This is a genomic window from Bradyrhizobium sp. AUGA SZCCT0176 (assembly GCF_018130145.1).
Classification (GTDB): Bacteria; Pseudomonadota; Alphaproteobacteria; order Rhizobiales; family Xanthobacteraceae; genus Bradyrhizobium.
The window spans coordinates 112,207-339,939 of record NZ_JAFCMB010000006.1; the positions used below are offsets into that span (position 1 = coordinate 112,207).

Genomic DNA, 227,733 nt, shown 5'->3' on the forward strand with positions numbered 1-227,733 from the left:
AATCGTTTCTAATATCGACCGAACGAGCCCCGCCGGGAAGGAACTAGCCGTGACAGACTCCAAAGCCGTCCTCATCGATCGTCATCCCGGCCGCACGGCCCAGACCATCGGGATCGCGCGCGTACTTGGCGCCGATCAGGACCTGATCCACGAGCCGTCGGTCGGCGTGGTCGGCACCAAGGGCGACAGCCAGTGCTACATGGGGGTGATGGCGAAGGTCGATGCGATCCACGCCAGCCTCAAGAGCCATGTCGGCAAGGGCGCCGGCCAGATGAAGCTGCGCCTGGTCCAGCCGGAATACACCATCGCCACCTCGGACGGCATCCGCAACGGGACGCGCGAAATGCGCTACTCGCTGATCGGGCGTGAAATTACCCACGATGCGCTGTGCGAACATCTGGAGGCCACTGGGCTCCTCGGCACCATCGCCGTCGTCGCCTGCGACAAGCCGCCGGTCGGCACGCTGGCCGCGCTGCTCGAGCACAATCAGCCCGCGATCATCATGTCCGACGGCGCGATCCATCCCGGCACCGATCCGAACACCGGCGAGAAGCTCGACATCGTCAGCGCCTACCAGGTCGCCGGCAACCCTGATGCGGAATACCGCCACCACATCGCCTGCCATGCCTGTCCCGGCTACGGCAGTTGCGGCGGCATGTTCACCTACAACACCATGCAGACCTTCATCGGCGTCGTCGGCATGCAGCCGCTGCACATGGTGGCGCCGCCGTCCGACGATCCCCGCCGCCTCAAGGAGTTTCCGGACCAGCTCGTCGGCTACCTCGCGCAGATGATCGCGAAGGGCCTCAAGCCGCGCGACATCGTGGTCCGCGACTCGATCCGCAACGCCGTGATCGTCGCGATGGCGATCGGCGGCTCGACCAACGTCACGCTGCATGCGCCGGAGATCGCGCGCGCCGCAGGCTTCGCGGACTTCTGGAAAGAGGTGATGACGCCGGCCGAGTTCAATCATCTGTCGCAATACGTCGTGCCTGTCCTCACCGACGCCCGGCCGTACGGCAAATATTCGATGGTCGACATCGATGCCGTCGGCGGCGTGCAGGTGATCGTTCGCGAATTGCTGGAGGCCGGACTGCTCAACGGTGACGTGATGACCTGCACCGGCGAAACCCTGGCCGAGCAGGTCAAGCGCCTCGAAACCAAACCCGCCGACGGCACGGTCATCTACACCGTGGCAAAACCCTACAAGCCGACCGGTGGCCTGCGCGTTCTCGGCGGCAATCTGTCGCCGGAATTTTCCGCCATTCTGAAACTGGCTGGCGTCGAAGGCGGGCTGGAAAACAACCTGTTCCGCGGCAGAGCGCGCGTGTTCGAAGGCGAGCGGGGGCTACTTGAGGCGCTCGACAAGACGCCCGACCTTTTCCAGAACAACGACATGATCATCGTGCGCTACGAGGGTCCGAGCGGCGCGCCCGGCATGCCGGAAATGCTCGATCCCACCTCGCGCATCACCACGCTGTGCCGTGAGCGCGGCATCGTGGTCGCGCTGATGACCGATGCGCGGTTCTCCGGCGGATCGGTCGGCCTCGTCATCGGCCATGTCGGCCCTGAGGCCGGCCTCGGCGGCCCCATCGCCTTCGTCGAGGACGGTGACGAGATCATCGCCGATCTCAACAAGAACGAACTCAATTGCACGGCGCTGGCGGATCCGGCCGTTCTGAAGGCGCGCAAGGCGGCCTGGGACAAGGTGGTGGCGGCCAATGGCGGCCTGCACCCGAACTGCGGCGTCGCCGACACCCGCCTGTTGCACCGCGCGCGGCTCTCTGCCGTGCCGGCCACCCGCGGCGGCGGCCTGCACCCGAACCGCGAAGTCTGGGTACGTTACCCCCGCGAAGCAACCAGGTCAGGCTTCGTGCCGAAGAACAAGCACCGGCCGGAGGCGGAGAAGGCGTTCTAAAAAGCGTTTCCGGCCCATCGTCCTGCTTGCGGGCGACACCGAATTCGTCAATTCGGACAAGGTTGCCCGGCGGCTCCCCACAGGGCCATGTCCTTGACATGACTCTCGAAGGTGCCCGGCGGCGTGGTGCGGCCCGCTCCGGGTGCCCACCCCCGGGGGATGAAGCCGTTTAACGATGCATCGTGCCGCAGATGTTCAAGGAGACCAACGGCGTCTCGACCGCCATTGCGTTTGGGATCCTTCAGTTGCGCGCAAATCTCGGCGCCACTCTTGCCGAACCAGATGAACGCCACCGGCGCAAGCTGCCAGTCGATGCCGGCGCGCAGCGGCGCCGGTGCAGGATCGTTCGGCAGGGTGGAGGTCATGTGACACGTCGAGCAAGGGATTGTCTCAGCCCCGATGCGGCTCGCTCCGCCATGAATATTCATGCCGTGCACCCGGGGCCTGTTTTCGCCTGCCGGCGTCCACATCGGAATCGCCTTGGCGTCGACATGGCAGTTGGCACAACGTGGATGTGTCACAACTGCTTCAATCCTCTTCCAGGCTTCCAGCCCCTCGGCACGGCTGACGCTGCCCGGCGGCAGCACATCCTTGGCGGCCTCGTCCTTGGCCACGACAATTCCCGTGAGGGCCACGATTGATGAAGCGGCGAACGCGAGCGCGATCAGTGATCTCTTCATGACCCGCCCTCACACGAAATCGATGAACTTGTTGAACGGCATTTCGCGGATCCGCTTTCCGGTCGCAGCGAAGATCGCGTTGGCGAGCGCGGGTGCGGCAGGAGGAACCGGCGGCTCGCCGACGCCTCTCACCTTGGGATCGTTCTCAAGCCCGCGAACCTCGATTACCGGACATTGATAGATCCGCATCGCTTCGTGGTGGTTGTAGTTGGTCTGTTGCGCCGCGCCCTTTGCGTAAGTCAGTTCGCAGTTGATGGCGTGGCCGAGGCCCCAGATGACCCCGCCCTGCACCTGGTTTTCGAAGTTGACGGGATCGACGACCTTGCCGACATCGACGGCGACCCAAACCTTGTCGATCCTGATGCCTCTGTCCGTTGCGGTCACTTCGACGACTTCAGCCGTCGGCGTCCCGAAGGACTCGACGAACGCCACGCCACGCCCCCGGCCGTTGCCAAGCGGTCCCTTCCAGTCCGACATCTGCGCGAGCGTCTCCAGCAGCTTCCGGTAGGTCGGGACCCCGCACATCTCGATGCGGCCCTTCATGGGATCAACGCCTGCCGCATGCAGCAGTTCGTCGATGAAGCTTTCGGTGAAGAAACCGGCGGTCGATGCGCCGACTGAGCGCCACGTGGTGCATGGCGACAGTCCCTGCGCTTCATAGCTCGTGGCCCGGAAATTCGGGATGTCGTAGTAGACATTCCACAGGCCGGCGGCCAATTGGGCATCGGGATCCTTCGAGGGAGCGCCCATGCGTTCGAGCAGCCCCTTCAGGGGTGCGGTCGATGCCAATTTCAGGTCGGCCGCGACGATCTTCCGGTTCTTGATGCTGCCCTTGTACCTGGCGAGCGAAATCTGTCGCGGAATATCCTGGAGAAAATCCTCCTCGCGCGAAAACACGAGCTTGATCGGCGTGCCGCGCATCTGGTTTGCGATCTCAGCCAGCACACGGACGTTCTCGAACTCGAGACGGTGCCCGAAACTTCCACCGGCCCATTGATTGTGAAAGGTCACCTGCTCCGGCTTGAGGCCAATCGCTGTCGCCGCGGTGGACTGCACGGCCTGCGGGCTCTGGTGGCTAACCCAAATCTCCATCCCCTTGTCCGAAACAATGGCGATCCCGTTGAGCGGCTCCAGAGGCTGATGCGCCAGATAGGGTGCGCGGTACTCCGCCTCGACCAGCGTGCCATCCTTCAATCCGGCGTCGATATCACCGATTTTCCGCCACTCCTTGCCGAGGAATTCCGGCTTGAACGACGCTTCCAGAACCTTCCAATGGTCGGCCTGCTCGGCGGGATACGTCGAGGGCGCCCATTCGCAATCGATCGCTTCGACGGCCTTCATCGCGTACCAGCTGTTGGTCGCGATGACAGCGACGCCGTTCTTGATTTCGAGGATCTTCTTGACCCCCGGCATCGACTGCGCCTTGCTTGCATTGTACGACTTCAGAGGCTGACCCTTGTTGGGGTTCAGCTTGACGGACGCGAACAGCATGCCGTCCATTTTCAGATCGATACCGAACTTCAACTCGCCCATGACCTTCGGTCGAACATCAAGCCGCATCATCGGCTTGCCCACCATTCGCCATGTCGACGGATCGCGCGGCTTTGCATCCAGCACCGGCGGAATCTTCGCGGCTTCTGCCGCGAGTTCGACGTAGGCAATCTTGCTTCCGTTAGGCAGGATCACATGGCCGGATTGGGTGCGGATGTCAGCTATGGGAACGCCCGAACGCTTGGCCGCCGCAGCCTTCAGCGTCTCGCGCGCGACCGCGCCGGCGACGCGCAACTTTTCGTAAGTGTCCGGGATCGTGCTCGACCCGCCCGTCATCTGCAGGCCGGACTTCCTGAGATATTCGAGCGTGGCGGCGCGTGCTTCCTCAGCAGCCGGGCTTTGGTCCGCCGCCAGGAACGGCGCAAGCTCATCTGCGAAGCCGGAGTTGAAGTAGGCGGGACTGGGCCCCGCGAACCTTATTTCGAACTGACCGGGATCGAGGTCCATCTCTTCGGCGATCATGATCGGCTGCACGGAACCGACGCCCTGACCGATGTCGGCATGCTGTGCGATGAGCGTTATCTTCTCCGGGCTTATCTCGACCCACGGGTTGAAGGTCACGGAGTTGGGCCCGAGGCCGGCGGCCAACGGATTGCTGTGGGCGGTCGCAACGGCCTTTTCGGCATGACTGTAGGAGCCGAAAGCGATGCCGCCGGCTACAGCGGCGGAGCCCACGATGAAAGCGCGACGAGAGAGGTTCTGCATGACGCCCATGTTACTTCGCCCCCATCTTTGCGGCAGCCGCATGGATCGCGGCGCGAATGCGCGGATAGGTGCCGCACCGGCATAGATTGCCGGACATCACCACATCGATGTCCTCGTCCGTTGGCTTGGGGATCAGTTCAAGTAGCGAAATGGCCTGCATGATCTGGCCGGTCTGGCAATAGCCGCACTGCGGGACCTGATGTTCGATCCAGGCCTGCAGAACCGGGTGTGCGTCTCTATTGGCCAACCCTTCGATCGTGGTGACCGACTTGCCGGCGACGTCGCCGATGCGCGACTGACAGGAACGGACGGCCGCTCCGTTTATCTGGACGGTACAGGCGCCACATTGCGCTACGCCGCATCCGTATTTGGGACTTGTGACACCGAGTTCGTCGCGCAACACCCAAAGCAACGGCATCTCCGGAACGACGTCAACCTGGTGCTTGGTCCCATTGACCGTGAGCTCGATCATGTCGATATGTCCCTTTGTGGATCTTGTTGTCCTCACTTCCGGGCAGCTTCACGCTGGATAACGTAACTTAGGTTTCCTTGGCTGCCAAGTGTTGCGCGGACGTGACGATAGCGCGCACGTGCTGGCTTGTGTGGCGTCGTGTCGGCTTCTTGCACACGAAGCGGACATGCAACGGCGAGCGATTTTGCCTTTTTGCTAGGCAGTTCGAACATCGTCGTAGCAATCCAGCAGGTCAGCCTATTCGGTTGAGGGTGCCTCGGATGCTCGTGAACATCTCGCCGATATTCTTCCGCATCGAATCGAGCTTCTGAAAATCTTCGAAGATCTTGGAAATTCTCACGTCGAGCTCGGTCTTGTTGGTGGCGATCGCGTCCACGCGCGAGGCCAGCCCTTCATCGCCCTTCAGTTCGATCTCGCCAAGCGTCTTGCTCAGGATCGCGTGACCGATATTCACTTCAGCGATCAACGCCTCGATCCCGTAGACCGGTCCCTGCAGCGGCGCCAGTCCGGCCTGCGACGTCGCCAGTTCCTCCTTGAACTGACCCAGCGTCGCCGAAAAATCCTGCAAGCTCCGGAGACGCAATCGGCAGTCGACGATGAATTCGTTCAGCGCGTTCTGGCGGTCGAGCAGGCTGGCGCCGCTGGAATCCGTCTCAATCGCCGCAAGTGAGCGCTCCAGATGCGTCCGACGTTCCCTGAGCTCTTCCAGGTCAAGGCGAATAGCGTCCAGAATATGGAGGCAATCATCAACGTGCGCGACCCGCTGCTCGATCTCGACCTTGTTCTTCGAGAGGCTCTCGACCCGCAGGCTGAGCTTTTCATCCCCGCTGGATTCGAGTTCATCCAGCATCCTGGTCAACTGGTCGCCGGATGAGCGCAGCTCGGTAATGAGGGCGTTGATCCCCGTTTCCGGCGTGCGCACGGGTACAAGCTCTGCGTGGGTCTTGGCCAGTTCTTCCTTGAAGCGGTTGAGCGTCGCCAGTGACTGCTGCAGCACACCGTGACGGTCGTGAATCGCTGATACGCTTTGGTCCAGTTCGTTGACGCGATCGCCGAGGTTTTTCTTGTTGTCGTCGGTCTCCAGCTCAGTGAGCCACCGCTCGAGCTGACGCAGCCGGTCCTTCAATTCGCTGAATACCGGCTCGGCGACACGTCGCTTCTCCGACACGACGCCGACCGTCTCTCGAAGCGCCTGCTGGCGACGCCGGATCTCTTCAAGCCGCTCATGGAGATCGACGGAGTCGTACCGGCTCTGCTGTACGGCGATCCGTTTTTCGGTGTCCGCGAGCGTCGCCTGAAGCGACACGATGGCTTCTTCGGGGTCGCTCTTGGCGAGATGCTGGACCGACGATTCGAAACCAGCTTGCGCATCATGCGCGGCCACAACCCCTTGTCGCAGGCCCCTGAGGCGGTCCCGCAGTAATTTATTCTGGCGCGCCAGGCCGTAAGTCTGCCAGACGGATGAGCCGATCAGCGATAGGGTGGTCAACATGATGGCGCCGAGCGCGAACCGCTGGGGACCTGGCAACGCCGAAAGCTGAACCGATATTTGGGCTGGATCGAGTCCCAATGTCGCGCCTGCAAAAAACGCGCAAGCGCTGAACAGCACTATCCAGGCGATGATCGGAAACCACATACGGTGATCTAATCAGACTGTGTCGTAATCGATTGAAGGGGTGTTTTTTGAGGGCAAACCGGGTTGGATGCCCGTTTCCGCAAATCCACGTCCCCCTTTTGGTCGGGAACCATAACGGCTTTTGAGGGCCTGCGGTAGTCTTACAGCGCCGGTACACGCGACTTGGCGCCGCAACCCTGGCGCGTCCATGGAGAGAAGGCCGGTGGGGGCGCGTGTCAGAACGGAGCCAGGCGCCCGACGTCTTCCGCTAACGCTTCGCCATGCTCACGGCGCGGCCGGTCTCGCCGATCACCTTCACTTCGTCCTTGCCGCAGGTGAAGCTGCGCGCGATCTCGTCTGCGGCCTTGCGGGCGAGCTCGTTGGGATTTGGGTTGGCCTGGGCGTCGATATAGGCGACGTGGCAGACGGCGCCGGGCGGCAGCCTGGTCACCGCCAGCATCGGCTTGGCGGTGGGGCGGCCTTCCTTGTCCGGATCGCGGTTGTCGGCGATGTGCCAGCGTTGGATGATCGCGAACGGCTTGCCGTCCATCGCCCGCCATTCGACGGTGGTGGTGGTCGAGTTGAACGGGCCGAACCAGCTTTGCGCAGCCGGCTCCTTGGCCGCCGCGGCGCGGTTGCGGCCGACCGAGACGGTTTCGCGTAAGTCGCCTTCGCTGACCAGCACCATGAGGCCGGCCATGCCGGGGCAGACCCGCGTCGTGCTGCCGTCGAGCTCGCTGGGCTTGCCGATCATACGGCAATCCTTCGGCGCCGTGGACGTATAAAGGCTGCTGAATGTCTGGGCATTGGCCGGTGAAAACAGGCCAAGCACGGCGCATGCGGCACCGGCCAACGCCATCAAATGCAAATTGCGGAGGCGTTTCATCCCTTGGCGTTCCCTGACGTCCCCTGAGGTCCCCTGGCCGTCCCCGGCTTTTAGGGAACCATGACATTGTGACGTGTGCAATCTGGGGAAGGTTCAAGGAAGCCAACCGAAATACCTGACATCGGCGCGGAATCGTCCTAGAAGGGCTGCTTCGCCATTCCTTTCACTCACGAGCGTGTCAGTAATTCAATCGTCATGGCTACCTTATCTCCGAACAAACCCTATCGCGTCGGCCGCTCCCGCACCGGGCTTGGCCTCTTCGCCACCAAACCGATCAAGAAGGGCGCCAAGATCGTCCGCTATTTTGGGCCGCTATTGGATTCGAAGAAGAAAAAAGACGACGCGATCGAGAACAAATATCTGTTCGAGCTGACCAACCGCTGGACCATCGACGGTTCGGTGCGCGCCAACGTCGCCCGCTATATCAACCATGCCTGCAAGCCGAACGCGGAATCCGACGTCAAGCCGCGCAAGCGCAAGGTCATCATCCGCGCCATCAAGAACATCGAGCCCGGCGACGAGATCAACTACGATTACGGCACCGACTATTTCAAAGCCTATCTGAAGCCGATCGGCTGCAAATGCGTGGCCTGCGAAAAGAAGCGCAAGAAGAAGCGCGCCGAGGCGAGGGCGGAGAAGCTTCGCCTCAAGGCCAAGGCTGAGCGGAAGGCGCTGAAGGAAGCCGAGAAGCAAAAGGCGAAGGCCGCCAGGGCGCGCAAGGCCAAAGCAAAGGCCAGCGAGAAAGACAAGCAGAAGCTGGTTGCCAAGAATGGCACCAAGGCGAATGGAGCCAAGACGAACGGCGCCAGGCTCAACGGCAAATCCTTGAACGGCAAGGCCTTGAACGGCAAGTCGCTGAACGGACACGCCCGCAAGACCCCGACTGCACGGTCCGGTATTCTGGCAAAGCCGCAGCAAGCCAGGGAAAGCCGGGCGACGGCGTAAATCCGTCCGTCATTCCGGGATGGTCCGAAGGACCAGACTTCAGATGTGCAATTGCACATCGGGGAATCTCGAGATTCCGGGTTCGCTTCGCGCCCCGGAATGACGATTACTAGCCCGGCTTCCGCGCCGACTGCGGCAACGACGAAACCCCGAAATCTACCGCCGAGCGCTGAACGATCGCGCCCGACGCGTCGACCACGACGCGAAAACGCCGGTGCTCGGAGAAGAACGTCAGCCGATGCCGGCCCTGATCCGCATCGACGCCACGCTCGGAAACGCTGGTAATGGTGCCCGCGCGCATGCCTTCCTTGAGCCGCGGCAGCGCGATGCCGAGGCCTTCGGCGACGATCGACGCGTCGATCTCGACTTCGCCATCGGAAAACTCGATCGCCTTCATGCGGCACCTCGCGCCGGGCTCGCTTTGGATCGCGCGGGATAGGCGCATTCCGCCAGCGTCGTGCCGTCGAGTTCGCGCATAAAGGCTTCGCGCGCCGCGGCGAGCTTCCCCTTCAGGCGGCAGCGCGGCAGCAGGGAGCAACAACCGCCATCCTCGCGAAAACACTCGACCAGCGCTTCACCTTCCAGCGCGCGCACGACTTCGCCGAGCGTAATCGATTGCGGCGGCCGCGCGAGGGTGAACCCGCCGCCGACGCCGCGTTGGGTCGAAATGAAGCCGCCATCGGCGAGATCCCGCACCACCTTGGCCAAATGATTGCGCGAGATGCCGAACTCGGCCGCGATCTCGCTGGTGGCGAACGAGCGCGCCGGCTCGCCCGCCAGCCGCATCAGGGCGCGCAGGGCAAAATCGGTGAACGATGTCAGGCGCATGGGAGGCCCTCAAAAATGTGACTTGGCAGATCATCTATAGCAATCTAAATAGGTATTTAAAATACCTATTTAAGGAGACCTGTTGTGACAGGGGCTGAACGGCGTCAGGCGATCACCGCCGAGATCATGGAAAGAACTGGCATCACCGAAGCCATGATCGAACGGCTGGTGCGCGGCTTCTACGCAAAGGTCCGCAGTGATCCGATGCTGGCGCCGGTGTTCGAGGCGTGCATTTTGGACTGGGAGCCGCATCTGCAGCAGATGTGCGCGTTCTGGTCGTCGGTGGCGCTGATGTCGGGCCGCTATCACGGCACGCCCATGGTCAAGCATATGCCGCTGCCGGTCGACGCCGGTCATTTCGACCGCTGGCTCGAACTGTTCGAGGCTGCGGCGAGCGAAATCTGTCCGCCGGTGGCCGCGGCCCATTTCGTCGAACGGGCGCAGCGGATCGCGGCAAGCCTCGAACTTGGAATCGCCAGTGGGCAGGGCGACATGCTCGCGCCCGGCGAGAGATTTCGGCGCAACGAAACAGGAGCGGTTCAATGACCAATCAGACGCGTGCGATACCAAGCAAGGATCAGGCTGATCCCTATTCCGGCAACAGCCTCGTGCCGATGCTTGTCATCGGGCTAGTCCTGACGCTGGGAGGAATGTTCGCGGCTTTGGCGTTGAGCTAGCCGCCAACGCGTGTAGCCGGACCAGGCTAGCGCGCCTTTTTCTTCCAGCTGTTCAGTGCCGCCGCGGCGCGGATCAGCGTCTTGAAGGCTTCCGCATTGATTTCAACGCCCTCATGGATGTCGATGGCGCGTCTGGTGTTGCCTTCGAGGCTGGAGTTGAACAGCTTTGACGGGTCCTTGAGCGAAGCGCCCTTGGCGAAAGTCAGCTTCACGGCGCTCTTATAGGTCTCGCCGGTGCAGATGATGCCGTCGTGCGACCAGACCGGAACGCCGCGCCACTTCAACTCCTCAACCACATCGGGCACGGCCTGTTTGATCAGCGCGCGGACACCGGCCAGCGTCTTGCCTCGCCAGTCGCCCAGTTCCTTGATCTTGATGTCGATCAGCCGGGAAGGGGACTCGCCTTCGTTTCCTTCCTTCGATGCGCTCTTGCTGATGTTCTTGGCCGGTGTTGCTTTCTTCGCGGTCATTTTCCCTCGTCTGTTACATCAGTATCGCTGGTCGCGAGCTGCTCACTTGGCATCCGCTCACCCGCTCACATTCGCTCGCCGGGCAATTGGCTGGCTTGCTTCACCCAAGCGGCGAGTTGAGCTTCGTCGAGCTGGTCATCCTCGTGGATGTCGAGGTAGCGCACTTCCTTCTGCTTGGAAGCGCCGGACGGAACAGGGCGCAGCGACGTGCCGCGGAAGAACGCCACCTTGACGTATCTCGTGAAGACATGGATGCCGAGGAACCAGCCCTCGCCCTCGATACCGTATAGCGGCGAGTTCCATTTAACGGCCTTGTACACGCCGGGGAAGGTGCGCGTGATGAGCGCGTCGAGGCGGCGCCCGACATCGCTTTTCCAGCCCGGCATGGCCGCGATATAGGCTTGCACCGGAGCGTCGCCGTAGGCCTTGGCGATTTGCGGATTGCCGCCCGATAGCAGCTTCGGCTTCGCGGCAACCCGTTTTGCAACTGTCTTCTTTGCAACCTTCTTCGCCGGCTTCCGCGACGTCTTGCCCGCCTTCATATCCGCTCCTGCATCAGCCGCTGCGCCATTTGGCGGCATAGGGCAGCGCGAACAAGTACAAACCGCTGAACAGAAGCAGGAAGAGCGGCAGCAGCGCCAGGAAGCCGAGCCAGTCGGCATGCGTCCCCATTGCCACGGCGATGAAGTTGATGATGACGGTCACCGTAAAGGCAAGGGACAGCCAGCGGTGGATCTGTCGAATCCAGATGTTCCCGTTCAATGGAATCTCCTCTTGTTACGTACCTTGAATAACCCTCAGGCGTAGCCTGCAGGCTTCACTCCGCCTTCGCCAGCATCTGCTCCAGCTTTGCAAAGAACTCCTGCCAGCCCGCCTTGGCGCCGCCATAGGCCTGCGGCTGATCCGGCCGGAAGCCCGACTGCTCCATGCGCAGCAGGGTTCCGGTGCGTGTCGGCGTGAGCGTCCAGGCGACGACGCTGCTGAGATTGTAGGCCGCTTGTTCGTGCTTGAAATTCCAGGTGTAGGTCAGCTTTTTATTCGGCTCGACGGCGAGAACCTCGCAGTCCAGCACGCCGCCCCACTCGCCGCGCAGATTGAAATTGTGACCCACGACGGGCTTGAAGTCGTTCTTCATCAGCCACTCCTCGATCAAATGCGGTTGCGTCAGCGCCCGCCAGATCTTTTCCGGCGGATGGGGGATTTCGCGTTCGACGATGACGGAGCGCGTTTCGGTCGCAGTGTTCATTGGTCCATCCTTTTGAGGAGATCTTCGAGGTCGTCGAACCGGTTTTGCCAGAAGCCGGCCATCTGGCTGGTCCAGTCGATCAGCGGCGAAAGCGCGCCGAGCTGCGCGCTGTAATGGGTCTGTCGTCCTTCATGGCGGTCGCGCACCAGCCCGGCCTGCTTCAGGACGCCGAGATGCTTCGAGACGGCCGGCTGCGAGACGCCGGCGCGCGCCGTCAGGGCCCCGACCGTCTGCTCGCCGTCGCGGCACAGCCGCTCGAAGATCGCCCGCCGCGTTGGATCGGCGAGTGTTCGGAACAGCACATCATGAACATCAGGCATGTGGGATCGATAACCCGGTGGCTATGGGTCGACGTATAACCATCGGGATATATGTTAGTCAAGCGGGGAATGAGGAGCGGCTGAAAGATTGTGTCAGAAGCAGGTTCCGCGGCCAATATGAGCCAGTGAAGGTAGGTGGGCGTACCTGGGCAGGACGTGGGGCGGCCGAGAATTACCATACCCCGTTGGTTATGCATTCAGCGGGAGGGAGCAAGGGCGCCAGCGGCCCTCGCGAATTCGCGCCCGATGACAAGAGCCTGTCATCGGGCGCGTTCTCAATTCGCGTTCAGCTCAGGCGGTCACCTCGCCGCCGCTCTTGCGCAGTCCGATATATTGCAACTCGGCAAACACGCCGGTTGCAATCGCCTGCGCGACCACGAAGAGGATGCCGAGCAGGTTCGGGCTGACTGCGCCCGAGAACAGCAGGGCGATGCTGCCCAGCGTCCACGCGGCGTTGCCCACGATCACCAGCAGCACCAGAGCCTTCAGCACCGATTGCCGTGTGCCGAGCCAGCCGACCAGCGCGGTGTAGGCGATGAGAAACAGCCCGCTCTCGCGCAGCAGGGCTTCCGGCAGATTGAGGAACGGCGCGAGCACGCCGGCGCCGAGCGTGAGGAGCACCGCCGCGACGCCGCTGAAGACGGCGTCGGCAAGCAGAGCGCGGCTCAGGAATGAAGACGGGTTGATCATAGTTCTCTCCTTTTAGTTTTACGGGGTGGGTGGTTGGGGGTTAGCGGAACCAGGACTGGAACTGACGCCAGCGCCGCATCGGGGACAGCGCCTCGCCGATCCGGTTCTCGATCGTCTGCACCTGCGCCACCACGAAGACGCCGGTGTCGTGTATCAACGGTTCCGGCATGTTGAGGGAACGGGCCAGCGCCCAGACCGCCAGTCTGTGCAGGGCGCGAACAATGAGCAGAAACAGAGGAAGCATCAGCATGGGTCATCTCCTGTGCTCACGAAGATGACCCCGTCCGCGACCCAATTCGATTACGTCGGAGGTAATGGAAGCTGAGAAATTCGCATGGTAGGTTTCCACCATGAACGCACATGCTTCCACGGCGCGAGCCGAACGTCCCCAGCCCGTCCATATCGGCGATCACCTGCGCGAATGGCGGCAGCGCCGTCATCTCAGCCAGCTCGATCTGGCCGGCGATGCCGAGATTTCGGCGCGTCATTTGAGTTTCGTCGAAACCGGCCGCGCCGCGCCGTCACGCGAGATGGTGCTCAAGCTGGCCGAACGCCTGGAGGTGCCCTTGCGCGAACGCAACGTCTTGCTGGTGGCGGCCGGCTTTGCTCCCGCCTTTCCGCAGCGCTCGCTGGACGATCCCGCGCTGAAAGCGGCGCGGACGGCGATCGACCTTGTCTTGAAGGCGCACGAGCCCAATCCGGCGCTGGCCTATGACCGGCACTGGAATCTGGTCACCGCGAACCGCATGGTGGCGCCGCTGCTCGAGGGCATTCCGGCGCGGCTGCTGGGCCAGCCCTTCAATATCCTGCGGCTGGCCTTTCATCCCGAAGCGCTGGCGCCGCGCACGGTCAACCTCGCCGAATGGAGCAGTCATCTCTTGGAACGGCTGCACCGCCAATGCGAGGCGACCGCCGATCCCGAACTCCTAAAACTCTACGCGGAGCTGAAGGCCTATCCGATGCCGGCGCGATCCGGCCCGCTCTCGCCGGACAATGTCGCGATTCCCTTCAAGTTTCGGCTGGGTGGCGAGGTGCTGAGCTTCATTTCGACCACGATGATTTTTGGTACGCCGGTCGACGTCACGCTGTCGGAACTGGCGCTGGAGACGTTTTTCCCGGCGGACGACCTGACCACGCGGCGGGTGCGGGAGATCGCGGCAGCGCTCACCTGACCGCGACACCGCGGGCGTTTACAGGCGCGTCCGCCCTTCGCATAATCGCCGGATGGACTCCCGCCAACATGCACGGCTGCCCGCCAATCCCGTCGGCGATCTCCTGCGCGGCTGGCGCAACCGCCGGGCCATGAGCCAGGCCGATCTGGCGTTCGAGGCCGGCATTTCGATCAAGCATCTCAGCTACGTCGAAACCGGCAAGGCGGTAGCGAGCCGCGAGATCCTGCTGCAACTGGCCTCCGCGCTCGGCCTGTCGCTGCGCGACCGCAACGCGCTGCTGGAATCCGGCGGCTTTGCGCGGCAATATGGCGAGCGCGATTTGTCCGCGCCCGAAGTCGCCGACGCCAAACGCGCCATCGACCTGCTGCTGCGCCGGCACGAACCGTTTCCCGCCATCGTCACCGACCGGCGCTGGAACGTGCTGCAGGCCAACGGCGCGGCGACGCGGCTGATGACGATGCTGCTCGGGGCCGAGCGCATGGCGCGTCCGCTCAATCACATGCGGATGTTTCTTTCACCCGACGAGTTGCGGCCCTATGTCGAAAACTGGCCGAAGGTCGCGTCCGCACTGCTGGTCCGCGCCCGCCACGAGGCGATGGCCGCGCCGCTCGATCTGGCGCTGCAATCGACCTGGCGCGAATTGTTGAAATTGCCCGACCTGCCGGTCGCGCAGTTCGACGAGCACGAAACTCCGAGCCCGCTATGCGAGGTGCGCTTGCGCAAGGGCGATGTGAGCATCGGCCTGATCGGTGCGGTGCTGACATTGGGCACGCCGCAAGACGTCACGCTTCAGGAATTGCGCGTGGAAATGTTCATGCCGGCGGATGCGGATTCGGAAGCTACGCTCACCGCGTTGGCGGCGTAGCACTAGTCAATTCGCCTTCTCGATCAGGCTTTCCAGCAGGCGCTTCAGATCCGCCGTGGCCTTGTTGCCGTAATTCTCGGCGATGAAGGCTTCCTGGCTCAGCGCCAGCGAGTTCAGGCGCTGGGTCAGCGCCTTGCCGCGGTCGGAGGAGAACATCAGGACTTTGCGGCGGTCGTCGGCATCCTGAACGCGGTAGACCAGGGCATCCGACACCATCCGGTCGACCATCTTGGTCAGCGTCGGATGATTGAGCAGCACCGCTTCGGCAAGTTCACCCATAGAGTGGCCCTTCCCGTCCGACAACACCTTCAGGATGCGCCATTGCTCGACCGGCACGCCTTCCTTGCGAAAGCGCGCGTCGAGCTGGCGATTGATCTCCCGGTTGGCCTGCGCAAGCAGGTAGGCGAGATGCTCGGTGATGGGTTTACTGGGCGATTTGGCCAAGGCTTTGAACTGCGTAATGGAGTTTTGGATGAATATTTAGCGCTCTTGCTTGAACTCTATGCACGGGAATCGTTGAATATTCAATATTTTCCACTAGGATTTTTGTTGCCGATCACCTTGCCGATGGTAGTCTGATGGCGCCGGACTAAAAGAAGCTGAAAGGAGAGCGAATTGCTCTCGCTGTCGCAATTACAAAAGTTCGGCGGGCCGCCGATGCCGCCGGAACTGCTGCTTAAGGGGTTGCCGGGGATAGGGACGGGCACCTCGGAGCCGGCGCTTGGCCCGTTTCGGGCGCGCCGCGACCGCAAGAAATTGCGGATTGCCAATTTCGTCGGACTGTCCGGCCCATCGGGCATCTGGGGCCCGGCCTCCATCAACAGTACGCTGCTGGGCATTTCCGAGATCAACCGCCGCGGCGGCATTCTCGGCCGCGAGATTGAAGTCGCGTTCCATGACACCGGCGGCGATATCGACGACGTGACGCGCACCGCTTCCGACATTGTCGCTTCCGAAGACGCCGATCTCATCATGGGCTCGCATATCAGCGCGGTCAGGGTGGCGCTGCGGAAAGTCGTCGCCGGACAGATTCCATACCTGTACACGCCGGTCTATGAGGGCGGCGAGCGAACGCCTGGCGTGATGGCCATCGGCGAGACGCCGGGGGCGCAGTGGCGCCCGTCCATCGAGTGGCTCGCCAACACCAAACAGGCGGCCAACTGGTACCTGATCGGCAGCGACTATGTCTGGCCATGGCTGTCCCACAGGGCGATCAAGAAATACATCGCGGACGCCGGCGGGCGTGTCGTCGGCGAAGAGTTCGTGCCGATCGGCGAGCACAATCACAGTAACCAGCTCGCGCGGATCCGGGCCGCGAAGCCCGACGTGGTTCTGATCACGTTGATCGGCGCCGACAGCGTCGTCTTCAACCGTACCTTTGGCGAGCAGGGGCTCGGCACACGCATGCTGCGTCTGGCCGGTGCGATGGACGAGACCGTGCTGCTTGGGATCGGCGCCGACAATACCGAAAACCTGTTCTGCGCATCCGGCTATTTCATCGACAAGGCCTCGCGCGAGAATGACGCTTTCCGCTGCCAGTACGAAACCTCGTTCGGTCGCCACGCGCCGCCGATCGGCTCGATCGCGCAGTCGAACTACGAAGGGTTGCGGTTTCTCGAGACGGTCGCGGCGCGCGCAGGATCGCTGGCGAGAAAGCCGCTGCTCTCGGCGGCTGCGAATGTGGACTATCAGGGCGCGCGAGGCACCGTCGGCATTCGCCGCGGCAGCGCCAGGATGCCGATCTATCTTGCAGCCGCCAATGGGTTGGACTTCAGGCTGATCAAACAGTTCTGACCTCGAACGCGTAACGCTTCGCAAAAGGAGGTGTTGCAAAATAATCCTTGAAAAGGAAAACATTTCCGTTTCTAGTGATGGGAGTGGGGTTGGGGCCCTTCGCAATTTCCTTCGCGAGCCGTCAAAGAAACAGGAGAATCCATCGTGACAGTAGCGCTTCCTACTCCCGACCAACTGCGCGCGGTTGCCGACCAATGCGGTCTGGCCTTGACCGATGAGGACGTCGCTTCCTTCCGTGGGTTGATGCAGGGCTCGGTCGATGCCTACAACGCCGTGGGCGCAATGGCCGACGAAGTCCCGATCGTGAAGTACCCGCGGACCCCTGGCTATCGCCCGTCGCCGGAAGAAAATACGCGCAACGCCTGGTACCGCAAATCGACCGTCAAGGGCGCCGCCAGCGGCAAGCTGAAGGGCAAGGTCGTGGCGCTGAAGGACAACATCATGCTGGCCGGCGTGCCCATGATGAACGGCTCCGCGACGCTCGAAGGCTATGTGCCGGATTTCGACGCCACCATCGTCACGCGCATGCTCGATGCCGGCGCCGAGATTGCCGGCAAGGTGCATTGCGAATCGTTCTGCATCTCCGGCGGCAGTCATACCAATTCGACCGGTCCGGTGCATAACCCGCACAAGATGGGTTATTCCGCCGGCGGATCGTCGTCCGGCAGCGCGGTCGTGGTCGCGCTCGGCGAAGTCGATATGGCGATCGGCGGCGACCAGGGCGGATCGATCCGGATGCCGTCGTCCTTCAGCGGCACCTACGGCATGAAGCCGACCTGGGGCCTCGTGCCCTATACCGGTATCATGCCGATCGAGATTTTCGTCGATCACACCGGGCCGATGACCGCCAATGTCGCCGACAACGCGCTGTTGCTCGAAGTGATCGCCGGCGACGACGGCTACGACCCGCGGATCAAGTCGCCCAAGGTGGAGGATTACACCAAGGCGCTGGGCGCCGGTATCAAGGGCATGAAGATCGCCATCGTCAAGGAAGGTTTTGAGCAGGCCGGCGCCGAAGCCGACGTCAACAGGAGCGTGATGGAAGCGGCGAAGCGGCTGGCGAGCCTCGGCGCGACAGTCGAACAGGTTTCAATCCCGATGCACATGGTGGCACCGGCGGTCTGGACGCCGATCGGCGCCGAAGGCATCGCCCAGACCATGATGTTCGGCGACGGCTATGGTCTCAGCCGCTCGGATCTGTACTCGACGTCGCTGATGGATTTTCATCGCGGCTGGCGCGGGCAGGCGGACTCGCTCTCGGAAACCACAAAACTTTTTCTGATGCTTGGCGTCTACATCAACAATAATTTCGGGCCGCGCTACTACGGCAAATCCGTCAACATCTCGCGGCGTATCACCGCGGCCTATGACAAGGTGCTGGCGAATTACGATCTCCTGCTGATGCCGACCACGCCGATGAAGGCGACGCCGTTGCCTGCACCCGGGGCCTCCCGGGAGGAGGTGTGCCAGCGCGCCTTCGAGATGATCACCAACACCGCGCCGTTCGACATCACGCACCACCCGGCGATGTCGATACCTTGCGGCATGGTCGATGGCCTTCCGGTCGGGCTGATGCTGGTCGGCCGGCACTTCGATGAGATGACCATCTATCGCGCGGCGCACGCCTTCGAGCAGGCGGCAGACTGGAAGAAAATGTAAGCAGCCGAACCTGCAAACGCTGCTTGGATGCCAAATGGATAATCTGTTCGTCGCACTGTTCGAGATCCTGAGTTTCGGCGCGATCGTCGTTCTGGTCGTGCTGGGGCTCGGGATCATCGCCAGCATGATGGGCATCTTCAACTTCGCGCAGGGCGAGTTCGTCCTGCTCGGCGCCTACGTCACCTACATCGTGCACAGCGCGGGCGCGCCGGTCTGGATCGGCATGGTCGCCGCACCGTTTGCCGTCGGTGCACTGGGATTTGTGCTGGAGCGGAGCATCGTCCGGCGATTTTACGCGGCACCGATCGTGGCGATGCTGGGCACCTACGCGCTCGGACTCATTATCCGCGAAATCGTCCGCGGCCTGATCGGCGGGCTCTATCTGTCGGTCCCGGAGCCGCTCGGCGGTTCGGTCAATATCGGGACCATGCACTTTTCGAGTTGGCGGCTGGTCATCATCCTGATCACGGCGCTGGTGATGATCGGCAGCTATCTGCTGCTGGCGCGCACCGCCTTCGGGTTGCGCATCCGGGCCTCGCTGGAAAACCCCGCGCTGGCCCGCGCCTCCGGCATTTCAACCAATGCGATCTATGGCGCCACCTTTGCGTTCGGCGCCGCGCTCGCAGGTCTTGCGGGCGCGCTGATCGTGCCGGTGTTCTCGCTGTTTGCCGATCTCGGCCTGCGCTTCCTGATCCAGGGGTTCGTCGCCGTCATGGTCGGCGGAGTCGGCTCGTTCGCGGGACCCGTCGCGGGCGCCGGCGTGATCGGCACGCTGGCCGCGGCACTGCCCTGGATCATTCCGCCCGTGATCGCCGACGTCCTCGTGTTCGTTCTCGCCATCATCTTCATCAAGTTTCGGCCGCAAGGCCTGATTTCAGGAAAAGGGGTCTAGTCCATGTCCAGCGATCGCAGCCATCTCAACCGCCGGCGGTTTCTTTCCAACTTCGCCTTTGCCAGCACCGCCATCGCCACCGGCGTCGGCAGTTGGGTCGTTCGTCCCGATTGGGCGAACGCCGCGGCCGCCCCGATCAAGGTCGGCATCGCGACCGACTTGACCGGTCCGATCGGTTACGCCGGCAACGCGGATGCGAACGTCGCAAAAATGGTGATCAAGGAAATCAACGACTCCGGTGGATTGCTCGGCCGGCCACTGGAATTGTTCATCGAGGACACCGCCTCGAATGAATCGGTCGCGGTCGGCAACGTCCGAAAACTGATCCAGCGCGACAAGGTCGATCTGGTGCTGGGCGGCATCACCAGCTCGATGCGCAACGCTATCAAGGACGTCATCGTCGCCCGCGGCAAGACGCTCTACATCTACCCGCAGCTCTACGAGGGCAAGGAATGCACGCCCTATCTGTTCTGCACCGGCCCGACGCCGGCGCAGCAGTGCGACGAATTCATTCCCTGGCTGATCAAGAACGGCGGCAAGCGGTTCGCGCTGCCGAGCGCCAACTACGTCTGGCCGCACACGTTGAACGTCTATGCCCGCAAGGTGATCGAGGCCAATGGCGGCGAGGTGGTCTTCGAAGAATATTATCCGCTCGACCAGATCGACTTCAGCGCCACGGTGAACCGGGTCATCTCTAACAAAGTCGACGTGGTGTTCAACACCGTGATCCCGCCGGGCGTCGGGCCGTTTTTCAAGCAGCTGTACGAGGCGGGATTCCTCAAGAACGGCGGCCGGCTAAGTTGCGTCTACTACGACGAGAACACGCTCAACATCAACCAGGCGGCCGAGATCGAAGGCCTTGCAAGCTGCCTCGACTATTTCAAGGCGCTCACACCGGAAGATCCGTTCAGCGCCAAGCTTCATGCGACCTACGAAAAGCAGTTTCCGGGCACCTTCCTGTTCGCCGCGGGCAGCGCCGCGACCGGGACCTATCGTGGCCTCAAACTGTGGGAGGCGGCGGTCAAGGAAGCCGGCAAGATCGATCGCGACGGGGTCGCGGCGGCACTGGACCATGCCAAGATCGCCGAAGGTCCCGGCGGACCCGCCGAAATGGTTCCCGGCAAGCGGCATTGCAAGATGAAGATGTACACGGCGGTTGCCAAGGGCGGCAATTATGAGATCGTCGCGCGCAGCGCCGGCCTCGTCGATCCCAAGGAATGCTAAAAGGGAATGCTGAGAAGGAATGCTGATGCAATGTCAAAGGTAACACCGAGCATCGCGCGGCGGCAGCAAGCCGCCGCCAAGTCAGGAGCAGGTTTGCTGGCCATTTGATGACAGAAACGACACCGACGACGTCGCTGCCGCTTCCCGTTCGGGTCGGCCACCAGCGCCGATGGCAAGTGCTGCCGATCATTGAAATCGTGGTGCTGGCGATCGCCGTGCTGCTGCCATTCGTCCTCAAGGACTACCTGACGATCTATGCCACGCGGGTTCTGATCCTGTGCCTGTTTGCGCTCTCGTTCGATCTGGTGTGGGGATATGCCGGCATCATGAGCTTCGGGCAGGCCGTGTTCTTCGGCACCGCCGGTTACGGCGTGGCGCTGATAGCGCGCGATCTCGGCGTGACGTCCATCCTGCTGGTGCTGCCGGCCGGCCTTTTGATTGGTTTTGCCTTTGCGCTGCTGCTCGGCGGGTTTCTGCTGCTCGGACGTCATCCATCCAGCGTGATTTTTGTTTCGCTGGGCACGCTGACCGGCTCCTACGCGGCTGACCGCGTGGCGCGGGGCTGGTATTATCTCGGCGGCCAGAACGGCATTCCCTCGATCCCGCCGATGAGCCTCGGCAGCTACGACATCACGGAGGGGCCGGTCTATTATTACATGACGCTCGGTATTCTCCTGGCGGTCTATTTGCTGTGCCGTTTTCTGGTGCGATCGCAATTCGGTCTGGCGCTGGCAGGTCTACGCGAGAACGAGCAGCGGATCGCCTTCTTCGGCTATCAGGTGCAGCGCCTCAAGGCGATCATCTTTTCCTTTGCCGGCGCCGTCGCGGGCCTCGCGGGCAGTCTTTATGCGTTTCACGAAGGGTTCGTCTGGCCCAACATGCTGGGCGTGGTGATCTCGACGCAGGTGGTGCTTTACGTTTTGTTCGGCGGCTCCGGCACGCTGATCGGCGCGGTGATCGGCACGGTCGCGATCGAGGCGGTCAGTTTCTGGCTGTCGAACTCCTATCAGGACATCTGGCCGATCATCCTCGGCGTATTGCTGCTGCTGGTCATCCTGTTTCGGCCCGCAGGCCTGATCAGCCTGATCCTGAGCGAGCGCGAGCGTGTCGGCAATTTCGGCCGGCTTCCGGAGGAGGGCGATCGTGGCTCTTCTTGAAGCGCGCGGCCTGATCAAGATTTTTGGCAAGCTGACGGCGCTGAACGGCGCCGATCTCACCGTTGCCGAAAACGAATTCCACGGCCTGATCGGACCTAACGGTTCGGGCAAGAGCACGCTGATGAAATGCGTCGCCGGCGCGGAAATCCCGACCTCGGGCACCGTGACGTTCGGCGGTCGCGATATCTCGCAAGCCTCGCCAGCGGAGCGGGCGCGCGCCGGCATGAGTCTGAAGTTCCAGATCACCAGCGTGCTGCCGGCGTTGACGCTGTACGACAACATCCTGCTGGCGCTGCAAGCGCAGTGCTCGCTGCCCAGCCTGGTGTTTTCGCGCAGCCGCGGCGTGCTGCACGATCGCGCCATGGCCATGCTTGAACAGTTCCGTCTGGTGGATCGCGCGGCGGAGCCGGCGTCCGCGCTGTCGCACGGCCAGCAGCAATGGCTTGAGATCGCGATGGCGCTGGCGCCCGAGCCAAAACTACTGCTGCTGGACGAACCGACCGGCGGCATGAGCCTCGAGGAGCGCCGGGTGACCGGTGAACTCCTGCAGCCGATCAAGAAAAAATGCTCCCTCGTCATCGTCGAGCACGACCTCGATTTTATCAGGGACATCTGCGACCGGCTGACCGTGCTCGATCAGGGCAGCGTGCTCGATTGCGGATCGGTTGCGCATATCCAGTCGAGCGCCCGGGTTCAGGAGGTCTATCTCCGCCGTGCCTGATCAGGACAGATATCTCGACATCCAGAGCGTCAACGCCGGCTATGGCCGCAGCCAGGTGCTGTTCGGCGTCAGCATGGCCGTGCCGTGGCGCGGCGGCGTCGCCATTCTCGGCCGCAACGGCGCCGGCAAGACCACGCTGATGAAGGCGATCGTCGGCGAATTGCCGCTGCTCGGCGGCGCCGTCAGTCTCGATGGCCGCAGTGTCGGCGCGTTGCCGACCGAGCAGCGCATTCGCCTCGGCGTCGGCTACGTCCCGCAGGAGCACTCGGTGTTCGGCAGGCTTTCGGTGCGCGACAATCTCGCCGTCGGCGCATTGACCAACCGTGACAGCCAGGCCGTCAACCGCGTGCTGGAGATATTCCCAAAACTCGGGCAGCGCATGGACCAGGTTGCCGGCACATTGTCCGGCGGCGAACGCAAGATGCTCGCGATCGGCCGCGCGCTGTTGTCGAACCCGCGGGTGCTTTTGCTTGACGAGCCGACCGAAGGCGTCTGGATCGGCGTGATCGAGGAAATCACCGAGCGCCTGATCCTGCTCGCCAAAGATATCGCGATCGTGATCGTCGAGCAGCATCTCGACCTCGCGCTTCGCGTCGCGGACCGCGCCTTCGTGCTCGACCGCGGCAGGGTCGCGCTATCGGGATCGGCGCAGGAAGTCCGCGACGATCCGAGGCTGCTGCAGTATCTGGCGCCTTAGGGTGATGAGATTCCGCGAGGGCGGTGCGCTCCCTCTCCCGCGCTTGCGGGGGAGGGCTGGGGTGGGGGTGCTGCCGCGAGTCAGAGTGTTCGTGTGGAGAGAGTTTCCCCCACCCGGATCGCATCTCACGATGCGATCCGACCTCCCCCGCAAGCGGGAGAGGTGAACCGGGCCTGCGGACGCGCCGGTCATCCCGGTATAGCACCAACCTCAAGACGCCTGAGCCTGCGCTTCCCGCCGCTCGAAGGTCATCGCCTGCAGCACTTCAGCGAATGCACCTTTGCGATCGCTGAGCGTTGCCATGGTGAGGCCCGCGCCATTGGCGCCGGCGCGGGTGCGCGAGCGGATCAGGATCCATTCGCCCTCCGGCGGGCGGAAGAAATACAGGCTGATCTCGGGATTGATAAAAGTCCATTCGCGCATGTCGACGATCTGGCCGACGCCTGAGGCAAAGTCCGCGGCCTGTACCGCCTGCAGCAGCGGCGTGTTGGTCTCACCCTCGACCATGGGCACGTCGAGCCGCATCCACGCCGCCGCGGGTCCGGGCTTTTCCAGCGCGCCTTCAATGAGCCGCACGGAGACGTTCTGGAAGTAGCGGCTCCATTTCTGCGCAAAGGAAGGCGGCGGGGTGCCGGATTCCGGCGGCGCATCGTCGCTCAATGTTTTCGAGAAAGGATCGGCCGGCGACTCGCTGCCCTGCGCCGTCAAGAGCGCCGTACAGCGGCCGATCTCGGTGTCGCCGTCCACCAGCCGCACCTGGATGGTCTTGGCCTTGCGGCCGTCGCGCAGCATCTCGGTCTCTAAGCCGAAGGCACGCAAGCCTGCGGGCCGCCACAGGTCGAAGGTGAGGCGGCGCACGGCAAATCCGCTATTCTCGGCCAGCCGCTCGACCTCGCGCGTCATCAGCGCGGTGGTCGCGCTGCCCTGCAGCATATCGGGCGACCACGGCCCGCCGGCGTGCTCGGTGGCGCGGTAGAGACGGCCTTCCGGCTTGAAAATGGCGGTCATATCGGGCTCCGCGGTTGAATCGTTGCCCGATTTCTACGAAGACCCGTCCGCCGCCACAATAACCGCGGAGGTTATGTAATGGCGGCATGCGGCCCGGGCCCTTGCCCCGGGCCTCAATCGGCTTACTTTCCGGCCATCATTTGAAGCCCGAGGACGCGCCCATGAACACCATAAAGCCGCTGAAGATCGACATCGTGTCCGACGTGGTCTGCCCGTGGTGCTATATCGGCAAGCGCCGGATCGAGAACGCGCTGGCGCTGGTGCCTGACGTGCCGGTCGAGGTGCGCTGGCGGCCGTTCTTCCTCAATTCCTGGGTCCCACGCGAGGGCATCAGCCGCGACGAATATCTCACCGCCAAGTTCGGCTCGGTCGAAGCCTACAAGGGCATTGCCGGCCGCGTCGTCACGGCGGCGGGCGAAGAGGGCCTGACCTACCGGCCTGAGCTGGTAAAGCGCCAGCCCAACACCACCGATTGCCATCGCCTGATCCACTGGGCGGAAGCGCAAGGCAAATCCGGCGAGATGAAGCAGCGCCTGATGGAATTGTACTTTCGCGACGGCGGCGATCTCACCGATGTCGACGTGCTGGTGCAGGCCGCCGCCGATGTCGGCCTCGACGCCGACGACGTGCGCAAGCGCCTTGCCACCGATGAGGACGTCGCGCTGATCTCGGGCCAGGCGCAGGAAGCGTCCGAGAAGGGCATCTCCGGCGTGCCGACCTTTGTGCTGGCGCAGAAATACGCGATATCAGGCGCCCAGCCCGCCGACCAACTCGCCCGCGCCATCCGCCAGGTGTCGGGAGAGATCAACGCGCAGGCGGCGGAATAGCTCTGTGTCCCGGACGCGGTGCAGCGCTTCTTCAGCGGTGCACCGCAGAGCCAGGACACACGCACGATGGACCCCGGATCAGCAGCGCACCGTCGGAGTCGCGCGAAGCGCGATCCTGAACGCGCTGCGCCGCATCCGGGGAACGCAGGTAACGGCGATCCCCTCCATAGCGGTTGTCTCCGCACCTCTTTCATGCCCTGATATCCAGACAGAACCAAGAAACCACAGGAAAACGCCATGATCTACGAACTGCGAACCTACACCGTAAAGCCCGGCACGCTGGGGGACATGGTGAAGGCGGCGAGCACCGTGTCGGCTGACATCCGCAAGAACGACTACGGCAAGCTCGAGGGCTACTGGATGACCGAGATCGGTCCGCTCAACCAGGTCCTGCATATGTGGAGCTACAACAGTTTCGAGGAGCGCGGACGCCTTCGCGCCGAACTGGCCAAGAACCCGCGCTGGACGGCCGAGTACATTCCGCTGATCCGCCCGCTCCTGGTCCGTCAGGACGTCCGCCTGATGAACGCGGTGAAGCCGCCGGTGGCTCCGGCATCATCAGGCAATATCTACGAACTGCGCAATTATCGCGGCAAGCCGGCCGGCGGCCTCAAGCAATGGCTCGATGCATTCACGGCGGTGCTGCCGGCGCGTGAAAAATATTCAAAGATCGTGGGTCTGTGGACGACCGAAGCGGGGCAGCCCAACGAGGCCTGCCACATCTGGGCCTATCCCGACCTCAACACCCGTGCTGAAGTACGCGCCAACACCATGAAGGATCCGGCCTGGCAGGAATTCCTCGGCAAGGGCCCGGGCTTCCTCGAGGAGATGCACTCGACCATCTTGCTGCCGGCGCCGCACTCGCCGTTGAAGTGAGGGGCCTTCTCCCTCGCCCCGCTCTTGCGGGGAGAGGGTCGGGGTGAGGGGCCTCTCTCCGCTGATGCGGTGTCGCGATTGGCAGTGTGCCTCGCCCCTCACCCGGATCGCAAGGGCGATCCGACCTCTCCCCGTAAAGGACGGGGAGAGGTGCAGAGGCAGGCTCCTACGTCCCCTTCAAATAATAATTCGCGCGCTTGCCGAGCGCGATGCGGCGCAGCACGCGGCGCATCGCCATCGAGGCGCGGAGCGGTTTGATCGCGGTCGTCACGGTGCGGTAGAAGGCGAGCTTGAGCGCGTCGCGCACCGGCTGCTTGCCGGGCGGCTGTTGCGGCATACCAATGCCGCGCAGCATCGAATTGAAGAAGTGCAAATCGTTGAGGCGGCGCACCTCGCGCGTCTTCCAGGTGATCGCCATCGAAATCGAGAACGAGTCCGCGGTCCGCACCCAATGCGGCCACTGATACGGCACGTAGCAGCCGTCGCCCGCGAACAGATGAAACTCCTTGCCGCGCGCGGCAAAGCTCTCGTCATATTTCAGATTGCGGTGCTTGGTCATCGAGCGCTCGATCTCGTCGTCGGAGACGATGCTGCGGTCGGTATTGTCCAGGATGGTGAAGAACTTTTCGCCGTGGATGTGCACGAAGAAATTGTCTTCGCTGTCGAGATGGAACGGCGTGGTCGAGTTCGGCGAGGACACGAACAGAAAACCTTCGAGCTGTTCGAAGCCGGCGTCGCCTAAGCTGTTGAAGCCGCGGGCGCGCGCCACCGAGAGCAGGGTGTCTTCGAGCAGCTGGCGATATTCCGGCGAATTCTCCACCCGCTTGAGCACCATCCAGGCGCCGGCGGTCTCGATGCTCTTCACCACTTCCACGGGATCGAGATCAACCGAGGGAATGGCGTCGGGATCCTGGCTGATCGCGACCTTGCCGGAATTGTATTCGATCAAATCGCGCGGCAGTTCGGCCGCGAGCTGCGCGATGCGCGGCAGCATCAAGAGCGGATGGCCGGCCAGCTTGTGGCGGATCGCGAACGGTTTTAGCGGAAAGTCGCGGCGCAGCGCGTCGTTATCGGCGGCGATGACCGGTGCTACGGCGGTCTGGGTATTCATGAGGATTTCTCCTGGCGTTCCCTGATGAGGCGGATGGCGCGGCGCGCCGGCTCGCGGGCGAGCTTGCGCAGCGTCAAGGCGGCTTGCGCCAGCGTTGCGACCACGTCGCCCCGCCGCAGCGGAAACAGCACGTCGCCGATCGCAAGCCGTCCGCGCCAGATCGGATTGATCATGGGGTGGTCGGCGTTGGCGGTGGAATCGACGAGCGCAATTTTGGGATCGGCGCAGAGATGCCGGGTCAGGTCGAGCGTCAGCTGCACGCCCGGCGAAAATTTCGAAAAGCGTTCATCGACGCCGAGCTTGAAATAGAACGCTCGATCCTGATGCCGCAGCACGATGGCTGATGCCACCGGCGTCTCGCCGGCGCGCAACGTTACGATCTCGCATTGGCCGGTGGCTGCGAGCGCCGAAGTGGCGCGGCGGACAAAGGCGGCATCGCCCGCGTGCTGCACCAGCGCCGTGCCGCGCTTGGCTTTCCAGCCGCTGGCTTCCAGGTTGAGGAAGGTCTCGATCGCCGCCGTAACCTCGGCGGGCGTGCGCGCAATGTCGAAATGCACCTCGCCATGGTCGCCAAGCCGGTTGCGCTGCCGGCGCAATTCCTTGAGTTTCTTCGGTCCCAGCCCGTCGCGCAGCAACTCATCGGGGTCGAGGGTGGCGTCGAGCGCGGCGCGGACATGCGACTGCAGCACGCGCGGCGTCAGACCGTCGCGGGCCAGGACAGCGGTGAAAGCCTTCATCGCGGCGCCGTCCAGCGACATGTCGCGCAGCATCAGCGCGTGGGCGCCGGCCTTGCGGGCGCCGTCCAACAGGCGCCCGGCTGCTTGTTCGGCATGATCGCGGCTCAGCAGCGGCGTGGACAGCGAGCCATAGGGGTCGGCGCTGACCCAAACGGGCAGGGGAATCTTGTAGGCCCGCCACATCGAAATAACCGGCATCAACCCGGTCAGCTCGCCGGCATCGCTCCAGGCACTCAATGCAGAAGCACCGACGCGTCCGCGCGCGGAAGCGTTGACCGCCAGTTCCCATTCCGGGAGGTAATAGCCGTTGGGCTCGGCGACGCGCTCCGACAGCGCGCGCCATTGGGCGGCGGGCATTTCGGCAAGCGGCGTCAGCGCACCGGCAGGCGCCACCGGCGCGCGCGTGCGTGCGGCATCCCCTGGCGATGCACGACGGACTACCGATGTCTCTGCAATCTCGGCCACTTCCCCGTTTCCCCGGTCGCGATGTCGAGAGCGGCACCAATAGGGTGCCGCCTGCTTCCACCACGTTCTGGGGGCAACGCTAGCGTAGAGAAATGGAAAATGCCGGTGGGGCCGCGCTCGGATTTGAGCGGTTATGTTAACGGCTGATTCAGCATGCCGCCGCCGGGCAGATGCTGCGAGGATAAGCGTTCAACCACCTCCGGCCGGGCAAGCGGCTGTCTTGACGGCCCGGATCGCAGGAGTGGGGACGTAGCCCCCGCCGGCGTGAACCGGCGGGAAGTATCTTCGTTAGCCAACTCTCAGATTTTCCGCGGAGGTCTTGCCACGGTTTTCTTTTTCTTCGTAGCTGACCTTGGCGCCCTCATTCAGGGAACTCAGTCCGGCTTTTTCCACCGCCGAGATATGCACGAACACATCCTTGCCGCCGCTGTCGGGCTGGATAAACCCGAATCCCTTGGTTGCGTTGAACCACTTCACAGTACCTGTCGCCACGTCCGCACTCCCTGTTTTGATCGAGGCCGACAACCTAGGTCGGTCTGAGGGTGCTCCGCAAGGAAAACCCGCCGGGGCGGACCGCCAGGAGGCAACGGACGGCCAAAACCAGCCGGTTGGACTAGGCTGCGCAGTCGTTGGCCACGCGGCCGTCTGTGCCTGATGTCACCGATAATCGTTCGGGTTCCATGTGAGGTTACCGGTCTTCATTCGCCCGCTTCGGCCAGCTGGTACCGGACCGGTGTGTGGTGCCAGCCCTCATCGTGCTTGCGCCAATAGATATCCTTCAGCCGCGTCGAGATCGGCCCGGGCCGGTCGTTGCCGAGGATGCGCCCGCCGATGCGCGACGCCGGCATGACGCCGCCGGCGGTGGTCGCGAGAAAGACCTCGTCCGCGTGGTCGAGCGCCGACCGCGGGATCGGCTCGACTGCCGCCTCGATGCCGAGTTCGGCGCACAGGTCCAGCACCGATTGCCGCGTGATTCCGCGCAGGCTGCCGCGGTCGGGCGTGCTCACCCGGCCGTCCCTGACGACAAAGACGTTGAAGCCCGGCCCCTCGGTGAGAAAACCCTGCGCGTCACACAGCACGGCGGTGTCGAAACCGGCATCGTGCGCCTCCATCAGGCCGGAGGTCAGGTCGTTCCACTGATAGTTCTTGACCGTGGGATCGACCGAGGCGTCGGGCACCCGCGGCGTCGAGGCGATGAATACGTGCGCGCCGCGCGCCTGCACGTCTTTCGGCACGACGTCGATCCAGGGCAGCGCATACGCGATCAAATGGTTTTCGCAATCCGCCGGCCGGCGCGATCCCATAACCCGCGGCCGTCCGCGCGAGGCCACCATCGCGACATAGGCGTCCGCCAGGCCGGTGAGCGCGACACAGCGATGCAGGATCGCCTCGATCGCGGCGCGGTCTTCCGGCGGATGGATTCTGCGCTTTTCCATCGAGCGCTCGAACCGGTCGAGGTGGTCTCGGAGCCGGAAGAAGCCACCCTTGAACACATGCACGACGTCATAGACGACATCGGAGCGCGTAAATCCCCAATCCGTCACCGGCAGCGTCGCCTCGGCGATCGGAACATAGCGTCCCCGGACGTAACCGGCTCCATCGGGGTAGGGGGCAATGGTCATGGGGTGTCTCCCGGTCCATATCCCATAGAGTAGATTAGCCGACTTGTCCGCCGGATCCGACATCCTGGGCCTTCGCCAAGTGCTCAGGGGGTACTGGCCCATTTCCGGCCTCAGTGCCGGTTTTGAGAATCGCAGTGGCCTGATTTGAAACCTGCCGCTACGTTCCCCTAGTTGTACCTGTGGCGACCATTGGAGGTATTTGGGAATGCTAAAGTTCATAGCCCTTGCAGCCATCGCGATAGCGCCGTTCCTGCTCAATGTTGGCGCGGCAAACGCCCAGGGAAAAGCGGGGCTCAGAGGAGATTCGGTTAGGTGTCCCTTAAACACCTGCGGGAAGACAGGGAAAGAACGGGCGAAGAATGTCAAAAACTGTTCCGCGGCGAACTGCCCTAAGAACGGGCCAAAATGAAGGGAATGGGCCGCCTCAGTTGGCGGCCTCTCACGTAACGCTCTCTCCGCGCGATGTCCCTCGTTTTCTCCACACCCGCAGGTCAGCCATGACTTTTATGGTCGCCGCAAGGACCAGCGCGCAAAGCGCGGCCTTCGACATCGTCTCCATCGTCCCCTCGATCAGGATGCCGTGGACCACGCTCCCGACGACGATGACAATCGCGAGGGGCATATGGACGACACGCCACGTTCGCGCCCGCAGTCCCAATCGCCGGCGAAGTGCAGCTATGATTGCGACGGCGAAGATTGCCCACATGGCGACCACACCCCAGGGGGAAAACGGCGTCGGCGATGAGAACAGAAGGGCGTCAATCATGTCGGGAGGACTGGTGATCCAGAGGCCCCCGACGTGGACCACCACCGCCACGACCAGCGCGCCTCCGATCCAGTGATGTGCACGCCGTCCACGATAAGCCGACAGTCCCGGTAAGTATCCGCCAATCAGCAAAGGCTGAACGAGCACAAGACCCAGTGCGACAATCCCTGCGAACCCGGCCAGTATGTAGACCGGATCGCGCCATGCGAGCAGCGGGCTCGCTGCCGCAGCGGCGATCGGCACGCAAATGGCTGCTGCAAGGGCGGCCCAGATCAGGGTCACCTTCGCCAATCTCATCCCCGTGTTCCCAACTCGATCAGGCCGGCTGAAGGACGAAGTGCGCCTCGAGGCTGGTATCTTTGGCGCTGCGCATCACGGGACGTAGAAAGACGGTTTTGAATTCACCGCTGTCATAGGCGAGGTGACCATGCGGCTGGCCAAAGATCGGAATGATCTGCGGCATCTCGAGGCGGAATGCCCCGTTCTTGTCGGTGAGCGTGGCCCCATGACTACGCTGGTCTCCCTCCCGCCCTTCGGTCGTGTGCGCCCAGATCTGGACGCGCTGCCCGGCAAGCGGGGCCCCGTCGCCTGCGCGGCGTACGGTGCCGGTCATCCAGAAGCCACCCTTGCCGATCCGATCCACGGTCGGCGCGCCCTTGAGGTAGTTGTTGGCTCCGCCCGGCATCGAAGGGGTCGGTGCGAGGCCTTCCGCGCGGGCGGGCAACAGCAGCCCGGAAACCCCGGTTGCCAGGACGGAGCCGCCGGCGGCGAGGAGGTTGCGGCGGTTGAGTACGAAGGTGTTCATGTAAATTCCTTCTCGCGACCGTGCAGTTGCTCCGCCCAGAGTACAACAACAAGCGCGAGAGGCCCAGTTGAGGGAGGCGAAGCGCGCGACAGGGCGCAATAACAGTGTTGTGAACGGGTGTGCCGGCCGCTCAACCCGCGTCGTTGACGAGGCGTACTCAGCAGCGTCCGGGGGTATTGGTCCTTCGCTCCTGGTCGCCGATGGATGCCAGGCGATCGATGGCTTGTCTGCTTCCGGGACCCTAAACGGACATTTCTGCCGATCCGAGCTTTCGTCCTTTCGTCCAAGTTCGCCGAGAGACTGGTCAGAGGAGGGGATAATGCGCGCGTTTCTGCCAGCTGTCTTCTTGCTCATTTCGCTTTGGTCTACCGCGAGTCGATTTTGCTGACGATGGCCGCTCACGGGGATAAAGCAGACCATCACAGCCACGGCCGCCGACGTCTGCTAGGGGCAATTTGAATTTGGGACACCTTCGTTGTCCGATCTGTACATTCTCGCAATCCATACCGCTTTGCATTGCTGTTGAACCTTCGCGAAGTTCCCGTGACCCACACTAAGGGGCTTTGGGACCATAGGAGGTTCTGATGACGAAGCATCGAACGATTACCGGGTTCGTCGCTGTCGCTCTGCTCGCTGTTGCCGCAACCGCTGCCACCATGAGGTCGTCCTCGGTTTGGACAAACGGCTTTGTCGCCTCTACCGGCACAACCATGTTGAAGGGCCTCGAGGTTGACGCGAACAAGCTTCCGGCCGCGAGTTTTGACGATCGCTGGCTCGCGATGTCAACTTCGACAACTGGCACGCCTGAGCGCACGCTCGCGGATCGCTAGGTGCCGCCGCATCGGGGTGTGCTGGACGAAATTTGTAATGACCTTAGCGATTGGGTATCCGGCCGCGTGCACGACGGGATGATCAGGGAGGTACATTCACACCACACTGGCAGTCGTTCGAAATTCCAACTTTTCGAAGGAGGCAACGATGAACGTACTGAAATCTGCAATCGTCGGCGTGGTCCTGGTTTCAGCCAATACGCTGGTCCGCGCGGACGTCATCGGCGACTGGAACACCACGGCAGTGGACGTGATGAAGGCAGTCAACGTTGGCGGTAATCCGTGGACGCGCAGCATGGCCCTGGTGAATGTATCCATGTCCGACGCGGTCAACTCGGTGCAGAACCGATATTCCCGTTACGTACCAGAGCTTCCAACTGACCCGAACGCCTCGGCCGAGGCCGCGGCCGCCGCGGCTGCCCGCGAAATTCTCTTGCGCCAGTATCCTGGCCAGAAGGAGCGGATTGAAGCGGCCTTCGCAGAAACGATGAAAACCATTCCGGACAATCCCGCACGGGCTGCGGGTATTGATTTAGGTGTAAAAGTTGCGGACGCTGTTTTCACGGAACGGCAGAGCGACGCGACAAACACGCCCGACACATATCGTCCGCTCACGACGCCTGGCGTGTGGGTACCGACCACGCCGCCGCTCTTTCCTCAGTATGCGACGGCCAAGCCTTGGGGCATGGAAAGCGCGAGTCAGTTCCGCCCGGGTCCGCCCCCGGCACTCAACAGTGCGCTTTATGCGCGCGATTACAACGAAACCAAGGAAATGGGCGGAGTGAAAAGCACGAAGCGCACCGACGCGCAGTCCGACGTCGTGCGCTTCTGGACACAGGCCAACCTTGGGCCCGCATGGTTCCAGGCTGCCAGGCAGGCTTCCGCTCGTCATAACCTCTCCCCGCCAGAAAGTGCGCGAGTGTTCGCACTGATGTCGATGGCTCTCGCCAACTGCTTCATCCTCGATTGGGACGCCAAATTCCAATACAATTTTTGGCGGCCGATCACCGCGATCCGCAACGGCGACCAGGACAGTAACGATGCGACTGAACGCGACGCCGGGTGGCAGCCTCTGAACACCACGCCGATGCATCCGGAATACCCGTCGCAGGCGGGCATCAACGCGGGTGCGGCGCGAACCGTTCTGGAAGCTGTTTTCGGCAACGGGACGGAGGAATTCGTCGCGACCGACATTTCCGACGCCCGCCTTTCACGCAAATTCACCAGCTTTGCGCAACTGGCCCAGGAGCACAAAGAGGTGCGCATCTGGGGCGGTATTCATTTCCGCAATTCGCTGGACGTCGGAGATGCGATGGGTCGCAAGGTCGCTGATCATCTCGTGGCAAACTACATGAGGCCGACGAGGTAGGCCCATGCTCGGAGCCATCTCAAGGCGCCTGCTTACTGGCGGCGCGTTGTTGCTCTCCGTGTTCCTTGCCGCTGATGCGGCCGAGACCGACGACGATATGCCCGACCTTGTGGACCAGATCAAAGGGATGGCCTTGGAGGTCGCGCTCGAGTTGCAGCAGATCTGTCCCCCTGCTGCCCCCTCGGACCAGGCAGCCTTCGACCAATGCCGGCGCAGCCTATTCGGCGACTCCGCGCTGCGGCGCAGCCTCGCGACGAGACTCCTGTGGGGCCGCCGAAATCAGGACGCCGGGGCAACGCTCAATAACACCAATCTCACGCAGTTCGCGCCCGATGTCATTGCCGGCCTCTACTTGCCGCTGTTCATGTTCAGCGGTGAGTACGGCACCGAGTACGTCGAGCGCGAGCGATTGTACCTGATCCGTCTGCGTGCAGGGTTCCGCAACCTGTTGCCGCCTGGGCAGTTTCCGTATCCGTTCTGGCATCAAGAGGCGAAGTGGGGTGTTTATCAGACCGCCAATTCGGTTCTGCTCTGGGTCAATCCTAAGACCGCGAAGATCGTCATCGGGCAATTTACCGAGCGGGGCAGCGATAGCCCTGTTGTCTCCACCGAACCGATATGGCCCAAGTTTGACGGCAAATGGATGTGGATGGACAAGGAAGGAAGCATCCAGCCGCGCGTGACGCTCTTCGACGGTTTGTTCCGACATAACAATCCCCATCTGCCAAGGCTCGACTCCACCTACAGGACGCTGGCGTTGCGGATGCGCGACGCGCAATGCGACAGTTGTCACGTACCGAACAACCCCATGCCGATGCGCCGCTTGGTGCTTATGCACACACCGGCCCACGCGGCAGGCGAGATTGCGCGGCTAATGACGGCGGTGCGTGAGGACAGGATGCCGCTGGACGATAGCGGCGCCGAGCAGCCGCTCGAACCTGCGCTCAAACGTGCGCTACTTGAAAGCGGCGCAGCTTTCGAAGAGTCGGTGATGGCCGCAAAAGATTGGGAAGCGGCACACCCGGATTGAAAGGCACTCGACAGATCTCGTCGTCATGGGAGGTCAAGCAGATAATCACGGCCCCAGCAATTCAAGATCGCGCTGCGTTTGAGCCCATTGGATCCATTGATGTTCAACACCCAGAACGGGCTGGCCATGGCCTATTTTCTAGCTGGCCGCAACGAGGATGCCTCATCGTGGGCGGCAGCCGCTACCAGACAACAACCCAAATTTGTGGCCGGACAATACGTTCTGGCGGCATGCCATGTGATGTCCGGACGGGTCGATCAAGCACGAGAGGCCTGTGCGCACGCAATGCAACTGGATCCAAACCTGCGCATTTCCGGAATCCTGGCGCGATATCGTCGACCTGACCATATCGAAAGATGGGCGCAGGCTTTCCGGATCGTTAGCATACCGGAATGACCGTTGTTGGCACTTTTCGGAAGTGGCGGCCTCGACGCGTGATGTCCGCTGTTTGGAAAAGAGCGGACGTCAGGTTTGAGACCACGGCCGCATCCGGTTCCAGAATTAACCCGCAGCGAGCGTATCAAGCTTAATACGCGAGTTTCGTTGCCGCGTGCGAACGCAGGCCTATCATTCCGGGTAGTCGTGCGGATTTGAGAGGTGTCCAGATCACCAATCCAGCGTACCGCTCGACTAGGGGCGCCGCTGTAGGCGGCGTCCCGCTCAAATTGATCCTGCTGCACGCTTCACGGGACTGCCATGTCGACTGTCGAGCAAGTGCTAAAGTCCGCAGGTCGAGAGCGTCGCGCGATCGGCCGGACGCACATCAATCGGGGCGCGCTGTTATACTTTCATGGCGGGGCCGGTGTCCTTCCTTGTTGCGTTCGCGACGTGACGAATTCTGGAGCCGGCGTTCGTTTGGAGCAGCTAAACGTGTTGCCGGTGGAATTCGATCTGTCGTTCGATAATTTTCGGACGGTTCGGGAGTGTCGCTTGGTCTGGCGAGACGCTGACTTCATCGGCGTCGCGTTCGGGGCCTGACCGTTGGGATCCAAAGCATGACGAAACGCGAACGCGGCGATCTAGTTTATGGGGTCGTCGCGACTGCGGTCGTATTTGTATTCATGACCATCATGATTTTCTCGCAATGATGGTTTCCTCTTATCGGAGGTTACGCAGCGGCGCGCTGAGAGACCTGCAGATTGATCTGGACCAGTTCATAGGCGGCGAAATGAGGCCGAGCCGAACGGGGCACGCTTTCTAGCAATGGAACGATTGTTGCCGAGATTGCTTGATTCTACACGACCGGGTGCAACGTCCCCCACAGTGTACCCGATGAAAAGACGGCCCCAGTCGCTGCCCCGCCGCTGGGGCCGTTTTCGCCTTGTTTGGGGCTCAGAGCCCAACATCTTGATCAACGGCCAAGTCTGTGCCGTCGCCGATGTGGTTTGGGCTCAGGAGGGTCTGTTCCAGTAATTGCGCGATACCACGCGGCGTCTGATTGTGCGCGCGCTCTGTCAGCGGCAAGATTGGATTGTCCACGATAGAACTGACTTAGGCCGAGGTAGCAATCGGTGCGCGCGGGTCCGTGAGGTATTGCTTCGCAGTTCACCTGCGCGCTCGCAACGACGGGAAAGACCGCCAACAAGATTGCGACGACACCAACGGTCCAATATGTCATGCCGCCTCCAGGCGATTTGCTCACGCTGGCCGGTCGGACTTTTATCAAGTCGCTTGTTCTTCCGTCTGGGACGGCCGTTCCAAACGGCAGCCCGGGCTTTGCGATGCCAACGCGCGCTGTGCTGCCCTTTAAGGGATTAGTTACCAGTCATTGTCAAGCTTGCCGCCATTGCAGATAGGTCGCGACGAGCGATAGCGAATTTCCGAAAACGCTTTAATCCGACCGGCCCGGTTGGCGGTCTCCATAGGAGGCCCACTATGTTCAAGGGCTTCGTGATTGCAGTCTTGCTTATGCTTGGTGCATCGCAGCTAGATCAGTACTTCTGTAATGGCAGGTACACCGACGGTACGATGTCGATGCTGCGACAAATCAGGCACTCCTTTCGCAGTTGAAGGTCGCTTCGGTGGACGCCGCTGCGCGCAGGGTCCCGCGTCTGCGAAGGTTGGCGCAGTCGAACCCTATAACTGCCGCTGGTTACTTCCGGCCAGCGACTGTTGCTCGCCCTTTGGTGCACGGCTTCGCACATCATCGTATCCAGCGCGATAGCGCCCGATTACGCCGGTAGTTGGCCGCTGGTATGTCCGTTCACCGCGGTAGACCGGAAGTCGCCGTGGTCCGGTCAAACCGACGGGGATGATCCAAGGCGGACGTCAGCCGTACGCCTTGCAGCGATGACGCGAACCGTTAGTATCACGCGGAATGATCGCAATGTCCGCCCTGGGGCGTAAAGCAGACATACAACGACGTATCATGAGAAGTTGAGAGGGAGACCCGTTACATGAGCATCGCCGATCCCAACAAAACGATCCTGACGGGCGAGAACCCGTTTATCCGCTTGAGCCCGAAGGACGGCGAACCGAACTCGACAGAGGCGAGCTATTGGCGGATCATTTTTTCGCCGGCTGGTCCCGGACACGTTCTCTACTTGAAGAGCGAACTGACGGAAGGTCGCTGGCGTATTTACTCCGACAACATCGCGATGGCGCGGTGGCTGCAGTCTACCGTACAGGGCATGCTCAATGCCGAACTTTCCGACACAGCCATCCCTTGTGCGGACGCGCAATTCTCCAAAGCCGGAGATCCGCGCTACTTCTGGACTGAACATATCAAGTCGCACGGCGAAGACATCTCACTTACCTGGTTCGATATCGGCGAACCGCTGCTCATCCACTCGCAGCCGAACCAGATTCCCGACCGGCGCTACGGCGTGTGCACCGTGCTGATCCCGGCGCTCGGCACGCGTCTCGTCCGCAACGGCGTCGAGGCGCAGGGCCGATCCTGGCCGCGGGAGCGCGAGGGGCGGCCATTCTCGACGTCGGCGTTGGCATTCTCGGAAAGCTGGACGGAAGCGGTCTGAGGCTGAGCTGCCAATCAGTCTCCGCCTTCTCCGAGCCTTGCATCAGCCGGAACGTGCCGAATTGACGAGAAGGCGCTCCATGCTGCCGGCTACGCACGCATGATCCCTGTACGTCCGCCCTTTGGTGTCCGCTGTTGGCGCCTGGCGGACATCGACATATAGCGAATGTCCGCTTTGCCACCAGAAGCGGACAGTTCGGTCAGGTTGCCTTGTGGACCCATAGCTGACCTCCGCTCGAACGATCCAATTCTTGGAACTGGCCGCATTTGAGCCCCATTGAGCCGTTCGAGTCTGAGGTGATCCAGGGGGTGCGATGAGGCGCACATGTATACGGGCAGTGGTTTTTCTCGCTGCTATCTGCGCCGGTTCGATGGTGGATCGTGCGCTATCTGATTATACGACCTGCGAATCGCATTTGATGAGCAGGCCGAAGCTCGATGCGAAGGTCGTCGGTGGATTTCTCGGGAGAAGCCCAGCGGAAATCGAAGAGATGTTTGTTTGGCTTGACCGATATTGCCCAGACAATCCAAAAGAAAACATCGTAAGTGCTATGCGAAAATTCCAGAGGGAGAAGGACGCACGCTGACTAGTTGGCGAGCTTATGTTTATTCTTCGCAATATGCCATCCGTCCGCCTTTGGCACGAAACCGAGCTGTTGCCGCTATGAACGGACCTAGCCTAGACGCGGCCCAAGGTCTCACTTTGAACCAAAGCGGACATTCGGTCGGCATCTACTGAGTTCAGGAGCGGCCCTCTCGGCAACAAATCATCAATGTTGTGCGGCTATCCCTATGCCATAACCCGCGCTGCGTTCACGAGGCTTTCATGGCCGATTCGGCAAAACTAACCAGCATGGAGAGGGGCTGTTTCTTCGCTATCGGAATCCTGTTCTTTATTATTTTGACCTTGGTGGCTCTCCTTTCAACGTACATCACAAGCCAATTGACCAATCCCAACGATGCACCTTGGTTCGCGGTGATCACGGCCGTTCTTTGGGCTGTGTGGTTAGGGGTTCTCCTTTTATTGGTCCGCGCTTTACGAAGAACGAATTCGGAGACACGAACACCGTAGAGTCAGCCAATCTGGCCTGTTTTCCCTTTCTGACCCATCGGCACACCGGCGAGTTTGGCCTCCGAGCGCGGCTTTTGACGCGGCCTTGACATGCGCATAGCCAGACACCGGCCACCAAGTATGCTACTGACGGTTTAGTTTCCGAGCCTTGGGGGTGCCCTTGAGCAACCAGCATTTAGAGCGGCGACTCGCGGCGATTCTGGTGGCGGATGTTGCGGGTTCTTGCCGCTTGATAGGAATCGACGAAGAAGGGACCGTAGAGCAACTCAAGGTTCTGAGAGCGGTCCTCTTTGATCCCAAAGTCACCGAGTATCGTGGACGCATCGTCAAGAACACGGGTGACGGCGCGCTTGTCGAGTTCGCTAGTGTGGTCGACGCCGTGCGATGTGCCGACGAAATTCAACGCGGTGTGGCCGAACGAAACGTTAACGTGCCACAGAACGAGCGGATCGAGATTCGTATAGGCATTCACGTCGGTGATATCATCATAGAAGAGCATGATATCTATGGTGACGCGGTCAATATTGCTGTGCGCCTCGAAGGGATTGCAGAACCGGGTGGCATCTGCATTTCCGAGGATGCCCGCCGACAGATTCGGGCCAAGGTCGGCCTCGATTACGACGATATGGGTTCTCGGACGTTGAAGAATATCGCCGAACCGATACACGTCTGGCGGGTTCGCCCAAACGGTCCAACCACTGCACTTGATGGTCAGACGGCTTTCCGCGAACCACTTGCAGTGCGATCTGCTACTGGCACGGCTGAATCAGAAAGGCCACCCCAGCCAATGGCCGGCGACCAAAACGCGCCGGCTCTTTCAGTGCTGACCGATCCGAGATCGCACCAGATGGTTGGGCGTGACGCCACACTCCAGTCGTTGGAACGGATAACCCAACGCATGCTGACCGGGCAGCGACAAATCGCTCTCGTCACTGGCGAGGCTGGAATCGGTAAGACGGCCTTCATCGAAATGGCCGTGGCGCAGTTAACGCAGCACGGCGTCGATTTGTTGTACGGGCGTTGCACGGAGAGGTTTGGAACCGATGAAGTCTTCCTGCCCCTGATCGACGCTCTGGTAACCCGCTGTCGCGCGGCAGGTGGTGAAGAACTGCTGACGGCAATTCGTAACCACGCGCCAACCTGGCTGCTGCACATACCGGGCGCGGTCGATGCGGCCGAGCGTGCTGCGCTCCAAAGTGAAGTATTTGGCGCCACCCGCGAGCGCATGCTGCGCGAATTTTGCGATCTTCTGGAAGCGCTGAGTACAATTCGTCCGTGGGCCTTTGTTCTTGAGGATTTACATTGGAGCGACTTTGCAACGCTGGACATGCTGTCTCGCTTTGCGCGAGGCACTCGCAAGGCGTCGGTGCTGGTGCTGGGTTCTTATCGGCCGGCTGATAGTGCTATTGGCGGTCATCCAATCCGGCGGTTGCATCAGGATCTGGAGATCCACGGGTGTTGCACCGAGTTGCGACTAGATCGATTGTCGCGCGCGGCAGTCGAGCAATATGTTGCGCTGCGATTTGGCGACAGCGCGTTCGCTCCAGCCATGGCCGGCGCCGTGTTCGAGCGAACCCAAGGGCAGCCCTTGTTCATCGCATCGCTGCTCAAGCATTACATCGATCAGCGGGCGGTCGTCGAAATGGACGGCGTCTGGCGCCTGTCATCGGAGAAGGCGATTTCTCAGGATGATGTGCCGGACGACTTGCTGAATATGATCACCTATCAGGTAACCCGCCTTACGGAAGAGGAGCGGCGGCTGCTCAACGTCGCCAGCGTGGCCGGTGTGGAGTTTTCTGCGGCGCTGGTGGCCGCGGGCTTGTTGCGCGACACCGTCGAGGTTGAACGTGACCTGGATACATTAGCCCGCAAGGACCATATGTTGGTCCGGGCGAGTGCAACCGACTGGCCGGATGGCACGTATTCGGGATCATATGCCTTCCGTCATATTCTCTATCAAAATGTCATTTATCAGCATCTTGCAACGGGAGAGCGCGTGCAATTGCACAGGCGCTTGGGCAATCGATTGGAAAAGGCGTTTGATCACCGCACCTCGGAAATCGCATCGGTGCTCGCGCTCCATTTTGAGCAAGGCCGCGATTTTGCAAGCGCCTTGCGCTATCTCGCACAAGCGGCGGAAAGTTCCGCCAAGCGGCTCGGCCACTCGGAAGCGGCCAGCTATCTGACGCGCGGTCTAAGTATTCTTGATCGCTCCGATGCGGCCGACCGGTTCCGGGCGCGCATTTCCGTATTGCGACAGCGTAGCCTGGCCCTTCGCTCAAGTGGCAATCTCGCCGGCTCCGTAAGTGATCTCAACGAAATGATTGCCTGCGCACGACAAGCCGGCGAGCTTCGGCAGGAGGTCGCCGGGCTTCTCGCGCTTAGTCGGTACTGCTTGCATGCCGATCGGAAAGCCTGCCTCAAGGCAGCTGAAGATGTGCTGGCCAGAAGCCAAAACCTCGAGGATGACGCCTTCAAGGCTATGGTCCAAGGCAGCAGCGCCAGCATCAACCTGTATCTCAAGGGATGGCAGGACAAGGATGCCGCTCTTTGCAGGAAAGCGATGGAATTGAGCGAAGGCGCGCAAGACCACGGCACGCTGCTCCGTCGTTACGGGATCGAGGGCATTCTCGACTGTTGGAGGTCGCGGTACCAGGAGTGTCGTCGCTCCGCCGCGCATGGAAAACGCTTGGCAAGCGAGGCCGGAGATGTGTACGTCTTCGTCATTTTCAACATCCTGGACTCGACCGCGCTAATCCATCTGGGCAAGTGGCGGGAACTGCAGCTCGAAACCACGACGGCCATGGAGTTGGCGACGAAAAACGCAAACGCACCGGCCAGTGCGTTGTGCCGTTTGACACTCGCATGGATGCACGCCGAGGCGATGGATTTTGATGGAGCCCGGGCGCTCTGCGAAAGCGTCGACGACAGGATCCTCAACAGAAATCAGTTCGCCTATTTTATTCATCGAGCGGTCTTGGCGAAGGCCTTCGTAGGACTGGGCGACCTGGGACAAGCAAGCAAACAATTCGACGATGTCCAGCACCGCCTCGAGGAGGATGGCGTCCCGCTGGACTTCACGATATTCACCCAACTCTATTATTGCCTGGGTGAATATTGTCTGCGGATTGCCGAATTGAATAAGGCGCGTAGTTGGGCCATCCAGCTTCGCGACTACGCCGCTCCGGCGCCCGATCGCAATCATCTGGCGCTCGCCCATGGTCTGTTGGCCCGGATTGCGTTTGCGGCAGGCGACTGGGAGGAGGCACGGGATCACTTGTCCCGCGCCTTGCCGATTGTCGACGATGCCGATTTTCCTCTCGCCGCCTGGAGAGTTTATAGCGCCGCTACCGAAATCTACATGAGTATGGGAGAAACCGAGGAGGCGATTAAATACCAGAACCGCTTTTCGACGGTTCTACGCACTCTCGCGAAAAATTTTGATGCCGACGATTACCTGCACAAGTGTTTGTTGACGGCTGTGGCGACGTATACGGCTCGATGGGGTCTTGCCGTCTAACGCCTGTTTGCCCTGCGGTTCTTAACCTGCTCGCTGCCACGCGGAAGTTAATGCTGCCGCAGCAATCTTTTGGTGCCTTCGTTCTGCGCGCGACGGATGCGACAAATCAACCCGACGGGCAAATCAGTTCTTATTTTCAGAAATCATGTCAAGTCTAGAAGTTCTGAAAAACAAAAATATTCCACTTCCCTTCGACCCCAAATCACCAGCACATTCTCACCCATCCCGTCCCATTCAGAGGGGCGTTGGCCATCGTCACAACGAGGGGCGGGTCGCGGTGGACGCCTGGTTCACGTCTGACGACGGCGTGGATTAAGCGTACGGCAAAACCGTGTGGTCCTGGCGCCCGTTGCAGGCGTCCAGCTGTCGGAGAAGCGCAAGCGGAAACGGCAGTGACGGAGTCAACCAAGAACTCGTCTCCGGGGAGATCACGGCATAAGCCGTAAAGCCATTGCGCAGGGAATGTCGGATGTTCTCCGCTGCCCTGTATGCTCGTGTGCAGCCTACTTAGCACTAACCGCACACGGGACCGCGGGTGCAGCGCGCATCCGGCATTCCCTGCGCCCTCTGATTTTCGAGGGTGAGAACTTCAAGCAAGCCTCGGGCGCAATGCGTCGCGAGAATGCGAAGGTGTATCTTCGTGGTCCCGGCCTAGTGCGCACTTGCGCAGGGGGGCCGGGGCCCATACGCCGCGGCTCCTGTTGTTGAAGAAGGAGATAACGACCTGCGTGCAAAAGCAATGATCGCCGGTGGTTATGGGTCCCGGCCCCCCGTGCGCAAGTGCGCACTAGGCCGGGACGACAGCGTTGTTTGAAATTGAAATCCGTTGCAACTGCTCCGCTAAATCGGCTCGTAGCTCTCCGTCGCGCAGGTGTCTTCCGCCTCGACGTGGCGGCGATCGAAAATCGCGCCGTTGGAAATCGTGATACGATAGGTTTGCGTGCCGAGCGGCTTGCCGTTCACCGAGGTCAGATCGGCCTTGACGCAGGCGGTCCAGCCCGTTCCGCGCAGCTCGGGGCGTGGCGTCGAGACCTGCACCCCCCTCGGATTGGACGCCGCCAGGAACACCGAATCCAGTTTTTCGCTGAGCAGACGCTTGACGTCCGGCGGTGCCTCGAGCGGCGGCGGTTCGGGTGCTTTGGCGCGCATGAATTCCGGCACCGGCGAGCGGACGTCGGCAAAGCCGCAGCCTGCCAGCACAAGCGCAACGCCCGCGATCAACGCAATGTGAACAATGACCCGCCCCATCGCCGGCTTTCTACCCCGGGACGGCGAAAATTGCGCCCCCCGGCGGCGATCAAATTGTGCGGCCGATCGGGTCACGCCGATCAACATTTGCTGAACAGCGCATCCGGACAGGCTATGATGCCCCCGGTCCAGGGATTGCCATCATCCCGACGGAACGTCGCCGAGATGGCGAAGAAAGCAGGGGCGATGAAGATCATTACGATTGCGGCATTCATTCTGGCGTTGCTTGCGATGCCGGCGCACGCCCAGGGCCGGCGACAGCAAGGGGGTGGTGAGGAAACGAGAGCGAAGCAGGACACCAAGCCGAAGGTGGACGAGAAAGCCTACAAGGCTGCGCTCGAGCGGATTCCCGAACCGAAGGAAAAATACGATCCCTGGGGCGTCGCGCGCCCGGCGGAACCCGCCAGGAAATCCAAGTAATCCAAGTAAACCAAATTGATTACATCAATCGCGTTGGCTTTATGCCTGCGACAAATTCGTCGTTGAACTGAGTCTGTGTCCCACCTCACACTGCCTGACTTGCTTGAACCTTTACCACCAAGACCTTGACCAATTTGCAGCCTGCATTGCCGGAGGTGGCCCCATGTTTCGTCACGCGCTTTTCCATCTGGTGTTTCCGGCGGCGCTGCTGCTGGGCGCGCATTCCGCCTCCGCCGAAAGCCGTCTCGCGCTGGTGATCGGTCAATCGGCCTATAAATCCGTTCCGGCGCTGCCCAATCCGATCAACGACGCCAAGGCGGTTAGCCAGATGCTGATCGATTCCGGCTTCGAGGTTTCGACCGCTTCCGATCTGTCGCAAAGCCAGATTCGCGACCAGCTCTCCGAGTTCGCCGGCAAGGTCGCGTCCAAGGGCGGCGATTCCATCGCGCTGGTGTATTACGCCGGACATGGCGTGCAGATCGACGGCGAGAATTTTCTGGTGCCGGTCGACATCGATCCGAAGCGGGAATCCGACATTCCGATCCAGGCGATTCGGCTGAACGACGTCTTGAACACGCTGACCTCGGCGCCGAGCAAGATGCGTATCCTGCTGCTCGATGCCTGCCGTAACAATCCGTTCCCCAGCATAGCCAAGAGTGCGGGCGGCGGGCTCGCGATCATCGACGCCAAGATCGGCGCGCCGAATACGTTCCTGTCGTTCTCGACCTCACCCGGTGCGGTGGCCGAGGACGGCACGGGCAGCAACAGTCCCTACACCACCGCGCTGATCGCCGCGGCCAAGGAAACCAACATTCCGATCGAGGAAACCTTCAAGCGCACGCGCGTGTCGGTCAACAAGGCGACCGACGGTCGGCAGACGCCGTGGGACAGCTCCTCGCTGACCGAGGATTTCAGATTTTCCGGCACCCCAGTGGCCGGCCCGAAGCTGGCCGCGACCAAGAAAACCGTCGAGGAGTGGACGCGCGAATTGAAGGGCAAGCCGGTCGAGGCCGCGAATGAAATCATCGTCGCCGATGGCACCGATGAATCCTACGAGGCGTTTGCCAATCTGTACGCGCAGACTCCGCTCGGTGCGCTGGCCCGCGACTGGCTCAATCGGCACAAGCGCATGGTGGCGTGGAACAATGCTGTCATCGCCAACACCGCGGCGGGCTATCGCGCCTTCCTGACAAGATTCCCGGACAGCGATTTGACGCCGACCGCGCGCACGATGGAAGAACGCCTGCGCAACCGTCCCGAGATCATCCCGGCGGTGGCGGTGAGCGGTGGCGCTACGCCGCAGAACGTCGCGCTGACCTGTCCCTGCACCCCGCCGGCGTCAGCGCCGCAGCTGAAGAAGAACAATACGCCGATCAAGCGCGTCGATCCGGATCCGCCCAAGCGCGTCGAGCGTGCGCCGCCGAAGCGGGGGCGCGGGCCCGACTACTATGATGATGAAGTGGTCTATCGCCGCCCGCCGCCGCGCGAGGTGTATGAGCCCGTCGGGCCGCCTGTCGGCGTCGGCATCGGGATTGGCATCGGTGGCGGCGGCTATGGCGGCGGCGGTCATCAGGGCGGCCGGGGTAGATACTGAAGCGGCAATCACGTAATCGATCTTGCAGGAGAGCGCCGCCCGTGCGGCGCTTCTCCTTGCGGAGATAGCATCCGAAGCCTGATCGGCCTGTTCGCCTCGCCCTCGTTGTCGCGCTGCTGGTGCTCGCGGCGTGGCGCTGGCGCCGCCGCCGTCGTGCGAAACGTTATCGTGCTCTGTTTGAGAATCCCATGTAGCGCAGCGTAATTGCGGATGTTCGATTGAGCACAAGCGGTGCTTGCGCATGCATTCGGATTTCGATTACGACATTGCCCGGGAAACGTGCTGGCGCGGTTTTCCGGCATTGGTGCCGGCTTTCGCTGTCATGCGCCAAGGGAGAGCATCATGAAGACGACTGTTTCGATCCTGTTTGCGGCGGCGTTTACGCTGTCATCCGTTCCGGCGCATGCCGTCGTGCTCGATCTGTCGACCATGACCTGCAAGCAGTTCGTCGATGGTGGTGATGACACCATCAAGATGGTGCTGACCTGGATGGACGGCTGGTACAAGGGCGACTCCGACGAGGCGATCATCGACACCGACGTGTTCGTCGAGAACGCCAAGAAGTTCGGCACCTATTGCGGAAAGAATCCGACGATGAGCATCGTCAATGCCGCTGAATCGGTCCTCGGCAAGTAACGCCTGAATAACTACAGCATCGCGAACGCGCTCGAGACCATCGCCACCGGCTTGTTGTCGGTGGCGCTGGAGAGCGTGACGCGGCCGAAGCTCATGGTGCGCCCGAGGCGAACAACGCGCGCATCGGCCAGCACGTCGGAGGCGGTGACCGCGCGCATGAAATGCGTGGTCTGATCGACCGTCGTCATCGGGCGATAGCCGCGATTGGCGGCGACGTTGGCAATCACCATCGCGGTGTCGGCAAACGCCATCAGCGCCTGGCCGGAGACAACGCCGCCATTGCGGCACAGCCGTTCCGAGAACGGCATGCGCAGGATCGCACCGGGCTGCCAGTCGGCCGGTCCACCCGACGGCGGGGTGAAGTCGAAACCCTCGATCGATAGATTGAGGTCAAGCACCCACGGTGCAAACACCTCGTCCAGCACCCGCTTTGCTTCCGTGATGCCGAATGCCGCGGTCTGTTCCTGTTGCATGAATGGTTGTTCCTCGGACGATATTTATCCGCCCATTGTAAGGGGCATTCGGCCGAAATGACCATGGCAAGCCCGGTCGGCATTCCCAAACGACCGCCTGCATTGGCTTGAAAATGCCAGACTTGAGGGGCATGATCGCCGCTTCGGGGAGTGGGGCGCGTTCATGTTTCGCCGGGTGGTATTGATTTCGGGCCTGATTGCCGTGGGCCTTGCGCTTAGCGGCTGCACCAAATGCGGTCCGATCTGGGACGACTGGATGCAATCCCCCAAATCCTGCAAGTCGGACCGGCTTTGATCCACCGTGGGCGCGCGCTTGGCGGCGCGGCTGCGGCGGTGCTATACCGCCCGAAAACGCCGGGGGAGAGCGTCCCAAAGGAGAGCCTGTTATGAGAATTCTGAGCGCGGCCGCGATGATGGTGTTGCTGATGGCCCCCGCTTACGCGCAAATGCCCAATCTCAACCTGATGCCTGAAGTCGCCACCAGGACTCCGGAGGAGAAGGAACAGGATGCGGTCAGGGATAAGGCCTACAAGGAATCGCTGAAGAAGATTCCCGACTCCAAGGCCTCTTCTGATCCGTGGGGAACCGTGCGCAGCAACGACACGCCCAAGGCGGCTGCGCCAGCCAAGCCGAAGACCGGCAGTGCGGCCAATACCCCTCGCTAGCCGAAAGCCCCCATAGCGCAGACTCGGAATCGTTCTCCGCCGGCCCTATACTGAACGTGTCGTCATGTGTTTCGGAGTTGCGGCATGGTCATGCGCCCGCGCGATCTGGCCAGCCGGATGGCCACCCGGCGCAAGCCGGATGATGGCTATCTGCGCGAGACCTTCACGCTGCCGCGCGAGGTAGCGCGGACGAGGGCGCGCGATTTCCTCAGCCGCTATCCCAAGGCGGCCTATTTGAGCGCGGTCGAGAGCTGGCGCGAACTACCCGGCGGCGACATCGAATTCACGATGCGGCGGCTTCCCAGCGCGGACTAGAAAATCAGGCATTGGTCGCAAGTCTAGTGCTGCGGGCCAGCACTTGGAGCCCAGCGCTTGTTCGCGGCCACCGCCAAGGCGGCCGGTTGGTCGTCGAGATGGTGCTGGCAATGCAGGGAACGGCGAACTAGCCAGATGCGCTTTTTTTCCGCTCGCGGTTGATCCGCAGCTGTACCCGTCTCACCGCGAGCAGATAGAGTTTGGCTTCGGTTTTGCCGGTGACGACCCTGTCGTCAATCCGGAATTGCCATTTCCAGATACCCGGAGCAACCGCAGTCACGGTATATTCGACGCCCTTGTAGATCATGAAGCAGCCCTGTCCGACCCAAGCCGCATTCAATCCGAGATTGTCACTTTAGATTGTAAATATTATTTGATGCCCGTTGAGGGAATGGGCGGGTGCGGGGCCCCGAACTGGGAGGTCGCTCCGCGCCCGGTGTGCCTGAGCTCGCGGTCAATCTTCAGCTGAACGCGGCGCATCGCGAGCAGGAGCAGTCTCGCTTCCGTTCTTCCCGACCTGACGAGGTCACCGATCCGGAATTGCCAGTTCCAGATCCCCGGGGTTTCCGATCTTGTCAGCGTATATTCTATACCTTTGTGATTCATAGGGAATCTCCCCATACGCCAACTGAATTAACTGAGTTGGGCGGGCAAAGTTTCCATTTGTCCGATTAGCGTACTTTGCGGTCGTCTAACGATAAAGCGCGCCTGTGACACGCGGTGATCGCTATGCGAAGGGCAATCCCGCGTTCGGCAGTTGGGGTGGCCAAGCCGCCTTGCCGGCGCGCCCACGAGCCGCGGCTTGTTGCTTGCCGGCAGCGACCTGGAATGCCCGCGGAGGCAGTCTTTGACCTTCCTGACCTCTCCAAAACGCACCGCGCCGCGCAAGCGGAATATACTCGCTTGGCGGCGCAGGCTTATACCCCGAGTGATGCAATGTCCCAGGCAGCAATATGTCTTGGCGGCCCTGCAAAAGGTTCAACGTCTGCTGTTAAAAAAATCCGATGCTGAAACGAAGCATCGCTGCCGCCGTATCTGTCTGACGGTGGGGTGGTCCTCCAGATTATTCCCCGCTGTCGGCGACCCCGTCTGTATGGCCCCATGCGGCGGGGTCGTTTTGCTCTGGCGACGCGACCGGCGCGCGGCTTAATCGAACGTGACGCCGATGCGCTTATCCTTGCGCCAGACGATATGGCACGGCCGCTTCAATTGTTCTGATGGCACGAACAATGTGAAGCGGTCCGGGATGAACAGCGGGGTCACGACCTCGAGCGCTGCGCCGGAGGCCGAGAGATTCCGAACGGTGCAATCAATCCCGCCGCCGCCGAACTCGATGGTTCCGGCCTTCAACGTGCGACGCCGCGGTGCGATCCGGGTCTCGTCCATAGAATCTCATTATAGCACTGATTCACCTGCAAATGGATGGTGGGTCCGGGTTCGCGCGGGGGTAAGGCGCGAACACAAGGCGAAAAACTGGCGACCATCCGGTTGGGAACTTTGTTCTTGTCCGGAGAACTACGGGGGAAGGCCGCCTTGCGACGACGGCCTGGCGCCCCATTAAGGTTCGCTCGCCGGAGCCTTTGCGGATCCCGCCTTGAACGCATTTTTCAGGTCGCCCAAGAGGCCGCCAATGAAAGGCGGCCTCTTCAAAGCGTCGGTTACGGCAGGGTTGTCGCGATGTTCCTGATGGTACCGGTATGGAAGCGAATGACGGCTACGACATGGTGGTAAAGATCGCTCAAACGGCCGCCGCCGTTCACGGCGTCCAGTTCGTCGATGGTCAGTTCGCCGACGTTCAGTTCATCGATAGGCTTCTGGCCAATCTCAATCATGCGTCTCTCCTTTGATGGGGATTACGACAATCACGTTGCAAGGGTGCGCTCGGATGTTCCCGTTGGCTGTGACGGCTGGCACACTCCAAATCGCGTCGAGCGAAGGCACCGATCAATTCGCCGATCATTGCCGCACAAGTTGCGTTGAGCGGATACGCGGTCAGCACAGCTTCTCGCAACTGGCCGAAATAGGACGTCAGGCATTCTTGGATGGCGCTGGCGGCGTCCTCAAACAAAAGAGGCCGCCAAGCAAGGCGGCCTCTCAATTCCGGTTTGCCGGACCGGCACTATCGCATGTGCAGGGTCATCTTCTGCGGCGATACCAGCGGCTGGTGCACGGCGTCCAGCAAGCGGGCGCCCAAAGCCTTCAGGTACGCGTCGACGATCCGGTCGAGGATGGCACCGCCGCTGACCTGTTCGAGTTGTTCAAACGACATTTCGCAGATTTCGTTGTTGAGTTCGGTCATGTCCGTCTCCTGTTTGCGTGGGCAGGACCATTCCCGCCACCCTGGATGTCAGGGATAGGCTGACCCTCGACGCACCGCTGTGATGACCGTCACACGACGGCTCAGACGCAAAATCGCGAAAACAACCCCATGCAAAGTAGAATAGGCCCCGCCGATGATGCCGAGTCGGGTACTGGCCGAAATGGGACACCCGTGAAGGCAAAGTAGCCACTCAAAAGCACAACGCCGCCAAGCTGAATAATGCTTGGCGGCGCTGCACCCGAGCTGGAAATTGCAATGCCCCAGCCTGGAGTATACGTCCGGGACAGGACAAGGTTGCTGAACAGGGACACAGAATTTCGGGAACAAGTGGCAATGGGCGGAGTTGTGAAGGCGCTGCCAGTCCCAATTGCCCCGGCGGCACAAGCGGCCCCAGTGCCTCTTCCCCGAGGCTGGGGCCGTTTCTTTGGGCGCGCTTAAGACAGCTTCGAGGGCACGGCAAGCGCCAGTGCTTCGATAGCCAGTTTCCCGAATGATGGTGGCAGCGCGCCCTTTGCTGGTGAGAGATACAACGATCAGGATCGCAATACGCTGGCTGCGGGTTGGATGCGCAACAAGTCGTTCGCGAAATCAATGTGCGGTTATTGGTCGAAGGGAAGATGGACCGATAGAGATCGGCAAACTTGATCAAAGTTGCTCGAGGCCAAAAGCAAAAGGAAGTCTTGGAGGACGATGACGAAGAAGGGGCCGGCAACGGAGGCGGCCTCGGAGCCTTGTTCACGGTCGGAGAACTACGGGCAGTGCCGACTCGGGCGGCCTCGTTTACGCGACGGGCGGGTAGCTGGGTTTCGGAAGGCTGATTGCACTCGAATTGATGACGCCCTTCGAAATGACTTTACCCCCTGAGACCGATTCAAGCGCATCGTCGGTCAGTCGCTCCGCATCGGTCAGTTCGCGAATTTCATTCTGGTTGTTCATGGTCCCGCTCCGCGTTGCGGCGCCCTTGTGCGCCGTTGATCTGGAGCGAGTATGTCGGGCGGCTATCGGGGCGACTGTGACAGTCGTCACGAAAGCGTTCCTGCAAAGGAAAGAGGGCCGCCAACTGAGGGCGGCCTTACTTTTCTAGGCTGGTTCTGGTGGTTGAAGTCCAGGAGAGGAAAGCCACTCGTTGATGTGAGAGGCCGTCTCTAGCTGCCTGATCTTCCTGAGCAGCACTTCCTTCTGAGGACCAGGTTTGAGCTTGGTTACCTGTGCTTCCAACCGGGCCTTCTCAGCTGCAATTCGATCTTCAAATGTGTGAGGAACGGATCGGCGACGCTGCATGATACAACCTCGTTGCTGACGGGTCCTAACCGTAGGGTTTGCATGTCCGATCCTATAAAATTCCAATCCCGGACGTCGGTTCCGAAGTGAACACTCCAAAAAAGGCCACTGCGCATTTCAACTTCGGCCACCACTAGGGGTCGAAACAAGCCAGTACCGGCCGGTTCGGCCTACCCATTTAGGGGGATGAACAGAGCGCGGCAACATCGCGGCGCTGGTGAGGGCCAAAAGGGGCCACCTCAAAAATCACAAGGGATCATTAACTTAGAATGGGGTTGAGAGGGGCCAGCACCGATCTCTCTAAAAGAACATATTGCGAACATAGAACAAAGGTGGTACAAGCATTCACCGTCAGTCGAATCCCCTGAGATCCTCGTCGTCCGTTTGTCCCGCTAGCGAATCCCCGCCATAAGGAGCACCCATGTCCGCCACTGCCCTGCGTATCGTCGAAGGATCCTCCATGGATAAGACCAAGGCCCTGTCCGCCGCGCTCTCCCAGATCGAGCGCCAGTTCGGCAAGGGTTCTGTGATGAAGCTGGGCAAGAACGATCGCTCGATGGATATCGAGACGATTTCGTCGGGCTCGCTCGGGCTGGACATCGCGCTCGGCGTCGGCGGCCTGCCGAGAGGCCGCGTCGTCGAAATCTACGGGCCGGAATCCTCAGGCAAAACCACGCTGGCGCTGCATACGGTGGCCGAAGCCCAGAAGAAGGGCGGCATCTGCGCCTTCATCGACGCCGAACATGCGCTCGACCCGGTCTATGCCCGCAAGCTCGGCGTCAACATCGACGAGCTCCTGATCTCGCAGCCCGACACCGGCGAGCAGGCGCTGGAAATCTGCGACACGCTGGTGCGCTCGGGTGCGGTCGACGTGCTGGTGGTGGATTCCGTCGCCGCCTTGGTGCCGAAGGCCGAACTCGAAGGCGAGATGGGCGATGCGCTGCCCGGCCTGCAGGCGCGGCTGATGAGCCAGGCGCTGCGCAAGCTCACCGCCTCGATCAACAAATCCAACACCATGGTGATCTTCATCAACCAGATCCGCATGAAGATCGGGGTGATGTACGGCTCGCCGGAAACCACCACCGGCGGCAATGCGCTGAAGTTTTACGCCTCGGTTCGCCTCGACATCCGACGTATCGGCGCGATCAAGGAGCGCGATGAAGTCGTCGGCAACCAGACCCGCGTCAAGGTCGTAAAGAACAAGCTGGCGCCGCCGTTCAAGCAGGTCGAATTCGATATCATGTATGGCGAGGGCGTCTCCAAAATGGGCGAAATCCTCGACCTCGGCGTCAAGGCCGGCATCGTCGAGAAGTCCGGCGCCTGGTTCTCCTATGACAGTCAACGGCTCGGGCAGGGGCGTGAGAACTCGAAGGCGTTCCTCAAGGCCAATCCCGACATGACCGCAAAGATCGAGGCCGCGATCCGCCAGAACTCCGGCCTGATCGCCGAACAGATTCTGGCCGGTCCCCCCGAGCGCGACGCCGACGGCGAAGAGCCGGCCGACGAGTAGGATTTTCCGGACCTCGGATCGCATGATCCGGGTTTCGACATAGCGGGTGCTGAGGACGTTGAGTTGCCGACGTCTTCAGTGCCCGTTTTGCTGGTGTCATTGCCGGGCTTGACCCGGCAATCCATTTCCTTCGAAGGAATCTTCTAGATGGATGCGCGGGTCAAGCCCGCGCATGACGAGTGATATTGCGCGACGAAGCTTACTCCGCTGCCTGCGCGTAATCCTCCACCGGCGGGCACGAGCACACCAGGTTGCGGTCGCCATAGACGTTGTCGACGCGGCCGACCGGGCACCAGTATTTGTCCGTCCGCGACGTGCCGGCCGGGAAGCAGCCCTCGGCGCGGCTGTAGGCGCGGGCCCAGGCATCGTCGGCGATGTCGTGCACGGTGTGCGGGGCGTGGCGCAGCGGCGAGGCCTCGATCTTCCAGCGGCCGCTTTCGACCTCGGCGATCTCGTTACGGATCGCAATCATGGCGTCGCAGAAGCGATCCAGCTCCGCCTTCGATTCCGATTCGGTCGGCTCGATCATCAGCGTGCCCGGCACCGGAAAGCTCATGGTCGGAGCATGGAAGCCGTAGTCGATCAGCCTTTTCGCGATGTCGTCGACGGTGACGCCGCTGGTCGCTTTGAGCGGGCGGGGATCGACGATGCATTCATGCGCGACGCGGCCTTTTGCATTTTTGTACAGCACGGGGAAATGCGGATCGAGTTTGCTCGCGATGTAGTTGGCGTTGAGAATCGCGATCTCGGTCGCCCGCGTGAGGCCTTCGCCGCCCATCATCAGGATGTAGATGTAGGAGATCGTGAGGATCGATGCCGAGCCGAACGGGGCGGCCGATACCGGCCCGATCGGATGCGGGGTAGCGCCATCGGTCGCTGGGTGGCCGGGCAGGAACGGCGCGAGGTGCGCCTTGACGCCGATCGGTCCCATGCCGGGCCCGCCGCCGCCATGCGGAATGCAGAACGTCTTGTGCAAATTGAGGTGGCTGACGTCGGCGCCGTAATCGCCGGGCCGCGACAGGCCGACCTGCGCATTCATGTTGGCGCCGTCGAGATAGACCTGTCCGCCATGGCCGTGCACGATGTCGCAGATATCGCGGATATGCTCCTCGAACACGCCATGCGTCGAGGGATAGGTGATCATGATCGCGGCGAGATTTTTCGAATGCTTCTCGGCCTTCGCGCGCAGATCATCTACGTCGACGTCGCCTCTGATGTCACAGGCGACCACCACCACGTCCATGCCGACCATCGCGGCGGAGGCCGGGTTGGTGCCGTGCGCGGAGGAGGGGATCAGGCAGATTTTGCGATGCGGCTCGCCGCGCGCGGCGTGATAGCCGCGGATCGCGAGCAGCCCGGCATATTCGCCCTGCGCGCCGGAATTCGGCTGCAGCGAAATCGCGTCATAGCCGGTGATGTCGCACAGCCATTTTTCCAGCCGCGCAAATAGCGCGTGATAACCCTTGGCCTGTTCGTTCGGAGCAAACGGATGCAGGCTGCCGAACCCGGCCCAGGTCAGCGGGATCATTTCCGCCGTGGCGTTGAGCTTCATGGTGCAGGAGCCGAGTGGAATCATCGCGCGGTCGAGCGCGAGATCGCGATCGCTGAGCTTGCGCATGTAGCGCAGCAGCTCGGTCTCGGAGCGGTGGGCGTGAAACACCGGATGGGTCAGGAACGCGGTGGCGCGCTTCAACTCGGGCGGAAGGTCCTCGCGTACGCCAATCTCGATTTCCGCGTAGGACAATTTGCCGCCGAACGCGCGCCACACCGCCTCGATCACGGCCGGCGTCGTGGTCTCGTCCACGGCAATGCCGAGCGTGCCGTCACTGATCCGCAGATTGATCCTCTCAGTGCGGGCGCGCGCGACGATCTCGTCCTGCTTCGCAGCAGTCGCCACCGTGACGGTGTCGAAGAAATTCTGTGACGCCGGCGCAAAGCCGAGCTTGCTCAATCCCGCCGCCAGCACGGCGGCGCGCCGGTGCACCTGGCGCGCGATGTACGTCAGTCCTTCGGGGCCGTGATAGACCGCGTACATCGAGGCGATCACCGCCAGCAGCACCTGCGCGGTGCAGATGTTGGAGGTGGCTTTTTCGCGGCGGATGTGCTGCTCGCGGGTCTGCAGCGCGAGGCGATAGGCCGGCTCGCCGCGCGAATCCACCGACAGCCCGACGATGCGGCCGGGCAGCGAGCGCTTCAGCGCGTCGCGCACCGCCATATAGGCGGCATGCGGTCCGCCATAGCCCATCGGCACGCCAAAGCGCTGCGCCGATCCGATTGCAATGTCCGCGCCGAGTTCGCCGGGCGAGGCCAGCAGCGTCAGCGCGAGCAGATCGGCGGCGACGACGGCAAGCGCCCCCTTGGCGCGCAGCGACGCAATCGCGGGGCGCAGATCACGCACTGCGCCGGAACTGCCGGGGTATTGCAGCAGCGCACCCAACACGTCCGCCTTGTCGAGATCGGCGAGGGGATCGCCGACGATCAGTTTCCAGCCCAGCGGCTCGGCGCGGGTGCGGAGCAGCGCCAGCGTCTGGGGATGCACGTCCGCATCGACGAAGAACGATTTGCTCTTCACGCCAGAGAAGCGCTCCGCCAGCGCCATCGCTTCCGCGGCGGCCGTGGCCTCGTCGAGCAACGAGGCGTTGGCGACGTCGAGGCCGGTGAGATCGCAGATCATGGTCTGGAAGTTGAACAGCGCCTCCAGCCGGCCCTGGCTGATCTCGGGCTGGTACGGCGTGTACGCCGTGTACCAGGCCGGGCTCTCCAGGATGTTGCGCTGGATCACGGCGGGCAGAATGGTGCCGGAATAGCCCTGGCCGATCAGCGAGGTGAACACCTGGTTCTGCGCGGCGAGTTCCCCCATATGCGCCAGCGCTTCGGTCTCGCTCAACGCGCGCCCGAGATCGAGCGGCGTCTTCTGCCGGATCGAGGACGGCAGCGTCTGGCTCATCAACTCGCCGAGGCTCTTGGCGCCGGCGCTCTCCAGCATCGCCGCGATGTCGCGGGGGGAGGGGCCGATGTGGCGGCGCACGAAATCGGTGGCGGCCTCGTTGGTATGCTTGAGCGGCGCGTTCATGGCTATTCCTCTTTATTCGCCGTCATGCCCCGCGAAGGCGGGGCATCCAGTAATCACTGGCTTCAGCGGTTGAATCGAGATGTCACGGCGTACTGGATCGTCCGCCTTCGCGGACGATGACACCGGATATGTGGTTATGAAGCGCTTCATCTTCTCACGCGGTGTGCTTGGCGTAGGCGGCCTCGTCCATCAGGCCATCGAGTTCGCTCTTGTCCTTGATCTTCAGCTTGAAGAACCAGGCCTTGCCGGCGGCGTCGGAATTCACCAGCGCGGGTTCGGCGGCGAGTTCCTCGTTGACTTCGAGCACGTCGCCGGAGATCGGCGCGTAGACGTCGGAGGCGGCCTTGACGGATTCGACCACGGCGGCGGCCTCCGCCTTCTTCAGGCTGCGACCGACCTTGGGCAGTTCGACGAACACGACGTCGCCAAGCTGCGACTGCGCATAATCCGTGACGCCGATGGTGGCGACATCGCCCTCGATGCGGAGCCATTCATGGTCAGTTGTGAACAAGATCGTCATGAGACTTCCTTCAGCGTTTATAGGTGTTGGGAACGAATGGCATGGGCGCGACCTGCAGCGGCAGGCGCTGGCCGCGGACTTCGGCGAAAACTTGCGTGCCGGTTGTGGCGAGTGACGACGGCAGATAGCCCATCGCGACGGGGGCATTGAGGCTCGGGCCGAAACCGCCTGAGGTGACCTTGCCGATCGGCTGGGCCGAGGAGCTATCGGCAAACAACACCGCGCCTTCGCGCACCGGCGCGCGGCCTTCGGGCCGCAGGCCGACGCGGCGGCGCGCGGCGCCTTTTTCAAAATGGGCAAGAATGGCCTCAGTGCCGGGGAAACCGCCGGCACGCGCGCCGCCAGTTCGCCGGCTTTTCTGCACCGACCATTCCAGCGCGCCCTCGACCGGGCTGGTCGTGGTGTCGATGTCGTGGCCGTACAAACAAAGTCCGGCCTCGAGCCGCAGGCTGTCGCGGGCGCCCAATCCGATCGGCAGCACGTCGCTGTTCTCCAGCAGCGCGGTCACCAGCGCTTCGGTGTGTTCAGCCGGAACCGAAATCTCAAACCCGTCTTCGCCGGTATAGCCGGAGCGCGAAACGAAGCAGTCGAAGCCCGCGACCTTGCGCGGACCGGTGTCCATGAATTTCATCCCGCCGACATCTGCACAAAACTTCGCCAGCGCGGATTCGGCCTTCGGCCCCTGCAGCGCGATCAGCGCGCGGTCGGCCAGCGAATCGATCATGCAGACATCCGAAAGGTGCGCGCGCAGATGCGCCTCGTCTTCGGCCTTGCAGGCGGCGTTGACCACCAGAAACAGATGGTCGCCGAAATTCGCCACCATCAGGTCGTCGAGAATGCCGCCATCGGGATTGGTGAACTGCGCGTAGCGTTGCCGCCCGGGCGCCACCGCCACGATGTCCTGCGGCACCAGCCGCTCCAGCGCCAGTGCGGCGTCCTCGACCTTGCCGGATTTCGGCCGTAGCGCGAGCTGGCCCATATGCGAGACGTCGAACAGGCCGGCAGCGCTGCGCGTGTGCTGGTGTTCCCGGAGCACGCCGGCGGCGTACTGCACCGGCATTTCATAGCCGGCGAACGGAACCATCTTGCCGCCGCGTGCCACATGGAGCGCGTGCAAGGGTGTGTGATGTAAAGGAGATTCGTCGCTCGCCAGCATCCCAAGGACCCTCCAGGGTTCGGGGACCAGCCCCCGAAAACCCAAAGAAAGCCCCATCTGTCGCTGTGCCTGAGAGTATTATCCCGTCGGCGGACACCCCTGGGCCAAAGCCCTTCGGCGTCTCTTTCCAGATGCTAGTCCGTCACGGGGTCCGTTTGCCTGAGAGTTTCCGGGGCGGTTGCTCCTTCGGCGCCGGCGCTTAAGCCGATCTCTCCCGACGTGACGTCTTGAACATAGGCAGGAAAACACGGCGCCACCATGGCTGTCAACGCACGGCGGCAGCTATCAACCAGTCTTGTGTGCTGCGGCAAGCCTATGATCCGCCTGCACAGTTTCTGGACACCGCCTTTGGCCTTGTCTAAAAGCGTTGCGCCGGCAGAGAAGGCTATTTGCGGCCTGACCCGGTCCTATTTCCGATTGGATGAACATGAGCGGCGTCAACGAGATCAGGTCGAAATTTTTGGACTATTTTGCCGAGAACGGCCACGAGATCGTGCCGTCGTCGCCGCTGGTGCCGCGCAACGACCCGACCTTGATGTTCACGGCGGCCGGTATGGTGCAGTTCAAGAACGTCTTCACCGGCATCGAGAAGCGCGCCTATCAGCGCGCTACGACGTCGCAGAAATGCGTCCGCGCCGGCGGCAAGCACAACGACCTCGACAATGTCGGCTACACCGCGCGCCATCTCACGTTCTTCGAGATGCTCGGCAATTTCTCGTTCGGCGATTACTTCAAGGAGCGTGCGATCGAGCTCGCCTGGAACCTGGTCACCAAGGGTTTCGGGCTGAACAAGGACAAGCTGCTCGTCACCATCTACCACGACGACGACGAGGCGGCGCGCTACTGGAAGAAGATCGCCGGCTTCTCCGACGACCGCATCATCCGCATCGCGACATCAGACAATTTCTGGGCCGCGGGCGATACCGGTCCCTGCGGTCCATGCTCCGAGATCTTTATCGACCGCGGCGAGCACATCTGGGGCGGGCCTCCGGGCAGCCCGGAGGAGGACGGCGATCGCTTCCTCGAATTCTGGAACCTGGTCTTCATGCAGTTCGATCAGGTGACGAAGGAGGAGCGCGTGCCGCTGCCGCGTCCCTCGATCGACACCGGCCTCGGGCTGGAGCGCATGGCCTGCATCCTGCAGGGCGTCGAGAGCGTCTTCGAAACCGATCTGTTCCGTCACCTGATCGATGCCACCGCGTCCGCGCTCGGGCACGGACCGGAGGAGCAGAACGTGGCGTCGTTCCGCGTGATCGCGGATCACCTGCGCGCATCGTCGTTCCTGATTGCCGACGGCGTGCTGCCCTCGAACGAAGGCCGCGGCTATGTGCTGCGCCGGATCATGCGCCGCGCGATGCGCCACGGGCAGTTGCTCGGCGCGCGCGATCCGCTGATGCATCGTCTCGTTTCGGCGCTGGTGCGCGAGATGGGCCAGGCCTATCCGGATCTGGTGCGAGGCGAAAAGCTGATCGAGGAAACGCTGCGGCTGGAAGAGACGCGCTTCCGCAAGACGCTCGAGCGCGGCCTGTCGATCCTCGACGAGAAGAGCAGTTCGCTGAAGAAGGGCGACATGTTCGACGGCGATACCGCCTTCACGCTGTACGACACCTACGGTTTCCCGCTCGATCTGACCCAGGATGCATTGAAGTCGCGCGGCATCAGCGTCGATCTCGCCTCGTTCACTGATGCGATGGAAAAGCAGAAAGAGAAGGCGCGTGCGTCGTGGGCGGGATCGGGCGATACCGCGAGCGAGACCGTCTGGTTTCCGCTGCGCGAAAAACTCGGCGCCACCGAGTTCCTCGGTTATGAAACCGAGAGCGCCGAGGGCGTGGTTTCCGCGCTGGTGAAGGACGGCAAGGATGCCGACAGCCTCAAGGCCGGCGAGACAGGATCGATCGTTCTCAACCAGACGCCGTTTTATGCCGAGTCCGGCGGCCAGGTCGGCGACACCGGCGTGATGATCGGCAAGGACGTCAAGTTCCGCGTCACCGATACGCAGAAGCGGGCCGGCGATCTATTCGTGCATCTGGGCACGGTGGAGCAGGGCACGCTGAAGGTCGGCACCGCCTTGCAGCTCGAGGTCGACCATATCAGGCGCTCCTCGATCCGGGCGCATCACTCGGCGACGCATCTGCTGCACGAGGCGCTGCGCCAGGTGCTCGGCGACCACATCGCCCAGCGCGGCTCGCTGGTGGCGCCCGATCGCTTGCGATTCGATTTCGTGCACCAGAAGCCGATCACGGCGGAAGAAATCGCGCGCATCGAGGATATCGCCAACGAGGTGGTGCTGGAGAATGACGAAGTCACGACGCGCCTGATGGCGGTAGACGACGCCCGCGAGGCCGGGGCGCGCGCACTGTTCGGCGAAAAATATGGCGATGAGGTGCGCGTGGTGTCGATGGGCAAGCAGGCCCGCGACCAGGGCCAGAACACGCTCGGCTGGTCGGTGGAATTGTGCGGCGGCACCCATGTTCGCCGTACCGGCGACATCGGCCTCATTTCAGTGACCGGCGAAAGCGCGGTTGCCTCCGGCGTTCGCCGCATCGAGGCGCTGACCGGACGGCATGCGCGCAAGCACGCCAACGACACCATGCAGCTTGCGAGGAACGCGGCCGGCGAGCTGCGCACCTCGGTCGAAGAGATGCCGGCGCGCATTGCCGCGCTGGTGGAAGAGCGCAAGAAACTCGAGCGCGACCTGTCGGATGCACGCAAGAAGCTCGCGATGGGCGGCGGCGGAGGCAATGGCGCTGCGGCTACCGGCGGCGTGCGCGAAGCGGGCGGCGTCAAGCTCCTGGCGCGTGCGGTCGAAGGCGTCGAGACCAAGGATCTGAAGAGTCTCGTCGACGACGGCAAGAAGCAGATTGGCTCCGGCGTGGTTGCGATCGTCGGCGTCACCGAGGATGGCAAGGCCGGCGTGGTGGTCGGCGTCACCGCCGACCTGACCTCGCGCTTCAGCGCAGTCGATCTCGTCAAGATCGCCTCGGCAACGCTCGGCGGCAAGGGCGGCGGCGGGCGGCCCGACATGGCTCAAGCCGGCGGGCCCGACGGCGCCAAGGCCGATGCGGCGTTGTCGGCGATCGAAAAGGCCATGGCGGGCGCTTAGTTTGGTTACGACAAAGCCCAGCGGCACGAGCGCATGCCGGCAGAAGGGCCAAATGTACTAGGCCCCGTCCTCAGCCCTTGCGCAGGAACACATAGTCTGCCGAGTAAGGCACGTTGAGGAAGCTGCCGACGGTCTCGCATGCGCCTTCGTGCTTGCCGCCTTTGGTGTTGATCCGCTGCACCGTGGTAACATCGGCCAGGACGCCGCTGCCGCGCCGGGAGGTCACTTCGAGCTTCAGCCAAGGGATGTCGTTTGCGGTCGCGCCGGGGGCGTTGCCGGCGACCTTGGCGGCCACCGCGCTGCTGTCGCTGTGTTCCCAATTCGGTCCGGCGTAGTGGCGGCCGACGGTCTTGCCGTCGGCGAGCAGCGTCGCGATCGGTTCGCGGAACGACCAGATCGCCTTGCCGTCGGCGCCGGCCTTGCATTCGTAGACCTGCGCGCCTTCGGCATGCAGGGTCACGACGACGCTTTGGCCTGGTGCGCCGATGGCTTCGGGAAGCGGTTCGGCGGCGCGTGTGGTCGCTGAACTCGCAAGCAGCAGGAGGGTAATCGCGGCAATCCGAAGAGGAGGCATGGCGATACTCCGAACTCGTCATGGCGAGAAGCGGAAGCTTCGCTCGCCATGACGTTAATAGTCTTGCCGATGACGAGGCGGCTTACTTCGCTGCCATCGCCTTGGTGAGGTTCTCCGCGACCTTGTCGAGGAAGCCTGTCGTGGAGAGCCAGCGCTGGTCGGCGCCGACCAGGAGCGCAAGGTCCTTGGTCATGTAGCCGGCCTCGACGGTGTCGACGCAAACCTTCTCCAGCGTGTTGGCAAACTTCGCCAGTTCCTCGTTGTTGTCGAGCTTGGCGCGGTGCGACAGGCCGCGGGTCCAGGCGAAGATCGAGGCGATCGAGTTGGTCGAGGTTTCCTTGCCCTTCTGGTGCTCGCGGTAGTGCCGCGTCACCGTGCCATGCGCGGCCTCGGCTTCCACGGTGTCGCCGTCCGGCGTCATCAGCACCGAGGTCATCAGGCCGAGCGAGCCATAGCCCTGCGCCACCGTGTCGGACTGCACGTCGCCGTCGTAGTTCTTGCAGGCCCAGACATAGCCGCCGGACCACTTCATCGCCGCCGCCACCATGTCGTCGATCAGGCGGTGTTCATAGGTGATCTTCTTCGCCTCGAACTTGGCCTTGAATTCCTTGTCGTAGATGTCCTGGAAGATGTCCTTGAACCGCCCGTCATAGGTTTTCAGGATGGTGTTCTTGGTCGAGAGATAGACCGAGTAGCTCTTGGCGAGGCCCTGGTTGAACGAGGCGCGGGCGAAATCGGCGATCGAGTCGTCGAGATTGTACATCGCAAGCGCAATGCCGGCGCCCGGCGACTTGTAGACTTCGCGCTCGATCACCTGGCCGTCGTCGCCGACGAATTTCATCGTCAGCGTGCCCTTGCCGGGGAACTTGAAATCAGTGGCGCGGTACTGGTCGCCGAAGGCGTGACGGCCGATGATGATCGGCTTGGTCCAGCCGGGCACCAGGCGCGGCACGTTCTTGCAGATGATCGGTTCGCGGAACACCACGCCGCCGAGGATGTTGCGGATGGTGCCGTTGGGCGACTTCCACATTTCCTTGAGGCCGAATTCCTTCACCCGGGCCTCGTCCGGGGTGATGGTGGCGCATTTGACGCCGACGCCGACCTTCTTGATGGCGTTGGCGGCGTCGATCGTGACCTGGTCATTGGTCTTGTCGCGGTATTCCATCCCAAGGTCGAAATACATCAGGTTCACGTCAAGGAACGGGTTGATCAGCTTGTCCTTGATGTACTGCCAGATGATCCGGGTCATCTCGTCGCCATCGAGTTCGACGACGGGGTTGGTCACCTTGATTTTTGCCATGACGGAGGGGGCCTTTTTTGGAAAACCGCGCGTTTAGCGGCGGATGGGATGGTGGTGCCGTCGCTATAGCATCCGAAAACGCGGGCTGGAAGGCGATTGGCGGTGCGGATATGGCTGGTTTTCAGGCGAGCCCGAAACGCCGTTCCAGCCAGCTTCGCGCCTTGCCGGGTGGCATGGCGCGGATCACGGCGGCGGCGCCGCGGTTCTGCCGGTGATGGATCTCGGCGATGTGCAGATAGAGCCGGGCGGCACGCCAGCTGCGGTCCGGATGGCAAAGCTCCAGAATTCTGCGCCACACCGCATTGGCATGGCTGGGATGCTCCGCGAAGCAGGCGCCCCAGAGAATCTCAAGCGCGTAGGCCTTCGATGCGTGGGGCTCAATTCGAGAGGCCAGATCAAGGCACTTTTTGAGTTCGCGCTCGGCAAAGACAAGTCGCCCCTGCTTGAACGCTACGCCGATCGGCCACGCCATCACGGCCACTGTGCCATAGGCGTCATGGCATGATGGCGCCTCACGCGCGGCCTCTTCCAGGATAGACAGGGCCGCGCTTGGGTCCGCGTATTCCGCAACCGAGGCGAGAGCCTGAACGCGATACCACGCATCGGGGCAGCCGCGCGCCGCCTGCAGCGCCTTGGCGGTGTCGGTCGGCGCCAACTGTCCCGCCTGCTGACGTCCGATCAGGGACGCATGTGAAGGCCTGGGCGTATGCGGACGGCGCTGTTGCTGCGAAGACATGAAGCTTTGTCGCGGTGCGCGCGGACGCGGTTCGCAGCAAGATTTCCCTCAGAACGCTGCCTGCGTCGCTGTTCCCGCCACCACATACCAGGTCACGAACAGGCCGCAGATCAGGGCGCCGGGCAGGCTGGAGCCGGTCCGCCGCCAGGTGAAGGTCGCGACCACGGCGCAGATCGCCAGTAGCGGCACGAACTGGATGGCGACGATGGTCGACAGCGGCACGAAGCCGGGATCTGGCAGCGGGTTGAACAGCTTTCCGGTCAACCAAAGCGTGCCGTATTGTAATACCAGCAGCACGATGAAGCCCAGCGTCAGCGCCAGGATGTTGGTGAGGTAAAGCCCGGCACGCCCCGCCGCCATGGTCGAGAAATTCCGGTGCAGCACATGCAGCGCCACCACGAAGAAGGCCGTGAACGGCACCAGGTAGATCAGGAAAATCATCGCTTGCTTGGCGCTCATCAGCTTCATCGCCACGATCCAGAACCGGAAGTCGATCTTGAAGGCGAGATCGGCCAGCCACAGCGCCGCATAACCGATCGCAACGGTGGCGACCGCGATGATGACCGACTGGCCGACAATACCGGCCCGGCTGGCCCGCTTGGGCGCGAACGGCATCAGGGCCAGCGTGATCAGGGCATTGATGACGGCCCAGACCATGATCTGGTTGGTAATCCCCTGCGGCAGCCAGGCCGACGGTTTTACAAAAGTGCCCGCCAGCGCGAAGGCTGGATAGTAGGTCAGCGCCGGGATGAACGCGGTCAGGATGAAGGCGGTGGTCCAGCGCCGGCCGTCTGCCGCCGAATGTGCCGGCATGGTGCCGTCGGCGATCTCGGGCAGCCGCAGGCGGGAATACATTTTGGCTTCCAGCAGGGCGTCGAAGGCCCCGATCAGGAGGGCGACAAAGCCGAGCAGGGCGATCAGCGTGCCGATTTCCTTGCGGAACCAGATCTGGTCGTCGACCGGCAGCGGCGTGCCGCCCTTCAACGTCTTGGCGAACCAGTCGAGGCTGTAGCCGATCGCTTCATGGGAGATGTGCTCGGCCGGGTGGGTGATGGCGGGGGTGTAGAGCACCCGCGCGGTTCCCTGGGCGATGTCGCCATAGACCTTGCCGGGCTCGACCGGTCCCTGGGTGCCGAACATCGCCCACAGCTTTGGGCTCTGGGCGACGTCGCGGGCCCGATCGACGCCCCACATCAGGGTCGAAAATTCCTCGTATTGGGCGAACACGAGCGCCGTGTTCCGCGGCCAGGTCGGGGTGCCGTCGGCGGCGAACGGCTTGCCGGTCGACGACCCCTCCAGCACCATCGACTTGTAGTCGTTGGGCATGGCGGTCGCTGCGGCCAGCACGGTCCAACCACCCATCGAATGACCCTCGAGGCCGATATTGGTCTTGTCGACGAAGTCGAGGCTGCGCAGATAGGCCAGTCCGTCCGGACCACCAAAACCGTTGGCGAAGGCGGGCGGGTCGCTATAGCCGTGGCCGGTCTGGTCGAGGGCGAGGACGACATAGCCGCGGCGGGCGAACTCGATGGCAAAGCCGTCCTGGGTCTCGCGCGAATTGATGTAGCCGTGGACCGCCAGAATGCCCGGCGCCGGAATCTGCGGCGTGGCATTTGCCGGGATGTAGAGCAGGGCACTCATGGTGTTGCCCTTGGCGCCCTTGAACCTGACTTCCTGGATCCGGATGCCGCCGGACGTCTGGGTCAAATGGGCCAGCAGTCCGCCGGCCAGAATGAGGAGGAAACCGACAATCGCCAACGACCATCTGCCGCGCATGGACGTCTCCTCTTTTGGCCTCAGCCGTTGAACCGGCCGCCTGTTTGTTTGCAGCTTCGCTTTGAGTGTGATTGTTAGCCTATCCGAAAGCCGTGGGCGTACAAGCTGCGAGCGATCAAGCCCAATTCAGGCTTTGACCGAACTTTCGGAAACGCTACTAAGCCCGTTATCTGGCTTGAGAATTCTGGCCGCTGTTGTGGCCGGTCATCGAGACATGGAATGAGGTTTTGAATCAGGTGCTTCGCATCCTGATTCAAAACCTTCAGAAGTTGAATCAGCTTCCGAACTTGAATCAGAAAGCGACGCGAGAAATGTCCGGGTCTGGGACCGATAAAACCAAGTCTGGTTTGGACTTAGCTGGACCTGTTGTGATCCTTGTCGAACCACAGCTCGGCGAGAATATCGGCATGGCCGCGCGAGCGATGGGCAACTTCGCTCTTTCCCGTTTAAGAATCGTGAATCCGCGCGACGGCTGGCCGAACGTGGCGGCGCAACGCGCGGCGGCCGGCGCCGATCAGATTTTGGAAAGCGCTGAATTGTTCGAAACGGTCGAGCAGGCGGTCGCGGATCTGAGCCTGCTATTTGCGACCACCGCCCGCGCTCACGACCAGGCCAAGCCGGTGGTGGCACCTGCCGATGCCGCGGCTGAGATCGTGGCCCATGTCGCCGACCGAGGCGGGGTCGGCATCATGTTCGGCCGGGAGCGCTACGGTCTCCAGAACGAGGAGGTCGCGCTCGCCAACCGGATCATCACCTTCCCGGTCAACCCTGGTTTCGCCTCCCTCAACCTAGCGCAGGCGGTGCTCTTGATCGGCTATGAGTGGTTCAAGCTTTCGACCGGCGGCGCGCTCCCGTTCGCGATGCCCGAAAGGTCAGAGCCGGCCTCCCAGCATCAGATGCAGGCCTTCTTCGACAACCTCGTCCGGGAACTCGACAAGGTCGAGTTCCTGCGCCCGGCCGAGAAGCGGGACACCATGCTGGTCAACCTGCGCAACATCTTTACCCGGATGGACCCGACCAAGCAGGACATGCACACCCTCCACGGGGTTGTCATGGCGATCGCCGAGGGGCGCAAGGGTCCGGCCAAGGGCGGCGTGCTCGACGGCGAGCAGGCGACGAGGTTGCGCGCCCTGCTGGCTGAGCATGGCCAGGCGGCTTCGCCGTCGGAGAGCGGCGGAACCGTCCGTGGCCTGGCCCGATTGCTGCGCCGCAATCCGACCGACGCCGAGCGCATGCTGTGGCAGGCGCTGACCCGCGACCGCCGCTTCGCCGGCCAATTCAAACGCCAGACTCCGATCGGCCGCCACATCCCCGACTTCGTCACCTTCGTGCACCGGGTCGCGATCGAACTGGTCAACTCGTCCGAGTCGGAGGCGATCGTCGCCGACCGTGCCGCGCGGCGGAGCTGGCTGGAGGCGCGCGACTACCGGGTGGTCGAGATGCGGGTGGCGGACGTGGAGAGAGACCTGGAGACCGAACTCGGGCGGCTGGAGGCCAGCCTGCGTCAGCCTGGTTAAGACGAGTCAGTCCCGATCAGGCTCTGGCCTGCCGCGAACGGCCGGCCGAAATCCCGAGCGCCTTCATGCGCGACGCCAGCGTGGTCGGCTTGAGGTCGATCAGCTCGGCGGCGCCGCCGGCGCCGAACACCTTGCCGTTGCAGGCGGCAAGGGCGGCCAGGATGTTGGCGCGCTCGTGATCGCGCATCTCGGCTGACGTCATGACGGCCGGCCGCACGTCGCTCTTCTGGCGGCTGGCGCTGGCCGGCGAATGCGCGCCAACCGAATCCGGCAGGTCGATCCGCAGCCGTCCATTCTGCGACAAGATCGCCGCGCGCTCGATCACGTTCTGCAGTTCGCGGACATTGCCCGGCCAGTCGTAACGCTGCAGCCGCCGCGCATCGCCCTCCGACAGCCGCAAATCGGACTTCAGCTCGTTGCTCTCGCTCATCAGGAAATGCTGGGCCAGCAGCGGAATGTCCTCGCGGCGGTCGCGCAGGGGCACGGACTCCACCGGAAACACGTTGAGCCGGAAATACAAATCCTCGCGAAAGCGGCCGCGCTGCACTTCCTGCTTCAGGTTCCGGTTGGTGGCGGCGATCACGCGCACATCGACGGTGCGGGTGCGCTCCTCGCCGACGCGCTCGAAATTTCCCTCCTGCAGCACGCGGAGCAGCTTGCCCTGCAGCTCCAGCGGGATTTCGCCGACCTCGTCAAGAAACAGCGTGCCGCCATCGGCGAGTTCGAACCTTCCGATGCGGTCGCGCACCGCGCCGGTGAAGGCGCCTTTGACGTGCCCGAAGAATTCACTCTCGAACAGTTCGCGCGGGATCGCCGCGCAATTGACGCGGATCAGCGGCCGGTCGCGGCGGTTGCTGGCTTCATGAATGGCGCGCGCGATCAATTCCTTGCCGGTGCCGGACTCGCCAGTGATCATCACGGCGGCCGTGGTCGGCGCGACCAGTTTGACCTGGCGCAGCGTCTTCTGGATCGCTTCGCTCTGCCCGATGATGCCGCGCGGGTTGGTCTCGATCCGGATTTCTTCCTGCAGATAGGCGTTTTCCAGTTCCAGCCGCTCGCGCAGCCGGTCGACTTCGGTGAGTGCGGCGTGCAGTTTTTCGTCCGCTTCGCGGCGGTGGCTGACGTCGCGAAACACGATCACGGCGCCGACGACCGTGCCGCGGTCGCGGATCGGCGTCGAGGTGTACTCGACCCATACCGGAGAACCGTTCTTGCGCCAGAACACCTCGCCATCGACGTTGTGGACCGCGCCGTCGCGGAACGCCGCATAGATCGGACAGTCCTCATCGGGGTAATGACTGCCGTCGTGGTGGCTGTGGTGAACGATTGGATGAATGGCCTTGCCGACCAGTTCCTCGGCGGTCCACCCCAGCATCCTTTCTGCGGCCGGATTGACGAAGGTGGTCTTGCCCTCGGCGTTGACGCCGTAGATGCCTTCGCCGGCGGCGCGCAGGATCAACTGGTTCTCACGCTCGATGTCCTGGAACACGCGCTCGACGCGCTGCCAGGCGGCGAGCCCGCCGCGCATATGGTCCTCGGCGGTGGCATCGACATAGCGGCGGCGGCGCTGTTCGAGATCGCTCATCGTGAGCAGGATCAGCGCGCGTCCATCATGCGGCAGCATCGATCCCGTATATTCCAGCCGCAGCTTCTGGCTGGTGGCGTGGCGCGGCGTCAGTGTGTTGGTCCAGTAGGCACCCTTGTCGAGCACCGCCTGGCTGAACACGATCAGCGCAGGCACTTGCCCGGCATGCAGCGCGCTGAATTTGGTTTCCCGCAGCAGCGTGCGGTCGTAGCCGAGCAGGGTGCAAGCGGCGGGATTGGCATCGATGATTTCGTCGGTGTCGGGGTCGAGCAGCAACGTCGGCTCGACCAGATAGTCGAAGGTGAGGGTGCGCAGATCGAGATCGCGCGCCGTTGCGGCATGCAAATGCGGCGTCGAGTCCATTCCCAAAACTCCGAGAACTCGTAATTTAGCTACGAGTTTTCGTGTATCACGATTTTTCGTAATCGACAACAAACCAGCTAAATCACTGCGTCAATTCGATAAACGCGGTCTGATATGGCTGGCACACTCCTTGCGTAATTGACCCCAGCGTCACGCAGGAGGTTTCATGTCCACGTTCGACAATCCGTTCGATCCCGCCCGCCGACTCCATGCCCAGGGTTGCTGCTGCGGCAGGCACGTTAGCGATGCCGAACATGATGCCGACGCGCAGCTTGCGCTGCAGCCGGCGGTGGCGGCTTCCGAAGAGGCCCGCTTTGAGAACGTGGTCGCATCCGCCGTGATGCGCGCGATGTTTCCGCAGGATGTGGCGCGCCGCGCCTTCCTGAAATCGGTGGGAGCGGCGACCGCCGCCGCCGCGCTGTCGCAATTCTTCCCGCTCAAAACCGCGACCGAGGCCTTCGCGCAAGGCGGGCCGCTGGAGAAGAAGGACCTCAAGGTCGGCTTCATTCCGATCACCTGCGCGACGCCGATCATCATGGCGGCGCCGATGGGGTTTTACGCCAAGAACGGCCTCAACGTCGAAGTCATCAAGACCGCCGGCTGGGCCGTCATTCGCGACAAGACCATCAACAAGGAATACGACGCAGCCCACATGCTGTCGCCGATGCCGCTCGCGATCACGATGGGCGTCGGCTCCAATCCGTTGCCCTATACGATGCCCGCGGTCGAAAACATCAACGGTCAGGCCATCACGCTCGCGGTCAAGCACAAGGACAAGCGCGACCCGAAAACCTGGAAGGGCTTTAAATTTGCCGTTCCGTTCGACTACTCCATGCACAATTATCTGCTGCGCTATTATCTCGCCGAGCACGGCATCGATCCGGATGCCGACGTGCAGATCCGCGCGGTGCCGCCGCCGGAAATGGTTGCCAACCTGCGCGCCGACAATATCGACGGCTTCCTCGGCCCCGATCCGATGAACCAGCGGGCGGTCTATGACGGCGTCGGCTTCATCCACATCCTGACCAAGGATATCTGGGAGGGGCATCCCTGCTGCGCCTTTGCCGCATCGAAGGAATTCATCACCTCGATGCCGAACACCTACAGCGCGCTGCTCAAATCGATCATCGAAGCCACTGCGTTTGCGCACAAGGCCGAGAACCGCAAGCAGATCGCGGAGGCCATCGCGCCCGCGAATTATTTGAACCAGCCGCAGATCGTGCTGGAGCAGATTCTCACCGGCACGTTTGCCGATGGCCTTGGCAATGTCGTGACCCAGCCGAACCGCGTCGATTTCGATCCGTTCCCCTGGCAGTCCTTTGCGATCTGGATCATGACGCAGATGAAGCGTTGGGGTCAGCTCAAGGGCGACGTCGACTATGCCGGCATCGCGGCGCAAGTCTATCTCGCCACCGACGCCACAAGGCTGATGAAAGAGGCGGGGCTGACGCCGCCGACCACCACCACCAAGAGTTTTTCGGTGATGGGCAAGACCTTCGATCCGGCCAAGCCCGAGGATTACCTCGCCAGCTTCAAGATCAGGAAGGCTTCGTGATGGCGGGAGCGCAACTACGTTTGCCGCTGTCGTCCCGGCGAAGGCCGGGACCCATACGCCGTGTCATTTCGATTGGGCATGATGTCAGCGACCTTCCTTCATTATCACCGCCGCGGAGTATGGGTTCCGGCCTTCGCCGGGACGACGTGTTGAGAGATTTCGCCCGATGACCTCATCTCTTCGTTTCCGCGCGGCGATCGTGTCGATCGTGCTGTTCGCCGCGTTCCTCGGCATCTGGCACATTTCGACGCGCGGCACCGGCACCGTCGCCAACATGACGCCGGAATACGCCAAGCTGATGGGGCTGACCGCGACCGCCGGCAAGTCGGCGATGCCGGGACCGCTCGATGTCGGCGCGAAGCTGTGGGAACACCTGAAGAGCCCGTTCTACGACAACGGGCCCAATGACAAGGGGCTCGGAATCCAGCTCGGCTATTCCATCGCCCGCGTCGGCCTCGGCTATTTCCTGGCTGTGATCGTCGCGATACCGCTCGGCTTCCTGATCGGCATGTCGCCGCTGTTCAGCAAGGCGCTCGACCCGTTCATCCAGGTGCTGAAGCCGATCTCGCCGCTGGCCTGGATGCCGCTCGCGCTCTACACCATCAAGGATTCCAGCATTTCCGCGATCTTCGTGATCTTCATTTGCTCGGTATGGCCGATGCTGCTCAACACCAGCTTTGGCGTCGCCGCCGTGCGCAAGGAATGGATCAACGTCGCCCGCACGCTCGAAGTCGGCACCGTCAGGCGCGCCTTCACGGTGATCCTGCCGGCGGCGGCGCCGACCATTCTCACGGGCATGCGGATCTCGATCGGCATCGCCTGGCTCGTGATCGTCGCGGCCGAAATGTTGGTCGGCGGCACCGGCATCGGCTACTTCGTCTGGAACGAGTGGAACAACCTTTCGATCACCAATGTCATCATCGCCATCCTGCTGATCGGCATCGTCGGCATGCTGCTCGACCAGATCCTTGCGCGGTTCACGCGCATGGTCACGTTCCCGGAGTAGAGCGATGACCGACAAGTTCATCTCGATCGAGGGCATCGCGCGGCGTTATCCCGGCGCTGATGGCGGCCAGATCAGCGTGTTCGAGGATCTCTGGCTGTCGATGTCGCGCGGCGAATTCGGCTGCGTGATCGGCCATTCCGGTTGCGGCAAGACCACCGTGCTGAACATCCTCGCCGGCCTCGATGAGCCCAGCGAGGGCGCCGTCATTGTCGACGGGCAGGCGATCGAAGGCACCAGCCTCGACCGCGCCGTGATCTTCCAGAGCCACGCGCTGCTGCCGTGGCGCACGGTGCTCGGCAATGTCTCTTATGCCGTCACCTCGAAATGGCGCAACTGGGACCGCGCCAAGGTGAAGGCGCATGCGCAGAAGTTCATCGATCTGGTCGGGTTGACCGGCTCCGAGCACAAGCGCCCGTCGGAATTGTCTGGCGGCATGAAGCAGCGCGTCGGTATCGCACGCGCGCTTTCGATCACCCCGAAGATCATGCTGATGGACGAGCCGTTTTCGGCGCTCGATGCGCTGACGCGCGGCACGCTGCAGGACGAGGTGCGCCGCATCTGCCTTGAGACCGGGCAGACCGCGTTCATGATCACGCATGACGTGGATGAAGCGATCTATCTCGCCGACAAGATTTTCCTGATGACCAACGGCCCCGGCGCGGTGCTCGCCGAGATCGTGGAAAATCCGCTGCCAAAGGACCGCGGCCGCATCGATCTGCACCGCCATCCCTATTACTACGCGCTGCGCAATCACATCGTCGATTTCCTGGTCAGCCGCAGCAAGACCTTTGCGGCCACGGTAACCAACCACGATCCGCGCAACGTGCCGATCGTGCGGCCGGGCCTGAGCGAGCCGACCATCGTCGCGTCGCCGAAAATGATCGAGACCAGCCCGGCTCAGACGATCGCCCGTTAAACATTCACCAGGAGACGAGACATGAAACGCGAAGACCTCACCGAAAAGCTGCTCGACATCAAGCGCGAGAAGGGTTGGAGCTGGAAGCACATCTGCGAACAGATCGGCGGCTATTCCGAAGTGCTGATCGTCGGCGCCATCCTCGGCCAGATGAAGCTGACAAAACCGCAGGCGGCGAACGCCGGCGAACTGTTCGGGCTGTCGAAGTCGGAAGTAGCGATGCTGAACGAAGTGCCGATGCGCGGCACCGGCACGCCGATGCCGCCGACCGATCCCCTGATCTATCGCTTCTACGAAATGGTGCTGGTCAACGGCCCGGCGTGGAAGGCGCTGATCGAGGAGGAGTTCGGTGACGGCATCATGTCGGCGATCGACTTCGACATGGCGATGGAGCGCGTCGCCAATCCGAAGGGCGACCGCGTCAAGATCACGATGTCCGGAAAATTCCTGCCCTACAAATATTATGGCGCCACGGGGAATGTGCCGGAGTATGGCTTCAAGGAAGGCTGAACCAGCCCTGACCGTCATTGCGAGCCAACGGGTCGCGCGAATGCGCGCCCGATGACAGGCTCCGCGAAGCAATCCATATCGCCACGCGAAGAGAGAATGGATTGCTTCGCCGCTTACGCTCCTCGCAATGACGGCGGAGTTCACCCTCACGCCGCAGCGAACGCAGCCCTGACTTCCTTCACTGGCGCCATCTCGCGCACATAGGTGAATGCGCCCTGGTCCTTCATTTCGCGGGCGCATTTGAGGAAGGCGGCGAGCGCAACGCGCGCCATCGCGCCGCCGACGCTGATGCGCTTGACGCCGGCGGCGGCAATCTGCGGCACGGTCAATGTCGGATCGGCAAAACCCATCACCAGGTTGAAGGGTTTTCCGACCGACGATACGACCGTGCGGATGGTGTCGATGTCGTGCACGCCAGGCGAATAGAGCACGTCAGCGCCGGCGGCTTCGAACGCCTGCAGCCGCTTGATGGTGTCGTCGAGATCATTATGGCCATACAGCAGGTTCTCGGCCCGCGCGGTCAGCGTGAACGGAAAAGGCAGCGCGCGGGCGGCTTCTACCGCCGCATGCACCCGCTCGACCGCGAGCGCGAAATCGTAAATCGGCCGTCTGGGATCGCCGGTTGAATCCTCGATCGAGCCGCCGACCACGCCGGCTTCGGCCGCGCGCGCGATGGCTTTGGCGGCGGTCTTCGGGTCATCCGCGCCGCAATTTTCCAGATCGGCATTGACGGGCAGGTCGGTCGCGTCAGCAATGGCGCGGCAATTCTCGATAATGGCATCGAGGCTGACGGTGGCGCTGCCGAGCGTGTTGGCAAGCCCGAGGCTGGTGGTCGCGAGCGCCTCGAAACCCATCGCCGTAAGCAGCTTGGCAGTGCCGGCGTCCCATGGATTGGGGATGATGAAGGCGCCGGGCCGCGCGTGCAGGGCGCGGAACAGTTCGGCTTTTTCCATCTGGCTGCGCATCGGTCGTTTCCCTCAATTGGTTGCTTCGCGGTCAAACATAGGAGGCTTCCGTCCATCAGCCTAATTTGTTAATTATCTTCATATCATCAGCTTTTTGCATGGATTGGAAAATGGACAGCGACGCGCTCAGCACCTTCCTGACGGTTCACCGCCGCGGTGGAATCTCGAGCGCCGCCAAGGCGCTGCACCGTTCGCAGCCGGCGATATCCCGGCGCATCGCGCTCCTGGAGCAGGAACTCGGCATGCCCTTGTTCGAGCGGATCGCTGGACGGACGATGCTGAGCGATGCGGGGCGGGTGATGGTGCCGTACGCAGAGCGTGCGGTCGCCGCCGCGCAGGATGCGGAGAATGCGGTGCGCGCACTGGCGCGGCCGGATTCGGGACCGGTCGCACTCGCCGTGGTCGGCACGCTGGCGGGCGGCAGGCTATCGGCCATCTTGAAGCGTTTTGCGACCGAGCATCCCGGCGTTGATTTGTCCCTGCGAACCGCGACCAGTGCCGAGATCAGCGGCCTCATCCGCCGCGGCGAGGCGACGATCGGCTTGCGCTTTGATCGCGACGGTTCGCGCGATCTCGACTGCGAATTGCTGTTCGCCGAGCCGCTCCAGGTCGTTTGCGCGACCGATCACCCGCGTGCCGGCCGCCGCGTCGCAATACTTGCCGACCTGCGCGGCGAACGATGGATCGCATTTCCCGAAGCGCCGGGACGCCGCGAGATCGCCGCGTCGCATATCCTCGCGCTATTCCAGACTCGCGGATTGGGCGACGTCGCCTGGACGCCGGTCGATAGCCTGACCGCCCAGAAGCGCCTGATCGAGGCCGGTTTCGGCATCGCGCTGCTATCGCAAATCAACGCCGCCGAGGAGCTCGAATCCTCGGCGCTTTCGACTATCCGTGTCGGTGACCTCGATGCCAGCCACGACATCGTGACAGTGACGCGCCGCGGCGGCTTTCTCAGCGCGGCCTCGCGGCGGCTCTTGGAGATTATTCGGGCGGCATACGGCGGGTGAAAGCGTCGAAGCGATAATTCAAGCCGTCATTCCGGGATGGTCCGTTAGGACCAGACCCGAAATCTCGAGATTCCCCGATGCGCAATTGCGCATCTGAGGGGCGGTGCTTTCGCACCGCCCGGGGAATGACGCCAGCTTTACGTTCCCGCCTTCACCTGGGCGACGGCGGTCGCCATCAGCTCGTCCATCTTGGCGCGGAGTTCCTGCTCGGTGAGGGCAACGCCCTTGGCCTTGATATCGGCCATCACCTTGCGAAGCACGTCGGAATCGCCGGCTTCCTCGAAATCGGCGGCGACCACCTCCTTGGCGTAGGCAGTGGCGGCGTCGCCGGTAATTCCGAGCTTTTCTGCGACCCAGGTTCCAAGCAGCCGGTTGCGGCGCGCCTCGGCCTTGAACTTCTGATCCGCATCGAGAGCGAATTTCTTCTCGAAACCTTCTTCGCGCTTGTCGAAAGTGCTCATATTTGAGTTCCAATCCCTGCCAGATGCACGCGGGGGCCGCGTTGTGGCGACCCCGTCGCCTACCTAGATAGAGGGGGCGAATCGGCAAAACAACGGGCCGTTAAGCCGCAGTCTACAGGTATAAGTTGGGCCCAATTGGGCCGTGTCGATTGTGCTGGATAGGCCAATCGGATAGGTTGCCAACAGGCTTGGTTCTTGTTCTGTTTCCAGATGGTTAAGATCAGGTTCCTGGCCTTCACGGCAGCTCCGTCGTGGTCGTAAACCCTTGTCATCCGGAGCACACCAAATTCATGGATTTCAACAAAACACGGTACATCCCTATGAGCCGTCGACGCCGCATTTATGAAGGCAAGGCCAAGGTCCTGTATGAAGGTCCGGAGCCGGGAACCCTGATCCAGCACTTCAAGGACGATGCGACCGCGTTCAATGCCAAGAAACACCAGGTGATCGAGGGCAAGGGCGTCCTCAACAACCGGATTTCGGAGTACCTGTTTCAGCACCTCAACGACATCGGGGTGCCGACCCATTTCATCCGCCGCCTCAACATGCGCGAGCAGCTGATTCGCGAGGTCGAGATTGTGCCGCTGGAGGTGGTGGTGCGGAACGTAGCGGCGGGATCGCTGTCGCAGCGCCTCGGCATCGAGGAAGGCACCCAGCTGCCGCGCTCGATCATCGAGTTTTATTACAAGAACGACCAGCTCAACGACCCGATGGTCTCGGAAGAGCACATCACCGCATTCGGCTGGGCGACGCCGCAGGAAATCGACGACATCATGGCGCTCGCCATCCGCGTCAACGACTTCCTGACCGGGCTGTTTCTGGGCATCGGCATCCGTCTGGTCGATTTCAAGATGGAATGCGGCCGCCTGTTCGAGAACGAAATGATGCGGATCATCGTCGCCGACGAGATCTCGCCCGACTCATGCCGGCTGTGGGACATCAAGTCGAACGAGAAGCTCGACAAGGATCGTTTCCGCAGGGATCTGGGTGGTCTCCTGGAGGCCTATACCGAGGTCGCAAAGCGTCTGGGTATCCTGATGGAGAACGAGCGGCCGGCGGGTACGGGTCCGGTGCTGGTGAAGAGCTGATCGGTCACCGTCATCCTGAGGTGCTCGCCGGCTTCGGCGAGCCTCGAAGGATGGAGATGAAATACAAGGTCGCCCTTCGAGGCTCGGGCTTCGCCCGCGCACCTCAGGGTGACGTCCTGAATATTGGGCCAAGAATATGAAAGCACGTGTTACCGTTACCTTGAAGTCCGGCATTCTCGATCCGCAGGGCAAGGCCATCGAAGGCGCGCTGAAATCGCTCGGCGTCGACGGTGTCGCCAGCGTCCGTCAGGGCAAGGTGTTCGACATCGAGCTATCAGGCTCGGACAAGGCCAAGGCCGAGGCGGCGTTGAAAGACGCCGCCGACAAGCTGCTGGCGAACACCGTGATCGAGAATTATCGGGTCGAACTGCTCTAGGCGCTTCCCATGAAATCAGCCGTTCTCGTCTTCCCTGGCATCAATCGCGAGCGCGATATGGCGCGGGCGCTTAAACTCGCATCGGGCAACGAGGCCGCGATGGTCTGGCATGCCGAGACCGCGCTGCCCAAGGGCACCGATCTCGTTGTGGTGCCCGGCGGGTTTTCCTATGGCGATTATCTGCGCTGCGGCGCCATTGCCGCGCGTGCGCCGGTCATGGACGCGGTGCGGGACTTTGCGGCGGGTGGCGGCCTCGTGCTCGGTGTCTGCAACGGTTTTCAGATCCTCTGCGAAGCCGGCCTTCTGCCCGGCGTGCTGATGCGCAACGCGCGGCTGAAATTCATCTGCAAGGATGTGCACCTGCGGGTCGAACGCTCCGACACGCCGTTCACGCGCGGCTACAATGCCGGCCAGGTCATCCGCGTGCCGGTGGCGCATGGCGAAGGCAATTACGAGGCCGATGAAGAGACGGTTAAACGCCTCGAAGGCGAGGGGCGGGTGCTGTACCGTTATTGCTCCGCAGATGGCGTGGTGGACGAAAGCTCCAACATCAACGGCGCCGCGCAGTCGATCGCCGGCATCGTCAGCGAGCGCGGCAATGTGCTCGGCATGATGCCGCATCCGGAAAACCACGTCGAAGACATCATGGGCTGCACCGACGGCCGCGGCCTGTTCGCGGGCCTCGTCGCGCATCTGGAAAAAGCGGCGTGATTGCCCATAGCGTTTTCAGGCGAAGCGGGAACCGGTTCGCGTGAAGAAAACGCGTCACAATAAAATGACGAAGTGGCTGCTGGCGGTCATTGCGTCGCTGTCTTTCGTCACGAGCGCCCACGCGCAGGATTATCCAAAACGTCCCGTCACGATGATCGTGCCGTTCGCGGCCGGCGGCACTTCGGACGTGATCGCGCGCGTGGTTGCCGAAGAGATGGCCAAGCCACTCGGACAGCCGATCGTGATCGAGAATATCGTGGGCGCCGGCGGCTCGATCGCGCTGGCGCGGGCGGCGCGCGCTGAAGCCGATGGTTACACCATCGCGATCGGCAATGCCGGCACCAGCGCCGCGACCTATACGATCTATCCGAAACTGTCGTTCACGCCGGACTCCTTCGTGCCGATTGCGATGGTGGCGAAGACCTTCGGCATCGTCGCGCTGCGCAAGGATTTCCCGGCCAGGAACCTTCAGGAGTTCATCGCCTACGCGAAGAAAAATCCCGGCAAGATCAATCTCGGACATGCCGGCGTCGGCTCATCGAATTTCCTGATCTGCAAGAGCTTTGCGCAGGCCGCCGGCATCGATGTCACGCTGGTCGGCTATCGTGGCGCGGCGCCCGCGCTGACGGATGCGATCGGCGGCCAGATCGACGGCGTCTGCGATGCCGCGGCGTCCGTGTCGCAGGCGATCGACGACAAGCTGGTGAGGGGCGTCGTGGTCGGCTCGACGGTGCGGCTCGCGACCTTGTCGGAACTACCGACGTCGGCGGAAGCGGGGCTTCCCGAATTCGAGGCGCAGGGCTGGAACGGTCTGTTCGCGCCAAAAGGCACGCCGCCGGCGATCATCGCGAAATTGAATGCCGCGGCGAAGAGCGCGGTGGAGAGCGATGCCGTCAAAAAGCGTTTTCACGATCTCTCGACCGTTGCCCCCGATGCCAATGAGCACACTCCGGAAGTGCTGCAGCAACTGGTGACGCGCGACGTTGAGAAATACCGCAAGCTGCTGGAAGAGAAGAAGTAGCGCGCCACTACGACACCCATACGATAGGCGGCTTGTCGTGGACTACCGCTTCCGGAATCGCCACGGGATAACCGAGGCATAACACCGCAACCGGCGCCAGCGTGGCCGGAATTCCCAGCTCCTTCCTTACCTCTGGCGTGCTGAGCCAGAGCATCGGCGAGCCGACCCAGCACGTTCCCAATCCGCGCGCATGCGCTGACAGCATCAGGTTCTGACCGGCGCGGCAACAATCTCCTACCGGTCCGGAAATGATGACGACGACCGGCGCGTCCCAGAAGATCTTGAAGCCGGGCCGTTCGATCCAGTCCCAGCCGGGTTCGTCGGGATGATGGTCTCTCGCATAGTCCATCGCGCGCGCGCCACAGGCCGCGATGCGCTCGACGCCCTGCACGACATTGAACGCCCAGGGGACCTGACCGCGAAAAGGCGGCGGCGCCTGTGCGGCATCCTCAATCACGCTTTCGATCAGCTCGGGCTCGACTGGTTTGGGATCATAGGAGCGCACCGACCGGCGCCCGTGGATCGCTGCAATGACGTCCATCTCGCTCTCCCCGGTCTCGATATTTCCGCGGAGCATACGCGAATTCTGAGGCGCAATCTGCGGGCACGGGCTTCCAGCCATTTCGCTGCGCCCTGCCGGCTGGCCTGAAATTTGCTCCTGCATCCTCTGGCTACCCGCTGAACGCGGACTTTCCGATCGTCGGACGGAGGATTGTCATGCTCATCAAGCTTTCCCGTACCTTTGCGCTTGCGGCCGCTTTGCTGTCGTACCAACCGGCGATGGCCGAAACTGCGCTGCGCATCGCGATGACGGCGTCCGATATCCCGACCGCAACGGGAATGCCAAATAATGGCTTCGAAGGCATGCGCTTTATGGGGTATCCGATCTTTGAAGGGCTGGTGCTGTGGGATTTGACCAGAACCGACCGGTTGGCGACCCTGCGGCCCGGGCTCGCGGAGAAATGGGAGCAGGACCCAGCCGATAACAAGACGTGGATTTTCCATCTGCGCCGCGGCGTGAAATTCCACGACGGCACCGATTTCAATGCGGATGCCGTGATCTGGAACCTTGATCGCTATTTCAACAATAGCAGCCCACAATTTGAGCCGCCAAGCTCGGCAATTTCGCGCGCCCGCGTCCCTATCATGGGAAGCTACAAGAAGGTCGATGACGACACCGTCGCCATCACCACGACCAAGCCAGCGTCGTACTTTCCCTATATGGCGGTGTACCTTCTGTTCACGTCGCCTACGTCGTTCGAGAAGGCCGGCCGGGAGTGGGCCAAGGTCGCGACGTTGCCCGCTGCAGGCACCGGTCCATTCCGCATCACCAAGATCGTGCCACGGCAGGAAGCCAATCTCGCCCGGTGGGATAAATACTGGGACCCCAGCCGGATGGCGAAGGTCGACAACGTCGTGCTGATGCCGATCCCCGAAGCGAATTCGCGGCTGGCTGCGTTGCGCGCCGGCCAGGTCGACTGGATCGAAGTGCCGCCGCCCGATGGTCTCGCCTCACTGAAATCGGCGGGCTTCACCATCACGACCGGCTCATATCCGCATGTCTGGCCCTGGTTCTACAACATCGGCGCGACCAACAGCCCTTTCAAGGACGTCAGGGTTCGCCAGGCTCTAAACTATTGCATCGATCGTGAAGGGCTGGTGTCGCTTCTCAATGGGACCGCGGAGCCGTCGGTAGGCTGGCTCAAGGCCAGCGATCCCGATTTCGGAAGCCCGGTCAACCGCTACAAGTTCGACGCGGCCAAAGGCAAAGCCCTGCTTGCCGAAGCGGGATACTCACCGGCGAAACCGTTATCGTTCAAGGCGCTGATCTCGAATTCCGGTTCGGGCCAAATGTTGCCTTTGCCGATGAACGAATTCCTGCAGCAGAACCTCAAAGAAAATTGCGGGGTGAATGTGGAAGTCGGCGTGATCGAATGGCAGGTTCTGTTGACGGCGGCCCGCGCCACACCCGATCATGCAAGCCTGCAAGGGGCGATGGTGCTCAACATCAGCTCGCCATCGTCAGATGCCGGTGTCATGGCGCGTTACTTTGCGGCGGCCAATTTTTCGCCGAACGGATTCAATTTTGAGCAATGGAAGGACGATGATTTCGAGGATGCGCTCAAGACGATTTCCGAGGCGACTGATCCGAAAGCCATCTCGGCCGCCTATCGCAAGGCGCACGAACGCATCGTCGATAATCCTCCCTGGCTTTTCATCGTCCACGATCTTAACCCGCGTGCGATGAGCCCGAAGGTCAAGGGTTTCGTCTCGCCGCAGTCGTGGTTCGTCGATCTCACCCTGGTCAATTTGCAGTAGAGAAGCGTCCGGATTCATTGCCCGCGCCAACGTGCCGAGCGCAGCCTTCTACCGGCCGCGCAACCGGTCGATCCACTTGCCATAGCGATCGCCGGGAATGGTCATCGCGGCGACGCCGGCCATGACCAGTACCAGTCCAAGCGCCAGATTCGCCGGCACGGATTCGCCGAGCAGCAGCACCGAGAGACCGACGCCGATCGGTATGCGCAGATAACCTTGCGCGTTGGTGGTGAGCGTGCCGAGCCGGCTCAGGCACATATAAAACAGCATCAGCCCGAACGCGCTCGAGAAGATGCCCATCGCGACGGTCGCCGCCAGGGCTTCCGCCGTCGGCTGCAAGGTCCAGGGGTGATCGACGATCAGCGATGCCGGCAGCAGCACGAAGCCGCCGAACAGCAGTGAGCCCGCTGCCACCACCATCGGATCGTAGTCGGTCAGCCGCAGCCCGAAGATGGTGGCGCAGGCAAAGGAGAGGGTGGCGACAAGGATGACGATTTCGGCGAACACGTCCTTGCTGAGACCGCCGAGCGCGTCGAGCCCGATGATCGCAGCCGTTCCGGCGAGGCCGAGGATGGCGCCAACCAGCTTCAACAGCGTCGCCGGCTCGTGCCGCGTGATGCCCCAGGTGATCAGGAAGGCAAAAATAGGCGTCGTCGAGGCCAGCACCACGGCGCTGGATGCCGGCACATATTGTTGCGCCCAGGTGATCATCAAAAACGGGATGGTCGAGTTGATGCTCTGCTGGAAGGCGAACAGCTTCCAGGCCTTGGCATCGATCGGGAGACGCAATCCGCGCGCGTACAGGATGACGAGAAGGAATGCGGCCGCGATCAGCGAACGGGCCGAGATGAAGGTGATCGGCGGGATCGAGCCGAGGCCGATCTTGGTCAGCGGATAGGTCGAACTCCAGCAGCACGCCAGCGCCAGCAGCAAGGCATAATCGCGCCAGCTGTGCTTCCCCGGGGGAATGCTAGGTGGCAACGGCGCCTGCGTCCGTCCGCGGCTTTTTCTTCACCCGCTTGATGGTGCCGGAAAAGGTGAACAGCGACCGCTCGCCCGATTTCAGCACCCCGCGCAGGAATATCAGGGAGCCGCCGGCGCGGGTGATCTCACCCTCGCATTCGACCAGTTCGCCTTCGTGTGCCGCATCGAGGAACTCGCAGCCAAATGCGACCGTCACGCCCGACCCCTGCAGCACCGGCGAGGCCAGGGCGAACAGGCAGTAATCCGCAAAGGTCATGAAGCAGCCGCCATGGACGTTGCGCTGGCCGTTGAGGTGTTTTTTCTCGACGCGGAAGGCGCAGCGGACCCGGCCGTCTTCCTCCACCCGGTGCCAGAACGGCCCGCTATTGGTCTCGAAATTGTCACGGGTCCAGGTGCGCCAGCCGGCGAATTCGCCCTCGGTTTCAACGTACAGGTCGGGACGTTTGACGAAGGGGGTCGTGGAGAGGTCATTCACGAAATGGGGCCTTCCTTTGCAGGTTTAAGCCCTTAAATCCGATCCAGGCGTGATGTGCAAACGCCGATCCCGGCTGGCCTGCCGTAAAGCTCTGGACAGGGCGGAAATGCGTCCTAAAAGGCCTTTTCGCAGCCCCCCGATCTTCCTATTAAGGGACCCATGAACGAGCCCCAGATCACCCCCGAACTCGTCGCCAGCCATGGTCTCAAGCCGGACGAGTATGAGCGCATCCTCAAGCTGATCGGCCGGGTGCCGAGTTTCACCGAACTCGGGATTTTTTCCGCGATGTGGAACGAGCACTGCTCGTACAAATCCTCGCGCATCCATCTGCGCGGACTGCCGACCAAGGCGCCGTGGGTGATCCAGGGCCCGGGCGAGAACGCCGGGGTGATCGACATCGGCGACGGCCAGGCGGTCGTGTTCAAGATGGAGAGCCACAACCACCCGAGCTATATCGAGCCCTATCAGGGCGCGACCACCGGTGTCGGCGGCATTTTGCGTGACGTGTTCACGATGGGCGCGCGTCCGATCGCATGCCTCAATGCGCTCTCCTTTGGCGCGCCGGAGCATCCCAAAACCCGCCATCTGGTGTCGGGCGTGGTCGCCGGCGTCGGCGGTTACGGCAATTCGTTCGGCGTGCCGACGGTTGGCGGGCAGGTGCGTTTCCACACCCGCTATGACGGCAACATTCTGGTCAACGCGATGGCCGTCGGCCTCGCCGACACCGACAAGATCTTCTACGCCGCGGCCTCCGGCGTGAACATGCCGATCGTCTATTTGGGATCCAAGACCGGCCGCGACGGCATTCACGGCGCGTCGATGGCATCGGCCGAATTCGATGATGATTCCGCCGAAAAGCGCCCGACCGTGCAGGTCGGCGATCCCTTCGCGGAAAAGCTCCTGCTGGAAGCCTGCCTCGAGATCATGGAAGCCGATTGCGTGATCGCGATCCAGGACATGGGCGCGGCCGGGCTGACCTGTTCGGCGGTCGAGATGGGCGCCAAGGGCGACCTCGGCGTCGATCTCAATCTCGATGCAGTGCCGACGCGCGAAACCGGCATGAGCGCCTATGAGATGATGCTCTCGGAAAGCCAGGAGCGCATGCTCATGGTGCTGAAGCCCGAGAAGGAACAAGAGGCCGAGGCGATCTTCCGCAAATGGGGGCTCGATTTTGCCGTTGTCGGCTACACCACGCCGAGCAAACGCTTCGTGGTGAAGCATGGCGGTGACGTCATGGCCGATTTGCCGATCAAGGAATTGGGAGACGAGGCGCCGCTGTACGACCGGCCGCATGTCGCATCCGCATTGTTGCCGGTGGTGCGCGCGCAGGACGTCAAGCCGCCGATCGGCATTTCGGCCGCGCTGGAAAAGCTGATAGCGACGCCCGAGCTGTGCTCGCGGCGCTGGGTCTGGGAGCAGTACGACCACGTCATCCTCGGCAATACGGTGCAGCGCCCGGGTGGCGACGCCGCCGTCGTGCGGGTGCAGGACGGACCAAAGGGGCTTGCGCTCACGGTCGACGTAACGCCGCGTTATTGCGAGGCTGATCCGTTCGAAGGCGGCAAGCAGGCGGTGGCCGAGGCCTGGCGCAACATCACTGCGGTCGGCGGACGGCCGCTCGCGATCACCGACAATCTGAATTTCGGCAATCCGGAACGGCCCGAGATCATGGGTCAGTTCGTCGGCTGCCTGAAGGGTATTGCGGAAGCCTGTCGTTCGCTCGACTTCCCCGTCGTGTCCGGCAACGTCTCGCTCTACAACGAGACCAACGGCCGCGGCATTCTGCCGACGCCCTCGATCGGTGGCGTTGGGCTGCTCGACGATTTCACCAAGTCCGCGACGCTCGCCTTCAAGGCGGCAGGCGAGGCGATCCTCTTGATCGGTGACACGCAGGGCTGGCTCGGACAGTCCGTCTATCTGCGCGATGTCTGTGGTCGCGAAGAGGGCGCGCCGCCGCCGGTGGACCTCGCCGCCGAAAAGCGCAATGGCGACGTGGTGCGCGGCATGATCCACGCCGGCACCGCAACCGCGGTGCATGATGTTTCCGACGGCGGACTCCTGATCGCGCTCGCGGAGATGGCGATTGCGAGCGGCATCGGCGCGCAATTGCTGGCGGCACCGGCCTCGATCGTGCCGCACGGCTACTGGTTCGGCGAAGACCAGGCACGCTACATCGTGACGGTGCCGGCGGCCGATGCCGGACTGGTGCTGGCGAAGATGAAGGGCGCCGGGGTGCCTTGCGCGCGGGTCGGCACCACCGGTGGTGATGCAATTGCGGTGGCCGGTGAAGCACCGGTCGCGGTGACGTCGCTCAATACGGCGTTCGAAAGCTGGCTCCCGGCCTATATGAGCGGCAAGGCGTCCTGATCTTACGGGCTACTGGCCCTCACAGCACCCGCTTCGCACCCGGAATCTGCCGTAGCGCGCGCGTCAGCGCCCAGCTGAACGCGACCGTCAATACGAAGCCGATGGGGGCTTTCACGGTCGCAGGCATATTGAAATCGAACAGCCAATACTGCAGCCACAGCGCGATCGGATAGTGCACCAGGAACATGCCGTAGGCGTCGCCCTGCATCGGATCGAGGACGCTCTTGCCGGAGTGGGCGAACCGCAGGAAATAGGCCAGGATCAGGAACAGGATGGCCACGCTGAAGACGGTGAAGCAGACAGCATAGGCCCCTTCATACCAGTCGGGTAGGTCTGCTGGATTCCCCAGGTTTTCGCGCTTGATGGAGATCAGCACCCACATGAGGTAATACGGAACGATCGCTAGGATCATCCAATCCCAGCTGACCTTCGCCATCCGGCCGTCAGCCGCGAGCAGCCCGCGATCCATCATCGCAACGCCGATGCCGGCGCCGAAAAAGAAGTAGGTTGCGTAGAGCATCACGCGCCCGTGCTGGACGGAAAACGGTCCGAACTCGAACCAGCTGCCTGCTCCGTAGTAAATCCGCCCGGGAATGTAGAACGCAGCGGTGACGGCAAGCATGACCGCGAAGAACACCGCGGGCCGGCGGCGACCGTGCAGCGAGAGGCGATTGATCGGATCGAGAAGGTTGGGTGACAGCCGATACAGCAGGCAAGCAACCAGGTCGAAGCCGAGCAAGACCCAAAGGAACCAGATCGGTCCGCTCGGCCAGGGTCCGACGGTGACGGTTTTCCACCAGAATGAAGCGAAGCTGACCTCGGGATGCTGACGCAGGGAAATGGCGTAATAGGCGATCGGAATGACGGTCAGCGCGCAGATCGCGAATGGCAGGGCAAGCCGAAACAGGCGATCCTGCAAATAATTCAGCGGTCCCTTTCGCGCAATGCCGGACCATGCGAACAAGCCAGACAGGAAAAAGAACATCGCCATGAAGAAACTGTCGGTGGCGAGCACGATCATGTCGAAGCCGAAGAATGACTTCGGGTCGGTGTGACCGTAGTAAGTATACGGGATGACGGCGTGGTGCAGCAGCACCACCAGCGTCAGGAAGGTGCGGGCGCGATCAAGCGAAAGGTTTCGCGTTTTGGTTTTTGGCACCGCGTGAGCGTCGGCGTGCCCCGCGGCGGTAATCGATGTCATGCGTGCCTCCCCAGCCAGGCTATTTGTCCGGAATGTTGCAGCCGGGAACCCGATCAGCAAGGCCAATCATCAAACCCCGCAGCGAGGCATCGTCGTTCACTCGATGAGAATGTCGCGAGCTCGCGGCTGAAAAGGATCTGGAATTTCGTTAAGCGGCAAAAGCGCCAAGTGCGGCTTCGCGCCAGATGATCCAGCCGTCCGCGCCTTGGCCGGCGGATCAGGCCCTCAGACGACTTCCTCGATCTTGACCTTGTCCGGATAGAACGCCAGATGGCCGGCGATCTCTGCCATCGCCGGGAACGGCGTCTCATAGGTCCAGATCGAGTTCTCCAGTGTCTTGCCGTCGGCGTTGATGCTGAAATAATTCGCGTCCCCCTTATAGGGACAATGCGTGGTCCGCTCGGTGCGGGCCAACAGCGCCATATTGACGTCGCTGCGCGGCACATATTGCACCGCCGGATAGCGCGCCTCCTTGAGAGTGAGGGCCTGGGTGGTGTCGGCGATGACCACGCCGCCGGCCGAAACCCGGACGCGCTTGGGATTGGCCGCAATCGTGATCGGATGGTCGGGACCGGGAAGTTTCATGCTTCTTTGCCTCTTTTTGGGTCAGCCGGATGTGACCGGACGCCTCAACCTGAATGGTTTAAAAGGTTTGAACCCGGGATATAGTGCCGGGCAGGATGACCTAGAAGGGCGTACGCGCTAGGTTTGGCCGTCACGGTCGCGAGAGCTGGCCGTGATTCGCAACATCTGACGGAGACATGCTGGAATGCCGATGGACGCCCACGATATCGAATCGATGATCAAGGCAGCCATACCCGATGCCGAGGTGACGATCCGCGATCTGGCCGGTGACGGCGACCACTACGCCGCGACTGTGATTTCTGAGTCCTTCCGCGGCAAGTCGAGGGTCCAGCAACACCAGATCGTCTACCAGTCGCTCAAGGGGCAGATGGGCGGCGTGCTGCACGCGCTGGCGCTGCAAACCGGGGTGCCCGAAGGCTGACCGAACCTCGGAGGCGCGCCGATGGCGGCGGATGCACACGGCGCGCTGTTTCGACCGATCGTGCCGCACCAGCACAGCCGGGTGACCTACGCCGAGCTGTTCTTCGATCTCGTCTTCGTCTTTGCGGTCACACAGATCTCGCACAGCCTGCTCGGCCATTTCACGCCATTGGGCGCGCTGCAGGTCACGATGCTGTTCCTCGCGGTCTGGTGGGTGTGGGTCTACACCTCCTGGATCACCAACTGGCTCAATCCCGAAAAGACCCCGGTCCGGCTGCTGCTGTTTGCGCTGACGCTCGGCGGGCTCGTGCTCTCGACCTCGATCCCGAAGGCGTTTGACGACCGCGGGCTGTGGTTCGCGTTGGCCTATGCCGCGATGCAGGTCGGCAAGACCGTGTTCCTGTGGGTCGCGACGCCACCGTCGCGTCCCCTGGCGCGGATGAATGCGATCCGCATCACGTCGTGGCTGGCGTTGTCGGCGGTGTTCTGGATCGCGGGTGGCTTTGCGAAGGGCGAAACCCGGCTGGTGCTGTGGGGGATCGCGCTCGTCATCGAATATCTGTCGCCGGCGGTGCGGTTCTGGATACCCCGGTACGGCGCGTCTTCGGTCGCCGATTGGGTGATCGAGGGCGGCCACATGGCCGAACGCTGCGCGGGGTTCATCATCATCGCGCTCGGCGAATCCATCATCGTGACGGGTGTTACTTTTGCCGAGCTGACCTGGACGATCGAAAACGTCGCGGCCTTCGTGTCAGCCTTTGTCGGCACCCTGGCGATGTGGTGGATCTACTTCAACAAGGGCGCCGAAGCGGGATCCGAGGAGATTTCAAAATCGAGCGAACCGGGGCGGCTGGCGCGGCTCGCCTATACTTACCTGCACATGCCGATCGTGGCCGGGATTATCGTCACGGCAGTGGCCGACGAACTCGTGCTGAAGCACCCGGGCGGTCATTCCGATCTCAGGACGGTCCTGAGCGCGACCGGCGGACCGCTGCTGTTCCTGATCGGGACGATCCTGTTCAAGCACAGTTTTCGCGGCTTTCTGCAGCTCTCGCACGGTGTCGGTATTATCGTGCTGTGCGGGCTGGCCTGGTTCGCGCACGACCTGTCGCCGCTATGGCTCTCGTTGCTCACGACCGCGATCATGGTGGTGGTCGCGGTGTGGGAATCAATCTCGCTCAGGTCCGACACGCCGGAGTAACGGCGTGTGCCGGTCGCGTGACCGGCACGCCATCGCGAACTGCAAGCACTACTTCTGGGCGACGAGGTTCTTCAGGACGAGGTCGGACAACTGGACCACAAGGGCACGAAGCCTGACATTTTCCTCGATCAGCGACGCCAGCGCGGCGCTCACGTCGGAATCGGGTCCCTCGTCTTCATCGTCGAGCGCCGATGAAGGTCCGAAGCGGTGCTTCTGGTTCCCGGACGTCGGATACGCATTCCCCATAACTAGATCCCCTGGCACGAACTCACCCCAGCCAAGTCGTATGCGCAGGATTGGCTGAGTCGGCGTCAAAATTTGGACATTTCGAAGGGGAAACGACAGCGCTGCTGCAGCGAATTGCTGGCGTAGATTGCCGAAATTGCAAATTTGTTAAGCATTTGCTTTCATACGGATTACGAAGGTGCAGGTAGCGCGGCGGCGCGGACACCTTTTTTGCAAGTTAAATCTGACCAGCGCGGTCAACTCAGTTCCCACGGCATGCCCGTGGCCGAGAACGCGCGCCGATGAAACAAAGCGAAGCACGTGCCCTGATACTCCAGCAGTGGGATGACTGGATACTGACGCACGCGATCGATCCTGGCGGACCCACCGGCAAGGACTCGCTGCGATTCTTCTACGAGCTGCAGGACGACGGGTCACCGCTGTTGGATTTCCAATCTCGCGGGCAGGACAAATGGCGCATCATTCACGGCTGGCTGTTGGGCGCCGGGCGATTGTCCGATCATTGGATGATGCCTTCGCCACGGATCATACCCACGCGCAAGCCGCGGTCGGCTCGCGGCAAGTCCGGGGCGAAAACGTGAAGCGGCCTCAGCTTGAAGCCGCCAGCGCGTGAACCGAGAACATCCCGCCCTTGTCGGTCCAGGATTCCCGCACCTTCCAGCCCGCCCCGCGCGCCAGTGCGGTGAAACGCTCGAAGCTGTATTTGTAGCTATTCTCGGTATGGATGCTCTCGCCGGGACGGAACGAGAAACTGTGCCCGAGCACGCGCACGTTCTGCGCCTTGCGGCTGATCAGGTGCATTTCGATGCGATGGCGGTCGCGATTGTAGATCGAGCGGTGGGTGAAGGCGGAGAGGTCGAAATTGCCTCCGAGCTCGCGGTTGATGCGCACCAGCACATTGAGATTGAAGCGCGCGGTGACTCCCGCCGAATCATTGTAAGCGTCGTAAAGCACGCGCTCATCTTTTTCGAGATCGACGCCGATGATCATCTGCGCGCCATCGCCGAGGATTTCGCGGGCGGTGCGCAGGAAGGCGCTGGCTTCATGCGGCTCGAAATTGCCGAGCGTCGATCCCGGAAAGAAGCCGAGCTTCGGCATATTGGCGATTTCGGCCGGCAGCGCAAACGGTGCAGTGAAATCGGCGGCCACCGGATAGACGTTGAGACCGGGGAAGTCCGTGCGCAGGGCATCGGCCTGCGCCTTGAGAAAGTCGCCGGATATATCAACCGGGACGTAGGCGCCGAAGTCGCTGCGTTCCAGCAGCAGGCGCGCCTTCGTGGTGGCGCCGGCGCCGAATTCCACCAGCGCCGCCCCCTTCGCGATGATCGCGGCAATCGCATCGCCGCGGTCGCGCAGAATGCCCAGTTCGGTACGGGTCGGATAATATTCCGGCAGCACCGTGATCTGTTCGAACAGCTCCGAACCCGTGACGTCGTAGAAATATTTCGGCGACAGCCGTTTCGGATGCTGTGCGAGGTTGCCGATCACGTCTTCCGCAAATGCGGAAGTCTGTTCGTCGAACTCGTGCGTTTGGGCCAAAGCGGGGGCGTGCACATTCATGATACTCTCCTGAACGCGCTTCCCGGCGCGCTTGATCATCGGTTGGGCATGATCTGGTTTCGAAAGGCGTTACGCGCCATTCCGGATCATGCTTGAGAAAAGTCAGGCGTAGTCTGCAAGGCGCAATCCCGTGAATTGCCAGCGGTGGTGCGGATAAAAGAAGTTGCGATAGGTGATACGGCTGTGTGCGGCCGGAGTTGCAAGCGAGGAGCCGCGCAGCACCAGCTGGTTGACCATGAACTTGCCGTTATATTCGCCGAGCGCGCCTTCGATGGCGCGATACCCGGGGTAGGGCGAGTAGGAACTGCGGGTCCACTGCCAGACGATGCCGAACGCATCGTTCAACAGGCCGGCACGTGCCGCGACTTCCCATTCCATCTCGGTCGGCAGATGCTTTCCGCTCCAGCGCGCGAACGCATCCGCCTCGTAATAACTGACATGGCTGACCGGAGCGGACGGATCGATCGGCTGCAATCCGCCGAGCGTCATGATCCGCCATTCGCCGTCGACCTGGCGCCAATGGCCGGGCGCCTGCCATTGCTCGTTGTTCACGGCGGCAAAACCGTCCATCAGCCACAGCGTCGCCGTTGCGTAGCCGCCGTCCTTCATGAAGGCGAGCCACTCGGCGTTGGTGACGAGGCTGCGGGCGAGTTTCACGGGGCCGACCAGCGCGCGGTGGGCGGGCTTCTCATTGTCGAAATGAAAACTGTCGTCGCTATGCCCGACGGTATGGATGCCTTCGTTCAGGGCGATCCATTCGTCACCGCCCCGTGTCGGGGCAGGGAAGCGCCACGCCGCGTCATAGGCCGGCGGGATCGGGTTCTGGGCGAAGGCGTGCAGGATGTCGGTCAGCATCAATTCCTGATGCTGCTGCTCGTGGTTGAGACCGACTTCGACCAGCGGTACCAGTCCGGTAAGGACGTCCTCGCGCGCGGTCTGGAAGAATTTGACGACGGCGGCATCGACATGGCGCCGATAGGCGGTGACTTCATCGGCGCTCGGGCGCGTGAGGTGACCGCGCTGGTGGCGGGCATGGCGGGGGCCGGCACTGACATAATAGGAGTTGAACAGGAAGGCGTAGTCGGGGTGAAAAACCCGATAGCCCTCGCAATGCTCGCCGAGCAGGAATTGCTCGAAAAACCAGGTGGTATGAGCGCGGTGCCACTTTGCCGGGCTGGCGTCCGGCATCGACTGGATCAGCTGATCCTCGGGGGACAGGGGTGCGGCCCGGCGCTCGGTCTCGTCCCGGACAGCGAGATAGGCGTCGACCAGTCGCTGGGCGAGGGTGCCGGAATCGGAAAAGAGTGACGGGATGGGGGTGGCAAACGCGGCCGCGGCTACTGATTTCGTCACTGGTGGCTCCGGTTCGGGAGAGAACGTTTCTCTGGCAGACAGGTTCCTGACGGACAGTCCGTCCTAGATAGGGGTTCCCATCCGGGAAAAAAGCCTCCCGGCGCCATGATATTGATGCCATCAGACTATGAGTCGCCCGGCCTTTTGGGCCCCGCGTCAAGGCCGCGCATGCCAGCTCCTCGCCATTTTACTTTGGATGCACAACGGTTTGGGCTACATATATAGGCAGGATCGGGTTAAATCGGACGAGCCGGCCCGCAAGGCTTAGCCGCAGGGGGCCGTGCCCCAAAAGGAAGCGAATATGAGCATCGAGCAATTCATCGACAACGAAGTGAAGTCGAACGACGTCGTGCTGTTCATGAAGGGAACACCGCAGTTTCCCCAGTGCGGTTTTTCGGGGCAGGTGGTCCAGATCCTCGATCACGTGGGCGTCGGCTACAAGGGCCTGAATGTTCTGGAGTCCGCCGATCTGCGCGACGGCATCAAAACCTACTCCAACTGGCCGACCATTCCGCAACTCTACGTCAAGGGCGAGTTCGTTGGCGGCTGCGACATCGTCCGCGAGATGTTCCAGGCCGGTGAACTGCAGCAGCTGCTGGCCGACAAAGGCGTTACCGTCAACACGGCGGCTTCAGCCTGAGTTCAACCGCGCGCCAGATCGGCAAGGCGCGGCTGGAAGTCATCATTGCCGACATCACCAGCTTGCGCGTTGACGCCATCGTCAACGCCGCGAATTCGTCCCTGCTCGGCGGGGGCGGCGTCGATGGGGCGATCCATCGGGCGGCTGGACCTGAGCTGTTGGCCGAGTGTCGCACCCTGAATGGTTGCGCGACTGGCGATGCCAAAATCACCCGCGGCTACCGGCTGAAAGCCCAACATGTGATCCACACAGTTGGACCGGTTTGGAACGGCGGTAACCTTGGCGAAGACGATTTGCTCGCCTCGTGTTATCGCCGCTCGATCGAACTTTGCCGGAAGCACGGTCTTGCCTCCGTGGCTTTTCCGGCGATTTCAACCGGCATCTATCGCTTCCCCGCCGAACGCGCGGCCGGGATCGCGGTCGCAACCGTGGTCGATGCGCTGGCCACGGCACCTGAAATGACCAGCGTGATTTTTTGCTGCTTCTCCGAGGATAGCGCTCGCCTGCATGAATCGGCGCTGGCTGCCTTCGGGAGCCCTTGTGCCTGATGACACGCGACCGCTACACTCCCCGGGCGAATTCCGGGGAGGGGTCCAATGAATTCACGTCAAGTGCTGTGCGCGTTCGTTGGTGGCGCGCTGATGCTGGGGGCGCCGCCGCTCGCCCGCGCTCAAGGCACCTTCGACATGCCTGCGGGAGCACGTTTCAGTGAAGCAAAACTCGCCAAGATCAGCGAGTTCTTCGCGAACGAGGTCGCAACCGGCAAGATCGCCGGCGCGAATGTGCTGATCCAGCAGCGCGGCAAGCCGGTCTATCATCAGACCTTCGGCGTGCAGGACGTGGTCTCCAAGACGCCGATATCAGACAAGACCATCTTCCGCCTGTCGTCGCTGACCAAAGCGATCACATCAGTCGTGGCGATGCAGCTGATCCAGGACGGCAAGATCAAGCTCGACGATCCCGTCTCGAAATACATTCCGTCCTTCGCAAACATGAAGGTCGGGGTGGAGAAAAAGGCCGAGGACGGCAACAGGACGCTCGAACTGGTGCCGATGACCCGGCCCATTACCATTCTCGACCTGTTGCGTCACACCTCCGGCATCACCTATGGCTTCTATGGCGACAGTCTGGTGCGCAAGGCTTACAAGGAAGCCAACATCTATGCGGGCGAATTCGACCTTGCCGAGTTCGCCGAACGGATCGCCAAGCTGCCGCTGCACAACCAGCCGGGCGCGCTCTGGCAATACGGCCATTCCACCGACATCCTGGGACGGATCATGGAGATCGTGTCCGGAAAATCATTGCTCGAGATCGAGAAGGAAAAGCTGCTCGATCCGCTCGGCATGACCGACACCGGCTTCTTCGTCACCGAACCGGAGAGGTTGCAACGGCTCGCCCAGCCGGTGCCGAACGACAGTGATTTCCGTGTCGGCCGCCAGTACCGGACCGAGGTTCGCCAGAAATGGGAATCCGCCAGCGGCGGCATGGTCTCGACCATGTCGGACTTTTCGCGCTTTGCGCAAATGCTGCTCAACGGCGGGACGTTCGAGGGCAAGACCTATCTCAGCCCGAAGACGTTCGAATTGATGGCATCGGACCATACCGGCAAGAGCTCCGGCGTCGAGCGGGACTATTTCTATTTTCCCGGTGACGGCTTCGGCATGGGGCTTGGGTTTGCCGTGCGCACCGATCCCGGCAACGCCAAGCCTCCGCCGCCGGGATCGCTGGGCGAATTGAAATGGGACGGCGCCTCGGGTTGCTACATGGTGATCGACCGCAAGCAGGAAATGCTTTTCGTATTGCTGGAACAGACTCCCACCGAACGGCAGCGCGTTCAGCGCACCCTCAAGCAGTTGGTTTATGAAGCGATGGAGAATTGACGGCGTGAGGCTCCGCGGTCTTTTCGTCGCGGCGCTGGCCGCATTCGTCGTCCTGGTCTCGTCGCATGTCGTGCGTGCCAGCGAGCCTGCGCCGGGCGCGGGAAGCTTTTCGCGCGAAGGCCTGACGCGCGTCGGCGACTATATCCGCAACGAAATCGCGACCGGCAAAATCCCCGGTGCGATCCTGCTGATCCAGCAGCACGGCAAGCCGGTCTATTTCGAGAACTTCGGCGTCCGCGACGTCGCGACCAAATTGCCGATGACCGCGGATACCGTCTTCCGCCTCTATTCGATGTCGAAGCCGATCACCTCGGTGGCGGCGATGATGCTGGTCGAGGACGGAAAATTAAAGCTCGACGATCCCGTCTCGAAATACATCCCGGCCTTTGCGACGACAAAAGTCGGTGTCGAGAAGCGCGCCGACGATGGTACGCTGACGCTGGTCGAGGAGCCGCTCGAACGGCCCATTACGATCACCGATTTGCTGCGCCATACCTCCGGCCTGCCTTACGGTTACATGGGAGGAGGTCTCGTACGCGCCCGCTACGCCGAGGCTGGTCTCATCCGCCGCAACCTGACCAATGCCGAGTTTGCCGAGCAAGTCGCAAAACTGCCTTTGGTCGAGCAGCCAGGCACGCGATGGGACTACGGCTATTCCACCGACGTACTGGGTCGCGTGATCGAGGTGGCGTCGGGAAAATCCCTGCTTGAATTCGAAAGGGAACGCTTGCTCGGCCCACTCGGGATGAACGAGACGGCGTTCGTCGTCGCCGATCCGGCGATGCGGCCACGCATTGCCGAGCCGATGCCGACCGATCGCGCGATTAGCCCGGTCACCAACGTTCGGGATCCGATGGAGCCGAGGAGGATGCAGTCCGGCGGCGGCGGCATGGTGGGTACCATCGGCGACTACGCACGCTTCGCGCAGATGCTGCTGAATGGCGGCACTTTCGAAGGCCGTCGTTACCTCAGGCCCGAGACGATCGCGCTCATGACGTCCGACCACATCGGCGCGGAAACGAAAATCGCGCGCGACTACGCTTACTACCCCGGCGAAACGAGCGGCTTCGGGCTTGGCTTTGCAGTACGCACGTCGGTGCCGCCGAACACGTCATGGCCGCTGGGCGAGTACCGTTGGGACGGCGTCGCGGGCACGTTCTTCTTCATCGATCCCAAGGACGATATGTTCGCGATCTGCATGGTGCAGACGCCATCGCAGCGCGGACGTATTCAGCTTGCATTGAAGACGCTGATCTATCAAGCGTTGGGGAGATGAGCGTTAGGCCCCGCGCACAATCTCGCGCACGAATCCGACCGTCTCCTCGATCATCGCGGCCGTCACATCGAGATGGGTGCAGGCACGGATCCTGCCGTCCATCATCGCCAGCAGCACGCCGCGCTTGCGCAGAGCCTCGATCATCTTGTCACCCGGGATGCCGGCACCGTCAGGCTTGAAGAACACCAGGTTGGTTTCCGGCTGCTGCACCTCGACGCCATTGATCTGCGACAGCCCGCGCGCCAGCGCCCGCGCGTTGGCGTGATCGTCGGCGAGGCGGTCGACGTGATGGTCGAGCGCGTAGACGCAGGCCGCTGCGCAAATGCCGGCCTGCCGCATCGAGCCGCCCAGCCGCTGCTTCCAGCGCCAGACATTGTCGATGAAATCGCGCGAGCCAGCGATGGCGCCGCCGACGGGCGCGCCGAGGCCTTTGGAGAAATCGATCCAGGCCGAATCCCAGCCCGCAGCCATGTCGCGCGCGGAAATGCCTGACGCGACGCAGGCGTTCAAGAGCCGCGCACCGTCCATATGGGTGACGAGCCCGTTGGCCTTGGCGATTTCGACGACCTCATCCAGCGCGGCCTTCTTCCAAATCGTGCCGCCGCCGATATTGGCGGTCTGTTCGACGCTGACGACGGTTTGCGGCGGCTGGTAGCGCGAGCGTGGGTGAAGCGCGGCCAGAAACGTCTCCGGCGAGAATTGCCCGTCGTCGCCCGGCAGTGGCGTGATCTGGAAGCCGCCGAGCGCGGCATGCGCACCACCTTCGCGGGCGATGATGTGCGCGCTGACATGCGCCAGGATCTCGTCGCCCGGCCGGCACCAGGACAAGGTCGCCGCGACGTTGCACATGGTGCCCGACGGCATGAACACGGCCGCCTCCTTGCCGAGCAGGTCGGCGACGCGTTCGCAGAGCAGATTGACGGTCGGATCGTCGCCGATCTGTTCGTCACCAACCTCGGCCCGCGCCATTGCCTCGCGCATCGCCGGCGTGGGGCGGGTCTGGGTATCCGACAGCAGGTTGATACGGACCGGCGCTGCCTTGGGATCGCGCGGAGGAGGGGTGTAATAGGTCATTGGCTGGCTCTCGGTAGTTGCAAGACGGCGAGGAGAGGAGGGAATTATCTGAAGCGCAGATTTTCGCGTGACAACTGGTCGATCGATCTGCACCCCATCAGCTTCATGTCGCGCTCGATCTCGGCCCGCATCAGGCCGAGCGCACGCTCAACGCCGGCCTGGCCGGCTGCCGCGAGAGGATAAAGATAGAAGCGGCCGACGCCAACCGCTTTGGCCCCCAGCGACAATGCTTTCAGGACATGGGTGCCACGCTGGATTCCGCCGTCCATGATGACGTCGATCCGGTCGCCGACGGCATCGACGATTTCAGCCAGTTGATCGAACGCCGCCCGCGAGCCGTCGAGCTGCCGGCCGCCATGGTTGGACAGGATGATTCCGGTGCAGCCGATCTCGACGGCGCGTTTGGCATCGGCCACCGACATGATGCCTTTCAGGCAGAATTGTCCGTTCCATAGCTTCACCATTTCGGCGACGTCGTCCCAGGTCATGGAAGGGTCGAGCATTTCGGTGAAATAGCGCCCGATCGACATGGCGCCGCCGCTCATATCGACGTGCTCGTCGAGCTGAGGCAGTTTGAAGCCCTCATGGGTGAGATAGTTGATGCCCCACATCGGCTTGATTGCGAACTGGGCCATGCCGGCAAGCGTCAGGCGGAAGGGAATCGAGAATCCGGTACGCAAATCGCGTTCGCGGTTGCCGCCGGTGATGCTGTCCACCGTCAGCATCATGACGTTGACGCCGGCTTGCTTCGCCCGCTGCATCATGGCGCGGTTGAGGCCGCGATCGCGGTGAAAATAGAACTGATAGACCTGCGGCGTATCGTGCGCCTTGCGCAATTCCTCAAGGCTCACCGTGCCGAGCGAGGATACGCCGAACATCGTGCCGTACTTCGCCGCCGCTGCGGCTACCGCGCGCTCTCCGGTATGGTGGAACAGGCGCTGCAGCGCGGTCGGCGAGCAATAGACCGGCATCGCCAGTTTCTGGCCCATGACGGTCACCGACATGTCGATGGCCTCCACGCCGCGCAGGACGTTGGGGACCAGATCGCAGCGCTCGAAGCTTTGGGTATTCCGGCGCAGCGTTGCCTCGTCGTCGGCGGCGCCGTCGATGTAATTGAAGATCGGGCCGGGCAAGCGCTGTTGCGCCAGCTTGCGGAAATCATGGAAGTTGTGGCAGTCGCTCAGGCGCATGGGGCGTTCCCATTGGGGGCAGAAAAAAGGCCCCGGTTTTCCCGGGGCCTTTAATAACTCGAAAATGCGTTCCGATCAGCGCGAATAGAACTCGACGATCAGATGCGGCTCCATCTGCACCGCGAACGGCACGTCCGACAGCGCCGGGATGCGGGTGAACTTCGCCGTCATCTTGGAGTGATCGGCCTCGATGAAGTCGGGCACGTCGCGCTCGCCGAGCTGGACGGCTTCCAGCACCGGGGTGAGCTGCCTGGAGGATTCCTTGATCTCGACGACGTCGCCGGGCTTGACCTTGTAGCTCGAAATGTTGACGCGGCGGCCGTTCACCTTGATGTGGCCGTGGTTGATGAACTGGCGCGCGGCGAACATGGTGGCGACGAACTTGGCGCGATACACCACGGTATCGAGGCGGCGCTCGAGGAGGCCGATCAGGTTTTCACCGGTGTCGCCCTTCATCCGGCCGGCTTCGACATAGATGCCGTGGAACTGGCGCTCGGAAATGTTGGCGTAATAGCCCTTGAGCTTCTGCTTGGCGCGGAGCTGCACGCCGAAGTCGGACAGCTTGCCCTTGCGGCGCTGGCCGTGCTGGCCGGGGCCGTATTCACGGCGGTTCACGGGGCTCTTGGGGCGGCCCCAGATATTCTGGCCCATACGGCGATCGATCTTGTATTTCGCCTCACTGCGCTTAGTCATCGCGTCCTCTTGATAAGTTTGGGTTTTGAGGAGACGCGCCCTCCTGTGCGCCGGGAACTTCCCGGTGCCGACAGGTCCGCCTCGAAAGCTTCAAGGAGAACCACGGGTCGCGAAACGCAACGCGGGCCGAAAACGGCCCGCGAGCAAGCGGGTTATTAGGGAGAAAGCGCCGTTCTGTCAATGCGAAGGGCACGTCATTCCGCGGCGCGAAGCGAACCCGGAATCTCGAGATCCCCCGGGGTGCAATTGCACCCCCGGAGGTTCGCTTCGCCCCCGGGACGACGGCCAAGAAGCCGTCAAGTCGCGACCGCCCGGACCGCTTTTGGCTCGGTTTGCTGCCGATTCGAGCGCAATTCGCCGGCGATTTCGGTGTTCAGCACCTGTTCCAGCCGATTCAGCACCTTGGCGATCAGGGCGGCATCGGTAATCCGGTGGTCCCAGCGCAGCACGACGTCGATCGTCTGGTCCGGTTTCTCGACCCCGTAGCTCAGGACGAACGGGCCCGGGCTCAGGGCGTGGAGCTGGCCGGCGCCATAGGCGGCCACGGACGTGACCCCGAAACTGCCGAAATAATTGGCGCGCTGGCGGCCGAAATTGAGCCCGATCGCCCAGAACAGCCGGCGCACCGGCAGCGGCAGCCGGGTCGTGCGCAAGATTTTCCGGAACGCCGGCACCTGTTCGATCGGCGCCTCCTTGGCATGCCGGATCATCGCATCGACGTCCGCGAGCGACATTTCATCGGGGGCGGTGACCTTTTGCGGCAGCACGCAATCCTGGCCGTCTTCGACGCGCGCGATCGCCACCATCGCGACGCTGCGCGGCAGTTCGTAGAACGCAGGCGTTGGCCATTTGACGTAGAGCGTGCGCAGCACCGGCTGCTCCTTGGCGACCAGCGCGAACGCCTTGACGAAGATCGCCGCCCAACCCGGCCGCACGGCGGCCTGCGCGCGGGCCTCCAGCAGCCCGCGGATATTGAGCGGCCGCGCCAGCGAGACAAACGGCACGCGGTTCGACGCATGCATGAGGTCAGCGATGAGACGGCGCGGCAATGTTATTTTTCGAACCGTTCCGCGCATGGCTCCGCTCAACTTCCCGCAATCAACAAATCAGAAAAACCGGCGGGCCCAACGACCCGCCAATCCCCTGATGTAGCACGAACCGGCCGGTTTGACGCCAGAGCCTTTCCGTTTCGATTGCATCGAAACGGGGTTCTGGGTCCTTATTTTTGACGCGTTTTCTTGACGCGAACCGGGTCCACCCACGGATCAAGTCCGAGGGCATGCTTCGCTGGAAAACGTACAGCCTTATGGCGCCGGTTTGGCCAATGGTTCGCCCGCCTTGACGACGTAAACCCCAAGCACTTTGAAGGGCTTGTCGCCGGCCTTGGCGTCGTGAACGGCGCCCTCCGGGATCTGGTAGGATTCGCCGGCCTTGATCTTCACGGGCGGCTTGCCGTCGATGATGAGCTCAAGCTCGCCCTCGAGCACATAGCCGGTCTCGGCGCCGGGATGGGTATGGCGGCCGGCCGCGCCGCCGGCAGGCACTTCCGCAATCGCGGTGACGGTGTTGTAGCCGGGCGGGAAATCGAGTTTTTGCAGCGGGGTGCGCTTGATGCCGCTTTGCTGGGCAATCGCAACCCCGGCGCCGGCGAAGGCAATGACGGTCAGTCCGAGCAGAATTTTCCTGATCATGATGTTTGTTCTCCCTGTCGGAAAAGACTAGCAGCGACACCGCGGTGGGCAAAGCGGGGCGGGCAGCTAGACTCTTGTCTTGACGCGTTTTCTTCACGCGAACCGGTAGCCACTTCGCTCGAAAACGCTCTATCGCTTGATCCCTTCAAAGCTCGCGGCGATGCCGCGCTGAAACAGTGACCAGTCGAAGCCGAGCGCGAGCGCCACATAACCGCGCTCGATCATTTTATTGGCCTGTTCGGCGGATCGCGCGACGCCGCCGATCGGCACGCCGCTCTTGAGGATGCCTTCCTCGGCGCGCTGCATCAGCGCGACCACCTGGGGATCGTCGGGCAGGCCACGCTTGTTGATGGAGGTCGCAAGGTCGCCGGGGCCGATCACCGCAAGGTCGATGCCTGGCGTTGCCATGATCTCGTCGATGCGGCTGACCGCCTCGACATGTTCGATGGTGATCATGCAGATCATGTCATCGTCGGCGGTCGCCATGTAGTCCGGCATCGACACGCCCCAGCGGAACGGCGCGTGAAACGGGCCCCACAGCCGGTCGCCCTTCGGCGGATAGCGCACGCTGCGCACCGCCTTTTCGGCGTCCGCTGCGCTGCAGATCATCGGAAAATTGATGCCGAGCGCGCCGATGTCCATCGGCGCCTTCGCCAAATGCGGCTCGTTGGCCGCGATCCGCACCATCGGCACGCAGGGCGTGCCTGAAGTGGCCGTGATCATCGCATGCGCGGAGCCGAGATCGATCGGGCCGTGTTCGAGGTCGACGATGATCCAGTCGATCCCGGTGCGGGCCATGATCTGCACCGTCTGGAGCGAGGGGATGGTCGCGATGGCGCCGAAGGTCGGGCGCTTCTCGCGCCATTGCTGACGGAGACGGTTGAGCGGCGTGAGGGAGGCAGAGGTCAATTGCAAGGCTCCGTTGGGCGGGCAGGGTGTATGCACGGCGATCAGAGTAACGGTGTAGCATCCTCTCGTCGTCCCGGCGAACGCCGGGACCCATACGCCGCGGCAGTCATTGTTTGCAGAAGGTCTCTAACGCCACCGCTCTCACCGATGGGCCGCGGCGTATGGGTCCCCGATGCGCAATTGCGCATCTGAGCTCAAGGCCGGGACGACGGCAGTGTTTGTAATTGCACCATCATCCAAACGCAACTTCGCGATCTCGCGACGCAATGCGCCCGAGCTTTGCCAGAAATTCCTTGCCCCCAAAATGAGAGGGCGCAGGGAAGACCGGGTGCGCGCTGCACCCGCGGTCCCGTGTGCGGTTTGCACAAAACAAAGTGCACACGAGCATACAGGGCAGCGGAGAACACCCGGCCTTCCCTGCGCAATGGCTTTACGGCTTATGCCGTGCTCTCCCCGGAGACGAGTTCTTGGTTGACTCCGTCGCCGCCGTTCAGCTCTCGCCTACCCGACAGCTTGCCACCTGCAACGGGTGCCAGGACCACACGGTTTTGCCGTACGCTTATCCACGCCGTCGTCGAGGCGTAAACCAGCGTCCACCGCAACCCGCCCAACGTCCGTGACGACGGCCGACGCCCTTCTGAGTAGGACGGGATGGCCAAACATATGCACCTGATTTGCCTTCTGGTAAACAGAAATATTTTTTATTTCAGGGCTTGACATGACTTCCGTAAATCGGAAGTGATTTGCCCGTCGGGCCAATTTGTCGCATCGCGACCTTCCTCCCCGTCGGTCTTCCGGGGCTGCGCAGTCACGCCCGGAAGCCATAGACGGATCGCATTGGAGCATGTCACGCTTACTGCCCCCACCACCGGGAAGGTGATCGTTAAACGGAAGTTGCGCAGTACTTTGCCGCCAGCAGATACAGTCGAAAAGCGACCGGACACCCCGCAAATAGTTCGTTCGTGCGAACCGTGCCATTACCGGGCCGGAACCAAGCGCGCCCTGATCGATTGACGTGCAGCCTGCATCTCAGTGCATTCCTCACACTCTGGAGATTTCATGTTGCTTCCCAAGGGAACAATCGTGGCCGTCGCCGACGGAGAAAAGTTCAACCTCTTTAGCAATACCGGCGATGAGGCCAGCCCAGCGCTGACGGCGATGCCTGAATCGGAGATCGAAAACGTAAACAAGGGGTCCGGCGCGGGCCATCAGAGCAGTTCCGCCAATCCTGACGAAAGCCAGGCCGCGGAAGACGGCTTCGCCGGCGGAATAGCGGGTTTACTCAACAAACGGGTTCTGGATGGCGAAATTTCGGATCTCATAATCATCGCCGCCCCGCGCACCCTCGGCGAACTTCGCAAGAGCTATCATAAAAAGCTGTCGGAGGTTCTTCGCGGCGAGATCTCGAAGGACCTTACCGGTCATGCGGTGCACGATATCGAAAAGACGATCGCTGCGGCCTAGAGTCTTATCGGTTCTGATTGAATGAGAACCGAAGCTCCAGACTGTTGTCTTGGACGCGTTTTCTACCGCAGATAAGTTTAAGCAATCTGCGTAAACTTGATTGCTCTGCGAAGCGGTATCCACCCCGGATCAAGTCCGAGGACATGCTTCGCTCGAAAACGCGACAGCGGTGGGCATCCACGGTGCCGCTCACGGGTCTCTGACACGAATCCGCGGTGACGGCGCAACTTTCCCCCTGGCCAGCAGCGGCGACATCCCGGCACTTGTTCGTATTGAAACTTCATGTTGGAGACCAAAATGCGCGTTGGAAAAATTGCAATCTCTCTCGCGACATTGTTTATCGGCATTTCCGTCGAAAATGTATCAGCTCAAGTTGCGAACCCCGAACTGGAGGCGTGCCGGTCGACGGGTTTAATTGCACTGAGAGAGCGCAATCCCGGCATCAAGGACGTGACTCTCGACGTTGACGGAATGACGGTTGCAAAGGCCAATACGAAGGTCGAGGACACGCCCATCAAAACCATTGTTATTGGCGATGCCTATCTCGAAAAAGGCAAGCAGGACACGCGCCGAACCTTTCTCTGCCTGATCGGCGAAAAGGGCAAAGTCTTACTGACGTTTTTTACGGACAAATAGGCGGACGAGCTTGAGGAGCCGCCCACGCGTTCAAGCGTTCGCGGCGTCTAGTTGCCGAACATCACCAGGCGCGAAGTGGCGTCACTACCAAAAGCCATGACCGGGGCTTCTTCGTGCTCTCGTGGTTCCAGTCGCTGTTTCGCCCGGGCAGCCTCGCGCCTGGATTTGCGTTCGGCGTAGCGTTTGCGGCGTTCACGCACTTCGGCTTCAGCCTTCTTCGCGTCTGGCTTCTCAATGCGTTTTTCCGGCTGCGTTGCCTGCACCGGCTCGGGTGCCGAGTCCACCACCGCAGCCTGTTGCGATGTCTGTTGGGGCGGCTGCGGCGGCTGGGCCGCCTCGGCCGTGGTAGGCAGGATGACCCTGACGGCGGACGGCAGTTCCGCGGTCGTACGTGCCTGGTAGCCGGAGCGTTCCTTGAGCGCCGAGTTAGCCATCAGGAGTCCGCTGCCAAAGCCAACTCCCAGGATGACAAAAGTAGTTCCCACCCCTGCGAAAAAAATGCGCGCGCTAGATGCCATGACCGTGTCTCCAAGAATGCACGTCAACACCGTGATCTCGAGATAGGTTCCGAGCCGGGAAAAATAGGTAACCGGCGTTTCCTTTGCCTCCGCTATCCTTACCCGCTCGTAGTGCTTGTGCACGACTCGCGGCGCAATTCAGAACGTGGCTTCCCATGTTGAGATCAATGACTCTCGCTGTATACCAATCCTCTACTTCAATAGCGGAGAAGGCGTGCTTGAGGTTTGCGCCTCGTTCGAGCATGCTGATGCAGTGTCCGAAAAAGCTTGTCGTCGCGATGATGAGCAGCGCTGCCGAGCATTATAAAAAGCCCTGCCGAGCGGGTGCTCGGCAGGGATCACGCAGAGAAGTCGACGGACGGCAAGAGGGGACTTGGTGGCCCATCGAGGGTCTGCGAGCGTATTAGCGTCGGCACTAACGTCCCGGATTGCCACTTGTTCCCGGCAGGATACTCTCTGGAAAGTCTGTCGCTTAATCGCCGTCCGCTTTGAACCTGATAGCGATCATCGACGGTTCGCGAACGTCGGTTATGCCGACAGACGTCGGTCCACCGGCCCGCAGTGGGTGCGCTCAATCTTGCCTGACGGGCTGAAACGAAAATGCGCCCGCACCAGACTGGCTTTGTTGTTCCGATAATCGACCCAAATGCCGTCTTCCGTCACCGTGAGATCGTCGAGGGTAAAGGCAGTCGGGAGCAGATTTTGAAGTTTGCCGGTCCAGTAAGCCGACAACGGCTCTCGCCCGGTCAGGCGCGCACCCTCACAATCGCATTCAAGAGTGGCGCGCTCGTCGTAGAGATCGAGCAACGCGTCGAGGTCGCCTGATCGACATGCGTCGAGCCAGTCAATAACAACGGCCAGCGGATCGAAGTCATCAGGGGCAAGCGACATAACGTTCCCATCACAAGCAGTCTGCCGCCCCAGGCGCTGAATAGGCAGTCGATGATGAATGCACCTTGAACGGCCCAAGCCTCGCACCCCGTAAAAACACGGTGCCTCTCCTCATGCGAAGTCTTCACTGTGCCGCGAAGGTGAGTCGTGTTTGTGCGTGCGCGCACGCAGGAGAAGCGATGACTGGCTGATGCCGCTCTTGCCAAAAGCAGACTGCGCCCAACGCAAGGCTTGTTCCCCAGGGAACAGCGCGGCGCGGCAGACGGGGGTATTGTGCGGCTCACCGATGAAACGGAGCGATGATCGCCCCGGTCGGACACGAAGGAGCAAACCGATGACCAGCCATACCGGACTTCTGAACGACACCGAGCTTGCGATCGCTTCAGGTGGCGTCACTTCCCTGATCGGCACCAGCACCATTGCGCATCCGCACATTCCCCGGAATCACGACCTGCTGACGCCGCAGCAGATCGCAAAGCTGCTTTCGTTCAACGGCGGCTTCAGCCCCCCGATCCCCCGCAGCTGATTTCAGCAAGCCGAGAGCTGAATTGCCTGGTCTCGCCTCCCCTGGCCAAGGAGGCGAGATCTTTCCTTGCCCACAGATGACGGGGGTGCTGCGGGGCGCCTACAAGCCCATCGAGAAGTTGGCTGCCGCGACCGCACCCGCTCCTCACTTCGCGGCGGCCTGCTTCTTGTCGCGCGGCAGGAATGGCTTGAGCGGACGCTTGATCGCGCCCGCGCAGGCACGGGTGACGGTCTTGCCGCCGTCGGTCCAGGTCTGCGTGCCCTTCAGCCCGGCGCTGCGCCGCACGAAGCTGCCGCTGTACTTCGCCTCGTACGCCCGGCTCCCGCTCTTCCAGGTGCCCTGAAGATCGATCTTCTGGCCGTCTATTTTTCCGGTCCCCTGCTCGGCGGTGGCCTCGACGGCGGCGTTGCGCAGCCGCACCACATGCGTGTAGCGCGCGGTGCTGCCGCTGATCGTAACCTCGATGGCCTCGCGCATCTTGTCGCTGGTAAACGGCAGCTTGTCGCATACCATGGTGCCGCGATAGGTGGCGTCGAGCACTTCCGCCGCGACGGGCGTGCCCATCGCCGCCATCATCGCCGCCGCCAGCACCGCATGTTCCAGCCGCACCATTGCCGCCCCCTTTGTCTCGTTGCCGCCACCGAGCAGTCTTCCGCCGCTTCATTCAATCCGCATCGTACTGCTCAACCGGGGACGTCGATAGGGGTTGAACTCAGCTTCGCAGCAGCAGCGTGGCGGCTGACCGAGACCTGGGATGGGTGAAAAAACCTGACCTCCCAGGGAGGTCCGTACCTGGCGCAAGGCGGACACTCCACACACTGAACATGTTCGCCAAGAGCCAGATGCAGACGAACGCAACGCAGCAAAAAAATGATCAGTTTGCAATTACAGTGACGGTATCGGACTTCCATGACCCCACAACCAGCTTCAAGCCGAGCGCACTCAAGCAGTTGCACGGGATGACCACCGGGCTCATTCAGCTTGCTTCATCCAGCGCACAATCCCGGGCCAATACTCCTCAAGCGTGCGCCTCCCCATGAACAGACTTAGATGGCCGCACGGGGCGACCGCGTGGCGCAGAGATTCCGCCGGCGTTCCTACGAGCCGTTCCACTGCAAGCAATTGTTCCGGGGCGACCACTTCGTCGGCGCTCCCGGCCAGAAGATACATCGGAAGCAGCAGCCGCGAGAGGTCGATCTCTTTTCCCAGGGCGACGAAATTTCCGCTGGCGAGCGCGTTGCATTTGTACAGTTTCTCGACAACTTCGAGATAGTATTTTCCGGGAACGTCGATCGTCCAGGAATTCCAGTTCTTGAAGATGGCTTCGAGTCGGGTGAATTCCGGCGAGCCGATCGGCTGCACAGTCTGCAGAGAGTTGCGGATATCGTTCGGATCAGTCTCGTTCCCCCAGAACGGCGCGACGTTGCGGCCGATAACGAGACCATCACCTGACTTGACCAGGCTCTCAAACACGAACCGTGGGGTCGCCTCGGCGATAACAGACAAACCGGATTGCCGCGCGGCAATATCAACCGGCGCGCCGGCCATCACAAGCTTGCGTACCTTGGCCGGGAAGCGTCCCGCATAGACCAGGGATAACCAGCCGCCCTGGCAAAGCCCCACGAGATCGACCAGGCCGCCGAGATGATCGACAAGGACATTGAGATCGGCAAGATATTCGTCGATTCCGAGAAATCGCATGTCAGCGCTGGCAGAGCGCCAATCGGCCATGAACAGCCGTTCAATTCCAGCGCCATGGAGGGCAGCAACGAGACTGTGGCCGGCTGCAAGGTCGGCGATAGCGGCTCCATGCAGCGCGAGCGGTGGGCACAGCAGGGTGGGAACGCCGCTTCCGCCCACAGTAAAGTCACGAAGCCGGACGGCATGCAGCTCCAGCGCGATCGTGCTTGGCGTGGCTCCTTCCGGCTCCTGCGCAGGATTGGCGCCACCAGCGTCGGCTGAGAATCCAAGAAGCTGCGCGGCGACGGACGAGGCGGTTTCAGCGGCCGATGCAGCGACCATCGCAGGCCAGAAGAACGCCGCATAAGGGAATTGATCGCCTGGATACCGATCCATTTGATTGATGTCCGGTGCGCCCCCACGCGATAGCCTAGCACTTTTCGCTGGGCATCGAGCCGGGAAATGGCGCAACCGGGCTCAGCTATTGGCCATGGCTGCTCCTGGCGCAGAGCGGGACAGCGGGACATTCACCGAAAAGGCTGACGAAGCAACCGCCACCTGCGAGCGGCTACGCGGCCGATCGCGCAACGGTCCAACAAAGTAAACCGGGCAGCCGGTCAGATTTGAATTGAGCGGACAGATCCGTCAGGCAATCGACCGCTCGGCGGTGCGTCAACGTTAACCATGCGGGAGGGTGATTTCGCACGGGATGCACGCTTAATGAGCGCTTAACGCTTTTGCGCAACAGATAGCTCCTCAGCAGTAAAATCAAGAAGTTGCGGCAAGAGTGCAATGGGAATTCCGCCCTCGAGGAGGGGAATTGCATGGGACTGCTTTTCATTGGCGTACTGGCTGGACTCCTGATCGGCTATGGGCTTGGCCCGTCGCAGGCAAGCCTCCGGGAGTGCGCGCCACAAGGCTGCCTCGAAGGACCCCCGACCGGTCCGCCGATGGCGCAGAAGTCAGCGGCGCCCAAGCCATATCCCGCAACAGCTGGAGCGAAATCCGCTGCGGCCAAGTCCAGGAAACCATCATCGGCCGGGTCGCGCGGACGGGCTCAAATCGTCAAGACCGCACACGCGCCATCGACGACCCCGGCCTCGCCAAGCTATCGATCCGCCGAACGCCCGGATCCCGTCCTGGCCAAGGCAAAGATCTCAGTCGCCGCAAAGATGGACGATCCGGCATCCGCCGAATTTGGCGACATGAAGCGGGCCGTCAGACTGAATATGTGGGGGCGTCCGGTGGACACCATCTGCGGTCACGTCAGAGGGAAGAATGCGTCCGGTTCAGATACCGGAGACAGGCCGTTTCTATATCTCGTGAAGGAGGATGATGCATACGTCGTTGCTGGCAAGGCAGACTCAGCGGCGGCGATCGCGTATCGTAACATCTGCAACTAAGGCATGATCCGGGATTGCGGATACCGGTTCTATCATGCTCAATCAGAAGCCAGAATGCGCGCGGTGCGATGAAATCGCATCGTGCCCGGCAGTGAAGTTGTGTGGAAAGAATTTCCTCCTGCAACTGTAGCGTCGTGGATATCCCTGAGATCTCTGAGCACCGATTGCTGAATCGGGCATCTCTCATGGACACGGCGCCACGCGATTATGATCGGTGGAAATTTGGAATCAGTGGGGTGGCCCAACAGCTTTTTGAATTCGGGGTTATTATGGACCAAGTCGTCAACCACGCTGAACGGCTCAATGGATCGCCGCAAATGCCGGCCCTGGTGATCATCGAGCCTCTCACGTTAACGCGTACCTGCATTCTAAGCATTCTCCGGCGGGAATTGCCGGGGTTCGAAATCGTCGAAATGGCGACCACGGACGGTCTGGATTTCGTGTCGGGACGAGATGTTTGCCTGGTGGCGCTGAGTACCGGGGACAAGTCCATCGCCGATCCATCCGTCGAGGACGATCTTGCTCTCCTCGTGGACTACTGCCCCAATGCCTCCATCGCGCTCTTGTCGAACCGTGACGACGAGGCCACGGCATTGGCCGCAATGCACAGGGGAGTACGGGGCTTCTTCCCGACCTCGATCCCGGTCGAGGTCGCGGTTGCCGGCCTGCGTCTTGTTCTCGCCGGCGGGGTCTACAGACCACTTCCGATCATCGCGCAAAATGGGACGACAGCGCCGGAATTGCTCTCTGCTGCCGAGTTGCCGTCGGGGTACCTGGCCGCCGACGCTGCGAAAGACGTGGCAGAAAAACACCTGATCGATTTCACGCCTCGCGAGCAACACGTGCTTGCGGAACTGGAACTCGGTCTTCCGAACAAGCTGATTGCGGCTAAACTGAATCTTTCGGAAAACACCGTTAAAATGCATATTCATCATATCATGCGGAAGTGTGCCGCTCGCAACCGCACTGAGGCGGTGCTCCGCTGGAGCGGCCGGCTGTCGGGCCATGAACGCGATACCAGCCCAGGCGCATCTTGAGGCAGATCGTAGCTCAATCTTCCTTGAACGCGCCGTTGAAGCTGTCGAGCAGGGGCCTCAGGGCGTAGAGTGCCACGGTGCTGCGCCCGGTTGTGATGAACACCTGTGCCGGCATTCCGGGGATGATCCGGATGTCTTGCTCGGCGATCCGCGCATCCTGCACGCGAATTTTGGTTGCGTAGTAGGGCTGCTCGGTACGCTTGTCGACGAGGCGATCGGCGGATACGTGCGTCACTGTCCCACTGAGACGCGGTGCGCGGCGCTGATTGTAGGGCAGCAGGTGCACGTCGGCATTCAGTCCTGGATGAACCACATCGATGTCCTCGGGCCTGATGCGCGCGGTCACGATGAGGCGATCCTGCCGGGGCACCATATCCATAAGCGGGGCACCAGCCCCGATCACGCCGCCGGGGGTATGAATCCGCAGGTCGGTTACCACGCCGTCCTCGGGAGCCTTGACCTCGGTTCGCGACAGCTGGTCCTCGGCCGCCCGCAATCGCTCGCGTAGCTGAAACATCTGATTTTGTGCCTCGCGCAGCGACTGCGCGATTTCGTTTTGCCGGTCGCTCTCGAGCTTGAGCAGCGTCGCCTGCGATTCGCTAATGACCTGCTCGGCGCGCGAAATATGCGCGGCGATCTCGCCCCGCCGCCCCTGTATTTCAGCCACTTCCCGTTCGAGGTTCAGAAGGCGCGGCCGCCGTTCGAGCCCCTTGCTGACGAGGGTGGCCACCATGTCCAGTTCCTCGCGGGCGATTGCCGCCCGCTGCGCGACGGCGGTTTCCTGCGCCTTGAGGCCCAGGATTTCCTTGTCGACCTGGAGGCTTTTCTCCCGGACGACGGCGAGCTGAGACCGGAAGACCTGCCGGCGCGTTTCAAAGATGTTTCGCTGCGCGGTGAGGACATCTGCGGCCGATGAATTCTCTTTCCCCGCAGTCGCCATCCTGGCCGGAAACGACACATGCTCTTGCCCTTGCATCTCGGCCTGGAGCCTTGCTTCACGTGCCGTTGCGTCCCACAATTGGCCCTGAAGGCTCTGCACCTCGGCGCGGGCCCTGGTGTCGTCCAGCCAGATCAGCACCTGCCCGGCGCGCACCGCGTCGCCGTCGGCAACCAGAATCTCCCTGACGATGCCGCCCTCAAGGTGCTGAATCGTCTTCCGGCTCGATTCCGTTTCCACGACGCCGGAAGCGATCGCGGCACTCTCGAGTGGCGCAAAGCCCGACCAGATTCCCAGGCCCAGCACAAAGCAGACGACCAGCAGATTGCCTGCCCAGGTGAAGCCGCGGAGTGCGGAGCGAGGTGAAGCTGGCGTCGGGGCCGTCCACCATGCAAACTCCAGAGGCTCGATATCGTCGATCGCGGTAATCACGACCTTGGTTCGCCGCTCCGGGACGAGGGAAGACGAATGCGGCGGCTTGTCTGGAACGTCGGTCACGGGACAACTCGCTGAGGTGACACGTTGGCGGCTGCGGGCGTACTCTCGGGCAACGTGACCTGTGATGCGACTTGCGGTCGGCTCAAATACCTCTCGAAAATCTCCTCGCTTTCGCCACATGCCATGACGGCGCCGCCCTGCATGATGGCAATTCTGTTCGTGGCCGCGAGAATACCCATTCGATGGGTGATGATGATCACCGTGATGTTGGCTTTCTTCAGCTGCTCGATGGCATCGAACAGCACGCGCTCGCCTACGTAATCGAGGCTGGCGTTCGGCTCGTCGAGCACGACAAGGCGCGGGTCATCGAAGAAAGCCCGCGCAAGGCCGAGACGCTGGCGATACCCGCGCGAAAAAGCACAGCCGCCGCCGGGAATGACGGTGTCATACCCCTGTGGCAGCCCCACGATGGTGTCATGGATTCCGGCGAGCTTCGCGGCTGCGATGACTTTCTGCGGATCGCTATCATCCAGCCCTGCGATGACATCCGTTATCGTCTCCCCAAACAGGTTGATGTCCTGCGGCAGATATCCGAGGTGACGATCGCCCCCTCCCTCACGCAAGACCGATACGTCGACGTTGTCGAGCAGGACGCGCCCCTGAGTTGGCGTCGAGATTCCGGCAATGATCTGGCCGAGCATTGATTTGCCGGAGCCGGACGGACCGATAATGCCAAGGCATTCACCAGGCGCGAGGCTGAACGAGACTTCCCTCAGCAGGAATCCGCCGGAGCCTGGCAGTGCCACGCCGACATTGTCGACGACGAGACGGCACCGGTTCGACGCAATGCCCGCGCTCTCCGGGACAGCGGGGATGACGACAAGGACGTCCGTGAGCCGCCGATAGGCGCTCAAGGCCGTCGCGAAAGCTTTCCAGCCAGCAATGGCACCCTCGACGGGTGCGAGCGCGCGGCTGAACAGCAGTGTCGAGGCAAAGATAATGGCGGGGCTTCTGTTGTAGTCGAGCACCAGCCACGCGGCGGCTCCCATGATCAGGACCTGCGACAATGCGCGTGCCGGCTTTGCGACAAGCATGATGATCTCGTATCGCCGCTGGGCCTCGTCGTGCTCGCTTCGCGCGTCCTGCGCGGCCTGGCAGATCAGGCGCGCGGCGCGGTCGCGCATCCCCATGGCCTGGATCAATTGAACATTATCGACAGCCGTCGCGAACCGGCTATGGCTTCTGGCCCAGGCGGTTCCGGACCTGGCCTGCGCATCCTCGGTGAGGACATCGCCGACAAGAGCGAGGCCGAACAGGAAGAGCACGCTGCAGGCTCCTATCACTCCCAGCAAAGGATGTACGAGAAAAAGCACACTTAGAAACAAAGGTACCCAGAGCGCGTCGAACAGTATCGGGCATGCATTGGATTCGACGAACTGACGCAGAACAGTGAGATCCCGATACGCCTGCGATGCCTGCGCCGGGTTGCCGCGGTTGGCGCATTCGAGGCTGGCCGAGAGCACGGAGGGACGAAGGCGATCTTCGAGCCATGCCCCGAGCCGCCCCAACACGGCGCGGCGCAGCGCGTCAAGTACGCCACCAACCACAACGGTGAGCGCGACGATCAGGGTGAGCATCAGAAGCGTGTGGCCGCTCCGGCTCGACAAAACCCGATCATAGATCTGAAGCAGGTAGATGGACGGAGCGAAGAGCAGCAAATTGTAGCTGCAACTGTACGCGAACACGATGCCAAGCGTGCTGGCGCAGGCCCAGAGCGCCGCCTGCAGCCTTGTCTGTGGCTGTGCTGCGAGGTGTAATCGGAGGGGCGGCATCAGCATTGTCGTCACCGCCAGAGCCCTGAGGATTCGACCTTCTCGTTCCACCGTCAGTCCGGCGTGGCGCCGCATTGATCGGCGGCGAGTCGTGGACCGGCGGCCACTGCCGCCGGTCTTGCCAGTCGGACAAGCTGCCGATCAGAAGGTATCGAATTCAAAGTGGACGTCTCCACCCAGCGCGATGTTGCCGTTTCCACCGTCGCCGCCGATACCAGCCACCACTTCCTGATGCATGTCCGCCTTCAGCGAGTTTGACTGCTGCGCCGTCGTGTTGGCGTATACCTTGGAGGTATTATGGCCGCTGTCGGAGTCCTGGTTTCCGTTCGACGTGGCCTTTCCTCCCTCGGCCTTCGCAAACCACGAAGCCTTTCCGTTTGCGCCCCCGGCATCCCATCCCGCCTTTTGATTGACGTGATCGCCGGTTTTCACGTCCACGCTGGCACCGCTCGCCTTGTTGTATGGATCGAAGCTGATGCTCGGTTGGTTGACGATTTTTCCCGAGAAGCTACCGTCGCCGCCATTTCCGGCGTTGTTGCCCCCGGTGTTGATCGATTTGAACTCGATGGAGTCGGAAACGTTGATTAATCCCTTTGCCTTGGCCATCATGTCAGCCTCCGTCCTGTGTTTAATTTCACGCACCATCCGTCCGGATCAGGATAGCGGATGTGTCAACAAGTCTGATCCCCACTTGCATGAGCCGGATAGATGGCAAATGGAGTGCCATCCTGTTCGGTAGGCGTTACACACGAAAGGATTACATGCCTTTTACATGCCTTGGCGCCTCCCGATGGCGACGCAGCATGGCGAAGCGCGAGCGCTCCTGGTCGATCAGCGGGACGCGAGCGGCTTCGGCCTCACCATCGGAGCGGCAGCGAATTCTCGCCCTATCCTATCAAATGAAGTTCAGACAGAAGATGCGTGGCGACATCACCACCCAGCGCAAGATTGCCGTGGCCGCCGTACCCGCCTATTCCCGCGATCTGGACCGCGCTCTGGTCGAGCATCACATTGTTGATCTGGTCGGCTTGGGCCGTCGAATTGGGGCCGGCGATCGCAATGTTGATCGGCGCATAAATCGCGATGCTGACATCGATCATGCTGCCCGTGAAATGGCCGCTGCCACCGTTGCCGGCAGTGTTGTCTCCGGTTGCGATGGCATTGGAGCCACCTCCGAAGCCGGAGAAGACGTTTCCGCCCGCTGCGGCATTGCCGTTGCCTCCATTTCCTCCAAGGCCGGCCATCTGAAAGGAGAACTGATCCAGCTGCACGTTGTTTGCCTGGAAGGCGTGCGCACTGGAATTATACCCAGCCACCGCAATGTTGACCGGGTTATATATCGCGAAGGATGCGTGGACGAGGCCTCCATAAAAGTAACCGTCGCCGCCGTTGCCCGCATGGTTGTCGCCAGTATGTATGAGCCAGTCAGTCCCGCCGTTGCCCGATCCGGAGGTGTGTCCGAGCATCGATACGTTGCCGCCGCCTGCCGCATTTCCGTTACCGCCATTGCCACCGACACCTGCGATCTGGACGGCGGACTGATCGATCTCAACCGTATTGGACTGAGTAGCCACGGCCGTGCCTCCAGCGCCGGCGATGGCAATATTTACTGGATGGTAGATAACGACGGGAGCGTTCACCAGGCTCCCGAAGAAGTAGCCGTCGCCACCATTGCCAGCGCCATTGCCGCCGGTCGCGATCAGGTCGGCGCCAGAAGAAGAACTGCCGACGTTTCCCCCCGATGCGGCGTTGCCATTGCCGCCGTTTCCCCCGACGCCGGCGATCTGAACGGCTGATTGATCGATACTCACATTGTTGGTTTGTTCAGCGTGGGCGCTGGAGCCATATCCGACCGCCACCGCGATGTTGATCGGCTGATAAATGAGGAAGGAGGCGTGGATGATGCCTCCATAAAAATATCCATCTCCGCCGTTGCCCGCCTGATTGGCCCCGCTCTGGATCGTGGTGGAATCAAGCCAGCCATAGCCTGGGCCAGAACCAGAATTGAGGGCTGATACCTCTGCGCCAGTCGTCGCGCTGCCGCCTCCATCGTTGCGGCCCGTCTGGCCGGCGTGTTGATCGGCGTGCACCGCATTGGACTGGGCATCGGCCTTGCTTTGAATACCTCCGTGTTCTGCATCAAGCCAATCAGAACGCGCGACAGGCGGGTGCATCTCCGCACCGAAGAAGGAGCCATAGCCGCCGTCGCCAGCGCCATTGTAACGGGTGCCGATCGCGAAATTCAGTGAAGGATCCAGCCATGCCACGTCTCGAACGTCGTGGCCGTCGTACCCGTCATGATGAGGGGGCTGCTGATGATGCAGCCGGATTCCGTCGGACATCTGCCAAAAATTCATGGTCGCCTCCCTCGTCGCAATCGCACTGCACAACTCGACGGGACTCTCCCGACCCAAGGAAGGAATGTCGCCCTGCGCCAGTCAAAAGCCGAGTCGCCAATTCGGATTGCAGCGCTTCGGGTGATAGACGTCATAACGGCTACACTCTTTCGGGCGGAGGGCCCGCTCCAATCGCGGCGCGCGTCGTTGCTGATCGAAGCGCCATATCGACCCGCAATTGCGGTGCAGCAGGCCATCCATTAGACGCCAGGTACAAAAACGCTTACGATCTTGACCGGCGACCGGTGCAGCCGTTCGCTGGAAAACAACATGCGGGAGGGACCGATGGCTTCGATGATTATCCATCACAGAGTCCGCGACTACGCAGCATGGCGTCCGGGCTATGACGCCCACGAATCGAGCCGGACCGCGGCTGGAGTCACTCACTGCCGCGTCTACCGCAACGCGGAAGACCCTAATGACCTTGTAATCGTAGCCAACGTGTCAGACCTGGCCAAGGCGCGCGCCTGGACGGCGAGTGATGATTTGAAGGCTGCGATGCAAAAGGCCGGTGTGATGGGCGCGCCCACCATTCATCTGATCGGCTGATACTTGATCGGCTGATACTCTCGGTAAGGCGACATCGGCGGGCGGTTAACCCTGTCGGCAAACATCCTGCACGTGGGTGAGGTTCCTGCGTGGTCCGCCGCCAAGTTGCCCCATTAGATCGGAGAATTTGCACCGGCACTATAATGGCCGGAGAAGCATCATGTTGAGAATGGTGTTGTTGGGCCTCCTCATCCCATTGGGCATAGGAGCACTTGCGGCAATGGAACTCAGAACTCCGCCGCGTACTGCAGTAGCGGTCGTTCAGCCCCCTGCCGAAACAACCGTCGGCATGTCCGATTCACATGGTGCGTTGGCGAAGGCTGATAAGCTTGAAGTTAACTATGCGAAAGCCGAGACGCCAGCGCAGCCTGCTCTGGTCAACGAACGCGTTTCTCCCTCGCCGCCTCCGGAAGCCACCTTCATATGGCCTTCGGAGGCCCCGAGGATTAACCGCCACCGGCACGATACCAAATCAAAGAAGGTCACTACCGCTGCCCTTCCCAAGCCGAAGCCAAAGGCCACCGATATCAGGCGAACTGCCGATATCAGACGCACTACCAGTGCCGAGCGCTCAAAAGCCGCCGCCAGCGAGCCCCTGCACTGCCGGCTGAGCGCGTTTGGTGGTTTGCGTAAGGCGTTGAATACAGCCGGCTGCGAAATCTAGCGAGCCGCGATCCCCGGCCCCGTGGTCGCCTGCTTCTTGTCGCGCGGCGGGAATGGCTTGAGTGGCCGCTTGATCGCCCACGCAGGTGTACGGGTGACGCGGTCTTGCCACCGCCAACCACCGCTGCATGCAAGTCTATTCGATCACCTGGTCGGCACGAGCAACCAGTGTCGGCGGCACGGTGAGACCGAGCGCATGCGCGGTCTTCAGGTTAATGACCAGCTCGAGTTTGGTTGGCTGCTCAACGGGCAGGTCGGCAGGCTTGGTCCCCTTGAGTATCTTATCCACGTAGCTGGCAGCGCGCCGAAACAAACCATCCAGGCTCGGTCCGTAGGACATAAGGCCGCCGGCATCTACCAGCTCTCTGAATGTGTAGATGACCGACAGCCGGTTCTTGGCAGCGAGGTCCACGATGCGTCGTCGCTCGCCAAGCAGCATGCCGCTTACGAGTACAGTCAGCGCATCCGCCCGCGCGCCGGTGATTTCCGAAAAAGCTTTGTCGATATCGGCGGGACTTCGCGCCTCCACGAATTGAAGCTGGATCCCGAGCGCCTGCGCGGCGGCTGCCGCTGCCTGCAGCATTTCCTTTTCCGTGCGTTCGCCGAAGGCGCCTGGCTGCCAGAGGACCGCGACGCGACTGACCCGCGGGACGGCCTGCGTGAGATATTCTAGACACTTGCCGACAAGGTCTGCGTTGAGGTTAGACAACCCCGTGACATTGCCGCCCGGTCGCGCAAGGCTGGTGACCAACCCGGTCGCAACCGGATCGGGAACCGTCGCGAAGACGATGGGAATAACCGCGGTCGCTTGCTTGGCGGCCTGAGCGGCCGCCGTGCTTGAGGCCACAATGACATCCACCTTGAGCGCGACCAGTTCGGCCGCAAGGGCCGGGAGCGGCTCGAGCTTTCCCTGGGCATCCCGGTATTCGATCAAGACGTTACGTCCCTCGACGTAACCGAGGTCACGCAGTCCTTGACGGAAAGCTTCAAGCAGGCCCTGGTTGATTAGATTGGTCGCAAGGTAGCCTATTCTCGCAATCCTGGCCGCCTGCTGGGCGTCCGCGGCAAACGGCCAAGCCACACCCGAAGCTCCGACCAGCAGTGTCATGAAATCACGGCGCCGCATGTCGTGCCCCAGATGCTGGAGACGGCATGTTAGCGGTTGAGACGAGTGCTTTGATAGGATGAAATCCGACTCATTGCTGCAATATGAGATTCCGGCGGGCTTCCGAGTTGGATCAAGAATCAAACCGTGCCCGGAAAAACCGGCAACAATGTATCATTCAGCCGGCGATCCCCACGGCGCCGGCGATCAGTTCGAAGGAGCGCAGCCGCTTGGCGTGATCGTAGACATCGGACACGATCATGAGTTCGTCGGCGCCGGTTTCCGCAACGAGCGCATCGATGCCGGCGCGAACCGTATCGGGCGAACCGACGATGGAGCGCGCGAGCATGCCCATCGCCTGTTTCTTTTCCGCCGGCGACCAATAGCTCTCGATGTCGTCGATCGGAGGCTGGCTGAGGCCGCGCGCGCCGCGGAAGATGTTGGTAAAGGACATCTGCTGCGTCGTCGCCAGCCGGCGCGCTTCGGCATCGCTGCCGGCGGCGATGATGTTGACGCCGACCATCGCGTAGGGACGGTCGAGCTGCTCGGACGGCTTGAAGCGGCTGCGGTAGATCTGCAGCGCCGGTATCAGGAGCTCGGGTGCAAAGTGCGAGGCGAAGGCATAGGGAAGCCCGAGTTCGCCCGCCAGCATCGCGCCAAAATTGCTCGATCCCAGAATCCATAGCGGCACTTCCGTTCCTGCCGCCGGCACCGCCTGGATGCGCTGGTTGGGACCGGCCGGCGCCAGGAAGGCCTGCACCTCCAGAACGTCCTGCGGAAAATTTTCGGCAGCTTCTGGCGTGCGGCGCAAGGCGCGCAGCGTGAGCTGGTCGGTGCCGGGGGCGCGGCCGAGCCCAAGGTCGATGCGGCCGGGAAACAGCCGCGCCAGCGTGCCGAACTGCTCGGCGATGACGTAGGGCGCATGGTTCGGGAGCATGATGCCGCCCGCGCCGACCCGGATGGTCTTTGTTCCCGCTGCGATATGACCGATCACGACCGACGTCGCGGCGCTCGCGATGCCGGCCATGTTGTGATGCTCCGCCACCCAGATGCGACGATATCCCCAGGCCTCGGCATGAACCGCGACATCGCGGGCGTTATAGAGCGCGCCGCGCGCATCGGTCTCTTCGGTGACGCGGACGAGATCGAGGATGGACAGTGCAGTCATGAAAACTCCCGAACGAAACCACTTGAAATGACGCCGCCCGAGCTACAAGGCCGCATGCTTGCTAGTCCGAAACGGCAGGCTTCATCCGATTCTTCTGCCCCCATATGGATATTGTCACCGCGGGGGTCAATCTGCTGAAATCGAATGGCGACCAACCGACAGCGCCGGGCGCGTCGCTGCGCCGACCGCTATCGGCCGCGCGAAGCGGTCATTTGACAAACCGGCGATGTTCGCTATGTGCGAACCTTTCCGTAAGACGGCAGTGACAACGCTTTGCGTGCTCAGGCAATTTCTGCATTCGTAGACATCGTGCATCACGTATGTGGGCCACAGGAATGCGGAGCCGGAGCTTCCACCTATCGCGGCCGGATTGCACTAATCGAATGCAACGCCAATCCGGTATTCTTTGCGCCAAACAACGCGGCACCGCAGCTTCAGTCTGTCTTCAGGAATTATTAATGTGAATTCTCTGGGCACTCGAACCAGATCAGATATCTCGATCGCTGCCCCAGTTGCCGAGATGTCGCGAATTACGCAGCCGATCTTATCGCCGCCGTGTTCTATCTTCGCGGGCTTCGTAACACGATAGCGGGGCGCAATACGAGTTTCGACCATAACCGGTCTCCCCGGTTGAAAGAACACAAGTCGGAAAATGAGTTAGTTTAGAAACTGATCTTTGAATTCGGATATTCCTGGCTCGTTGGGATCTCGCGCGCCGCATCGCGGAGTTCTCTAATCATGTTGACCGCTTCGGCAGATGCGGTGCCGGCGGCAGTCGTGTTTTGCGCTTCAGTACTTTCTGCGGAAACCTTCAACAGGCCCGAAATTCTCACTAATGGAAGCATTGATCGCGTCCCGCGACGAGATCAGCGAGAGCCGCCCCAGAAGGCGAACTAGACGAAGATCCGCCCACTACGGCATTCCGTCCAAGGATTCTAAACATAACCTTGAAGTATTGCGGGTTCCTTAAGCGACGCCCGTGAAAGAACTCGCCGGCGGCGGCGGCATCGTTCGTCGCGAACGCTCATCCACAGGTTCGCAGTGCCGCTTGGCATCAAAACGGGCGTCATCTGTACGACCGCTTCTGGCGCAAAGCGGCCGCTCAGCAAATGCGGTGCTATTGATTCCGGCGGGCCGCGACGACATCGCGATACAGGGCGGCGTAGCGGCTCGCCCGACTGCGCCATGATACATCCGTCGACAAGCCATTGTACTGCAACCTTCGCCAGCCTTGCTGGTCGTGCCACAGGATATTGGCTCGTTGCAGCGCGCCAGCGAGGGCGTCGGCCGTGACGGGCCCAAACTTCAAGCCGGTTGCTGCGCCACCTGCCTCACCTACGTCAATGACGGTATCCGAAAGGCCGCCGACCTGCGATACGATCGGAACAGCGCCATATCGCAAGGCGCAAAGCTGGGTCAGGCCGCATGGTTCGAAGCGCGACGGCACGACGAGGGCGTCGGCGCCGGCTTGAATGACATGGGCGACAGCTTCGTCGTAGCCGATCAGAACCGCTATCCGGCCCGGGTGCGCTTTTGCGGCGGCCTGATAAGCATGCTGGAGATCCGCCTCTCCGCTCCCGAGCAAGACGAGTTGCATCCCCTCCCCGAGGATGGTCGGCAGGTTCTCGAGGAGGATATCCAGTCCCTTTTGCCAGGACAGCCGGCTCACCACGCCGAGCAGCAGTGCGTTTGAGGATGGATCAAGACCAAACCGGCGCTGCAGGGCCAGTTTATTTGCCGCACGGGGATCCAGCTCGTTCGCGCTGAAACGCGCGGCGATGTCGGGGTCGGTCTCCGGGTTCCAGACCGACATATCGATGCCGTTGATGATGCCGCTCAGGACCTGCGACCGTTCGCGCAGCAACCCACCCAGCCCCATACCTCCCTCATCTGTCTGAATCTCGCGCGCATAGGTCGGCGAAACCGTCGTGATGCGATCGGAGAATTGCAGGCCCGCTTTCAGGAAGCTGATCTCACCATAATATTCGACGCCGTGAATCGAGAAAGACTCGGGCGGCAAGCCGAACACACTGAGCATGTGATGCGGAAACTTGCCCTGGTAGGCCAGATTGTGGACCGTCATCACGGTGGCGGGCCGGCGCTGATGGGTAAGGTGCAAATAGGCAGGCGCGAGGCCAGCCTGCCAGTCATGGGCATGCACCACATCAGGCACGAACGACGGAATGGCGCCCTGGCCGATTTCGGACGCCATCTTCGAAAGCGCGGCAAAGCGCACGCCGTTATCAGGCCAGTCCTTGCCATCAGGGGTGACGTAGGGGTTGCCGGGCCGCGCAAAGAGATGCGGCGCGTCGAGCACGAGCAGATTGAGGTTGCCATGCACGCGACCGAGCAGGCGGGCCGGTCCGCCAAAAAACTCCGGCACATGAAGGAACTCCTCCGCGACCGCAAGCCCCTTGATGACATCGGGATATCCCGGCACCAGGGTCCGCGTTTCGATGCCATGCGCCTGTAGCGCAGTCGGGAGCGCGCCGACGACGTCGGCAAGACCTCCTGTCTTGACGATCGGATAGATTTCAGAGGCGACCGCAAGGACGCGAAGCTCCGTCATGCATCAAGCCTGTCGATCATCGGCTGCGTGATCAGCGTGATACCCTGCGCCGTGGTTCGAAACCGTTTCGCATCGAATTCGGGATCTTCGCCGACCACGAGACCTTCCGGGATTCGAACGCCGCGATCGATCACGACATTCTTCAACCGCGCATGCCGGCCCACATTCACATAAGGCATGACGACGGCATTTTCCATGTTTGCATAGGAATTGACGTGCACCCCGGTGAACAGCAGGGAGCGGCGCAATGCGGCGCCGGATATGATGCATCCTCCGGAGACCAGCGAAGTCACCGCCTGTCCGCGCCGGTCCTCCTCATCGTGAACAAACTTGGCGGGCGGCGTGATCTCGGCATGGGTCCAGATCGGCCATGCACGGTCGTAAATATCGAGTTCGGGTAAAACGTCGGTGAGGTCGATGTTGGCGGCCCAGTAGGCATCGACAGTTCCGACGTCCCGCCAATAGCTCCGTGGATCGCCGTCGGACCTGACGCAGGAGGTCGAGAATTGGTGCGCCACCGCCCGGCCGTTCTTGACGAGGTAGGGAATCAGGTCCTTGCCGAAATCATGGCTCGAATTCGGGTCGTTCGCGTCGCGCCGCAACTCGTCGAACAGGAATTTCGAATCGAATACATAGATCCCCATGCTGGCCAATGACTTGTCGGGCTTGCCGGGCATCGGCGGCGGATCGGCCGGCTTCTCGAGAAAGGATTTCACGATGCCATTGTCGTCCACGTCCATGATCCCGAAGCCGCTGGATTCCGCACGCGGCATTTCCAGGCAGCCGATGGTGACGTCCGCGCGTTGCTCGACATGCTGCTTCAGCATGCGCTCGTAGTCCATCTTGTAGATGTGATCTCCGGCGAGCAGCACGATGAATTTGGCGTCGTGCGACTCGATGATGTCGATGTTCTGATAAACCGCGTCCGCCGTTCCGAGGTACCAGTTCGTCTCCGAGACGCGCTGGCTCGCCGGCAGGATATCGAAACTCTCGTTGCGCTCCGGACGAAAGAAGTTCCAGCCCATTTGCAGATGCCTGATCAGGCTGTGGGCCTTGTATTGGGTTGCAACCGCGATCCGGCGAATTCCGGAGTTCACCGCGTTGGAGAGGGCAAAATCGATGATGCGCGATTTTCCGCCGAAATAGACCGCCGGCTTGGCGCGCCTGTCGGTCAGCTCCAGGAGCCGGCTTCCACGACCGCCCGCAAGAACGAAGGCGAGCGCATGGCGTGAAAGCGGTTCATTGACGATGGCCATTTTTGTCCTCCCTGGGAACCACAACGCATGCCCCGACACCTTCTCTTGCCGGAAGGCAGGGTCGGGCCACGGGACCGATAGTAGCTGGACGATTGGTTGATCGGAAAGTGGTATGTAAAACGGCCGAGTTCTGAAGTTTGTTCCTTCCACGGCAGTCGGAGGTTCGGCGTTCCACCGGGCCGAATGGCTGCGGCTGGCTACCATGAACGGACATGCGCACACTGAAATGAAGGCATCAGCGACCGGAGCGTATTACGGTCCGGGCCCATTTCTCATGGGTGCCAGTCAGCCACCGAACGCACCATATGCCATCCCAACATATCAAGAGCGGCGGTCATGTCCCGGAATTTGGGCCGCGTGTTGGTAAACGCGGACCAGCAAAAATCGCTATTTGTTCGTACAGAAAGGGTTTCTGTTCCAGGCAACGAACCGCCATGCCACCAATTATTGGCCGAATTAACGAACAGGCCTTTGGCATAACGGGGATTTGCGGCGGTAGGGGTGCTCATTGTGCGGAGCGTGTCGTCGGTCAGCAGTTGTTTCGTAGTCTTGAACCCATCGATATGAACGAAGAACGTTGTCATCTCGCTCGGTGTCGCAATCCAACCACCGTGAGAATCCATTCGGGCGACGTTCATCCCGTAAGGATCGCCCCCAGCCGGACTATAGTATTTTACCTCGTTGATCGCTCGGTCCGTCAACGTATTTCCGGCAATCTGCATATCGTTTATTCCACAGCGCTTTAGAATGTTTTCCTTGATGAATTGTTCGTAGGTCTGACCAGTAAGTTTTTCAATCACGCGCCCAAGTATGCAGTAGCCGAAATTGGAATAGGCAAAGGATGTCCCTGGAGGGACGGCAAGAGGCATTTGCTTCAATGTCCAGGTAATTAGTTCCCGATGGTTCAGTTGCTTGTTCAAGAACATTGGATCGCGAGCATCGTTTTTCCAACCACCGGTGGTGTGAGTTAACAGATGCTCAATTGTAATTCGTGTTTCAGATCCATCGGCCGACCACGGGTAATCATCACCAAAAATGGAATTTGGTCCAAAAATGCGCTGATCCAGCTGCAATTTTCCTGCTTCGATGAGTGTGAAAATTCCGGTGGACGTAATCGGCTTCGATATGCTCGCTACGCGAAATCGATGTTGCGGCGTTAATGCTTCGCCAGTGTCACGATCTGCAACGCCGAACGCCTCAACGTAGGCAGGCTTTCCCCTGATTGCGATCGCAATCGAGAGACCCGGAACCTCATAGGTTTCCATGAAAGCGGCGGCCAACCGAGCCAACCTCTTGCGCTCATCCGGCGTCGGTGCCGGGGCGGACTCCTGAGGAAGAGCCGGGGACGATCCGTGGACCATTCCTGCAGCACAAAGTAACGAAGTCTGAAGCAACTGTCTGCGTGAAATGGACATCGCGGCCTTTCTCAACTGAGAGCGATATCCCCAGCGTAGATTGTTTTTTTGTATTTTGCACCTGGTCCCAGAACAGCGTGAAGTCCGTTTAGGGTCAAGAAGGACCAGAGGGAACGTCTGCTGCTGGCGCGCCCCGCGGGCATTCGTTGCAAGCCATCAAGAACGCATCATGAATCGCAATGGCGAGAAGTTCGGCGCGCGGCGCGATAAAAAGAAAAAGGCCGGCGGGCATTACGCCGCCGACCTTGTCTTGCAACTGCCGGCTCGGGGGTCCGGTTCCGTTGCTTTGCATTTCGTCGTGCTGGATTGGTAGCGCGACGCGTCGGCGGACACCATTGCACGCGGGTATGGTTCGGCCGTCCCGAGGTAGCCTCCCCCTACGCAATTGGGATGGAGTCGGCTATCCCTTGGTTTAGGGCACATATCGTGCGACCGGGCTGACATCGTCATTTCCGGCGGGGGTCGCCTCGCCGCAGGTGCTGGAACAACCGCTCCGGGCGCCAAACGGCCGTTCGGCGCTGACCCGTTACGGGCCGCCTGCCTTCAACACTTCGAACACCGCGGCCGTATCCTGATCGCCCAATCCCATCGCCATGGCCTGTGTGTAAACCGGTTGCGTCATTGCAAAGAGCGGCGTTTCGCAGCCGACGTCGCTGGCGAACTCCGCGATAATGGCCATGTCCTTTTTCCAGGTCGAGATCCGCATCGTTGCCGGTTCATAGCTGCGGCTTGCCATCATCGGGGCCCGCATCTGAAACATCCGCGAACCGCCCGCGCCGGGAGCGATCATCTCGATCACCTGATTCAAATCGAGGCCGGCCCGTTCCGCGAGCAGCATCGCTTCCGCCGAGGCGACGTTGTGAATGGCGACCAGGTGATTGGCGACGAACTTCATCCGGCTGCCATTGCCGTATTCGCCGAGATCGGCACTTTGCTTGGCAAAGTCGGCAAACAGACCGCCACAGCGCGCGATCGCGGCTTTATCGCCGCTCGCATAGACGACGAGGTCTCGAACCGCGGCCTGGGCGCCTGTGCCGCTGAGCGGACAGTCGAGCGCGATATGACCTGCAGACTCGAGAATTTGCTTGAAGTACACCTTGTCGGCGATGGTGAACGTACTGAGTTCGACCACGATGCGCTCACCCTGCGCACACGCGGCGATTTCCGCAGCAACCGCATGGGCAGCCCCGGCGTTGGGCAGGCTCGTCATGATCGTCGAGGCGCGGGCGGCGACGGCGCTGGTGCCATCGACGATATCAACGCCGGCAAGCGCAAGCTCGCTCCTGCGCGCCGGCTCGGTGTCGAATCCGACGACGGCCCAGCCGCGCGTGGCGAGGTTGCGGGCGATGGCGCCCCCCATGATGCCCAGTCCAATGATACCCACTGTCCGATCTGTCACGTGACCTCCAGCCTGTTGACTCCTGCCAACAACCAACCCGCCCGACGATTCTCAGCCAACCGCGGGAAATCATATCATTGGCGGCGCTTCGCGGTCCGGCTCAAATCCGAATTCCTCCCGGAATGGCCACTGTTGGCGCACAGCAGACGTTCGGCCAAATGTCGACGTCCGTTAAGTGCCATGAACGGACCTGCCGCCTATTCGATGACCTGGTCGGCGCGGGCAACCAGCGTCGATGGCACGGCGAGATCGAGTGCTTTCGCCGTCTTCAGATTGATCTTCAGGGTCACCGCGGTCGGCTGCTCGATGGGAAGGTTGGCCGGCTTTTCGCCCTTGAGAATGCGATCGACATAACTCGCCGCAAGCCGCCACAGTTTAAAAAAGTCAGCAGAGTAGGACATCAGGCCGCCCTGCTGGACGGCGGTGCTGAATGGATAGATCGCCGGCAGTCGGTGCTCCGCAGCCCATGCAATAATCCGAGGTGTACTTGGTTCTATAGAGGCATCGGTGGTCACAACAAGACCGTCAAAGCCGCCGTTTGCGATTGCGGCAAAGCTAACCTCGATGTCGTTGGGCTTCGCCGAGAACGCGGTCAAATCGAGGCCAAGCGCACGCGCCGCTGCCTGCAACCGTTCCATTTCCAGGACGATGCTCGGATTGTCGGCATTCCACAGCACCGCAACGCGATGCAGCTTCGGCAGCGCCTCTTTCAGCAGTTCCAGCCACTTTTCGCTGTATTCAGCCGCAAGCAGCGAGAGCCCGGTGACGTTGCCTCCCGGCCGTGACAGGCTAGCCACGAGACCCGTGCCGACTGGATCGCCGGATATGCAAACGATCGGCACGGTTGAGGTCGCGCGCCGCGCCGCAAGGCTGATGGACGTACCCACCGTCACAAGAACGTCGACCTTGAGCGCGAGAAGCTCGGCAATGAGTGCCGGGATCTTTTCGATGTCGCCGTGGGCGTATCGGTCTTCGAACGCGAGATTGCGCCCGATTTCATAGCCCTTGTCGACTAGTCCCTGACGCAGCCCGGCGCCGCTCACGTCCGTGCTACGTTCCCCGATCCAGACATAGCCAACCTTGGGCGTGCCCGACCGCTGCGCACGTGCCACTACCGGCCAAGCCGCCGCCGCGCCGCCGATGAGACCGATGAACTCGCGGCGCCTCATGCACACCCCCGTCTCGGAGGCAGCATCATAACTGCTCAAACGGACACCTTGATAGAGGTTAAAACCGGGCTCGCTGCAACATGAGATGCTGGCCAATGTCCGCTCCGGGCCAAAAGCTGACCTGGAGGGTATGCCCGCTTCTGGCGCAAAGCGAGCTTTCGCCAATTGAGCGATGCGCGAAATACTGACTTGTTGCCAGTGATGCTGGACGCTACCTTCGTTTGCTCGATTTTTTCGACCACGCTATTTTTCCTGGAAGCTCAAATGATCTGCCCGGGTTGCCAGCACGAAAACAGCGCGGAAGCGAAGTTCTGCGAGGAATGTGCTTTCGCCCTGGCACCTGTTTGTACGAGTTGCGGCAACCAGCTGTCGCCCACGGCCAAGTTCTGCTCGCATTGCGGTCACGCCACGGGCCGGAGTGTGCCGACGTTTTTGTCTTCACGCTCTTTGGCGCTGAGACCGCCGACCCCGCGCCACCTCGCCGAAAGAATCCTCACTGCCAGAGCCGAAGTCGAGGGCGAGCGAAAACAGGTCAGCGTGCTGTTCGCTGACATCACGGGGTCATTGGAGCTGATATACGGCCGCGATCCCGAGAGTGCGCAGGCGATCCTCAATCCCGTGCTCGAGCAGATGATTGATGCCGTCCATTACTATGAGGGGACGGTCAACAGGCTTTTGGGTGACGGGATCATGGCGATCTTTGGCGCGCCATTGGCGCACGAGGATCATGCCGTGCGCGCTTGCTACGCCGCGCTGATGATACAGGAATCTGCCGCCGAACTGGCCGACCGTGCCGAACAGCCGCTCAAAATTCGCGTTGGGATCAACTCGGGGGAAATTGTCGTCTGTGCCATCAGTAAAGATCTCGATATGGAATACACCGTCGTTGGCGAGACCGCGCATCTGGCGGCTCGCATGGAGCAGATGGCGCGACCCGGCTCGATCCTGACGACAACACAGACCATCCGCTTGGCGGAAGGATACATAACCGCGCGATCTCTCGGCCCGATGACGATCAAGGGACTTGCCGAGCCCGAGGAGGTCTATGAACTCGTTGGCGCAGGCCCAGCGCGCACCCGCTTGCAGGCGGCAACCATTCGGGGCTTAACCCAGTTCGTTGGCCGCGAGACCGAACTGGATCAGCTCCGCCGTGCACAGCAGCCAGTGGCCACCGGGGCGGGCCAATTGGTCGCCGTTATCGGCGAGGCCGGCGTTGGCAAATCGCGTCTTCTTCATGAGTTCACCCACTCGCATCGACTGCTTGGCTGGCTGGTGCTTGAGACCACGGCGATCTCGCTCGGACGCGGAACGAGCTACCTGCCCGTGGTCGCGCTTCTCAAGAGCTATTTTGCGATCCAGGACCGGGACGAGCAGCACGAAATACGCCGCAAGGTAGTCGAGAAAACAATCGCGCTCGACGAAGGGCTTGAACCGACGCTTCCGGCGCTATTGGCGCTGCTCGACATCCCCGTCGATGACGCCGGCTGGCACGCGCTCGATCCGGCTCAGCGCCGGCGTCGCCATCTTGACGCCGTAAGAGGCCTGATACTGCAGGCAGCTCGCAAGCAGCCGGTTCTCCTGATCTTCGAAGACCTTCATTGGGTGGACAACGAGACGCAAGCATTGCTCGACGCCCTGGCGGGCGCTCTCGGCTCGGCCCGGCTGCTGCTGCTGGTCACGTATCGTCCCGGCTACCAGGACGTCTGGGGCTCCAGGCCAAACTACCGTCAGGTCAGGTTAAGCGCGCTGCCGACCCATGACACCCATGATCTGCTGGAAGTGCTGCTTGGCCGGGATCCCGAACTTGACCCGCTCAAGCAGCTTCTCATGGGGCGCGGCGGCAATCCGTTTTTTCTCGAGGAAACTGTCCGTGCCCTGGTGGAAACACAGGCCTTGTCGGGAGACCGAGGTCATTATCGGCTGATGCGCCCGATTGGAAATATCCAGGTTCCACCCACGGTACAGGCCATTCTGGCGGCGCGCATCGATCGGCTTCTCCCCGGCGACAAAAATCTGCTGCAGATCGCTTCCGTGGTGGGCCGGGAGATTCCGCTAGCGGTGCTTCGACCCATGGCCGATTTTACCGAAGAAGCACTCGATCATGCGCTCGAACACCTGCAGACGGCCGAGTTTCTCTTTGAGACCGGACTTTACCCAGACGTTGAATACTCATTCACCCACGCGCTCACCCACGAAGTGACCTACAATGGGCTGCTGCGGGCACGGCGGAGCTCGCTCCATGCGCGACTGGTCAATGCGATAGAGACCTTGTATCGGGATCGGCTCGGCGAACACATCGAGCGCCTGGCGCAGCATGCCGTTCGTGGTGAGCTGCTGGAGAAAGCTGTTCGATACCTCCGGCAGGCCGGACAGAAAGCGCTGTCGCGTTCGGCGCTCGAGAACGGACGGGTCTGGTTCGAACAGGCACTCTCCATCCTCGAGAAAGTGCCCGAAACCAGAGAGAATATCGAACTTTCCATCGATATCCGGTTTGATCTGCGCAACTCGCTTCACCCGCTGGGCTACCTCGAGCGATGCCTGGAACACCTTCAGAAGGTGCAGGTGCAGGCCACGCAGCTCGGCGACAAGCGAAGACTCGGTCAAGCTTCATCGTTCCTGTGTCAGTATTACCGCCTGATGGGGGAGCTCGATCCCGCCACCGAAGCCGGCGAACGCGCCATGGCGATCGCGGAAGAGCTCGACGAACTGCCGCTGCGGATGGTGGTGAGCGGACATTTTGCGGCCCTGTGCGCCGCCAGGGGAAATCACCGTCGCGCAGCAGAGATACTGGACGCGGCCGTTGAGCGCCTTCGCGGCGACATTGCCACCGAGATGATGGGCACCACGGGGGTTCTTGGCGTATTCATGCGCGGATATCTTGCGTGCTCGCTCGCCGAACTCGGCGAGTTTGAGCGCGCTGCGTTTTTCGCCAAGGAGGCCGTCGAAATCGCCGAAAGCGCGAACCAGGTCTACAGCCTCGCCTTTTCCTATTACTGCAAAGGCACCGTTCTGGCGCTGCAGGGCAACGTGGCGCAAAGCATCGCGGTCCTCGAGCAGGCCCTCAATCTCGGCCGCTCGTGGACGCTTCCCTTGGTGCTACCGCTCATCGGCGTAGCGCTCGGGCACGCTTATTGCCTGGCGGATCGCGCGGACGAGGCGATCGTGCTGCTGGAGGAAACCGAACGCGAGGGAAACACCATGCATCGCCTCGGTGGCCACGCCATGATTCTGGTCCGCCTGGGCGAAGCCTATCTTCGGGGCGCCCGCATGGCCGACGCAGAGCGAACCGCCCGGCGAGCACTCCTGATTGCGCGCAAACAGGGAGAGTACGGTTATGAAGCCTACGCGCTCCGGCTCCTTGCCGAGCTTGGACTGAGTGACCCCTCCCCCCTCGACGAGAGCGAAACCAATTTTCACGAAGCCCTCCGAAAGGCCGAGGCGTTCGATCTGCGCCCCCTGGCGGCTCAATGTCACCTCGGGCTCGGAAAACGCTACAGATCGGCCGGCCAGAGCGGAAGCGCCGAGCAGCATCTCAATGCGGCCGCAGCCCTGTTCCAGCAACTTGGCATGCAATTCTGGCTGGAGCAGACGCAGTCGCAGCTTGCTTCATTGTCCTAGTCCAAGGTCGAAGAGAAGTGCCGGAAAAGGAAGACGCCATATCCAGCGCAAAACCCCCTTGCGAGGGATTTGTTGATGGTTCGGTAATCTTCTGCATTCAAGATTCGGGCAGTTAGTTGCGTTGGAGTACCGCTTTGGAAAATTTTGACGAGCTGCGCGATCTCGCAGCGGACGTTCGCACATTCATTGAAAGTTCAAAAAACCCGGCCGCCGCATTGAGGGATGTGGTCGCGGCCTATGATGTTGTTTTGGGTATCTTCCCCTCGGAAGAGGGAATGGGCCTGCACGTCGTCAAGGGCAGCAGTTTGCTTGACCGCCTCGCTACCCTTCAGTCGAATGCCCTCTATAGTCACACCGCTATTGCCGTGCATAACCGGGAACAGGCGGTAGAGCTTCAAGCACTGGTGGCTTAAAGGCGCCCCTGGAGGGGGCGTTTTCGTATTATCCTTTTCCTCTTTCAATTCCTTGAGATCATTCAAACTGCTTTTGACGTGCGCCGCATCGTAAGGATCCGTCGCTCCGACCTAAACGCATCATGTCCTAGCGGCGCTTCGCAGCCTTGGCTTCGGGGGCTGCTTCGCAGCCTTGGCTTCCGGGGCTGCAACTTCCAGGGCGGTGACCTCCAGTCCGCAAGCGCTGGCGAGCGCTCGCAGTTCGAGTTGAAGGGCCTCGAGCTCATGGCTATCGAGGCCTCCATCGATTGCGAGCGCGGTGACGACCGGATCCCGGATCTCGGGAGACTTACTTCTTGGCGGCTTTCTTTTTCTTGGCAGCTCTCTTCTTGACTCTTGCTTCCCTTGCAAGGCGGTCCTTTTTTGCGGCCGCGGTCGCTTTCCACTTTTTCTCAAAATCCTTCACTCCCGCCACGAACTGACGAAGCATCGCCTTCCCTTCGGCGCTCTTCGGCGTGACCGCCACCCGAATATAGGTACGGCCTGTGGTGCTTATCTTCTTGTTGACTTGAATGTACGCCATCCGCTCTCGCCCCTTCCCGTTGTTTTCAGGCGGCCCCGACCCGAGGCGGCCCCTTGCCAAGTACTTCGAATGTTATCAGCGAATTGGGAGGCGTGGAAGATGCGCGGCGCGCCGTCGAGGTCTCGCATCATGTACCAGTCCGGCGTGGCCTCGTAGCTGTCTTCGATCTTGACCTTCAGGCCTCGCGCCAGCTGAACGAAGGTCCTGGCCATGTTGTGCTTTCCGACCATATCGAAAATGTTGGTCGAAGACGTAAACCGGCCGACGCCGATTTCCGTGATGCAGGGAATGCCGCGCACATCCTCCTTGAGATCCACGCTGAAAACGCCGGACGCCCTTGCATCAAGCAGCTTGATGGCCCGCACGCAGGTGTCCACGACTTTCGGTTCGAAGACCGTCTTTGCCAGCCCCGCCACCGAGGAGACCCGCGATGGTTGGCTGCCCATGCCAAGATAGGAGAGCCGTTCGTAGGTCTTGATGAGCACCAGCTCGCCGTCCCTCCAGACGCTCTGGCAGCCGAAATCCCGGCCCGGCAAAAACTCCGACAGCAAAAAAGCCGTAACCGGCACGCCGCGCATCTCCTTCCAGTACCTGATCCAGCTCCGTGCCTGCTCGGCGGTCTGGACCGGCAGCGCGCCGAGCGCGCCGGCCCCGCTCCGGACGCGGCACCATAGTGGTCTGCCGCCTTTGAGCTGCTGGAAGATTTTGGTGACGCTCTTCAGGTCCTCCACCGGATAGGTTTCGGGAGCGTCGATGCCGTTGCGGCGCAACAGTGAAACGAGACGGTACTTGTCGCGGGAAACACTCAGCACAGCTTCGCCTGGCAGGAACAGATATTCGCCGAGGGTCTTCCGTGCGCGCGACAGGCTCTCAACATCGGAATCAACGGTCGGAATAATGAGATGCAGGCGTTCGGTCTTCATGATCCAGCGCAGCACCTCGCTCCATTCCGGGTGGTCGGCGGGCGGGACGAGGTAATTTCTGTCGGCGTCGGATTTCTTCAGGGCGAACTGGTCGTCGTTGCAGCCAGCAATAAAGGAAGAGCCGGCGCCGGCCCGGATGCTGCGGACCAAATTATTACTCGAACCGTTACCCGCGCTCGTAAACAGCAATCGCGCAGCCACCAACTTCTCCCGTATCGCTTAAATTATGATCTCGCCTGAAAGGAAGCTAACGATGAACCTCACGAGGGTATGCAACAAATCTTGCTGAAGCAACCAAGCATGGGCCGTATCCCACAGTGACAAGCATTCGCGAAGCTCGGAGCGGGACGAAGCTGCTGGCGCAGTAGCGGACGTTCGGCAAGCGGACGACGTGGGCCCTGCGGGGAAGGTTTAGCGCTGGTATCGCACCGCTGGTGCCACGTCGATCACGCCCAGATCGACCAGGGTACGGTGAAACCGGCGTTTCCGTTCCGACGATGACGCGAAGTAGGCGCCGCCGCACTGTTCAAGCAGGCTCGCTCGCGTCGCGAAGATTTCATCCAGCGGCAGACCGGCATGCTGCAAGGCCACGGTGCCGAGAAAGGCGATATCCAGGTCCGGGCCGCGTCCACGCGGAATTCGATCAGGAAAATCATTCAAGGTTTCCATGGCGTAGAACGTGCGGAACTGCCGCCTCGCGTCCGAGCCGAGCTTGAGTTTTTTCTCGATCCGCCGGGTCATGACGGGCTGATGATCGCCATAGTGTACAATGAGTGTCGGACGCTTGGGAAAACGGGAGGAAAGCTCGGACTTGAGTCTATTCCAGGTCACGGCGGTCTCGACCAGCCGCGCGTAATACTCGGCATAATGTGCATCGGGAAGGCTCGCGGCAGCAAACGCCCGCTCGCCTTCAAAGCGCCCGGGGGCAACCAGGTTTCGGTTGTGCGGGCCGTGATTGAAGTTGGTCAGCGCGTATAGAAAGCGAGGTGAGGCATCGTCCGCCATGCCTTTCATATGCGCATTGAGCGCGGCGCCGAGAAACAACGCATCGGAATTTGTGGTTTCGAAACGATCGACGTCGAAGGGCGGCTCAAAATCATCCGTGAAGAGACGTTCGTTGATCCCGATTGAACGGTAGAACCTGTCATAGCTGAGAAAGCTGCGACGGCAGCTCGAAGTCAGCATTGTTCTGTATCCAAGCGCCGAGAGCGTCCCTGGAAGACTGCTGTGGAAGCGGCCGGCCCCGCGCTTGAAGAGAAAATAGGCGTTCGAACCGAAGCTCGCGCTTGAAAGGCCGGTCAGCAGGCTGAATTCCGATTGCCACGATCCTCCGCCGAAAATATCCACGTTGAGGCTGCCATGGAGTCCGTCTTTCGGTGACAGAAACGACTCGACAATCGGCTCAACCGGGAGACCAAACAGACGTGGATCGAAGATCGACTCGTGCTGGATCACGATGATGTCGGGATAGTCGAGGCTGCGCGCCGGTACGGCCGCCATCAGCGGCAGCGGATCTTTGGCGATGTCGCTCAGCGCGAGCCCGCCGGACGGCCGCCAGGAAAGCGGGTTGAGAAGCGAAGCGATGAAGCTGGAAAGAAAACAGCGGCGGAGCGCCGCATTGCGCTGGAAAGTTACCGGCCCGCCGCTCGCTTTGTAGGCCGCCACTAGGCCAATACAAGCCATGCCGAAAAACATGATCTGGAGTTCAAACGGGACTGGCGGTCCGCGCACGTAAATCAGGGTCGCGACCGCGGCCAGCATGAGTGCGATGGTTCCCGCCAGAGCAGCTGTCAGTGCGAGCGGATATTGCACCAATAAAAATGGAACTGTTCCCGCAAAAGCCAGCGGCAAATCGGTTGCAATGAGTTTGATCCCGCTGTGATTATATTTAACTCTCGACGCTCCGAAAATTGCCGCCGCCACGATGGATGACAACAGGATCGCGCGTTCCAGATCGCTAACGACAAACAGCAGCATTGCGGTGCACAAACACAGCGCGGCCGCAGCCAATGCAAGGTGCTCAAGGCTGCGCTCCGCAAACCAAAGCACGGCGAGAGCGATCAGGATGATCAGGGCCAACGACATCTCGACAAGATGCCAGAGGAATGAATCGACGTCCACGATGGCGAAAGCGGACATTCGCGAAGGACATTGAAATCTGCTAGGGGTCATCAAGATGGAGCAGACATGACCGACCCCGTCGACATCAACCGCCGGAACTGGGACGAGCGCACTGTCATTCATGCACGCGATACCAACGGTGAATACATGCTCGACCGGTTTCGGGCGGGCGAGGATGCGCTGAGTGCGATTGAAGTGGCGGAACTCGGCGACATCAGGGGAAAGCGCGTCCTGCATCTGCAGTGCCATATCGGCCGCGACACGCTGTGCCTGGTGCGGCGCGGCGCGACGGTTACCGGGCTGGATTTTTCCCCGGCCGCGCTGGAGGTAGCGCGGCGCCTCTCCGATGAGACCGGGCTGAAGGCTGATTTCGTCGAGGGGGCTGTCGATCAGGCCCCTACCCTGACGCCGGGCCCGTTCGATCTCGTCTTCACCACCTGGGGCACCATTTGCTGGCTGCCCGATATGAAGAAATGGGCACAGACCATTGCGACCGTGCTGGCGCCGGGTGGCGAGCTCTATTTCGCGGACGCGCATCCCAGCTTCACGGTGCTGGAAGAATTCGCCGGCAGGCTTGTTCCCACCTACGATTTTCAAACGCCTGCCGACCGGCCGCTGCATTTCGCAAATGAAACAACCTACACCGGCGATCCCACGATCATGTCGCATCGATCGACCCGCGAGTGGATCCACTCGCTCTCGGCCGTGCTCGGCGGCCTGATCGATGCCGGACTGACGATTACGATGTTCAGGGAGCACGAAGTGTTGCCCTGGCGCGGCCTGCCAAGCCTGGTGCCGGCATCGGAAAGGCTGTGGCGGCTTGCCGATGACGTGCCGCGCATGCCGTTGTCGTATTCGGTCAGGGCCAAAAAGACTTCGTGAAGTCAGCCAAGCGCCAGATCGAAAATGGCGAGGCGTCTCGCCTCACGCGGTCTTGTATCAAGCGCTTTTGACATCAGGCCAGGCGACGACTTGTCCTGACATGACCAGCCGATCACGTCCTCCATTCTTGGCCGAATAGAGCGCCCGATCCGCTGCGGCAATCAGGGCCGCGTGCTCGGTCATGCTCTGGGCCGGGACATTCGTCGCACCGCCGAGACTGACCGTAATGAGTTTGGAAGGCGGGTTGAGCGCGTGCAGCATGCCGAGTTCAAGAAGCGCTTCACGCACCTTCTCGCCGACCTGCATGCAGCCCTCCGAATCGGTGTTGGGCAGGAGCAGCACGAACTCTTCGCCACCGTAGCGGGCTGCCAGATCTGCCGGCCTGCGAATTTGCGCGTCCAGGATCCGCGCCAGCGCGCGCAGGCAGGCGTCTCCGGCCTGATGACCATAGTGATCATTGAATTTCTTGAAATGGTCGACGTCGATCAACAACAGCGATAGCGGCGTGCCATCGCGCCTGGCGCGCGCCCATTCCTCCGACAGGCGCTCGTCGAAATGCCGTCGGTTGGCCAATCCCGTCAAGCCATCGGACGTGGCAAGCGCCGCCAGCTTGTTCTGCAAATCCTGCTGCTCTGTCATGTCGCGCGAGATTGCGACCACGCCGTCGATCTTGTTGGTCTCGGCCGCCCGCGTCACGCGCAGCGCCGTCTCGACCCAGATTTCGTTCTTCTCGCGGTGACGGACGCGATAGATGAGCCGCGCCTCTTCGGCCTCGCCGTTTTTCAATGAAGCGATGGCTTGCTCAACCCGCGGCCGGTCCTCCTCATTGATTGCCGCAAGGGCCGGCGCTCCCAGCAACTTGGCGGGGTCGTGGCCGAAAACGCGGGCGCATGATGGCGAAACGTAGAGAATCCGCTCATCCAGCCCGATACGCATCACCACATCGCTGCACTGTTCGGCCAGCAGGCGAAAGTCCGCCTCCTTGGCCACAAGGGCTGCCGCCATGCGCTGGCGCTGCAGCAGGTAACGCACGAAGGCAAAGCCGGTCAGCGCAATCACCAGCAAGAGGCCTGCGACGACAGCCAGCCGTGTGAACGATTGCTGGCGCCATGGCTCCAGCACATCGTCCTGCGCCTTGGTCGCCAGAACCAGGATGGGATATCGGCTGCTCAGCTGGTAGAAGCTCAACCGCTCAAGTCCGTCCAGCGGCGATTTGAAGTAATAGACGCTGGCACTGGGGCGGTCTTTCAGGTTCCGGAACAATGGCGCCTTGGACATATCGCGTCCGACATTGCTGCCGTCTTCGTCGCGGCTGCGCGCCAGCATGATGCCATCTGCACTCAACAGCGACACCGAGCCGTTCGGCCCGATGTCAAACCGCCGGTAGAATTGCGTGAAATAGGCCACGTCGATGCTGGTCAACACCACGCCGGCAAAACTGCCATCGGGATGATTGAAGCGACGGGACAGGGTGATGATCCACTGTCCTCCCGAACGACTCTTGACCGGCCGGCCAACCAGCGTCCCGCGGTCGGTGGAGGCGCGATGTTGCTGGAAGTAGTCGCGATCGCCGTTGTTGAGACCGGCGAGATTGATGTCTTCGGTCGTTGCGAGCCAGCGACCGGTTTCATCATAGACGAAGATGCCGCGGATACGTTGCCGGTTGTACTTGCGCGATTTGAGAAACGTCTGGATTTTTTCGACCGCGGCGGGACCGGTTCCTCCGGTCTCCATGCGGTCGGCCATTCCGGCGAGGATGGTATCAGCCAGATCAAAAGTATCTTCGGCATGTTGCGTCAGCGAACGGGCAAGGTTGGCCATGTCCACTTCGGCATTCTTCAAATCGACCTGCCGGGACTCCCATTCGCGCCAGCCGCTTAGCGCGAGAATTGCAACGCAAGCCAACGCCACAAATCCCGCCGCCCACAACGGGATATGTGCTTTGCCAATTTCCCGCCGGCTGGTGATCATCTTAAGGCTGCTCCGATCCGAGCAAATTTCCATGGAGGGCTTAACGCCGCGTTGCCTCTACAACAGCAACGGCGGAATGGGTGAGCGTTTTGCCCTCGTGCTGTATCGGATGTTAAGAAATGCGGTCGTACTTCATTAACCATGGAGGTTGCGTTGGGCTCGGCCCGCGGCAACGCTGCCCCAGAGGGAATGTCCTCCCCCGGGCATCAAGCAGGCATCACGCGAGGCGCACAGCTACGCCGCGTTCAGGGCCTGCGCGATATCGGCGATCAGGTCGGACGGATGCTCGATGCCGATCGACAACCGGATCGTGGAGTCGAGCACGCCGATTTTCTGGCGGATGTCGGCTGGAACGCCGGAATGGGTCATGCTCGCCGGCAGGCTGGCCAGCGACTCGGTGCCGCCGAGACTGACCGCCAGCTTGAAGATCTGCAGCGCGTTGAGGAATTTGAAGGCGGCGGCCTGGCCGCCGACGATGTCGAACGAAAACGTCGAGCCCGCGCCGGTGCATTGCCCTGCGAACAGACGCCCGGCCGGCGAGTTCGCATCGTGATGGCCGAGGTAATGGACATGCGCCACCTTGGCGTGGTCGCGCAGAAAATCCGCCACCAGCCGCGCGTTGGCGTCGGCCTTTTCCATGCGGATGCTCAAGGTCTCGAGCGACCTGGAAAGCATCCAGCAGGAATGCGGGTCGAGCTGGGTGCCGATCGCGCCGCGCAGCGCCTTGATGTCCTTCATCAGGGCTTTCGAGCCGAGCGCGGCGCCCGCGATCAGGTCGGAATGGCCGCCGATATATTTGGTCAGCGAGTACAATGACAGATCCGCGCCGTGTTCGATCGGCCGCTGAAACACCGGTCCGAGCAGCGTATTGTCGCACGCGACGATCGGCGTGTGATCCTGCGCCTCGCCAATGTTCTCGGCGACGCGGCGGACCATCGCGATATCGACCAGTCCGTTGGTGGGGTTGGCCGGGGTCTCGATGAAGATCATCGAAACCCGTCCCTTGCGCATGGCGTCCTCCGCCGCCAGCTGCACCGCGGCTTCGTCGATGCCGTCGGCAAAACCCACCGAGCCGATCGAGAGGCCCGCAAGCGTTTTCGTGAACAGGGTTTCCGTGCCGCCATACAGCGGTTGCGAGTGCAAGATGACGTCACCGGGGCGGACGAAGGCGAGGATCGCCGTCGAGATCGCCGACATGCCGGACGAGAACAGCGCGCATTTCTCGGTGCGCTCGTAGACCGCAAGCCGGTCCTCGACGATCTCGCTGTTGGGATGATTGAACCGCGAATAGACCAGGCCCGCGCCCATCCCCTCGGGCGGCTCGCGCCGGCCCGAGACGAAATCGAAGAAATCCTGACCGTCTTCGGCGGTCCGAAACACGAAGGTCGAGGTCAGGAACACCGGCGGCTTGACGGCGCCTTCCGACAATTGCGGATCGTAGCCGTAGTTCAGCATCAGCGTTTCCGGATGCAGCATGTGGTTGCCGATGTGGGTCTTGGACGGAAACGGTTTCACCATGGCCTGCCTCGCTGGCTGCATTCAGAAACGTTCCCCTTTGTGGGGGTCGTCAAAGACGGTGCGCCGTTCGCGTGGACATGACGGCATCCAACGACTCGGGTCACCGATCTCTGGAGCAGCCTAGCAACATCCGGGGGTGAATTCACTGCGTTCGCAGGCAAGGCGACCACGTCGCCCGTGCGAGATGCTGTCGCAGCTGGGCCGGCAATACCGCCACGAGGTTAGGAAATATCGTCGATTTGTCGCAGCCTGGTCAGCGCTCGGACCGCATATACGGGCTGCGCTCGGTCACATGCTTGAGTTCGGGCGCAACGTCCATCGTCTGGGTCACGTGCTGCGCTATATTGGTTCGCTTCGTGCTGGCCGGATTGCCCACAAACGCCCACATGACCACGCCAATCGCGAGCGTCGCGCCGCTTATCACCCCGATATCTCGCTTCATTGCGATCTCCCGTTTTGTTTTCGGGTGCGCGCAAATCAAGCCAGTTGGTCGTGGTCGAAGTATGGCTATTACAAGATTGGCCGGCCGATCCCGGCAATGTGATGGCTGAACCGCGGCAGCGCTCAGCTCTTGCTTGGCGTGGCCGCGTCCGCAGACAATTTGCCGAGCATGACGGTGAGTTCCTCATCGGCGCTGATGATCGTCTTGTTGCTGTCTCCCTCGCCCGGTGCAGGATCCACTGCAGTCGGCGGCTCGGCGGGTGCGCCAATAGCTTCCAGTCGTCTGGCCGGTTCGACCGGCGAGGAAGCGGAATCGGACGATTTTTCGGAAAGCTTTAATGTCGGCTCCCGCAAAGGCGTCGATGGCCGATCCGGCCGACGGGCCGCCGTTGCACTGCCAACCGGATTGGGCGGCCTGGCGTCGACAGCCAGCCTGCCATTGCCACGCGGCACAACACTCTTGCTTGCTCTTCCGATGATGCCGTCAACGATGGCGGGAAGGCGCTGCTTGTCGATGTCAGCGAGGTATTCGCCGGCTAGCTCGTCCACATATTGCTGGCCGTAGTCGGCCAACACGGAGGTTATCCGCGCGAGATCGACATCGCTTTCAACAAGCTGACGCCATGCCTGACTGTCATAGGAAACCGCCGGTGGGCTTATCGGCTTCGGGGGTTCGCGAGAGACGAGCGGTTCAGGAACCGGAGGCTGCGCCATGCGCTCATCGGCTGGCGCGCGGCTTAACGGTGGGACACTCACCCGTCGTCGGTTGTTCTCTGCCACCAGAAGTGACAGCAGGCCGACGCCCATCAGCAGGAACCCAACCGTCGCCCATACCAGAGTGGCGCAAAGCAGAGCCCCGGCAATCAGCAATATCCACCCGGCAACGCGCACTAACAGGCCTTCTCGGCAACAAGGGCCAAATTCAATTGCCAAACATGAGCGCTAATTCTCAACGCTTCCGGCAAGCTACGCAACACAAGATTACCGCCACATCCGGTGACGGCCGGCCAGCGCTTTCGCGCCGATCCAGCCGTCGCGGGCGCGCTCAGTTCTGCTACGCGCCGGTGACGCGCCAGATCACGTCGCCGACATCGTCCGCCATCAGGAGCGACCGGCCGTCGGGACCGACCACCACCCCGACCGGTCGTCCATAGGATTCCTTCTCGTCGGGTGCGAGGAAGCCGGAGAGAATATCCCGCGCCGGCCCTGACGGACGCCCGTTCTCGAACGGCACAAAAACGAGCTTGTAACCGCTCAGCGTGCTGCGGTTCCAGGAGCCGTGCTGGCCGATCGCCATGCCATCGGGAAAACCCGGCAGCGTGCCAGCGGGCACCCAGCAAAGACCGAGCGACGCGGTGTGACCGCCGAGCGCATAGTCCGGCGTGATCGCCCTGGCGACCGCGGCCGGATCCTGCGGCACCCGGTCGTCCACCGTCTGGCCCCAGTAGCAATAGGGCCAGCCGTAGAAGCCGCCATCGCGCACCGAGGTCAGGTAATCCGGCGGCGTCTCGTCGCCGAGACCGTCGCGCTCGTTGACGACAGTCCAGAGCACGCCGGTCTGCGGCTCCCACGCCATGCCCACCGCATTGCGCAGGCCGCCGGCAAAGATGCGGCTGGAGCCACTGGCAAGATCGAGCTCATGGATCGCGGCCCGGCCCTCTTCCACCTCCATGCCGTTGTCGGCAATGTTGGTGAGCGAGCCAACACCGGCGTAGAGCTTCTTGCCATCCGGGCTCGGCAGCAGGCTCCGCGTCCAATGCCCGCCCGGCTTGAAGGTGACGAGTTTGCGCCCTGTTGCCGTGATGCGATCGGCGTTCGCCACATAGGGGAACGCCACCAAGCCGTCGGTGTTGCCGACATAAAAGGTGTCGCCGAGCAGCGCCATGCCGAACGGCTGGTTCAGCCCCTCCATGAAAATCCCGCGCTTTTCGGCGACGCCGTCGCCATCCGCATCGCGGAGCAGCGTGATGCGGTTCGCGCTATCGCCAAGCGCCGCGGCCCGTCGCATCGTGGCCTGCATCGCATAGCCGAACACGTTTCTGACCGGACCTGCGACCTGGTTCGATTCCGCAATCAGGACATCGCCGTTTGGCAGCACGTTGATCCAGCGCGGATGTTTCAGGCCGGTCGCAAATGCATTGACCTTGAGCCCCGGTGCTGCCGTCGGCTTCTGCCCGTCGTCCCAGCCCCTCGCCGACGGCATCTTGAGCGTCGGAATGGCGCCCTGCGGCTTCGCTTCCGGCACCACGGGCGTGCTGCCCCAGGCAGGCGCAGGCGCCGCGCCCTGCAGTTTGCGCCAAAACAGCGCCCCAGCACCGATCAGCGCGACGATGCGCGCAAAAATTGCAGAAAAGTTCATGACATTCCCCATTGGATCGCGCGCACACTAGAGCAAGATCGGTCCTGATCAAATCAGAACCGATCTTGCCCTAGATCCCTGTTCTTGACGCGTTTTCTTGACGCGAACCGGTATCCACTTCGCTCGAAAACGCTATAGCCGACGTCTCTGTGCGTTGAAACCTCGCGCGCTGAACTGCAAGTCTGGATTGCGTCGAAAAAGCAGGTCGTGAAACGCCGCCCGATGCTGTAAAAGCTGATCCGCTGTCAAAGCTCAATCTGCGGAGGGTCACGCTCGGCGAGGAACCCGCGAATAATGAACGGGATTTATCGATGAGCGTCGGACTGATCGCCCTTCTCGACGATATCGCGGCGATCGCAAAGGTGGCAGCGGCTTCCCTTGACGATGTGGTCAGCCAGGCCGCCAAGGCGGGGGTAAAGGCGGCCGGCGTCGTCATCGACGATACCGCGGTCACGCCTGGTTACGTGATCGGCTTCGCGGCCAAGCGCGAACTGCCGATCGTGGGCAAGATCGCGGCCGGATCGCTTCGCAACAAGCTCCTGATCCTGCTTCCCGTTGCGCTGGCGCTCAGCTACTTCCTGCCCTCGGCGATCACGCCGCTGCTGATGTTTGGCGGGGCCTATCTCTGCTACGAAGGCGTTGAAAAACTGTACGAAGCCGTCATGCCCCATCATGCGCACCAGCATGAGGCCGAGCTCGGCACGGTGGCGTTGCAGGCGCAGACGCTCGAGGACCAGAAGGTCGCGAGCGCCATCAAGACCGACTTCATCCTGTCGGCGGAGATCATGGCGATCACACTGGCGGCCCTGCCCGCTGGGAGCATCCTGAAGCAGGCCATCGTGCTGGCGGTGGTCGCAATCGGAATCACCGTCGCGGTGTATGGCCTGGTGGCTCTGATCGTGAAGGCGGACGACGCCGGTGTGGCGCTGGCGCGAAACGACAATGTTTCGGTCATTGCCAGCATCGGCCGCGGATTGGGACATGCTCTTGTCCGGGGCATGCCCGTCTTCCTGATATTTCTCAGCGCCGTCGGCACCGCCGCCATGATCTGGGTTGGCGGCGGCATCATCTTGCATGGCATCGAGGCGTACGGCCCGCCTTCGATCGGTCATGCCGTCCACGCCGCGACCGACGCTGCGGCTCACGCCTTGCCGGCGGTCGCCGGTTTGTTCAAATGGATCGTCGAGGCGGCCATCTCAGGCGTGATCGGTCTGGTGGTCGGCGCGGCGTCAATCCCGATCATCGGATATGCCGTGGCGCCCGCCTGGAAACGCGTGAAGCGGCTTCTGCCGGGCTGACAACAAAAAGATCGACCCAGCAGACCAGCCCACGGCGTCACGCATACTGCGATTATGGGATGCAGGTCCCGCCACGGTGCCCCGGCGTAAACAGGGCGCCGCAGAGCGAACCACCGGTAACCCAGACCCCAAACCCGTAGCCTCCAACCGTAATTTCGATTCCGACGTAGCCCTTGTCGACGACGACGGTGACTGCGCCACCGTTCACGGCATCGAGTTCGTCCATGGTCAGTTCGTTGATTTCCTTGCTCATGTCGCGCTCTCATATCGGCGGGGGAATTCCCGACCTCCAACAACTGCAACGTTAGGGTGCTGCAAGGATTGCTGCCGTGACGAATATCACGAATGCCCGGCGCGCCCTTCCTGCCGGACGGGCCAGGGCAGCGCGCGTTGATCCGCGTTATTCCGACTTGCTGGTCTCTTGCGTTGCAGGATTCGCCGCAACCGCAGGTCCGCCGCCGAGCAGCCTTGCGAGGCTGCGGGCGCGCCTTGTGTCGATGCTGACATAGGCGGTCATGCCGGCGCGCAGCGGCGGCTCGCCTGATCGTTCAACCAGCTGCAGCCGCACCGGCAGGCGCTGCACGACCTTGACCCAATTGCCTGAGGCGTTTTGCGCCGGCAGGATCGCAAACTCCGCGCCGGTCGCCGGGCTGATGCTCTCCACCACGGCGTCCCAGGTAACGTCGGGATGCATATCCAGCACGACCTTGGCCTTCTGCCCCACCGTCACATAGGTCAGGTCGGTCTCCTTGAAGTTGGCCTCCAGCCAGGGCCTGCGGTCGGTGACCAGCGCGAACAGCGGCGTCTGCGCCTTGACCTGCTCGCCGAGCTGCAGCTTGAAATTGACCACCACGCCCGCCTTCGGCGCCTTGATCTCGGTATAGGCAAGGTCGAGCGCGGCACGATCGCGCACCGCCAGTTTTTCGCGCACCGCCGCGAACTGATCCGTCGGCCGGTCGGGCTTGCCGCCGAGGGCTGCTTCGACGCGCGCGATGCGCTGGTGCAGCACGGCGACGCGATCTTCGCCTTCCTGCTCCTCGCTGTTGGTCTGCTCGACCTTCGCGGTCGAGGCGACGCCGCGTCCGGACAGCTCACGCTGGCGCCTGGCCAGGGACTGGAGATACGCCAGCTTGTTCTCCGCCTCCTTTGTCTCGGCCCGGATCTCGCGCAGGCTGGCCTTGAGCTGCTCGACGGCGGCGCGCGCGGAATCAATTTCCGCTTCGGCCTTGGCGAGCGCCAATTGGTATTGCGTCGGATCGAGGCGAAGCAGCACGTCGCCGGCGGCGACGGCCGAATGATCGCGGATCCGCAACTCGGTGATACGGCCCTGAACCTCGCTGGCGATCTGGGCGATGTCCGCCTTGACGAACGCGTTCTCGGTCGAGATGTGGCGGCCGCCCTGCAGCCAGAAGGCCAGCGCGCCCACCAGGACCAACAGAGGCACGCCGACCAGCGCCAATCGCTTCATCCGCTTGGTCATGGCGCGGCCCTGCCGTTGAGCCGGCCTGTCGCCAATGGAACTCGCTTTCGCGGGGCCGTCGCCAACTCGCCCCGCGCGGCCTCGCCGTCATCGGCCGACACCAGGGTTTTCTTGATGCGCTGCAACAGGGCCATCAGCTGTTTGCGCTCGGATCCTGCGAGATCGGCGAGCCCGGCATCGACCGTGTCCTCGGCGACGCGCCAGATGCGCTTGTGGACCCGCTCGGCCTCCTTGGTCAGATAGACGCGCTTGACGCGGCGGTCGTCCGCTTGCGTGCGGCGTTCGACCCAGCCATTGGCCACCAGGCGGTCGATCATGCGGCCGGCGGTGGCCTTCTCGACCTCCATCATCTCGGCCAGTTCGGAATGCGAGGCGCCGGGACGGCGGTGCAGGCGGGTCAACACCAGCCATTGTGCCCGCGTGATGCCGAGGCGGCGCACGCGGCGATCGAACTCGGTCCGCAACAGGCGGGCAACGTCCGAAATCACAACCCCAATATATTCGTCGGTATTCGGCATGGCGCTGTTGTGGCCGCCCTGAAATTAGTAAGCTAGGTTAGTATCTGACATCAGCTGCCGCAAGGGACATCACCCTGAGTTCCACCAGCATGGAGGCCGAGGACCCTGCCGGGACCATGTCCACGGCGCAGCGATATTTGACGCTGATGACGGTCGTGCTCGGCTCTTCGCTGTACGGCACGGCGCTGCTGACGACGTCGACCATCCTGCCGCAGATGCAGGGCGCGCTGTCGGCGACCCAGGACGAGGTCGCCTGGGTGATGACCTTCAACATCCTGGCGACCGCGGTCGTGACGCCGATGACCGGCTGGCTGGTGTCCCGCTTCGGCAGCAGGCGCGTGATGGTGTGGTCGGTCGGATGGTTCACGCTGGCGACGCTGCTGTGCGGCATGGCGCAATCGCTCGAGGGGCTGGTGCTGTGGCGCATCCTGCAGGGCGGCGCCGGGGCGCCGCTGGTACCGCTGTCGCAGTCGATCCTGTTCGCGACCTTCCCGCGCCGCCAGCACTCGATGGTGATGTCGATCTTCGGCATGGCGGTCGCGGTCGCGCCGGTGTTCGGCCCGGTGTATGGCGGCTATCTCGCCGAGGCGCATAGCTGGCGCTGGTCGTTCTACATGCTGGTGCCGATCGGGATTGCGGCCACGATCGGCATGGCCTGGACGCTGCCCTCCGACAACCAGTTGACCAAGGTCCGCTTCGACTGGACCGGCTTCATCGCGCTGGCGACCGCGCTGGCGGCCATTCAGCTGGTGCTCGCCCGCGGCGCACGGCTGGACTGGTTCGACTCGACCGAGATCGTGGTCGAATGCCTGATTGCGGGCATCGCGTTCTATGTTTTTCTCATCCACAGTCTCGACGCCCGCAATCCGTTCGTGAACCTGAAACTCCTGACCGACCGCAATTATGCGATCGGGCTGGCGCTGGTGACGATCTACGGCATGCTGAACTTCACGCCGATGGTGTTGCTGCCGCCGCTGCTGCAGCAGCAGGCCGGTTATCCCGACGCATTGGTCGGACAGGTGATCGGATCGCGCGGTCTCGGAATGCTGGTCGGCTTCATGATCGCCGGCTTGATGAACCGGCTCGATCCGCGCCTCACCATGGCCTTCGGCTTTGGCCTGCAGACCGTGGCGGGGCTGTGGATGCTGACCTTCGACCTCAACGTCACGATGGAGATCCTGGTCATCAACAGCATGATCCAGGGATTTGCCGTCGGCGTCGTCTGGGTGCCGATCACGGCGGTGGCGTTCGGAACGCTGGACGCCAAGCATTATGCGGAAGCATCCGCGATCTTCCATTTGCTGCGCAATATCGGTTCGAGCTTCTTCATCTCGCTGTCGATCGCCGAAATCGTGCGTACCTCGGGCGCCAATTACAGCCGGATGACCGAGATGATCTCACCCTATAACCGCGCGCTGACGACGCCGGGCCTTACCGGCGGGTGGAATTTCGACACCGTGCCGGGCCTTGCCAAGGTGGCAAAAGAGATCGCCCGCCAGTCGATGATGATCGGCTATCTGAATGCGTTCACGATGTACACGGTGACGTCGGGCCTCGCCGTCATCTTCGTCCTGATGGTGCGGGGCCGCAAGACGGCGGCTTGATGCGAGCTAGATCACCGGGTTCTTACGGGCGTCGGCCGTCGCGTTTCCGTGATAAGTTTTTCGCGGAACGGCTTTGATGAAACAATTCTGTCCACCGACGAAGCCATTTTAGTGATCTGGCGAACACTTCCTGAAACCATTGTCAGGCATACTGAGGCGTTACTGAACAAGCAATTTCACCAGACCAGCGGTGGCATCCTCAACGAAGTGGAACACGCCATGCTTTCAGAAAAATTCTTTCTGCTGTTGGAGACCCTCCGGAGTGAGGCCGAGCGAAGCCCGACCTATTCGGACGGCAGCACCCGGGTGATCAGCACCTCGCCGCACGTCCCGGTCCAGCTGCCTGCCGCCGACCGGAAGTAGAGCGCGCTTGCGCCAGTCGACGTCTCGCGACGTTCAAACGCACGACGCCGCACCTGTCCGGCGCGGCGTCGCTTTGCGGCAACCTTGGCCGACCGATCAACCGACGTTCTTGGGGCCGATCGGGAAATCGCCCTTCGGGCCCGGCTTTGGGTCGAGCGTTCCATCCGCGATGCAGTAGCCGATTCCCAATGCAACGCCCAAGGCGATGAAGGGAAACCAGCCGCCGCTGACCTGCTCCAGCTTGGCATCCGGCAACGGCGCAAGGCCGTCGGCGTTCAGAGTTGCTTGCGTGTTGGCCATCATTGTCTCCTTCAATAGGCCGTCCATCCCTCAACGCCCATCCAAGGGACCGAGATCGTCGAGGGTCGGCATCGAGGCTGACCAAAACCGGATGTTTGTGCTGTGATCGGAATCACGGTGTCATCGAGCGAGTGCGCTCGACCCGAGGGCAAAGCAAAAACGCGGCGCCGAGGGCGCCGCGTTTCGTTTTCTCCCATTTCATTCGCCGTCATTCCGGGGCGTCCGAAGGACGAACCTCAGGTGCGCAATTGCGCACCGGGGAATCTCGAGATTCCGGGTCCGCTTCGCGCCCCGGAATGACGGCGCAACTAGCGCCGTCAGCTCGCCACCGCCGACGACGGCATGTCGCGCTCGCGCTTCATGACGATCTTGTTGAGCGCGCCGAGATAGGCTTTTGCCGAAGCGACCAGCGTATCCGGATCTGACGCCTTGGAGGTCATCGAGCGGCCTTCATGGGCTAGCCGCACCGAGACCTCGGCTTGCGCGTCGGTGCCTTCCGTGACCGCGTGGACCTGGTACAGCTCGAGCTTGGCCTCGTGCGGCACCAGCGCCTTGATGCAGTTGAACACCGCATCGACCGGGCCATTGCCTTCGGCCTCCTCGATCTTGGTCTGGCCGCCAATGTCGAGCTTCATGGTGGCGCGCTGCGGCCCATGGGTGCCCGCGATGACCGTCAGCGACGTCAGCTTGATGCGGTCATGCGAGTTGGCGATTTCCTGGTCGACCAGTGCCTCGATGTCCTCGTCGTAGATGTCCTTCTTGCGGTCGGCCAGCGCCTTCATCCGCACGAAGGCGTCTTCCAGCTGGTTGGCGCCGAGCTTGTAGCCCATCTCCTCCAGCTTGTGCACGAAGGCATGACGTCCGGAATGCTTGCCGAGCACCAGCGACGACTTCTTCAGGCCGATCATCTCGGGGCGCATGATCTCGTAGGTCGAGGCGTCCTTCAGCACGCCGTCCTGATGGATGCCGCTTTCATGGGCAAACGCGTTACGGCCGACGATCGCCTTGTTGTACTGCACCGGGAACGAGGTCGCCGCCGACACCAGTTTCGAGGCCCGCGTCAGCATTGTGGTGTCGATCTTGTTCCACCACGGAAACACGTCGTTGCGGACGTTCATCGCCATCACGACTTCTTCCAGCGCGGCGTTGCCGGCCCGCTCGCCGATGCCGTTGACGGTGCATTCGATCTGGCGCGCGCCGCCGGCGATACCGGCCAGCGAATTCGCCACGGCCATGCCGAGGTCGTTGTGGCAGTGCACGGAGAAGACTGCCTTGTCGGAATTCGGCACCCGCTCGATCAGCGTGCGCATGAAGCGGGTGTATTCCTCGGGCGTGGTGTAGCCGACGGTGTCCGGAATGTTGACCGTGGTGGCGCCGGCCTTGATCACGGCCTCGACGATGCGGCAGAGATAATCCATCTCGCTGCGGGTGGCATCCTCGGCCGACCATTCGACGTCGTCGATCTGGTTGCGGGCGCGGGTGACGTTGGCGATCGAGAGCTCCATCACCTGCTCGGGCGTCATGTTCAGCTTGACGCGCATGTGCAGCGGCGAGGTCGCGATCACGGTATGGACGCGGCCGCGCCTGGCGAATTTCACCGCTTCGGCGCAGCGGTCGATGTCCTTCGGATTGGCGCGCGACAGACCTGCGATGACAGAGTTCTTGGAGCGGCGGGCGATCTCGCTGACCGCCTGGAAGTCGCCTTCGGAGGTGATCGGGAAGCCGGCCTCGATGACGTCGACGCCCATGTCGTCGAGCATCTCGGCGATCTCGATCTTTTCCTCGAACGTCATGGTGGCGCCGGGGCACTGCTCGCCGTCGCGCAAGGTGGTGTCGAATACGATTACGCGGTCCTTCTCGGACTTATTGGCTGTGGTCATCTGCAACTTCCTTTGGGTGGTGCGCCGTTTTTTGGGCGCTGAAGGGTTCCTTGATCTCACGCAACCCCTGAGTGCCCAGGCGCAACCGCCCAGACGGCCCTCAGGGGCCGATAAGAAGCAGAAGCCCGCCAATAAGGAGGGTGGGCAAGGACGCAGCCGGAATCGCGCAGGTACGAACGGCCGAGGCCGATCCACCCTGAACTCCAACATTTTCGCTGCGAATCAGCATTGCCAGACCCTTGAGGAGACGAAATCCTTAGCCAAAACCATTGACAGTTCGTTGCCGGGACCACGTTCCATGGCCGTTCTAGACGAGAAATATGGCCGGCCGCAATGCCAAAAGATGGTCAGGATGGATGACCTAACGGGGCAAAAGCATCGCAGGGTAAACGGCGCCCTCCCCTTAGCATCCCCCGGACACGCAGCCGTGAGGGGTCAGCCTCCCCTTCCCCGTCGTTGCGCCGGGTTGAAAGCCAGGGCGCGCGAACCATCTCTAGCCAGGGTGGAGATTTGTAAAATGGAGCGGCGCATGAGCCCTCGGTTTCTCCTGCTGACCTTGCTGGCGGCCTTTGGCCTTGCGGTTCTGTTTGCAACGCTCACAACGGTCCGGCAGTTGCACATCCAAACGTCCGCGATCACACAACCGCTGCACCGGGGTTGAGCGCCGCGGATACGCCTTACGCGGATGCCACATTTGTTCCACCATCCCTGAGCGCTTAAAGCCGCATGGTGATACGCGGATGCCGACTGTATGACCGGTGATCGGTTCATGGACGGGGCACGCGTTTGGACAGGTTTCAGATCGGTAGTCACATCATTGCGCTGGCCGCCGCCTTCGCGCTCGCGGTGCCGATCGGCTGGGATCGCGAGAAGCGCGCACGAAGCGCCGGCTTAAGGACGTTTCCGCTCGTCGCCCTGGCCAGTTGCGGCTTCGTGCAAGCCAGCGAAAACCTGCTCGTGCACTCCCCCGACGGCATGGCGAAAGTCATCGAAGGGCTGATTACAGGCATCGGCTTCATCGGCGGCGGCGCCATTCTCAAACAGGGCACCTCCGTTCACGGCACCGCGACCGCGGCAAGCCTGTGGGCGACCGGCGCGATCGGCGTCTCCGTCGGCCTCGGCAGTTATGACGTCGCCGTCACGGTTGCCATTTTCACCTTCCTGACGTTGCGCCTCCTGACGCTCGTCAAGGATGAGAGCGATGAAGGCGAAGGCGGCAAACCCGATCGGACCTGACGGGGTGACAGCTGAAGGTGCATTGTTGCGTTAGCCGCTGCCTCAACTTTTGCGTAAAGCCGGTTTATGGACGTAAGCTGCCGGTACCGATCCGACAGGAGGCTGTCTCATGCCAAAGAAGGGGGTTACGGGCCATGACGAGTGGGTGGTGACCCAGGCACTCGCCACGGCCCTGGTCGCGCTCGAACAGCTTCCGGAGAAGATTCAGCCGCGACCCCATATGGAGGATCTTCGGAAACTCCTGATTGCCGGCTGCGCCCCCGGTAGCGAGGGTCTGCATCTGGCCCAGGCGAAGTGCCGGTTGTTCCCACAAACCGACCCGGAGACGATCTACCGGGAGTACGGCCTGGAGGGTGGTCGGGACTGAGGGTCAGTAGGATGGGTAGAGCGCAGCGAAACCCATCATCTCACCCGCGGAAGCCTCGATGGGTTTCGCTGCGCTCTACCCATCCTACTTCTTCGCAACCTCGCCCTTCTCCTCCGCCAGCAGCGCCTCACGCACCTGCTTGAACTCGCTGCGGTCGGCCTTGTCGACCTCGGGGAAACGCAAATCCAGCCGGTCGAGCGCGCTGACGATGGTCGAGCCGATCACGACGCGGGCGAACCATTTGTGGTCGGCCGGCACCACATGCCATGGCGCGTGGCGCGCCGACGTGTGACGGATCATGTCCTGATAGGCGGCCTGGTACTTTGCCCACAGCTTCCGCTCGGCAATATCGGCCAGCGAGAATTTCCAGTTCTTGGCGGGCTCGTCCAGCCGGGCGAGAAAGCGCTCGCGCTGCTCTGCCTTGGAGATGTTGAGGAAGAATTTCAGGATCACGGTGCCGTTGCGCGCGAGGTAACGCTCCATGGCCGAGATATCCTCGAACCGTTCGCGCCAGATACTCCCAGTCACCAGTTTTTTCGGAATCTTCTGCTTGCCGAGAATCTCGGTGTGCACGCGCACGACAAGGCATTCCTCGTAATAGGAGCGGTTGAAGATGCCGATCCGGCCGCGCTCGGGCAGCGCGATCATGCTGCGCCAGAGAAAATCGTGGTCGAGCTCCTTGGTCGACGGCTGCTTGAACGAGGTGACCTCGCAGCCCTGCGGGTTGATGCCGTCGAACACGCTCTTGATCGCCGAGTCCTTGCCGGCGGCGTCCATGCCCTGAAACACCAGAAGCATCGACCAATTGTCCTGCGCGTAAAGCTTTTCCTGATACTCGCTCAGCCGCTTGCGATTGGCCTCGATGATCTTCTCGCCCTTGTCTTTGTCGAGACCGCCCTTCTCGCTGGTCTTGTGCGATTTCAGGTGAAACTCTCCTGTTCCGTCAACGCGAAACGGGGCGACAAAGGGTTTTAGCGTATCGCCAAGCGGTTGCTGTGATTTCTTGCTCATGAGGCTACGGGCTTCTTCCCGGGTTGCGTCTTGAACCGATCCATGACGCTACCAAGAATGCCCTTGGGAAGGAATATGATGAACAGCACCAGCAGCACGCCGTAGACCAGATTGTCCCAGCCCACCGCCTTGGTCCCGAACCAGATGCGCAAAAATTCGGCAAGCAGGATCGTGATGATGGCTCCGACCGTCGGCCCGAACGACACGTAGACGCCGCCGACGATGACGGCGAACACCATCTGCAGCGACACCGCAATGCCGCTGACCGTGTCGGGCGAGATGAACATCTGGTACTGGCAGTACAGCGCGCCTGCGAGCGCAGTCATCAGCGCACTGATGATGGTGATCTTGAGCTTTTCGAAGGTCACGTTGACGCCGGCGGCGGCCGCCGCGTCCTCGTCGTCCGAGATCGCCTCCATGGCGTAGCGGCTCATGCTGCGGTCGACCCATTGCCAGATCAGAAGTCCGACCACCCAGACGAACAGCGCGATCAGGTACCACGTCGTCTTGTCGTCGAACTGCAGCGCCAGCAACTGGCTGCCCTTGGTGCGGTTCGGCGTGTAGCCGAGCGAGCCGCCGGTGTAGTCGCGCGTCGCGGTGATGACCTGCAGCACGATGCCGGACAGCGCCAGCGTCACCAGCACGAAATAGTGCCCGGTGATGCGGTAGCGGAAGCAGGGATAGGCGACGATGACCGCGAGCAAACCCGCGCACACCATGCTGAGCGGAATGCCGATCCACGGCGAGACGCCGAGATGGTTCCACAACAGCGCCGTGACGTAGGCGCCGACTCCCATGAAGCCGCCATGGCCGAGCGACACCAGGCCGAAGCGGCCCATGATCGACCACGACGTGTAGGCGAACGACCAGATCAGGATCAGCACCAGGATGTGCAGATGATAGGGCTGGCGGTAGACGAAGGGCAGCGCGATCAGCGCCGCTATTCCAACGACCCAGGCAATGGTTCGTGCGTTCACGAGCGCCTCGCGAAAAGGCCGGCGGGCCGGATGAACATCATGACGATGAAGAAGGCGAAGGCGAGCACGTAGCCCCATTCGAGGTCGGAGAACAGGCCGCCGAGCGAAATGATCTCGGCGAACACGAACGCCGCGATGAAGCCGCCCACAAAGTTGCCGAGCCCGCCGAGCACGCAGATCAGGAAGGTGATCGGCCCGAACGACAGGCCGACAAAAGGATGCACGTCGTATTGCAGCACGAGGAGACAGGCAGCCAGCCCCGCCAGCGCACCGCCCAGCGCCGAGGTGACGAGGTAGATGCGCTTGGTGTCGACGCCCATCAGCGACATGATCTGGCGGTCCTGCGAGATGGCGCGGATCGCGGTGCCGGTATAGGTGCGTGTCATGAAGAAATAGACGCTGACCATGCCGATCAGGGCTGCGGCAAAGGACAACAGCCGCGAATAGCTGAAGTGCATCTCGCCGAGCGCCAGTACCGGCAGGCGGATGCCGAGATTGCGGAAGTCGATGCCGAAGGCGACAGTGGCAAAGCTCTGCAGGATGAACAGTACGCCGCCGGTGGCGAGCAGCTGGTTGATCGGCGGCGCGGTGAGCAGCGGCGCGATCACAATGTAGTGCAATGCTGCCCCCAGCAGCGCCACCAGCAAAATGGTCAGCGGCGCCGCCGCCCAGTACGGCAGGCCGTAAAACTGGACCAGATAGTACATGCCGTACATGCCGATCATGACCAGCTCGGCATAGCAGATCCAGGTCACGTCGATGACGCCGAAGATCAAATTGAGCCCGAGCGCCAACAGCGCCAGCACCCCGCCGAGCAGGATGCCGTTGACCACGGCTTCCAGCAGATAGATGTCGAAGATATCAAGAAATCCCTGCATCGCTTTGCCCTAGACCGTGACGACATTTGGTTGAGTTGGCGCAGCCGTCATCCCCGGATGAGCGCATTCGCGCTCACTCGGGAGGAGCGAGCGCAGCGAGCCTCGAAGGATGGGCCACGGGTACTCATCCTTCGAGGCGCGCAAGAGCGCGCACCTACGGGTGAACGCAATTGCGTTCATCCCGGGGATGACGAGAGACTGTCTGAACGCGCCAAACGTCATCATGCTAAACCCCGAGATACGCCTGCTTGATCGTATCGTTGCTCATCATCTCCGCCGAGGTACCGGACGCGCGGATGCTGCCGGCCTCGAGCAGGTAGGCGCGATCGACCACGCGCAGCACCTGCTGCACGTTCTGCTCGACGATCAGCACCGTCAGCCCGCTGGCGCGGATCCGCTTCACCAGCTCGAACACCTGCTGAACCACGACCGGCGCCAGACCCGCCGACGGCTCGTCGAGCAGCAGCAGTTTCGGGTTCGACATCAGCGCGCGGCCGATCGCGCACATCTGCTGTTCGCCGCCCGACATGGTGCCCGCCATCTGGCTGCGGCGTTCCTTCATGCGCGGAAACAGGTCGAACACGAATTCCAGCCGCTCGGCATATTTGGCGCGGGCGCCTTCCATGTAGGCGCCCATCTTCAGATTGTCGTCAACCGTGAGCCGCGGAAACAGCCGGCGGTTTTCCGGCACATGCGCGATGCCGAGGCTGACGATGCGATGCGCCGGGGTCGCCAGCACGTCGGTGCCTTCCATCGAGATCGAGCCTCTGGTGGGCCGGATCAGGCCGGAGATCACCCGCATCAGCGTGGTCTTGCCGGCGCCGTTGGGGCCGATCACGCCGACCGCCTCGCCCGCCTTGACGTCGAGGCTAACGCCGAACAACGCCTGGAAAGTGCCGTAACCCGCATCGACCGATTTCAATTCGAGCATGCCTAGTCCCCTGCCCGCCGGCGCGCTTCCCCGGCCGCGGCTAGAGTCGAATCCGCATCGGTGCCGAGATAGACCTCGATCACGCGGGGATCGCTCGACACCGCACTCGGCAAGCCTTCGGAAATCTTTTCGCCGTGGTCGAGCACCATGACGCGATCGACCACGCGCATCAGCACGCCCATGATGTGCTCGACCCAGATGATGGTGATGCCGAGTTCGTCGCGGATCCTGCGCAGCATGTCCGCCGCAGCATCCATCTCTTTCTCGTCGAGGCCGCCGAGGCTCTCGTCGGCAAGCAGAAGTTTCGGCCCGGTCGCCAGCGCTTTCGCAAGTTCGAGCTTCTTCAGGCCGGCGGCCCCGAGGCCGTCGACGGTGGCATGGCGATCGGTGGTCAGGCCGACCATATGAAGCGCCTTTTCGGCGGCCTCATCGGCCTTGGCGCGGCTGTGGCTGCCCTGGCCGTAGTAACCGGCCAGCGCCACGTTTTCGAAGATGCTGAGCCGGTGAAACGGCCGCGGGATCTGGAAGGTGCGGCCGATGCCGCGGTTGATAATGCGATGCGGCGCGACGCCCGCGATCTCCGCGCCGTCGAACAGAATCGAGCCGGCGGTCGGGACCAGCGTGCCCGACAGCATGTTGAAGATCGTGCTCTTGCCGGAGCCGTTCGGCCCGATCAGGCCGAGAATCTCGCCCTGTTCGACCCGGAACGATACGTTGTTGACCGCGGTGAAGCCGCCGAAGCGCTTCACCAACCCGTTCACCGTCAGCACCCCAGATACTCCGCTAACCTACTGGCTGCTGAAGGTGGTGCCCTTCGGCAGGGGCAACACGGCCTCGCGTTGCGCCTGGCTCTTCGGCCACACCACATACGACTTGTCGTCGACATACTGGATCACCACCGGGAACGAGCGTTCGTTCTGGCCGGCCATCTGCTGGCCTTCGCCGTAGAACTTGACGCCGAAGCCGAGCATGGTGCCGCCTTCCGGCAAATCGACTTCGAGCGAGGCCTTGCGCAACGCCTCGGGATCGACGCCGCCATACTTCTTGATCGCGCGCGGCAGCACCTCGGTCATGAATACGTAGGTGTTGGACGCGGCCATGCCGACATGGGCGGAACGGATGGCGACGCCGGGTTTGGCCTTGTCGAACTCCTCACCCACCATCTTGATCATCGGCGGCAGCTTCGGATCCATCGACTTCTGGTTGGCAAGCCAGATCGAGATCGGGTCGGTGTTGAAGACGTAGTTGACGTCGGCGCCGAGGCCTTCCTTCAGCTTCTCGTAGACGCCATAGCCCGCGCCATGGCCGACCAGCGCGCCGAATTTCAAGCCCTGCTCGCGCGCCTGGCGCAGCAGCAGCGTGATGTCCGGGTTGTAGCCGGTGTGGAAGACCACGTCGGGCCGGCCGCGCTTCAGCTTGGTGACGAGCGCGGAAAGATCCGGCGCTGTGGCGGAATAGCCCTCCTTCAGGACGACGTTGAAGCCGGCCTTCTTGGCGCCCGCCTCGTTGCCCTTCGACACGTCGACGCCATAGGCGCCGTCCTCATGGATGATCGCAACCCGCAGGTCCTTCGGCTCCTTGCCGAACTTTTCCTTGGAGTTCTGGGCGATGAAATCCATCGTCATCAGGCCGAACTGATCGCCACTGGCCTGCGGGCGGAAGATATATTTGAAATTCTTGTCGGCGAGCACCGCCGAGGAAATGCAGGTGGTGATCCACATGAACTTCTTCAGCTGCTCGACGCGGGCGGCCACCGGCACGCATTGCGCCGACGAGAAGAAGCCGAGCAGCATGTCGACCTTTTCCTGCTCGACGAGGCGGATCGCCTCGTTGATGGCGACATCGGGCTTGCTCTGCGCGTCGGCGTAAACCGCCTCGATCTTGTAGCCTTCGACGCCGGTCTTGCTGAAATGGTCGAGCATGATCTTGGCGCCGGTGTATTGCAGCTCGGAACCGCCGCCGGCGAGCGGGCCGGTCAGGTCGTAGATCACGCCGATCTTGATTTTCTTTTCCTGAGCTTCGGCGGCAACCGCCATCCCCAGCACCGCCACCGCGGCGGACAGCCCGACAAACAGGCGTGCAACCTTGTGCCCCGGCATCAAATCCTCCCTGTATATGGTGCGATGCACCTTTTTGTTTTTGTCGTATCTTTTTTCGACATCACACGGGTAGCGCCGTGTGATGTCAAGGCAATAACCAAGGTTACACTGTCGCGGCACCTCGGCATCCAAAAAAATATCAGTCGCAGCACAACCGATGCGCGCAGCTGCTCAATCATCGGATGTTAAACATCGGATGATTGCTAGCATACATCACCCATGCTAGCAAATCGCAAATCTCAGCCAAATCTCAACAACGTCAAGAGGAGAAGGAGGTGGCCAAGCCGAAGAGCGCCGACAAGCGTGTCAAGCCGGGGCGCATTCGCAACGTGTTGACGACACTCGGCCGCGAAATTGCGCAGGATCTCATTCCGGTCGGAGCGGCCTTGCCACCGGAGCCGGATCTCGAAACCCGCTTCGGCGTCGGACGCGGCGTGGTGCGGGAGGCCATCAAGACGCTCGCCGCAAAGGGACTGGTCAGCGTCCGCCCCCGGCATGGCACCCACGTGCTTCCGCGCAGTGAATGGAGCCTGCTCGACCGCGACGTTCTGAGCTGGCTGGTCGGCAAGGACGAGCCGGGCCGCGATCTTCTGCTGGCAATCCAGGAAGTCCGCTCGATCATCGAGCCGGCGGCCGCAGCGCTCGCCGCCGAGCGCGCCACCAAGAACGACCGCTGGCGGATCAATGCGGCTTTGGCCGCGATGGAAACCGCGCAGGACCAGGCGAGCACCATCGCCGCGGACAAGGCGTTTCATCTCGCGATCCTCGACGCCACGCACAACCCGGTGCTGCAAGGCTTCCGTGGCGCCATCGACACCATCCTGAGCACGGTCTTCATTGTCGCGGTGGGCAGCGCCGGCTGGTTCCGGGACAATATGCCCAATCATGCCGCCGCCGCACGCGCGATCGAGAGCGGCGACGCCGAGAAGGCGCGGATCGCGATGGAGCGGGTGCTTGGCTACACCAAATTCAAACTGTCGAACCGCAAGACGGCGACCGCCGCCGAGCGACGGTCGGCCGGCACGGTCGCAAGCACGCCAACGAAAAGAGCAATCGTCAAGAAGGCGAGCGCCAACAAAAAGCGAAAGCGCCACGTGTCGTAGTATAAAACGCTCGACCCATGTCCTCGCTACGCCGCAAACTGCGCCTCAATGAACGCCGTCACGAAGCGTGGCATCGCTGAGGTGAGATCGCGCGTTCCGCGCACCAGATGAATGGCCGATAATTCGGGCGATTGCTGCAAAGCGAGATTGGCCTCGATCCGGCTGCGCAATGCCTCGCCCGATATATCGACGTGCAACAGCCGGATCATTGCCAGCGCCGGGCCGGTGTAGACGCAATGCCAATCCGGATCGCTCCGGTATTCCCCCGGCACGAGACCGGTTTCTTCCTCGAGCTCGCGCGCCACACTGCCGGATATGTCGAGCGCGCCATCCCTGACGTCGTCGAGATCGGGCGTGCCTGACGGAAAATAGATTCGTCCGGCGTTGGAGGTGTGCTGGCCCATCTCGCCGAGCACGAATGCGCCGTCAGCGCAGCGCAGCGCGCCCATCCCAAAACCGTTGAACACGTCCCGGTCCGGAAAGCCCCAGTCACGCCAGGCCAGGAAGCTCGCGAAATCAGTCTCGAAATAGCCGGCCGTGAGGTGACTGCCGGCAAACACAGGATGGCGTCCGAGCAGCACGCGCCCGTTCCACAGTTCGGGATTGTCGCGCTGCGCCTGCGCGAAATGCGCATCGATCTCCGCCCGCCGCGCGGCGGCGAACGGCCATGACCAGGATTCGACCGGCAGATCGAGCGAGGTAACGCGATGAATGACCGGTGGTGTCGTGCCATTCATCGCCGCATCACTTCCGACATTGCGTCACGCACGACTTCACGTGTTATTTGGCGCTCGAGCCGGTCGTCTTCTTGACCTGATCGACATATTTGTTGGTGTAGGTCTTGGTGACGTCGATGTTGGCTTTTGCCACCTCGGGTGAGCTTTCGCTGAACACCGCCAGCACCGCATCCGCGCCCTTCGGGTCCATCTTGCCGTTCAGCGAATACATCGGGATCGTGTTCTTCAGCGCCGCCAGATACAGCTCCTTGTTCTTGCCGACGATCTCTTCCGGCATTTTCGCCATGATCTCTTCCGGCGAATGGGAGTGAATCCAGGTCAGCGTGTTGACGATCGCCGTGGTCAAAGCCTGCACTTCCTTCTCGTGGGATTTGATCCATGCCGCCGTGGTGTAGAGCGAGCCGCCCGGATATTCGCCGCCGAACACTTCGAGCGTATCCTTTTGCGTCCGGGTGTCGCTGAGGATCTTGAGGTCGGGATAGCTGCCCTGCAGCACCGTGACCGATGGATCCAGCATCACGGCCGCGTCGATCTGACCCTGCTGCATCGCCGCGACAGCGGTGGCGCCAAGGCCGACGCCGATCACCGAGGCGCTGGTCGGATCAAGGCCGTTTTTCTTGAGCAGATACTTCAGGAAGAAGTCGGTCGAGGATCCCGGCGCGCTGACGCCGACCTTCTTGCCGGCGAGATCCTTGATCGAGTTGATTTCCTTGTTGTGCGAGGGCGACACGACAAGCACCAGCCCGGGATAGCGGTCATAGACCACGAACGACACCAGCTCCTGCTTCTTGGCCGCCAGATTGACGCAATGGTCGAAATAGCCGGAAACCACGTCGGCGCTGCCGCCCAGCACGGCCTTCAGTGCATCCGAGCCGCCCTTGAGATCGACCAGCTCGACGGCAAGGCCGGCTTTTTCGTATTCGCCGAGCTGCCTGGCCAGCACCGTCGGCAGATAGCACAGGCAGGACCCGCCCCCGATCGCGATGGTGACCTTGCTTTGCGCTGCGGCAAAGCCTGACGTCAGGACCAGCGCCAGCAGCGCCCCGGCCAGCCGGCCAACAATTTTCTTCATGGTTTCCTCCGATGGGTTGCCGACAGGATAATGCAGTGCACAGGCCTTGAGAAGGCGACTTTGCCGACAATGCGAGGGCCATTATTGCAACGCTGGTCCGCTCGCTGCGGTTTATTCCATCGCAGATGCGTGGTCTTTCGTCGCGCTGGCGAAGTGCGGCTTCGCGGCGTAGCATTCCGCCGCAAAAGTTTCCCTGGGAGGACTATCCATGAATCGTATCGCCATCACCTTGTCAATTGCCACCGCCTTTGCCGCCGGCTGCGGCGTCACGCATCTGCTGCGCCCTGCCCTTGCCGCCGAAAACATCACCGCGCAGGTCATCTCGACCGGCGATCTCGAAGGGGACAAGCTGTCTCCTCTCAACGCCGGCGGCATGCGCAACAAAATGCTGGTCTCCGCGGATGGCGTGACCATCGCGATCCAGGATGGCAGCCCGCCGAAGCATCTGCATGCCAACGCCAACGAGATTCAGTACATCCTCGAAGGCACCGGAACGATCTGGCTTGGCGACAAGGAAGTGACGGTGAAGCCGGGCGACCTCGTCGTCATCCCCAAAGGCACCCCGCATGGCGGTACCAAGCCTGTCGGCCGCACCATCAAGGCGATCGCGATCAAGACCCCGCCGCAGGCGCCGGATGACACGAAGATCTTGAACTGAGGGTATCACCGTCGTCCCGGCTCAGGGCCGGGACGACGAGAGACCCTACCCCCGCCCCTCCGCCGCGGCCGGCCGCCCGCGCTGGACCACGATTACCGCCGCGATCAGCTGTAGCGCGATGCAGAGCGCAATGGGCGTCTCGTACCCGCCGGTCCAGCTCTGAACGACACCGAGAAAGGCGGGCCCCAATGAGCCAATGGTTCCGCTGATCGCATTCGACAGCCCCATGACGACGACAAAGCTCGCGGCGCTGAACTCGCGATGCATGATGAGCGGCGGCAGTGTGATGAGATTGCCGACCGAAAAGCCGAATACCGCGCAGGCAGCCAGTACAATCGGAATCGCATCGAAATGCAGGATGCTCAGGAGTGCTGCCGCCTGACTGACGATCGAGATAGCGGTGACGCGCCGCGGATCGAATCGGTCGACGACCATGCCGAGGCCGAAGCGGCCGGCGATCGCCATCAATGTCATCACCGAAACCGCCAGACCCGCATTGGCGCGGCCGATCTTCGGCTCGAGCATGGCGATCTGGTGCACGATAAAACCGATCTGGGCCACGAGCGCCAATGCAAACGGGATTGAGATGGTCCAGAACGCGACGCGGCGGATGAGCTTTGCGCGCGAAATATCGCTCGGGACAGAAGGCGTTTCGGCATGCAGCGGATCAGCCGGACCTCCGGCCGATGGCGGGCCGATCCAGGCGACCGTGACAGGTACGAGAACGGCGACCATGACCGCTGTTCCGGTCATCATCGCGGCGGCAAAGCCGAACCGTTCGACCAGATACACCAGCGAGGGCGTCACGATGACGCCGCTAAAACTGGCGCCAGTGAAGGCCAGGCTGATGGCGAGACCGCGGCGGCGGACGAACCAGAGGCTCACGATGGTCGCGCTCACGATCGTCCCCATCCCGATCCATCCGAGCGACATCAGGGCAAACGCGATGTAGAGCTGCCAGGGGGTGGCCGCGAACGCGAGCAGCGTCATCGACGCCGTCAGTGCCGCAATTCCGAACAAGACGAGCCGCCGCGGACCCAGCCGGGTCATGAGTTCGTTGGTAAACGTCGCGAAAATGTTGGCAAGCAGGAGCGACACCGTGCTCGCGCCCGAAATGAGCGCGGCCGGCCAGCCGTTCAGACGCTGCAGTTCGGCCAGGTAGACGCCATGACCGTAAAGGCCGAAGCCGAACAGAAACAGCGCCATGAGGAAACAGGCGAGCACGACGCGCCAGCCGGCGTAGCGCAGCAAGGTCTCATCGGATTGGCCTGCGTCCTGTGCGGGGATCATTTGCTTTCGCGCGGTCGCGCCGATCGAAGCCGCGCATGGGTCGGCCCGGCTTGATCATGCGTCAGTTCGCTCGCCGAAGGCGAGTAACAATTAAGCAGACGTCTGTAACAAGGCCGCGGCCTCCGACGGCGTCGATCAATCCCGCGCCACGGGCGCCGGCCGCCACACCAAGAGCCGCCGCTCGACCAGCGTCACGCCGAAATCGATCAGGATCACGAAGGCCGACAGCACGAACATGCCGGCGAAGACAGCGCCGACGTCGAACACACCCTCGGCCTGCTGGATCAGGTAGCCGAGGCCGGCCGCCGATCCCAGATATTCGCCGACGACGGCGCCGACCACGGCGAAACCGACCGCGGTATGCAGCGAGGAAAACATCCACGACAGCGCCGAGGGCCAGTACACATGCCGCGTCAACTGCCGTTCGCTCATGCCGAGCATGCGGCCGTTATCGAGCACGGTGGTGCTGACCTCCTTGACGCCCTGATAGACGTTGAAGAACACGATGAAGAACACCAGCGTCACGCCGAGCGCGACCTTGGACCAGATGCCGAGCCCGAGCCACAGCGCGAAGATCGGCGCCAGCACCACGCGCGGCAACGCGTTCATCATCTTGACATAGGGATCGAACACCGCGGCGACGCGGGGCTGGCGCGCGAACCAGAAGCCGACCAGCACGCCGCCGACCGAACCGATCACGAAGGCCAAGACCGACTCCCACAGCGTGATCATCAGATGCTTCCAGATCACGCCGGTCGCGAACCATTTGTATATCTGGCTGGCGACATCGACCGGGGTCGAGAAGAAGAACGGCGGCAGCAGCATGCGGCCGAACACCGGCACGGTGGCAAAGAACTGCCACAGCGAGAGCGCGACCACGGCGACCATCAATTGCCAGAACAGCAGCGTCAGGCGGGACATCAGGAGGCCTCCGCCGCTTGCGAAGACTGCGCGTAACCCTTCATCACTTCATCCTTCAGAACGCTCCAGATTTCCCGGTGCAGCTCGTGGAACTGCTTTTCCATCCGCACTTCCGAGATGTCGCGCGGGCGCGGCAAGGCCACCTTCCAGTCGCCGATGATGCGCGCGCCGGGTCCCGCCGACATGATCACCACGCGGTCGGCCAGCGCGATCGCCTCTTCGAGATCGTGGGTCACGAACAGCACCGCCTTGCGGTCGGCGGTCCATAGTTCCAGCAAGAGATTGCCCATGATCTGGCGGGTTTGGGCGTCGAGCGGCCCGAACGGCTCATCCATCAGCAGGATCTTGGGATCGCGGATCAGCACCTGCGCGAGCCCAACGCGCTTGCGCTGCCCGCCGGACAGCATATGCGGATAACGATTGCCGAACGCGCCGAGCCCGACCGACGTCAACCAGCCCTGCGCGCGCTCCAGCGCCATCGCCCGCGGCGCGCCCTTGATCTCGAGGCCAATGGCGACATTGTCGATCGCGGTCTTCCAGGGAAACAGCGCATCGGCCTGAAACAGATAGCCGGCGTCCCGATTGAGCCCGGTGAGCGGCTGGTCGAAAATCCGCACCGCGCCCGCGGCCGGCTTCAACAAGCCGGCGGCGACGTTCAGCAGCGTCGATTTCCCGCATCCGGTGGGACCCACGATGGCGACGAACTCGCCATGCGCGACCGAAAGCCGGGCCTTTTCCACCGCCGTATAGACCCGCGCGTCGGCCAAGCGGAATGCCACCGTCGCCTCATCAAGCGCGACCGCCGTAGGCTGTACCGTATCCACTGCGTCCCCTCCCCAATTTGGGTCATGCCTTAGCGGTTACGAACGATAAGTTCAACGCGGCACCGCAACGTGGTAATTGATCTTATTGCCATTGCTGGAGGCCGGGCCGCCACCCCGGTCACCGCTTGTTTTTGCCAGCTCGACCGGTCTGCTTTGGTGATCGCCAATCGACAGACCCATCGCCATGCAACGAATTTGGGTATCTACTGATCTGTTCGGAATTCATGCCGGAGACGTTCAATGAAGCGGGGGTTTCACCTCGTCGGATCGGCGGTACTGCTGGTCATCACGTGGGCCGTGATCTTTGAGATTGGGTTTCGGCTGCAGCAGTATTTCGGTCCGCTGTACGATCTCGAAATGGCTGGTGTCAATTTGAACTGGCAATCCGACGTGGTGAACCATCAGCCGACACCGCAAGACCAGAATCTGTGCATCTACGGCGATTCGACCGGCTTCAGCTACAAGCGATCGTTTGACGCGAACGGCATCAGGATCACCGACGATACGGCACAGCAGGCCGAGTGCGAAAACCCGGTTTCGGTCCTGTTCCTCGGCGATTCCTTTATGGAAGGCTACGATGACAAGAACACGCTGCCGTATCACGTTGCAAAATACTTCAAGACAGAGCGCGGTTCCTGCCTGAAGACCTACAATGCGGGATATACCTCGTATTCCCCGGCCATCTTCGTGCCGCAGGCCAAGAAGCTGCTGCCGGTGCTGCGTCCCGACTATATCGTGGTCGACGTGGACGAAACCGATCTGTACGACGACTTCGCCCGATACCGCGGGCTGATTGTCCGCAACGAACGCGGACAAAATGTCGGCGTCAAGGCTTCACCCATTGGACGCGAATGCAGTCTCGGCCTGATGGAAGCTCGCAAGCATCCCTTGTACCTGATGCGCTTTGCGGCAAAGCTTTGGCACTCCTTTGTCCATATGCCAGCGGTGGTTGAGAAGAACCGAACGGACTTCACCCTCTTTTCCTATTCGCAGGACCAGGGCGCCGATCTCGAACGGAAATATGCAGAGCCGCTCCTGAGTTTCAGGAACAATCTGCAGGAGCTGGCAGAGGTGCTGAAGGATTACACCAAGGACGGCAGCCGGGTGCTGTTCATCTCTCATCCACATCTCCAGCACCTCAAACCCGACGCCAAGGGCCGCCTGTGGAACAATCTCGTCAGCTCTTCGGTGCAAAAGACTTGCGTCGCCAACGGCTTTCTTTTCTTCAATGCCACCGAGGCACTGAAGAAGCGGTCCGGATCGCGCCCCGAGCGCTTCTATTGGGGAGGTAACGATATGCATTTTAGTCATGAGGGACTGGCGGAATATTCCGCTGCCGTCGCAGCGTTTATGGCCTCGGCGATGATCCCGAAGGACTGACCGCGTCACCTCAATGGCCTGCCGGCCGACGAGGCCATCGAATGGCGTTACCGCGTGCCGGCGGCAGAAAAAGGTTGGCACCCGGCTCACGATTAGCCGATTGTTCGGCTATCGCTATTTCCCTTGCAGAGAATCCACGCCGAATGCCCGCCTCGTCTCTCATCTCCTACGCGCATGTCGGCAAGACCTTCGACGGTGGCCGAGGCGCGAACCGCGTGGTGGCGGTCGACGACGTCTCGCTTGATGTCGCCGAGGGTGAGTTCCTGGCCATTGTCGGCGGCTCCGGGTCAGGCAAGACCACGCTGCTGCGGCTGGCCAACCGGCTGATCGACGCCGACGAGGGCCACGTCACGGTGGAAGGCGAGGACGTCCGCAATGTCGACCCGATCGGTCTGCGCAGGCGGATCGGCTACGTGTTCCAGAGCGGCGGGCTGTTTCCGCATCTTTCCGTCGCCGGCAATATCGGCATCACGCCAAAGCTGCTCGGCTGGCCTGCGGACGAAATCGCGGCGCGGGTCGATGAATTGGTCGATCTGGTGCGGCTCGACCGCGCGCAGCATCGCGACCGGCTGCCGCATGAATTGTCCGGCGGCCAGCGCCAGCGCGTCGGCGTGGCGCGGGCGCTTGCCGCGAAACCGCGCATCGTGCTGATGGACGAGCCGTTCGGCGCGCTCGACCCCCTCACCCGCGACGCGCTCGGCGACGACTATCGCGAATTGCACCGCCGGCTGGGGCTGACCACGGTCATGATCACCCATGACATGACCGAGGCCATTCTGCTCGCCGACCGCATCGCTATCATGCGCGGCGGACGGCTTCTGGCCCAAGGCACGCCCGCCGAACTCTCTGATAGCAGCGACGCTTACGTCGGCGAGTTGCTGCGCACGCCGCGGCGGCAGGCAGAACGGCTCGGCGCGCTCCTGCCGCGGGATGGCGCGGCATGAACCTGTTCGCCGATCCACGCTGGAGCGAGGCGCTCGGGCATCTGCCTGACTATCTCGGCAACCATGTCCGCGTCAGCGTCACCGCACTGGCGCTGGGGCTCGCGGTCAGCCTGCCCCTCGCGATTGCGGCACGCAATCGTCGAGCACTGCGCGGCGCGCTGCTCGGGCTTGCCAGCATCGTGCAAACCGTTCCGGGCCTGGCGCTGCTGGCGCTGTTCTATCCGCTGCTGCTGGCGCTCGCGGCGGTGTCGCTGTCGTGGTTCGGATTTGGATTTTCCGCCTTCGGTTTCCTCCCCGCCGTGCTGGCGCTGGCGCTCTATTCGATGCTGCCGGTGCTGCGCAACACCATCACCGGCCTGCAGGGCGTCGATGCCGCGATCCTGGAAGCCGCACAGGGTGTCGGCATGACGCCGCGGCAGTCGCTGTTCACGGTGGAACTGCCGCTGGCATTGCCGGTCATGATGGCGGGCATCCGCACCGCGGCGGTCTGGGTGATTGGCACCGCGACGCTGTCGACGCCGATCGGCCAGACCAGCCTCGGCAACTACATCTTCGCGGGATTGCAGACCCAGAACTGGGTGTTCGTGCTGTTCGGCTGCCTGTCGGCCGCGGTGCTGGCGCTAACCGTCGATCAATTGCTGGCACTGATCGAAAGCGGATTGCGCCACCGCAGCCGCGTGCGCGCCATGCTTGGCGGCGCCGGCATCGCGATGCTGGTCGCGGCGACGCTGGTGCCCACCATGACGCGCTCGCAAACCAGCTATGTCATCGGCGCCAAGACCTTTGCCGAGCAGTATGTGCTGTCGGCGCTGATGGCGCAGCGGCTGCGGGCCGCCGGCCTCTCCGCCAGCTCGCGCGAAGGCCTCGGCTCGAACGTGATCTTCGGGGCGCTGGCCGCCAACGACATCGATTTCTACGTCGATTATTCCGGCACGCTGTGGGCCAATCAGTTCCAGCGCAGCGATATCAGGCCGCGCCAGGAAGTGCTCGACGAGTTGAAGACCATGCTTGCCAAACAGAACATCACACTGCTCGGCGAACTCGGCTTTGAAAACGCCTATGCCCTGGTGATGCCGCGCAAACGGGCGGAGCAGCTCGGCATCCGCAGCATCACCGATCTGGCGCCGCACGCGGCAGGAATGTCGATGGCCGCGGACTACGAGTTCTTTTCACGGCCGGAATGGGCCGGGCTGAAAAAGGCCTATGGGCTGTCGTTCCGCGCGCAGCGGCAGATGCAACCGGACTTCATGTATGCGGCGGCAGCTTCCGGCGAAGTCGACGTGATCGCGGGCTATACCAGCGACGGACTGATCGCGAAATACGATCTGGTGGTGCTCGCCGATCCCAGGCACGCGATCCCGCCCTATGATGCGATGGTGCTGCTCGCCCCCAGGCGCGCCGGCGATGCGGCGTTGCGGGCGGCGCTGCAGCCGCTGCTCGGCAAGATCGATATCGCCGCGATGCGCGAGGCGAATTTGCGCGCGGCCGGCAACGACGCGACTTCATCGCCCGATGCGGTGGCGAGGTGGCTGTGGGAGAAGATCGGGACGAAGTAGGTGACCTGCGCTAAGGTGTTCCGGCTCACATGGAACCGCGCCGTGAATTTTTCGCGCTCTCTCGTACTGCCTGCCGTGGGTATCGCTGCGATGTCGGTACTGATATCCGGAACGACCGTTGCCACCGCAGCACCCCTGCCCGCGCGCGTCACCTTTGCCAGTGCCGACGGGCGGACGACACTGGTCGGCTATGTTTTTTTGCCGGAGGTGCCGCATGCAGCGCGCACGCCTGCGGTGGTGATGATGCATGGCCGCGCCGGCGTTTATTCCTCGGCCGCCAACGGCAAATATGACGCCTCGACGCTTTCGAAACGCAATCAGCAATGGGGGCACATCTGGGCCCGGCAAGGTTATCTCGCCATCCTGGTCGATGGTTTTGGTCCGCGCGGCTATCCAACTGGTTTTCCCCGTTTCAGCTACGATTCCCGGCCCGATGAATTGAATGAAATCACCATTCGCCCGCTCGACGCCCATGGCGCGCTGGCTTACCTGCGGACACGCAGTGACGTGATCGCCGATCGGGTCGCGTTGCAGGGCTGGTCCAACGGCGGCAGCGCCACCCTGGCGACGATGTCGGTGAGCGCGCCCGGCATCACAGCGCCGACGCCCGCAACCGGCTTCCGGGCCGGATTGGCGTTCTACCCGGGCTGCGGCCTGAAAGGCCAGTTCGCCGACGGGATCAAGCCTTACGCTCCGGTGCGCGTGTTGCATGGATCGGCCGACGAGGAAGTCTCGCCGCGGCGCTGCGCCGACTTCGTCGCCAAAAGCCGCGCGATCGGTGGCGACATCCAGTTCCAGCTCTACCCCGATGCGGCGCATGGTTTCGACGATCCCAGTTCCTCGCGCCAGAGCGACGTCGCCAATGCGTCCGCGACCCGCGACGCAATCGCACGCGCGATTGCGTTCTTTGCAAGCGTGCTGAAGCCGTAGGCTTTTGTGCGGGACGGGAGCCTGCTTGAAATCCGGCATCAAAGACTGGCAAGAAGCGATCGAGCAAGCCGGAATTCAACACCGGTAGCCGCGTTGCCCTTCACCGGGCCACCGATCTGGAGAATGTCTTGATGAACGCACCCTCGACCAATCCCCGCCACTGGAATGTGGGTCTCGTCGGCTACGGCGAAGTGGGTCGCATTCTCGCCGAGGACCTGCGCAAACAGGACGTGAAGGTCGCGGCCTACGATATCAAGCTGCGCAGCGATCAGACAGGTTCCGCGCTGCGCGACCATGCTTTCGCGCATGGTGTCGCGCTTGCGGCGTCCCATGCCGATCTTGCCGCGAGAGCCGATTTCATCGTTTCCGCCGTTACCGCAAGCCAGGCTGTCCCGGTCGCGCAGGCTTGCGCGCCGGCCGTGAGGCAGGATGCCTGGTTCCTCGATTTCAATTCGGCATCGCCGGGCGCCAAGCAGCGCGCCGCCGGCCTGATCGACGGCAAGGGCGGCCGCTACGTCGAAGGCGCGGTGATGACCTCGATCCCGCCGTACCGCATCAAGGTGCCCTTGTTGCTCGGCGGCGCCGGTGCCGAGGCGCTCGCGCCGCTGCTGGTGGAACTCGGCTTTGACGCCAAGGTGGCAAGCCGGGAATTGGGCGTCGCTTCGGCGGTCAAGATGTGCCGCAGCGTGATGATCAAGGGCCTGGAAGCGATGGTGATCGAGAGTTTTACCACCGCGCGCGCCTATGGCGTCGAGGACGCGGTGCTGGCGTCGCTCACGGAGACCTTTCCCGCCATCGACTGGGAAAAACAGGGCGCCTATTTCTTCCAGCGCGTGATCGAGCATGGCCGTCGCCGCAGCGAAGAGGTTCGCGAAGTGGCTGAGACCGTGCGCGAGGTTGGCCTCACACCATGGTCGGCGGAGGGCACCGCCGAACGCCAGGCCTTCATCGCTGATCTCGCCGACGAAGGCCTGTTCGGTGCGAAAGGCACCGACGCGTTTGCCCGCAGCCCCGACTGGCGCGTGGAAGCCGACCGCATCCTTGCCGCCGTGAAGAAGAAATAAGTGATGCCGAAACGTAGGGTGGGAAAAGGCGCACTTAGCGCCGTGCCCACCATTGCTCTTCGAATTAAATGGTGGGCACGCTAGCGCTTTGCCACCCTACGCCACTACAGTCCCCGCACCAGGCCGGCGTCGATCAGGAGGCGGTTGAAGCGCCTGGCTTCTGCGCCGTCCTTGCAGGCATAGAACACGCCCTTGCATCGCAGCATGATGCTCTTCTGCTCCTTGAACGAGGGATCGAGCGGAATGCCGGCGGCGTCCTGGATGACGAGCGGAATGTAGGCGGCGTCGAGGGTTGCGAGGGCCGACGACAAATCGGGCGGCTGGAAGTTGATTCCATCCAGCGCATAGTAGGTCGAGAAGTAACGCGGATCCGCACTCATCAAACGTTGCCCCAGCAGTTTCCGGTCGATGCCGGGCTCGAGCAGTTTCTGCGAGATTGCCGGTTGATGATCGCCGAAGCGCAGCACCAGGAACGACTGGTCCGGATAGTCGCGCGCCAGCCGTGCGGTGAAATCGCGGTAGTCGTTCGCCGTCATGCTCTGGCGGCGAATATACTCGTCGATCTCCGGCGTATTTCCCGGCGGTTTCCAGTCCGGCGTCAGATCGGGCCGGTAGACACTGGTCCAGGGAAAATGATTGGCCGTGAGATACACGAACATGAAGACCGGCGACTGTGACGCTTGCTCGTCAGCAAACGCCTTCAAGGCCTGATCGAAGTAGAACTTGTCGGGCTGCATGTCCTCATCGACGCCCATGTCGGCCATGTCGATGAACCTGTTGACGCCGACACCCTTCTGGAACGCCCGCGCGCTGAGGAAGTCGCCATAGGTCGGATAGAGCGAGACGGTCTTGTAGCCGCAGCGCTGCAGCGCTTGCGGCAGGCCACGCTCGATGCGGTTCGCGGTGATCCTCGTGACGTAGAACTTCAGATCGCCGAACGAGCGCGCCGACATGCCGGTCAGGACATTGAACTCGGTGTACCAGGTCGGGCCGCCTGTCGCCTCCGCGATCATGGTCCGTCGCTTGCCGTCGGTGGATTTGAAGTAGTCGGAATAGCCTGGCGGCACCTTGACGCCGGGTGCTGCGGTGATGTCGAAACTCGACTCGTCGAGCAGCATGATGATGTGCGGGCGCTTGGCAGTGGTATCGCATTTTTCGTCTGGCGGCAGCGCCGGCCGGGCCGTGGCGTGCGCACCCGGGGCCAGGCCAAGCGAGCCGTTCGCCGGCGGATCGGCCTCGATCCATCCGGTCGAGGCCAGCCGCGACACCGCGACCACGCCCGAGCGCGCGAGGTTGGAAATATGATTGATGCCCTGGAACGGCTCCCAAGGCTGCTCGGGCGCAGCGACCGACATCGCCGACATCGACACGGTGGTTGCGGCAAGAAGCGCCAGCACAGGCCCGCGAGCTGCGCGAAGCGGATCGGCGCGCCAGATCGCCCACAGCAGCGGAACGGCAATCACCGCCGCCACGATCAGCTGCGTCCGCAACTGTGGGAACACCGAGAGCAGGAACGAAAACGTATCGCGATCGATGATCAGGAAATCGAGGAACGTCAGAGATAGCTGCAAAATGTCGAACTTGAAGCGCGACAGCACGATTAGCAGCACCACCAGAACAAGCGCCAGCGCCGCGGCGACGCCGGGCCGCCGCAGCACCAGCAGCAACAGGCAGTTCACAAAAACCCACGCCAGCAGCGCGAGCGTGATCCCAACGAATCCGTATTCCGTGCTGAGCAGGACAGCCAGGGCCGCAAGATGCAATGCGGCGACCACGCCGACGCCGGCATAGAACCAGACCCCGCGCGATGCTGTATCGCCGGTCCGGCTTGCTGCAGGTTTGGCGGAGGCTGGAATGCTGCCCTCCCTTGTTGCTAGAGGTTTTTCACGTAACCGGCGTCGATCAGGAGCCGGTTGAAGCGTCGGGCTTCCGCACCGCCCTTGCAAGCATAGAACACGCCCTTGCATCGCAGCATGATGCTCTTCTGCTCCGAAAAGGAGGGATCGAGCGGGATGCCGGCGGCCTCCTGTACCACCAGCGGCAGATAGGCCGCGTCGACGGTTTCCATCACCGCAGGGCTCTTGACCGGTTCGAAATTGATGGCGTCGATCGCATAATAGGTCGTGAAATAGCGTGGATCGTAACTCTCGAATTTCTTGCCGGCGGCGGTCTCGTCAATCCCGGGATCGAGAACATGCGACGAGAATTCCGGCTGATGGTCGCCATAGCGTACGATCAGGAACGGCTGCGCCGGGAACTTCTTTTTCAGCCCCGCGACGAACGCCGCGTAGTCGTTGGCGCTCATGGTCTGCCGGCGCACATATTCATCGACCACGGGCGCGTTGCCGGGCTTCGACCAGGATGGCGTCAGGTCCGCACGAAACGGCGTCTCCCACGGGAAGTGATTGGCGGCGAGATAGACGAAAATGAATTGCGGGTTCAATGCTGCGTTCTGCGATAACAGGTTCAGGGCCTTGTCATAGAAGAAGCTGTCGGGCTCGATGCCCTTGGCGCCGAGATCGCGTGCATCGTAGAATTTCTGGATGCCGGTGGTGGTGTGGAAGCCGCGTGCGCTCATGAACGCGCCGTGAGCGGGATAGAGCGAGGTCGTGCTGTAACCGCAGCGGCGCAGCGCGAGCGGCAAGCCGCGCTCGACGCGGCCCGCTGCGATACGGGTCACGAAGTAGGAAAACCGGCCGAACGAGCGCGACGAAAGCCCGGCCAGCACGTTGTATTCGGTGAACCAACTCGCTCCGCCGCTGCTTTCGGCCACGAACTTGCGCGCCTTGCCGTCGAAGGAGTCGAAATGACTGCCGTAGCCCGCCGGGACCTTGACGCCCTGCGCCTGGCGAATGTCGAAGCTCGACTCATCATGGACCATGATGATGTGCGGCCGCCGCCCCGCCGGGGCGCATGAATCCACCAGCGGCAGCTTGAGGCGACCGGCGGAGACGGCGTCGGACTCCATGAAGCCGTAGTTGACGAAATCCGAGACCGCGGTAACGCCGGAACGGGCGAATTTGGACAGATAGCCGTCGGGATAGTAGCCGCGCCAGGCCTCGTCCGGCCAGGCAAAGGCGTATCCGGTGAGCGCGGCAAGGCAGGCGAGCATCCCCGCCAGCGCCGGCAACCGGCGGATCCGGAACGGATCGAGCCACCACAGCGCATACATCAGCGGGATCGTCACAAGGCCCGCCGAGATTACCGACCAGCGCAGGTTCGGAAAGATCGTAAATAGGAAAGCCGCACTGTCGCGATCGATCACCATCAGATCGACGAAGTTCGCGGTCATCTGCACGACGCCGTGCTTGAACTGCGACAGCAGAACTAGCGCCACCACCAGCGTCAGCGACAGCGCGCCCGACAGCGCGGGCCGGCGCAGCAGCGCGATGAACAGCAAGTTCAGGATGCCCCACGACAGTGCGAAGCACAGGCGCGAACCGAAATCGGCCTCGGTCTGCAGCATGATCGCCAGCGCGGCCATATGCGGCGCGGCGACGGCCAACAGCCGCCATATGCCGATCGCGGCAATGCCGGCGGTAACCGCAGCGGTGGCAGAGGGACCTGGGTTTGGCGCGGGCGCCATGGGCGGGACGCAACACTACCCGGCGCAATGCAAATGCCTTGGCTGGCGACGGCCAGGAGACGCACGACGCAGCCGGAACCTGGCCGTGTCATGAAAACGTAGTGTAAACGTCATGAACAGGCAATGAATTTGCCGTTGCAACGCAAAGCTTTAGTGAATCCGGCTGACGCTGGCCCACGCCGCTAACTTCCCGCCAGCCCGTCGCGCTGCCTACCAAAGGCGAAGGACCGTCGCGGGCGGAACCTGATTTTAGTGACTTTCTTGGTCAGGTATCAGACAGACAACCGTTTTCGGACGGCGGTATTTTTTGCCATGCCCGGGACCAGAGCTGATCCAGAGCTGTTGCCCATCCACCGTCCGCGCTGCCCTGACTGCAAAACGCGGATGCTGACGGTTGCCGTGTCGGCGGGACCGGAAGGTTTCGAGCATCGAAACTATCAATGCCCGAAGTGCGCCCATGCCGAAACCAGGATCGAGGCAATCGACCCGCTGGATACGACGGCCGTGGATCGGACAGGTCTCGAGCCGGGACGGTTGCCCCCTCAGGAAGCCGCGCCAGGCCCGGTCATCGATAATCCGACCAAAACCCAGCCGAAGCGTTAGATCCATGGCCAGACCGATCAAGAATCCCCGCCCCAGGCTCGATCTCGAAACCGAAGCGCTGGCCGCGCTTGAAGCAGCCCGCACCATGGCCCCCGGCCCGGAGCGCACCGAAGCGATGAAACGCGCAGGCATTCTGCAAAACGCCGTGGACATGCAGGGCATGCTGTTTGCGAAACGAGGCCGGCCACCGAAGACCTGAGCCAAGCCAGACCGTCAGCCACGGAAAACGTCAGCCCGCCCCGAGGAAAAATAGGATCGCGAAGAATATCGAGACGGCGATCACGACGGTCCACGCAGAGGCGCCTGCGACCCGGATCGCGATCTCCGTCAAGCTCAGGTCTTCGTCAAACCGGCGGCCGGACATTGGTCGTCAGCCGCACGACGGCTTCCGATTTCAGCGGGTCGGCAACCGTCCTGCTCTCGATCGCGTTGCATTTCGGGCATTCGAAAGTCCGCTCCTCCGACCCGTCAGACAAAGGCGCTAGTCGGACCAGCATCATCCGGGTGAGGCACCTGCCGCAGCGCGGCCGTTCGATCGAGGAAAGGGGAACGTCCGGCACTTTGGACATGATCCTTCCTTCATGCACATCTCGCCGGCTGGTTTGATCGGGCCCTGCTCGTCGCGGCGCGCCAAACGGCATCCTGCAAAATGGAGGTTCCCGAGCCCGTTGTAAGCCTGTCGGATCGTTCGCCAAATGAGGTCCGGCGTCTGTTCGCTACCCGACATAGTGGGATTATTTTCTTGCTATGTCCGGTAGTTGACGTACCGTCCGGCAATTATCGGGTATCCCGCGAAAGCACCGATAGCTGAGAGTAGTTCGCGCTCCCGCCTGTCAGCAGGAGCGCATTTCATGAACAATCAATTGCTCAGCCTTTTCCCGCCGTCCGACATGAAACTTCTCGGTCCGCATTTGAAGGCCGCACAATTCGACCAGCACCGGGTGTTGTTCGAGGCGGACCAGCGAATCCGCCACGTCTACTTTCCGACCAGCGCCGTGGTGTCGCTCGTGATCACGCTTTCGACCGGCGAAATGGTCGAAGCGGCCATGATCGGCAAAGACGGTGTGGTGGGTGCTTCCGCAGCGCTTGACGGGAAGATAGCGGTGAGCCGCGGCATCATTCAGCTTAGCGGTGAGATTGTGGTATGCGACATCGAAGCCCTGAAATCGGTCGCAATACAAAGCCCGAAACTGCTTGCCCTGCTCATGCGGCACGAACAAACGGTCTACGCCCAGGCCCAGCAATCCGCCGCATGTTTTGCCACGCACCAGGTGGAAGCGCGGTTCTGCCGCTGGTTGCTGCGCGCGAGAGATTTGTCCGATAGTGATTACCTGCCGTTCACGCAGGAATATCTCGGTGAGATGCTGGGTGTCAGACGAACGAGTGTGACCGCGGTGGCCAGGACATTGCAGGAGACGGGTCTGATCAAATATGCCCGCGGCAAGATCCAGATCGTGGATGCAGAAGCGCTGCAGGCGAGTGCCTGCGAATGCTACGGTTCGGTCAAGACGCATTACGAAAGGCTGATCGGGCCTCTCAAGAAGTAACCGTCAGGCTGATGCGTTGCGGATGCCGCGCTATTGGCTGCATGGCTTCAGCGCCTTGACCGCGGTTTCCGCCTCGGCCCGCGTTTTATAGATCGTATCGCTGGCCACAGTGATGTTAGGTGTATCGGTGCGAGGGGTCTTGTCGACCACCGTGCAGGTCTTCGTCAGCGAGTTCAGCACGATGTAGAATGCGGGAACGTTTCCCGCAGGCTGGGCGAGACCGGCACCGTTCAGGGTCAGCACGAAGATCGCGCAGAACAGGCTTCGTTTCATGGCAGTCTCCGTTAGCCGCTTCCGAGGCGAACAAGGCTCAGGACGAGCACCAGCAGGATCGCGCCGATAAGCCCGCCAAAGAAGATCCACTTTCTGAGCGGCGTATTGAGGATCACCTCGACGCCCCGCGCCTTGTCGGCGGGATAGGGTTCTTTTGGCGGTGGTGCGGGTTGCGCAGGACCTTCTCTGACCACGGGCGTCCTCCCGGTTCAGGATGCAGTCTTTGAATTGTGCAGCAGCGAACGGTGGCGGAACGCCTTGCCGCGCTTGTCAACGCGCGGCGAGATTGCCGGTTCCGGCTTCGTGCGTTACGCGCGTCGGAAAGCTCCTCAAACGCATCAAGCGGATTTGCCGGGAACTTTGGCGATACCTTCGATGAAGAGATCGAGGATCGCTTCCGCGGTGCGCTCGGCGTCCGCGCCGGCGACGCCCCAGCGCGGAAAATGACCGTCGATATTCATCCGGGCGAAGCCATAGACCAGCGCCCGGCCGGCGATCTGCACCTGTTTCAGGTCCGCCGAGCGCAATTGCCCCTGCGCAAACGCCTCCGCCAGCGTGCGCTCGGTAAGGTCGATCAGTTCGGCATTGTCCTGCGAGACGCCGGCCGCCTCGTCGTGATCAAAAAAACGGCGGCTGGAAATGATCTCGAAATGGGTCGGGTTCCTCATCGCCCAGCGCAGATAAGCGAGCCCCAGGCAGCGAAACCGGCCCAAGGGCTTGTTGGCCGGAGTGCTGGCCGGTGCCTCGGCCAGCGCCGCTTCGATCTCGGCCCGGAACCTGCGCTGCGCCTCCTCGGCAACCGCGTTCATCAGGGCGTCGCGGCTGGGAAAATGCCGGAACGGCGCCCCCGGCGACACCCCGGCACGGCGGGCAGCCTCGCGGACACTGACCGCGTCAGGACCGCCCTCGCCGACCAGTTGCAGCGCGGCGTCGATCAGAACCCGGCGGAGATCGCCATGATGATAGGGCTTTGCCGCCGGCGCGCGCGCCGTGCGGCGGCGCGGCTTGGCCGGCAGTTTGGCGGACGGAGGCTTGGCCGAAGAACGCATCGTCCCTCCTAACATCACCCTCTTGTGAATGTAAGCAACGATTACACGGGTTGACGATGCGTGACACGCATATGTAACTGATGATTACATTAACTTGCGGGGGGAGAGCGATGTCGGAAAGCCGTCGAAACTGGTTCGAAGGCTGGCGGCTGTTTGCCGTGCTGGCGCTGACCCTGCTCGCGCTTAGCGTCTGGATCGCCGGCATGCGGCAATTCGAGGTCGATGGCGTGCGCATGGTGATCCGCTTCACGGCGCGGACCTCGCTGCTGTTCTTTTGTCTCGCCTTCAGCGCCGCTGCGCTGGCGCGGCTCTGGCCCAACGCCTGGACGCGATGGCAGCGCCGCAACCGCCGTTACCTCGGCGTGACCTTCGCAGCCTCGCACGGCATTCATGCGATTGCGATCGCCGCCTTCGCAATGATGGATCCCGCGGGTTATGCGGCCGCGACCTCGCTCGCCTCCTACATTTTCGGCGGCATCGGCTATGCCGTCATCATCGCGATGACGGCAACGTCATTCGACCGGTCAGCCAAAGCCCTCGGCGCGAGCGCCTGGCGCAGGTTGCATCTGATCGGCGGCTATTATCTGCTGTTTCAATTCATGGTCTCGTTCGGCAAGCGAATTCCCGACATGCCGCTATACGCGGTGTTCCTGATCCCGCTGCTGGCGGTGTTCGCTTTGCGGATGATCAGCATGGCCGCGGCGCGAACGCCGCACACGGTGCAGGCGGGATGACGGCCATAACGCCTGCGCGCTCGTACGGTCATATCAGATCAGATGAAACGTGCGGCCCAATCGGCGATGAATCGTGATCACGGCGCGATCGACGTCGCTGATCAGGCTGTCGCCGAGCGCGACGCTCGGAATTTCCCAGTTGCGGCCGCCGCGGACGCCCGGCACCGGTTGAAGACCGGTGATGCGCGCCGTTTCGCATCCCGGTTGATCGCCAAGCGCCTCGTTGACGAGTTCGGTCAGTTCCGCGCTGGTCTTGCCGATTGTTTCTGTCACCGCGTCGTCATGCCTGTGGCGTCAGGCCGAGGCGCCTGGCGATGATCTTGTCGATGGTGCGCTTGGGCAGCAGCGCCGCTGCCAACACCTGAAGCGGATCGGGCACGATCGAATAGCGAACCTTGGGATTTGGCAGCGTCAGCGCGTCGAAGATCTTCGCGGCGATTTTCTCCGCGGGCAATCCGATCGAACCAAGTTGCAGCATGTAGGCACGGACCTTTTGCAGCGCCGGAAAGAACGGCGAGTTCTTGTAGCCGGATATGTCGACGTCCTCGGCCTTGCTCCAGATCGGCGTTTTTACCGCGCCGGGCGCGATGATGATGACGTCGATCCCGAACAGCATCAATTCGCGGCGCAGGCTCTCCGACAGCCCCTCGATCGCGTGCTTGGAGGCCGCATAGGCCGACGTCATCGGGACGCCATTTTTCCCCGAGACCGACGAGATCATGACGACGCGCCCCTTTGGTCCCTTCAATGACGGATCGGCGCCGAGCAGCGGGCCGAACGCCTGCGTCGCGATAACCGGCCCGATCACATTGACCTCCATCTGGCGGCGGAATTCGTCGGCCGCGAGTTCAAGCACGGGACCTGCCACCGCGATGCCGGCATTGTTGACGAGGCCCGCGAGCGTTTCGCCGTTCAATTGGCTGCGCACCTCGCGCGCCGCGGCCAGCACCGCGGCCTCGTCGGTGACGTCGAACCGCAGCGGCGTGAAATTGTCGCCGAACTCAACCCTGAGGCGGTCCGCGTCGGCCTGCTTGCGCACGCTGCCGAACACGCGAAAGCCACGATCGAGCAGCAGTTTCGCGGCAGCCCAGCCGATGCCGGTGGATGCACCGGTGATGACGACGGATCTCATGATTGTCTCCCCCTCTGTGAAGCGGGGCTGATGTAATCCGGATCGAGAGAAGTGCAATGCGCGGCGGCGGCGGCCAAAATTCCCGTCACGACGGTGCGCGCGCACGCCCCCGTTCTTGCGCGGGAGGTTGAAGAACGCATTCCGGCAGCCTTAACAGAATTCATCGTGAAAAAATCCTTAGCGCCGCGCATCATGGACCGCCTCCTCGGCAGCGGACCGGGCTTGATGGCCTGTTGTCGGAGCGCTTCGCCTTCGAGTTTTTTTCGCAACGGTTTGGAGAGGATAGCTGCCGGTCAAAATACCGGAAACGGCGCAAATCATGCGAATGTCGGTGGTTGGGCGCTGATCACGGCGCAATATAACGGCACGCAGCGTCGCGTGCGTGGTAAAGCAATCGGGAATGCAAAGCGGACAATGTTCTGCGGCGAATTCGCGACAATGGTTGCGAATTTCGCAATTGCCTGTTTTCAGTGCTGCCGTTCCGCATTTCTACGGGCTTTCGCCTTAACGCTCGCGAAAGACCGCGTTCGCCATTGTGCGTGCTGAAGTTGAAACAACAAACAGGCCGCCACAATGGCGCAACAGCCGGCTCACTCGATTATCGCCGAACTCGAAGATGCCGTAAGGGGTGGATCGCCAGCCCGGCGCGTCGAAACCCTCCGTCAGGTCACTGATCTTTTCCTCAATGACGGCGAACGCCTCAGCGAAGACCAGGTCAAGGTGTTTGACGACGTGCTCTGCCTCTTGATCGCACGCGTCGAGACACGGGCAAGAACCGAGCTCAGCAAGCGGCTGGCGCCGCTCGACTATGCGCCGTTCGAAGTCATTCAATACCTCGCATGGGACGATGAAATCGCGGTCGCCGGCGAGGTGCTCACCCATTCCAGCCGCATCAGCGTCGAAGCGCTGGTCGAGATCGCCAGCAGCAAGGGCCAGGACCATCTGCTCGCAATTTCGGCGCGCGACAACTTGCCGGAGGCCGTCACCGACGTGATCGTCGATCGCGGCCAAACCAAGGTCATTCGCAGGCTCGCGAAGAACGCAACCGCGCGGTTCTCCGAAGCCGGCTATTCCGGCATGGTGGCCCATTCCGAAGCTGACGACGAACTGGTCGAGATCCTCGGCCTGCGCCTCGATCTTCCGATCAAGTTCCTGCGCGACCTGCTGCGCCGCGCCAAGGACGCCGTTCGCACCCGGCTGTTGGCCCTTGCGCCGCCCGCACTCCAGGAAGAGATCCGGCGGGTGATCGAAGACATCGTGCGCGAGGGACCTCCGTCCGGACGCGACTTCCGCGTGGCCGAAGAACTGGTCAGGCTGATGATGGAATTGAAAGAGCTGGACGACGCAGCGGTCTATGGTTTCGCCGAGAGCAAAAAGTTCGACGAGGTCATGGTCTCGCTCGCGGTCCTCAACGACGTGCCGGCCGAAATGATGGCCCGCCTGATCGAAGGGCCCCGCTCCGACCTCATCCTGATTCCCTGCCGGTCGGCCCGGCTGAACTGGCCGACGGTCGAGAGCATCCTGCGCAACCGCCCGGTGAAGCGCCGCATCGACGACCAGACTCTGGCCGTCGCCCAGCGGGACTACAAGCGACTGTCGATGGAGACCGCCCAGCGCACCGTGCGCTTCTGGCAACTTCACAACAGGATCGAGCGGTAGGCGGGCGCTGATCGCACCTAGCGCGAAGAAATGAAAAGGGCCGCGCAATGCGCGGCCCCGACTTCCATTTTGACCTAAAGCCGCTTAGTTCTTGGTCTTATCGACCAGCGCGCCCTTCTTGATCCACGGCATCATGTCGCGGAGCTTGGCGCCGACTTCCTCGATCGGATGTTCGGCGAGCTTGGCGCGGGTGGCCTTGAACGAGGTCTGGTTGACCTTGTTCTCCAGCATCCAGTCGCGGGCGAACTTGCCGCTCTGGATGTCGGCGAGAACGCGCTTCATCTCGGCCTTGGTCTCGGCGGTCACGATGCGCGGGCCGGTGACGTATTCGCCGTATTCGGCGGTGTTGGAGATCGAGTAGTTCATGTTGGCGATGCCGCCTTCATAGATCAGGTCGACGATCAGCTTCACTTCGTGCAGGCACTCGAAATAGGCCATCTCCGGCGCGTAGCCGGCTTCCACCAGCGTCTCGTAGCCGCCCTTGATCAATTCGACCAGGCCGCCGCAGAGCACCACCTGCTCGCCGAACAAATCGGTCTCGCACTCTTCCTTGAACGTGGTCTCGATGATGCCGGCGCGGCCGCCACCAACGGCCGAGGCATAGGACAGGCCGAGGTCGTGGGCGTTGCCGGACACGTCCTTGGCGATCGCGATCAGGCAGGGCACGCCGCCGCCGCGCTGATATTCCGAGCGCACGGTGTGGCCGGGGCCCTTCGGCGCGATCATCAGCACGTCGAGATCGGCGCGCGGGTCGAGCAGGTTGAAATGCACGTTGAGCCCGTGCGCGAACACCAGCGCCGCTCCCTTCTTCATGTTGTCGTGCAGATGCTCGCGGTAGATGTCGCCCTGCAGTTCGTCGGGGGTGAGCATCATGACGAGATCGGCCCATTTGGCGGCTTCGGCGACTTCCATCACCTTGAAGCCGGCGGCCTCCGCCTTCTTGGCCGAAGCCGAGCCCTTGCGCAGCGCAATGGCCACTTCCTTGACGCCGGAATCCTTCAGGTTCAGCGCATGGGCGTGGCCCTGGCTGCCGTAGCCGACGATGACGACTTTCTTGCCCTTGATCAGGTTCAGGTCGGCATCACGATCGTAATAAACTCGCATAGTCGTTTCCTCATCGGTGGCCAAATCAGGCCGGTTAATCAGGCATTTGGGTTAAGATGGAGCGCCGGTCGCCCGCGAATTTCCGGCGTTGTCTAGAGCATTTTTCGCGTCAAAGGAAACCCGTTTCTGCATGGCGCGGTGCGGCATCATGCGTCCATGAAGACCGGGTAGAGCGAGGCCAGCAGCAGCACCGCCATCACGATATTGAAGGCCCGCACCGCCCTCGGCGAGGTCAGCACCGGCCGCAGCGCGCTGCCGAACAAGGCCCAGGCGGTGCAGGAAAGCACCCCCAGCAACAGGCTCAGGACGACCTGGATCGCGATGTTCCAGGGATAGGCCGCGATCGCCGCATAGGCCGTGATGGTGCCGATCACCATGACCCAGCCCTTGGCGTTGACCCATTGGAACATGGCCGCGCCCCAGAAGGTCATCGGCCCGCGGCGGTTGTCCTGGTCGGCCGAAACCGGCCCGGACATCGCGATCGCGGCGGCAAGATAGATCAGGTAAACGACGCCGGCATATTTCAGGACCGTCTGCAGCACCGGATAGGCGATGAAGATGGTGCCAAGGCCAAGCCCGACCGCGCCGACCATGAAGGCAAAGCCGACGGTGATCCCGGCGATGTGCGGGATGGTCGGGCGGAACCCGTAAGTCAGCCCCGAGGACAGCAGCATGATGTTGTTCGGCCCCGGCGTGAAGAACATCACGGTGGCGAACAGCACGAAGGCGATCAGGAGCGAATGTGACATGGTGGCCTCACGCGATCTTTGGCAGAACTGTTCTGATGAGGCCTGCAAGCGCTTCGCCAGCAGCACGATGGCGAAGCCGACATCGGCCGGTTGCATTTTTTAGCTTTGTTGGTGGTCCGGCTTCGGTTTGCGCAAAAGATAAGTGCCGTGCAGCGGCGCGTGGTAGTCGACCGATTCCAGCGTGAAGCCGACATCGGTCAGCATGCGTTCGATCACCCAGCCGAAGGTCGAGTACTCGTCGCGCATATGGGTGACCACGCTCTCGCGCTCGAAATCGTGGTTCTTGATCGAGAAATCGGCCCACGCCTCGACGTCGCGATCGACGCCGTCGGGCATGCTGACGAAGACGATGTCGCGCAGGTAGAAATTCGCGCCGGGCTTCAGCGCCGCAAAAATCCGCGCCAGCGCCACCGCCTTCCAGAAATCCGGCAGATGATGCAGCGTGAACTCGCTGACGATCAGGTCGTAGGAATTCGGCTGATAGGCGAAGCTCAGCATGCCCGCCGGCTGGGTGCGGACCGCGACCTTGCGGTCGCGCGCCTGGATGTTGGCGAGCGCCAGCATCGCCGGCGAGATGTCGATGGCGTCGACCTCGGCGCCCATCAGCGCCGCCTCGACCGCCAATACGCCGTTGCCGCAGCCGATATCGGCCATCCGCCAGCCGCGCTCGACGCCGAGCATGGTCAGCGCCGCGCGGGCGCGGATGTCGCTGTCGTCATGCCGGTCGTAGATCGAGGCGACCGCGGAATCGAGCCCGAGTTGCCGCCGTTGATTGTAATACCAGTCGCGCGCCAGCATGGTTCACATCCCCTCTGGCCCGCGCCCGATCGCGGCAACACCGGTGCGCGACACTTCGACAAGGCCGATCGGTCGCATCAGGTCGATGAATTGACTGACCTTGGCGGAATTGCCGGTGATCTCGAACACGAAGCTTTCGGTGGTGGCGTCGATCACGCGGGCGCGGAACGCGTCCGCCAGCCGCAGCGCCTCGACGCGGTTGTCGCCGCCGCCGCGCACCTTCACCATCGCAAGCTCGCGCTCGATCGAGCGGCCGGTCAGCGTCATGTCGACGACGCGATAGACCGGGACCATGCGGTCGAGCTGGTGCTTGATCTGCTCGATCACCATCGGCGTGCCCGTGGTGACGATGGTGATGCGGGAGAGATGTTTCTGGCTCTCGGTCTCGGAGACGGTGAGGCTTTCGATGTTGTAGCCGCGGCCGGAGAACAGCCCGATCACGCGCGCGAGCACGCCCGGCTCGTTCTGCACGAGCACCGAGAGCGTGTGCGACTCGGTCGGATCGTGGCGCTCTTCGAGGAAATAGGCGGATGCGGGCTGATTCATTGTCGTTCCCAAATCTTGGCTACGCCAGTGCCTTGGCGGCGGTGACATTTTCGTTGCGGGCGATCCATTTCCAGAACAGATCGAAATCGATATTGCCGCCGGACAGGATCAGTCCAACCCGCTTGCCGCGGAGCTTCGACTTCTCCTGCAGGGCAGCAGCAAGCGCGGCGGCGCCGGCGCCTTCAGCGAGATTGTGGGTATCAGTCCAGTAGGCGCGCACCGCATCGGCGATTTCGTCGTCGGTCACCTGGACGATGTGCGAGGCGCCCTTGCGAATGATCGCCAACGCCTCGGCGTCGGGGACGCGCGTCGCCATGCCGTCGGCCAGCGTGTTGCTGCTGTTGGTCTTCACCACGGTGCCGGCAGCGAACGACAGCGCATAGGACGGCGCTTCCGTCGACTGCACGCCGACGATTTCCGTCTTTAGCCCGAGCAGATCACGCGCCAGGATGCAGCCGCAGATGCCGGAGCCCTGCCCGATCGGCACATAGAGCACATCGATATCATCAGCAGCACGCAGCAATTCCAGCGCGTAGGTGGCAACGCCCATCACGAGGTCGCGGTGGAACGAGGGCACCAGCTCGAGGCCCTCGCGTTCGGCGTGACGCTCGCATTCCTCGCGGGCGGACTGAAAATCCTCGCCATGCTCGATGAGGTTGGCGCCCAAGGCGCGCATCGACTGGTTTTTCTCGACCGAATTGCCATGCGGCACATAGATCGTCGCCGGTACGCCGAAACGGCGTGCGGCGAAAGCGACACTCTGGCCGTGATTGCCGCGGGTCGCCGAGATAATTCCTGAGGTCTGCACCCGCTCGCGTTGCAGCCGCTCGACATAGACCAGCCCGCCCCTCACCTTGAAGGCACCGATCGGCGTGTGGTTCTCGTGCTTGACGACCACGTCGGCGCCGAGCCGCTGCGCGAGCAGCGGCCACGCATGCGCCGGCGTCGGCGGCATCGCGGCCCCGACGATCCTGTGCGCGTGCTCGAGTTGCCCCAGATCAAACATCTGACCTCACACCAGCGCCTTGCCGCCGGCAAAGGCCGCCGCGGTCGCCTCGTCGGTCGCTTCCGCCGGCAACAGCATTTCATTGTGCGCCTTGCCGGACGGAATCATCGGGAAGCAATTTTCCAGCGCCGCGACGCGGCAATCGAACAGCACCGGGCGCTTGATCGAGATCATTTCCTTGAGCGCGCCGTCGAGATCGCCGGGCTTGATCGCCTGCAGGCCGACACAGCCGAACGCGTCCGCCAGCTTGACGAAATCCGGCAGCGCCTCCGAATAGGAATGCGACAGCCGGTTGCCGTGCAGCAGCTGCTGCCACTGCCGCACCATGCCCATATACTGGTTGTTCAGGATGAAGATCTTGATCGGCAGTTCAAACTGTACCGCCGTCGACATCTCCTGCATCGTCATCTGCACCGAGGCGTCGCCCGCGATATCGATCACGAGGCTGTCCCGGTGCGCGACCTGGACGCCGAGCGCGGCCGGCAGCCCGTAGCCCATGGTGCCGAGCCCGCCCGAGGTCATCCAGCGGTGCGGCTCCTCGAAGCCGAAGAACTGCGCTGCCCACATCTGGTGCTGACCGACTTCGGTCGTGATGTAGGTGTCGTGCCCGCGCGTCGCCTCGAACAGGCGCTCGATGGCGTATTGCGGCAGGATCACTTCGCTGTTCTTCCGGTAGGCGAGCGAATTGCGCGCCCGCCATACGGCGATCTCCTGCCACCACGCCTTGATGTCCGGCTTTTTCGCTTCCGCCTTGAACACCTGCAACAGATCGCCGAGCACGTTGCCGCAGTCGCCGATGATCGGCACATCGACGTGGATGTTCTTGTTGATCGAGGACGGATCGATGTCGATGTGGATCTTCTTCGAGCCCGGCGAGAACGCGTCGGTGCGGCCGGTGATGCGGTCGTCGAAGCGCGCGCCGACGCACAGCATGACGTCGCAATCATGCATCGCCATGTTGGACTCATACGTGCCGTGCATGCCGAGCATGCCGAGCCAGTTCTTGCCGGTCGCGGGATAGGCGCCGAGGCCCATCAGGGTCGAAGTGATCGGAAAGCCGGTGACTTCGACCAGTTCGCGCAGCAGTTTCGAGGCTTCGCGTCCGGAATTGATGACGCCGCCGCCACTGTAGATCACCGGGCGCTTTGCGCCGGCGAGCAGCGCCACGGCTTTGCGGATCTGCGACGCGTCGCCCTTGACCCGCGGCGTGTAGGAAACATGCACGTCGGACTTGCGCGGCGGATGATAGGTGCCGGTCGCGAACTGCACGTCCTTTGGCACGTCGACCACGACGGGTCCGGGACGGCCGGTCGTGGCGACGTAAAACGCCTCGTGCAACACTTTCGCGAGATCGTTGACGTCGCGCACCAGCCAATTGTGCTTGGTGCAGGGTCGCGTGATGCCGACGGTGTCGCATTCCTGGAACGCGTCATTGCCGATCAAATGCGTCGGCACCTGCCCGGTGATGCAGACCAGCGGAATCGAATCCATCAGCGCGTCCGTCAGCGGCGTCACCATGTTGGTGGCGCCGGGGCCGGAAGTCACCAGCACGACGCCCGGCTTGCCGGTCGAGCGCGCATAGCCTTCGGCGGCGTGGCCGGCGCCCTGCTCGTGCCGCACCAGGATGTGCTCGACCTCGCTCTGCTGGAAGATCTCGTCATAGATCGGAAGCACCGCACCGCCGGGATAGCCGAACAAATGCTGGACGCCATGATCGATGAGCGCGCGCACGATCATCGCGGCACCGGTCATCTGGTTCGGATCGTGGCTCTTGTCGGTCATGACGTTTTCCTTGGCTTGCTCCGGATGCGCTGTGTCTGCGCGGCTTCGTCGGTTTGGATTTGGGAAATAAAAAAGGGCCCCAGAGGCCCTATGCACACCGCCTGCAATTGGATGGCCTCAGCCATCCCGGGCGGTGCGCCAGGGTACGACTACGATAAGGAGCTTGGTAATAATATTACGCATAGGACGGTCCATACTTCCCGAAGATTACGCGCGTTATAGCGATCGGACCCCGGAAGTCAAGGGAAGGACGCTTTCAGCCCGATTAAGGAAGTGTAACGGGGTTCCAGCCGTTCGGCGAGTGCGAATTTGCTGTTCCCTGCCATGCGCGGGGCCCTACGACGTCTCCGTCATTCCAGGATGGTCCGAAGGACCAGACCTCAGGGGCGCTATTGCGCCCCCTCGGAATCTCGAGATTCCGGGTTCGCTTCGCGCCCCGGAATGACGGTGGCCACCCACCCCCGCGCCGCCTCCGGCGCCACCCACTCAAACTCCGGCAATTGGTGCCGGAACCAGGTGAACTGCCTCTTGGCGTAGTGGCGGGTGTCGGCGCGGCCGATCTCGGCGGCCTCCGCTTGGCTGATCTCGCCCTTCAAATGCCGGATCAGCGCCGGCACGCCATGGGCCTTCATCGCCGGCAGCAGAGGGGCGAGGTGTCGGGCGGCCAGTCCGGCCACCTCCTCCAATGCGCCTGCTGCCAGCATCGCATCGAACCGCGCATCGATCCGGGCATAGAGCTGGTCGCGCTCGGGTGCCAGAAATAACGCGTGAAACTCGCCTTGCGGCAGCAGCGGCGGCAGGCCTTCACGGTGCCAGTCGGTCAGCGCGCGGCCGGTGGCCTCGACCACTTCGAGCGCCCGTGCGATGCGGGCGCGGTCGCGCGGCTTCAGGCGTTCCGCCGTTGCCGGGTCGCGCTTTGCGAGCTCCGCATGCAACGCTTCGACGCCATCGCGCTCCAGCCGCGCGCGCACGCTGTCACGCACTTCGGCCGGGATCGGCGGCACCGCCGACAGGCCGCGCGTCAGCGCCTTGAAATAGAGGCCGGAACCGCCGACGAAGATTGGCAGGCGTTTTGCGGCTTGTGCTTCCGACAGCATTTTGGCGGCGTCCGCGACCCACGCGCCGGCGGAAAAATTCACGGCGGCATCGACATGGCCATAGAGCCAATGCGGCGCCTGCGCCTCTTCGGCGGGCGTCGGGCGGGCCGTGATGATGCGGAGATCGCGATAGACCTGCATGGAATCGGTGTTGATGACGACGCCGCCGGTCTTTTGCGCCAGCTCAAGGGCCAGCGCCGACTTGCCGCTGGCGGTCGGCCCTGCGATAAGCACGGCCTTATTCCCCAAACGCGAATTCGCCTGCATGTCCCTCGTCGCCACGCTCATCTGCAATCCCGTCAACCCCGCGCTCGACTCCACCATCGTCGACGGCGCGCTGGCCGTCCTGCCCTCGCCCGGCACGGCCCAATGGCTGTTCGACGAAGTTGCGGTCGATATCCCCTTCACCGGCAGCGAGGATATCAAGGCGATCGAGGCCCGCCTGCGCCAGGCGCGGGGCGACCTGCCGATCGACATTGTGGTGCAGCCTGCCGCCTTCCGGCGCAAGAAGCTTTTTCTCGCCGACATGGATTCCACCATGATCGGCCAGGAATGCATCGACGAACTGGCCGATTTTGCCGGACTGAAGGCGCACGTCGCCGCCATCACCGAACGCGCGATGCGCGGCGAAATCGAGTTCGAGCCGGCGCTGCGCGAGCGCGTCGCGCTGCTGAAGGACATGCCGGTCGGCGTGGTCGATGAAGTGCTGAAAAAGCGCATCACGGCGACGCCGGGCGGCCGCGAACTGGTTATGACCATGCGCGCCAACGGCGCCTACACCTGCCTGATCTCGGGTGGTTTTACGCTGTTCACCAACGCGGTCGCCGCGATGATCGGGTTCCAGGAAAACCGCGCCAACGAGTTGAAGGTGTCGGGCGGCAAGCTCACGGGCGAAGTCACCGAGCCGATCCTGGGCCGCGCCACCAAACTCGCGACGCTGGTCGAACTCACCGAGTCCTTTGATCTCGACGACATCGACACGCTGGTGACCGGCGACGGCGCCAACGATCTCGGCATGATCGAGGCCGCCGGCCTCGGCGTCGCCTATCACGCCAAGCCGGCCGTGGCGGCGGCCGCCGCCGCCCGGATCGACCACGGCGATCTCACCGCATTGCTCTATGCGCAGGGCTATCGGCGCGATGAATTTGTGACGGCGTGAATCACCGCCGCACCTGAACACGAAGCATTTAATTGCTTGTTCGTGACGACCCGCTCGCCCAGTTTTGCAGAGAGCAGCGCGGGTGGAGTTCTTTCAGGTGAACCAAATCAATCTACGATTCGCAACGTCCTCCCCTGCCGGGAGCGACCCGCTGCAGGCCATCGAGACGGCCTATCGGCGGATCGAGACCGAGCGTGACCGGAACTGCTGGATCCATGTCCGCCCGATCGCGGAGGCGCGGGATCATTGCCGCACGCTGATGGCACGCGCCGATTCCGGCGAAACCCTCCCCCTGCTCGGTGTCCTGTTCGGCGTCAAAGACAATATCGACGTTGCGGGCATGCCGACGACGGCCGCCGTTCCGGCGTTCAGCTACATGCCGGCACGATCAGCCGAAAGCGTCGAACGCTTGATCGCGGCCGGCGCGATCTGCATCGGCAAGACCAATCTCGATCAACTCGCCACCGGCCTCTCCGGCGCGCGCTCGCCCTACGGATCATGCGCTGCCGTCGCAGACCCGCGCTATGTCTCGGGCGGCTCCAGTTCGGGCTCGGCGGTCGCGGTCGCCGCCGGCCACGTCACGTTCGCGCTTGGCACCGATACCGGCGGTTCGGGCCGCATTCCCGCCGGGTTCAACGACGTCGTCGGCATCAAACCGACGGTCGGGCTGGTTTCGTCGCGTGGCCTGGTGCCGAATTGCCCGACGCTGGATTGCGTCTCGATCTTCTGCAATTCGGTACAGGACGGCGCCGCGATCCTGGACGTCATGGAAGGCTTCGATCCCGAGGATCCGTACAGCCGGCTCGCGCCCGCCTCCGTCAGCGCCCGCGCCAGCGGCAAGTTCAGGTTCGGCCGCCTCATGGCCAAGGATCTCGAATTCTTCGGCATGCCCGAATGCGGCGCGCTCTACGAGCAGGCCTGCGACAGGTTTTCCACCCTCGGCGGTACCGCGGTCGAGATCGACTTTGCGCCGTTCGCCGAGGCCGGCGCGATGATGTTCGCCGGACCCTGGGTCGCGGAAAGACGCGCCTCGATATCAGCGCTGATGGAGGTCGATACCGATCGCCTGCTCGATGTTACAAAAACCGTGCTTCGGACGGCCACCAGCTATTCGGCGATCGACGCCTTCACCGCGATGCACCGGTTGTTGCGGCTGCGCCGGCAATCACAAGGCCTTCTCGCCGGTGTCGATGCGCTGGTGGTGCCCACGGCGCCGCGACCGTTCCTGCTGGACGAGATGCACAGCGATCCGATCACGCTGAACAACCGCCTTGGCCACTACTCTTACTTCGCCAATCTGCTGGATCTCTGCGCGGTAGCGATCCCGAACGGCGTGTTGCCGAACGGCATCCCCATGGGGGTGACGCTGCTGGCGCCGGCCTGGTCCGACCGGGCGCTGATCGCGCTGGCGGGGCGGCTCGACACAAAATCGCGAAAACAACCCCATGCAAAGTAGGGAATGTGCCTCGGCTCGCGAGCACGCCACGATTGTGTCCCGGGTGCGAGAAAGATGGTCCATCGTCACGGCCCAACCTCATCTCATCCCGCGCTAGACCACTTCAAGATCCAGCGCCGGCATGTTCAGGATCGAGATCAACCCCCGGTGATACCGGATGATGCCGCGCTGCTGCATGCGCGCGAGCTGAACGGTGACCCATTGCCGGGTTGAGCCGATCAGGTTGGCGAGGTCGCCATGCGTAAACGGCACCGCGATAGTGGTTTCGCGGCCGTTGCGGATGCCGTGTATCCGCGACAGGAAAATCAGCAGGCGATGCAGCCGCTCGGTGACCGAGCGCGTCCCCAGCATTTGCGCCATCGCCGAATAGCACCGCGCCTTGAACGCGAGCGCGTCCAGCAACGCCACCGCCAGTGGGGCTGACTCCAGCGCGACTTTCTTCAGCGCCGGTCCCGGCAGAAACGTCAGCTCGCTCGCCTCAACCGCCACCGACGTCCACATATGCGGTCCGGTGCCGAACAAATCCGGGCCGCCGACGAAGTTGCCCGGAAACCAGTAGGCCAGCGTCACCTCGCGCCCTGACGGCGCGACGTAATAGCTCCGAATGCGGCCGGATCGGATCAAATAGATTCCGGTCTGACCATCGCCCTGCTGCCAGACGAACTGGCCGGTTTCGAGAGGCTTGTCGCGGCCGATACCGCGCAGGCGCTGCCGATCTGCCTCGCACAATTCATCCAGCAGACCCGGCAGCGGGCGGACGAGGCTGTCCGATTCCGCCAGCATGATTCCGGCCGCGGCTCTCGCATGGGCTGCTGTCATGGTCGCCTCCTTGAACTGAGCTGATCAATTCAAGACTCGTGCCAAGAAGGCGCAATTTGGCGCCGCAAGAGCCTTTTCCGTTCCGATGGAATCGGAACGGGGCTCTGGATTTTTGATTTGACGCGTTTTCTCTAACGCGAACCGGTATCCACTTCGCTTTGAAAACGCTCTAGCCGGCGCTCGACTGATCGAAGGCGCGACGGCCTTCGGACCGGATCAGGTCGAGACAATCCTTCTTCAGCGCGAGGTAGGCAGGATCGAGCATGATGGCGTTGGAACGCGGCCGCGGTAGATCGACGCCAAGATCGCGCAGGATGCGTCCGGGGCCCGCGCTCATGATCAGGACCCGGTCCGCCAGCAGAATGGCCTCGTCGATGTCGTGGGTGACGAACACGACCGTTGCATCGATACGGTCGCGCAATTCGAGCAGGCTGTCCTGCATCACGCTGCGGGTCTGGGCGTCGAGCGCGCCGAACGGCTCGTCCATCAAAAGCACGCGCGGCTGGTTGGCAAGCGCGCGTGCAATCGCAACGCGCTGCTGCATGCCGCCGGACAGCGTGTGCGGATAGGCGTCGGCGAAACGATTGAGACCGATCATCTCGATCAGGCCATCGGCAATCGCCCGGGCCTCGCTCCGCGACTTCCCCAGCATGCGCGGACCATGGGCGATGTTCTTGCGGACGGATTTCCAGGGAAACAGATGCGGCTGCTGGAACACCATGCCGACATCGGGTCGCGGCCGCTGCATCGGCTTGCCGTCCACAATCACCGCGCCGCTGTACGGCGTCTCCAGGCCTGCGATGGTGTTGAGCACCGTCGACTTGCCGCATCCGGATGGACCCACGATGCAGACAAACTCGCCGTGAGCCACGCTGAACGTCACCCGATCGACGGCAATCACCTGCCCCTGCGGCGTGTCGAACACGATGCTGAGATCGGCGACGCTGATGATGGTGCGGGCCACCGCGCGTTCTCCTGCAAGGGATGGCCGCGAATGCGCAAGCGTCAACGCGGCGTCGGACCGATGTACCATCTGCTTCATCGCCACCACACCGTGCGTTCCGCGACCGCCGCGAACAGGCGGTCGGCGACAAAGGACATCAATCCGAGCGCGGCCAATCCGCCCATCACCTGGCCGGTCTGCAGATTCTGCTGCGCTATCTCGATCCGGTAGACGATGCCGGCAAAGGCGCCCGCCAGCTCGGCCGCCACCAGCGTGTAGAATGAAATGCTGATCGCGGTTCGAAGCCCGACCACGATGTAGGGCAAGGCGCCGAGCAGCACGATCTCCTGCAGCATCTGGCGCCGCGGCGTTCCGAGCATCTGCGCCGCCCGGATCAGGCCGCGATCGACCTTCTGCACGCCGATATGCGTGGACAGCCACACCGTGAAGAAGACGCCCCAGACCACCAGGAACAGCTTTCCGGTTTCAGACAGGCCGAACCAGAGGATCACGATCGGAACGAACGCGATCGGCGGTATCGGCCGCAGGATATGAAACAGCGGCGACAGCAGGCTTGATACCAGCGCGAACTGCCCGGTGAGAACGCCGAGCGCTATGCCCAGCGCCGCCCCCACCACGAACCCGGTCACGACGCGATAGAGGCTCGCCCCGAGATCGAGGAAGAACTGCCCGCTTCGCACCCATTCGAGCACGGCGACCGCGACGACCGACGGCGGCGGAAACAGTACGGCGTTGACGATCCCCGACCGTGCGATCACTTCCCATGCCACGACAAAGAGCGGGATCGAAAGCGCGCCGACCAGGATATTGAGCCGCTTCATCTGCTATTTGACCGAGACGGTGACGCGGCCGGCATCGATGCCGCGCAGCGGCTCGAGCGCCAGCACCTTGGCGAAGTCAGGCATCGTCGCGCCCGGCGGGTGGTTGCCGCTCTCCAGCCGCCACGCCGCATGCAGCTTGAGAATGCCGAGCAACTGATCGTCGATACGGACGCGGTAGACGTAGTCCTGCCAGATCGCAGCGAGTTCGTCGCGCTTCATGCCGACGATGTCGGCGATGGTCGTGATCGCCTCGTCCGGGTTCGCCTTCAGCCAGGCCTCGGCGTCCAGCAAGGCCCGCAAGAATTTCTGCACCAGCGGGCCGTTGGCGTCGAGATAGGGCCGCGTCACCACGATGTTGAAGGTCTCGGAGTACAGACCCTTGGTGTCCAGCAGCACCGCGTTCTCGCCGAGGGCCTTCCTGGCGTTGGCGATATGCGGCTCCCAGGTATCGAACGCGTCGATGCTGCCGGCCGCCATCGCCGGCAGCATTTCCTGCGGCCGCAGGTTGACCAGCGTCACGTCGCCCGGCGTCAGGCCCGCGGCCTTCAGCAGCGTCGCCGTGTAGACCTCGCTGCCGGTGCCCGCGGTGAAGCCGATCTTCTTGCCGCGCAGGTCGGCCTTGGTCTTGATCCCGGCCTTTGCCGCCGTCATGGTCTTGAGGTCGGAGTATTCCATGCCGGCGACGAACGCGATCGGCTGGTTGGCCATCGCTGCGGCGGTCACCGGCGCTTCGGCCGTGGTCGCAAAATCGGCGCCGCCGCCGAGCACGGTATCCAGGCATTGCTTGCCCGAGGTGAAGTTGGCGACGGTAATGTCGAGCCCCTGCTTTTCGAACATTCCCTTCGCCTTGGCGACGATGACGAGGCCCGATATCGGACCGAGATTCTGCGCCAGCCGCGCTTTCACAAGATCCTGCGCCGCCGCCATCGTGGGCCCGACGATCGACCAGCAGAGCACGGCACATGCCGCAAACGCGGCGGCGGGGATGGATCTGGCGCGCGGCATGAGTGATCTCCATGGGCCGCCAGGGGCTCTGACGGCATGCTTGGTGACAATGATGGCGCCGGCCCCTGACCGGTCCCACCCGCAAGCCCCGCGTCCTCCCTTTGGACCTCCCGGCCAGCCTGTTGGGACCGTTGAGGTGATCCCGCTGTTTTCCGAGATGCCGATCGTCGGTTATGGCCGCCGTCCAAGGAAGCAATTAATCGACATTGGACGCGGGCAGGCGCGACGTGACGCAGGGGTGCTTGCGCACCCCGGTCACGAGGTCGGGTCGTGCTGGATTGGGTTACGATCAGGCGCGCATGCGCGGCGGTATCGTCGAGATGAATTTGTGGAGGTGGGATTTCGGCGTCGTCCCGGCCTAGTGCGCAATTGCGCACTAGGCCGGGACGACATATCACTGCACGAGCAGCGGCACGAAGCGCAACTCGCCTTCGCCGTTGGCAACCATCAGCAGGACCGACTTGCGCCCGTCCTTCTTGATCTGATCGACCCGCTTCTTGACGTCGGCGGTGTTCGTCACCGCCTCCTGCGCCACCTCGACGATGACGTCGCCGGCGGACAGCCGCTTCTCGGCGGCATCGGAGGCATTGTCGACGCCGGTGATGACCACGCCCTTGACGCTGTCCTTGATCTTGTATTTTCCGCGCAGATCCTTGCTCAGGGCGGCCAGATCGAGACCGAGCACCTTTTGCGTCACCGGCTTCTCGGCGGCGGGCTCGTCCTTCGACTTGGCGGCGGCCTGCTGCACCTTCTCGTTATCCTCGAGCCGGCCGAGCGTCACCTTCTTGGTTTCCTCCGCGCCCTTGCGGATGACGACGACTTCGACTTCCTTGCCGACCGCGGTGTCGGCGACCACGCGCGACAGGTCCTTCGGATCCTTGACGTCCTTGCCGTCGAACTTGACCACGACGTCGCCGGGCTCGATCCCGGCGGGCTTGGCCGGACCCTTGTCGTCGATGCCGGCGACAAGCGCGCCGCGCGCCGGCTTGATGTTGAGGCTTTCGGCGATCTCGTCGGTGACCTGCTGGATGCGGACGCCGAGCCAGCCGCGGCGCAACTCGCCGAACTCCCGGAGCTGATTGACTACGCCGATCACGGTCTTCGAAGGCACCGCAAAGCCGAGGCCGATCGAACCGCCGGTCGGCGAGATGATCAGCGTGTTGACGCCGACCACTTCACCCTCGAGGTTGAACAGCGGACCGCCGGAATTGCCGCGGTTGATGGAGGCGTCGGTCTGGATGTAGCTGTCGTAGGGCCCCTGGCTGATATCGCGGTTGCGCGCCGAGACGATGCCGGCCGTCACCGAGCCGCCGAGGCTGAAGGGATTGCCGATCGCAATCACCCATTCGCCGAGACGCAGCTTGTCGGACTCGCCGAACTTGACCGCGACCAGCGGCTTCACCGGCTTGAATTTCAACACCGCGATATCGGTCTTCTTGTCGACACCGACCAGTTCGGCCTTGATCTTGGTGCCGTCGTTCATGATGATGTTGATCTCGTCGGCATCGGCGATGACGTGATTATTGGTGACGACGACGCCAGCGGTATCGATGATGAAACCGGAGCCGAGCGAATTGGTCTTGCGCGGCTGCATCTCGCTTCGCTCGCCCCCCTTGGGAGCGCCGCCGCGCCGGTTCTTGAAGAAGTCGTCGAAGAATTCCTCGAACGGCGAACCCGGCGGCAATTGCGGCGTGGCCTGCCGGTCGCCGCCACCACCACCCTTGGCCTCGACGTTCTGCGAGGTCGAGATATTGACGACGGCGTCGATCACCTTTTCGGCGATGTCGGCGATGCCGTCCGGGCCCCGCGCGAAAGCCGGCGCTGAAGCCAGAGCGCCGACAGCGCCGAGTGAAATCGCAGCCCCCATCATGCGCAGGCGACGGCTCAAAGCGGGTCTGGCTCCGGTCATGTCAGCTTCTCTCCAACGGGTCGATTTGGGGTCCACAGTGCGCCCGAACGGGTCTGAGGCGCAAGCATTTGAACCGGGCATTTCGGCGAAAAACCGGCCATCGGCGGCTCACGATTTCGTTGATTCCGCAGGCGATTTGCCAAGGTCGGCTCGGCTGGCGCGCTAGCGGCGAACCAGCCAGATCAGGAGCAGGCCCACGACCGCAGACCCGATGCCCACCGCGCGCAGAATGTTGTCCGGCGTCGTCATCGCGCTCTTCATCGCCCGGCGCATCCAGGCCGGGCTCGCCGCGAACATCAGGCCTTCCAGCACAAACAGGATTCCCAGGCCGATGAGGAAGTCGGCAAACGCTATGGACCTCATCGGATGGCAACCTCCCGCTGAACGCAGTTCTTGCTTTTATCGCAGGCGAAGCGGGGTCCGCTTCGCCTGATATGGTGTGGCCGGCCGAGAGCTATTGCTTCGGCGCGGCTGGCGCGGCGGCGGCCGGCGGGTGACCGGCCGAATTGGCGAAGAAGCGGAAGAACTCCGAATCCGGCCGCAGCAGGAAGCGGGTGTCGTTGCTGCGAAGCCCGGTTTCATAGGCCGACATCGAGCGATAGAACGCAAAGAAGTCGGGATCCTTGCCATAGGCCTCGGCGAACAGGCGGTTGCGCTCGGCATCGCCGGCACCGCGCGTCTGTTCGGACGTCGAATTGGCTTCCGCGATGATGACGGTCGCCTCACGATCGGCCTTCGACCTGATCTCCTGCGCCTTCTGTCCGCCTTGGGCGCGGAACTCGGCGGCTTCTCGCGCCCGCTCGGTCTGCATGCGCTGATAGACCGCCTGGCTGTTCTGCTCCGGCAGATCGGCGCGGCGGATTCGCACGTCGACGACCTGGATGCCGTAACCGTCGGCCTCCTTGTCGAGTTGTTCGCGAATACGCAGCATCAGGGCTTCGCGCTCGTCGCGCACCACCGTGATGAAGGAGACCTCGCCCAGCACGCGGCGCAGCGACGCGTTCAACAGCGTCGTGAGCTGGATGTTGGCCGCCTGGATCGAACCGATGCTCTGATAGAAGCGCAGCGCGTTCTTGATGCGGTAGCGGGCGAAGGCGTCGACCACCAGCCGCTTCTGATCCGAGGCGATCACTTCCTGCGACGGATTTTCCAGATCGAGAATGCGCTTGTCGATCGTGATGACGGTGTCGATGAACGGCGCCTTGAAGTTCAGGCCCGGTTCGGTGACGACGCGGATGGGCTCACCGAGCCGCACCACCAGCACTTGCTGGGTCTGGTCCACGGTGAAGACGGAGCTGTAGCCGAAGATGACGACGACGAACAGCGTGATCAGGAGGACAATGCCTGTGACGGGAGACCTCATCGGTTGCCTCCCTGCTGCTGCTGCTGACCGGTGGCGGGCGGCGCCGGTGCACGCCGCGGCGACAACTCGTTGAGCGGCAGATACGGCACCATGTTCTGTGCATTCGAACCGCCGTCATAGACGAGCTTCTCGGCATTGGCGAGGATACGTTCCATTGTCTCCAGATAAATCCGCTGCCGCGTCACGTCTTTCGCCTTGTTGTATTCGTCATAGACCTTGAGGAAGCGCGCGCTCTGGCCCTTGGCCTCGGCGACCGCCTGTTCCTTGTAACCTTCGGCGACCTGCAGGATCTGCGCGGCGCGGCCGCGTGCGTCGGGAACGACGCGGTTGGCGTAGGTCTGCGCTTCGTTCTGCAGACGCTCGAGGTCGGCGCGTGCGGCCTGAACGTCACGGAACGCGTCGATCACCTGCGCGGGCGGATCGACCTTCTGCATCTGCACCTGCGTGATCTGGACGCCCGAACCATAATTGTCGAGCGTCTTCTGCATCAGCTCCTGCACGCCGGCTTCCGTGGTGGTGCGGGCGCCGGTCAGGATCGGCTGGATGTTGGAACGGCCGATCACTTCGCGCATCGCGCTTTCGGCGACCGCCTTCACGGTGCCTTCAGGGTTCTGGATGTTGAAGAGGAAATTGCCGACGCCGTCGGGCTTGATCCGCCACAGCACCGTGAAATCGACGTCGACGATGTTCTCGTCGCCGGTCAGCATCAGGCTTTCTTCCGGCACGTCGCGCATGGTGCGGCCGCGCCCGCTCGGATCGCTGATCAGCGTCATGCCGATCGAGATGGTGGAAACGCGCAGCGCCTTCGGCAGCAGCACGGTCTCGATCGGATACGGCAGATGGTAGTTCAGGCCGGGCTGCACGGTTTTGATGTGCTTGCCGAAGCGCAGGATCACGCCGAGCTCTTCCGACTGAACGCGGAAGAAGCCCGACAGGAACCAGATCGCCAGCGCGCCGATCAGAACCAGCGCGATGCCCATGCCGCTGAAATGGCCGCCGGGCAGAAGATTCTGCAGCTTGTCCTGGCCGCGACGCAGAAGGTCCTCAAGATCGGGCGGGCGCGGCCCAACCGATTGAGGTCCGTTGCCCCACGGTCCCTTCGGACCCGAGCCCCACGGGCCCCCGCCTTGATTCTTCCACGGCATATAAAAGTCTCCTCCGCGGGCCCGGGTCCGCCTGATTGGGCAAAATGCCCGGCCTCGCATGTCCGACCGGCTTTATAGGGGACCGCCCGGGCCCTTACAACGCAAGCTTATGGTCTTAAGCAGCTATGATTGGGGCCAAAATTGTCAATGCAAACATTGGCTAGCGAGGTTAATGCGACAATTGACGCGTGCCGCGCCGACGAAATGTCACATAGGAGAAGTCGGCGCTGTCGTCGGGTCCGGCCGGATTCCGCACGCGCGCGACCTCTACCCAGTCCGAAGCCGCAATTGCGGCGAAACGCGTATCGCCGTCGGGCCGGGCATGCACCTCGGTGATTTCCAGCCGATCGGCACGATCGATCCATTGCGCATAGATTTCCGCGCCGCCGATGATCGCGATCTCAGTGGCGAAACGTCGCAGCGCGTCGCCGGTGGCAATTGCGCTGGCGTCCGCGAAGGAAGTCGTAACCACGGCGCCGGCGGCACGATAGGTGGCATCGCGCGTCACCACGATATTGGTCCGCCCGGGCAGCGGCCGGCGCGGAATCGACTCGAAGGTCTTGCGGCCCATCACGATCGGCTTTCCCATCGTCATCGCCTTCAACCGCTGCATGTCGGATTTCAGCCGCCACGGGATGGCGCCGCCAGCGCCGATCACGCCGTTTTCGGCGACCGCGACAATGAGAACAATTTCCATCAACGCGTCCCTTGCGCCAGCGCCGTCAACGCCGGACCGCTTACCCGGCACACCGTCCACTCGTCCATCAGGACCGCGCCCAGCGATTTGTAAAAGTCGATCGACGGCGTATTCCAGTCCAGCACCGACCATTGCAAGCGCGACCAGCCGTTGGCCACACATTGTTTCGCAAGCTGCGCCAGCAGCGCCTTACCGATGCCTTTGCCGCGCTGCGCCGGCCGGACGAACAGATCCTCAAGATAGATACCGGACCGGCCGCTGAACGTTGAGAAATTGACGAACCAGACCGCGAAGCCGGCCGGCACGCCCTCCCACTCCGCAATCTCGCAAAACAGCCGCGGATGGCTGCCGAACAGCGCGGCGTCGATGTCAGCTTCGGTGGCCTCGACCTCGTGAAGCAGCTTTTCGTACTCGGCGAGTTCGCGAACCAGGGACAAGACAAGCCCGGCTTCATCGGGACGTGCGCGGCGGATCGCAAGAGCCATTCAATCGCTCACACGGCATCTCATACAGCCACCGCAGCCTTGATATGCGGGTGCGGATCGTAGCCTTCGAGCACGAAGTCCTCGTAACGGAAAGCGAAGATGTCCTTGACCTCCGGATTGATCTTCATGACCGGCAGCGGCCGCGTCGGCCGCGTCAGTTGCAGCCGCGCCTGTTCGAGATGGTTGGAATAGAGATGCGCGTCGCCGAGCGAGTGCACGAAATCGCCCGCCTTCAATCCCGTCACCTGCGCCACCATCATTGTCAGCAACGCGTAGGACGCGATGTTGAAGGGCACGCCGAGGAACACGTCGGCGGAGCGCTGATAGAGCTGGCACGACAGCTTGCCATTGGCGACATAGAACTGGAACAGGCAGTGACAGGGCGGCAGCGCCATCTTGTCGACGTCGGCCGGATTCCACGCGCTCACGATCAGGCGCCGCGAATCCGGGTTGCGCCTGATCATGTCGATGAGATTGGAAATCTGGTCGATGCGGCGGCCGTCAGGCGCCGGCCAGGATCGCCATTGCGAGCCATAGACAGGGCCGAGATCGCCATTGGCGTCGGCCCATTCGTCCCAGATCGAAACGCCGTTGTCCTTGAGATATTTGATGTTGGTGTCGCCGGCCAGAAACCACAGCAATTCGTGCACGATCGCCTTCAGCGGCAGCCGCTTGGTGGTCAGCATCGGAAACCCGGCGCTTAAGCTGAAGCGCATCTGGTGACCGAAGATCGACAGCGTGCCGGTGCCGGTGCGGTCGTGCTTCTCCGTGCCGTCAGCAAGGATCCGTTCGAGCAGGTCGTGGTACTGATTCATGGAGTCTTCTTGATCAAGGAGCCTTCTTGGCGTCGGTTTCGCAAGCCTTTCGGGAAGGCGAATTTAGCGGCCGGACGCGGCAATCGACAGCACCGATTCGGCTACGCCCCGATTATACCCGGAAAAGTGATGTTTCCGGGCCAAAGCCTCTTGTTTTTGACGCGTTTTCTTCACGCGAACCGGTATCCACTTCGCTTGAAAACGCTACGAAAAACGACGAGGGGCGGAACCTGCGTCCCGCCCCTCACCTATCTACCTGATCAGATTGATTAACCTGCCGGCTTAAGGACCGGCGTCCACTTCGCTATCTCGCTCTTCACCAGAGCGGCCAGCGCTTCCGGCGTGCGATCCTTGGGGCCCGGGATCACGCTGCCGAGTTCGAGCAGGCGCTTCTTGACGTTCTCGTCGTCGAGTGCCTTGACGATCGCCTCGTTCAGCTTGGCGATGATCGGCGCCGGCGTTCCCTTGGGCGCGAAAATCGCATTCCACGCCTGGGCCTGGAAGGCCGGCAGGCCGGCTTCCGTGGTGGTCGGAACATCGGGCAGCGACGGATTGCGCTCGGCGGTCGCAATCGCATAGGCCTTGATGGTGCCGCCATTGATCTGCGGCACGGCGTTGACGATCTGGTCGCACATGTAATCGACTTGTCCGGCCACCAGCGCGTTCATCGCAGGTCCGGTGCCGTTGAAGGGCACGCCGACCGGCTTGACCCCCAGCACCGAGTTCAGCAACTCGCACGACACGTTCGAAACCGACCCGACGCCGGCATGCGCCGCGTTGACCTTGGTTTCGTTCGCCTTGACGTAGGTGATGAATTCCTTGAGGTCCTTGGGCGCGAGATCCTTGCGCGCCAGGATCAGGATCGGCGTGCCGGCGAGCAGCCCGACCGGCTCGAAATCCTTTTCGGGATGATAGGCGAGTTTGGGATAGAGCGGCACCGAGGCCGCATGCGTGCCCATATGCCCGGTGATCAGCGTATAGCCGTCATTGGCGGCCTTCGACGCGCGGGTCGTGGCGGTGGTACCGCCGGCGCCGACCACGTTCTCGATGATGATGGCCTGTCCGAGCGTTTGCGCCATATGGCCGGTGACGATGCGCGCGATCACGTCGGTCGGACCGCCCGCCGCAAACGGCACGATCATGGTGATGCTGCGCGTCGGGTAGTTTTGCGCGTGCGCCGGCGCGGCAAGCGCGACCAGCCCGGCAAGGATGGCCAGGCAACCACCCGCCATAGAGCGACGACCATACAGTTTCATCTAATTCTCCCAGCTAAGCATTGAAGCAAATGCCGGCCCGATCGGCCGGCATTTCCATTTCACGAAAGAACGAACGAAGTCGATTCGACTTCGGACTGTGGCGAGCCGACGCAGGTCAGTTCTCGGATTCCACGAACACCTGATCGCGCTTCTTGCGGAGCGATGGCAGTACCGCCAGCACCAGCAGACCTGCAGCGATGGCCATCAAAACCGCCGATAGCGGACGCGTCAGGAACACTGACCAGTCACCGCGCGAGATCAGCAGCGCCCGGCGCAAGTTCTCTTCCATCAGCGGTCCGAGCACCATTCCGAGCAGCAGCGGCGCCGGCTCGAAATCATGCTTGATCAGCCAGTATCCGACCAGCCCGAACACGCCGGCGAGCACCACGTCCGTCGGCGCATTGTTCACCGAATAGATGCCGATCGCGCAGAACACCACGATCGAGGGGAACATCAGCCGATAGGGCACGCGCAACAACCGCACCCAGATCCCGACCAGCGGCAGGTTGATGATCAGCAGCATCAAATTGCCGACCCACATCGAAGCGATCATGCCCCAGACGAGTTCGGGCTGCTTCTGCATCACCTGCGGTCCCGGCACGATGCCGTGAATGGTCATCGCGCCGACCATCAGCGCCATCACAGCGTTCGGCGGGATGCCGAGCGTCAATAGCGGAATGAACGAGGTCTGGGCCGCCGCGTTGTTGGCGCTTTCAGGCGCCGCGACACCCTCGATCACGCCGTGACCGAATTTCTCCGGATGCTTCGATACCTTCTTTTCCAGCGTATAGGCGGCGAAGGATGCGATGACCGCGCCGCCGCCCGGCAGAATGCCGAGGATCGATCCCAGCACCGTGCCACGAAGGATCGCCGGCGTGGAATCCAACAGGTCTTTTTTGGTCGGCATCAGGCCGGTGACCTTCTGCTGCACCAGCTGGCGGTCGGTTTCGCCGCCCGCATCGAGATTGCGGATGATCTCGGCGAAGCCGAACAGACCCATCGCAACGGTGGCAAAGCCGAGGCCGTCCGCGAGTTCGGGGATGTTGAAAGCCATCCGCGATGCGCCGGTCTCGATGTCGGACCCGACCATCGACAACAGCAGGCCGAACACGATCATCGCGATCGCCTTAAGCACCGAGCCCTTGGCAAGCACCACCGCGAAGATCAGGCCGAGCACCATCAGCGAGAAATATTCGGCGGGCCCGAACGCCAGCGCGAGTTTTGTGAGTGGCGCACCCAGCACGGCGATCAGGACGGTCGCGACGCAGCCCGCAAAGAACGAGCCGATCGCCGCGATCGCCAGGGCCGGACCTGCGCGTCCCTTCTTGGCCATCTGAAAACCGTCGAGCGCGGTCACCACGGAGCCCGCCTCGCCTGGAATGTTGACCAGGATCGAGGTGGTCGAACCGCCATATTGCGCACCGTAGTAGATGCCGGCGAGCATGATCAGTGCGCCGACCGGCGGCAGGCCGAAGGTGATCGGCAGCAGCATGGCGACCGTGGCGATGGTGCCGATGCCCGGCAGCACGCCGACCAGCGTTCCGACCAGCGCACCAATCAGGCAGAGCAGAATGTTGACGGGAATAGGAATGGACACGCCGCCAAGAAAAGCGGGGGTCCACTGCACCAGCTGGAATACGACGCCGAAGCCGAGGCTAAGGTTTGAAAAAACGTCACCCATCACACCCTCACCGGATCATAAATTTGGGCAGCATCTGCAAGGGCAGACCCAGCGCGTAAGGAAACAACAGGCTGCAGAACACCGTCAGGCACACGGCGACGATGATGGTTTCCGTCCATTTCGTTTCCGGCGTGCCCAATGCCGCAATCAGGAAGCTCGAGAACGCCGTGACGATCAGGCCCATCGGGCGGATCATGAGCGCAAAGGACAGAATCGCCAGCGATACGAACAGCGGACCGCGCCAATGGTATTTCGCCAGGTGCGCGCCCTCGGTGAGGAGGCCGACGACCATCACCGCAACGCCCAATCCGAGCAACAGAAAGGCGAACATGCGCGGTGCGGTTCCGGCTCCGAACGAGAATCCCCGCATGCCCTGCAAATCGCTCGACGCCCACAGGGCGAACAGCGCGATCGCTATCAGCGCGACCCCGCCGACGAAGTCCTGCGGACCGCGAACCCATTTCGGCATGATAGATTTGACCGGCGCGTGGCTCGGCGTATCACTCATCGATATCTCCCCCCCCGACAGGGCTTCCCGCCCGTTCTGATTGGATGGCGTTTCTGATTGGATGGCGTTTGTGCACAGTCCCAAGGTCTTGCCTAGCGATTTTCCTCAGACAACGCCAGCAAAACCCAAAGCACCTCCGGCCAGCAATATCCAGACCGGATTGAGCCGCGTCGCAAAGGCCAGAACCGCGGCGGCCGCCGTAATCAGGCCGGCCACCCAGCTAAGGTCCGAAGTCAGCGCCAAAATCAGGCCACTGGCGCCCATCAGGCCGATCGAAAGCGGAACAAGGGCCGCCTGGATAATGGCGGGCCAGCGGGATTGGCTCGACCGCTGCAGCAGGCGGCTCACATAATAGGCAAGGATGGCGGTCGGGCCGCACATCGCCAGGGTCGCCGCCAGCGCGCCGGCCACCCCAGCGACGGAATAGCCGATCAGGGTCACGATCAGCACGTTCGGCCCCGGCGAGAGCTGGGAGATGGCGAAGATGTCGGCGAATTGCTTGTCATTCATCCAGTGGTGAACGTCGACCGCGATCCGGTGCATCTCGGGTATGGCCGAATTCGCGCCGCCAACCGCAAACAGCGACATCAAACCGAAAGTCCAAACGAGCGTCGCAATCGGATTGCCGTCCGAATTCATGCGGCCACCCGCTGGCGCAGAGAATAGGTAACGCCGAGGCTGAGCGGGACCGCCACCAGCAGCACCGTCTGCAGCGGCAGCCGCAGCAGGCCGATCGCTATGAACACCGCGAGCAGGATCACGAGCCCGACCAGGTCGCGCTTTTTGATCAGCGGCATCATCATCTTGAAGACGACCGCCATCAGAAGCCCGACCGCCGCGCAGGAAACGCCGGCCAGGATCCGCCGCAGCGCGTCGATCTCGCCGTAGCGCGCATACAGCGCCGCGAGGATCGTGGCGATCACCATGGGCGGGCCGACCAGCCCGGCAAAGGCTGCGATGCCGCCGGCAATGCCACGAAAGCGCGAGCCGAACACGACCGACAGGTTGACGATATTGGGCCCTGGCAGAAAATGGCACAGCGCGAAGGTTTCGTTGAATTCTTCCGCCGTCATCCAGCGGTGCTGGTCGACGATGCCGCGCCGGGCCCAGACCAGCACCCCGCCGAAGCCAGCCAGCGACATTTTCGCGAACGCCACGAACAGCTCAAGCAGGCCAGGCTGGTTTGGCGGGCGCGATGCAGGAAGATCCGGCGCCGGGACGGCGGCCGGCGGGGATTCCGAAGCCGGGGATTTTTTCGAAGGCATGGCCCAAAATCTAGAACGGCGGCACCGCCAGGGCCAATCCCAATTCGGCCGGTTCCCGCGCTTTCCACGCCCATCCCGGCACTATTTTTCTCAGCCTTTGCCCCCTATATTAGGGGCGCCGGTTCGCCGGCTATGGAAATAAATTGCCGTCGCAATAAACCATTCGGACCCGGGGGCAGTACCCGGCGCCTCCACCCAAGCCCACCCCCTGACGGCGGGTTTCGGCGGGGGCGAAACAGGATCGACGAGGGCGTAAAGGGCGTGTTTTTTCTCGGTATGGTTCCGCCGTTATCGGGCTATGCAATAGTTGCAAACGACAACTATGCTCCGGTTGCTCAGGCTGCGTAACGCAGTTTGAAAAACCAAGTCTAAAGTCCTGGTGGGTTAAGCTCCGCTAGGCGGGGTTCGGAGGCACCTGGCAACAGAAGCCTCCACTTTGTTTGCGCCTGCTTTTCCTGCGAGATTTTCTTGTGAGTTTTCTTGTGAGTTTTCTTGCGATTTGCCGCCCGGCGGAACGCTTCTGCCGGAAATTCCACTCATGACGCCTGCTGACCTGCGGCCCCCGCCGGGGTAGCATGGGTCAAAATGGCGAGTCGGGCGACCGGCAGCCACCATCTCAACGTGACAGGACCACCATGGCGACCGACCACATCCGTTATGACGTGCTGGCGCGCGACGCGCTGCGCGGGGTGCTGCGCCGCGTGCTGACCGACGCCGCCGAACACGGGCTGCCCGGCGAGCATCATTTCTTCATCACCTTCCTGTCCACCGCCGACGGTGTCAAACTGTCGCCGCGGCTGCTGGCGCAATATCCGGAAGAGATGACCATCATCCTGCAGCACCAGTTCTGGGATCTGGTGGTGAGCGAGGATCGCTTCGAGGTCGGCCTGTCGTTCGGCGGCATCCCCGAGCGGCTGGTGGTTCCGTTCGCGGCGATCAAGAGCTTCCTCGATCCTTCGGTGAAGTTCGGGCTGCAATTCGAGCCATCCGACGAGGCCGCCGAAACGCCCACCGCCAACCTGACCGCCGTTCCCGCAGCCCCCAGCCTGCCCGTTCCTGCACCGGCTACAGCCGCCGAAAGCAAGGACGAGAGCAAGGACGAGCCGGCCAAGCCGAGCGAGGGCGCGGAAGTGGTGCGGCTCGATCGTTTCCGCAAGAAATAACTGGAGACAATCTACGCGCGGGAAAATCCGCGGCGCGCTACAATGACCGTTCCGCATCCACGCGTAACGGAATTCATTGATGGCCCGACCAGCGACACCCAAGCGATCCAAATCCACCCGCAGCGAAACCGACAGTTTCGGGCCCATTGATGTCCCCGCTGATCGCTATTGGGGCGCGCAGACCGAGCGCTCGCGGCAGAATTTCCGCATCGGCCATGACCGCATGCCGACCGCGCTCGTCCATGCGCTCGGCATCGTCAAGCTCGCCGCCGCGCAGACCAACCGCGATCTCGGCCTGCTCGACGCGCGCCGCGCCGCCGCCATCACCCGCGCCGCGCGCGAGGTGATCGAGGGCAAGCTCGACGATCATTTTCCGCTGGTGGTCTGGCAAACCGGTTCGGGCACCCAGACCAACATGAATCTCAACGAGGTGATCGGCAACCGCGCCAACCAGATGCTCGGCGGCGACCTCGGCGCCAAGAAGCCGGTTCATCCCAACGATCACGTTAATATGAGCCAGTCGTCGAATGATTCATTCCCGACCGCGATGCATATCGCCGCCGCCGGACGCATTATTGACGATCTGATCCCGGCCCTGAGCGAATTGCATCGCGAACTGCGCAAGAAGGAAAAGGCGTTCGCCAGGATCGTCAAGATCGGCCGCACCCATACCCAGGATGCGACGCCGCTGACGCTGGGTCAGGAATTTTCCGGCTACGCCGCACAGGTGGAAAGCGGCATCGCACGGCTGCGCGTGGCGGTGAAGGATCTATTCCCGCTGGCGCAAGGTGGCACCGCTGTGGGCACCGGCCTCAACTCGAAGCCGAAATTCGCGAGGACATTCGCAAGGCACGTCGCCAAGATTACAAAACTGCCGTTCACGAGTGCCGCCAACAAGTTCGAGGCGCTGGCTTCCAACGACGCCTATGTGCTGGTGCATGGCGCGATCAACTCGGTGGCAACCGGCCTGTTCAAGATTGCCAACGATATTCGCCTCTTGGGATCGGGCCCGCGCTCCGGCCTCGGCGAATTGATCCTGCCCGAAAACGAACCGGGTTCGTCGATCATGCCGGGCAAGGTCAACCCGACCCAATGCGAAGCGCTGACGATGGTTTGCTGCCAGGTGTTCGGCAACCAGACAGCCATTACGGTTGCCGGCAGCCAGGGCCATTTCGAGCTGAACGTGTACAAGCCCGTGCTGGCATATTGTATGTTGAATTCCATCCAATTGTTGTCGGACGTGGTTCGCTCCTTCACCGAGCATTGCGTGGTGGGAATACGCGCCGACGAAAAGCGCATCCGCGATTTGATGGAGCGTTCACTGATGCTGGTGACGGCGCTCGCGCCCAAGATCGGTTATGACAACGCCGCCAAGGTCGCCAAATCGGCGCATGCGCGCGGAACCACGTTGAAAGAAGAGGCTGTGCGGCTTGGGTTCGTTACTGCGGCCGAGTTCGATCGCCTGGTCCAGCCCGACAAGATGACACACCCGGGCTAACGGTCGCGCGACCCCGGTAAACTACGGACGTGCGTGACGTGATTATTGATCATAACTCCCAAAGATTGAGTTTGCTCATCGATCGCCATCTCGCGGACACAAGGTACGAGCACAAAATATTTGGTTTTCGCAGAGCGAAGCTTATTTTTTGATGCTATCAGAGAGCGCTACACGGGGATTCTGATGACTATCGATTTTGCACGCGCGCGGCGTGATCACGTTTGCATACGTAATGGATTTTCACACCTTCAAGTCGCCGGATGATGGAGGCGAGCATGGGGGACGTGGTCAACCTGAAGCGCTTCAAGAAGCGCAACGAGCGCGAAGCCTCGGCCAAGCAGGCCGACGCCAACCGCGCGCGGTTCGGCCGTACCAAATCCGAACGCGCGCTCGACGAGCAGGCCAAGGATCGCGCCGGGAACTTGCTGGATCAACATCGCATCGACGGCGGAGACGCATCATGAAGTCGCCGGTCGTCAAGCGCTCGATCGTGGTCGCCGGCCACAAGACCAGCGTCAGCCTCGAAGAGGCGTTCTGGAACGGCATGAAGGAAATCTCGGGCCTGCGGAACATGACGCTGTCCGAACTGGTCGGCGAGATCGACAGCAACCGCCAGCAGGGCAATTTGTCCTCGGCGATACGTCTGTTCGTGCTGGACTATTTCCGCACCCGCGCGATGCCGGCGGCCGCAGCTGCTCCTGAGGCCAGACCGCAAAGCTAGAACGCATTTCGTCGGGCTGTAAGCTGATCGCCAGCCCAAACTAGCCGCAGGCGCTTCTCGCAAGGGAATATGCCCGCGGCGATTGTCTCGCACACCTCAATAGACGAGGCTCGAACCGGGCGGCTTCTCAAGCGCGGCCGCGAGCGAACGATACTCCGTGCATTCGGTGCCGCAGATCGCAGCGATCCGGCTCAAATGATATTGCGCAGAATCACGGTTGCCCTGCTCGATCTGCCATAGGCCGTAGTACTGCCAGGTCAGCACGTGGTTCGGATCCGCCTTGAGCGCGCGCTCGTACCAGGCTTGCGACAGTTTGTAGTCACCGAGCTTGCGATAGGAATAGCCGATCAGATTGGCCACGTTGGGATGATCGTCGTGGCCGAGCGCCTTCAGCTGCTCGATGGCGCCGGCATACTCGTTGCGGTCATAGATCGTCGCATAGGCTGCACGATACCCCTGGATAAAGGCGGGGTCGCCGAGGCTGGTTTCCTTGGCTTTCTTCTTGGCCTTTTGGGTGCTGCTTCTGGCGGGCCGCGGCGCCGACCTGGTTTCCGGCGGTGGGGTCGTCGCCATCGGTGAATCGGCGCCGCCGCCACCTCCGGCGGCAAAGGCTGGAACCGGCGGTGCCGCAACGGCCAGCGCCATCAAGGACATTGCCAGTGTTACTAACCTGATCACGGATTTGACCACGCGCGCCTCCTGCTCTCGAGGGTAGGAATTCCTCCAGCCGTATCCATCAACCCCGCTTCGCACCGTACATTCCCCGACTTGGTCGGGGCGTCCTCACAAATCGGAGAGACCGGCGAGGACGCCCTTGCCTTGGGGCCGGCAAGTTTCTAGGAAATGCCGATCCAGCCACACGGACACATGGAGAGAGCAATGGACATCGCAATGCACACCGCGCCGCGATCCCTGTCCATTTCGGAAGCTCTTCATGCCCGCCTTTCTCATTCTGGATTCGATTTCCCTCAATACACCTGACGGCCGGCCACTGTTCGACGCACTGACGCTTGCGCTTGGGCGCGAGCGAACGGGGCTCGTCGGACGCAACGGCTCCGGCAAATCCACCCTGCTGCGCATGATCGCGGGCGAGAGCGAACCTGCCGGCGGATCCGTGCAACGCATCGGCTCGATCGGCATGCTCGCGCAGCTGGCGGATGACCGGCAGACGGTCGCGCAAGCGCTCGGTGTTGCCGGCGACCTCGCCCGCCTGCGCCGTCTCGAACGCGGTGAGGGCTCGCTCGACGATGCCGCGGATGCCGACTGGACGCTGGAAGCGAGATTGCAGACCGCGCTGGTCGAAACCGGCCTGCCCGCGATGCCGCTCGATCGCGGGGTCGCCTCGCTGAGCGGCGGCGAACGAACGCGCGTCGCGCTGGCGCGCCTCGTGATCGAGGCGCCGGACCTGCTGTTGCTCGATGAGCCCACCAACAATCTCGACGCCGATGGACGGCAAGCGGTGGCGCAACTGCTCGAACGCTGGCAGGGCGGCGCGCTCGTCGCCAGCCACGACCGCGCGCTGCTGGAGCGCGTCGACCGCATCGTCGAACTGACGCCGGTCGGCATTACCGTGTTTGGCGGCGCGTGGTCCACCTTCGCCGAGGCGCGCGATGCCGCCCGGGCACGCGCGGGAGCCGAGCTCGAGCGCGCGTCGGACGCGCTGCGCGACACCGAACGCTCTATACAGAAGGCGCGCGAGAAGAAGGCACGCCGCGACAGCGTCGGTCGCGACTACGCACGCTCGGGCAGCCAGGCAAGGATAATGTTGGGTGCCCAAAAGCAGATCGCGGAAGCGAGCAGCGCCCGCGAGGGTCGTCTTGCCGATCGCCTGCTCGGCGACCGCACCGACGCGCTCGAAGAGGCGCGCGCCAAAGTGGAAGTCCTGACGCCGCTCGCGATCAACTTACCCGAGACCAACCTGCCCCGCGGGCGTGAACTCATCGCCTTCAAGGACGTGATGATGTCTTTTGAAAGTCGCGCTTTGTTCGGCCCGCTGTCATTCGAGGTGCGCGGGCCCGAGCGGATCGCGATCCACGGCGCCAACGGCTCCGGCAAGACCACGCTGTTCCGACTGATCACGGGCGAACTGAGCGCCGTGAGCGGCGACATAACCCGCCTGACCGATCGCATCGCCGTGCTCGACCAGCATGTCGGGCTGCTTGATCCGGCTACATCGATCCTCGACAATCTGCGCCGCCTCAATCCGGAGCTGACCGGCAACGAGGCGCACGCAGCCCTCGCCCGCTTTGCCTTCCGGAACCGTGCGGCGCTGCAAATCGCCGGCACGCTGTCCGGCGGCGAGCGGCTGCGCGCGGGAATGGCCTGCGTGTTCGCAAGACCTCAACCGCCCTTCATGCTGCTGCTGGATGAGCCGACCAACCATCTCGATCTCTCCTCGATCGAGGAACTGGAAACTGCGCTGCGTGGATTTGACGGCGCGTTGATCGTGATCAGCCATGACCAGGCATTTCTGCAGGCGATCGGAATCCAGCGCGAGATCGTGCTCTAATTATTCTGCAACGCCGGCCGCGGCGGTGGATTGGCGACCTGCGGCGTCAGCGACAGCGGCGGCTTCGGCCTCGGTTTGGCTACCGGCGCAGCACCGGGCGCCGGCCTGACTTCGATCGGCGGCGGCAGCGGTGCAACCTGCGGCTGGCTCGCTAGCGGCGCCGGCGGATTTGGCGCGGGCGCAGGCGCGGTGGCAACCGGCGCCGGCGGGCGCGGCGGTGTGGCGGCCTTTGGCTTCGCTGCCGGCGGTCGACGCGGATCGCGGCCGGGCACCGGCACTGGCGACAGCGCCTCGCTCGGCGACGCCGCTTCCGGCGCTAATGGCACCACCGCATCCGGCGGCAACGATATCGGCGCCGGCATCGGCGGCGGCGGTTCGCCACGCTCGATCGCATCCAGCCTTCGTGTTTCGTGATCGATCGTCCGTACCGCCAGCCAGGAAGACAACGCCGTCACATCGACGCTGCGATTGAGCGCATCGGGCGTGCCCACGGCAAACAATTGAATCTCGGGGCGGCCGGTCGCGGGCCCCACCATCGTGAGCGCCAGCGCGGCGCGGATGTCGGCCTGATCGGCCGGAATGTCATAGCCGCCGGAGACGGTGGCCCGCACGCCATTGGCGTCGAGCGTGGTGGCGCCGACGCGCAGCCGGCCATCCCTGATGTTGAACGGGATTTGCGCCGAGCCGACCGACAATGCGCCGGCCAGCAGCGCCGGTTCGACGATTTGCTTCAGCCTCGCATCGTCCTTGGCCTGCCCGCCATCGCTGGCGCGAACCGCTACCTCAAAGGCGCGCGGATCGAGCCCGGCAATCCTCGCGGATTCCAGTGTCACGGTTCCGCTGCCGGACAGTGCGCCCGTGAGCGCCGCCGCGCTGCGGCCCTGGCTTGCCAACGCCATCTGCAGCGACGCGCGGCCGCCGGGCATCGCGAGATTGCGATAGCGCAGCGCCGTGCCATCGACGCTACTGAGCTGCACGCTCGCGTTCAGCGCAATGCCATTTGGGCCCTGCCTGGCGTCGATCGTGGCCGTGGCCTCGCCGCCGCCGATCTTGCCCTTGATGGAATCGAAGGTCAGCGACTGGCCATCGCTCTTCACAATCCCGCTCACCGGCTGCAATTCGCTGCCGCCCGGCAGCAAGCCACGCAATGCCTGGAACGCGACCTTTCCGCGCCAGCCCTTGACCAGCCCCGCGGTGAGCGGCTCCGCAGCATCGTGTCCGGCAGCCCCCATCGCCAACGCAAAGGCCGGCGCCAGCGCGATTTGGTCGAGGCCGATTTCACCCTCGATATTTTTTTCATCGCCCAAGGTAACCGCGACGTGTCCGCGCAGCCGTGAACCGGCAATGCTGCTGTCGAGATCGTCGAACGTGAGCTTGTTGCCTGCGAGCGACACGCGCGAGGACAGGCCGATATTCTGTGCCAGCGTGTCCGTCGGCTTGAGGTCGAGCAACGGCCCGAAATCGGCGCTGCGAACTTTCAGGGAGAAACTGCCCTTGGCCTCCCATGGCTCCGCCGTACCGTCGGCATCGGCGTCCAGACCCTTTCCGGAGATCTTCGCCTTGAGCCGCAGCGATCCACCCCATGCTCCCGTCGCCGAGCCTTCGAATTGCGCCGGGCCGTCGCCGGCGGTCATCGCGCGATCCAGCCCCAGCAGCGCCAGCAAGGCACGGCCCTGCCCCGACGACATCTTCGAATCAATCCCGATTTCGCTGCGCCCCAGCGCCTGCAGATCGATGCCCTGGATCGCCGTCAGTGCCGGCTTTGCGGTGATCGTGGTGATACCCTTGAGCTGCGGCGCCTCGATGTCGACCACCGCGCGCGCGTTGGCAAGATCGGCCTGCCCGGCGCTCTTGTTGAGTTCGAGCGCGAGTTTGACGCGCGCAGGCCCCGGGCTCGCCCCCATCGCATTAAGCCGCGCGGCCAGCGACGGCGCAAACGGCGCCACCAGCGCGGTGATCTGGCCAAACGACGACGCCGTCGAATGAAACTCCAGCTTCCCTATCGAAGCGAAGCGATCGAAACGGCCGATGCCTTCCAACGCGACCTTGTCAGGCTGACCAATATTCAACTGGTCGAGCGAAAACGCCTTCGGTCCATAACCAAGCCTGGCCACCAGCGGCCGCAACTCCTGGCCGGCGGAAATGGCGCGGCCGATATCCAGTGACAGCCGCCCTTCGTCCGGCCATTCGGCCTGCGGGCCGGCCAGCGAACGCGCCAGCGCCGTGGCCGCATCGAGGTCGAGGCGCTCGGCCTTCAACTCCGCCGTGATCTTCGAGCCGCTGCCCGCTTGCCGGTGTGACACCGCGATACGGCCTTCAACGGCGCCGCCATCGATCTCGGCCTTCATCGCATCGATGGCAAATCCATCAGGCGCAATGGTGACGTCGCCGCGCAGCCGCAACGGCTTCTGGCTGCGATAGCCGATGTCGCCGCGGCCCTGCAGCCAGGTCATCAACGCGTCGGGATCTGACGAGTCGACGTTGAGCGCGGCCTTGAACTGATCCGGCGACGCGCCTTTTGCGATCGCCTCGCTCAGCGAGACCCGCGTCGTGCCCGGCGCGCGAAACTCCAGCTTGCGTACGCTCCAGGATTTCGCATCGCCATGGAGTTCGGCAGCGATGTCCTGCAACGGACGGCCGCCCAGCATCACCTGCTCGGAGGCCAATCCGATCTGCGCCGCGATCGGGACTTGCGGAAGGCCCGACATCAGCGCGCGCACCGCCGGCAGCACACGGACCGGTTCGGTGGCGACAACGTCCTTGCTGTCCTTGGCGAAGAATCTGTCGGCATCAAGCTGGCGCGCGGCGAGCGAAGCCCGCAGCAGCGGCGAGGTGCCGAAACGCACGTCGCCATTGCCCGCCAGTTTCAGCGCGCGTTCGTCCGCGCCATACGTCACTTCGAGCGCATCAAGCCGTGCGGTTGAGTAATCGGCCTTGACGCGGGAACTGACACGCCAGGATGGCGGCGACGTATCGAAGTCGCCGGCCTTTGGGCGGGGCGGACTCGCCAATACCATCGTGCCGTCGAAACGCGGCGCCCGTGTCTCGAAAGACAATATGCCGTCGAGATCGGCCGAGAGCGTGTTCGGGCCGGGATCGATGTTCAGATGGACACGGGTGCCGTTGCCGTCGGCGGTCTGGCCGGAAGAAACCCGAAACGGATAGCGCGTGCCCGACAGCACGAAATTGCCGTCGCCACGGATCGAGCCCGCCAGCGAACGCACATCGCCGGAAAAGGCGATGTCGTTCAGTTCGAGGGTGCTGCGGCTGGCAGCGTCGTGCAGCGCGATCCGGCCGGTGAGATTGAGCCGATCGATCGCCAGCGAGCCCGGATTGAGCGTTCCGGTCGAGGCCGGCCAGTCGATCCGGCCCTTTGGATCGAGCCCGAGATCGAGCGACATGCCGTTGATGGAAAGCTCGGTGGCACGCACTTCGCCGCGCATCAGCGAACCCAGGCTGAATTCGACGTCGAGTTTGTCGGCGCGCACCTTGCCAAGGTCATTGGCGCCGCCGACCGTCACCCCGCGCAACTGCAACGACGGCGCCGGCAACAACCGCGCTTCGAGCTTGCCGCCGACGCGCACCGGCGCGCCGATAATCCGGCTCGCTTCGGCCTCGAACTGCGGCCGGAATTGATTCCAGTCGATGAAATACGGCCCGACAAGCGCGGCCACCAGCGCAATGATAAAGGCGATTGCCAGGCCGAGCAGCGTCGTCTGCACGGTGTCTCCCCATGAACCGCTCCGGCACAGACCGCGCCACGCGAACTCAGGGCCGGAGCAGCCTAATATATAGAGAGAAGTATGGCGAAGTCACAGCGGCATCAGCGCCATAGTCCCGCCGGTTCCGATTTATTCAGAACCTGAGGGCTCGTCGATGTCGAGGCGATATGGTTACCAGCTTGCCGGCAGATGCTTCAGGCCCCGGAGCACGAAGGTCGGCCGCCATTCCGGGTTCACCGCGTCATCCAGCCGCAGGTCGGGAATCCGGCGCAGCAGGGTGGAAAGCGCAATCTCCGCCTCGATGCGCGCCAGCTGGGCGCCGAGACAGAAGTGGATGCCCCCGCCAAAGGACAGCGGTTTCACATTAGGCCGGGTAATATCGAGACGCTCGGGGTGATCAGGGTAGACCGCCGGATCGTGGTTGGCCGAACCCAGCAGGCACAGCACGGTCTCGCCTTTTGGAATCGGCTTGCCGCCGAGGTCGTCGATGTCTTCCAGCGCCACCCGGCCGGTCAGCTGCACGGAGGAATCGTAGCGCAGGAACTCTTCGACCGCATTGGTCATGAACTCGGGCCTGGCCTTGAGCAGCGCCAATTGGTCCGGATTGCGATGCAGCGCCAGCAGGCCATTGCCGATCAGGTTGACGGTCGTCTCATGGCCGGCGCCGAACAGCAGGATGATGTTGGCCGTCAGTTCCTCGTTGGAGAGCTTGTGACCGTCTTCCTCCGCCTGCACCAGCTGCGTGGTGAGATCGTCGCCGGGGTTTTTTCGCCGCAACTCGAACAGTTGCTGGAAATACATCTCGGAAATCATTGTGCCTTCGTTGGCTTGCTTGATCTCCTCCGGCGACAACGGCACCGGATCGAGAATGCGGCCACCCCCGCGCGCCCTGGTGTAAAACGCCTCGCGATGCTCTTCGGGGATGCCGAGCATGTCGCAGATGACGGTCACCGGCAGGCGGAAGGCGAAATCCTCGATCAGGTCCATCTTCCCCTGCGGGATGATCCGGTCGAGCGTCTCGTCGACGATTTGCTGGATGCGCGGGCGCATGTCCTCGACCCGGCGTGCGGTGAATGCCTTCACCACCAGTCCGCGCAGACGAGTATGGTCGGGTGGATCCTGCTGCAGCATCATGAGGCCCAGGCTGCGAAAGGCCGGTTCCTCCATGATGTTGGGCCCATAGCGCCGGATCGTGCGCTCGACATGCTGCTTGCCAAAGCGCTTGTCGCGGATCACCAGACTGCACTCGGCGTGCCGGCTGGCGACATAGAGGCCGAGCGGCGTCAGGTGCACGGGATCGGTGTTGCGCATCCGCTCGTAATGCGGATAGGGATTGCGGATGAACTCGGGCGACAATGGATTGAAAAGCGGTTCGCTCGTCGCAGCCTGAACGTGCTCGTTCATGATGACCTCGATTGGTTTCCACACCGCAGTTTTTATTGGCTTTGTCAGCGTATCGCATTTTCAGTTGCCGGACTTCGTGATCCGGCCAACGCAACTCGATACACTGTTGTATTGAGTTGCATTCTGACCTAAAATGGGCCGATGTCAAGGTTGCGAACCAGACCTACCCGGGACGATACCCGCGAGAAGCTGTTCGAGGCGGCTGCGCGCGTGTTCGAGGAACAGGGCATCGGCGGCGCCAGCATCGAAACCATTGCCGCCGCGGCCGGCTTCTCGCGCGGCGCATTCTATTCGAATTTCACGAGCAAGGATGAGTTGATCATCGCCATGCTCGAGAATCACGTCGAGCGATCGATTCTGCGCCTTCACGATCTGCTCGCGAAGCACAAGAGCCTGCCTGATTTCATCGATGCGCTGAAGACCATGGACCGCAGCCAGCAGGATCCGCTCGGTCGCTCGCCTTTGCTGCACATGGAGATGATCCTGTTCGTCGCGCGCGCCGAGAAGCGCCGGCCTGAACTCGCCAAGCGGCTGCGCGCTCGCCGAAAATTGATCGCCGACATCGTCGAGACCACGGCGAAGAACAGCGGCAAGGATTCGGTGCTCGATCCGGCCTGGTGGGGGGCTATCGTTCTGGCGATGGAAGACGGCTTCCGCCTGCACCGCCTGATCGATCCCGAGACCACGCCATCAGACAGTTTTCTGCGTGCGATCAGCGACCTGCAGCGCGCCATCGGCGCGGCGTCGGCCTAACTATACTAACCGCCGCCTTGCATCTTATGCAGCTGCCCCGCGACGGCGCGGATCTTGCGCGGTGATGCCTGCCAGATCGCGAACGCAGACAAGGCGCTGACGGCGATGCCGATCGCAAAGGCCAGCGTGTAGCTGCCGTAACGGTCGAACAGAAACCCGGTCGCCCACGGGCCGGCCGCGCCGCCGGCCAAGGCCGCCAGCATGATGGTGCCGAAAATGCTGCCATAGTGCTTGCCCTGGAAGATTTCGAGCACCACCGCGCCCAGCACCGAGGTCAGGCCGTAGCCGAGCACGCCCTGGGTCACGATCATCAGATAGACCAACGGCAAGACAGGCGTGAATTTCAGCGCGATCAGCGCCGCAAAGCAGATCGCAAAGCCCAGGCAGCTGATCGCCCAGATCCATTCGCGCCCGATGCGGTCGGAGAGATGCCCAAGCCAGATCTGGCCGGGAATGCCGAGCAGGCTGACCACGCCGAGCGCCCAGACCGCGACATTGGCGGAGAAGCCAATATCGAGCAGGAATTTGGTCTGGTGCACCTGCACCGCGTACCAGATGTACAGTCCGCAGAAATAACTGAGGCATATCCACCAGAACCGCGCGGTGCGCAGCGCGCGACCTAGCGTCCAGTCGGTAGCGGCCCAGACGGGATCGACGATGTTCGATATTGGCTTTGCTGAAGTCGCCGTCGGTGCGGCGTCGCCATCCGGCAGCAGCCCGATATCCTCGGGCCGCATCCGCAGCAACAGATTGATCGGCGCCAGCACCACGAGCACCACGATGCCCATTGCGGTGCAGGCGGTGCGCCAGCCGGTCTGGTCGATCATCAACTGCACCCAGGGCAGCAAGGTCACCGAACCGATCCCAACGCCGGCAAACGCCAGCCCCATCGCCAGGCCGCGGCGGCGGATGAACCAGTTCGGCACGAACAGCGATTGGCCGGAATAGCCCAGGCACACACTGCCCGCGCCGACCAGCACGCCGATGGTGAGATAAAGGTGCCATGGCTGCGTCGTCAGCGGCGCCAGCAGCAGGCCTGAGCCCATCAGCGCGACGCCGAGTTCCATCACCGCGCGCGGGCCGTAACGGTCCATCAAGCGGCCGATCAGCGGGCTGACGCCGCCGGATACGATAAAGCCGAACGAGAACGCGCCCGCGGTGACACCGCGCTCCCAGCCGAATTCGGAGACGATCGGCGGAAAGAACAGCGAGAACGCGGTCCGCGCATTGACGCCGATCGCCATGGTAACGAACGTCACCGCGACGATCATCCAGCCGTAAAAGAAAGGAAGACGCATCAGGATGTCATTCCGGGGCGCACGAAGTGCGAGGAGAATCTCGAGATTCCCCGATGTGCAATTGCACATCTGAGGTCTGGTCCTTCGGACCATCCCGGAATGACGGGGTCAAGAGCTTTCGCAACTGTTCAAGCGCCGAGGCATCTGGTCAGCCAGGAATAGCTCACGAATGCTGCAGAGCATCAAGGACGTCGCGTCCAGCTGATGGCATTGACGGCGCCGACGGGAATCTCACCGGCGATGATCTTCTCGACCTGCCGCACCGTCTCCAGTGACTGGCTTTCGATCGCGGGCGGCGTCAACCCGCCGATATGCGGCGTTGCGATCACATCAGGCAGTTGCGCCAGTTCCGGTGTCGGCATCTGGTCCAGCGCACGCCCGACATCCATCGCGGCTCCCGCGATGCGATTGTCGCGTAACGCCGCGCTCAGCGCCGCCTCATCGACGAGATTGCCGCGCGACAGATTGATGAAGAACGCATGCTTCTGCATCCGCGCCAGCGCCGCCTGCCCGATCAGATTTTCCGTCGCCTCATTGGCGACCGCGAGACAGACGACAAAGTCGGAACGCGTGAGCAGATCGTCGAGCGGCACATGCTGGATGTCCGGCTCGCTTATGCTCGCGAAGGGATCGGCAATCAGAATCTCCATGCCCAGCACCCTGGCGATCCCGGCAAGGTAACGGCCGATGCTGCCATAGCCGATGATGCCGATGCGGCTGCCGGCCAGTTGCCGGCCCATGATCACCTTGGGCTTCCGCCCGGCATGATAGTCGGCGCTGGCACGCGAGACGCCGCGCGACAGGTCGACCATGAAACCCACAGCGAGTTCGGCCACCGACTGGACGAAGCCGGGTCCGGCCTGGGTGACCAGCACGCCCGCGCGCGAAGCCTGCTCGACGTCGATGTTGCGAATGTCGACCGCGCAGCGAACGAAGGCGCGCAGCTTAGGCAGCCGCGCAAATATCTCGCCGGGTCCGGCGGTGAGCCGGTCGGCGACGATAATTTCGACGTCACGTGCGGCGTTGATCAAGCCGAACGCATCCAGCGCATTGTCACCCTCGTGCAGTTGCACCTGCGCAATCGCCTGCAATCCGCTCAGGCTGCGCGCCCCGTAATATTGCGCCCTCGCCTGCGGTGTATGGGTGAGCAGGACTTTCACGTCAGTATCCGAACGCGCGCGGCAGCGCTGTGCTGATCGAGGGCACGAACGCGATTACCAACAGGCATAGCATCAGCAGGCCGAGATAACCCATGATCGGCTTGATGGTCTGTTCGATCGGCACCTTGCCGATCAGGCAGGCGCCATAGAGCCCAAGGCCAAGCGGTGGCGCGAACAGACCCACCCCCATCGAAATCACGAGCACCACGCCGAAATGCAAGGGATCGATGCCGAGCTTGACCGCCACCGGCAGCAGCAGCGGCCCGAAGATGATCAGCGCGGCAGCGCCTTCCAGCACCGACCCCATCACGATCAGCACCACGATCGACAGCAGCATGAACAGCCAGACGCCCTGCGACGCCGACAGCGACAGCATGATTTCGCCGACCGTATGCGGCACCTGTTGCAGGGTCAGAACGAACGCCAGCGATTGCGCGGCGGCGACGATGAACAGAACCAGCCCCGAACGCGTCGCCGATTGCACGAAACTATGCGCGGCGGACTTGAAGCTGAGCTCGCGAAACACGACGCTTCCGACCACGATCGCGTACACGACGGCAAAGGCCGAAATCTCGGTCGCGGTCGCAAAGCCGCTCTTGAAGCCGAAGAAGATCATGAAGATGAGCCCGAACGAGGCAATCGCACCGCTCCACAGGCCGGAAACCGGGATCTGCGGCTCGGACTCTTCGATCGGCGGCGGTCGCTTGCCGAGGATGATCGACAGGATGATCAGGGCCGATGCCATCAGGGCCGACGGCAGCAGGCCCGCAACGAACAGGCCGCCGATCGACAGATTGGCGACGAAGCCGAGGATGATCAGATTGATACAGGGAGGAATGGTTTCCGCCATCACGGCGGAGGCCGCCAGCAACGCCACCGCGTTGCCCGGGTTCTGCCGGGAGCGCCGTGCGGCCGGAATCAGCACCGAGCCGACAGCTGCGACATCGGCCATCTTGGAGCCGGAGATGCCCGAGAACAGCACCATCGACATCACCATCACGACGTTGAGCCCGCCGCGCATGCGCCCCACCGCCCGCTGCAGCAACTCGATCAGCCGCACCGACATGCCGTTGGCTTCCATCAGGTAGCCGACGAGGATGAAGAACGGGATCGCGAGCAGCACGAAATTGTCGATGCCGCGCGCCATCTGCTGGGCGAAGATCACGCCGGGCAGCGTGCCCTCCACCCAGATGAAGATCAGCGCCGCCAGCGCCAGCGCAAAGCCGATCGGCAATCCGCCGAACAGCGTGATAAAGAAGCCGACGAACATCAACGTGCCCGACGACGGCACGGATGCCGGCGCCAGGAAATCCCACGCCAGATAGAGCCCGGCGATGGCGGCGGTCGCTACCACACCGGCGACCATGTTGCGCACCGGACGCGCGCAAAACAGATCGAACGCGAACACGGTCATGAACAGCGCGCCGAGGCCCATTGGATAGAACGTCCATTCCAGCGGCAGTCCGGAGCCGGAGGTCTGTCCCGTCGTCAGCCAGCCCATCTTGATGGCGTTGAAGGCGACATAGGCGGAAATGATCGTCACCAGCAGCGCGCCCATGGAATCGACCACACGCCTCGCGCTAGCAGGCAGCATGTCGATGAAGAACGCCACGCCGAGATTTTCGCTCCGCGCCAGCGCACTTGCCGCACCGAAGAAGCTCGACCCGACCATGAGGCCGCGCGCGACGTCGTCGGCCCACTCGACCGGCGCGTTGAACAGGAAGCGCAACAGGACGGATACGACGACGACCAGCAAGTCAGCGACCAGCAGCACCGCCGCCGTAACGTCACTCACCGCGAGAAGTGCGGCTGATATCCGCAGGCCGCCGCTTGGCGCGTGCACCGCGACTGACATGCCCTGCTACCTCAGGCCTGCGTCGCGCGGATTATGTCCACCACGGGCTTCGCCTCGGGGCGCGCCTTGATGAAATTGTCGGTCTGGGGAAGCACGCGCTTGCGGAAGGCATCCTTGTCGCATTCGACGATCGTGACGCCCTTGTCGACGAGGTTCCTGAGCGCTTCCTTTTCCATTTCGAGGCCGTGGGCGCGGGTATCGGCCGCCGCTTTATTGGCGGCGTCGAGAAATCCTTCCCGCAGCTTCGGATCCATCCGCTTGAACGTCGCGTCGCTGAAATAAATCGCGAGCGGCGAGAAATTATGCTGCGTCAGCGCGTAGTGCTTGGAGGTCTCGTAGAACTTGCTGGCGAGGATGGTCGGCGGGTCATGCTCAAGACCGTCGAGCACGCCGGCCTGCAACGCCGTGTAGATTTCGCCGAACGCCAGCGGCGTAGCGGCGGCACCCATCAGGCGCAGACACTCGGTGATAACAGGGTTCGGCAGGGTTCTGATCTTGAGGCCGGTCAGATCCTCGGGACCCTTTACGGCCTTCTTGGCCAGGACGCTGCGCGAACCGAAATTATAGGCCCAGGCGATAATCCGGATATTGCCGCCCTTGAGCAGTGCGTCCTCGATCGGCTTGGCCGCGCCGGCCTCGAAGGCCTTGGTCTGCTGCGGAAAGCTGGAGAAGAGATAACCGAGGTCGAAGGTGCCGACCAGCGGCACCAGATTGGCCGAGATCGACGAACCCGACAGCATCAGGTCGATCACGCCGAGTTTCACGGAATTGATGACGTCGATTTCCTGACCGAGCTGATTGTCCGGGAAAAACGTGACGTCGATCTGCTCGCCGAGCCCATTCGCCTTCAGGCTCTTGACCAAATTGTCGTAATAGACCCGGCCGTTGGCATATTTGGGATCGTTCGGCAGCGAGGACGAACATTTCAGTTTCAGCGTGGCGGCCTGCGCCCGCCCGATGATGGCCGGCGACAGCAGCAGGCCCGCGGCCGCTGCCCTGGAGGATTGCAAGAACACGCGCCGGCTGATGACCCCAGTCTTCATGGCGCACTTCTCCCAGTTTTTTTGTTTTGTGCAGTTGAGGTATCTGCCGCTCTGTTTGTCCAAATGTATGAACAAAACGGAAAGCCCGCGCAAGGGTATTTGGAAAAAACCTTGGCGATCGTGCGGGATGCGCCGGCGATATCGCGTAACGCGGCCGGCACCCGTTTGTCGGCTTTGGCGCCTACTTGGATTTGGCGACGGTCGTGCCGTCCCATTCCTGGTCGCTCGGATTCTCGAGTTGCTCCCTGCAGCGCGCGATCATCACCGATGCCGCCGCATCATCCTTGATCTTCTTCACCTGTTCGAACGCCGCGATCGCGGCCGTGAATTCGCGCGCCCGCCAGGATGCGAGGCCGGCTTCATAGGCCTTCACCCAGTCGATCGTACCGCCGGCCGCGTCCGCCATCGCAAGCAATTCGTAGATTTGCAAGCCCCCGGCGCGGCCGTAGACCGCGAGGCGATCGAGTTCGCGCACCACGATGCGGTCGCCGGCAAGACGCCGCGTTTCGGGGCCGATGATGATGGTGGAGCCGTAGACCTTGTTGGTGCCTTCCAGCCGGCTCGCGATGTTCACGGCGTCGCCGATCACGGTGTAGTTCAGCCGCACCTCAGACCCGATATTGCCGACCAGCATGTCGCCGGAATTGATGCCGATGCGGATCTTGACCGGCTGGCCATGGTCGTCGACCAGACCGATTTCTGCCATCGCGCGCTGGCAGGCCAGAGCGGCGCGGCAGCAATCGACGGCGTGTTCGGGATTCGGCGCCGGCGCACCCCAGAACGCCATCACGGCATCGCCGATGAATTTGTCGATGGTGCCGCCCTGCGCCTGGATCTGCGCCGAGACGGAATCGAAATAACGCGACAGCAGCGGGATGATGCGGTCGCCGAGTCGCTCCGAGATCCCGGTGAAGCCGGCGAGATCGATGAACATCACGCTCATCGGCCGCACCGCGCCGCCGAGGCGCGCGCCATTGCCGTCGCTGATCAGCCGCTTCACCAGATCAGCGGGAATGTATTTACGGAACGCGGCCAGCCCCTGCGCCATGTCGCCGATGGCGCCGGAAAGGTTCTCGATCTCGGTCAGCCGCGACGGATGGCGCTCGACCTTGTCCAGATCGAAGCGCTCGACGTGTCTGATCTCCCCCACCACCTTGATCAGCGGCGCCGCGATCAGGCGCTGGGCGAGCCATGCCGACAGCAGCCCGGCAAACACGATCAGGACCGCAAGCCCGATCAGCAGGTTCCGGATCGTCATCTGCACCGGGCCCAGAAATTCCGACTCCGGCACCACTGTCACCAGCGACCAGCCCGGAAACGAGATCGGCGTCAGCACCGCCTGATAGACCTTGCCGTCCCGCGTCACCTGGCGCTTCAGCGGCTCGCCTTCGCCGGGATTGTAGGCGCTGCCGGCATTCTTCATCGCATCCACCGCAACCGCAAACAGCGGATGATCGGTCTTCAGCGGCGTCACTTCGCTGGCGTCGGGATCGGGCGCCGCGACCACGCCGCCCTCGCGATCGAGGATGAAAGCGCCGGCGGATTTGCCGACCGTGAGCTGCGACAGGAAGTTCGAGACCCGCGTCAGTTCGATAATGATGGCGATGACGCCGGCGGGTTTTTGATCGATCTGGATCGGCGCCGAGAACGCGGCCGCCAGGCGTTCGCCGTTGGGATGCTTCGTCAGCGTCGACCAGTTTTCGTCGTTGGAGGCGACCACTTCGCGGAACCATTCCTGGTCGGTGAAGGAATAATTGGTGTCCTCGACGCGGCTGGACTTGAGCAGCGTGTCGCCACCTCCAAACTCATAACGGTTGATCTTGGCCTTTCGATCGCCCGCGATCTCGATCATTTCGATGACGCCATTGCCAAGCTTGTGCCCGGCAAAGAACGTCCCGTCCGGCCATCCGAACGCCACCCAGGAAATGGTCGGTTGCGACCGCAACTGCGAGCGGATCACCACCTCGCGCATCTCGGCGTCGCGCGCCTCGAACACTTTGCCGAGCAACAAGGTGCGCACCGCCGACATGGACGATCGCGCTTCCGAGGTGATCGATTGCAGTTCGTCGCCGACTGCGGAGACGATCTGGTCGTTGATGGTGTCGGCAAGGGTCTGGCTGACCTGCTGGGCGGTCCGCCACCACAGCAAATGCACGCCGACGGCGCTGACGACGATCGACGTCAGCACGAGGGCCGAGATGGCGTTGCGAATGCCGATGCGCATTGCGGGGTCCTGGTTCGCGGGGTCGGTTACCGCAATACGGAACGATACTAGCGTCTGTTTCACCGGCGAGGCTATCCCGGCGTGTTCATATGCCTTGGACACGGCTCTGTGACCAGAGTTGAGCCGGAAGCCGACGAAACTTACCGATTGCCTGTTCCGTACAAGCCAAGACGGCGCTATGCCTTGCGGCGGTTCTCGAAGGTCATGCAATGCACGATGTTTCCATCCCGGCGGCCCTGATTGCCGGACTTGTCAGCTTCCTGTCGCCCTGCGTGCTGCCGCTGGTGCCTCCGTATCTGATCTACCTGACCGGCGCGACCATCGAGCAGGTCAACAATGACGGGGCGACGAAGGCCTCGAAACGCGCGGTGATGGCCGCGGCGCTGATGTTCGTGCTCGGCTTTAGCACCGTGTTCGTGGCGCTCGGTGCCAGCGCTTCCATCATCGGCGGCCTGATCCGCGCCTGGTCGGCAGAACTCTCGATTCTCGCCGGCATCGTCATCATCATCATGGGCCTGCATTTCCTGGGGCTGACCCGCATCGGGCTGTTGATGCGCGAGGGACGGCTGACCGCGCCGAAGCCAGTCGGGCTGTGGGGCGCTTATGTCATGGGACTTGCGTTTGCGTTCGGCTGGACCCCTTGCATCGGGCCGATACTCGCAGCGATCCTGTCGATCGCCGCCGCCGAAGCCACGGTGACCAAGGGCGCGGGCCTGCTCGCGGTCTATTCCCTCGGGCTTGGAATTCCGTTCCTACTGGCCGCCTTCATGATCGAACAATTCTCCGAGCTATTCGCGCGGATGAAGCGGCATCTCACCAGCGTCGAGCGCGCCATGGGTGTATTGATGGTCATTACCGGCATCGGTTTCTTGACCGGCGCCGTCACCAGCATCAGCATCTGGCTGCTGGAAACGTTCCCCGCACTGCAAAATTTCGGCTAACGCCCCGTAACAAGCGGGCTATCCGTTGCGAAACTCCTGCCATGACCAGATTGCCGCCCTGCGCGGCCGCAGCGTTTTTCGCGCGCACTTGATTTGAGAGGCCGCCGGTGCGGCCTCGCGTCACGATAATAATTGGAGGGGGTCCGCATGAATTTCATCGTCAATCTTCTGATCCTGTTGCCGGCGCAGATCGCCTCATATTTCTCCTGGGCCGGCCCGCTGATCATGCGGCTGGTCGTCGGTTACACCTTCATGCTGGCGGGCTGGGGCAAGCTCACCAATTTGCCGCAGGTCACCGAGAATTTTATCGGCTGGGGCATTCCGTTTCCGAAAATCCTCACCCCTTTCGTATCAGGCGTCGAGTGCTTTGGCGGAGCCATGCTGATCCTCGGCCTGTTCACCCGGATCCCCGCCGCGATGCTGGCGGTGACCATGCTCGTCGCGATCAAGTCGGCCAAATGGGGCGACGTCGATTCGCTGCAAACGCTGCTCGGCTTCGAGGAAATGACCTACTTCGCCGCCTTCACGTGGCTCGCGATCGCAGGCCCTGGTGCCGCCTCCCTCGACCGGCTGCTGGTCAATGCGGCCGGGCACGCCGGCGCATCGACCTGAGAGCCTGACTCAAACAAGCCCATGACGTAGCGCGTTATGTCTACCCCCGTCATGGCCGGGCTTGTCCCGGCCATCCACGTCTTCCTTGCTGCCTGACTGCAAAGACGTGGATGCCCGGCACAAGGCCGGGCATGACGAAACCCCCCTTCCTCCACGGTCTCACAATGCCGTGACATCGCGGATAAGTCTGAGCCCGGATTTTGGCGCGCGCGTAGCTGTCGAGACACCAGCGCTTCCGGAAAGCCGCCATGAAACTCGTCCGCCTCGCCGTCTTCGCCGTTGCCGCGCTCGCGGCAGGTTCGGCCCACGCATCCGATGGCATCAAATGGAGCGAATGGAGCGACGATCTGTTCACCCGCGCCGCCGCCGAACAGCGTTTTGTCATTCTCGATCTCGAGGCGGTGTGGTGCCACTGGTGCCACGTCATGGAAAAGACCACCTATGCCGATCCGCAGGTCAAGGATCTGCTGGCCTCGAAATATCTGCCGGTGCGTGTCGACCAGGACGCCAACCCGGATCTGTCGAGCCGCTATGGCGATTGGGGCTGGCCGGCGACGATCGTGTTCGGACCCGATGGCACCGAGATCGCCAAGCTCCGGGGCTATATCGAGCCGGAGCGGATGCGGGCGCTGCTCAAGGCCATCATCGACGATCCCTCGCCCGGGCCTTCGGTCGGCGAGGCCTTTGAAGTCAAACCTTCAGCCTCGGCCTTCCTCAGCAAGCAGCAGCGCGCGGACCTAACCAAGAATGTCGACGAGTCCTATGACGAAAAGCTCGGCGGCTGGGGCGAGAACCAGAAATTCATCGACGCCGACAGCATGGATCTTGCGATCACCCGGGCCGAGGCCGGCGATGCCACAGCGATCAAGCGCGCGAGGCAGACGCTGGACGCTGCAATCGCACTGATCGATCCGGTGTGGGGCGGCGTGTATCAGTATTCCGAAGCCGGCTCCTGGAGCAAACCGCATTTCGAAAAGATCATGTCGTTCCAGGCACAATATCTGCGGCAATACAGCCAGGCCTATGCGCTGTGGAAGGACCCGAAATATCTCAAGGCGGCCCGCGATATCGAGCGCTATCTCGCGGCCTTTCTCTCAGGTCCCGAGGGCGCGTTCTATGTCAGCCAGGATGCCGATCTCGATCACGACACCGACGGGCACACATATTATGCGCTTGATGATGCCGGGCGCCGCAAGCTCGGCCTGCCGCGCATCGACAAGAATCTGTATGCGCGCGAGAACGGCTGGGCGATCTCGGCTCTCGCCGCCTATTACAACATCACCAACGACGCAAAAGCGCTGGCGATTGCCGAACGCGCGGCGAAATGGGTCAACGCCAACCGCGCGCTGCCGGGCGGTGGATTCCGCCATGGCGAGAAGGATCGCGGCGGCCCCTTCCTCGGCGACACGCTGGCGATGGGCCAGGCCTTTCTCGATCTCTACGCCGCCACCGGCAACCGCGAGTGGCTCACCTCCGCAGCCAAGGCCGGCGATTTCGTCGCGACGTTTCGCGACGAGGCCGGTGGCTTCGTAACGTCGAGGACAGCGGAAGGCAGAACCGGCGTATTGGCAAAACCGGCAAAACTGCTTGATGACCAGGTGCAGGTCGCGCGCTTCATGAACCTGCTCAACCGCTATTACGGTGACGAAACCTATCGCGAGCACGCCTCACATGCGATGCGCTATGCGAGCAGCGCCTCGGCCGAGATGATGAGACCGCTGCCCGGCGTGCTGCTCGCCGACGAAGAACTCGCGATCGAGCCGACTCATATGACAATCGTCGGCCACAAGGATGCGCCCGGCGCACGCGAGCTGCACACCCTCGCGCGGGCGCTGCCGGCCCGCTACAAGCGCCTGGAGTGGCTCGACCTGCGCGAAGGCAAGCTGCCCAATCCCGACGTCGAGTATCCCGATCTCGGCGAGCCCGCAGCGTTCGCCTGCAACAACCGGATCTGCTCGTTCCCCTCGTTCAATGCCGAGGAACTGCAGGCCACGGTGAAACAGATGGCAAAGCTGAAACCCGCGCGCGCCGCGATGAACTAGGGCGCGATGAAGGTAAGTTAAATCGGCCGAGCGGCGACCTCGCTGCCCCTCTCCCGCAAGCAGAGGGGGCGCGCTTCCTTCGCGGTTGCTATCTGACCTGTCCCACCCGCCTCCACCTCCATTCTGTGTGACCGGCATCACAGCGCCTCCATCCCCTTCAAGCGACAAACGGCCAACAGGTATGAACCGGGTGTTGGTCGCCATGGCTTGCTCAAAATATGCTTGCTGGTCGAATGTGGCGCGCGGCTCGCTCGCAGCGTTGCTGCTGGCCGTTTCGGTGTTCGCGACCGACCCTGCCGGCGCGGAGATTATCAGGAAGGAAGACTCGCTGCGCGGGATCACGATGACGCGCGAGGAGTGCGCCGCGAAACCGCAGACCTTCTGGCTCAACGTCTACAGCCAGGATTTCTGCGTCCGCTATTATCTTTCCACCGCCGGAGGCCAGGGCTCGCGCCCGGTCATCATTCTGAACGGCGATCACAACGGTCCGGTTGATCCGACCCGTTGGACCTGGGCAGATCCGTCCAAGGCCAGTGACGTCAACACCGACAAACTCGTCGCTATCGCCGACCATTTTTCAAAAATGGCGAAGACCACGGCGATCTATCTTGGACGCATCGGCGTCGAAGGCACGTCCGGCACCCATCTGTCACGCAAGACCCTCGTCGAGCTGCACCTGATGGACATGGCGCTCGAGGCGCTCCGGCAACGCTACCAGTTCGAAGGCTTCCATCTGTTCGGAGAGTCCGGCGGAGGCCGGCTGGTGTTCGGCTTGGCCGAGATGCGGCGCGACGTCGCCTGCCTGATTTCCGGCTCGGGACAGATCGTGACCCGGGGTCCCGCAAGGCCCGGCGATCCCGCAAGGACCTATTTCGACATCACGGGCAAGGTGCAATGGCTCGCGCAGAACCGCGCCTTGCGCATGATGGTTATCAGCGACCCGAACGACCAGCAAGTGCCGACCGCCGTTCAGCAGACGCCCATGGTGCAGACCCTGCGACAGGCCGGCCATGTGGTCCCCCACCTCCTCGTCGAAGCCACCGACCCGAAGCGTCACGCGGTGCTCGACTATGGCGCGATCGCGATGGGCGGCTGCGTGCTCGGCCGGCACGACGACGAAATCGCGCGGGCAATAGACACGCTCATACGCCGCAACGCCGAGACCAACCGGCGTCTGCTGGACGAAGCGCGTGCCAAGTCCCCGCCCCAGACGGCTTCCGACACGATCGCGCGCCAGCCGGGACGCTCGTGACATGAAAGCGACGCAGCGGCCCGAATCAGCAACGGGACAGTCAGGAAACATGGAGCGCGCGATGCGGGCCCTTGCCAGTTTGCTTCTCACCGCCGTCACAATCATCCTGGCGCCATCAGGCGCGGAGGCCGAAGCGCAGCAGCGCATCTGCCTGGACAATGCCACCCCGCCCGCCCCGAGGGCTGCGGCCTGCTCATTCGTCATCACGAATGCGCCGCCCGCCGAGGCCAGGGAACTGGCCCGTGTCTACCTCATCCGCGGCAACGCCAATCTGGCCCTCGGCGTCTACGACCGGGCGGTGGCGGATTTCGACGCGGCGACGAGGGCCCACCCGACCGCCCCTGGCCCGTTCAACAGCCGCGGTGTCGCGTTCCTGCGCCAGAAGCAGCTCGACCGCGCCATCACGGAGTTCGATTCTGCAACCCGGCTCAATCCTAACGATCCCCTTGCTCTCACCAACCGCGGCGACGCCTACCGGGACAAGGGCCGCACCGACCGCGCGATGCAGGACTACGACGCCGCGATCGTGCTCAATCCAAAGTGGGTCAATGCTTACTTCGGCCGGGCAGCGGCGTTGCAGCAGAAGGCCGGCTCCGATTTCGACGCTTTCGTCAACGAGGGCCGCTTCGAAGAGCTGGCCATCGCGGAATACGGCAAGGTGCTGCAGATCGCGCCGCGACACGCCGGCGCCATCAGCAACCGCGGCCAGCTCCATCATACCTTGCGCAGATACGACCTTGCCATCGCCGACTTCACGCAAGCGATCGAGATCAATCCCGCAAATCCCGCCTTTCTGCGCAACCGCGCGCTGACCTACCGGATGATGCGGCGGTTCGACCTTGCGATCGCGGACTATCGCAACGCGCTCGCGATGACGCAGGATGCCGACGGGCGCAAGCTGATCGGAGAATTGCTCGCTCAGCTCGGCGCCACCGTCTGAGGTCGGATGGCACGCCGGCGTCTATGGGACACACGCCGTAAACGCGCACCACCCAACAATTCCGTTGTGCAACGCAACGAAATGCTCCCGGGACACCGCGGTTAGACATGACCGGGTCGCCCAAATCGAAAAAAGAAAACTTTCTTTCGAAATTCTGTAACCAAATCGACCGATGCCCCGTAGCTGTTTTCGGATGAGCACTCTCATCACGGAGGCGAGCGCCCTTCACGCGCCACCGCGATCGGATTGGCATCCGTTG

Annotated in this window: 222 protein-coding genes, 1 other RNA gene and 1 riboswitch; of the genes, 90 read left to right on the forward strand and 133 right to left on the reverse strand. The window is 62.4% G+C overall.

Going from position 1 to position 227,733, the window contains the following annotated elements; all coding sequences use genetic code 11:
• The first annotated feature begins 49 nt into the window (after nt 1–49).
• The gene (locus JQ600_RS16700; protein WP_212387199.1) at nt 50–1,918 is read left to right on the forward strand and encodes a dihydroxy-acid dehydratase; all 1,869 of its coding nucleotides are present in this window, start codon (nt 50–52) and stop codon (nt 1,916–1,918) included.
• 47 nt (nt 1,919–1,965) lie between these two features.
• Here the strand turns inward: JQ600_RS16700 and JQ600_RS16705 are convergent, their stop codons facing one another.
• The 5 genes from JQ600_RS16705 to JQ600_RS16725 all read right to left on the reverse strand — a co-directional run bounded on the left by JQ600_RS16705 (nt 1,966) and on the right by JQ600_RS16725 (nt 7,827).
• Nucleotides 1,966–2,598: a hypothetical protein gene (locus JQ600_RS16705; RefSeq protein WP_212387197.1), complete on the reverse strand. Its 633-nt coding sequence runs from the start codon at nt 2,596–2,598 to the stop codon at nt 1,966–1,968.
• Between the two features lie 9 nt (nt 2,599–2,607).
• Complete coding sequence (locus tag JQ600_RS16710) at nt 2,608–4,863, reverse strand: xanthine dehydrogenase family protein molybdopterin-binding subunit (protein ID WP_212387195.1); 2,256 nt, start codon at nt 4,861–4,863, stop codon at nt 2,608–2,610.
• Nucleotide 4,864: 1 nt separating this feature from the next.
• Nucleotides 4,865–5,326, reverse strand: coding sequence for a (2Fe-2S)-binding protein (locus JQ600_RS16715; protein ID WP_212387193.1), 462 nt, complete (start codon nt 5,324–5,326; stop codon nt 4,865–4,867).
• A 232-nt stretch (nt 5,327–5,558) separates the two neighbouring features.
• Nucleotides 5,559–6,962, reverse strand: coding sequence for a hypothetical protein (locus JQ600_RS16720; RefSeq protein ID WP_212387191.1), 1,404 nt, complete (start codon nt 6,960–6,962; stop codon nt 5,559–5,561).
• Between the two features lie 247 nt (nt 6,963–7,209).
• On the reverse strand, nt 7,210–7,827 hold the full coding sequence (locus JQ600_RS16725) for a hypothetical protein (protein ID WP_409363274.1): 618 nt from the start codon (nt 7,825–7,827) through the stop codon (nt 7,210–7,212).
• 195 nt (nt 7,828–8,022) lie between these two features.
• Here JQ600_RS16725 and JQ600_RS16730 point away from each other — a divergent pair, with 195 nt between their 5' ends.
• A complete protein-coding gene (locus JQ600_RS16730) occupies nt 8,023–8,772 on the forward strand; it encodes an SET domain-containing protein (protein WP_212387189.1) in 750 nt (249 codons plus the stop codon).
• A gap of 109 nt (nt 8,773–8,881) precedes the next feature.
• On the opposite strand, the gene JQ600_RS16735 is transcribed toward JQ600_RS16730, so the two are convergent.
• Both JQ600_RS16735 and JQ600_RS16740 read right to left on the reverse strand, forming a co-directional pair.
• Nucleotides 8,882–9,169: a DUF6522 family protein gene (locus tag JQ600_RS16735; protein WP_212387186.1), complete on the reverse strand. Its 288-nt coding sequence runs from the start codon at nt 9,167–9,169 to the stop codon at nt 8,882–8,884.
• Nucleotides 9,166–9,600, reverse strand: coding sequence for an Rrf2 family transcriptional regulator (locus JQ600_RS16740; protein WP_211997175.1), 435 nt, complete (start codon nt 9,598–9,600; stop codon nt 9,166–9,168). The genes JQ600_RS16735 and JQ600_RS16740 overlap by 4 nt, the downstream gene beginning before the upstream one ends.
• Nucleotides 9,601–9,684: 84 nt before the next feature.
• Here JQ600_RS16740 and JQ600_RS16745 point away from each other — a divergent pair, with 84 nt between their 5' ends.
• Nucleotides 9,685–10,146 carry a group III truncated hemoglobin gene (locus tag JQ600_RS16745; RefSeq protein ID WP_312010927.1) on the forward strand — a complete coding sequence of 154 codons (462 nt, stop codon included), beginning with the start codon at nt 9,685–9,687 and terminating at the stop codon, nt 10,144–10,146.
• The gene (locus JQ600_RS37250; protein WP_283813411.1) at nt 10,143–10,277 is read left to right on the forward strand and encodes a hypothetical protein; all 135 of its coding nucleotides are present in this window, start codon (nt 10,143–10,145) and stop codon (nt 10,275–10,277) included. Before JQ600_RS16745 ends, JQ600_RS37250 begins: the two co-directional genes overlap by 4 nt.
• A gap of 26 nt (nt 10,278–10,303) precedes the next feature.
• Here JQ600_RS37250 and JQ600_RS16750 read toward each other — a convergent pair whose 3' ends face one another.
• The 7 genes from JQ600_RS16750 to JQ600_RS16780 all read right to left on the reverse strand — a co-directional run bounded on the left by JQ600_RS16750 (nt 10,304) and on the right by JQ600_RS16780 (nt 13,253).
• Entirely contained in the window at nt 10,304–10,747 is a 444-nt protein-coding gene (locus JQ600_RS16750) for a DUF1801 domain-containing protein (RefSeq protein WP_212387184.1), read from the reverse strand.
• A 65-nt stretch (nt 10,748–10,812) separates the two neighbouring features.
• Nucleotides 10,813–11,289 (reverse strand): DUF1801 domain-containing protein, encoded by a 477-nt coding sequence (locus tag JQ600_RS16755; RefSeq protein WP_212264329.1) that lies wholly within the window; start codon nt 11,287–11,289, stop codon nt 10,813–10,815.
• Between the two features lie 13 nt (nt 11,290–11,302).
• The gene (locus JQ600_RS16760) at nt 11,303–11,509 is read right to left on the reverse strand and encodes a hypothetical protein (RefSeq protein ID WP_212264330.1); all 207 of its coding nucleotides are present in this window, start codon (nt 11,507–11,509) and stop codon (nt 11,303–11,305) included.
• 55 nt (nt 11,510–11,564) lie between these two features.
• On the reverse strand, nt 11,565–11,993 hold the full coding sequence (locus JQ600_RS16765) for an SRPBCC domain-containing protein (RefSeq protein WP_212264331.1): 429 nt from the start codon (nt 11,991–11,993) through the stop codon (nt 11,565–11,567).
• The gene (locus JQ600_RS16770; protein WP_212387182.1) at nt 11,990–12,313 is read right to left on the reverse strand and encodes a helix-turn-helix transcriptional regulator; all 324 of its coding nucleotides are present in this window, start codon (nt 12,311–12,313) and stop codon (nt 11,990–11,992) included. The genes JQ600_RS16765 and JQ600_RS16770 overlap by 4 nt, the downstream gene beginning before the upstream one ends.
• Before the next feature lie 291 nt (nt 12,314–12,604).
• On the reverse strand, nt 12,605–13,003 hold the full coding sequence (locus tag JQ600_RS16775) for a hypothetical protein (RefSeq protein WP_212264332.1): 399 nt from the start codon (nt 13,001–13,003) through the stop codon (nt 12,605–12,607).
• Nucleotides 13,004–13,043: 40 nt separating this feature from the next.
• Entirely contained in the window at nt 13,044–13,253 is a 210-nt protein-coding gene (locus tag JQ600_RS16780) for a hypothetical protein (RefSeq protein WP_249135937.1), read from the reverse strand.
• A gap of 100 nt (nt 13,254–13,353) precedes the next feature.
• Between JQ600_RS16780 and JQ600_RS16785 the strand changes: the two genes are divergently transcribed.
• Both JQ600_RS16785 and JQ600_RS16790 read left to right on the forward strand, forming a co-directional pair.
• Nucleotides 13,354–14,175, forward strand: coding sequence for a helix-turn-helix domain-containing protein (locus JQ600_RS16785; protein ID WP_212387181.1), 822 nt, complete (start codon nt 13,354–13,356; stop codon nt 14,173–14,175).
• Nucleotides 14,176–14,227: 52 nt separating this feature from the next.
• Nucleotides 14,228–15,040, forward strand: a complete 813-nt coding sequence (locus JQ600_RS16790) for a helix-turn-helix domain-containing protein (protein WP_212387179.1) — start codon at nt 14,228–14,230, stop codon at nt 15,038–15,040.
• A 6-nt stretch (nt 15,041–15,046) separates the two neighbouring features.
• Here the strand turns inward: JQ600_RS16790 and JQ600_RS16795 are convergent, their stop codons facing one another.
• Nucleotides 15,047–15,484 (reverse strand): MarR family winged helix-turn-helix transcriptional regulator, encoded by a 438-nt coding sequence (locus JQ600_RS16795; RefSeq protein WP_211996396.1) that lies wholly within the window; start codon nt 15,482–15,484, stop codon nt 15,047–15,049.
• A gap of 213 nt (nt 15,485–15,697) precedes the next feature.
• Here JQ600_RS16795 and JQ600_RS16800 point away from each other — a divergent pair, with 213 nt between their 5' ends.
• From JQ600_RS16800 to JQ600_RS16830, 7 genes are all read left to right on the forward strand, one after another.
• Complete coding sequence (locus JQ600_RS16800) at nt 15,698–16,834, forward strand: substrate-binding domain-containing protein (RefSeq protein ID WP_212387336.1); 1,137 nt, start codon at nt 15,698–15,700, stop codon at nt 16,832–16,834.
• Nucleotides 16,835–16,978: 144 nt separating this feature from the next.
• A complete protein-coding gene (locus JQ600_RS16805) occupies nt 16,979–18,493 on the forward strand; it encodes an amidase (protein WP_212387177.1) in 1,515 nt (504 codons plus the stop codon).
• Nucleotides 18,494–18,527: 34 nt separating this feature from the next.
• Nucleotides 18,528–19,385 carry a branched-chain amino acid ABC transporter permease gene (locus JQ600_RS16810; RefSeq protein ID WP_212387175.1) on the forward strand — a complete coding sequence of 286 codons (858 nt, stop codon included), beginning with the start codon at nt 18,528–18,530 and terminating at the stop codon, nt 19,383–19,385.
• A gap of 3 nt (nt 19,386–19,388) precedes the next feature.
• Nucleotides 19,389–20,609, forward strand: a complete 1,221-nt coding sequence (locus JQ600_RS16815) for a substrate-binding protein (RefSeq protein ID WP_212466602.1) — start codon at nt 19,389–19,391, stop codon at nt 20,607–20,609.
• 107 nt (nt 20,610–20,716) lie between these two features.
• Nucleotides 20,717–21,766 (forward strand): branched-chain amino acid ABC transporter permease, encoded by a 1,050-nt coding sequence (locus JQ600_RS16820; RefSeq protein WP_212387170.1) that lies wholly within the window; start codon nt 20,717–20,719, stop codon nt 21,764–21,766.
• Nucleotides 21,753–22,487, forward strand: coding sequence for an ABC transporter ATP-binding protein (locus JQ600_RS16825; RefSeq protein ID WP_212387169.1), 735 nt, complete (start codon nt 21,753–21,755; stop codon nt 22,485–22,487). Before JQ600_RS16820 ends, JQ600_RS16825 begins: the two co-directional genes overlap by 14 nt.
• Nucleotides 22,480–23,184: an ABC transporter ATP-binding protein gene (locus tag JQ600_RS16830; protein WP_212387165.1), complete on the forward strand. Its 705-nt coding sequence runs from the start codon at nt 22,480–22,482 to the stop codon at nt 23,182–23,184. The genes JQ600_RS16825 and JQ600_RS16830 overlap by 8 nt, the downstream gene beginning before the upstream one ends.
• Before the next feature lie 210 nt (nt 23,185–23,394).
• Here JQ600_RS16830 and JQ600_RS16835 read toward each other — a convergent pair whose 3' ends face one another.
• A complete protein-coding gene (locus tag JQ600_RS16835) occupies nt 23,395–24,192 on the reverse strand; it encodes a thioesterase family protein (protein ID WP_212387163.1) in 798 nt (265 codons plus the stop codon).
• A gap of 161 nt (nt 24,193–24,353) precedes the next feature.
• Between JQ600_RS16835 and JQ600_RS16840 the strand changes: the two genes are divergently transcribed.
• The gene (locus tag JQ600_RS16840) at nt 24,354–25,019 is read left to right on the forward strand and encodes a DsbA family protein (RefSeq protein WP_212387162.1); all 666 of its coding nucleotides are present in this window, start codon (nt 24,354–24,356) and stop codon (nt 25,017–25,019) included.
• Nucleotides 25,020–25,256: 237 nt separating this feature from the next.
• Complete coding sequence (locus tag JQ600_RS16845; protein WP_212387161.1) at nt 25,257–25,895, forward strand: NIPSNAP family protein; 639 nt, start codon at nt 25,257–25,259, stop codon at nt 25,893–25,895.
• A gap of 166 nt (nt 25,896–26,061) precedes the next feature.
• Here the strand turns inward: JQ600_RS16845 and JQ600_RS16850 are convergent, their stop codons facing one another.
• The 6 genes from JQ600_RS16850 to JQ600_RS16875 form a co-directional block, all read right to left on the reverse strand.
• Complete coding sequence (locus JQ600_RS16850) at nt 26,062–27,006, reverse strand: cupin-like domain-containing protein (protein ID WP_212387160.1); 945 nt, start codon at nt 27,004–27,006, stop codon at nt 26,062–26,064.
• Entirely contained in the window at nt 27,003–28,208 is a 1,206-nt protein-coding gene (locus JQ600_RS16855; RefSeq protein ID WP_312010926.1) for a GNAT family N-acetyltransferase, read from the reverse strand. The genes JQ600_RS16850 and JQ600_RS16855 overlap by 4 nt, the downstream gene beginning before the upstream one ends.
• A gap of 288 nt (nt 28,209–28,496) precedes the next feature.
• Nucleotides 28,497–28,700: a cold-shock protein gene (locus JQ600_RS16860; RefSeq protein WP_192734282.1), complete on the reverse strand. Its 204-nt coding sequence runs from the start codon at nt 28,698–28,700 to the stop codon at nt 28,497–28,499.
• Between the two features lie 206 nt (nt 28,701–28,906).
• Nucleotides 28,907–29,830: an aminotransferase class IV gene (locus JQ600_RS16865; RefSeq protein WP_212387159.1), complete on the reverse strand. Its 924-nt coding sequence runs from the start codon at nt 29,828–29,830 to the stop codon at nt 28,907–28,909.
• A gap of 439 nt (nt 29,831–30,269) precedes the next feature.
• Complete coding sequence (locus JQ600_RS16870; RefSeq protein ID WP_212387158.1) at nt 30,270–30,893, reverse strand: ferric reductase-like transmembrane domain-containing protein; 624 nt, start codon at nt 30,891–30,893, stop codon at nt 30,270–30,272.
• A 19-nt stretch (nt 30,894–30,912) separates the two neighbouring features.
• Complete coding sequence (locus JQ600_RS16875; protein ID WP_212387156.1) at nt 30,913–31,401, reverse strand: Twin-arginine translocation pathway signal; 489 nt, start codon at nt 31,399–31,401, stop codon at nt 30,913–30,915.
• 584 nt (nt 31,402–31,985) lie between these two features.
• Here JQ600_RS16875 and JQ600_RS16880 point away from each other — a divergent pair.
• The 6 genes from JQ600_RS16880 (at nt 31,986) to JQ600_RS16905 (ending at nt 42,196) form a co-directional block, all read left to right on the forward strand.
• Nucleotides 31,986–32,231: a hypothetical protein gene (locus JQ600_RS16880; RefSeq protein ID WP_212387154.1), complete on the forward strand. Its 246-nt coding sequence runs from the start codon at nt 31,986–31,988 to the stop codon at nt 32,229–32,231.
• Between the two features lie 148 nt (nt 32,232–32,379).
• Complete coding sequence (locus tag JQ600_RS16885) at nt 32,380–33,600, forward strand: vanadium-dependent haloperoxidase (protein ID WP_212387152.1); 1,221 nt, start codon at nt 32,380–32,382, stop codon at nt 33,598–33,600.
• 4 nt (nt 33,601–33,604) lie between these two features.
• On the forward strand, nt 33,605–34,630 hold the full coding sequence (locus JQ600_RS16890; RefSeq protein WP_212387150.1) for a hypothetical protein: 1,026 nt from the start codon (nt 33,605–33,607) through the stop codon (nt 34,628–34,630).
• A gap of 99 nt (nt 34,631–34,729) precedes the next feature.
• Nucleotides 34,730–35,026 (forward strand): tetratricopeptide repeat protein, encoded by a 297-nt coding sequence (locus JQ600_RS16895; RefSeq protein ID WP_212387148.1) that lies wholly within the window; start codon nt 34,730–34,732, stop codon nt 35,024–35,026.
• A gap of 2,000 nt (nt 35,027–37,026) precedes the next feature.
• Nucleotides 37,027–37,605 carry a hypothetical protein gene (locus JQ600_RS16900; RefSeq protein WP_212387145.1) on the forward strand — a complete coding sequence of 193 codons (579 nt, stop codon included), beginning with the start codon at nt 37,027–37,029 and terminating at the stop codon, nt 37,603–37,605.
• Between the two features lie 1,231 nt (nt 37,606–38,836).
• Complete coding sequence (locus JQ600_RS16905) at nt 38,837–42,196, forward strand: AAA family ATPase (protein ID WP_212387142.1); 3,360 nt, start codon at nt 38,837–38,839, stop codon at nt 42,194–42,196.
• A gap of 840 nt (nt 42,197–43,036) precedes the next feature.
• Here the strand turns inward: JQ600_RS16905 and JQ600_RS16910 are convergent.
• Complete coding sequence (locus tag JQ600_RS16910; protein WP_212387140.1) at nt 43,037–43,444, reverse strand: hypothetical protein; 408 nt, start codon at nt 43,442–43,444, stop codon at nt 43,037–43,039.
• Nucleotides 43,445–43,630: 186 nt separating this feature from the next.
• On the opposite strand from JQ600_RS16910, the gene JQ600_RS16915 reads away from it, so the two are divergent.
• The 3 genes from JQ600_RS16915 (at nt 43,631) to JQ600_RS16925 (ending at nt 46,094) form a co-directional block, all read left to right on the forward strand.
• Nucleotides 43,631–43,864 (forward strand): hypothetical protein, encoded by a 234-nt coding sequence (locus JQ600_RS16915; RefSeq protein ID WP_212387332.1) that lies wholly within the window; start codon nt 43,631–43,633, stop codon nt 43,862–43,864.
• 163 nt (nt 43,865–44,027) lie between these two features.
• Nucleotides 44,028–45,458 carry a caspase family protein gene (locus tag JQ600_RS16920; RefSeq protein ID WP_212387137.1) on the forward strand — a complete coding sequence of 477 codons (1,431 nt, stop codon included), beginning with the start codon at nt 44,028–44,030 and terminating at the stop codon, nt 45,456–45,458.
• A gap of 342 nt (nt 45,459–45,800) precedes the next feature.
• Nucleotides 45,801–46,094: an HdeA/HdeB family chaperone gene (locus JQ600_RS16925; RefSeq protein ID WP_212387134.1), complete on the forward strand. Its 294-nt coding sequence runs from the start codon at nt 45,801–45,803 to the stop codon at nt 46,092–46,094.
• A gap of 11 nt (nt 46,095–46,105) precedes the next feature.
• Here JQ600_RS16925 and JQ600_RS16930 read toward each other — a convergent pair whose 3' ends face one another.
• The gene (locus tag JQ600_RS16930) at nt 46,106–46,567 is read right to left on the reverse strand and encodes a PaaI family thioesterase (protein ID WP_212387132.1); all 462 of its coding nucleotides are present in this window, start codon (nt 46,565–46,567) and stop codon (nt 46,106–46,108) included.
• Nucleotides 46,568–46,953: 386 nt separating this feature from the next.
• Between JQ600_RS16930 and JQ600_RS16935 the strand changes: the two genes are divergently transcribed.
• Nucleotides 46,954–47,232 (forward strand): hypothetical protein, encoded by a 279-nt coding sequence (locus JQ600_RS16935; RefSeq protein ID WP_212264357.1) that lies wholly within the window; start codon nt 46,954–46,956, stop codon nt 47,230–47,232.
• Between the two features lie 84 nt (nt 47,233–47,316).
• Nucleotides 47,317–47,547, forward strand: a complete 231-nt coding sequence (locus tag JQ600_RS16940; protein WP_212264358.1) for a hypothetical protein — start codon at nt 47,317–47,319, stop codon at nt 47,545–47,547.
• A gap of 127 nt (nt 47,548–47,674) precedes the next feature.
• On the opposite strand, the gene JQ600_RS16945 is transcribed toward JQ600_RS16940, so the two are convergent.
• From JQ600_RS16945 to JQ600_RS16965, 5 genes are all read right to left on the reverse strand, one after another.
• Nucleotides 47,675–47,854: a hypothetical protein gene (locus JQ600_RS16945; RefSeq protein ID WP_212035073.1), complete on the reverse strand. Its 180-nt coding sequence runs from the start codon at nt 47,852–47,854 to the stop codon at nt 47,675–47,677.
• Nucleotides 47,855–48,693: 839 nt separating this feature from the next.
• Entirely contained in the window at nt 48,694–48,933 is a 240-nt protein-coding gene (locus tag JQ600_RS16950; protein ID WP_192734191.1) for a PilZ domain-containing protein, read from the reverse strand.
• Nucleotides 48,934–49,205: 272 nt separating this feature from the next.
• Entirely contained in the window at nt 49,206–49,379 is a 174-nt protein-coding gene (locus JQ600_RS16955; RefSeq protein WP_192734190.1) for a hypothetical protein, read from the reverse strand.
• 287 nt (nt 49,380–49,666) lie between these two features.
• Nucleotides 49,667–49,846: a hypothetical protein gene (locus tag JQ600_RS16960; protein ID WP_212204474.1), complete on the reverse strand. Its 180-nt coding sequence runs from the start codon at nt 49,844–49,846 to the stop codon at nt 49,667–49,669.
• A gap of 801 nt (nt 49,847–50,647) precedes the next feature.
• Complete coding sequence (locus JQ600_RS16965; protein WP_212264359.1) at nt 50,648–50,803, reverse strand: hypothetical protein; 156 nt, start codon at nt 50,801–50,803, stop codon at nt 50,648–50,650.
• 766 nt (nt 50,804–51,569) lie between these two features.
• Here JQ600_RS16965 and recA point away from each other — a divergent pair.
• Nucleotides 51,570–52,658: a recombinase RecA gene (gene recA, locus JQ600_RS16970; RefSeq protein ID WP_212264360.1), complete on the forward strand. Its 1,089-nt coding sequence runs from the start codon at nt 51,570–51,572 to the stop codon at nt 52,656–52,658.
• Nucleotides 52,659–52,857: 199 nt separating this feature from the next.
• Here the strand turns inward: recA and gcvP are convergent, their stop codons facing one another.
• The 3 genes from gcvP to gcvT all read right to left on the reverse strand — a co-directional run bounded on the left by gcvP (nt 52,858) and on the right by gcvT (nt 57,407).
• Entirely contained in the window at nt 52,858–55,731 is a 2,874-nt protein-coding gene (gene gcvP / locus JQ600_RS16975) for an aminomethyl-transferring glycine dehydrogenase (RefSeq protein WP_212387128.1), read from the reverse strand.
• 154 nt (nt 55,732–55,885) lie between these two features.
• Nucleotides 55,886–56,251 carry a glycine cleavage system protein GcvH gene (gcvH, locus tag JQ600_RS16980; RefSeq protein WP_212264363.1) on the reverse strand — a complete coding sequence of 122 codons (366 nt, stop codon included), beginning with the start codon at nt 56,249–56,251 and terminating at the stop codon, nt 55,886–55,888.
• A 10-nt stretch (nt 56,252–56,261) separates the two neighbouring features.
• Entirely contained in the window at nt 56,262–57,407 is a 1,146-nt protein-coding gene (gene gcvT / locus JQ600_RS16985; protein ID WP_212387126.1) for a glycine cleavage system aminomethyltransferase GcvT, read from the reverse strand.
• Between the two features lie 137 nt (nt 57,408–57,544).
• A riboswitch (glycine riboswitch) is annotated at nt 57,545–57,635 on the reverse strand.
• Nucleotides 57,636–57,834: 199 nt separating this feature from the next.
• Between gcvT and alaS the strand changes: the two genes are divergently transcribed.
• Nucleotides 57,835–60,510, forward strand: a complete 2,676-nt coding sequence (gene alaS / locus JQ600_RS16990) for an alanine--tRNA ligase (protein WP_212387124.1) — start codon at nt 57,835–57,837, stop codon at nt 60,508–60,510.
• A gap of 70 nt (nt 60,511–60,580) precedes the next feature.
• On the opposite strand, the gene JQ600_RS16995 is transcribed toward alaS, so the two are convergent.
• From JQ600_RS16995 to JQ600_RS17010, 4 genes are all read right to left on the reverse strand, one after another.
• On the reverse strand, nt 60,581–61,084 hold the full coding sequence (locus JQ600_RS16995) for a DUF3455 domain-containing protein (RefSeq protein WP_212387122.1): 504 nt from the start codon (nt 61,082–61,084) through the stop codon (nt 60,581–60,583).
• An 82-nt stretch (nt 61,085–61,166) separates the two neighbouring features.
• The gene (locus JQ600_RS17000; protein ID WP_212264367.1) at nt 61,167–62,384 is read right to left on the reverse strand and encodes an NADP-dependent isocitrate dehydrogenase; all 1,218 of its coding nucleotides are present in this window, start codon (nt 62,382–62,384) and stop codon (nt 61,167–61,169) included.
• Between the two features lie 121 nt (nt 62,385–62,505).
• Nucleotides 62,506–63,120: a hypothetical protein gene (locus JQ600_RS17005; RefSeq protein ID WP_212489986.1), complete on the reverse strand. Its 615-nt coding sequence runs from the start codon at nt 63,118–63,120 to the stop codon at nt 62,506–62,508.
• Between the two features lie 48 nt (nt 63,121–63,168).
• Nucleotides 63,169–64,896: a S9 family peptidase gene (locus tag JQ600_RS17010; protein ID WP_212387118.1), complete on the reverse strand. Its 1,728-nt coding sequence runs from the start codon at nt 64,894–64,896 to the stop codon at nt 63,169–63,171.
• 311 nt (nt 64,897–65,207) lie between these two features.
• Between JQ600_RS17010 and JQ600_RS17015 the strand changes: the two genes are divergently transcribed.
• Nucleotides 65,208–66,413 (forward strand): TrmJ/YjtD family RNA methyltransferase, encoded by a 1,206-nt coding sequence (locus JQ600_RS17015; RefSeq protein ID WP_212387330.1) that lies wholly within the window; start codon nt 65,208–65,210, stop codon nt 66,411–66,413.
• 16 nt (nt 66,414–66,429) lie between these two features.
• Here JQ600_RS17015 and JQ600_RS17020 read toward each other — a convergent pair whose 3' ends face one another.
• Entirely contained in the window at nt 66,430–68,361 is a 1,932-nt protein-coding gene (locus tag JQ600_RS17020) for a sigma 54-interacting transcriptional regulator (protein WP_212387115.1), read from the reverse strand.
• Between the two features lie 166 nt (nt 68,362–68,527).
• Here JQ600_RS17020 and JQ600_RS17025 point away from each other — a divergent pair, with 166 nt between their 5' ends.
• The 4 genes from JQ600_RS17025 to cynS all read left to right on the forward strand — a co-directional run bounded on the left by JQ600_RS17025 (nt 68,528) and on the right by cynS (nt 72,348).
• Complete coding sequence (locus tag JQ600_RS17025) at nt 68,528–69,916, forward strand: CmpA/NrtA family ABC transporter substrate-binding protein (RefSeq protein WP_212387101.1); 1,389 nt, start codon at nt 68,528–68,530, stop codon at nt 69,914–69,916.
• 166 nt (nt 69,917–70,082) lie between these two features.
• On the forward strand, nt 70,083–70,922 hold the full coding sequence (ntrB, locus tag JQ600_RS17030; protein ID WP_212387099.1) for a nitrate ABC transporter permease: 840 nt from the start codon (nt 70,083–70,085) through the stop codon (nt 70,920–70,922).
• A gap of 4 nt (nt 70,923–70,926) precedes the next feature.
• Nucleotides 70,927–71,838, forward strand: coding sequence for an ABC transporter ATP-binding protein (locus JQ600_RS17035; protein WP_212264374.1), 912 nt, complete (start codon nt 70,927–70,929; stop codon nt 71,836–71,838).
• Nucleotides 71,839–71,859: 21 nt separating this feature from the next.
• Complete coding sequence (cynS, locus tag JQ600_RS17040) at nt 71,860–72,348, forward strand: cyanase (RefSeq protein ID WP_212204518.1); 489 nt, start codon at nt 71,860–71,862, stop codon at nt 72,346–72,348.
• A gap of 146 nt (nt 72,349–72,494) precedes the next feature.
• On the opposite strand, the gene JQ600_RS17045 is transcribed toward cynS, so the two are convergent.
• Nucleotides 72,495–73,313, reverse strand: coding sequence for an oxaloacetate decarboxylase (locus JQ600_RS17045; RefSeq protein ID WP_212264375.1), 819 nt, complete (start codon nt 73,311–73,313; stop codon nt 72,495–72,497).
• Nucleotides 73,314–73,423: 110 nt separating this feature from the next.
• Between JQ600_RS17045 and JQ600_RS17050 the strand changes: the two genes are divergently transcribed.
• On the forward strand, nt 73,424–74,323 hold the full coding sequence (locus JQ600_RS17050; protein WP_212489987.1) for a LysR family transcriptional regulator: 900 nt from the start codon (nt 73,424–73,426) through the stop codon (nt 74,321–74,323).
• A gap of 137 nt (nt 74,324–74,460) precedes the next feature.
• Here the strand turns inward: JQ600_RS17050 and JQ600_RS17055 are convergent, their stop codons facing one another.
• A complete protein-coding gene (locus JQ600_RS17055) occupies nt 74,461–74,784 on the reverse strand; it encodes a DUF1476 domain-containing protein (protein ID WP_212264377.1) in 324 nt (107 codons plus the stop codon).
• 320 nt (nt 74,785–75,104) lie between these two features.
• Between JQ600_RS17055 and purC the strand changes: the two genes are divergently transcribed.
• The 4 genes from purC (at nt 75,105) to JQ600_RS17075 (ending at nt 77,980) form a co-directional block, all read left to right on the forward strand.
• A complete protein-coding gene (purC, locus tag JQ600_RS17060; protein WP_171708996.1) occupies nt 75,105–75,872 on the forward strand; it encodes a phosphoribosylaminoimidazolesuccinocarboxamide synthase in 768 nt (255 codons plus the stop codon).
• Between the two features lie 136 nt (nt 75,873–76,008).
• Nucleotides 76,009–76,248: a phosphoribosylformylglycinamidine synthase subunit PurS gene (gene purS / locus JQ600_RS17065; RefSeq protein WP_028349990.1), complete on the forward strand. Its 240-nt coding sequence runs from the start codon at nt 76,009–76,011 to the stop codon at nt 76,246–76,248.
• 9 nt (nt 76,249–76,257) lie between these two features.
• On the forward strand, nt 76,258–76,959 hold the full coding sequence (purQ, locus tag JQ600_RS17070) for a phosphoribosylformylglycinamidine synthase subunit PurQ (protein WP_212387095.1): 702 nt from the start codon (nt 76,258–76,260) through the stop codon (nt 76,957–76,959).
• A 64-nt stretch (nt 76,960–77,023) separates the two neighbouring features.
• Nucleotides 77,024–77,980, forward strand: coding sequence for a tripartite tricarboxylate transporter substrate-binding protein (locus tag JQ600_RS17075; protein ID WP_212387094.1), 957 nt, complete (start codon nt 77,024–77,026; stop codon nt 77,978–77,980).
• A 7-nt stretch (nt 77,981–77,987) separates the two neighbouring features.
• Here JQ600_RS17075 and JQ600_RS17080 read toward each other — a convergent pair whose 3' ends face one another.
• Nucleotides 77,988–78,521, reverse strand: a complete 534-nt coding sequence (locus JQ600_RS17080) for a nitroreductase family protein (RefSeq protein ID WP_212387091.1) — start codon at nt 78,519–78,521, stop codon at nt 77,988–77,990.
• A 176-nt stretch (nt 78,522–78,697) separates the two neighbouring features.
• Between JQ600_RS17080 and JQ600_RS17085 the strand changes: the two genes are divergently transcribed.
• The gene (locus JQ600_RS17085) at nt 78,698–80,299 is read left to right on the forward strand and encodes an ABC transporter substrate-binding protein (RefSeq protein ID WP_212387089.1); all 1,602 of its coding nucleotides are present in this window, start codon (nt 78,698–78,700) and stop codon (nt 80,297–80,299) included.
• 48 nt (nt 80,300–80,347) lie between these two features.
• Here JQ600_RS17085 and JQ600_RS17090 read toward each other — a convergent pair whose 3' ends face one another.
• On the reverse strand, nt 80,348–81,280 hold the full coding sequence (locus tag JQ600_RS17090; protein ID WP_212264381.1) for a DMT family transporter: 933 nt from the start codon (nt 81,278–81,280) through the stop codon (nt 80,348–80,350).
• Nucleotides 81,270–81,758 carry a PaaI family thioesterase gene (locus JQ600_RS17095; protein ID WP_212387087.1) on the reverse strand — a complete coding sequence of 163 codons (489 nt, stop codon included), beginning with the start codon at nt 81,756–81,758 and terminating at the stop codon, nt 81,270–81,272. The genes JQ600_RS17090 and JQ600_RS17095 overlap by 11 nt, the downstream gene beginning before the upstream one ends.
• A 159-nt stretch (nt 81,759–81,917) precedes the next feature.
• On the opposite strand from JQ600_RS17095, the gene purL reads away from it, so the two are divergent.
• Nucleotides 81,918–84,125, forward strand: coding sequence for a phosphoribosylformylglycinamidine synthase subunit PurL (gene purL, locus JQ600_RS17100; protein ID WP_212387085.1), 2,208 nt, complete (start codon nt 81,918–81,920; stop codon nt 84,123–84,125).
• 19 nt (nt 84,126–84,144) lie between these two features.
• Here purL and JQ600_RS17105 read toward each other — a convergent pair whose 3' ends face one another.
• Nucleotides 84,145–85,326 carry an acyltransferase gene (locus JQ600_RS17105; RefSeq protein ID WP_212387083.1) on the reverse strand — a complete coding sequence of 394 codons (1,182 nt, stop codon included), beginning with the start codon at nt 85,324–85,326 and terminating at the stop codon, nt 84,145–84,147.
• 225 nt (nt 85,327–85,551) lie between these two features.
• Entirely contained in the window at nt 85,552–85,911 is a 360-nt protein-coding gene (locus tag JQ600_RS17110) for a DUF427 domain-containing protein (protein WP_212264384.1), read from the reverse strand.
• 184 nt (nt 85,912–86,095) lie between these two features.
• On the opposite strand from JQ600_RS17110, the gene JQ600_RS17115 reads away from it, so the two are divergent.
• Nucleotides 86,096–86,332, forward strand: a complete 237-nt coding sequence (locus tag JQ600_RS17115; RefSeq protein ID WP_057838868.1) for a BolA family protein — start codon at nt 86,096–86,098, stop codon at nt 86,330–86,332.
• Between the two features lie 21 nt (nt 86,333–86,353).
• Entirely contained in the window at nt 86,354–87,532 is a 1,179-nt protein-coding gene (locus JQ600_RS17120; RefSeq protein ID WP_212387081.1) for a low temperature requirement protein A, read from the forward strand.
• A 48-nt stretch (nt 87,533–87,580) separates the two neighbouring features.
• On the opposite strand, the gene JQ600_RS17125 is transcribed toward JQ600_RS17120, so the two are convergent.
• Nucleotides 87,581–87,778, reverse strand: a complete 198-nt coding sequence (locus JQ600_RS17125; RefSeq protein ID WP_212264386.1) for a hypothetical protein — start codon at nt 87,776–87,778, stop codon at nt 87,581–87,583.
• Between the two features lie 281 nt (nt 87,779–88,059).
• Here JQ600_RS17125 and JQ600_RS17130 point away from each other — a divergent pair, with 281 nt between their 5' ends.
• Nucleotides 88,060–88,359 (forward strand): hypothetical protein, encoded by a 300-nt coding sequence (locus JQ600_RS17130; RefSeq protein ID WP_212264387.1) that lies wholly within the window; start codon nt 88,060–88,062, stop codon nt 88,357–88,359.
• A gap of 7 nt (nt 88,360–88,366) precedes the next feature.
• On the opposite strand, the gene egtD is transcribed toward JQ600_RS17130, so the two are convergent.
• A complete protein-coding gene (egtD, locus tag JQ600_RS17135) occupies nt 88,367–89,338 on the reverse strand; it encodes an L-histidine N(alpha)-methyltransferase (protein WP_212264388.1) in 972 nt (323 codons plus the stop codon).
• Between the two features lie 102 nt (nt 89,339–89,440).
• On the reverse strand, nt 89,441–90,652 hold the full coding sequence (egtB, locus tag JQ600_RS17140; RefSeq protein ID WP_409410658.1) for an ergothioneine biosynthesis protein EgtB: 1,212 nt from the start codon (nt 90,650–90,652) through the stop codon (nt 89,441–89,443).
• Nucleotides 90,653–90,992: 340 nt separating this feature from the next.
• Between egtB and grxD the strand changes: the two genes are divergently transcribed.
• The 4 genes from grxD to JQ600_RS17160 are packed head-to-tail and all read left to right on the forward strand — an operon-like array spanning nt 90,993 to nt 94,487.
• Nucleotides 90,993–91,331, forward strand: coding sequence for a Grx4 family monothiol glutaredoxin (gene grxD, locus JQ600_RS17145; protein WP_212264390.1), 339 nt, complete (start codon nt 90,993–90,995; stop codon nt 91,329–91,331).
• Nucleotides 91,328–91,879 (forward strand): O-acetyl-ADP-ribose deacetylase, encoded by a 552-nt coding sequence (locus JQ600_RS17150; protein WP_212387318.1) that lies wholly within the window; start codon nt 91,328–91,330, stop codon nt 91,877–91,879. Before grxD ends, JQ600_RS17150 begins: the two co-directional genes overlap by 4 nt.
• A 48-nt stretch (nt 91,880–91,927) precedes the next feature.
• On the forward strand, nt 91,928–93,211 hold the full coding sequence (locus JQ600_RS17155) for a serine hydrolase (protein ID WP_212387077.1): 1,284 nt from the start codon (nt 91,928–91,930) through the stop codon (nt 93,209–93,211).
• Nucleotides 93,192–94,487, forward strand: coding sequence for a serine hydrolase domain-containing protein (locus JQ600_RS17160; protein ID WP_212387075.1), 1,296 nt, complete (start codon nt 93,192–93,194; stop codon nt 94,485–94,487). The genes JQ600_RS17155 and JQ600_RS17160 overlap by 20 nt, the downstream gene beginning before the upstream one ends.
• A 3-nt stretch (nt 94,488–94,490) precedes the next feature.
• Here JQ600_RS17160 and JQ600_RS17165 read toward each other — a convergent pair whose 3' ends face one another.
• The 6 genes from JQ600_RS17165 to JQ600_RS17190 form a co-directional block, all read right to left on the reverse strand.
• Entirely contained in the window at nt 94,491–95,561 is a 1,071-nt protein-coding gene (locus tag JQ600_RS17165) for a low specificity L-threonine aldolase (RefSeq protein ID WP_212387072.1), read from the reverse strand.
• 44 nt (nt 95,562–95,605) lie between these two features.
• Nucleotides 95,606–96,751 (reverse strand): alpha-hydroxy acid oxidase, encoded by a 1,146-nt coding sequence (locus JQ600_RS17170; protein WP_212264394.1) that lies wholly within the window; start codon nt 96,749–96,751, stop codon nt 95,606–95,608.
• Nucleotides 96,752–96,826: 75 nt separating this feature from the next.
• Nucleotides 96,827–97,444, reverse strand: coding sequence for a 30S ribosomal protein S4 (rpsD, locus tag JQ600_RS17175; RefSeq protein ID WP_192734154.1), 618 nt, complete (start codon nt 97,442–97,444; stop codon nt 96,827–96,829).
• Between the two features lie 296 nt (nt 97,445–97,740).
• Complete coding sequence (locus JQ600_RS17180) at nt 97,741–98,520, reverse strand: acyltransferase (RefSeq protein ID WP_212387071.1); 780 nt, start codon at nt 98,518–98,520, stop codon at nt 97,741–97,743.
• 228 nt (nt 98,521–98,748) lie between these two features.
• Nucleotides 98,749–99,135 carry a cupin domain-containing protein gene (locus tag JQ600_RS17185; RefSeq protein WP_192734152.1) on the reverse strand — a complete coding sequence of 129 codons (387 nt, stop codon included), beginning with the start codon at nt 99,133–99,135 and terminating at the stop codon, nt 98,749–98,751.
• 129 nt (nt 99,136–99,264) lie between these two features.
• Nucleotides 99,265–100,044: an HpcH/HpaI aldolase/citrate lyase family protein gene (locus tag JQ600_RS17190; protein WP_212387066.1), complete on the reverse strand. Its 780-nt coding sequence runs from the start codon at nt 100,042–100,044 to the stop codon at nt 99,265–99,267.
• A gap of 1,059 nt (nt 100,045–101,103) precedes the next feature.
• Between JQ600_RS17190 and JQ600_RS17195 the strand changes: the two genes are divergently transcribed.
• Entirely contained in the window at nt 101,104–101,508 is a 405-nt protein-coding gene (locus JQ600_RS17195; RefSeq protein WP_212266620.1) for a host attachment protein, read from the forward strand.
• A 297-nt stretch (nt 101,509–101,805) separates the two neighbouring features.
• A complete protein-coding gene (locus tag JQ600_RS17200; protein ID WP_212389870.1) occupies nt 101,806–102,144 on the forward strand; it encodes a hypothetical protein in 339 nt (112 codons plus the stop codon).
• Between the two features lie 47 nt (nt 102,145–102,191).
• On the opposite strand, the gene JQ600_RS17205 is transcribed toward JQ600_RS17200, so the two are convergent.
• Both JQ600_RS17205 and JQ600_RS17210 read right to left on the reverse strand, forming a co-directional pair.
• Nucleotides 102,192–102,785: a hypothetical protein gene (locus JQ600_RS17205; protein ID WP_212389871.1), complete on the reverse strand. Its 594-nt coding sequence runs from the start codon at nt 102,783–102,785 to the stop codon at nt 102,192–102,194.
• A gap of 405 nt (nt 102,786–103,190) precedes the next feature.
• Nucleotides 103,191–103,553, reverse strand: a complete 363-nt coding sequence (locus JQ600_RS17210; protein WP_212266614.1) for a nuclear transport factor 2 family protein — start codon at nt 103,551–103,553, stop codon at nt 103,191–103,193.
• A gap of 334 nt (nt 103,554–103,887) precedes the next feature.
• Between JQ600_RS17210 and JQ600_RS17215 the strand changes: the two genes are divergently transcribed.
• Nucleotides 103,888–104,079, forward strand: coding sequence for a hypothetical protein (locus JQ600_RS17215; protein ID WP_212266612.1), 192 nt, complete (start codon nt 103,888–103,890; stop codon nt 104,077–104,079).
• A gap of 144 nt (nt 104,080–104,223) precedes the next feature.
• On the opposite strand, the gene JQ600_RS17220 is transcribed toward JQ600_RS17215, so the two are convergent.
• A complete protein-coding gene (locus JQ600_RS17220; protein WP_212389872.1) occupies nt 104,224–104,691 on the reverse strand; it encodes a hypothetical protein in 468 nt (155 codons plus the stop codon).
• Between the two features lie 360 nt (nt 104,692–105,051).
• Nucleotides 105,052–106,155 (reverse strand): alpha/beta fold hydrolase, encoded by a 1,104-nt coding sequence (locus JQ600_RS17225; protein WP_212389873.1) that lies wholly within the window; start codon nt 106,153–106,155, stop codon nt 105,052–105,054.
• Between the two features lie 428 nt (nt 106,156–106,583).
• On the opposite strand from JQ600_RS17225, the gene JQ600_RS36880 reads away from it, so the two are divergent.
• Complete coding sequence (locus tag JQ600_RS36880) at nt 106,584–107,162, forward strand: hypothetical protein (protein ID WP_249135939.1); 579 nt, start codon at nt 106,584–106,586, stop codon at nt 107,160–107,162.
• Between the two features lie 185 nt (nt 107,163–107,347).
• Complete coding sequence (locus JQ600_RS17235; RefSeq protein WP_249135940.1) at nt 107,348–108,199, forward strand: response regulator transcription factor; 852 nt, start codon at nt 107,348–107,350, stop codon at nt 108,197–108,199.
• A 13-nt stretch (nt 108,200–108,212) separates the two neighbouring features.
• On the opposite strand, the gene JQ600_RS17240 is transcribed toward JQ600_RS17235, so the two are convergent.
• From JQ600_RS17240 to JQ600_RS37585, 4 genes are all read right to left on the reverse strand, one after another.
• Nucleotides 108,213–109,634 carry an HlyD family type I secretion periplasmic adaptor subunit gene (locus JQ600_RS17240; protein ID WP_212389982.1) on the reverse strand — a complete coding sequence of 474 codons (1,422 nt, stop codon included), beginning with the start codon at nt 109,632–109,634 and terminating at the stop codon, nt 108,213–108,215.
• Nucleotides 109,631–111,412: a type I secretion system permease/ATPase gene (locus tag JQ600_RS17245; RefSeq protein ID WP_212389874.1), complete on the reverse strand. Its 1,782-nt coding sequence runs from the start codon at nt 111,410–111,412 to the stop codon at nt 109,631–109,633. Before JQ600_RS17245 ends, JQ600_RS17240 begins: the two co-directional genes overlap by 4 nt.
• Before the next feature lie 135 nt (nt 111,413–111,547).
• On the reverse strand, nt 111,548–112,015 hold the full coding sequence (locus JQ600_RS17250) for a hypothetical protein (RefSeq protein WP_212389875.1): 468 nt from the start codon (nt 112,013–112,015) through the stop codon (nt 111,548–111,550).
• 278 nt (nt 112,016–112,293) lie between these two features.
• Nucleotides 112,294–113,763 carry a hypothetical protein gene (locus tag JQ600_RS37585; protein WP_212389876.1) on the reverse strand — a complete coding sequence of 490 codons (1,470 nt, stop codon included), beginning with the start codon at nt 113,761–113,763 and terminating at the stop codon, nt 112,294–112,296.
• 324 nt (nt 113,764–114,087) lie between these two features.
• Here JQ600_RS37585 and JQ600_RS17260 point away from each other — a divergent pair, with 324 nt between their 5' ends.
• Both JQ600_RS17260 and JQ600_RS17265 read left to right on the forward strand, forming a co-directional pair.
• Complete coding sequence (locus JQ600_RS17260) at nt 114,088–114,351, forward strand: antibiotic biosynthesis monooxygenase (protein ID WP_212389877.1); 264 nt, start codon at nt 114,088–114,090, stop codon at nt 114,349–114,351.
• Nucleotides 114,352–114,511: 160 nt separating this feature from the next.
• Entirely contained in the window at nt 114,512–115,015 is a 504-nt protein-coding gene (locus JQ600_RS17265; RefSeq protein WP_212389878.1) for a hypothetical protein, read from the forward strand.
• A 135-nt stretch (nt 115,016–115,150) separates the two neighbouring features.
• On the opposite strand, the gene JQ600_RS17270 is transcribed toward JQ600_RS17265, so the two are convergent.
• The 7 genes from JQ600_RS17270 to JQ600_RS17300 all read right to left on the reverse strand — a co-directional run bounded on the left by JQ600_RS17270 (nt 115,151) and on the right by JQ600_RS17300 (nt 122,527).
• Nucleotides 115,151–116,140 carry an ABC transporter substrate-binding protein gene (locus tag JQ600_RS17270; protein ID WP_212389879.1) on the reverse strand — a complete coding sequence of 330 codons (990 nt, stop codon included), beginning with the start codon at nt 116,138–116,140 and terminating at the stop codon, nt 115,151–115,153.
• A 157-nt stretch (nt 116,141–116,297) separates the two neighbouring features.
• Complete coding sequence (locus tag JQ600_RS17275) at nt 116,298–117,287, reverse strand: LLM class flavin-dependent oxidoreductase (protein ID WP_212489988.1); 990 nt, start codon at nt 117,285–117,287, stop codon at nt 116,298–116,300.
• Nucleotides 117,288–117,662: 375 nt separating this feature from the next.
• Nucleotides 117,663–117,902 (reverse strand): PilZ domain-containing protein, encoded by a 240-nt coding sequence (locus JQ600_RS17280; RefSeq protein WP_212389881.1) that lies wholly within the window; start codon nt 117,900–117,902, stop codon nt 117,663–117,665.
• 47 nt (nt 117,903–117,949) lie between these two features.
• Nucleotides 117,950–118,132, reverse strand: a complete 183-nt coding sequence (locus JQ600_RS17285; RefSeq protein ID WP_212389882.1) for a hypothetical protein — start codon at nt 118,130–118,132, stop codon at nt 117,950–117,952.
• Nucleotides 118,133–118,404: 272 nt separating this feature from the next.
• Nucleotides 118,405–119,856, reverse strand: a complete 1,452-nt coding sequence (gene glgA, locus JQ600_RS17290; RefSeq protein ID WP_212389883.1) for a glycogen synthase GlgA — start codon at nt 119,854–119,856, stop codon at nt 118,405–118,407.
• Complete coding sequence (gene glgC / locus JQ600_RS17295) at nt 119,853–121,112, reverse strand: glucose-1-phosphate adenylyltransferase (RefSeq protein WP_212266586.1); 1,260 nt, start codon at nt 121,110–121,112, stop codon at nt 119,853–119,855. Before glgC ends, glgA begins: the two co-directional genes overlap by 4 nt.
• A 272-nt stretch (nt 121,113–121,384) precedes the next feature.
• Nucleotides 121,385–122,527 (reverse strand): serine hydrolase, encoded by a 1,143-nt coding sequence (locus tag JQ600_RS17300; protein ID WP_212389884.1) that lies wholly within the window; start codon nt 122,525–122,527, stop codon nt 121,385–121,387.
• A 169-nt stretch (nt 122,528–122,696) separates the two neighbouring features.
• Here JQ600_RS17300 and JQ600_RS17305 point away from each other — a divergent pair, with 169 nt between their 5' ends.
• On the forward strand, nt 122,697–122,840 hold the full coding sequence (locus JQ600_RS17305; protein WP_212266582.1) for a hypothetical protein: 144 nt from the start codon (nt 122,697–122,699) through the stop codon (nt 122,838–122,840).
• A 213-nt stretch (nt 122,841–123,053) separates the two neighbouring features.
• Here the strand turns inward: JQ600_RS17305 and JQ600_RS17310 are convergent, their stop codons facing one another.
• Nucleotides 123,054–123,962 (reverse strand): NAD(P)-dependent oxidoreductase, encoded by a 909-nt coding sequence (locus JQ600_RS17310; RefSeq protein ID WP_283814740.1) that lies wholly within the window; start codon nt 123,960–123,962, stop codon nt 123,054–123,056.
• Nucleotides 123,963–124,123: 161 nt separating this feature from the next.
• On the reverse strand, nt 124,124–125,191 hold the full coding sequence (locus JQ600_RS17315) for an ABC transporter substrate-binding protein (RefSeq protein WP_212389886.1): 1,068 nt from the start codon (nt 125,189–125,191) through the stop codon (nt 124,124–124,126).
• Nucleotides 125,192–125,260: 69 nt separating this feature from the next.
• On the opposite strand from JQ600_RS17315, the gene JQ600_RS17320 reads away from it, so the two are divergent.
• Nucleotides 125,261–128,713, forward strand: coding sequence for an AAA family ATPase (locus tag JQ600_RS17320; RefSeq protein WP_212389887.1), 3,453 nt, complete (start codon nt 125,261–125,263; stop codon nt 128,711–128,713).
• A gap of 134 nt (nt 128,714–128,847) precedes the next feature.
• Nucleotides 128,848–129,126: a hypothetical protein gene (locus JQ600_RS17325; RefSeq protein WP_212266578.1), complete on the forward strand. Its 279-nt coding sequence runs from the start codon at nt 128,848–128,850 to the stop codon at nt 129,124–129,126.
• Between the two features lie 328 nt (nt 129,127–129,454).
• On the opposite strand, the gene JQ600_RS17330 is transcribed toward JQ600_RS17325, so the two are convergent.
• The 3 genes from JQ600_RS17330 to JQ600_RS17340 all read right to left on the reverse strand — a co-directional run bounded on the left by JQ600_RS17330 (nt 129,455) and on the right by JQ600_RS17340 (nt 132,750).
• Nucleotides 129,455–129,688: a hypothetical protein gene (locus JQ600_RS17330; RefSeq protein WP_212389888.1), complete on the reverse strand. Its 234-nt coding sequence runs from the start codon at nt 129,686–129,688 to the stop codon at nt 129,455–129,457.
• Complete coding sequence (locus JQ600_RS17335) at nt 129,658–130,812, reverse strand: hypothetical protein (protein ID WP_212389889.1); 1,155 nt, start codon at nt 130,810–130,812, stop codon at nt 129,658–129,660. Before JQ600_RS17335 ends, JQ600_RS17330 begins: the two co-directional genes overlap by 31 nt.
• 210 nt (nt 130,813–131,022) lie before the next feature.
• On the reverse strand, nt 131,023–132,750 hold the full coding sequence (locus JQ600_RS17340; protein ID WP_212389890.1) for a sulfatase-like hydrolase/transferase: 1,728 nt from the start codon (nt 132,748–132,750) through the stop codon (nt 131,023–131,025).
• 48 nt (nt 132,751–132,798) lie between these two features.
• Between JQ600_RS17340 and JQ600_RS17345 the strand changes: the two genes are divergently transcribed.
• Nucleotides 132,799–133,614: a bifunctional 2-polyprenyl-6-hydroxyphenol methylase/3-demethylubiquinol 3-O-methyltransferase UbiG gene (locus JQ600_RS17345; RefSeq protein WP_212389891.1), complete on the forward strand. Its 816-nt coding sequence runs from the start codon at nt 132,799–132,801 to the stop codon at nt 133,612–133,614.
• A 57-nt stretch (nt 133,615–133,671) separates the two neighbouring features.
• Here JQ600_RS17345 and JQ600_RS17350 read toward each other — a convergent pair whose 3' ends face one another.
• The 5 genes from JQ600_RS17350 to JQ600_RS17370 all read right to left on the reverse strand — a co-directional run bounded on the left by JQ600_RS17350 (nt 133,672) and on the right by JQ600_RS17370 (nt 139,903).
• The gene (locus tag JQ600_RS17350; protein WP_212389892.1) at nt 133,672–135,585 is read right to left on the reverse strand and encodes a diguanylate cyclase; all 1,914 of its coding nucleotides are present in this window, start codon (nt 135,583–135,585) and stop codon (nt 133,672–133,674) included.
• A gap of 234 nt (nt 135,586–135,819) precedes the next feature.
• A complete protein-coding gene (locus tag JQ600_RS17355) occupies nt 135,820–137,103 on the reverse strand; it encodes a cystathionine gamma-synthase family protein (RefSeq protein ID WP_212271870.1) in 1,284 nt (427 codons plus the stop codon).
• A 253-nt stretch (nt 137,104–137,356) separates the two neighbouring features.
• Complete coding sequence (locus JQ600_RS17360) at nt 137,357–137,545, reverse strand: hypothetical protein (RefSeq protein WP_212000260.1); 189 nt, start codon at nt 137,543–137,545, stop codon at nt 137,357–137,359.
• A gap of 122 nt (nt 137,546–137,667) precedes the next feature.
• On the reverse strand, nt 137,668–138,435 hold the full coding sequence (locus JQ600_RS17365) for a hypothetical protein (RefSeq protein ID WP_212389893.1): 768 nt from the start codon (nt 138,433–138,435) through the stop codon (nt 137,668–137,670).
• Nucleotides 138,436–138,598: 163 nt separating this feature from the next.
• Nucleotides 138,599–139,903 carry a sorbosone dehydrogenase family protein gene (locus JQ600_RS17370; RefSeq protein ID WP_212389894.1) on the reverse strand — a complete coding sequence of 435 codons (1,305 nt, stop codon included), beginning with the start codon at nt 139,901–139,903 and terminating at the stop codon, nt 138,599–138,601.
• Nucleotides 139,904–140,214: 311 nt separating this feature from the next.
• Here JQ600_RS17370 and JQ600_RS17375 point away from each other — a divergent pair, with 311 nt between their 5' ends.
• Nucleotides 140,215–141,201 carry a DUF808 domain-containing protein gene (locus JQ600_RS17375; RefSeq protein WP_212389895.1) on the forward strand — a complete coding sequence of 329 codons (987 nt, stop codon included), beginning with the start codon at nt 140,215–140,217 and terminating at the stop codon, nt 141,199–141,201.
• A 52-nt stretch (nt 141,202–141,253) separates the two neighbouring features.
• On the opposite strand, the gene JQ600_RS17380 is transcribed toward JQ600_RS17375, so the two are convergent.
• From JQ600_RS17380 to JQ600_RS17390, 3 genes are all read right to left on the reverse strand, one after another.
• On the reverse strand, nt 141,254–141,454 hold the full coding sequence (locus JQ600_RS17380; RefSeq protein ID WP_212266556.1) for a hypothetical protein: 201 nt from the start codon (nt 141,452–141,454) through the stop codon (nt 141,254–141,256).
• Nucleotides 141,455–141,601: 147 nt separating this feature from the next.
• Nucleotides 141,602–142,681 carry an HlyD family secretion protein gene (locus tag JQ600_RS17385; RefSeq protein WP_212266553.1) on the reverse strand — a complete coding sequence of 360 codons (1,080 nt, stop codon included), beginning with the start codon at nt 142,679–142,681 and terminating at the stop codon, nt 141,602–141,604.
• Nucleotides 142,678–143,199 carry a MarR family winged helix-turn-helix transcriptional regulator gene (locus tag JQ600_RS17390; protein ID WP_212266550.1) on the reverse strand — a complete coding sequence of 174 codons (522 nt, stop codon included), beginning with the start codon at nt 143,197–143,199 and terminating at the stop codon, nt 142,678–142,680. Before JQ600_RS17390 ends, JQ600_RS17385 begins: the two co-directional genes overlap by 4 nt.
• 116 nt (nt 143,200–143,315) lie before the next feature.
• Between JQ600_RS17390 and JQ600_RS17395 the strand changes: the two genes are divergently transcribed.
• Together JQ600_RS17395 and JQ600_RS17400 are read left to right on the forward strand one after the other, a co-directional pair.
• Nucleotides 143,316–144,803: a DHA2 family efflux MFS transporter permease subunit gene (locus JQ600_RS17395; protein ID WP_212389897.1), complete on the forward strand. Its 1,488-nt coding sequence runs from the start codon at nt 143,316–143,318 to the stop codon at nt 144,801–144,803.
• A 48-nt stretch (nt 144,804–144,851) separates the two neighbouring features.
• Complete coding sequence (locus JQ600_RS17400; RefSeq protein WP_212489989.1) at nt 144,852–145,166, forward strand: hypothetical protein; 315 nt, start codon at nt 144,852–144,854, stop codon at nt 145,164–145,166.
• A 96-nt stretch (nt 145,167–145,262) separates the two neighbouring features.
• Here JQ600_RS17400 and JQ600_RS17405 read toward each other — a convergent pair whose 3' ends face one another.
• Both JQ600_RS17405 and JQ600_RS17410 read right to left on the reverse strand, forming a co-directional pair.
• A complete protein-coding gene (locus JQ600_RS17405) occupies nt 145,263–145,466 on the reverse strand; it encodes a hypothetical protein (RefSeq protein WP_212389899.1) in 204 nt (67 codons plus the stop codon).
• Nucleotides 145,467–145,783: 317 nt separating this feature from the next.
• Nucleotides 145,784–147,346 carry a 2-isopropylmalate synthase gene (locus JQ600_RS17410; RefSeq protein WP_212389900.1) on the reverse strand — a complete coding sequence of 521 codons (1,563 nt, stop codon included), beginning with the start codon at nt 147,344–147,346 and terminating at the stop codon, nt 145,784–145,786.
• A 786-nt stretch (nt 147,347–148,132) separates the two neighbouring features.
• On the opposite strand from JQ600_RS17410, the gene JQ600_RS17415 reads away from it, so the two are divergent.
• Both JQ600_RS17415 and JQ600_RS17420 read left to right on the forward strand, forming a co-directional pair.
• Nucleotides 148,133–148,582: an MgtC/SapB family protein gene (locus tag JQ600_RS17415; protein WP_212389901.1), complete on the forward strand. Its 450-nt coding sequence runs from the start codon at nt 148,133–148,135 to the stop codon at nt 148,580–148,582.
• 109 nt (nt 148,583–148,691) lie between these two features.
• Nucleotides 148,692–148,949, forward strand: a complete 258-nt coding sequence (locus JQ600_RS17420) for a hypothetical protein (RefSeq protein WP_192737945.1) — start codon at nt 148,692–148,694, stop codon at nt 148,947–148,949.
• A gap of 84 nt (nt 148,950–149,033) precedes the next feature.
• Here the strand turns inward: JQ600_RS17420 and JQ600_RS17425 are convergent, their stop codons facing one another.
• From JQ600_RS17425 to JQ600_RS17450, 6 genes are all read right to left on the reverse strand, one after another.
• Nucleotides 149,034–149,960 (reverse strand): polyphosphate kinase 2 family protein, encoded by a 927-nt coding sequence (locus JQ600_RS17425; protein WP_212389902.1) that lies wholly within the window; start codon nt 149,958–149,960, stop codon nt 149,034–149,036.
• Nucleotides 149,957–150,937, reverse strand: coding sequence for a branched-chain amino acid ABC transporter permease (locus tag JQ600_RS17430; RefSeq protein WP_312011043.1), 981 nt, complete (start codon nt 150,935–150,937; stop codon nt 149,957–149,959). Before JQ600_RS17430 ends, JQ600_RS17425 begins: the two co-directional genes overlap by 4 nt.
• The gene (locus JQ600_RS17435) at nt 150,934–151,815 is read right to left on the reverse strand and encodes a branched-chain amino acid ABC transporter permease (RefSeq protein WP_192737948.1); all 882 of its coding nucleotides are present in this window, start codon (nt 151,813–151,815) and stop codon (nt 150,934–150,936) included. Before JQ600_RS17435 ends, JQ600_RS17430 begins: the two co-directional genes overlap by 4 nt.
• 226 nt (nt 151,816–152,041) lie before the next feature.
• Nucleotides 152,042–152,746, reverse strand: coding sequence for an ABC transporter ATP-binding protein (locus JQ600_RS17440; RefSeq protein WP_212034425.1), 705 nt, complete (start codon nt 152,744–152,746; stop codon nt 152,042–152,044).
• 2 nt (nt 152,747–152,748) lie between these two features.
• Entirely contained in the window at nt 152,749–153,516 is a 768-nt protein-coding gene (locus JQ600_RS17445; protein ID WP_212266533.1) for an ABC transporter ATP-binding protein, read from the reverse strand.
• An 18-nt stretch (nt 153,517–153,534) separates the two neighbouring features.
• Nucleotides 153,535–154,845, reverse strand: a complete 1,311-nt coding sequence (locus tag JQ600_RS17450) for an ABC transporter substrate-binding protein (RefSeq protein WP_212389904.1) — start codon at nt 154,843–154,845, stop codon at nt 153,535–153,537.
• 275 nt (nt 154,846–155,120) lie between these two features.
• Between JQ600_RS17450 and JQ600_RS17455 the strand changes: the two genes are divergently transcribed.
• Nucleotides 155,121–155,948 (forward strand): FadR/GntR family transcriptional regulator, encoded by an 828-nt coding sequence (locus JQ600_RS17455; RefSeq protein WP_212389905.1) that lies wholly within the window; start codon nt 155,121–155,123, stop codon nt 155,946–155,948.
• Between the two features lie 26 nt (nt 155,949–155,974).
• Here the strand turns inward: JQ600_RS17455 and JQ600_RS17460 are convergent, their stop codons facing one another.
• Together JQ600_RS17460 and JQ600_RS17465 are read right to left on the reverse strand one after the other, a co-directional pair.
• Nucleotides 155,975–156,685, reverse strand: coding sequence for an NUDIX hydrolase (locus tag JQ600_RS17460; RefSeq protein WP_212389906.1), 711 nt, complete (start codon nt 156,683–156,685; stop codon nt 155,975–155,977).
• Between the two features lie 43 nt (nt 156,686–156,728).
• Entirely contained in the window at nt 156,729–157,757 is a 1,029-nt protein-coding gene (locus tag JQ600_RS17465) for an ABC transporter substrate-binding protein (protein ID WP_212266524.1), read from the reverse strand.
• 208 nt (nt 157,758–157,965) lie between these two features.
• Here JQ600_RS17465 and JQ600_RS17470 point away from each other — a divergent pair, with 208 nt between their 5' ends.
• The gene (locus tag JQ600_RS17470; protein ID WP_212266521.1) at nt 157,966–158,415 is read left to right on the forward strand and encodes a cupin domain-containing protein; all 450 of its coding nucleotides are present in this window, start codon (nt 157,966–157,968) and stop codon (nt 158,413–158,415) included.
• Between the two features lie 45 nt (nt 158,416–158,460).
• Here the strand turns inward: JQ600_RS17470 and JQ600_RS17475 are convergent, their stop codons facing one another.
• From JQ600_RS17475 to JQ600_RS17485, 3 genes are all read right to left on the reverse strand, one after another.
• On the reverse strand, nt 158,461–159,705 hold the full coding sequence (locus tag JQ600_RS17475; protein ID WP_212389907.1) for an MFS transporter: 1,245 nt from the start codon (nt 159,703–159,705) through the stop codon (nt 158,461–158,463).
• Between the two features lie 135 nt (nt 159,706–159,840).
• The gene (locus JQ600_RS17480; protein ID WP_192737957.1) at nt 159,841–160,626 is read right to left on the reverse strand and encodes an ABC transporter permease; all 786 of its coding nucleotides are present in this window, start codon (nt 160,624–160,626) and stop codon (nt 159,841–159,843) included.
• Nucleotides 160,626–161,450, reverse strand: a complete 825-nt coding sequence (locus JQ600_RS17485; RefSeq protein ID WP_212389908.1) for an ABC transporter ATP-binding protein — start codon at nt 161,448–161,450, stop codon at nt 160,626–160,628. The genes JQ600_RS17480 and JQ600_RS17485 overlap by 1 nt, the downstream gene beginning before the upstream one ends.
• A gap of 240 nt (nt 161,451–161,690) precedes the next feature.
• Between JQ600_RS17485 and JQ600_RS17490 the strand changes: the two genes are divergently transcribed.
• The 5 genes from JQ600_RS17490 (at nt 161,691) to JQ600_RS17510 (ending at nt 167,324) form a co-directional block, all read left to right on the forward strand.
• Nucleotides 161,691–162,830 carry a hypothetical protein gene (locus JQ600_RS17490; protein ID WP_212389909.1) on the forward strand — a complete coding sequence of 380 codons (1,140 nt, stop codon included), beginning with the start codon at nt 161,691–161,693 and terminating at the stop codon, nt 162,828–162,830.
• Between the two features lie 143 nt (nt 162,831–162,973).
• Nucleotides 162,974–163,774, forward strand: a complete 801-nt coding sequence (locus tag JQ600_RS17495; RefSeq protein WP_212389910.1) for an ATP-binding cassette domain-containing protein — start codon at nt 162,974–162,976, stop codon at nt 163,772–163,774.
• Nucleotides 163,771–165,330, forward strand: coding sequence for an ABC transporter permease/substrate-binding protein (locus JQ600_RS17500; protein WP_212389911.1), 1,560 nt, complete (start codon nt 163,771–163,773; stop codon nt 165,328–165,330). The genes JQ600_RS17495 and JQ600_RS17500 overlap by 4 nt, the downstream gene beginning before the upstream one ends.
• A gap of 90 nt (nt 165,331–165,420) precedes the next feature.
• Nucleotides 165,421–166,260: a dienelactone hydrolase family protein gene (locus tag JQ600_RS17505; RefSeq protein ID WP_212389912.1), complete on the forward strand. Its 840-nt coding sequence runs from the start codon at nt 165,421–165,423 to the stop codon at nt 166,258–166,260.
• Between the two features lie 131 nt (nt 166,261–166,391).
• Entirely contained in the window at nt 166,392–167,324 is a 933-nt protein-coding gene (locus JQ600_RS17510) for a DUF1932 domain-containing protein (RefSeq protein WP_212389913.1), read from the forward strand.
• 104 nt (nt 167,325–167,428) lie between these two features.
• Here JQ600_RS17510 and JQ600_RS17515 read toward each other — a convergent pair whose 3' ends face one another.
• On the reverse strand, nt 167,429–169,099 hold the full coding sequence (locus JQ600_RS17515) for a sulfatase-like hydrolase/transferase (RefSeq protein ID WP_312011044.1): 1,671 nt from the start codon (nt 169,097–169,099) through the stop codon (nt 167,429–167,431).
• A gap of 98 nt (nt 169,100–169,197) precedes the next feature.
• Nucleotides 169,198–170,910 (reverse strand): sulfatase-like hydrolase/transferase, encoded by a 1,713-nt coding sequence (locus JQ600_RS17520; protein ID WP_212266502.1) that lies wholly within the window; start codon nt 170,908–170,910, stop codon nt 169,198–169,200.
• Nucleotides 170,911–171,294: 384 nt separating this feature from the next.
• Between JQ600_RS17520 and JQ600_RS17525 the strand changes: the two genes are divergently transcribed.
• Nucleotides 171,295–171,513, forward strand: coding sequence for a hypothetical protein (locus JQ600_RS17525; RefSeq protein ID WP_212389915.1), 219 nt, complete (start codon nt 171,295–171,297; stop codon nt 171,511–171,513).
• A gap of 4 nt (nt 171,514–171,517) precedes the next feature.
• On the forward strand, nt 171,518–171,712 hold the full coding sequence (locus JQ600_RS17530) for a hypothetical protein (protein WP_212389916.1): 195 nt from the start codon (nt 171,518–171,520) through the stop codon (nt 171,710–171,712).
• Between the two features lie 145 nt (nt 171,713–171,857).
• Here the strand turns inward: JQ600_RS17530 and JQ600_RS17535 are convergent, their stop codons facing one another.
• A complete protein-coding gene (locus JQ600_RS17535) occupies nt 171,858–172,082 on the reverse strand; it encodes a response regulator (RefSeq protein ID WP_212389917.1) in 225 nt (74 codons plus the stop codon).
• Between the two features lie 282 nt (nt 172,083–172,364).
• Between JQ600_RS17535 and JQ600_RS17540 the strand changes: the two genes are divergently transcribed.
• Nucleotides 172,365–173,060 carry a Crp/Fnr family transcriptional regulator gene (locus JQ600_RS17540; RefSeq protein ID WP_212266496.1) on the forward strand — a complete coding sequence of 232 codons (696 nt, stop codon included), beginning with the start codon at nt 172,365–172,367 and terminating at the stop codon, nt 173,058–173,060.
• 30 nt (nt 173,061–173,090) lie between these two features.
• On the opposite strand, the gene JQ600_RS17545 is transcribed toward JQ600_RS17540, so the two are convergent.
• The 3 genes from JQ600_RS17545 to JQ600_RS17555 form a co-directional block, all read right to left on the reverse strand.
• On the reverse strand, nt 173,091–173,333 hold the full coding sequence (locus JQ600_RS17545; RefSeq protein WP_212489990.1) for a hypothetical protein: 243 nt from the start codon (nt 173,331–173,333) through the stop codon (nt 173,091–173,093).
• 11 nt (nt 173,334–173,344) lie between these two features.
• Complete coding sequence (locus JQ600_RS17550) at nt 173,345–173,527, reverse strand: hypothetical protein (protein ID WP_212389919.1); 183 nt, start codon at nt 173,525–173,527, stop codon at nt 173,345–173,347.
• 144 nt (nt 173,528–173,671) lie between these two features.
• Nucleotides 173,672–174,382 carry a TetR/AcrR family transcriptional regulator gene (locus tag JQ600_RS17555; RefSeq protein ID WP_212389920.1) on the reverse strand — a complete coding sequence of 237 codons (711 nt, stop codon included), beginning with the start codon at nt 174,380–174,382 and terminating at the stop codon, nt 173,672–173,674.
• A gap of 110 nt (nt 174,383–174,492) precedes the next feature.
• Here JQ600_RS17555 and JQ600_RS17560 point away from each other — a divergent pair, with 110 nt between their 5' ends.
• A complete protein-coding gene (locus tag JQ600_RS17560; protein ID WP_212266490.1) occupies nt 174,493–175,116 on the forward strand; it encodes a hypothetical protein in 624 nt (207 codons plus the stop codon).
• Between the two features lie 33 nt (nt 175,117–175,149).
• Here the strand turns inward: JQ600_RS17560 and JQ600_RS17565 are convergent, their stop codons facing one another.
• Nucleotides 175,150–175,389, reverse strand: a complete 240-nt coding sequence (locus JQ600_RS17565; protein ID WP_212389921.1) for a hypothetical protein — start codon at nt 175,387–175,389, stop codon at nt 175,150–175,152.
• A 7-nt stretch (nt 175,390–175,396) separates the two neighbouring features.
• Nucleotides 175,397–176,248 carry an SDR family oxidoreductase gene (locus JQ600_RS17570; protein ID WP_212415514.1) on the reverse strand — a complete coding sequence of 284 codons (852 nt, stop codon included), beginning with the start codon at nt 176,246–176,248 and terminating at the stop codon, nt 175,397–175,399.
• Between the two features lie 51 nt (nt 176,249–176,299).
• On the opposite strand from JQ600_RS17570, the gene JQ600_RS17575 reads away from it, so the two are divergent.
• Both JQ600_RS17575 and JQ600_RS17580 read left to right on the forward strand, forming a co-directional pair.
• A complete protein-coding gene (locus JQ600_RS17575) occupies nt 176,300–176,794 on the forward strand; it encodes a hypothetical protein (protein WP_212389923.1) in 495 nt (164 codons plus the stop codon).
• 27 nt (nt 176,795–176,821) lie between these two features.
• Nucleotides 176,822–177,907 carry a DUF2336 domain-containing protein gene (locus tag JQ600_RS17580; protein ID WP_212266482.1) on the forward strand — a complete coding sequence of 362 codons (1,086 nt, stop codon included), beginning with the start codon at nt 176,822–176,824 and terminating at the stop codon, nt 177,905–177,907.
• An 84-nt stretch (nt 177,908–177,991) separates the two neighbouring features.
• On the opposite strand, the gene ilvC is transcribed toward JQ600_RS17580, so the two are convergent.
• The 7 genes from ilvC to miaA all read right to left on the reverse strand — a co-directional run bounded on the left by ilvC (nt 177,992) and on the right by miaA (nt 185,256).
• Nucleotides 177,992–179,011, reverse strand: a complete 1,020-nt coding sequence (ilvC, locus tag JQ600_RS17585) for a ketol-acid reductoisomerase (protein ID WP_212034449.1) — start codon at nt 179,009–179,011, stop codon at nt 177,992–177,994.
• Between the two features lie 146 nt (nt 179,012–179,157).
• Nucleotides 179,158–179,760, reverse strand: a complete 603-nt coding sequence (locus JQ600_RS17590; protein WP_212034450.1) for a LysE family translocator — start codon at nt 179,758–179,760, stop codon at nt 179,158–179,160.
• A gap of 99 nt (nt 179,761–179,859) precedes the next feature.
• On the reverse strand, nt 179,860–180,558 hold the full coding sequence (locus JQ600_RS17595) for a class I SAM-dependent methyltransferase (protein ID WP_212266480.1): 699 nt from the start codon (nt 180,556–180,558) through the stop codon (nt 179,860–179,862).
• A gap of 3 nt (nt 180,559–180,561) precedes the next feature.
• A complete protein-coding gene (gene ilvN / locus JQ600_RS17600) occupies nt 180,562–181,104 on the reverse strand; it encodes an acetolactate synthase small subunit (protein WP_192737977.1) in 543 nt (180 codons plus the stop codon).
• Between the two features lie 19 nt (nt 181,105–181,123).
• The gene (locus tag JQ600_RS17605) at nt 181,124–182,110 is read right to left on the reverse strand and encodes a threonine dehydratase (RefSeq protein ID WP_212389924.1); all 987 of its coding nucleotides are present in this window, start codon (nt 182,108–182,110) and stop codon (nt 181,124–181,126) included.
• Between the two features lie 6 nt (nt 182,111–182,116).
• Complete coding sequence (locus tag JQ600_RS17610; RefSeq protein WP_212266476.1) at nt 182,117–183,892, reverse strand: acetolactate synthase 3 large subunit; 1,776 nt, start codon at nt 183,890–183,892, stop codon at nt 182,117–182,119.
• A gap of 389 nt (nt 183,893–184,281) precedes the next feature.
• Nucleotides 184,282–185,256, reverse strand: a complete 975-nt coding sequence (gene miaA, locus JQ600_RS17615) for a tRNA (adenosine(37)-N6)-dimethylallyltransferase MiaA (protein WP_212389974.1) — start codon at nt 185,254–185,256, stop codon at nt 184,282–184,284.
• On the opposite strand from miaA, the gene serB reads away from it, so the two are divergent.
• Both serB and atzF read left to right on the forward strand, forming a co-directional pair.
• Complete coding sequence (gene serB, locus JQ600_RS17620; RefSeq protein ID WP_212266474.1) at nt 185,255–186,148, forward strand: phosphoserine phosphatase SerB; 894 nt, start codon at nt 185,255–185,257, stop codon at nt 186,146–186,148. The genes miaA and serB overlap by 2 nt on opposite strands.
• A 97-nt stretch (nt 186,149–186,245) precedes the next feature.
• The gene (gene atzF, locus JQ600_RS17625; RefSeq protein WP_212389925.1) at nt 186,246–187,604 is read left to right on the forward strand and encodes an allophanate hydrolase; all 1,359 of its coding nucleotides are present in this window, start codon (nt 186,246–186,248) and stop codon (nt 187,602–187,604) included.
• A gap of 93 nt (nt 187,605–187,697) precedes the next feature.
• On the opposite strand, the gene JQ600_RS17630 is transcribed toward atzF, so the two are convergent.
• The 16 genes from JQ600_RS17630 to JQ600_RS17705 form a co-directional block, all read right to left on the reverse strand.
• The gene (locus JQ600_RS17630) at nt 187,698–188,423 is read right to left on the reverse strand and encodes a Crp/Fnr family transcriptional regulator (protein WP_212389926.1); all 726 of its coding nucleotides are present in this window, start codon (nt 188,421–188,423) and stop codon (nt 187,698–187,700) included.
• 169 nt (nt 188,424–188,592) lie between these two features.
• On the reverse strand, nt 188,593–189,456 hold the full coding sequence (locus tag JQ600_RS17635) for an ABC transporter ATP-binding protein (protein WP_212389975.1): 864 nt from the start codon (nt 189,454–189,456) through the stop codon (nt 188,593–188,595).
• Between the two features lie 5 nt (nt 189,457–189,461).
• Nucleotides 189,462–190,208 (reverse strand): ABC transporter permease, encoded by a 747-nt coding sequence (locus tag JQ600_RS17640; RefSeq protein ID WP_212389927.1) that lies wholly within the window; start codon nt 190,206–190,208, stop codon nt 189,462–189,464.
• 3 nt (nt 190,209–190,211) lie between these two features.
• On the reverse strand, nt 190,212–191,213 hold the full coding sequence (locus tag JQ600_RS17645; protein ID WP_212389928.1) for an NrtA/SsuA/CpmA family ABC transporter substrate-binding protein: 1,002 nt from the start codon (nt 191,211–191,213) through the stop codon (nt 190,212–190,214).
• A gap of 394 nt (nt 191,214–191,607) precedes the next feature.
• The gene (locus JQ600_RS17650) at nt 191,608–193,122 is read right to left on the reverse strand and encodes a Do family serine endopeptidase (protein WP_212266464.1); all 1,515 of its coding nucleotides are present in this window, start codon (nt 193,120–193,122) and stop codon (nt 191,608–191,610) included.
• A 162-nt stretch (nt 193,123–193,284) separates the two neighbouring features.
• Complete coding sequence (locus JQ600_RS17655) at nt 193,285–193,485, reverse strand: DUF2065 domain-containing protein (protein WP_192737988.1); 201 nt, start codon at nt 193,483–193,485, stop codon at nt 193,285–193,287.
• A 91-nt stretch (nt 193,486–193,576) separates the two neighbouring features.
• A complete protein-coding gene (gene hflC / locus JQ600_RS17660; RefSeq protein ID WP_212389929.1) occupies nt 193,577–194,485 on the reverse strand; it encodes a protease modulator HflC in 909 nt (302 codons plus the stop codon).
• The gene (gene hflK / locus JQ600_RS17665) at nt 194,482–195,630 is read right to left on the reverse strand and encodes an FtsH protease activity modulator HflK (protein WP_212389930.1); all 1,149 of its coding nucleotides are present in this window, start codon (nt 195,628–195,630) and stop codon (nt 194,482–194,484) included. Before hflK ends, hflC begins: the two co-directional genes overlap by 4 nt.
• A gap of 169 nt (nt 195,631–195,799) precedes the next feature.
• Nucleotides 195,800–196,327: a dihydrofolate reductase gene (locus tag JQ600_RS17670; protein WP_212389931.1), complete on the reverse strand. Its 528-nt coding sequence runs from the start codon at nt 196,325–196,327 to the stop codon at nt 195,800–195,802.
• On the reverse strand, nt 196,327–196,812 hold the full coding sequence (locus tag JQ600_RS17675; protein WP_212389932.1) for a GNAT family N-acetyltransferase: 486 nt from the start codon (nt 196,810–196,812) through the stop codon (nt 196,327–196,329). Before JQ600_RS17675 ends, JQ600_RS17670 begins: the two co-directional genes overlap by 1 nt.
• A 20-nt stretch (nt 196,813–196,832) precedes the next feature.
• Nucleotides 196,833–197,627, reverse strand: coding sequence for a thymidylate synthase (locus JQ600_RS17680; protein WP_212389933.1), 795 nt, complete (start codon nt 197,625–197,627; stop codon nt 196,833–196,835).
• A 269-nt stretch (nt 197,628–197,896) separates the two neighbouring features.
• Nucleotides 197,897–198,883, reverse strand: a complete 987-nt coding sequence (locus JQ600_RS17685) for a tripartite tricarboxylate transporter substrate binding protein BugD (RefSeq protein WP_409363315.1) — start codon at nt 198,881–198,883, stop codon at nt 197,897–197,899.
• Between the two features lie 115 nt (nt 198,884–198,998).
• On the reverse strand, nt 198,999–200,564 hold the full coding sequence (locus JQ600_RS17690) for a tripartite tricarboxylate transporter permease (RefSeq protein WP_212266452.1): 1,566 nt from the start codon (nt 200,562–200,564) through the stop codon (nt 198,999–199,001).
• Between the two features lie 7 nt (nt 200,565–200,571).
• Nucleotides 200,572–201,072 carry a tripartite tricarboxylate transporter TctB family protein gene (locus JQ600_RS17695; RefSeq protein ID WP_212266450.1) on the reverse strand — a complete coding sequence of 167 codons (501 nt, stop codon included), beginning with the start codon at nt 201,070–201,072 and terminating at the stop codon, nt 200,572–200,574.
• A gap of 105 nt (nt 201,073–201,177) precedes the next feature.
• A complete protein-coding gene (locus JQ600_RS17700; RefSeq protein WP_212389934.1) occupies nt 201,178–201,711 on the reverse strand; it encodes a chromate transporter in 534 nt (177 codons plus the stop codon).
• The gene (locus JQ600_RS17705) at nt 201,708–202,337 is read right to left on the reverse strand and encodes a chromate transporter (protein ID WP_212389935.1); all 630 of its coding nucleotides are present in this window, start codon (nt 202,335–202,337) and stop codon (nt 201,708–201,710) included. The genes JQ600_RS17700 and JQ600_RS17705 overlap by 4 nt, the downstream gene beginning before the upstream one ends.
• Before the next feature lie 78 nt (nt 202,338–202,415).
• Here JQ600_RS17705 and ssrA point away from each other — a divergent pair.
• The 5 genes from ssrA to JQ600_RS17730 all read left to right on the forward strand — a co-directional run bounded on the left by ssrA (nt 202,416) and on the right by JQ600_RS17730 (nt 205,719).
• Nucleotides 202,416–202,773: a transfer-messenger RNA gene (gene ssrA / locus JQ600_RS17710) on the forward strand.
• A 199-nt stretch (nt 202,774–202,972) separates the two neighbouring features.
• Nucleotides 202,973–203,500, forward strand: a complete 528-nt coding sequence (locus tag JQ600_RS17715; protein WP_212266443.1) for an SspB family protein — start codon at nt 202,973–202,975, stop codon at nt 203,498–203,500.
• Nucleotides 203,501–203,579: 79 nt separating this feature from the next.
• The gene (fumC, locus tag JQ600_RS17720; RefSeq protein ID WP_212389936.1) at nt 203,580–204,998 is read left to right on the forward strand and encodes a class II fumarate hydratase; all 1,419 of its coding nucleotides are present in this window, start codon (nt 203,580–203,582) and stop codon (nt 204,996–204,998) included.
• A gap of 275 nt (nt 204,999–205,273) precedes the next feature.
• On the forward strand, nt 205,274–205,462 hold the full coding sequence (locus JQ600_RS17725; RefSeq protein WP_192738001.1) for a DUF4169 family protein: 189 nt from the start codon (nt 205,274–205,276) through the stop codon (nt 205,460–205,462).
• Nucleotides 205,459–205,719, forward strand: coding sequence for a ribbon-helix-helix domain-containing protein (locus tag JQ600_RS17730; protein WP_212206970.1), 261 nt, complete (start codon nt 205,459–205,461; stop codon nt 205,717–205,719). The genes JQ600_RS17725 and JQ600_RS17730 overlap by 4 nt, the downstream gene beginning before the upstream one ends.
• Nucleotides 205,720–205,815: 96 nt before the next feature.
• Here the strand turns inward: JQ600_RS17730 and JQ600_RS17735 are convergent, their stop codons facing one another.
• Complete coding sequence (locus JQ600_RS17735) at nt 205,816–206,409, reverse strand: tetratricopeptide repeat protein (RefSeq protein WP_312011046.1); 594 nt, start codon at nt 206,407–206,409, stop codon at nt 205,816–205,818.
• A 244-nt stretch (nt 206,410–206,653) separates the two neighbouring features.
• Between JQ600_RS17735 and JQ600_RS17740 the strand changes: the two genes are divergently transcribed.
• Entirely contained in the window at nt 206,654–208,228 is a 1,575-nt protein-coding gene (locus tag JQ600_RS17740; RefSeq protein WP_212389937.1) for an ABC-F family ATP-binding cassette domain-containing protein, read from the forward strand.
• Here the strand turns inward: JQ600_RS17740 and JQ600_RS17745 are convergent.
• Together JQ600_RS17745 and JQ600_RS17750 are read right to left on the reverse strand one after the other, a co-directional pair.
• Complete coding sequence (locus JQ600_RS17745; RefSeq protein WP_212389938.1) at nt 208,225–211,950, reverse strand: AsmA-like C-terminal region-containing protein; 3,726 nt, start codon at nt 211,948–211,950, stop codon at nt 208,225–208,227. The two genes, JQ600_RS17740 and JQ600_RS17745, sit on opposite strands and share 4 nt — an antisense overlap.
• A gap of 171 nt (nt 211,951–212,121) precedes the next feature.
• On the reverse strand, nt 212,122–213,354 hold the full coding sequence (locus tag JQ600_RS17750) for a cytochrome P450 (protein WP_212389939.1): 1,233 nt from the start codon (nt 213,352–213,354) through the stop codon (nt 212,122–212,124).
• A gap of 141 nt (nt 213,355–213,495) precedes the next feature.
• Between JQ600_RS17750 and JQ600_RS17755 the strand changes: the two genes are divergently transcribed.
• Nucleotides 213,496–214,107: a TetR/AcrR family transcriptional regulator gene (locus JQ600_RS17755; RefSeq protein WP_212489991.1), complete on the forward strand. Its 612-nt coding sequence runs from the start codon at nt 213,496–213,498 to the stop codon at nt 214,105–214,107.
• A 5-nt stretch (nt 214,108–214,112) separates the two neighbouring features.
• Here JQ600_RS17755 and JQ600_RS17760 read toward each other — a convergent pair whose 3' ends face one another.
• The 5 genes from JQ600_RS17760 to JQ600_RS17780 form a co-directional block, all read right to left on the reverse strand.
• Nucleotides 214,113–215,405, reverse strand: a complete 1,293-nt coding sequence (locus JQ600_RS17760; RefSeq protein WP_212389941.1) for an MFS transporter — start codon at nt 215,403–215,405, stop codon at nt 214,113–214,115.
• 182 nt (nt 215,406–215,587) lie between these two features.
• Nucleotides 215,588–216,565 (reverse strand): NAD(P)-dependent oxidoreductase, encoded by a 978-nt coding sequence (locus JQ600_RS17765; protein WP_212389942.1) that lies wholly within the window; start codon nt 216,563–216,565, stop codon nt 215,588–215,590.
• A 1-nt stretch (nt 216,566) separates the two neighbouring features.
• Nucleotides 216,567–218,420, reverse strand: coding sequence for a TRAP transporter large permease subunit (locus JQ600_RS17770; protein WP_212489992.1), 1,854 nt, complete (start codon nt 218,418–218,420; stop codon nt 216,567–216,569).
• An 11-nt stretch (nt 218,421–218,431) separates the two neighbouring features.
• Complete coding sequence (locus tag JQ600_RS17775; RefSeq protein ID WP_212489993.1) at nt 218,432–219,463, reverse strand: TRAP transporter substrate-binding protein; 1,032 nt, start codon at nt 219,461–219,463, stop codon at nt 218,432–218,434.
• 181 nt (nt 219,464–219,644) lie between these two features.
• Complete coding sequence (locus JQ600_RS17780; protein ID WP_212489994.1) at nt 219,645–221,687, reverse strand: adenylate/guanylate cyclase domain-containing protein; 2,043 nt, start codon at nt 221,685–221,687, stop codon at nt 219,645–219,647.
• A gap of 209 nt (nt 221,688–221,896) precedes the next feature.
• Between JQ600_RS17780 and JQ600_RS17785 the strand changes: the two genes are divergently transcribed.
• The 5 genes from JQ600_RS17785 to JQ600_RS17805 all read left to right on the forward strand — a co-directional run bounded on the left by JQ600_RS17785 (nt 221,897) and on the right by JQ600_RS17805 (nt 227,474).
• Complete coding sequence (locus tag JQ600_RS17785) at nt 221,897–222,628, forward strand: cytochrome c biogenesis CcdA family protein (protein ID WP_212389945.1); 732 nt, start codon at nt 221,897–221,899, stop codon at nt 222,626–222,628.
• Between the two features lie 147 nt (nt 222,629–222,775).
• Nucleotides 222,776–223,240: a DoxX family protein gene (locus JQ600_RS17790; protein WP_212389946.1), complete on the forward strand. Its 465-nt coding sequence runs from the start codon at nt 222,776–222,778 to the stop codon at nt 223,238–223,240.
• Between the two features lie 248 nt (nt 223,241–223,488).
• Complete coding sequence (locus JQ600_RS17795) at nt 223,489–225,282, forward strand: thioredoxin domain-containing protein (RefSeq protein ID WP_212389947.1); 1,794 nt, start codon at nt 223,489–223,491, stop codon at nt 225,280–225,282.
• Between the two features lie 202 nt (nt 225,283–225,484).
• Nucleotides 225,485–226,534: a hypothetical protein gene (locus JQ600_RS17800; protein WP_212389948.1), complete on the forward strand. Its 1,050-nt coding sequence runs from the start codon at nt 225,485–225,487 to the stop codon at nt 226,532–226,534.
• A 61-nt stretch (nt 226,535–226,595) separates the two neighbouring features.
• Entirely contained in the window at nt 226,596–227,474 is an 879-nt protein-coding gene (locus JQ600_RS17805) for a tetratricopeptide repeat protein (RefSeq protein WP_212389949.1), read from the forward strand.
• Nucleotides 227,475–227,733 lie beyond the last annotated feature (259 nt).

Coding starts and splice junctions, on each gene's coding strand:
- JQ600_RS16705 (WP_212387197.1), bottom strand. CDS start 2,598: ATGAAGAGATCACTGATCGCGCTCGCGTTCGCCGCTTCATCAATCGTG.
- JQ600_RS16710 (WP_212387195.1), bottom strand. CDS start 4,863: ATGGGCGTCATGCAGAACCTCTCTCGTCGCGCTTTCATCGTGGGCTCC.
- JQ600_RS16715 (WP_212387193.1), bottom strand. CDS start 5,326: ATGATCGAGCTCACGGTCAATGGGACCAAGCACCAGGTTGACGTCGTT.
- JQ600_RS16720 (WP_212387191.1), bottom strand. CDS start 6,962: ATGTGGTTTCCGATCATCGCCTGGATAGTGCTGTTCAGCGCTTGCGCG.
- JQ600_RS16725 (WP_409363274.1), bottom strand. CDS start 7,827: ATGAAACGCCTCCGCAATTTGCATTTGATGGCGTTGGCCGGTGCCGCA.
- JQ600_RS16730 (WP_212387189.1), top strand. CDS start 8,023: ATGGCTACCTTATCTCCGAACAAACCCTATCGCGTCGGCCGCTCCCGC.
- JQ600_RS16735 (WP_212387186.1), bottom strand. CDS start 9,169: ATGAAGGCGATCGAGTTTTCCGATGGCGAAGTCGAGATCGACGCGTCG.
- JQ600_RS16740 (WP_211997175.1), bottom strand. CDS start 9,600: ATGCGCCTGACATCGTTCACCGATTTTGCCCTGCGCGCCCTGATGCGG.
- JQ600_RS37250 (WP_283813411.1), top strand. CDS start 10,143: ATGACCAATCAGACGCGTGCGATACCAAGCAAGGATCAGGCTGATCCC.
- JQ600_RS16750 (WP_212387184.1), bottom strand. CDS start 10,747: ATGACCGCGAAGAAAGCAACACCGGCCAAGAACATCAGCAAGAGCGCA.
- JQ600_RS16755 (WP_212264329.1), bottom strand. CDS start 11,289: ATGAAGGCGGGCAAGACGTCGCGGAAGCCGGCGAAGAAGGTTGCAAAG.
- JQ600_RS16765 (WP_212264331.1), bottom strand. CDS start 11,993: ATGAACACTGCGACCGAAACGCGCTCCGTCATCGTCGAACGCGAAATC.
- JQ600_RS16770 (WP_212387182.1), bottom strand. CDS start 12,313: ATGCCTGATGTTCATGATGTGCTGTTCCGAACACTCGCCGATCCAACG.
- JQ600_RS16775 (WP_212264332.1), bottom strand. CDS start 13,003: ATGATCAACCCGTCTTCATTCCTGAGCCGCGCTCTGCTTGCCGACGCC.
- JQ600_RS16780 (WP_249135937.1), bottom strand. CDS start 13,253: ATGCTGATGCTTCCTCTGTTTCTGCTCATTGTTCGCGCCCTGCACAGA.
- JQ600_RS16785 (WP_212387181.1), top strand. CDS start 13,354: ATGAACGCACATGCTTCCACGGCGCGAGCCGAACGTCCCCAGCCCGTC.
- JQ600_RS16790 (WP_212387179.1), top strand. CDS start 14,228: ATGGACTCCCGCCAACATGCACGGCTGCCCGCCAATCCCGTCGGCGAT.
- JQ600_RS16800 (WP_212387336.1), top strand. CDS start 15,698: ATGCCGCCGGAACTGCTGCTTAAGGGGTTGCCGGGGATAGGGACGGGC.
- JQ600_RS16810 (WP_212387175.1), top strand. CDS start 18,528: ATGGATAATCTGTTCGTCGCACTGTTCGAGATCCTGAGTTTCGGCGCG.
- JQ600_RS16815 (WP_212466602.1), top strand. CDS start 19,389: ATGTCCAGCGATCGCAGCCATCTCAACCGCCGGCGGTTTCTTTCCAAC.
- JQ600_RS16820 (WP_212387170.1), top strand. CDS start 20,717: ATGACAGAAACGACACCGACGACGTCGCTGCCGCTTCCCGTTCGGGTC.
- JQ600_RS16835 (WP_212387163.1), bottom strand. CDS start 24,192: ATGACCGCCATTTTCAAGCCGGAAGGCCGTCTCTACCGCGCCACCGAG.
- JQ600_RS16840 (WP_212387162.1), top strand. CDS start 24,354: ATGAACACCATAAAGCCGCTGAAGATCGACATCGTGTCCGACGTGGTC.
- JQ600_RS16845 (WP_212387161.1), top strand. CDS start 25,257: ATGATCTACGAACTGCGAACCTACACCGTAAAGCCCGGCACGCTGGGG.
- JQ600_RS16850 (WP_212387160.1), bottom strand. CDS start 27,006: ATGAATACCCAGACCGCCGTAGCACCGGTCATCGCCGCCGATAACGAC.
- JQ600_RS16865 (WP_212387159.1), bottom strand. CDS start 29,830: ATGACCATTGCCCCCTACCCCGATGGAGCCGGTTACGTCCGGGGACGC.
- JQ600_RS16870 (WP_212387158.1), bottom strand. CDS start 30,893: ATGAGATTGGCGAAGGTGACCCTGATCTGGGCCGCCCTTGCAGCAGCC.
- JQ600_RS16875 (WP_212387156.1), bottom strand. CDS start 31,401: ATGAACACCTTCGTACTCAACCGCCGCAACCTCCTCGCCGCCGGCGGC.
- JQ600_RS16880 (WP_212387154.1), top strand. CDS start 31,986: ATGACGAAGCATCGAACGATTACCGGGTTCGTCGCTGTCGCTCTGCTC.
- JQ600_RS16885 (WP_212387152.1), top strand. CDS start 32,380: ATGAACGTACTGAAATCTGCAATCGTCGGCGTGGTCCTGGTTTCAGCC.
- JQ600_RS16890 (WP_212387150.1), top strand. CDS start 33,605: ATGCTCGGAGCCATCTCAAGGCGCCTGCTTACTGGCGGCGCGTTGTTG.
- JQ600_RS16895 (WP_212387148.1), top strand. CDS start 34,730: ATGTTCAACACCCAGAACGGGCTGGCCATGGCCTATTTTCTAGCTGGC.
- JQ600_RS16900 (WP_212387145.1), top strand. CDS start 37,027: ATGAGCATCGCCGATCCCAACAAAACGATCCTGACGGGCGAGAACCCG.
- JQ600_RS16910 (WP_212387140.1), bottom strand. CDS start 43,444: ATGGGGCGGGTCATTGTTCACATTGCGTTGATCGCGGGCGTTGCGCTT.
- JQ600_RS16915 (WP_212387332.1), top strand. CDS start 43,631: ATGAAGATCATTACGATTGCGGCATTCATTCTGGCGTTGCTTGCGATG.
- JQ600_RS16920 (WP_212387137.1), top strand. CDS start 44,028: ATGTTTCGTCACGCGCTTTTCCATCTGGTGTTTCCGGCGGCGCTGCTG.
- JQ600_RS16925 (WP_212387134.1), top strand. CDS start 45,801: ATGAAGACGACTGTTTCGATCCTGTTTGCGGCGGCGTTTACGCTGTCA.
- JQ600_RS16930 (WP_212387132.1), bottom strand. CDS start 46,567: ATGCAACAGGAACAGACCGCGGCATTCGGCATCACGGAAGCAAAGCGG.
- JQ600_RS16935 (WP_212264357.1), top strand. CDS start 46,954: ATGAGAATTCTGAGCGCGGCCGCGATGATGGTGTTGCTGATGGCCCCC.
- JQ600_RS16940 (WP_212264358.1), top strand. CDS start 47,317: ATGGTCATGCGCCCGCGCGATCTGGCCAGCCGGATGGCCACCCGGCGC.
- JQ600_RS16945 (WP_212035073.1), bottom strand. CDS start 47,854: ATGATCTACAAGGGCGTCGAATATACCGTGACTGCGGTTGCTCCGGGT.
- JQ600_RS16950 (WP_192734191.1), bottom strand. CDS start 48,933: ATGGACGAGACCCGGATCGCACCGCGGCGTCGCACGTTGAAGGCCGGA.
- JQ600_RS16955 (WP_192734190.1), bottom strand. CDS start 49,379: ATGATTGAGATTGGCCAGAAGCCTATCGATGAACTGAACGTCGGCGAA.
- JQ600_RS16960 (WP_212204474.1), bottom strand. CDS start 49,846: ATGACCGAACTCAACAACGAAATCTGCGAAATGTCGTTTGAACAACTC.
- JQ600_RS16965 (WP_212264359.1), bottom strand. CDS start 50,803: ATGAACAACCAGAATGAAATTCGCGAACTGACCGATGCGGAGCGACTG.
- recA (WP_212264360.1), top strand. CDS start 51,570: ATGTCCGCCACTGCCCTGCGTATCGTCGAAGGATCCTCCATGGATAAG.
- gcvP (WP_212387128.1), bottom strand. CDS start 55,731: ATGAACGCGCCGCTCAAGCATACCAACGAGGCCGCCACCGATTTCGTG.
- gcvH (WP_212264363.1), bottom strand. CDS start 56,251: ATGACGATCTTGTTCACAACTGACCATGAATGGCTCCGCATCGAGGGC.
- gcvT (WP_212387126.1), bottom strand. CDS start 57,407: ATGCTGGCGAGCGACGAATCTCCTTTACATCACACACCCTTGCACGCG.
- alaS (WP_212387124.1), top strand. CDS start 57,835: ATGAGCGGCGTCAACGAGATCAGGTCGAAATTTTTGGACTATTTTGCC.
- JQ600_RS16995 (WP_212387122.1), bottom strand. CDS start 61,084: ATGCCTCCTCTTCGGATTGCCGCGATTACCCTCCTGCTGCTTGCGAGT.
- JQ600_RS17000 (WP_212264367.1), bottom strand. CDS start 62,384: ATGGCAAAAATCAAGGTGACCAACCCCGTCGTCGAACTCGATGGCGAC.
- JQ600_RS17005 (WP_212489986.1), bottom strand. CDS start 63,120: ATGTCTTCGCAGCAACAGCGCCGTCCGCATACGCCCAGGCCTTCACAT.
- JQ600_RS17010 (WP_212387118.1), bottom strand. CDS start 64,896: ATGCGCGGCAGATGGTCGTTGGCGATTGTCGGTTTCCTCCTCATTCTG.
- JQ600_RS17015 (WP_212387330.1), top strand. CDS start 65,208: ATGTCCGGGTCTGGGACCGATAAAACCAAGTCTGGTTTGGACTTAGCT.
- JQ600_RS17020 (WP_212387115.1), bottom strand. CDS start 68,361: ATGGACTCGACGCCGCATTTGCATGCCGCAACGGCGCGCGATCTCGAT.
- JQ600_RS17025 (WP_212387101.1), top strand. CDS start 68,528: ATGTCCACGTTCGACAATCCGTTCGATCCCGCCCGCCGACTCCATGCC.
- ntrB (WP_212387099.1), top strand. CDS start 70,083: ATGACCTCATCTCTTCGTTTCCGCGCGGCGATCGTGTCGATCGTGCTG.
- JQ600_RS17035 (WP_212264374.1), top strand. CDS start 70,927: ATGACCGACAAGTTCATCTCGATCGAGGGCATCGCGCGGCGTTATCCC.
- cynS (WP_212204518.1), top strand. CDS start 71,860: ATGAAACGCGAAGACCTCACCGAAAAGCTGCTCGACATCAAGCGCGAG.
- JQ600_RS17045 (WP_212264375.1), bottom strand. CDS start 73,313: ATGCGCAGCCAGATGGAAAAAGCCGAACTGTTCCGCGCCCTGCACGCG.
- JQ600_RS17050 (WP_212489987.1), top strand. CDS start 73,424: ATGGACAGCGACGCGCTCAGCACCTTCCTGACGGTTCACCGCCGCGGT.
- JQ600_RS17055 (WP_212264377.1), bottom strand. CDS start 74,784: ATGAGCACTTTCGACAAGCGCGAAGAAGGTTTCGAGAAGAAATTCGCT.
- purC (WP_171708996.1), top strand. CDS start 75,105: ATGAGCCGTCGACGCCGCATTTATGAAGGCAAGGCCAAGGTCCTGTAT.
- purS (WP_028349990.1), top strand. CDS start 76,009: ATGAAAGCACGTGTTACCGTTACCTTGAAGTCCGGCATTCTCGATCCG.
- purQ (WP_212387095.1), top strand. CDS start 76,258: ATGAAATCAGCCGTTCTCGTCTTCCCTGGCATCAATCGCGAGCGCGAT.
- JQ600_RS17075 (WP_212387094.1), top strand. CDS start 77,024: ATGACGAAGTGGCTGCTGGCGGTCATTGCGTCGCTGTCTTTCGTCACG.
- JQ600_RS17080 (WP_212387091.1), bottom strand. CDS start 78,521: ATGGACGTCATTGCAGCGATCCACGGGCGCCGGTCGGTGCGCTCCTAT.
- JQ600_RS17085 (WP_212387089.1), top strand. CDS start 78,698: ATGCTCATCAAGCTTTCCCGTACCTTTGCGCTTGCGGCCGCTTTGCTG.
- purL (WP_212387085.1), top strand. CDS start 81,918: ATGAACGAGCCCCAGATCACCCCCGAACTCGTCGCCAGCCATGGTCTC.
- JQ600_RS17105 (WP_212387083.1), bottom strand. CDS start 85,326: ATGACATCGATTACCGCCGCGGGGCACGCCGACGCTCACGCGGTGCCA.
- JQ600_RS17110 (WP_212264384.1), bottom strand. CDS start 85,911: ATGAAACTTCCCGGTCCCGACCATCCGATCACGATTGCGGCCAATCCC.
- JQ600_RS17115 (WP_057838868.1), top strand. CDS start 86,096: ATGCCGATGGACGCCCACGATATCGAATCGATGATCAAGGCAGCCATA.
- JQ600_RS17120 (WP_212387081.1), top strand. CDS start 86,354: ATGGCGGCGGATGCACACGGCGCGCTGTTTCGACCGATCGTGCCGCAC.
- JQ600_RS17125 (WP_212264386.1), bottom strand. CDS start 87,778: ATGGGGAATGCGTATCCGACGTCCGGGAACCAGAAGCACCGCTTCGGA.
- JQ600_RS17130 (WP_212264387.1), top strand. CDS start 88,060: ATGAAACAAAGCGAAGCACGTGCCCTGATACTCCAGCAGTGGGATGAC.
- egtD (WP_212264388.1), bottom strand. CDS start 89,338: ATGAATGTGCACGCCCCCGCTTTGGCCCAAACGCACGAGTTCGACGAA.
- grxD (WP_212264390.1), top strand. CDS start 90,993: ATGAGCATCGAGCAATTCATCGACAACGAAGTGAAGTCGAACGACGTC.
- JQ600_RS17155 (WP_212387077.1), top strand. CDS start 91,928: ATGAATTCACGTCAAGTGCTGTGCGCGTTCGTTGGTGGCGCGCTGATG.
- JQ600_RS17160 (WP_212387075.1), top strand. CDS start 93,192: ATGAAGCGATGGAGAATTGACGGCGTGAGGCTCCGCGGTCTTTTCGTC.
- JQ600_RS17165 (WP_212387072.1), bottom strand. CDS start 95,561: ATGACCTATTACACCCCTCCTCCGCGCGATCCCAAGGCAGCGCCGGTC.
- JQ600_RS17170 (WP_212264394.1), bottom strand. CDS start 96,751: ATGCGCCTGAGCGACTGCCACAACTTCCATGATTTCCGCAAGCTGGCG.
- rpsD (WP_192734154.1), bottom strand. CDS start 97,444: ATGACTAAGCGCAGTGAGGCGAAATACAAGATCGATCGCCGTATGGGC.
- JQ600_RS17180 (WP_212387071.1), bottom strand. CDS start 98,520: ATGCGCGGAACGGTTCGAAAAATAACATTGCCGCGCCGTCTCATCGCT.
- JQ600_RS17185 (WP_192734152.1), bottom strand. CDS start 99,135: ATGATCAGGAAAATTCTGCTCGGACTGACCGTCATTGCCTTCGCCGGC.
- JQ600_RS17195 (WP_212266620.1), top strand. CDS start 101,104: ATGTTGCTTCCCAAGGGAACAATCGTGGCCGTCGCCGACGGAGAAAAG.
- JQ600_RS17200 (WP_212389870.1), top strand. CDS start 101,806: ATGCGCGTTGGAAAAATTGCAATCTCTCTCGCGACATTGTTTATCGGC.
- JQ600_RS17210 (WP_212266614.1), bottom strand. CDS start 103,553: ATGTCGCTTGCCCCTGATGACTTCGATCCGCTGGCCGTTGTTATTGAC.
- JQ600_RS17215 (WP_212266612.1), top strand. CDS start 103,888: ATGACCAGCCATACCGGACTTCTGAACGACACCGAGCTTGCGATCGCT.
- JQ600_RS17220 (WP_212389872.1), bottom strand. CDS start 104,691: ATGGTGCGGCTGGAACATGCGGTGCTGGCGGCGGCGATGATGGCGGCG.
- JQ600_RS17225 (WP_212389873.1), bottom strand. CDS start 106,155: ATGGATCGGTATCCAGGCGATCAATTCCCTTATGCGGCGTTCTTCTGG.
- JQ600_RS36880 (WP_249135939.1), top strand. CDS start 106,584: ATGGGACTGCTTTTCATTGGCGTACTGGCTGGACTCCTGATCGGCTAT.
- JQ600_RS17235 (WP_249135940.1), top strand. CDS start 107,348: ATGGACACGGCGCCACGCGATTATGATCGGTGGAAATTTGGAATCAGT.
- JQ600_RS17245 (WP_212389874.1), bottom strand. CDS start 111,412: ATGCTGATGCCGCCCCTCCGATTACACCTCGCAGCACAGCCACAGACA.
- JQ600_RS17250 (WP_212389875.1), bottom strand. CDS start 112,015: ATGATGGCCAAGGCAAAGGGATTAATCAACGTTTCCGACTCCATCGAG.
- JQ600_RS37585 (WP_212389876.1), bottom strand. CDS start 113,763: ATGAATTTTTGGCAGATGTCCGACGGAATCCGGCTGCATCATCAGCAG.
- JQ600_RS17260 (WP_212389877.1), top strand. CDS start 114,088: ATGGCTTCGATGATTATCCATCACAGAGTCCGCGACTACGCAGCATGG.
- JQ600_RS17265 (WP_212389878.1), top strand. CDS start 114,512: ATGTTGAGAATGGTGTTGTTGGGCCTCCTCATCCCATTGGGCATAGGA.
- JQ600_RS17270 (WP_212389879.1), bottom strand. CDS start 116,140: ATGCGGCGCCGTGATTTCATGACACTGCTGGTCGGAGCTTCGGGTGTG.
- JQ600_RS17275 (WP_212489988.1), bottom strand. CDS start 117,287: ATGACTGCACTGTCCATCCTCGATCTCGTCCGCGTCACCGAAGAGACC.
- JQ600_RS17280 (WP_212389881.1), bottom strand. CDS start 117,902: ATGGTCGAAACTCGTATTGCGCCCCGCTATCGTGTTACGAAGCCCGCG.
- JQ600_RS17285 (WP_212389882.1), bottom strand. CDS start 118,132: ATGCTTCCATTAGTGAGAATTTCGGGCCTGTTGAAGGTTTCCGCAGAA.
- glgA (WP_212389883.1), bottom strand. CDS start 119,856: ATGACGGAGCTTCGCGTCCTTGCGGTCGCCTCTGAAATCTATCCGATC.
- glgC (WP_212266586.1), bottom strand. CDS start 121,112: ATGGCCATCGTCAATGAACCGCTTTCACGCCATGCGCTCGCCTTCGTT.
- JQ600_RS17300 (WP_212389884.1), bottom strand. CDS start 122,527: ATGTCCATTTCACGCAGACAGTTGCTTCAGACTTCGTTACTTTGTGCT.
- JQ600_RS17305 (WP_212266582.1), top strand. CDS start 122,697: ATGAATCGCAATGGCGAGAAGTTCGGCGCGCGGCGCGATAAAAAGAAA.
- JQ600_RS17330 (WP_212389888.1), bottom strand. CDS start 129,688: ATGGCGTACATTCAAGTCAACAAGAAGATAAGCACCACAGGCCGTACC.
- JQ600_RS17340 (WP_212389890.1), bottom strand. CDS start 132,750: ATGTCCGCTTTCGCCATCGTGGACGTCGATTCATTCCTCTGGCATCTT.
- JQ600_RS17345 (WP_212389891.1), top strand. CDS start 132,799: ATGACCGACCCCGTCGACATCAACCGCCGGAACTGGGACGAGCGCACT.
- JQ600_RS17350 (WP_212389892.1), bottom strand. CDS start 135,585: ATGATCACCAGCCGGCGGGAAATTGGCAAAGCACATATCCCGTTGTGG.
- JQ600_RS17355 (WP_212271870.1), bottom strand. CDS start 137,103: ATGGTGAAACCGTTTCCGTCCAAGACCCACATCGGCAACCACATGCTG.
- JQ600_RS17360 (WP_212000260.1), bottom strand. CDS start 137,545: ATGAAGCGAGATATCGGGGTGATAAGCGGCGCGACGCTCGCGATTGGC.
- JQ600_RS17370 (WP_212389894.1), bottom strand. CDS start 139,903: ATGAACTTTTCTGCAATTTTTGCGCGCATCGTCGCGCTGATCGGTGCT.
- JQ600_RS17375 (WP_212389895.1), top strand. CDS start 140,215: ATGAGCGTCGGACTGATCGCCCTTCTCGACGATATCGCGGCGATCGCA.
- JQ600_RS17380 (WP_212266556.1), bottom strand. CDS start 141,454: ATGAGCAAGGAAATCAACGAACTGACCATGGACGAACTCGATGCCGTG.
- JQ600_RS17385 (WP_212266553.1), bottom strand. CDS start 142,681: ATGACCAAGCGGATGAAGCGATTGGCGCTGGTCGGCGTGCCTCTGTTG.
- JQ600_RS17390 (WP_212266550.1), bottom strand. CDS start 143,199: ATGCCGAATACCGACGAATATATTGGGGTTGTGATTTCGGACGTTGCC.
- JQ600_RS17395 (WP_212389897.1), top strand. CDS start 143,316: ATGTCCACGGCGCAGCGATATTTGACGCTGATGACGGTCGTGCTCGGC.
- JQ600_RS17405 (WP_212389899.1), bottom strand. CDS start 145,466: ATGGCCAACACGCAAGCAACTCTGAACGCCGACGGCCTTGCGCCGTTG.
- JQ600_RS17410 (WP_212389900.1), bottom strand. CDS start 147,346: ATGACCACAGCCAATAAGTCCGAGAAGGACCGCGTAATCGTATTCGAC.
- JQ600_RS17420 (WP_192737945.1), top strand. CDS start 148,692: ATGCCAAAGAAGGGGGTTACGGGCCATGACGAGTGGGTGGTGACCCAG.
- JQ600_RS17425 (WP_212389902.1), bottom strand. CDS start 149,960: ATGAGCAAGAAATCACAGCAACCGCTTGGCGATACGCTAAAACCCTTT.
- JQ600_RS17435 (WP_192737948.1), bottom strand. CDS start 151,815: ATGCAGGGATTTCTTGATATCTTCGACATCTATCTGCTGGAAGCCGTG.
- JQ600_RS17440 (WP_212034425.1), bottom strand. CDS start 152,746: ATGCTCGAATTGAAATCGGTCGATGCGGGTTACGGCACTTTCCAGGCG.
- JQ600_RS17450 (WP_212389904.1), bottom strand. CDS start 154,845: ATGCCGGGGCACAAGGTTGCACGCCTGTTTGTCGGGCTGTCCGCCGCG.
- JQ600_RS17460 (WP_212389906.1), bottom strand. CDS start 156,685: ATGAATGGCACGACACCACCGGTCATTCATCGCGTTACCTCGCTCGAT.
- JQ600_RS17465 (WP_212266524.1), bottom strand. CDS start 157,757: ATGAAGAAAATTGTTGGCCGGCTGGCCGGGGCGCTGCTGGCGCTGGTC.
- JQ600_RS17470 (WP_212266521.1), top strand. CDS start 157,966: ATGAATCGTATCGCCATCACCTTGTCAATTGCCACCGCCTTTGCCGCC.
- JQ600_RS17475 (WP_212389907.1), bottom strand. CDS start 159,705: ATGATCCCCGCACAGGACGCAGGCCAATCCGATGAGACCTTGCTGCGC.
- JQ600_RS17480 (WP_192737957.1), bottom strand. CDS start 160,626: ATGTCCCGCCTGACGCTGCTGTTCTGGCAATTGATGGTCGCCGTGGTC.
- JQ600_RS17490 (WP_212389909.1), top strand. CDS start 161,691: ATGAAGCGGGGGTTTCACCTCGTCGGATCGGCGGTACTGCTGGTCATC.
- JQ600_RS17495 (WP_212389910.1), top strand. CDS start 162,974: ATGCCCGCCTCGTCTCTCATCTCCTACGCGCATGTCGGCAAGACCTTC.
- JQ600_RS17500 (WP_212389911.1), top strand. CDS start 163,771: ATGAACCTGTTCGCCGATCCACGCTGGAGCGAGGCGCTCGGGCATCTG.
- JQ600_RS17505 (WP_212389912.1), top strand. CDS start 165,421: ATGTCGGTACTGATATCCGGAACGACCGTTGCCACCGCAGCACCCCTG.
- JQ600_RS17510 (WP_212389913.1), top strand. CDS start 166,392: ATGAACGCACCCTCGACCAATCCCCGCCACTGGAATGTGGGTCTCGTC.
- JQ600_RS17520 (WP_212266502.1), bottom strand. CDS start 170,910: ATGGCGCCCGCGCCAAACCCAGGTCCCTCTGCCACCGCTGCGGTTACC.
- JQ600_RS17525 (WP_212389915.1), top strand. CDS start 171,295: ATGCTGACGGTTGCCGTGTCGGCGGGACCGGAAGGTTTCGAGCATCGA.
- JQ600_RS17530 (WP_212389916.1), top strand. CDS start 171,518: ATGGCCAGACCGATCAAGAATCCCCGCCCCAGGCTCGATCTCGAAACC.
- JQ600_RS17535 (WP_212389917.1), bottom strand. CDS start 172,082: ATGTCCAAAGTGCCGGACGTTCCCCTTTCCTCGATCGAACGGCCGCGC.
- JQ600_RS17540 (WP_212266496.1), top strand. CDS start 172,365: ATGAACAATCAATTGCTCAGCCTTTTCCCGCCGTCCGACATGAAACTT.
- JQ600_RS17545 (WP_212489990.1), bottom strand. CDS start 173,333: ATGAAACGAAGCCTGTTCTGCGCGATCTTCGTGCTGACCCTGAACGGT.
- JQ600_RS17555 (WP_212389920.1), bottom strand. CDS start 174,382: ATGCGTTCTTCGGCCAAGCCTCCGTCCGCCAAACTGCCGGCCAAGCCG.
- JQ600_RS17560 (WP_212266490.1), top strand. CDS start 174,493: ATGTCGGAAAGCCGTCGAAACTGGTTCGAAGGCTGGCGGCTGTTTGCC.
- JQ600_RS17570 (WP_212415514.1), bottom strand. CDS start 176,248: ATGAGATCCGTCGTCATCACCGGTGCATCCACCGGCATCGGCTGGGCT.
- JQ600_RS17580 (WP_212266482.1), top strand. CDS start 176,822: ATGGCGCAACAGCCGGCTCACTCGATTATCGCCGAACTCGAAGATGCC.
- ilvC (WP_212034449.1), bottom strand. CDS start 179,011: ATGCGAGTTTATTACGATCGTGATGCCGACCTGAACCTGATCAAGGGC.
- JQ600_RS17590 (WP_212034450.1), bottom strand. CDS start 179,760: ATGTCACATTCGCTCCTGATCGCCTTCGTGCTGTTCGCCACCGTGATG.
- JQ600_RS17595 (WP_212266480.1), bottom strand. CDS start 180,558: ATGCTGGCGCGCGACTGGTATTACAATCAACGGCGGCAACTCGGGCTC.
- ilvN (WP_192737977.1), bottom strand. CDS start 181,104: ATGAATCAGCCCGCATCCGCCTATTTCCTCGAAGAGCGCCACGATCCG.
- JQ600_RS17605 (WP_212389924.1), bottom strand. CDS start 182,110: ATGTTTGATCTGGGGCAACTCGAGCACGCGCACAGGATCGTCGGGGCC.
- JQ600_RS17610 (WP_212266476.1), bottom strand. CDS start 183,892: ATGACCGACAAGAGCCACGATCCGAACCAGATGACCGGTGCCGCGATG.
- serB (WP_212266474.1), top strand. CDS start 185,255: ATGTCCCTCGTCGCCACGCTCATCTGCAATCCCGTCAACCCCGCGCTC.
- miaA (WP_212389974.1), bottom strand. CDS start 185,256: ATGCAGGCGAATTCGCGTTTGGGGAATAAGGCCGTGCTTATCGCAGGG.
- JQ600_RS17630 (WP_212389926.1), bottom strand. CDS start 188,423: ATGACAGCAGCCCATGCGAGAGCCGCGGCCGGAATCATGCTGGCGGAA.
- JQ600_RS17635 (WP_212389975.1), bottom strand. CDS start 189,456: ATGGTACATCGGTCCGACGCCGCGTTGACGCTTGCGCATTCGCGGCCA.
- JQ600_RS17640 (WP_212389927.1), bottom strand. CDS start 190,208: ATGAAGCGGCTCAATATCCTGGTCGGCGCGCTTTCGATCCCGCTCTTT.
- JQ600_RS17645 (WP_212389928.1), bottom strand. CDS start 191,213: ATGCCGCGCGCCAGATCCATCCCCGCCGCCGCGTTTGCGGCATGTGCC.
- JQ600_RS17650 (WP_212266464.1), bottom strand. CDS start 193,122: ATGACCGGAGCCAGACCCGCTTTGAGCCGTCGCCTGCGCATGATGGGG.
- JQ600_RS17655 (WP_192737988.1), bottom strand. CDS start 193,485: ATGAGGTCCATAGCGTTTGCCGACTTCCTCATCGGCCTGGGAATCCTG.
- hflC (WP_212389929.1), bottom strand. CDS start 194,485: ATGAGGTCTCCCGTCACAGGCATTGTCCTCCTGATCACGCTGTTCGTC.
- hflK (WP_212389930.1), bottom strand. CDS start 195,630: ATGCCGTGGAAGAATCAAGGCGGGGGCCCGTGGGGCTCGGGTCCGAAG.
- JQ600_RS17670 (WP_212389931.1), bottom strand. CDS start 196,327: ATGGAAATTGTTCTCATTGTCGCGGTCGCCGAAAACGGCGTGATCGGC.
- JQ600_RS17675 (WP_212389932.1), bottom strand. CDS start 196,812: ATGGCTCTTGCGATCCGCCGCGCACGTCCCGATGAAGCCGGGCTTGTC.
- JQ600_RS17680 (WP_212389933.1), bottom strand. CDS start 197,627: ATGAATCAGTACCACGACCTGCTCGAACGGATCCTTGCTGACGGCACG.
- JQ600_RS17685 (WP_409363315.1), bottom strand. CDS start 198,883: ATGAAACTGTATGGTCGTCGCTCTATGGCGGGTGGTTGCCTGGCCATC.
- JQ600_RS17690 (WP_212266452.1), bottom strand. CDS start 200,564: ATGGGTGACGTTTTTTCAAACCTTAGCCTCGGCTTCGGCGTCGTATTC.
- JQ600_RS17695 (WP_212266450.1), bottom strand. CDS start 201,072: ATGAGTGATACGCCGAGCCACGCGCCGGTCAAATCTATCATGCCGAAA.
- JQ600_RS17700 (WP_212389934.1), bottom strand. CDS start 201,711: ATGAATTCGGACGGCAATCCGATTGCGACGCTCGTTTGGACTTTCGGT.
- JQ600_RS17705 (WP_212389935.1), bottom strand. CDS start 202,337: ATGCCTTCGAAAAAATCCCCGGCTTCGGAATCCCCGCCGGCCGCCGTC.
- JQ600_RS17715 (WP_212266443.1), top strand. CDS start 202,973: ATGGCGACCGACCACATCCGTTATGACGTGCTGGCGCGCGACGCGCTG.
- fumC (WP_212389936.1), top strand. CDS start 203,580: ATGGCCCGACCAGCGACACCCAAGCGATCCAAATCCACCCGCAGCGAA.
- JQ600_RS17725 (WP_192738001.1), top strand. CDS start 205,274: ATGGGGGACGTGGTCAACCTGAAGCGCTTCAAGAAGCGCAACGAGCGC.
- JQ600_RS17730 (WP_212206970.1), top strand. CDS start 205,459: ATGAAGTCGCCGGTCGTCAAGCGCTCGATCGTGGTCGCCGGCCACAAG.
- JQ600_RS17740 (WP_212389937.1), top strand. CDS start 206,654: ATGCCCGCCTTTCTCATTCTGGATTCGATTTCCCTCAATACACCTGAC.
- JQ600_RS17750 (WP_212389939.1), bottom strand. CDS start 213,354: ATGAACGAGCACGTTCAGGCTGCGACGAGCGAACCGCTTTTCAATCCA.
- JQ600_RS17755 (WP_212489991.1), top strand. CDS start 213,496: ATGTCAAGGTTGCGAACCAGACCTACCCGGGACGATACCCGCGAGAAG.
- JQ600_RS17760 (WP_212389941.1), bottom strand. CDS start 215,405: ATGCGTCTTCCTTTCTTTTACGGCTGGATGATCGTCGCGGTGACGTTC.
- JQ600_RS17770 (WP_212489992.1), bottom strand. CDS start 218,420: ATGTCAGTCGCGGTGCACGCGCCAAGCGGCGGCCTGCGGATATCAGCC.
- JQ600_RS17775 (WP_212489993.1), bottom strand. CDS start 219,463: ATGAAGACTGGGGTCATCAGCCGGCGCGTGTTCTTGCAATCCTCCAGG.
- JQ600_RS17780 (WP_212489994.1), bottom strand. CDS start 221,687: ATGCGCATCGGCATTCGCAACGCCATCTCGGCCCTCGTGCTGACGTCG.
- JQ600_RS17785 (WP_212389945.1), top strand. CDS start 221,897: ATGCACGATGTTTCCATCCCGGCGGCCCTGATTGCCGGACTTGTCAGC.
- JQ600_RS17790 (WP_212389946.1), top strand. CDS start 222,776: ATGAATTTCATCGTCAATCTTCTGATCCTGTTGCCGGCGCAGATCGCC.
- JQ600_RS17795 (WP_212389947.1), top strand. CDS start 223,489: ATGAAACTCGTCCGCCTCGCCGTCTTCGCCGTTGCCGCGCTCGCGGCA.
- JQ600_RS17800 (WP_212389948.1), top strand. CDS start 225,485: ATGGCTTGCTCAAAATATGCTTGCTGGTCGAATGTGGCGCGCGGCTCG.
- JQ600_RS17805 (WP_212389949.1), top strand. CDS start 226,596: ATGCGGGCCCTTGCCAGTTTGCTTCTCACCGCCGTCACAATCATCCTG.